General features: G+C 38.4%; 196 protein-coding genes, 1 tRNA gene, 5 pseudogenes and 2 riboswitches (1 of these 204 cut by a window edge). Of the genes and pseudogenes, 107 read left to right on the plus strand and 95 right to left on the minus strand.

Annotated elements, in window-relative coordinates; translation table 11 throughout:
- Positions 1-301, plus strand: partial view of a hypothetical protein gene (locus H4J59_RS16020; RefSeq protein WP_182241023.1) — the 3' end only. It extends 920 nt beyond the left edge of the window; only the last 301 of its 1221 coding nucleotides appear in the window; the start codon falls outside the window, past its left edge; its stop codon occupies positions 299-301.
- Between the two features lie 103 nt (positions 302-404).
- Here H4J59_RS16020 and H4J59_RS16025 read toward each other — a convergent pair whose 3' ends face one another.
- Positions 405-1304: a LysR family transcriptional regulator gene (locus H4J59_RS16025; protein ID WP_182231756.1), complete on the minus strand. Its 900-nt coding sequence runs from the start codon at positions 1302-1304 to the stop codon at positions 405-407.
- A 107-nt stretch (positions 1305-1411) separates the two neighbouring features.
- Between H4J59_RS16025 and H4J59_RS16030 the strand changes: the two genes are divergently transcribed.
- The 20 genes from H4J59_RS16030 to H4J59_RS16125 all read left to right on the plus strand — a co-directional run bounded on the left by H4J59_RS16030 (position 1412) and on the right by H4J59_RS16125 (position 22971).
- On the plus strand, positions 1412-2245 hold the full coding sequence (locus H4J59_RS16030; protein ID WP_182241024.1) for a CmcJ/NvfI family oxidoreductase: 834 nt from the start codon (positions 1412-1414) through the stop codon (positions 2243-2245).
- Positions 2246-2540: 295 nt separating this feature from the next.
- Positions 2541-3665: an alkene reductase gene (locus tag H4J59_RS16035; RefSeq protein WP_182241025.1), complete on the plus strand. Its 1125-nt coding sequence runs from the start codon at positions 2541-2543 to the stop codon at positions 3663-3665.
- Between the two features lie 116 nt (positions 3666-3781).
- The gene (locus tag H4J59_RS16040) at positions 3782-4951 is read left to right on the plus strand and encodes an iron-containing alcohol dehydrogenase (protein ID WP_182241026.1); all 1170 of its coding nucleotides are present in this window, start codon (positions 3782-3784) and stop codon (positions 4949-4951) included.
- A 124-nt stretch (positions 4952-5075) separates the two neighbouring features.
- The gene (locus tag H4J59_RS16045) at positions 5076-6119 is read left to right on the plus strand and encodes an NADP-dependent oxidoreductase (RefSeq protein ID WP_182241027.1); all 1044 of its coding nucleotides are present in this window, start codon (positions 5076-5078) and stop codon (positions 6117-6119) included.
- A gap of 172 nt (positions 6120-6291) precedes the next feature.
- A complete protein-coding gene (locus H4J59_RS16050) occupies positions 6292-7623 on the plus strand; it encodes an aldehyde dehydrogenase (protein WP_182241028.1) in 1332 nt (443 codons plus the stop codon).
- 35 nt (positions 7624-7658) lie between these two features.
- Positions 7659-8444: a 2OG-Fe(II) oxygenase gene (locus tag H4J59_RS16055; protein ID WP_182241029.1), complete on the plus strand. Its 786-nt coding sequence runs from the start codon at positions 7659-7661 to the stop codon at positions 8442-8444.
- 415 nt (positions 8445-8859) lie between these two features.
- Positions 8860-8956: riboswitch (cyclic di-GMP riboswitch) on the plus strand.
- A 306-nt stretch (positions 8957-9262) separates the two neighbouring features.
- Positions 9263-10822 (plus strand): methyl-accepting chemotaxis protein, encoded by a 1560-nt coding sequence (locus H4J59_RS16060; RefSeq protein ID WP_182241030.1) that lies wholly within the window; start codon positions 9263-9265, stop codon positions 10820-10822.
- A gap of 657 nt (positions 10823-11479) precedes the next feature.
- Positions 11480-12919: an SIR2 family protein gene (locus H4J59_RS16065; RefSeq protein WP_182241031.1), complete on the plus strand. Its 1440-nt coding sequence runs from the start codon at positions 11480-11482 to the stop codon at positions 12917-12919.
- 3 nt (positions 12920-12922) lie between these two features.
- A complete protein-coding gene (locus H4J59_RS16070; RefSeq protein ID WP_182241032.1) occupies positions 12923-13369 on the plus strand; it encodes a TIR domain-containing protein in 447 nt (148 codons plus the stop codon).
- 270 nt (positions 13370-13639) lie between these two features.
- Positions 13640-14308 (plus strand): uracil-DNA glycosylase family protein, encoded by a 669-nt coding sequence (locus tag H4J59_RS16075; RefSeq protein WP_182241033.1) that lies wholly within the window; start codon positions 13640-13642, stop codon positions 14306-14308.
- 246 nt (positions 14309-14554) lie between these two features.
- Positions 14555-14821 carry a hypothetical protein gene (locus H4J59_RS16080; RefSeq protein WP_182241034.1) on the plus strand — a complete coding sequence of 89 codons (267 nt, stop codon included), beginning with the start codon at positions 14555-14557 and terminating at the stop codon, positions 14819-14821.
- Positions 14822-14944: 123 nt separating this feature from the next.
- The gene (locus tag H4J59_RS16085; protein ID WP_182241035.1) at positions 14945-16150 is read left to right on the plus strand and encodes a DUF3644 domain-containing protein; all 1206 of its coding nucleotides are present in this window, start codon (positions 14945-14947) and stop codon (positions 16148-16150) included.
- Between the two features lie 694 nt (positions 16151-16844).
- Positions 16845-18191: a Fic family protein gene (locus tag H4J59_RS16090; RefSeq protein WP_182241036.1), complete on the plus strand. Its 1347-nt coding sequence runs from the start codon at positions 16845-16847 to the stop codon at positions 18189-18191.
- Positions 18192-18442: 251 nt separating this feature from the next.
- The gene (locus H4J59_RS16095) at positions 18443-19111 is read left to right on the plus strand and encodes a uracil-DNA glycosylase family protein (RefSeq protein WP_182241037.1); all 669 of its coding nucleotides are present in this window, start codon (positions 18443-18445) and stop codon (positions 19109-19111) included.
- Between the two features lie 357 nt (positions 19112-19468).
- Entirely contained in the window at positions 19469-20116 is a 648-nt protein-coding gene (locus H4J59_RS16100) for a hypothetical protein (protein WP_182241038.1), read from the plus strand.
- 83 nt (positions 20117-20199) lie between these two features.
- Positions 20200-20601 carry a hypothetical protein gene (locus H4J59_RS16105; protein WP_182241039.1) on the plus strand — a complete coding sequence of 134 codons (402 nt, stop codon included), beginning with the start codon at positions 20200-20202 and terminating at the stop codon, positions 20599-20601.
- 163 nt (positions 20602-20764) lie between these two features.
- Complete coding sequence (locus tag H4J59_RS16110) at positions 20765-21040, plus strand: hypothetical protein (RefSeq protein ID WP_182241040.1); 276 nt, start codon at positions 20765-20767, stop codon at positions 21038-21040.
- A 764-nt stretch (positions 21041-21804) separates the two neighbouring features.
- Entirely contained in the window at positions 21805-22086 is a 282-nt protein-coding gene (locus H4J59_RS16115) for a type II toxin-antitoxin system Phd/YefM family antitoxin (protein ID WP_182241041.1), read from the plus strand.
- Positions 22083-22370 (plus strand): type II toxin-antitoxin system RelE/ParE family toxin, encoded by a 288-nt coding sequence (locus H4J59_RS16120; RefSeq protein ID WP_182241042.1) that lies wholly within the window; start codon positions 22083-22085, stop codon positions 22368-22370. The genes H4J59_RS16115 and H4J59_RS16120 overlap by 4 nt, the downstream gene beginning before the upstream one ends.
- A 49-nt stretch (positions 22371-22419) precedes the next feature.
- A complete protein-coding gene (locus H4J59_RS16125) occupies positions 22420-22971 on the plus strand; it encodes an HPP family protein (protein WP_182241043.1) in 552 nt (183 codons plus the stop codon).
- 496 nt (positions 22972-23467) lie between these two features.
- Here H4J59_RS16125 and asnS read toward each other — a convergent pair whose 3' ends face one another.
- The gene (gene asnS / locus H4J59_RS16130; RefSeq protein WP_182135719.1) at positions 23468-24868 is read right to left on the minus strand and encodes an asparagine--tRNA ligase; all 1401 of its coding nucleotides are present in this window, start codon (positions 24866-24868) and stop codon (positions 23468-23470) included.
- A 139-nt stretch (positions 24869-25007) separates the two neighbouring features.
- Here asnS and H4J59_RS16135 point away from each other — a divergent pair, with 139 nt between their 5' ends.
- The gene (locus tag H4J59_RS16135; protein ID WP_259369572.1) at positions 25008-25376 is read left to right on the plus strand and encodes a hypothetical protein; all 369 of its coding nucleotides are present in this window, start codon (positions 25008-25010) and stop codon (positions 25374-25376) included.
- 40 nt (positions 25377-25416) lie between these two features.
- Here the strand turns inward: H4J59_RS16135 and bioA are convergent, their stop codons facing one another.
- Entirely contained in the window at positions 25417-26721 is a 1305-nt protein-coding gene (bioA, locus tag H4J59_RS16140; protein WP_182241045.1) for an adenosylmethionine--8-amino-7-oxononanoate transaminase, read from the minus strand.
- A gap of 234 nt (positions 26722-26955) precedes the next feature.
- Here bioA and bioB point away from each other — a divergent pair, with 234 nt between their 5' ends.
- The 6 genes from bioB to H4J59_RS16170 all read left to right on the plus strand — a co-directional run bounded on the left by bioB (position 26956) and on the right by H4J59_RS16170 (position 32436).
- A complete protein-coding gene (gene bioB, locus H4J59_RS16145; protein ID WP_404852030.1) occupies positions 26956-27936 on the plus strand; it encodes a biotin synthase BioB in 981 nt (326 codons plus the stop codon).
- Positions 27937-27941: 5 nt separating this feature from the next.
- On the plus strand, positions 27942-29105 hold the full coding sequence (locus tag H4J59_RS16150; RefSeq protein WP_182241047.1) for an 8-amino-7-oxononanoate synthase: 1164 nt from the start codon (positions 27942-27944) through the stop codon (positions 29103-29105).
- A complete protein-coding gene (gene bioC / locus H4J59_RS16155; protein ID WP_182241048.1) occupies positions 29105-29890 on the plus strand; it encodes a malonyl-ACP O-methyltransferase BioC in 786 nt (261 codons plus the stop codon). Before H4J59_RS16150 ends, bioC begins: the two co-directional genes overlap by 1 nt.
- Before the next feature lie 93 nt (positions 29891-29983).
- Positions 29984-30661 carry a dethiobiotin synthase gene (gene bioD / locus H4J59_RS16160; RefSeq protein WP_182241049.1) on the plus strand — a complete coding sequence of 226 codons (678 nt, stop codon included), beginning with the start codon at positions 29984-29986 and terminating at the stop codon, positions 30659-30661.
- Positions 30662-30939: 278 nt separating this feature from the next.
- Positions 30940-31458: a hypothetical protein gene (locus tag H4J59_RS16165; protein ID WP_182241050.1), complete on the plus strand. Its 519-nt coding sequence runs from the start codon at positions 30940-30942 to the stop codon at positions 31456-31458.
- A gap of 414 nt (positions 31459-31872) precedes the next feature.
- Positions 31873-32436 carry a YSC84-related protein gene (locus tag H4J59_RS16170; protein WP_182183596.1) on the plus strand — a complete coding sequence of 188 codons (564 nt, stop codon included), beginning with the start codon at positions 31873-31875 and terminating at the stop codon, positions 32434-32436.
- 425 nt (positions 32437-32861) lie between these two features.
- On the opposite strand, the pseudogene H4J59_RS19875 reads toward H4J59_RS16170, so the two are convergent.
- Positions 32862-33014, minus strand: a pseudogene (locus tag H4J59_RS19875) (IS3 family transposase); the annotation flags it as partial.
- 782 nt (positions 33015-33796) lie between these two features.
- Here H4J59_RS19875 and H4J59_RS16175 point away from each other — a divergent pair.
- Complete coding sequence (locus tag H4J59_RS16175; protein ID WP_182197691.1) at positions 33797-34288, plus strand: hypothetical protein; 492 nt, start codon at positions 33797-33799, stop codon at positions 34286-34288.
- Positions 34289-34850: 562 nt separating this feature from the next.
- Here the strand turns inward: H4J59_RS16175 and pepE are convergent.
- The 3 genes from pepE to H4J59_RS16190 all read right to left on the minus strand — a co-directional run bounded on the left by pepE (position 34851) and on the right by H4J59_RS16190 (position 37917).
- A complete protein-coding gene (gene pepE, locus H4J59_RS16180) occupies positions 34851-35588 on the minus strand; it encodes a dipeptidase PepE (RefSeq protein ID WP_404852031.1) in 738 nt (245 codons plus the stop codon).
- 138 nt (positions 35589-35726) lie between these two features.
- Positions 35727-36143: a type II toxin-antitoxin system HicB family antitoxin gene (locus H4J59_RS16185; RefSeq protein ID WP_182134746.1), complete on the minus strand. Its 417-nt coding sequence runs from the start codon at positions 36141-36143 to the stop codon at positions 35727-35729.
- A gap of 877 nt (positions 36144-37020) precedes the next feature.
- On the minus strand, positions 37021-37917 hold the full coding sequence (locus tag H4J59_RS16190) for a hypothetical protein (RefSeq protein WP_182197696.1): 897 nt from the start codon (positions 37915-37917) through the stop codon (positions 37021-37023).
- A 229-nt stretch (positions 37918-38146) separates the two neighbouring features.
- Between H4J59_RS16190 and H4J59_RS16195 the strand changes: the two genes are divergently transcribed.
- The 5 genes from H4J59_RS16195 to H4J59_RS16215 all read left to right on the plus strand — a co-directional run bounded on the left by H4J59_RS16195 (position 38147) and on the right by H4J59_RS16215 (position 43420).
- Positions 38147-39325 (plus strand): tetratricopeptide repeat protein, encoded by a 1179-nt coding sequence (locus H4J59_RS16195; RefSeq protein ID WP_182241052.1) that lies wholly within the window; start codon positions 38147-38149, stop codon positions 39323-39325.
- 291 nt (positions 39326-39616) lie between these two features.
- The gene (locus H4J59_RS16200; RefSeq protein ID WP_182241053.1) at positions 39617-40174 is read left to right on the plus strand and encodes a phosphoribosyltransferase; all 558 of its coding nucleotides are present in this window, start codon (positions 39617-39619) and stop codon (positions 40172-40174) included.
- 197 nt (positions 40175-40371) lie between these two features.
- The gene (locus H4J59_RS16205) at positions 40372-41595 is read left to right on the plus strand and encodes an ectonucleotide pyrophosphatase/phosphodiesterase (protein ID WP_182241054.1); all 1224 of its coding nucleotides are present in this window, start codon (positions 40372-40374) and stop codon (positions 41593-41595) included.
- 115 nt (positions 41596-41710) lie between these two features.
- Positions 41711-42166: a hypothetical protein gene (locus H4J59_RS16210; RefSeq protein ID WP_182241055.1), complete on the plus strand. Its 456-nt coding sequence runs from the start codon at positions 41711-41713 to the stop codon at positions 42164-42166.
- 411 nt (positions 42167-42577) lie between these two features.
- The gene (locus tag H4J59_RS16215; RefSeq protein WP_182241056.1) at positions 42578-43420 is read left to right on the plus strand and encodes a tetratricopeptide repeat protein; all 843 of its coding nucleotides are present in this window, start codon (positions 42578-42580) and stop codon (positions 43418-43420) included.
- A 228-nt stretch (positions 43421-43648) separates the two neighbouring features.
- Here the strand turns inward: H4J59_RS16215 and yghU (H4J59_RS16220) are convergent, their stop codons facing one another.
- Positions 43649-44518, minus strand: a complete 870-nt coding sequence (gene yghU / locus H4J59_RS16220) for a glutathione-dependent disulfide-bond oxidoreductase (protein WP_182241057.1) — start codon at positions 44516-44518, stop codon at positions 43649-43651.
- Positions 44519-44767: 249 nt separating this feature from the next.
- Here yghU (H4J59_RS16220) and H4J59_RS16225 point away from each other — a divergent pair, with 249 nt between their 5' ends.
- Positions 44768-45346, plus strand: a complete 579-nt coding sequence (locus H4J59_RS16225; protein WP_182241058.1) for a hypothetical protein — start codon at positions 44768-44770, stop codon at positions 45344-45346.
- 27 nt (positions 45347-45373) lie between these two features.
- Here H4J59_RS16225 and H4J59_RS16230 read toward each other — a convergent pair whose 3' ends face one another.
- From H4J59_RS16230 to H4J59_RS16260, 7 genes and pseudogenes are all read right to left on the minus strand, one after another.
- On the minus strand, positions 45374-46681 hold the full coding sequence (locus H4J59_RS16230) for a site-specific integrase (protein ID WP_182241059.1): 1308 nt from the start codon (positions 46679-46681) through the stop codon (positions 45374-45376).
- Positions 46682-47471: 790 nt separating this feature from the next.
- Positions 47472-48031: pseudogene (locus tag H4J59_RS19880) on the minus strand (excalibur calcium-binding domain-containing protein).
- Between the two features lie 935 nt (positions 48032-48966).
- Positions 48967-49896, minus strand: a complete 930-nt coding sequence (locus H4J59_RS16240) for a hypothetical protein (protein WP_182241060.1) — start codon at positions 49894-49896, stop codon at positions 48967-48969.
- A 471-nt stretch (positions 49897-50367) separates the two neighbouring features.
- Positions 50368-50604, minus strand: a complete 237-nt coding sequence (locus H4J59_RS16245) for a thioredoxin family protein (RefSeq protein ID WP_182241061.1) — start codon at positions 50602-50604, stop codon at positions 50368-50370.
- A 51-nt stretch (positions 50605-50655) separates the two neighbouring features.
- The gene (locus tag H4J59_RS16250; protein ID WP_182241062.1) at positions 50656-51645 is read right to left on the minus strand and encodes a permease; all 990 of its coding nucleotides are present in this window, start codon (positions 51643-51645) and stop codon (positions 50656-50658) included.
- Between the two features lie 304 nt (positions 51646-51949).
- Positions 51950-52570: a response regulator transcription factor gene (locus H4J59_RS16255; RefSeq protein ID WP_182241063.1), complete on the minus strand. Its 621-nt coding sequence runs from the start codon at positions 52568-52570 to the stop codon at positions 51950-51952.
- A gap of 1 nt (position 52571) precedes the next feature.
- Positions 52572-53714 (minus strand): sensor histidine kinase, encoded by a 1143-nt coding sequence (locus tag H4J59_RS16260; protein ID WP_182241064.1) that lies wholly within the window; start codon positions 53712-53714, stop codon positions 52572-52574.
- A 294-nt stretch (positions 53715-54008) separates the two neighbouring features.
- Between H4J59_RS16260 and H4J59_RS16265 the strand changes: the two genes are divergently transcribed.
- From H4J59_RS16265 to H4J59_RS16280, 4 genes are read left to right on the plus strand one after another with little or no spacing between them, the layout of a single operon-like run.
- Positions 54009-55742: an alpha/beta fold hydrolase gene (locus tag H4J59_RS16265; protein WP_310733213.1), complete on the plus strand. Its 1734-nt coding sequence runs from the start codon at positions 54009-54011 to the stop codon at positions 55740-55742.
- A 19-nt stretch (positions 55743-55761) separates the two neighbouring features.
- Positions 55762-56526, plus strand: coding sequence for an enoyl-ACP reductase FabI (gene fabI, locus H4J59_RS16270; protein ID WP_220469858.1), 765 nt, complete (start codon positions 55762-55764; stop codon positions 56524-56526).
- 13 nt (positions 56527-56539) lie between these two features.
- The gene (locus H4J59_RS16275) at positions 56540-57934 is read left to right on the plus strand and encodes a bifunctional enoyl-CoA hydratase/phosphate acetyltransferase (RefSeq protein ID WP_182241065.1); all 1395 of its coding nucleotides are present in this window, start codon (positions 56540-56542) and stop codon (positions 57932-57934) included.
- Positions 57931-59118 (plus strand): acetate/propionate family kinase, encoded by a 1188-nt coding sequence (locus H4J59_RS16280; protein WP_182241066.1) that lies wholly within the window; start codon positions 57931-57933, stop codon positions 59116-59118. Before H4J59_RS16275 ends, H4J59_RS16280 begins: the two co-directional genes overlap by 4 nt.
- A 5-nt stretch (positions 59119-59123) precedes the next feature.
- Here the strand turns inward: H4J59_RS16280 and H4J59_RS16285 are convergent, their stop codons facing one another.
- The gene (locus H4J59_RS16285) at positions 59124-59651 is read right to left on the minus strand and encodes a GNAT family N-acetyltransferase (RefSeq protein WP_182241067.1); all 528 of its coding nucleotides are present in this window, start codon (positions 59649-59651) and stop codon (positions 59124-59126) included.
- 445 nt (positions 59652-60096) lie between these two features.
- Here H4J59_RS16285 and H4J59_RS16290 point away from each other — a divergent pair, with 445 nt between their 5' ends.
- From H4J59_RS16290 to H4J59_RS16330, 9 genes are all read left to right on the plus strand, one after another.
- Positions 60097-61125, plus strand: a complete 1029-nt coding sequence (locus tag H4J59_RS16290) for an HlyD family secretion protein (RefSeq protein ID WP_259369573.1) — start codon at positions 60097-60099, stop codon at positions 61123-61125.
- 21 nt (positions 61126-61146) lie between these two features.
- Positions 61147-63915, plus strand: coding sequence for a ribosome-associated ATPase/putative transporter RbbA (gene rbbA, locus H4J59_RS16295; RefSeq protein ID WP_404852032.1), 2769 nt, complete (start codon positions 61147-61149; stop codon positions 63913-63915).
- Between the two features lie 3 nt (positions 63916-63918).
- On the plus strand, positions 63919-65043 hold the full coding sequence (locus H4J59_RS16300; RefSeq protein WP_182241069.1) for an ABC transporter permease: 1125 nt from the start codon (positions 63919-63921) through the stop codon (positions 65041-65043).
- 176 nt (positions 65044-65219) lie between these two features.
- Positions 65220-65675: a hypothetical protein gene (locus H4J59_RS16305; RefSeq protein WP_182241070.1), complete on the plus strand. Its 456-nt coding sequence runs from the start codon at positions 65220-65222 to the stop codon at positions 65673-65675.
- A gap of 196 nt (positions 65676-65871) precedes the next feature.
- Positions 65872-66816, plus strand: coding sequence for a DnaJ C-terminal domain-containing protein (locus tag H4J59_RS16310; protein WP_182241071.1), 945 nt, complete (start codon positions 65872-65874; stop codon positions 66814-66816).
- 5 nt (positions 66817-66821) lie between these two features.
- Positions 66822-67121, plus strand: coding sequence for a chaperone modulator CbpM (locus H4J59_RS16315; protein WP_182241072.1), 300 nt, complete (start codon positions 66822-66824; stop codon positions 67119-67121).
- 60 nt (positions 67122-67181) lie between these two features.
- On the plus strand, positions 67182-67643 hold the full coding sequence (locus H4J59_RS16320; RefSeq protein WP_182241073.1) for a hypothetical protein: 462 nt from the start codon (positions 67182-67184) through the stop codon (positions 67641-67643).
- Positions 67644-67988: 345 nt separating this feature from the next.
- A complete protein-coding gene (locus tag H4J59_RS16325) occupies positions 67989-68768 on the plus strand; it encodes a zinc ribbon-containing protein (RefSeq protein ID WP_182137957.1) in 780 nt (259 codons plus the stop codon).
- A gap of 523 nt (positions 68769-69291) precedes the next feature.
- Positions 69292-70152, plus strand: a complete 861-nt coding sequence (locus tag H4J59_RS16330) for a cation diffusion facilitator family transporter (RefSeq protein ID WP_182241074.1) — start codon at positions 69292-69294, stop codon at positions 70150-70152.
- On the opposite strand, the gene H4J59_RS16335 is transcribed toward H4J59_RS16330, so the two are convergent.
- From H4J59_RS16335 to H4J59_RS16390, 12 genes are all read right to left on the minus strand, one after another.
- A complete protein-coding gene (locus tag H4J59_RS16335; RefSeq protein ID WP_182241075.1) occupies positions 70143-72584 on the minus strand; it encodes a PAS domain S-box protein in 2442 nt (813 codons plus the stop codon). The genes H4J59_RS16330 and H4J59_RS16335 overlap by 10 nt on opposite strands.
- Positions 72585-72921: 337 nt before the next feature.
- Entirely contained in the window at positions 72922-73824 is a 903-nt protein-coding gene (locus tag H4J59_RS16340; protein ID WP_182241076.1) for a F0F1 ATP synthase subunit gamma, read from the minus strand.
- Between the two features lie 127 nt (positions 73825-73951).
- Positions 73952-75565: an alternate F1F0 ATPase, F1 subunit alpha gene (locus H4J59_RS16345; protein ID WP_182241188.1), complete on the minus strand. Its 1614-nt coding sequence runs from the start codon at positions 75563-75565 to the stop codon at positions 73952-73954.
- Complete coding sequence (locus H4J59_RS16350; RefSeq protein ID WP_182241077.1) at positions 75549-76499, minus strand: F0F1 ATP synthase subunit B; 951 nt, start codon at positions 76497-76499, stop codon at positions 75549-75551. Before H4J59_RS16350 ends, H4J59_RS16345 begins: the two co-directional genes overlap by 17 nt.
- 3 nt (positions 76500-76502) lie before the next feature.
- Complete coding sequence (locus H4J59_RS16355; protein ID WP_182241078.1) at positions 76503-76787, minus strand: F0F1 ATP synthase subunit C; 285 nt, start codon at positions 76785-76787, stop codon at positions 76503-76505.
- Between the two features lie 38 nt (positions 76788-76825).
- Positions 76826-77512 carry a F0F1 ATP synthase subunit A gene (locus H4J59_RS16360; protein ID WP_182241079.1) on the minus strand — a complete coding sequence of 229 codons (687 nt, stop codon included), beginning with the start codon at positions 77510-77512 and terminating at the stop codon, positions 76826-76828.
- Positions 77509-77877, minus strand: a complete 369-nt coding sequence (locus H4J59_RS16365; RefSeq protein WP_220469859.1) for an ATP synthase subunit I — start codon at positions 77875-77877, stop codon at positions 77509-77511. Before H4J59_RS16365 ends, H4J59_RS16360 begins: the two co-directional genes overlap by 4 nt.
- Positions 77864-78274, minus strand: a complete 411-nt coding sequence (locus H4J59_RS16370; protein WP_182241080.1) for an AtpZ/AtpI family protein — start codon at positions 78272-78274, stop codon at positions 77864-77866. Before H4J59_RS16370 ends, H4J59_RS16365 begins: the two co-directional genes overlap by 14 nt.
- 5 nt (positions 78275-78279) lie before the next feature.
- Positions 78280-78687, minus strand: coding sequence for a F0F1 ATP synthase subunit epsilon (locus tag H4J59_RS16375; RefSeq protein WP_182241081.1), 408 nt, complete (start codon positions 78685-78687; stop codon positions 78280-78282).
- Entirely contained in the window at positions 78662-80254 is a 1593-nt protein-coding gene (gene atpD / locus H4J59_RS16380; protein ID WP_259369574.1) for a F0F1 ATP synthase subunit beta, read from the minus strand. Before atpD ends, H4J59_RS16375 begins: the two co-directional genes overlap by 26 nt.
- Positions 80244-80411, minus strand: coding sequence for a hypothetical protein (locus H4J59_RS16385; protein ID WP_182241082.1), 168 nt, complete (start codon positions 80409-80411; stop codon positions 80244-80246). Before H4J59_RS16385 ends, atpD begins: the two co-directional genes overlap by 11 nt.
- A gap of 389 nt (positions 80412-80800) precedes the next feature.
- Entirely contained in the window at positions 80801-81277 is a 477-nt protein-coding gene (locus H4J59_RS16390; RefSeq protein ID WP_182241202.1) for a hypothetical protein, read from the minus strand.
- Positions 81278-81377: 100 nt separating this feature from the next.
- Between H4J59_RS16390 and cls the strand changes: the two genes are divergently transcribed.
- A complete protein-coding gene (gene cls, locus H4J59_RS16395) occupies positions 81378-82832 on the plus strand; it encodes a cardiolipin synthase (protein ID WP_182241083.1) in 1455 nt (484 codons plus the stop codon).
- Positions 82833-82886: 54 nt separating this feature from the next.
- Entirely contained in the window at positions 82887-83639 is a 753-nt protein-coding gene (locus H4J59_RS16400; RefSeq protein ID WP_182241084.1) for an endonuclease/exonuclease/phosphatase family protein, read from the plus strand.
- 196 nt (positions 83640-83835) lie between these two features.
- Here the strand turns inward: H4J59_RS16400 and H4J59_RS16405 are convergent, their stop codons facing one another.
- On the minus strand, positions 83836-84078 hold the full coding sequence (locus tag H4J59_RS16405; protein ID WP_259369575.1) for a hypothetical protein: 243 nt from the start codon (positions 84076-84078) through the stop codon (positions 83836-83838).
- A gap of 177 nt (positions 84079-84255) precedes the next feature.
- Here H4J59_RS16405 and acnA point away from each other — a divergent pair, with 177 nt between their 5' ends.
- Positions 84256-86994 (plus strand): aconitate hydratase AcnA, encoded by a 2739-nt coding sequence (acnA, locus tag H4J59_RS16410; protein WP_182241085.1) that lies wholly within the window; start codon positions 84256-84258, stop codon positions 86992-86994.
- A gap of 267 nt (positions 86995-87261) precedes the next feature.
- Here acnA and corA read toward each other — a convergent pair whose 3' ends face one another.
- Positions 87262-88482 (minus strand): magnesium/cobalt transporter CorA, encoded by a 1221-nt coding sequence (corA, locus tag H4J59_RS16415; protein WP_182241086.1) that lies wholly within the window; start codon positions 88480-88482, stop codon positions 87262-87264.
- A gap of 1379 nt (positions 88483-89861) precedes the next feature.
- Between corA and H4J59_RS16420 the strand changes: the two genes are divergently transcribed.
- The 5 genes from H4J59_RS16420 (at position 89862) to H4J59_RS16440 (ending at position 95081) form a co-directional block, all read left to right on the plus strand.
- Positions 89862-90332: a cytochrome C gene (locus H4J59_RS16420; protein ID WP_182241087.1), complete on the plus strand. Its 471-nt coding sequence runs from the start codon at positions 89862-89864 to the stop codon at positions 90330-90332.
- 18 nt (positions 90333-90350) lie between these two features.
- Positions 90351-91739, plus strand: coding sequence for an MBL fold metallo-hydrolase RNA specificity domain-containing protein (locus tag H4J59_RS16425; RefSeq protein WP_182241088.1), 1389 nt, complete (start codon positions 90351-90353; stop codon positions 91737-91739).
- A gap of 15 nt (positions 91740-91754) precedes the next feature.
- Positions 91755-92207 carry a universal stress protein gene (locus H4J59_RS16430; protein ID WP_182241089.1) on the plus strand — a complete coding sequence of 151 codons (453 nt, stop codon included), beginning with the start codon at positions 91755-91757 and terminating at the stop codon, positions 92205-92207.
- A 417-nt stretch (positions 92208-92624) separates the two neighbouring features.
- On the plus strand, positions 92625-94154 hold the full coding sequence (locus H4J59_RS16435) for a thymidine phosphorylase family protein (protein WP_182241090.1): 1530 nt from the start codon (positions 92625-92627) through the stop codon (positions 94152-94154).
- A gap of 21 nt (positions 94155-94175) precedes the next feature.
- Entirely contained in the window at positions 94176-95081 is a 906-nt protein-coding gene (locus tag H4J59_RS16440; protein WP_182241091.1) for a ribose-phosphate diphosphokinase, read from the plus strand.
- A gap of 257 nt (positions 95082-95338) precedes the next feature.
- Here the strand turns inward: H4J59_RS16440 and H4J59_RS16445 are convergent, their stop codons facing one another.
- The 4 genes from H4J59_RS16445 to H4J59_RS16460 form a co-directional block, all read right to left on the minus strand.
- A complete protein-coding gene (locus tag H4J59_RS16445; protein WP_310733214.1) occupies positions 95339-96373 on the minus strand; it encodes an endonuclease/exonuclease/phosphatase family protein in 1035 nt (344 codons plus the stop codon).
- A 218-nt stretch (positions 96374-96591) separates the two neighbouring features.
- A complete protein-coding gene (locus H4J59_RS16450) occupies positions 96592-97173 on the minus strand; it encodes a DUF3365 domain-containing protein (protein WP_182241092.1) in 582 nt (193 codons plus the stop codon).
- A gap of 111 nt (positions 97174-97284) precedes the next feature.
- Positions 97285-98058, minus strand: coding sequence for a sulfite exporter TauE/SafE family protein (locus H4J59_RS16455; RefSeq protein WP_220469860.1), 774 nt, complete (start codon positions 98056-98058; stop codon positions 97285-97287).
- Between the two features lie 6 nt (positions 98059-98064).
- Positions 98065-98934 carry an MBL fold metallo-hydrolase gene (locus H4J59_RS16460; RefSeq protein WP_182241093.1) on the minus strand — a complete coding sequence of 290 codons (870 nt, stop codon included), beginning with the start codon at positions 98932-98934 and terminating at the stop codon, positions 98065-98067.
- 292 nt (positions 98935-99226) lie between these two features.
- On the opposite strand from H4J59_RS16460, the gene H4J59_RS16465 reads away from it, so the two are divergent.
- Positions 99227-100126: a DMT family transporter gene (locus H4J59_RS16465; RefSeq protein ID WP_310733215.1), complete on the plus strand. Its 900-nt coding sequence runs from the start codon at positions 99227-99229 to the stop codon at positions 100124-100126.
- A 129-nt stretch (positions 100127-100255) separates the two neighbouring features.
- On the opposite strand, the gene H4J59_RS16470 is transcribed toward H4J59_RS16465, so the two are convergent.
- From H4J59_RS16470 to H4J59_RS16500, 7 genes are all read right to left on the minus strand, one after another.
- Entirely contained in the window at positions 100256-100453 is a 198-nt protein-coding gene (locus H4J59_RS16470) for a CPXCG motif-containing cysteine-rich protein (protein ID WP_182137935.1), read from the minus strand.
- A gap of 114 nt (positions 100454-100567) precedes the next feature.
- Positions 100568-102403, minus strand: coding sequence for a nitrilase-related carbon-nitrogen hydrolase (locus H4J59_RS16475; protein ID WP_182241094.1), 1836 nt, complete (start codon positions 102401-102403; stop codon positions 100568-100570).
- Between the two features lie 589 nt (positions 102404-102992).
- Positions 102993-104816, minus strand: a complete 1824-nt coding sequence (locus tag H4J59_RS16480; RefSeq protein WP_182241095.1) for a DUF4105 domain-containing protein — start codon at positions 104814-104816, stop codon at positions 102993-102995.
- Between the two features lie 5 nt (positions 104817-104821).
- Complete coding sequence (locus H4J59_RS16485) at positions 104822-105187, minus strand: adenosine deaminase (protein WP_182241096.1); 366 nt, start codon at positions 105185-105187, stop codon at positions 104822-104824.
- 344 nt (positions 105188-105531) lie between these two features.
- Positions 105532-106023 carry a gamma-glutamylcyclotransferase family protein gene (locus tag H4J59_RS16490; RefSeq protein WP_182137929.1) on the minus strand — a complete coding sequence of 164 codons (492 nt, stop codon included), beginning with the start codon at positions 106021-106023 and terminating at the stop codon, positions 105532-105534.
- A gap of 315 nt (positions 106024-106338) precedes the next feature.
- Entirely contained in the window at positions 106339-106920 is a 582-nt protein-coding gene (locus H4J59_RS16495) for a carbonic anhydrase (RefSeq protein WP_182241097.1), read from the minus strand.
- Between the two features lie 335 nt (positions 106921-107255).
- A complete protein-coding gene (locus tag H4J59_RS16500) occupies positions 107256-107921 on the minus strand; it encodes a DUF3047 domain-containing protein (protein WP_182241098.1) in 666 nt (221 codons plus the stop codon).
- 343 nt (positions 107922-108264) lie between these two features.
- Here H4J59_RS16500 and H4J59_RS16505 point away from each other — a divergent pair, with 343 nt between their 5' ends.
- The 3 genes from H4J59_RS16505 to H4J59_RS16515 all read left to right on the plus strand — a co-directional run bounded on the left by H4J59_RS16505 (position 108265) and on the right by H4J59_RS16515 (position 111973).
- Positions 108265-108732 (plus strand): hypothetical protein, encoded by a 468-nt coding sequence (locus H4J59_RS16505; protein ID WP_182241099.1) that lies wholly within the window; start codon positions 108265-108267, stop codon positions 108730-108732.
- Positions 108722-109840, plus strand: a complete 1119-nt coding sequence (locus H4J59_RS16510; RefSeq protein WP_182241100.1) for a PQQ-dependent sugar dehydrogenase — start codon at positions 108722-108724, stop codon at positions 109838-109840. Before H4J59_RS16505 ends, H4J59_RS16510 begins: the two co-directional genes overlap by 11 nt.
- A 246-nt stretch (positions 109841-110086) precedes the next feature.
- On the plus strand, positions 110087-111973 hold the full coding sequence (locus tag H4J59_RS16515) for a DEAD/DEAH box helicase (protein ID WP_182241101.1): 1887 nt from the start codon (positions 110087-110089) through the stop codon (positions 111971-111973).
- Positions 111974-112270: 297 nt separating this feature from the next.
- Here the strand turns inward: H4J59_RS16515 and H4J59_RS16520 are convergent, their stop codons facing one another.
- The 6 genes from H4J59_RS16520 to yghU (H4J59_RS16545) all read right to left on the minus strand — a co-directional run bounded on the left by H4J59_RS16520 (position 112271) and on the right by yghU (H4J59_RS16545) (position 117513).
- The gene (locus tag H4J59_RS16520; protein ID WP_310733217.1) at positions 112271-113002 is read right to left on the minus strand and encodes an FRG domain-containing protein; all 732 of its coding nucleotides are present in this window, start codon (positions 113000-113002) and stop codon (positions 112271-112273) included.
- 22 nt (positions 113003-113024) lie between these two features.
- A complete protein-coding gene (locus tag H4J59_RS16525) occupies positions 113025-113192 on the minus strand; it encodes a hypothetical protein (RefSeq protein WP_182241103.1) in 168 nt (55 codons plus the stop codon).
- 240 nt (positions 113193-113432) lie between these two features.
- Positions 113433-114104: a hypothetical protein gene (locus H4J59_RS16530; RefSeq protein WP_182241104.1), complete on the minus strand. Its 672-nt coding sequence runs from the start codon at positions 114102-114104 to the stop codon at positions 113433-113435.
- A 121-nt stretch (positions 114105-114225) separates the two neighbouring features.
- On the minus strand, positions 114226-115257 hold the full coding sequence (locus tag H4J59_RS16535) for a DUF4062 domain-containing protein (RefSeq protein WP_182241105.1): 1032 nt from the start codon (positions 115255-115257) through the stop codon (positions 114226-114228).
- 709 nt (positions 115258-115966) lie between these two features.
- Positions 115967-116632 carry a DsbA family oxidoreductase gene (locus tag H4J59_RS16540; RefSeq protein ID WP_182241106.1) on the minus strand — a complete coding sequence of 222 codons (666 nt, stop codon included), beginning with the start codon at positions 116630-116632 and terminating at the stop codon, positions 115967-115969.
- Positions 116632-117513 (minus strand): glutathione-dependent disulfide-bond oxidoreductase, encoded by an 882-nt coding sequence (yghU, locus tag H4J59_RS16545; protein ID WP_182241107.1) that lies wholly within the window; start codon positions 117511-117513, stop codon positions 116632-116634. Before yghU (H4J59_RS16545) ends, H4J59_RS16540 begins: the two co-directional genes overlap by 1 nt.
- A gap of 262 nt (positions 117514-117775) precedes the next feature.
- Here yghU (H4J59_RS16545) and H4J59_RS16550 point away from each other — a divergent pair, with 262 nt between their 5' ends.
- Positions 117776-118369: a TetR/AcrR family transcriptional regulator gene (locus tag H4J59_RS16550; RefSeq protein ID WP_182241108.1), complete on the plus strand. Its 594-nt coding sequence runs from the start codon at positions 117776-117778 to the stop codon at positions 118367-118369.
- A gap of 3 nt (positions 118370-118372) precedes the next feature.
- Positions 118373-118981, plus strand: coding sequence for a haloacid dehalogenase type II (locus H4J59_RS16555; RefSeq protein ID WP_220469861.1), 609 nt, complete (start codon positions 118373-118375; stop codon positions 118979-118981).
- A 150-nt stretch (positions 118982-119131) separates the two neighbouring features.
- Here the strand turns inward: H4J59_RS16555 and H4J59_RS16560 are convergent, their stop codons facing one another.
- On the minus strand, positions 119132-119374 hold the full coding sequence (locus H4J59_RS16560; protein ID WP_182241109.1) for a hypothetical protein: 243 nt from the start codon (positions 119372-119374) through the stop codon (positions 119132-119134).
- Between the two features lie 265 nt (positions 119375-119639).
- Here H4J59_RS16560 and H4J59_RS16565 point away from each other — a divergent pair, with 265 nt between their 5' ends.
- The 4 genes from H4J59_RS16565 to H4J59_RS16580 are packed head-to-tail and all read left to right on the plus strand — an operon-like array spanning position 119640 to position 121289.
- Positions 119640-119984, plus strand: a complete 345-nt coding sequence (locus H4J59_RS16565; protein WP_182189383.1) for a hypothetical protein — start codon at positions 119640-119642, stop codon at positions 119982-119984.
- A complete protein-coding gene (locus tag H4J59_RS16570) occupies positions 119971-120378 on the plus strand; it encodes a hypothetical protein (protein WP_182241110.1) in 408 nt (135 codons plus the stop codon). Before H4J59_RS16565 ends, H4J59_RS16570 begins: the two co-directional genes overlap by 14 nt.
- 7 nt (positions 120379-120385) lie before the next feature.
- Positions 120386-121000, plus strand: a complete 615-nt coding sequence (locus H4J59_RS16575) for a hypothetical protein (protein WP_182189379.1) — start codon at positions 120386-120388, stop codon at positions 120998-121000.
- Positions 120993-121289, plus strand: a complete 297-nt coding sequence (locus tag H4J59_RS16580) for a hypothetical protein (RefSeq protein WP_182241111.1) — start codon at positions 120993-120995, stop codon at positions 121287-121289. Before H4J59_RS16575 ends, H4J59_RS16580 begins: the two co-directional genes overlap by 8 nt.
- Positions 121290-121344: 55 nt before the next feature.
- On the opposite strand, the gene H4J59_RS16585 is transcribed toward H4J59_RS16580, so the two are convergent.
- The gene (locus H4J59_RS16585) at positions 121345-121506 is read right to left on the minus strand and encodes a hypothetical protein (RefSeq protein ID WP_182241112.1); all 162 of its coding nucleotides are present in this window, start codon (positions 121504-121506) and stop codon (positions 121345-121347) included.
- 97 nt (positions 121507-121603) lie between these two features.
- Positions 121604-121694 (minus strand) — tRNA-Ser (locus tag H4J59_RS16590).
- Between the two features lie 161 nt (positions 121695-121855).
- Here H4J59_RS16590 and H4J59_RS16595 point away from each other — a divergent pair.
- From H4J59_RS16595 to H4J59_RS16620, 6 genes are all read left to right on the plus strand, one after another.
- Positions 121856-122452, plus strand: a complete 597-nt coding sequence (locus H4J59_RS16595; protein WP_182241113.1) for a DNA-3-methyladenine glycosylase I — start codon at positions 121856-121858, stop codon at positions 122450-122452.
- 162 nt (positions 122453-122614) lie between these two features.
- Positions 122615-123280, plus strand: a complete 666-nt coding sequence (locus H4J59_RS16600; protein ID WP_182189369.1) for a Bax inhibitor-1/YccA family protein — start codon at positions 122615-122617, stop codon at positions 123278-123280.
- 129 nt (positions 123281-123409) lie between these two features.
- The gene (tusD, locus tag H4J59_RS16605; protein ID WP_182241114.1) at positions 123410-123787 is read left to right on the plus strand and encodes a sulfurtransferase complex subunit TusD; all 378 of its coding nucleotides are present in this window, start codon (positions 123410-123412) and stop codon (positions 123785-123787) included.
- The gene (gene tusC / locus H4J59_RS16610; protein WP_182137913.1) at positions 123787-124164 is read left to right on the plus strand and encodes a sulfurtransferase complex subunit TusC; all 378 of its coding nucleotides are present in this window, start codon (positions 123787-123789) and stop codon (positions 124162-124164) included. The genes tusD and tusC overlap by 1 nt, the downstream gene beginning before the upstream one ends.
- A gap of 1 nt (position 124165) precedes the next feature.
- On the plus strand, positions 124166-124462 hold the full coding sequence (gene tusB, locus H4J59_RS16615) for a sulfurtransferase complex subunit TusB (RefSeq protein ID WP_182241115.1): 297 nt from the start codon (positions 124166-124168) through the stop codon (positions 124460-124462).
- The gene (locus H4J59_RS16620) at positions 124459-124791 is read left to right on the plus strand and encodes a TusE/DsrC/DsvC family sulfur relay protein (RefSeq protein ID WP_182241116.1); all 333 of its coding nucleotides are present in this window, start codon (positions 124459-124461) and stop codon (positions 124789-124791) included. The genes tusB and H4J59_RS16620 overlap by 4 nt, the downstream gene beginning before the upstream one ends.
- Positions 124792-125097: 306 nt before the next feature.
- Here H4J59_RS16620 and H4J59_RS16625 read toward each other — a convergent pair whose 3' ends face one another.
- Positions 125098-126546 (minus strand): glyceraldehyde-3-phosphate dehydrogenase, encoded by a 1449-nt coding sequence (locus tag H4J59_RS16625; RefSeq protein WP_182241117.1) that lies wholly within the window; start codon positions 126544-126546, stop codon positions 125098-125100.
- 153 nt (positions 126547-126699) lie between these two features.
- On the opposite strand from H4J59_RS16625, the gene H4J59_RS16630 reads away from it, so the two are divergent.
- Positions 126700-127503 (plus strand): DUF2989 domain-containing protein, encoded by an 804-nt coding sequence (locus H4J59_RS16630; RefSeq protein WP_182241118.1) that lies wholly within the window; start codon positions 126700-126702, stop codon positions 127501-127503.
- A gap of 118 nt (positions 127504-127621) precedes the next feature.
- On the opposite strand, the gene gndA is transcribed toward H4J59_RS16630, so the two are convergent.
- Positions 127622-129151, minus strand: a complete 1530-nt coding sequence (gene gndA / locus H4J59_RS16635) for an NADP-dependent phosphogluconate dehydrogenase (RefSeq protein WP_182241119.1) — start codon at positions 129149-129151, stop codon at positions 127622-127624.
- A gap of 254 nt (positions 129152-129405) precedes the next feature.
- Between gndA and gap the strand changes: the two genes are divergently transcribed.
- Positions 129406-130404: a type I glyceraldehyde-3-phosphate dehydrogenase gene (gap, locus tag H4J59_RS16640; protein WP_182241120.1), complete on the plus strand. Its 999-nt coding sequence runs from the start codon at positions 129406-129408 to the stop codon at positions 130402-130404.
- 435 nt (positions 130405-130839) lie between these two features.
- On the opposite strand, the gene H4J59_RS16645 is transcribed toward gap, so the two are convergent.
- Genes H4J59_RS16645 through zwf form a run of 5 tightly spaced genes read right to left on the minus strand, consistent with a single transcriptional unit; the run spans position 130840 to position 136520 of the window.
- On the minus strand, positions 130840-131487 hold the full coding sequence (locus tag H4J59_RS16645) for a bifunctional 4-hydroxy-2-oxoglutarate aldolase/2-dehydro-3-deoxy-phosphogluconate aldolase (RefSeq protein WP_182241121.1): 648 nt from the start codon (positions 131485-131487) through the stop codon (positions 130840-130842).
- Between the two features lie 8 nt (positions 131488-131495).
- The gene (locus H4J59_RS16650; protein WP_182241122.1) at positions 131496-132506 is read right to left on the minus strand and encodes a glucokinase; all 1011 of its coding nucleotides are present in this window, start codon (positions 132504-132506) and stop codon (positions 131496-131498) included.
- Positions 132507-132508: 2 nt separating this feature from the next.
- The gene (edd, locus tag H4J59_RS16655; RefSeq protein WP_182241194.1) at positions 132509-134341 is read right to left on the minus strand and encodes a phosphogluconate dehydratase; all 1833 of its coding nucleotides are present in this window, start codon (positions 134339-134341) and stop codon (positions 132509-132511) included.
- A gap of 17 nt (positions 134342-134358) precedes the next feature.
- A complete protein-coding gene (pgl, locus tag H4J59_RS16660; RefSeq protein WP_182241123.1) occupies positions 134359-135051 on the minus strand; it encodes a 6-phosphogluconolactonase in 693 nt (230 codons plus the stop codon).
- Positions 135051-136520, minus strand: coding sequence for a glucose-6-phosphate dehydrogenase (gene zwf / locus H4J59_RS16665; RefSeq protein ID WP_182241124.1), 1470 nt, complete (start codon positions 136518-136520; stop codon positions 135051-135053). Before zwf ends, pgl begins: the two co-directional genes overlap by 1 nt.
- A 319-nt stretch (positions 136521-136839) precedes the next feature.
- Here zwf and H4J59_RS16670 point away from each other — a divergent pair, with 319 nt between their 5' ends.
- The gene (locus H4J59_RS16670; protein WP_146881122.1) at positions 136840-137688 is read left to right on the plus strand and encodes a MurR/RpiR family transcriptional regulator; all 849 of its coding nucleotides are present in this window, start codon (positions 136840-136842) and stop codon (positions 137686-137688) included.
- Between the two features lie 69 nt (positions 137689-137757).
- A complete protein-coding gene (gene pyk, locus H4J59_RS16675; protein WP_182241125.1) occupies positions 137758-139212 on the plus strand; it encodes a pyruvate kinase in 1455 nt (484 codons plus the stop codon).
- Positions 139213-139341: 129 nt separating this feature from the next.
- Here pyk and H4J59_RS16680 read toward each other — a convergent pair whose 3' ends face one another.
- The gene (locus H4J59_RS16680) at positions 139342-140190 is read right to left on the minus strand and encodes a DUF6279 family lipoprotein (protein WP_182184846.1); all 849 of its coding nucleotides are present in this window, start codon (positions 140188-140190) and stop codon (positions 139342-139344) included.
- A 154-nt stretch (positions 140191-140344) separates the two neighbouring features.
- Between H4J59_RS16680 and H4J59_RS16685 the strand changes: the two genes are divergently transcribed.
- Positions 140345-141397, plus strand: coding sequence for an ATP-dependent 6-phosphofructokinase (locus H4J59_RS16685; protein WP_182241126.1), 1053 nt, complete (start codon positions 140345-140347; stop codon positions 141395-141397).
- Between the two features lie 138 nt (positions 141398-141535).
- On the opposite strand, the gene H4J59_RS16690 is transcribed toward H4J59_RS16685, so the two are convergent.
- The gene (locus tag H4J59_RS16690; RefSeq protein WP_182241127.1) at positions 141536-142456 is read right to left on the minus strand and encodes a LysR family transcriptional regulator; all 921 of its coding nucleotides are present in this window, start codon (positions 142454-142456) and stop codon (positions 141536-141538) included.
- Between the two features lie 498 nt (positions 142457-142954).
- On the opposite strand from H4J59_RS16690, the gene H4J59_RS16695 reads away from it, so the two are divergent.
- Positions 142955-143650: a type 1 glutamine amidotransferase domain-containing protein gene (locus tag H4J59_RS16695; RefSeq protein ID WP_182241128.1), complete on the plus strand. Its 696-nt coding sequence runs from the start codon at positions 142955-142957 to the stop codon at positions 143648-143650.
- Positions 143651-143998: 348 nt separating this feature from the next.
- On the opposite strand, the gene H4J59_RS16700 is transcribed toward H4J59_RS16695, so the two are convergent.
- From H4J59_RS16700 to H4J59_RS16740, 9 genes are all read right to left on the minus strand, one after another.
- The gene (locus H4J59_RS16700) at positions 143999-144448 is read right to left on the minus strand and encodes an SMI1/KNR4 family protein (protein WP_182241129.1); all 450 of its coding nucleotides are present in this window, start codon (positions 144446-144448) and stop codon (positions 143999-144001) included.
- 157 nt (positions 144449-144605) lie between these two features.
- Positions 144606-145049, minus strand: a complete 444-nt coding sequence (locus H4J59_RS16705; RefSeq protein ID WP_182241130.1) for a SirB2 family protein — start codon at positions 145047-145049, stop codon at positions 144606-144608.
- Between the two features lie 145 nt (positions 145050-145194).
- Positions 145195-146019 carry a LytTR family DNA-binding domain-containing protein gene (locus H4J59_RS16710; RefSeq protein ID WP_182241131.1) on the minus strand — a complete coding sequence of 275 codons (825 nt, stop codon included), beginning with the start codon at positions 146017-146019 and terminating at the stop codon, positions 145195-145197.
- Entirely contained in the window at positions 146016-147089 is a 1074-nt protein-coding gene (locus tag H4J59_RS16715) for a sensor histidine kinase (RefSeq protein WP_182241132.1), read from the minus strand. The genes H4J59_RS16710 and H4J59_RS16715 overlap by 4 nt, the downstream gene beginning before the upstream one ends.
- Before the next feature lie 85 nt (positions 147090-147174).
- Positions 147175-148254: a phosphotransferase gene (locus tag H4J59_RS16720; protein WP_182241133.1), complete on the minus strand. Its 1080-nt coding sequence runs from the start codon at positions 148252-148254 to the stop codon at positions 147175-147177.
- Between the two features lie 15 nt (positions 148255-148269).
- Positions 148270-148944, minus strand: coding sequence for a nicotinamide riboside transporter PnuC (gene pnuC / locus H4J59_RS16725; protein WP_182241134.1), 675 nt, complete (start codon positions 148942-148944; stop codon positions 148270-148272).
- Complete coding sequence (locus H4J59_RS16730; RefSeq protein ID WP_182137891.1) at positions 148944-149210, minus strand: hypothetical protein; 267 nt, start codon at positions 149208-149210, stop codon at positions 148944-148946. The genes pnuC and H4J59_RS16730 overlap by 1 nt, the downstream gene beginning before the upstream one ends.
- 151 nt (positions 149211-149361) lie before the next feature.
- Positions 149362-151455 (minus strand): TonB-dependent receptor, encoded by a 2094-nt coding sequence (locus H4J59_RS16735; protein ID WP_182241135.1) that lies wholly within the window; start codon positions 151453-151455, stop codon positions 149362-149364.
- 137 nt (positions 151456-151592) lie between these two features.
- Positions 151593-151707: riboswitch (TPP riboswitch) on the minus strand.
- Positions 151708-151843: 136 nt separating this feature from the next.
- Positions 151844-152212, minus strand: a complete 369-nt coding sequence (locus H4J59_RS16740; protein WP_182241195.1) for an HIT domain-containing protein — start codon at positions 152210-152212, stop codon at positions 151844-151846.
- Between the two features lie 458 nt (positions 152213-152670).
- Here H4J59_RS16740 and H4J59_RS16745 point away from each other — a divergent pair, with 458 nt between their 5' ends.
- Positions 152671-155256, plus strand: coding sequence for a chemotaxis protein CheB (locus H4J59_RS16745; RefSeq protein WP_182241136.1), 2586 nt, complete (start codon positions 152671-152673; stop codon positions 155254-155256).
- A complete protein-coding gene (locus tag H4J59_RS16750; protein WP_259369578.1) occupies positions 155253-157511 on the plus strand; it encodes an EAL domain-containing protein in 2259 nt (752 codons plus the stop codon). Before H4J59_RS16745 ends, H4J59_RS16750 begins: the two co-directional genes overlap by 4 nt.
- Positions 157512-157786: 275 nt before the next feature.
- Here the strand turns inward: H4J59_RS16750 and H4J59_RS16755 are convergent, their stop codons facing one another.
- Entirely contained in the window at positions 157787-158269 is a 483-nt protein-coding gene (locus H4J59_RS16755; protein WP_182241137.1) for an Rrf2 family transcriptional regulator, read from the minus strand.
- Between the two features lie 130 nt (positions 158270-158399).
- Between H4J59_RS16755 and H4J59_RS16760 the strand changes: the two genes are divergently transcribed.
- From H4J59_RS16760 to H4J59_RS16770, 3 genes are read left to right on the plus strand one after another with little or no spacing between them, the layout of a single operon-like run.
- Positions 158400-159830, plus strand: coding sequence for a cytochrome ubiquinol oxidase subunit I (locus H4J59_RS16760; RefSeq protein ID WP_182241138.1), 1431 nt, complete (start codon positions 158400-158402; stop codon positions 159828-159830).
- Positions 159820-160824 (plus strand): cytochrome d ubiquinol oxidase subunit II, encoded by a 1005-nt coding sequence (gene cydB, locus H4J59_RS16765; RefSeq protein ID WP_182241139.1) that lies wholly within the window; start codon positions 159820-159822, stop codon positions 160822-160824. Before H4J59_RS16760 ends, cydB begins: the two co-directional genes overlap by 11 nt.
- Entirely contained in the window at positions 160824-160931 is a 108-nt protein-coding gene (locus H4J59_RS16770; protein WP_182241140.1) for a DUF2474 family protein, read from the plus strand. Before cydB ends, H4J59_RS16770 begins: the two co-directional genes overlap by 1 nt.
- Positions 160932-161190: 259 nt before the next feature.
- Here the strand turns inward: H4J59_RS16770 and H4J59_RS16775 are convergent, their stop codons facing one another.
- The 7 genes from H4J59_RS16775 to lrp all read right to left on the minus strand — a co-directional run bounded on the left by H4J59_RS16775 (position 161191) and on the right by lrp (position 170289).
- Positions 161191-162864: a SulP family inorganic anion transporter gene (locus tag H4J59_RS16775; RefSeq protein WP_182241141.1), complete on the minus strand. Its 1674-nt coding sequence runs from the start codon at positions 162862-162864 to the stop codon at positions 161191-161193.
- A gap of 500 nt (positions 162865-163364) precedes the next feature.
- Positions 163365-164645 (minus strand): serine--tRNA ligase, encoded by a 1281-nt coding sequence (gene serS, locus H4J59_RS16780; RefSeq protein ID WP_182241142.1) that lies wholly within the window; start codon positions 164643-164645, stop codon positions 163365-163367.
- 25 nt (positions 164646-164670) lie between these two features.
- The gene (gene crcB, locus H4J59_RS16785; RefSeq protein WP_182136781.1) at positions 164671-165072 is read right to left on the minus strand and encodes a fluoride efflux transporter CrcB; all 402 of its coding nucleotides are present in this window, start codon (positions 165070-165072) and stop codon (positions 164671-164673) included.
- Positions 165065-166420, minus strand: a complete 1356-nt coding sequence (locus tag H4J59_RS16790) for a replication-associated recombination protein A (protein WP_182241143.1) — start codon at positions 166418-166420, stop codon at positions 165065-165067. The genes crcB and H4J59_RS16790 overlap by 8 nt, the downstream gene beginning before the upstream one ends.
- On the minus strand, positions 166407-167177 hold the full coding sequence (gene lolA, locus H4J59_RS16795; RefSeq protein ID WP_182241144.1) for an outer membrane lipoprotein chaperone LolA: 771 nt from the start codon (positions 167175-167177) through the stop codon (positions 166407-166409). Before lolA ends, H4J59_RS16790 begins: the two co-directional genes overlap by 14 nt.
- Before the next feature lies 1 nt (position 167178).
- Positions 167179-169731 carry a DNA translocase FtsK gene (locus H4J59_RS16800; protein WP_404852029.1) on the minus strand — a complete coding sequence of 851 codons (2553 nt, stop codon included), beginning with the start codon at positions 169729-169731 and terminating at the stop codon, positions 167179-167181.
- A gap of 75 nt (positions 169732-169806) precedes the next feature.
- The gene (gene lrp, locus H4J59_RS16805; protein WP_182241145.1) at positions 169807-170289 is read right to left on the minus strand and encodes a leucine-responsive transcriptional regulator Lrp; all 483 of its coding nucleotides are present in this window, start codon (positions 170287-170289) and stop codon (positions 169807-169809) included.
- Positions 170290-170411: 122 nt separating this feature from the next.
- Between lrp and ald the strand changes: the two genes are divergently transcribed.
- The 6 genes from ald (at position 170412) to infA (ending at position 176518) form a co-directional block, all read left to right on the plus strand.
- Entirely contained in the window at positions 170412-171533 is a 1122-nt protein-coding gene (gene ald / locus H4J59_RS16810) for an alanine dehydrogenase (RefSeq protein WP_182241146.1), read from the plus strand.
- Positions 171534-171759: 226 nt separating this feature from the next.
- Positions 171760-172719, plus strand: coding sequence for a thioredoxin-disulfide reductase (trxB, locus tag H4J59_RS16815; RefSeq protein ID WP_182241147.1), 960 nt, complete (start codon positions 171760-171762; stop codon positions 172717-172719).
- Positions 172720-172722: 3 nt separating this feature from the next.
- Positions 172723-173433 (plus strand): leucyl/phenylalanyl-tRNA--protein transferase, encoded by a 711-nt coding sequence (gene aat, locus H4J59_RS16820; RefSeq protein ID WP_182241148.1) that lies wholly within the window; start codon positions 172723-172725, stop codon positions 173431-173433.
- 374 nt (positions 173434-173807) lie between these two features.
- The gene (locus H4J59_RS16825; RefSeq protein WP_182241149.1) at positions 173808-174917 is read left to right on the plus strand and encodes a hypothetical protein; all 1110 of its coding nucleotides are present in this window, start codon (positions 173808-173810) and stop codon (positions 174915-174917) included.
- A gap of 596 nt (positions 174918-175513) precedes the next feature.
- On the plus strand, positions 175514-176215 hold the full coding sequence (locus tag H4J59_RS16830) for an arginyltransferase (protein WP_182241150.1): 702 nt from the start codon (positions 175514-175516) through the stop codon (positions 176213-176215).
- An 84-nt stretch (positions 176216-176299) separates the two neighbouring features.
- Positions 176300-176518: a translation initiation factor IF-1 gene (infA, locus tag H4J59_RS16835; RefSeq protein WP_011043571.1), complete on the plus strand. Its 219-nt coding sequence runs from the start codon at positions 176300-176302 to the stop codon at positions 176516-176518.
- 301 nt (positions 176519-176819) lie between these two features.
- Here the strand turns inward: infA and clpA are convergent, their stop codons facing one another.
- Both clpA and clpS read right to left on the minus strand, forming a co-directional pair.
- Complete coding sequence (gene clpA / locus H4J59_RS16840; protein ID WP_182241151.1) at positions 176820-179072, minus strand: ATP-dependent Clp protease ATP-binding subunit ClpA; 2253 nt, start codon at positions 179070-179072, stop codon at positions 176820-176822.
- 28 nt (positions 179073-179100) lie between these two features.
- Positions 179101-179421, minus strand: a complete 321-nt coding sequence (gene clpS / locus H4J59_RS16845; RefSeq protein WP_182136791.1) for an ATP-dependent Clp protease adapter ClpS — start codon at positions 179419-179421, stop codon at positions 179101-179103.
- 235 nt (positions 179422-179656) lie between these two features.
- Between clpS and cspD the strand changes: the two genes are divergently transcribed.
- Entirely contained in the window at positions 179657-179878 is a 222-nt protein-coding gene (cspD, locus tag H4J59_RS16850) for a cold shock domain-containing protein CspD (RefSeq protein ID WP_182184695.1), read from the plus strand.
- Between the two features lie 157 nt (positions 179879-180035).
- Here the strand turns inward: cspD and icd are convergent, their stop codons facing one another.
- Both icd and H4J59_RS16860 read right to left on the minus strand, forming a co-directional pair.
- Complete coding sequence (gene icd / locus H4J59_RS16855; protein ID WP_182241152.1) at positions 180036-181286, minus strand: NADP-dependent isocitrate dehydrogenase; 1251 nt, start codon at positions 181284-181286, stop codon at positions 180036-180038.
- A gap of 268 nt (positions 181287-181554) precedes the next feature.
- Positions 181555-183786: an NADP-dependent isocitrate dehydrogenase gene (locus H4J59_RS16860; RefSeq protein ID WP_182241153.1), complete on the minus strand. Its 2232-nt coding sequence runs from the start codon at positions 183784-183786 to the stop codon at positions 181555-181557.
- Between the two features lie 201 nt (positions 183787-183987).
- On the opposite strand from H4J59_RS16860, the gene H4J59_RS16865 reads away from it, so the two are divergent.
- From H4J59_RS16865 to H4J59_RS16890, 6 genes are all read left to right on the plus strand, one after another.
- Positions 183988-184578 carry a pseudouridine synthase gene (locus H4J59_RS16865; RefSeq protein WP_182241198.1) on the plus strand — a complete coding sequence of 197 codons (591 nt, stop codon included), beginning with the start codon at positions 183988-183990 and terminating at the stop codon, positions 184576-184578.
- Complete coding sequence (locus tag H4J59_RS16870) at positions 184571-185065, plus strand: NUDIX hydrolase (protein WP_182241154.1); 495 nt, start codon at positions 184571-184573, stop codon at positions 185063-185065. Before H4J59_RS16865 ends, H4J59_RS16870 begins: the two co-directional genes overlap by 8 nt.
- Before the next feature lie 64 nt (positions 185066-185129).
- On the plus strand, positions 185130-186275 hold the full coding sequence (gene mnmA / locus H4J59_RS16875) for a tRNA 2-thiouridine(34) synthase MnmA (RefSeq protein WP_182241155.1): 1146 nt from the start codon (positions 185130-185132) through the stop codon (positions 186273-186275).
- A 12-nt stretch (positions 186276-186287) separates the two neighbouring features.
- Positions 186288-186911, plus strand: a complete 624-nt coding sequence (hflD, locus tag H4J59_RS16880) for a high frequency lysogenization protein HflD (RefSeq protein WP_182241156.1) — start codon at positions 186288-186290, stop codon at positions 186909-186911.
- 21 nt (positions 186912-186932) lie between these two features.
- Entirely contained in the window at positions 186933-188303 is a 1371-nt protein-coding gene (gene purB / locus H4J59_RS16885; RefSeq protein WP_182241157.1) for an adenylosuccinate lyase, read from the plus strand.
- A gap of 113 nt (positions 188304-188416) precedes the next feature.
- Positions 188417-189571: a cupin domain-containing protein gene (locus H4J59_RS16890; protein WP_182241158.1), complete on the plus strand. Its 1155-nt coding sequence runs from the start codon at positions 188417-188419 to the stop codon at positions 189569-189571.
- Positions 189572-189823: 252 nt separating this feature from the next.
- Here the strand turns inward: H4J59_RS16890 and H4J59_RS16895 are convergent, their stop codons facing one another.
- Positions 189824-190225 carry a DUF4826 family protein gene (locus H4J59_RS16895; RefSeq protein WP_259369580.1) on the minus strand — a complete coding sequence of 134 codons (402 nt, stop codon included), beginning with the start codon at positions 190223-190225 and terminating at the stop codon, positions 189824-189826.
- A 192-nt stretch (positions 190226-190417) separates the two neighbouring features.
- On the opposite strand from H4J59_RS16895, the gene H4J59_RS16900 reads away from it, so the two are divergent.
- On the plus strand, positions 190418-191461 hold the full coding sequence (locus H4J59_RS16900) for an amino acid dehydrogenase (protein WP_310733216.1): 1044 nt from the start codon (positions 190418-190420) through the stop codon (positions 191459-191461).
- Positions 191462-191673: 212 nt separating this feature from the next.
- On the opposite strand, the gene H4J59_RS16905 is transcribed toward H4J59_RS16900, so the two are convergent.
- Complete coding sequence (locus H4J59_RS16905) at positions 191674-194748, minus strand: FAD-binding and (Fe-S)-binding domain-containing protein (protein WP_182241201.1); 3075 nt, start codon at positions 194746-194748, stop codon at positions 191674-191676.
- A gap of 204 nt (positions 194749-194952) precedes the next feature.
- Entirely contained in the window at positions 194953-197334 is a 2382-nt protein-coding gene (gene ppsA / locus H4J59_RS16910) for a phosphoenolpyruvate synthase (protein ID WP_182241159.1), read from the minus strand.
- A 250-nt stretch (positions 197335-197584) separates the two neighbouring features.
- On the opposite strand from ppsA, the gene H4J59_RS16915 reads away from it, so the two are divergent.
- The gene (locus H4J59_RS16915; protein WP_182241160.1) at positions 197585-198394 is read left to right on the plus strand and encodes a pyruvate, water dikinase regulatory protein; all 810 of its coding nucleotides are present in this window, start codon (positions 197585-197587) and stop codon (positions 198392-198394) included.
- Positions 198395-198522: 128 nt separating this feature from the next.
- A complete protein-coding gene (locus H4J59_RS16920) occupies positions 198523-199575 on the plus strand; it encodes a 3-deoxy-7-phosphoheptulonate synthase (RefSeq protein WP_182241161.1) in 1053 nt (350 codons plus the stop codon).
- Between the two features lie 207 nt (positions 199576-199782).
- Here the strand turns inward: H4J59_RS16920 and H4J59_RS16925 are convergent, their stop codons facing one another.
- The 8 genes and pseudogenes from H4J59_RS16925 to H4J59_RS16960 all read right to left on the minus strand — a co-directional run bounded on the left by H4J59_RS16925 (position 199783) and on the right by H4J59_RS16960 (position 206883).
- Positions 199783-200136, minus strand: coding sequence for a hypothetical protein (locus tag H4J59_RS16925; RefSeq protein WP_182241162.1), 354 nt, complete (start codon positions 200134-200136; stop codon positions 199783-199785).
- A 48-nt stretch (positions 200137-200184) separates the two neighbouring features.
- Positions 200185-200427 carry a hypothetical protein gene (locus tag H4J59_RS16930; protein ID WP_182241163.1) on the minus strand — a complete coding sequence of 81 codons (243 nt, stop codon included), beginning with the start codon at positions 200425-200427 and terminating at the stop codon, positions 200185-200187.
- 126 nt (positions 200428-200553) lie between these two features.
- Positions 200554-200697 (minus strand): annotated as a pseudogene (locus H4J59_RS16935) (excalibur calcium-binding domain-containing protein); the annotation flags it as partial.
- A gap of 131 nt (positions 200698-200828) precedes the next feature.
- Positions 200829-201665, minus strand: a complete 837-nt coding sequence (rhlP, locus tag H4J59_RS16940) for a rhombotarget lipoprotein (protein WP_182241164.1) — start codon at positions 201663-201665, stop codon at positions 200829-200831.
- Positions 201666-201789: 124 nt separating this feature from the next.
- Complete coding sequence (locus tag H4J59_RS16945) at positions 201790-202077, minus strand: hypothetical protein (RefSeq protein WP_182241165.1); 288 nt, start codon at positions 202075-202077, stop codon at positions 201790-201792.
- Positions 202078-202517: 440 nt separating this feature from the next.
- A pseudogene (locus H4J59_RS16950) lies at positions 202518-202673 on the minus strand (IS3 family transposase); the annotation flags it as partial.
- A 641-nt stretch (positions 202674-203314) separates the two neighbouring features.
- Positions 203315-205582, minus strand: a complete 2268-nt coding sequence (locus H4J59_RS16955) for a TonB-dependent receptor (RefSeq protein WP_182241166.1) — start codon at positions 205580-205582, stop codon at positions 203315-203317.
- 89 nt (positions 205583-205671) lie between these two features.
- Positions 205672-206883 carry a phosphopentomutase gene (locus H4J59_RS16960; RefSeq protein ID WP_182241167.1) on the minus strand — a complete coding sequence of 404 codons (1212 nt, stop codon included), beginning with the start codon at positions 206881-206883 and terminating at the stop codon, positions 205672-205674.
- A 292-nt stretch (positions 206884-207175) separates the two neighbouring features.
- Between H4J59_RS16960 and udk the strand changes: the two genes are divergently transcribed.
- The 4 genes from udk to H4J59_RS16980 all read left to right on the plus strand — a co-directional run bounded on the left by udk (position 207176) and on the right by H4J59_RS16980 (position 210686).
- Positions 207176-207820, plus strand: a complete 645-nt coding sequence (gene udk, locus H4J59_RS16965; protein WP_182241168.1) for a uridine kinase — start codon at positions 207176-207178, stop codon at positions 207818-207820.
- Between the two features lie 99 nt (positions 207821-207919).
- Entirely contained in the window at positions 207920-209164 is a 1245-nt protein-coding gene (locus H4J59_RS16970; RefSeq protein WP_182241169.1) for a NupC/NupG family nucleoside CNT transporter, read from the plus strand.
- Between the two features lie 107 nt (positions 209165-209271).
- The gene (gene deoC / locus H4J59_RS16975; RefSeq protein ID WP_182241170.1) at positions 209272-210045 is read left to right on the plus strand and encodes a deoxyribose-phosphate aldolase; all 774 of its coding nucleotides are present in this window, start codon (positions 209272-209274) and stop codon (positions 210043-210045) included.
- Between the two features lie 62 nt (positions 210046-210107).
- Positions 210108-210686, plus strand: coding sequence for a thymidine kinase (locus tag H4J59_RS16980; protein ID WP_182189233.1), 579 nt, complete (start codon positions 210108-210110; stop codon positions 210684-210686).
- A gap of 101 nt (positions 210687-210787) precedes the next feature.
- On the opposite strand, the gene deoA is transcribed toward H4J59_RS16980, so the two are convergent.
- From deoA to H4J59_RS16995, 3 genes are all read right to left on the minus strand, one after another.
- Positions 210788-212104 (minus strand): thymidine phosphorylase, encoded by a 1317-nt coding sequence (deoA, locus tag H4J59_RS16985; protein WP_182241171.1) that lies wholly within the window; start codon positions 212102-212104, stop codon positions 210788-210790.
- A gap of 12 nt (positions 212105-212116) precedes the next feature.
- Positions 212117-212536, minus strand: coding sequence for a cytidine deaminase (locus H4J59_RS16990; RefSeq protein ID WP_182241172.1), 420 nt, complete (start codon positions 212534-212536; stop codon positions 212117-212119).
- 205 nt (positions 212537-212741) lie between these two features.
- A complete protein-coding gene (locus H4J59_RS16995) occupies positions 212742-215918 on the minus strand; it encodes a TonB-dependent receptor (protein ID WP_182241173.1) in 3177 nt (1058 codons plus the stop codon).
- Between the two features lie 692 nt (positions 215919-216610).
- Between H4J59_RS16995 and H4J59_RS17000 the strand changes: the two genes are divergently transcribed.
- The 4 genes from H4J59_RS17000 to H4J59_RS17015 all read left to right on the plus strand — a co-directional run bounded on the left by H4J59_RS17000 (position 216611) and on the right by H4J59_RS17015 (position 221192).
- Positions 216611-217243 carry a TetR/AcrR family transcriptional regulator gene (locus tag H4J59_RS17000; RefSeq protein ID WP_182241174.1) on the plus strand — a complete coding sequence of 211 codons (633 nt, stop codon included), beginning with the start codon at positions 216611-216613 and terminating at the stop codon, positions 217241-217243.
- 8 nt (positions 217244-217251) lie between these two features.
- On the plus strand, positions 217252-218460 hold the full coding sequence (locus tag H4J59_RS17005; RefSeq protein ID WP_182241175.1) for an endonuclease/exonuclease/phosphatase family protein: 1209 nt from the start codon (positions 217252-217254) through the stop codon (positions 218458-218460).
- Positions 218461-218551: 91 nt separating this feature from the next.
- Complete coding sequence (locus H4J59_RS17010; protein ID WP_182241176.1) at positions 218552-219982, plus strand: alkaline phosphatase; 1431 nt, start codon at positions 218552-218554, stop codon at positions 219980-219982.
- 1009 nt (positions 219983-220991) lie between these two features.
- A complete protein-coding gene (locus tag H4J59_RS17015) occupies positions 220992-221192 on the plus strand; it encodes a hypothetical protein (protein ID WP_182241177.1) in 201 nt (66 codons plus the stop codon).
- A 508-nt stretch (positions 221193-221700) separates the two neighbouring features.
- Here H4J59_RS17015 and H4J59_RS17020 read toward each other — a convergent pair.
- Positions 221701-221889 (minus strand): annotated as a pseudogene (locus tag H4J59_RS17020) (IS256 family transposase); the annotation flags it as partial.

Here is a 221889-nt window from a genome sequence, read left to right on the forward strand (position 1 = left end):
TGATATGACACAAGACAATGTTGAAAAAGCAGTTGAAACACCCATAGGCGCAAAGTGGCTAGAAGATATACTGTTAGCGTTAATCGAAACACCAGGCGATAAAGTGCTAGTGAATAACATTTACCAACAACTACAACCTGAATGTAAACCGCAATTATTTTTAGATGCTATCTATACTGAAATTTTAAGATTGCCCGCGGAAAAAAGTAAATTTTTTATCTTTAAACCCCTGGGTAACTATTCAAAATCTTTTAACGGTAACTTTGACATTAAAGATATTTCAATCTGCTTCAATCATTAACAAAATAAGGCTTCAGCATGCTTGTTGCCTTATTTACCAACACTATAATCATAATTAATGAGTCAAGCTAATAGTCTAGCATCTCAAATTTCTGTTGATTTATTTATTCAGCAGAGCAGAAAATATTATCCAGTAAGCCCAATAACCACAGGTGTAACGGATTATTATTTGAGCGTTGATGCCAGGCAACAATAACGTCAAATTTTGGTGGGTTTTGTTCAATTTCTATCGCAACTAACTTAGGATCGGGTAATAGTCTCGATGGTAAAAATGCAATGGTGTTGGTCGCTTCAATAATGGCTGATGCAGCAGAGAAGCTAGGCACTGACATAAGTATATGTCTTTTTAATCCTTGTTTAGCAAACCAAGAGTCATGTGAGCCTTTTAAATTAGGTCTTGAAGGTGAGATAACAATTTGTGGCAGCTGCGCTAGTGCTAACAAGCTATATTTTTTCCCGCGATAAATTGAATTATTCCCTGTTACGCATACATGATGGTCTTCAAATAAACGCTTGTTCGGGTAGTTGTCAGGAATAAACTCAGGAAAAGTAAACACAAGATCAAGCTCACCCGTCACCATCAGTTGGTTTAAATTATCCGACTCAAAATCCCTGATGATCACTTTTAGGTTTGGCGCTAACGCATTCACTTGCGTTAACAACATGGGAAGAATAGTGACTAGCGCATAGTCTGATGAACTTATTTGTAATATTCCTGAAAGCTCAGCCGGGTTAAATTTTTCGCCGGTAATTAAGTTGTCGATATCCGCCAATATCTGATTTACCCGATGTTCCATCTTTTCTGCAACTTGCGTTGGAATTACGCCATTACTGGTGCGTATAAACATTTCATCATCAAAGCTATGTCTAATTTTTTTCAGTTGCTCACTAATCGCTTGTTGAGTTAAGCCCATAATATGAGCCACTTTTGACAAATTTCTTTCCTGAAGTAATAGCTGTAATACCCGCAGTTGTTTAATGTCTAGTCGATTGATACCACTCATTTTTGTATCTCTAACAAGTTTATATTGTTTTTGTTTGTATTAAAGGAAGGTTAGCATACATCCCATCAAGTTAATTCGTTATTTACTGAACTTAATTGGACCTTATTATGCTATTGAATGCCGCAAATCAACATCAGCCGACCATTGCCGCTGAAATCAATTATATCAAGCCAAATATTCAAGCGACGTTTGATTTATCAACAGGCAAAAAAAGTGCCAACACACTTACCGACCAAGTGGATAAACGTGTGGTTGAAATTGCGGATGCTCGTTTATTAACGAAAACTGCGACACTGAAAGAAGATGGTTTTGGTTTAGTTGCCAATAAATATCATGTGGCTGATTATTTTGATGACGCTGTGGTTAGCCGTGAACTTTATCCGCAAATCATCAAACACCTTATAAGCTTAACTAATGCCAGCAAAGGCGTGGTATTCGACCATACAATTCGTTCGGTTGAAGACAAGCTTCATTGCGCTGAAAAACGCTCTCCTATTCATACGGTACATAACGATTATGTCGCTAGATCGGCACAAAATCGTTTAGATATTGAACTTGAAAAAAAGGGCTTAAAAGCGAGTGATTATCATCGCTATCAATTTATTAATACTTGGATACCGTTAGTTGATGTGGTGTTAGACAGCCCACTTGCATTTGCCGATGCGCGCAGTATTACTTCAGAGCAATCACATTTACTTCAGGTTGCCTATCCTGATCGTGTTGGGGAAATTGAAGGTTTTAGTTATAACCCAAACAATCGTTGGTTTTATTTCTCTCGAATGACATCGAAAGAACAACTTAATTTTAAAGTATTTGATAGCGACGAAAGCAATGCAGTTAATAGAACTCCACATAGTGCTTTTTCACTGCCTTCGGTGGCTAAAAACGCGCAAAGTCGCGTCAGTATTGAGTTGAGAACTATTTTGTTATTCAACAAATAAATTAACTGAAATCATATTAACAATAGGCTATGTGGAAATACCAAACTCTAGCTACGTAGCTAACTCTAGCCACGTAGCTAACTCTAGCCACGTAGCTAACTCTAGCCACGTACCTAACAAATAGCACAAGAAACTTATAAACAAATAGCACAAGAAACTTATAAACAAATAGCACAAGAAACTTATAAATCAACCATGTAGTGGTGCTAGTGATGTTGAAGAACAGTGACAGCATCTGAACTCATTTATTAATCACCGCGACGATTATATTAACTTTATTTTGGAGTAGTAACGCATGACATTTTCACCTTTATTTAAAACAACAGAGCTTGGCCCTTATACCCTTAAAAATCGTATTGTTATGCCACCATTAACACGTTCTAGAAGCTCTCAACCGGGCAATATTCCTAACCAGTTGATGGCTAATTACTATTCGCAACGTGCTGGCGCTGGCTTTATGGTCACTGAAGGCACTCAAATTGAACCAAGAGGGCAAGGTTATGCGTGGACACCCGGTATTCATAGTGCAGAGCAAATTCAAGGATGGCAACAGGTAACACAAGCAGTACACGATGCGGGTAGCATTATTTTTTGTCAATTGTGGCATGTTGGTCGTGTTTCTCATACCTCATTACAACCAAACCAAGCAGCACCTGTTGGCCCATCAGCATTGAAAGCTGATGCGGTTAAAGTTTTTATCGAAACGGCTCCAGAGCAAGGCGCATTAGCTGATCCAAGTGAGCCTAGGGCCTTATCAACTCTTGAAGTTGAGGAGCTAGTACAAATGTACAAACAAGCGGCGGTAAATGCTAAAGCAGCTGGCTTTGATGGTGTTGAATTACATTGTGCTAATGGGTATCTGGTGAATCAATTTATTTCTGAACATAGCAACGATAGAACTGATAAATATGGTGGTAGCTTAGAGAATCGCTTACGATTTTTAAAGGAAATAACGCAAGCCGTTGCTGACGTTATGGGCGCTGACAAAGTAGGCGTAAGGTTCGCGCCATTATTTGAAAGTACTGATGAAGTGCGGGTTTATTTAGGTTTAGTAGAAAGCGATCCGCATGCAACCTATATTGCCGCTATTAAAACGCTAAATGATATTGGCATCGCTTATTTATCACTTGCTGAAGCAGATTGGGATAATGCACCTGATTTACCTGAAAACTTCTACAAGGCGGTAAGAAAAACCTTTGACGGTTTAGTGATGTACGCCGGTAAATATACGCCAGAAAAAGCATTAAGAATTTTAACTGAAGGCAATGGTGATATTTTTGGTTTTGGTCGCCCATTTATCGCTAACCCTGACTTACCAGAGCGTATTAAGAACGAATGGTCGTTAAACGACGTTGACCCAACAAGCATGTATGGCGGCACTGATAAAGGTTATACCGATTACCCAGTGTACGCTTTATAAGCTGTTTTTATATAAGCCGTTTTTATAAAAGCGGGGCATTGATTAATGAGTCATTAACTGGTGCTTAAACTAACGCATTTATAAATTACTTTCTTGAAAAATTTTAGGATACAACAATGTTAAATTTCAGTTTTCAAAATCCAACCCGTATTCATTTTGGTGAAGGGCAAATTGCCGCCATTTCACATGAGATCCCACTAGATGCAAGAGTTTTGCTGGTTTATGGTGGTGGTTCAATTAAAAGTAATGGCGTATATCAGCAAGTCAGTGATGCGCTTACAGAGCATACTTGGTTTGAATTTTCAGGTATCGAACCAAATCCAACCTATGACACTTTGATGCAAGCGCAAACAATAATTAAAGCAGAGAACATTGATTATTTACTCGCTGTTGGTGGCGGTTCAGTTGTTGATGGCGCTAAATTTATTGCCGCAGCGGCACTTTACGAAGGTAATAGCGAAGGTAATGACCCTTGGGATATTCTTGCGAAACAGCAAGCGTTCACAAAAGCATTGCCTATTGGCGCGGTATTAACGCTACCAGCTACCGGCTCTGAAAGTAACGGTAACTCTGTGGTAACACGTGATGGTAATAAACTACCTTTCTCTAGTCCGTTAGTTCGTCCATTATTTGCTGTGTTAGACCCAGGTGTGACTTTGTCATTATCGGACCGTCAAATAGGTAATGGCGTTGTTGATGCTTTTATTCATACTATCGAGCAGTACTTAACTTACAGCGTAAATGGCAAGGTACAAGACCGTTTTAGTGAAGGTTTATTACAAACATTGATTGAAGAAGGACCAAAAGCGTTAGCGCCAGCGACTAACGGAGACCTAGAAGTTCGAGCTAATATCATGTGGTCGGCAACCATGGCGTTAAATGGTCTTATAGGAGCAGGTGTACCACAAGATTGGTCAACGCATATGATAGGTCATGAACTTACCGGTGCTTTTGGTATCGACCATGCGCGTACCCTATCTATTGTATTGCCTGCGGTAATGAAAGTACGTAAAGAACAAAAACGTGAAAAATTACTACAATATGCAGCACGCGTTTGGCAGATAACGGATGGTGATGACAATGCACGTATCGATAAAGCGATTAGTTTAACTGAAGAGTTCTTCGAAACAATGCAAGTGCCAACACGTTTATCCCACGTTGATCTTGGTAGTAAAGATATCGACTTACTGATTGAACGATTAGAGCAACATGGTATGACGGCATTGGGCGAAAATGACGATATTACCTTAGCAATAAGCCGTAAAATTTTAACTCAAGCATTGTAATGCTTCATCATAATTAAGACAGGTATAAGTGGCGTGTGCATTACTTTACAAAGTTCACACGCAGGATTTTTAATACCTCTCAACACAATCTCTTTACATTAGCGCTTTCTTCATAGGAATGAACATGACTCAAAAAACTGATATAAATCGCCAAATGGTTTTGGCATCTAGACCTTTTGGCGCGCCAAAAGCTGAAAACTTTAACCTGGTAAATAGCGAAAAACCAACACCTAAAGCCGGCGAAGTATTACTTCGTACTGTTTTTCTTTCACTCGACCCTTATATGCGCGGGCGAATGAATGATGCTAAATCTTATGCAGACCCTGTTGCTTTAAATGAAGTCATGGTCGGTGGTAGTGTTTGTCGAGTAGAAGAGTCAAGCCATAGCGATTATAACAAAGGTGATTGGGTTGTCGCTTTTGGTGGCTGGCAAGATTATAGCGTTATCAATGGTAGCGAATTACTTAAGCTTGATAACAACATGGCTAACCACTCGCATGCGTTAGGTGTATTAGGTATGCCAGGCTTAACGGCTTACATGGGTTTACTTGATATTGGTCAGCCAAAGGCGGGCGAAACGGTCGTTGTTGCGGCGGCAACCGGTGCTGTAGGTAGCCTAGTTGGCCAAATTGCCAAATTAAAAGGCTGTAAAGTGATAGGCATTGCTGGTGGCGATACCAAATGTAACTATGCGGTTGAAACCTTAGGTTTTGATTATTGTTTAGATCATAAAAGTGAAAATTTAGCTGAGCAATTAGCGGCGGTTTGTCCATCAGGCATTGATGTATATTTTGAAAATGTTGGCGGTAAAGTGTTTGACGCTGTAATGCCATTATTAAATAGCTGTGCGCGCGTGCCTGTATGTGGACTAATTTCTCAGTATAACGCAACCGAATTACCCAGTGGACCGGACAGATTGTCTTTATTAGTGGGCACACTATTGACTAAGCGCATTAAAATGCAGGGTTTCATTGTGTTTGATGATTATAGTCATTGTTATCCTGAATTTAGTCAGCAAATGTCTAAATGGTTAAATGCGGGTGAAATAAAGTACAAAGAGCATAGAGTTGAAGGCCTTGAGAACGCAGTAAATGCTTTTATTGGTTTATTACAAGGTGAAAATTTCGGCAAGTTAGTTGTACGTGTTGGGCCAGATGAACTCGTATAAAACCGCGTAAAAATAATGAGGCACGATGATATAACCGCAGCACATCATCGTGCTTCTATTTTGTTATCAATTGATAAACTTGATGGCTAAATCTAATACATCAGATTTAGAACATAAAATTTAGAACATAAAATTAACAGATTACAGCTAATGTAATTTTAGGAAACCTTTCATGCCAACACTTACCTCCTACAACCCCATTAATCGAGCGCCATTGGGTGATGTACCTATTTGCGAGCCTGCAGATATTACGGCTATCGTTCTACGTGCGAAGCGGGCGCAAAAATCTTGGGCAGCATTGTCGCTTAATGAACGTCAACAAATAGTCGTTCAGGCTTATGAGTGCCTTACTGCAATAGAAGATCAGCTAGCATTATTGATCAGTAAAGAAATGGGTAAAGATTACCGTAGAGCAAGTTATGAAGTGGCTGGAACCGTTCAAAATGCCGCTTATTTCACCCAGGAAATAGCGCAAGCGCTAAAGACTGAATCAATGGGACCTAATGCTGAGATACAATATCGATCATTAGGCGTTGTTGCTGTGATCTCTCCTTGGAATTACCCTTTGGCTATGGCGAATAACTTGTTGTTGCCTGCACTCGTTGCTGGTAATAGTGTGGTATTAAAGCCGTCTGAAGAAACACCTCTGGTTGCCGAGCTTTTTGTTAAAACGTTAAATAAAGTGTTACCTGAAGGTGTGTTACAAATCGCACAGGGTGATGCAGAAACCGGTAAGGCGCTAGTTAATAGCGAGATCAATATGGTCGCATTTACCGGCTCATTAGTTGCAGGCAAACATATTATGGCCAGTGCGGCATCAGAACTAAAACGTTTAGTCATGGAGTTAGGAGGTAATGACCCTCTTATTGTAATGGCAAGTGCTGATATTGACGAGGCAGTTCAGTTTGCGGTGGCAAGCTCTTTTGAAAATACGGGGCAAATGTGTACCTCTACTGAGCGCATTTATGTTGATGAACGTATAGCTGATGAGTTTGAGCAAAAAGTCGTCGCTTTAGCTCGTCGATATCGTGCGGGTGCTTGGGATCAAAGCAATGCCAATATTGGACCTATGGTTAACCCTAAGCAGCATGAAAATGTACTCTCTCAACTAAAAGATGCTCATGTTAAAGGGGCAACATTCTTATTAGGAACGCATCATTATGAACTACCTTTTATACAGCCTACAGTCGTGACAAATATCACACCCGATATGCAGCTAGAAAAAGATGAAACCTTTGGTCCCGTTGTTGCCATAAGTCGTTTTAAGCAATTATCTGAAGCGGTTGAACGTGCTAATGCCAGTGCTTACGGCTTAGGTGCTGTAGTTTTTGGTGGCGCTGGAGCAGATAAAGTTGCGCAACAAATGGAAGCTGGCATGGTAGGCATCAACCAAGGTGCTGGCGGCATTGGGCCTTGGGTCGGTGCAAAACAAAGTGGTTTTGGTTTTCATGGTACTACTGCTGGACATCGTCAGTTTGCGCAAGTACGCGTTATTAGTAAATAAGTTAGTAAATAAGTCAGTATTTAATGGAGTCAACAATGAATACAAAAACAGATACAGTCGCCGATTTTTTTGTCGCTGCTTTAGAGCCTGGTGCTGAGCATCCCGCTTTACCTGCATGGGGTAACCGCCATATCAATGCGGCACACTTAGATGAACATTATGACGTCAGCCATATTAAACGACACGAGTTGGATAAAGTGCCGGGTGCATTTCAGTTGTTAAATGTCTTGGCAAAAGATGAATGTGAACGATTGATCGCGATTAGTGAAGCGTTAGGTTATCTGCCCGATGCTGCGGTTTCTTTACCGCGCAGTGTTCGACATAACGACAGCTTGACTTGGATTGTTGATGAACAAACCGATGGGATTATTTGGCAACGCATCTCGCATTTAATGGATGACCGACAAGCTATTTTTTCTGGCAGTAAAGCCTTGGGTATCAATGCGCGTTTTCGATTTTATCGTTATAACCCTGAGGATTATTTTAAACCGCATTCTGATGGTTCTTGGCCGGGTAGTCGTATTATTAATAATGAACTAGTCGCTAATGCTTATCCTGACCGTTATAGCCAAATGAGCTTTTTAATACTATTAAGTGAAGGCTTCGAAGGTGGTGAAACACGTTTTATGGTCAATGCGGATGATCCTACTAAACCGACAACAGCGGGGGGTAAGGTTAGTCATGTTGATATTCGAACCCCTGCCGGCAGTATATTGTGCTTTCCGCATGGCATGCATCCTTTAAGTTACATACACAGTTCAGTGCCGATTAGTGAGGGAGTTAAATATATAATCCGTAGTGATGTTTTATTTGAGTTGTGAAGTGGCATAGTTAATTTGGCCACCTACTAGCAAGTGGGGTAGCAGCTTAGAGAAGAACGTAGAGGCCTCAAACCCAAGGCTGCACTTATGACAGCCGAACAAATATTAGCTAAAATGGGTAGCTGACCATTATACGCGTTAAGCGCAAGCTAGCTATCGGCCGCTCTTTAGGTCAACTGAAGGCTAAAATTTAACATGAGGTTTGTAATGGTCAACTAACACTGGAAAGATTTTAAGCTATAAATTATTCCAGTTTCATTAAACCATTACAGCCCGCACTATCCTATCAAAATAAGAGTCGTTCAGAGCCAGTGAACTTACGGTCAAAAACAATTATATATATCCATACAGCAAGTATTAAGCCAATAGTATTGACTTGCCCAGCAAGGAACAATAGAATTAATTTACTGTATGGTTTTAATAAGGGCAACTTTCACCTAAAACTTTAAAACTTTAAAACGCAAAAACTACCGGTCTAAAGCGTTTAACGTTATGGCAGCGGAGTTACCTGAACCGGCAAATCTACCTGCCAATACTAGTTTCTTGAACAAGACAATTCAAATTATCCACATTATTCAAATTATTCTGGAACCAACAATATATGCCATTTCATTGTATAAAATATCATGCCCTTGTGTTTTTTATCTTACTAGTGTCAACGCCAAATCATGCTGTGGTTAGTGACAAATTAACCCGCGCTATATAGTTCAGCTTAAGTCAGTCCCTCTGTTAAAATTTTCTTCACACCATGGTTAAATGTTTTAGGATCAGTTTGATTTTAAACCTTGATTGTTATCGATTTCCCAAGGATATTCACAATGAAAAAAATGATATTAATTACAGTTTGTATCATGTTTGCTATAGCCGCAGTAACGAGTATAACCGCGACCTATTTTATCTCAAATCAAGAGATAGATAATATTATCTTAAAAAAATCCCAAGCGCAGGCTGCTTTAATCGCAAACAATGTTGCGTATGTGTTGCGCACATCTTCGAAACCCTTGCATGATTTACAAGCATTAATGACCTCTCTCAAAGAACGGCCAGATATTTCCTACGCAGTGGTTATTGATAAAAACATTAAAGCCATTGCACATAGCGATAAACAAAAATTAGGTAAGATTTATAAAGACAGTTATACCCTCGAGGGGGCAAGCAAAGGAAAGTCACAATTTTCGAAATGGTATGCAGAAATACAGCAAGTTTGGGTCTACGATATTATGGTTCCTGTTCATGTTGATGGTGAGCTCTTTGGTGCTTTTGATATAGGTATTCCTATCACAGAAGTAAGTGAAGCGGTTGAGGATATTATGTTGACTCTGTTGATCTCAATCCTAGTCATCTTTGTAATATGTGTATGCGTACTTGTTTTGTTATTGGCTAGATTTGTTAAGCCACTTTCGGGCTTGCAAAAAGCATTACAAGACATCTCTAAAGGAGATGGTGATCTTACCGTTAGATTACCCGTACAAGGCTCAGATGAGATAGCCAAGATCGCTTCTGATTTTAATATATTTGTAAATAACATCAATAAGATAATTTCTAAAACAGTCCAAACAGGTATAGATTTAGCTCGCTCAGCGACAGAAATTCGCAGTCAATCTTTGCAAGCGCTATCAAGAGGTGAAGAGCAAAGTGGTCAATCTTTAGTCGTCGTAACCTCTATGTCTCAAATGATAGCGACTATTAATGACATATCTCACAATGCCACTAGTGCGGTAGATTCAGCACAAAAAGCGAATAACGGGATCCAGAGTGGGCGACAAACGCTACAAAAATCTATTATGACGATTAATAATCTTGGCGATGAGATGACAGATATGTCATTGGTGATCACCTCGCTAGCGAAAAAAACGCAGTCTATAGGTTCTATACTGGACGTTATTAGAAGCATTTCAGAGCAAACTAATCTTCTTGCACTCAATGCTGCGATTGAGGCCGCTCGAGCAGGGGATGCTGGTCGAGGGTTTAGTGTGGTGGCCGATGAAGTAAGAAGTCTTGCGAGTAAAACAGCATCGTCTACCGATGAAATCCAAACAATGATCGACCAGTTACAAAATGAAGCAAAAAATGCAGTAATTGCGATGGATAGTAGTAAGTCTCTCGCAGTCGACAGCGCTAAAACAACGCAAAATGCTCAGGAAATGCTTGACGATATATCAGAACAAGTATCAATGATACTGGATGTGAATACGCAAGTTGCAACCGCCACTGGCCAGCAGTCAAGTGTTGCCAATGAAATTAATGTCAATATGGATACCGTTGACAGCTCTGTTAAAGAAGGCTTAAATGCGAGCTATGCGTTAGAAAAAACCAGCAAACAATTAGAGGAGCTTGCGCTCGCTTTAGATCACCATGTTGGGTCTTTCAAAATATAATATTACCCTCATGACGTACATGAAGCACGCTCTTACGCACGTATGAATGGATGCGTAAGAGCGGTGATGTAGCCCCTTTGTTATTTCAGACCTAGTTGGTGTCTCTCCCTCAAAAATGGGCTTTTGCAATAGCACAGCTTTGTAAGAAACTCACTTCTATCAAAAAGTATTTCTTCAGGTATTCATGATAGGAGTTTGGATATAACTATTCCGAAGTGTTAAGTCTTTTTAAAAGCTAATGTCTCGAATCTGCCTTCCTAGCATTCCAGCTAAAAATCTTGCCCTATATTTTCTAATGAATTAACTACTAGCGTAAACGCTGTGATGCCATTTTATATGGAAGTCAGTATGATTTTTTAGGTGTGTTACTAAGGCGTCTTAGTAAGACAGTATTTATTATAATCAACACTAAATAAATTAACTTAACTACCTGAATTAAATATGTTTTTTGTTTTTTTTTGTTCAGGTTGTATTACTGAGAGGTCTTAGTAACATGCCTTAATATACATGGGATTTAGCATTACCAGATTCTAATGCTTTGAAAGTATAGGATATTAATGTTAATTTAATGTTATTTGTGGTGCGCGTGTTACTCAGATGGGTACATAATAAGCTGTTGAAGCCATCGTACTTTTGCATCAAATTGAGAGAATATTAATGGATCTAAAGAAGAAAGCGTTTTTGCGAGATGTAGGTAAAGAACTTCCTGAAGAGAACGTGGCGGTATTTGCTGGAGCAGGAATGTCGGCAGGAGCTGGTTTTGTTAATTGGGCTGAATTGCTTAGACCAATAGCGGATGAACTTGGTTTAGATGTTGACAAAGAAAGCGATTTGGTTGCGCTTGCACAATTCCACTGCAATGATAATGGAAACAACCGTAGCCAGCTAAATCAAAGGCTTATAGAGGAGTTCTCACGAGAAGCATTAGAAACAGAAAATCATAAAATCCTTTGTCGGCTTCCAATTCGAACTTATTGGACTACAAATTATGACAAGATGATTGAGTCTGCTCTAGATAGATCTGGAAAAATAGCAGATGTTAAATATACAAAAGATCATCTATCAACAACTAAGCCAAGACGTGATGCTGTTGTGTATAAAATGCACGGTGATGTCGAACATGCAAACCAAGCGGTTTTGACCAAGGATGACTATGAACGTTATCACGTAAAAATGGACCAATACTTGGCTAATTTGAAAAGCGATTTGATTTCTAAAACTTTTATATTTATTGGCTTTAGTTTTACCGATCCAAATTTGGACTACATCCTTAGCAGAGTTAGAGTTGCGTATGAAGGTAGCCAAAGGCGGCACTATTGTTTTATCAAAGCTACTGAGCAAGAAGAAAATGAAATTTTAGCTGATTTTGAGTACAAAAAAATAAAGCAAAATTACTTCATCAAAGATTTAGAAAGGTTCAATGTCAAAACAATACTAGTCAATGCTTTTTCTGAAATTACAGATTTGTTACTTCGTCTAGAGCAGAACTATAAATCTAAAACTATTTTCATTTCCGGCGCAGCACATGAATATGGGGAAATGGATGAAAGAGAAGCCCTGGGTTTTGTGTATAGCTTAAGTAGGTCTCTAGTGTCCCAATGTATGCGCGTTGTTTCTGGTTTTGGCTTAGGTATTGGGAGTTCTGTAATCTCAGGTGTATTAGAGCAGACGTTCACCACCCCAAAAGCCAAGGTTGAAGATCAACTTGTTTTGCGACCTTTCCCACAATCGACGGAAGGAGAGTTATCTTTATCTGCTTTATGGACGAAATATAGAGAAGACATGATAGATCATGCGGGTATTGCTTTATTCATGTTTGGTAACAAGCTAAGTGGTGATGATGTTATTTTATCTAATGGAATGCGTGAAGAGTATGAAATTGCAAAAAATAAAGGGTTATTTTTAATCCCTATTGGTGCTACAGGCTATATGGCTGAGCAGCTATGGAATGAACAAAACTCCAAAATGCAGAAAGACACGAACATTTCAAAAGAGATGAAGCTGCTTTTCGAAAAACTTGGCGATCGCCAGATTAAGACTGAAGAACTAATTGATTTGATCATCCAGATTATTAATATAAAAAGTAAAGGAGTATAAAGCATGGCTAGAAAAGTATTTTTTAGTTTCCAGTTTTCAGAAGATAACTGGCGAGCAAATGTTGTTAGGAATAGTTGGGTTACTCAAGACAGAAAAAGCTCTGGTTTTTTTGATTCTGCTGAATGGGAAAAGGTAAAAAAACAAACAGATGCAAATATAAAAAAATGGATTGATGGACAATTGAGTGGCTGCTCCGTCACAGTAGTTTTAGTAGGTTCAAAGACTTGTAAAAGTAAATGGGTCAAATATGAAATAGAAAAAAGTATTGAGCTTGGGAAAGGTTTATTAGAAATTGATATAAGTAAAATTAAGAACAAAGACGGAAACACATCAACGAAAGGAGATTGGATGCTACCTAATTCATATAAGAGTTATAGGTGGAACAAAGATGATGGATATAAAAATATGGGCGATTGGATCGAAGCCGCGGCAAAAGCTGCAGGCCGATAAATTATTGGCTTATAAGAACTTCAAACGGAAAAAATAAAGTGGGCTGTTTTCACTCCGTTCAATATTTTAGCCAACTATATTTTTCCGCTTAAGTAGGCGTTGAGGCTGTAGAATAACTAATTCAGCCAAAATCACTATATTTATGTGTTCCTGTATCGTGCTGTAGACGATTTATTCGATATAGGTAATGCATTTGGTACCCTGATTTTTAGGGGGGGATTCATAATAAACGAGTTATTTTATAAGCTCGTTAAACAGGGAGTAATATAGATGATTGAAAGATTAGTAGAAAAAATTCCTTCGAACCTTAAGAAAAGGTCTGGTTCTGTTTTCTATTCAGGTGTAGATGCTTTTACAGGAAATAAAGATCTTTATATATTAGGCCTAAACCCAGGTGGTTCGCCTGAAGAACAGTCCGATGAAACTGTAGATAGCAGCATTCAGCATATTATGGAAAATGAAACCAATAATTGGTCTGCTTATAGGGATCAATCATGGCAAGGAGCGAAGCCTGGGACTTGGAAAATGCAACCAAGAGTCCTCCACTTGCTTGATAATTTGAATCTTAATCCGGGTGAGGTTCCTTCTAGTAATGTTATTTTTGTTCGCTCAGCGCGTGAAAGTAATATCAGTAATGAAGTTAGTGATTTAATAGAGCAATGCTGGCCATTTCATTCTGCTGTAATAGAAAAATTAGGCCCAAAGGCAATTCTCTGTTTTGGTAAAACTGCTGGTCAGCACCTCAAAAAGAAACTTGGGGCTAATAAACTAATTGATGAATTTGTTGAGACAAATAATAGAAGATGGAAAAGTCAGGCTTTTATTAATAATGATGGTGTAAAAGTTATAGTAGCAACTCATCCTAGTATTGCTGATTGGACCGCTCCTGATACAGATCCATCAAATATGATAAGGCGAGTCATAGCAAGTAATGCCTAAAAATACCTGCAATATGACAGCTAAAACTGTCATGTTTTTTCGTTGAGGTGGGCGTTGAGGCTGTAGAATAACTAATTCAGCCAAAATCACTAAATTTTTGTTTTCCTGTATCGCGCTGTAGACGATTTACTCAGTATAGGTAATGCATTTGTACCCCGATTTTTAGGGGGAATTCATAATAAACGAGTTATTCTACAAGCTCGTTAGCAGTATCATCAATTACTTGTAAACTTTAAAAGGATTTATATGGCACCCATTCATAAAGACTCACAAAATAAATTAGCTAAAAAACGCTTAAAACGTCAGATTGAAGAAGGAAGAATAACAAGTGAAATTCGCTCACTTCTCAAAAAAGAGCTTATTTCTGCTAAAGAAATCAAACCAAATAGCTGGGACTTCCAATTTATAAAAAGTATGATTGATTACTCTGAAATTCTGTCATCATCTCAAAAACAAGAACTTGAACGTATATTGCAAGATCAAATAACTGTTGAGGATGGTTTTGAGTTTTGACGTGTAAAATACTGCTAACAAGGAACTCAAAAGGACAAATAACAGTTGGCTGTTTGCTCCTCCGTCGCTTATTTTAGCCAACTATTAATTGCCTCTTAGTGGGGCGTTGCAAAGGAGAGCACGGTGGTAGCCGATAAATGGAGTCAAGTCGATAAGGCTTTCATATTTTTTTCTGAAAAGTATTTATCAAAGTCTAACTTTCAGCTTATTGAACTAGCGGAAAGTACTGGATGGAGTTTATCTACAGTCAGAACTTACTTGAGAAAAAAGTGGTCAAAACTTTTAGTCAAAAATAAAAATGATTATTCCGTTACAGAGCTAATCTCAAAATTCAGTAAAATCACATTTAGGCAGCATCAAAGCCAGAATGTTGAGATTGAAAAATATTTTTATCAAACACTCGTTGATAAAGCAATTTCAGCCTGTATCTCAGCAATTGAAATCTATAACAAACCAAATTTTGAATATCGAGAAGAAACATTTTCTATTTTAATGGTAAATGCATGGGAGCTGTTACTTAAAGCTAAGTTGGTAAAGGATAATGACGATAACAGAGAATCTATTTATGCTTTAAATAAAGGTAAAATAATCATAACTCCAAGTGGGAATGCGAAAACAATTGGTACTGTTCCTGCCATGAATCGCTTGATTGAAACCAAAAAAATTCCCAAGTCCGTAGAGCTTAATATTAAATTACTTTTAAATATTAGAGATGACTCGGTTCATTTTATTCACGACGATGTTGAGTTAAGTATACAAATTCAAGAAATAGGAACTGCATCCCTACAGAATTTTATGTCCTTGGCAATGAACTGGTTTAGCTATGATTTTACCCAATTTAACTTTTATTTAATGCCGGTGTCATTCTTCCATTTATCAGATGTAACTAGTTTTAGTATTGATAATAAGGTTAAAAGTAATCTGCTTTCATATTTGAAAAAAATAGAGAAAGAGGAAGAAAACTGTAACGATCCTAATTTTGCTATTTCATTAAAACTGATGACCAAATTAGTTAAAACTACAGCTGATGAGGCTTTACAAGTCAGAGTCACAAATGATCCTGAGGCACCTGAAATCGTATTTTCAGAAGAAGAAGCTCTTCGAAATTACCCTAATGATTATCATGAAATAATAGCTATTTTTAAAAAGCGATATAATAACTTTAAACAAAATACTAAATTGCACGATCATATGCGTTCACTCAAATCAGAAGGTGAGAAGTACTGCAAAGTTAGGAGATTAGACCCTGACAATCCTAATAGTATTAACAAAACCTTTTATCATAATCGTGTCATTGATAAGTTTGATGAATGGTACGATAGGCTGTAGCAAAACACACACAGGACACCCGCCGTTCAAAAGCCTGAAAAGTTTAAGGTGAATTTATAAACAATTTTCGTCATCGTTATGAAATTTATGAAAGACGTCGAGATATACGTACAAGTGACTGAAAAAACCAAATTGTAGGCGAACAAGATCCAATATCGTCAATCCAAAATAGAAAGGGTTGTGTTAGGTAGGGGGTTAAGCCGTATTTCGGCGGTAGTAAAACTTATTATAAAAAAGTTCTTCAAATTTCTGCGTATTTACAATCCATTCGTCGGCATCAATCACAAGGCGCTGCAATATTGGAAGGAATGTTTTTGGGATAACAATGTGGAGTAGGTGTCCTCCAATGTCTCTTATCGTGTAAAACAGTCTTTTTTAGGGCTTTTTTTTAGTATCTGAATTTGACTGTGTGGCATTTTTACCCTTAGTGTTAATTCCAACAAGCTTTGCGTTGCTAAATTTTATCAATGTTCATCTTCATGAATAAAAATGTGCGCTTAGTTGATATTATCTTTAAATTTTTTGTAATGTATTTTCTAATGAATTATTCGTTTCATGTCACTTTGACGTTTCCATAATATATTGTTATACATTTATTTACTTTTGTTTAAAACTCAAAATTTAAAATTTGCGTTATGTAAGAAGCATGGCATACTAAAATTATATAAAACGCATATGGTAAAAAGTGAAAGCTATGGCTAAACCTAGGGTGGAAAAAGCTCCAGAATTAAAATTCCCTGAAGATTTTACTTTAATAACACCTTTTATTCATAAATATGATGTTACTGATGATGAAGGTAGATATCTCCATTGGAGTCAACTTAAGTGGAGAGTACCTCAAAAAGATGCTGTAAATATATGGAAGGCTGTAAAGTTCAAAAGAATGTCACAGTACAAATCACTTCCTATTAAAAGTGAAGATGATAAACCTTTTTTATACTGTACTCCTCATTCAATGGAAGCTTCATTGTATCAACTAGTGAAAATAGCCGGGGGTAATGTTGGAGCTGTATCTGATGCCGCGGCTAGTGATAATTTGCAAAGTAAATTTTTAGTTTCATCTTTAATTATGGAAGAAGCTATTACAAGTGCTCAACTTGAAGGTGCCTCTACAACTCGTGAAGTAGCTAAAAAAATGTTGGAAGATGAAAGAGAGCCCATCGATGAAGACGAGAGAATGATATTAAATAATTATCTTCTTTTGAGGTATGCAGAACATAATAAAAAAGAAAAATTAACTTTAGACCTTATTCTAGAATTTCATCGGATTGCAACAAGTGGGACAACAGAGAACAATGTGATCCCTGGCGAATTTAGAGAAGGTAATGATATACATATTGAAGATGGAGATGGAAATATTGCGCACCAACCTCCTGATTTTAATTTGATTAACGAAAGACTTCAAAAACTATGTGATTTTGCTAATGAAGATCATACTGGCTTGAATGGCTGTGACTTTGTACATCCAATTATTAAAGCAATTATACTCCATTTCATGATGGGCTATGAACACCCATTTAGAGATGGAAATGGTAGAGTAGCAAGAGCATTATTTTATTGGTTCATGCTTAAGAGTGAATATACTCTATTCAAATATGTTTCTATTAGTAAGTTATTAAAAGAAAAACCAAAAGAGTATGGAATGTCTTATATGTACACAGAGAAAGACTCTAATGATTTAACTTATTTTATTTATTTTCAATTAGATATTATTCTTCATGCATTCGATGAATTGAAAACATACTTAGATAATAAGACAAATGAATTTAAGAAAATTGCTGAAATATTAGAGAAAACTACTTGGGGTAATAAGCTAAATTTCATTCAAAAAGATTTAATAAAGAAAGCAGTTAAAGAGCCAGGAAGGATATTTAGTGCTAAAGAAATTGCTAATTCTTATACTATTTCTGCAAATACAGCTAGAGCATATTTGGCAAAATTAGCTGAACTAAAATTATTCCTTACAACGAAAGATGGTAAAACCCTAATTTATATAGCTCCTTCGAATTTACTTTCTAAATTAAATAGTAGGAATGCATAACAAGTTGCTCAAGCAGGAAAAATAATGGTTGGCCATTGCTTCGCGATTATAGCCAACCATTATTTTCCTCTTAGCAAGGCGTTGAGGCTGTAGAATAATTAATTCAGCCAAAATCACTAAATTTTTGTGTTCCTGTATTACGCTGTAGACGATTTATTCGATATAGGTAATGCATTTTTTACCCCGATTTTTTTGGGGAATTCATAATAAACGAGTTATTCTACAAGCTCGTTAGACATGGAGTGATATAGATGATTGAAAGATTCGTAGAAAAAATCCCTTCGAACCTTAAGAAAAGGTCTGGTTCTGTTTTCTATTCAGGTGTAGATGCTTTTACAGGAAATAAAGATCTTTATATATTAGGCCTAAACCCAGGTGGTTCGCCTGAAGAACAGTCCGATGAAACTGTAGATAGCAGCATTCAGCATATTATGGAAAATGAAACCAATAATTGGTCTGCTTATAGGGATCAATCATGGCAAGGAGCGAAGCCTGGGACTTGGAAAATGCAACCAAGAGTCCTCCACTTGCTTGATAATTTGAATCTTAATCCGGGTGAGGTTCCTTCTAGTAATGTTATTTTTGTTCGCTCAGCGCGTGAAAGTAATATCAGTAATGAAGTTAGTGATTTAATAGAGCAATGCTGGCCATTTCATTCTGCTGTAATAGAAAAATTAGGCCCAAAGGCAATTCTCTGTTTTGGTAAAACTGCTGGTCAGCACCTCAAAAAGAAACTTGGGGCTAATAAACTAATTGATGAATTTGTTGAGACAAATAATAGAAGATGGAAAAGTCAGGCTTTTATTAATAATGATGGTGTAAAAGTTATAGTAGCAACTCATCCTAGTATTGCTGATTGGACCGCACCTGATACAGATCCATCAAATATGATAAAGCGAGTCATAGCAAGTAATGCCTAAAAACACCTGTAATATGACAGCTAAAACTGTCATATTTTTTCGTTGAGGTGGGCGTTGAGGCTGTAGAATAACTAATTCAGCCAAAATCACTAAATTTTTGTGATCATGTATCGCGCTGTAGATGATTTACTCGATATAGGTAATGCATTTGGTACCCCGATTTTTAGGGGGAATTCATAATAAACGAGTTATTCTACAAGCTCGTTATGTTTTTCGTTCAGTATGGAGATTGCGGATAATCAATGAGTAATTATTGTTATGACCCTGTTGTTACAGGTGTAATCATAGGAATAGGTGCATTAGTCCTTTGGTATTTTTCATGTCTAGCTATAGAGCAAAAATTAATTCCTTCAAGTTTTGATCATATCACTCTTATGCGGTGCTTTTGCGGCATTCAGATTTAATGCAAAACTAGAAGATAAAAAGCTATCTCGTGAAAATGAAATATTAGTTGATGAAAAAGTAGCAATCCTGAATAAAGCATTACTCAATATTGCTCTCCAACTAAATGTAATTGGAAACATAAAACGTTTGTTGAATCGTTATAATAATATTGATGAACAAGCTTTCAAAATGCCAGCCGAAAAGAACTTCAATGAGAAAGTTTTTGTTGATATAAATGAAATAGCCTTAATTTTAATTAATGATCCAATGCTCCTAATGGAAATATCAGTAGAACAAGATGGTTTTATACAAACTATTGAATCTCTTAAAGTTAGACACGAACATTACATTAACGAATTACAGCCAAATATGAACAAACAAGGATTACTTGATCGCAAGAGTAATACGGATGAATATGAAGAATTATTACCTTACCATGTATTCAAAGGAGCTTATGATTCGGTTAAGGTTTTAATACACAACGTTCAAGAGAGTGAAAAAGGCTTAGAAGGTAAGTTTGATAAACTTAGGGTTTCATGTAAAAAATACTTTCCTCAACACCAATTTATGGAATTAGAAAAACATAACAAGAACTTCAAACGGAATAAAGCAGTTGGTTAGGTTCCGCTTTTCTACACATTTTAACCAACTATTTTTGTCCGATTAAGTGGGCGTTGGTAAATAATTAAACTTGGCAAAATAAAATGAAAAATTGGCAAATATCTACATCTAAAACAGTTAAAGAAAAAATTACAAATGCTATGAAAAATGAAGTTAGTAAAATTGCATGTGATTTAATCGATAAAACTTTAAAGCCTAAACACATAAAACCAGAGCTAAATAACCCAAGTTTCAATAAACTTGTAGATATATTTATTAAATGGCGGGGAAGCTCACTGTATTTTTATGCTAAATATAAAAGCTATGGGGAAGATGCTATTTCACCAATTTTTGAAACAAAATTTGCGAGGTTAGTATATGCGGGGGAGGATAAGTTTAACCTCTCTTATATGCGGCACAATGAGCAATGGCTTAATTTACATTCGAATTTCACTGGGCTGGAATGTTGCAATGCTATTGAATACGAACCATATTTCGTAGTGTAATTTTCCTATAAGCTGTTAAAACAGGACAAAATTCTTTTGTTCCTATATCCCGCTGTAGACGATTTATTTGATATAGGCAATGCATTTGGCACCCCTATTTTTAGGGGGAAATTCATAATAAACGAGTTATTCTACAAGCTCGTTATGTACACATGGAGTTTGTATGTTCTCGAAAGTTTCAGTAAAAATAAGCATAATATCACTCTCACTTTTTTTGGGATCTTGTTCCACAACTAAGCCAACGAATGTTGTGTGTGATTTTGTTGATGGCGCATCTGATAATGCAACCGAAAGACATGAGAATAAAAACAAGAGTGACATTCACGGAAACAAAATTAAGAACAACCAGAATTCAGATATTCTTGAAGGTATTTTAAATATTTTTGGGGGCATGTTTACTAGAAGCTTAAACAATGACTCAAGTGATAAGTGTACATAACAGAAATTTAATAGGACTAAAAATAGCGGGCGTTATGTAGCTTGGAGATAGGGCTGGACAATTCAGCCCTAATGTTATTCAGCTAGTTTTTACAGCCGTTTTTATCACACGTAATTTTACTATGCGTGTCAGCCCAGTGAGATGGGTTTTCTGTGGTGCTAAATCCGCATCCAGTAGAACCGCCTTTTTTCCCTTGATGTATGACGCTAGGTCCGTGGGAGTGTTTTACTGCCATAATTCATGTTCCCTATGTTAATTTATGTTAAACCTTAATCACAAGTGACTGATTTAAAGATTAATAAATAGCATGTAAAAAATTATTTGTCAATAAAGGTGTTGGCTGAAATTAGTTGCTGAAATCGCTGCATAACGAGTCATTCAAAAGGACAAGAAACAGTTGGTTTTTACTCCTTCGTCGCTAATTTTAGCCAATTAAATTAGGGCCGTTAGAGAAATAAGGAAGTTTAGTGGCAAATTACAGGTCAGTTCTCATTAAAAGAAGTTTTCACACCCGCAAAAGCAGACAGAATTAGTTTTATTAACCGAGATAAAATAAACATAAGAGTCGTTCGAGCTTTAGAAACCCTAGGTATTCAAGTTGCTGTTTATGGTCACACTGGGAGTGGTAAAACAACTTTAAGGGAATGTGGAGTGGGTGTCCTCTAATGTCTAATAAGCTGTAATAACTCAAAATCAAAGTCTTGTGCTTATTTCTAGTTATTACTATAATCAGTACCATATTAAGTACAACTAAAGGTATCACCATGAGTAGAATTCATTTTGACCAAGATATTCAACCCTTATCAGATTTTAGAGCTGGAGCGGCTTCATTTATACGACAAATTAATGAAACAAGACGACCAATTGTTATCACCCAAAGAGGAAAGGGTGTTGCTGTGGTTATTGATGTCTCAGAATATGAAGCGATGCAGGAAAAAATTGAGTTACTTGAAGAAGTACAAAAAGCAGAAGCTCAACTTTCTGCAGGATTAGGTATTTCTAATTCCGATGCCCGCGCAAAAATATTGCAGAGTATTAAGTCTTGATAGTAGTTTGGTCTCCATTAGCATTAGAAACGTTAGAAGCAACAGCAAAGTTTATTGCTCTTGATAAACCATCCGCTGCAGATAAATGGGTAAATGATGTTTTTGATCGTACGGATTTACTTGGTTCTCAACCTGAATTGGGTCGAGAAGTACCAGAGTTGTTAGGTTCAAATTATCGTGAAGTAATATTTGGTAGTTATCGTATTATCTATAAAATTGATATTGAGATTAAAATACTAACTTTACGTAATAGTCGTCAGTTGCTTGGTTTGGATAATGTTTAGCTATAACAAACGCTTAAGCGGTATTTATGTGTAAATCAAAGGTTGTAGCATGCTAAAAATATTTTTTAAAAAAATGCAGGGAGGAGGCTTAAGTCCTGCACGAAAGCCTTTTACTAAAATATTATGGTCTTGGCTCGGAGCCTTTATAGGAATATATTTGGTTTCAATCGTAAGTGAATTGTCACAAGTCAATGTGCTAAATAGTTTATTTTTAGTCGGATCTTTTGGAGCTTCTGCTGTATTAATTTATGGTGCTCCAGATGCTGATTTTTCTCAACCAAGGAATTTACTAGGAGGCCACATTATATCTGCATTTATTGGCGTATCCATATTTAAGTTTTTCCCCTTGGATGTCACTATACTTGGGGCATTAGCTGTTTCTTTTTCTATTGTTGCTATGCATTTTACTAGAACACTGCATCCTCCTGGAGGTGCAACGGCTCTTATAGCTGTTATTGGTAGCTCAGAATTGCATAATACGGGTTATATGTTTGTAGTAACACCAATTGCTACAGGAGCAATAATATTATTAATAATTGCTTTGTTTATAAATAATTTGTCAAATAACACAAAGCGGCATTACCCTAAGTATTGGCTTTAAATACACATAACAAACTGTTAAACAAGGACAAAATACAGTTGGCTTTTGCTCCTTCGTCGCTATTTTAGCCAACCACGATTGCCTGTTAACAGGGCGTTGGTAATTAGGGAAAGTGATGCACTCTGAGAGTCAAAATTATGCTAATTGGTTAAAGATGCTCGGTGGGCTATTTGGCTTTTTGTTATTGTTAATTTTTTTGTATTAGTCTTCTTTATAGCTGACGGCATTTTCAACGAATTCGTATTTGTCCTTTTATTCATTTACTAGAAAATAAACTTTATGAGGTTTATGAGAAACATACTCAAACAAACTGCATGAATGGTTGCTAGGACTGACATCATTCATCTCGAAAGTTATTAAGTTATAACAACATTAGTATAGGTACATCAAAATGTTTTTAGCTGGTAAGTTTATAGGTAGTGGGTATGGTTGGTAAGTTAACTGTAAATAAAAAAACCCTCAATTGAGGGTTTTTTTAGTTTTGCATGATACTAACTTAGAAAGCCGCGTTATTAGGCGTTCTTGGGAAAGGGATCACGTCACGCACGTTTTGCATGCCAGTTGCATAAACTACCAAGCGTTCAAAGCCTAAACCAAAGCCTGAATGTGGCACTGTGCCGTAACGACGTAAATCACGATACCAGCTGTAATCTGCTGGATCTAAATTCATTTCCGCTAAGCGTTTATCTAACACATCTAAACGTTCTTCACGTTGGCTACCACCAATGATTTCGCCAATACCGGGTGCTAAAATATCCATAGCCGCAACGGTTTTGCCATCGTCATTTAAACGCATGTAGAATGACTTAATGTCTTTCGGATAGTTTTGTAACACTACCGGACCATTAAAATGCTCTTCAGCTAAATAACGTTCGTGCTCTGAGTTTAAATCAACGCCCCAAGCCACTTTGTTTTCAAACTTTTTACCACAGTTTTCCAAAATGGTAATCGCGTCAGTGTAATCTAAACGCACAAAGTCGTTGTTGATCACTGAGTTTAAACGCTCTACTACCGTTTTATCGACACGTTGTTCAAAGAAAGCCATATCGTCTGCGCGTTCATCAAGCACGGCTTGAAAAACATACTTCAACATTTCTTCAGCAAGATCAGCCGCATCAGAAAGATCGGCGAAAGCAATTTCGGGCTCGATCATCCAAAATTCAGCTAAATGGCGAGTCGTATTTGAATTTTCAGCACGGAATGTTGGGCCAAAGGTATACACTTTAGACAGCGCACAACAATAAGTTTCAACATTTAACTGACCTGAAACGGTTAGGAAAGTTTCTTTACCAAAAAAGTCTTGGTTGTAATCCACTTTGCCTTCATCATTTAACGGTAAGTTTTCCATATCAAGCGTACTAACACGGAACATTTCACCCGCGCCTTCACAGTCACTACCAGTAATTAATGGTGTGCTGATCCAAAAGTAACCTTTGCTATGTAAAAAACGATGTACTGCTTGTGCCAAGGTATTGCGCACACGTGCTACTGCGCCACCTATATTAGTACGTGGACGTAAATGTGCTTGTTCGCGTAAAAACTCGATACTATGGCGCTTTGCTGCCATTGGGTAGGTATCAGGGTCTTCAACAAGGCCTAACACTTCTACCTGTTCTGCTTGTAGCTCAAACGACTGACCTTTACCTGGAGATTCAACTAAAATACCGGTAACTTTTACTGCAGCACCTGTAGTAAGTTTTAATATATCAGTCTGATAATTATCCAAATTGCTCGGAGCAATTGCTTGAATAGCGTCAAAACATGAACCATCATGTACCGCTAAAAATGAAATACCTGCTTTTGAATCACGACGTGTGCGGATCCAACCATGGATAGTAATTGATTCATTAACAGGATATTTTCCTGCCAAGATATCAGTAATGGCAATGACTGACATTTACAAACCTCTTTTTTGTCAAAAATGTACTCAAATTTTAAGGGGTGCTATGTTACCTTGCTTGTAAGGTTTAACAAGTAAAAATTTTTAAATCGGGTCTTTATAAAAAAATAATTTAAAATTAGGGATGAAAAGCGGTATGAAGTATCAAATATCGGGGAAAGAGCGCAGGAATGCGGCTGATTTATGGACTTATGCGTTAAGAGTATTGGCTATCCTTGGTTGGAGCTTGTTTGTTTGCGCTATCATTGTTTCTTATTATGCGGCACCTGATGTCGACTATGGCATTTTGCGTTACCATAATATTGAAATTAGAAAGCTTTGGCTTACACCACTGACCGGTTATTTATACATTGTTTTATTGCTAAGTGCCTTAAGTAGTTATCTTTGTTTAATCATTGATCATTACCGTAGTCGGCGTAAAAACGATGGTAAGTATTTTAATATTTTATTATTACTTGTGATTACCATCGCCTGGGTCAGCTTTATATTGCTACAACTTTATTAAGTCGCCAACCTTATTTTATAGCGCAGCGCTAACAAGGGGGTTAGTTGCGCTTAAAACACTTATCTTCATCTAATACAATACTAATGGCATTGATCAGTAAACTGAGTTGTGTTTTATCACTAATAAATGGCGGCATAATATAGATAAGTTGTCCAAAGGGACGTATCCATACGCCCAACTCAACAAAGCGCTTTTGAATCTCGGCCATGTCAACATGCTCAGTGCTTTGAACTACCCCTATAGCGCCTAACACTCTTATATCCTGAACCCTGTGATGATTTTTTAAAGGCAATAATTTTTGCTTAAAAACCTGCTCAATATCAGCTACTTGTTGTTGCCACTGATTACGTTTCAATATTTTAAGGTTGGCGTTAGCAAGGGCACAAGCTAGCGGGTTACCCATAAAGGTAGGTCCGTGCATAAAGCAGCCCGCTTCACCATGACTAATAGTATTAGCCACTTCATCAGTGCATAAGGTGGCTGCCAGTGTCATGTAGCCACCGGTGAGGGTTTTACCTAGACAAATAATATCAGGACTAATATCGGCCCATTCACACGCAAATAACTTGCCAGTTCGGCCTAAGCCTGTAGCAATTTCATCAGCAATCATTAAAACATTATATTGATCACAAAGTTTACGGCAGGTTTTTAAATAGTTTGGATGATATAAACGCATGCCACCCGCACCTTGGACTATTGGCTCGATAATAAAGGCCGCTATTTGCTGATGATGTTGTGCAAACATGGCAGTTAACGCTTCAACGTCGGTAGCATCCCATGCTTGATCAAAGCGAGTTTTTGGCGCGGGAGCAAATAAATTCTTCATTAACACAGGTTCAAACAACTGGTGCATGCCATTAACGGGGTCGCATACTGACATAGCAGCAAAGGTATCACCGTGATAACCATTTCTAACGGTAAGTATTTTATGCTTTTCAGGCTTATTTTTACTGTGCCAATACTGTATCGACATTTTTAACGCCACTTCAACTGACACCGAACCACTGTCACTTAAAAACACTTTATTTAAGCCCTCAGGCGTCAGTTCAATGAGTGTTTTGGAAAGTTCAATTGCCGGTTCGTGGGTTAAACCACCAAACATCACATGGGCAAATTTTTCAGTTTGCTTTATTAAGGCCTGATTTAATTCGGGGTGATTATAACCGTGTAGTACTGACCACCACGACGACATACCATCAACAAGTTTCTCACCACTGGCCAAGGTAATATGAACACCCTCGGCAGATTCGACCAGATAAGAAGGTAATGGCTTCGACATAGAAGTATAAGGATGCCAAACGTGGTTTTTATCAAATTCAAGACTTTCTGTTTGTTTAGTGTTCATATGTAAATGTTACTTTGTTAGTTTTGTTGACATATTTGAGTTGATGCATAGACTACCGATTAATATTAATAGATGCAATTGACAAACGAGTGAATAACTATGACACAGCAAACATCAGCGGTAAGTGAAACTAGTGCTAATACCACGGTTAATACCGCGATTAATAACATTAACCAAGGTAGTAGTGAAGTACGCCATAACTGGCAAGTAGACCAAGTTAAAGCACTGTTTGACATGCCATTTAATGATTTGATGTTTAAAGCGCAAGTTATTCATCGCGAAAATTTTAATCCCAATGAAGTACAAGTGAGCACTTTGCTGTCGATTAAAACCGGCGCATGCCCAGAAGATTGTAAATACTGCTCTCAAAGTGCCCGTTATAAAACTGACATTGATAAAGAGCGCTTGATGGAAGTGAGTAAAGTGCTTGAAGCGGCACAAGCGGCGAAAGATCAAGGTTCAACACGCTTTTGTATGGGCGCTGGCTGGCGTAACCCAAAAGCAAGAGATATGCCTTCAGTGGTCGAAATGGTTAAAGGTGTAAAAGCACTGGGACTTGAAACCTGTATGACGCTCGGCATGTTATCTGCTGAGCAAGCCGGTGAGTTACAAGGTGCAGGCTTGGACTACTACAACCATAACTTAGACACATCACCAGAGCATTATAATCAAATTATCACGACACGTACTTTTCAAGACCGTTTAGACACATTATCTAATGTACGCAGTTCAGGCATGAAGGTTTGTAGTGGTGGCATAGTAGGTTTAGGTGAAGAAAGTAAAGACCGGGCGTCATTATTGGCACAATTGGCTAACCTTTCACCGCAACCTGAAAGTGTGCCGATTAATATGTTGGTAAAAATTGAAGGCACGCCGTTATCTGATGTTGAAGACTTAGATCATTTTGAATTTGTGCGCTGTATTGCGGTGGCGCGCATCATGATGCCAAAAAGCCATGTGCGTTTATCCGCAGGGCGCGACGCGATGAATGAACAAATGCAAGCACTGTGCTTTTTAGCGGGCGCAAATTCAATATTCTACGGTTGTAAATTATTAACCACAGGTAATCCTGAAGCCAATAAAGATATGATGTTATTTAACCGCTTAGGTATTAATACTGAAACCATTGCCAGTTCAGCAGCAGACGAAGCAAAAATTACTACCGCTGTGGTTGATCAAAAAAATAGCGATCTATTTTATAACGCGGTTAATTAATATTTATGGCGTTTGATTTCTTAACTACAACTATTGCTGAACAAAAACAGCGCGCACGTTATCGTGTGCGTCAATGTGTTGCTGAGCAAAATGGCCGTTATGTTAAAATTGACCATAAAAGTTACTTAAACTTTTCATCAAATGACTATCTGGGTTTAAATCATCATCCAAAAATTAACCAAGCTTTGCAAGCTGGCGCCGAGCGATTCGGTACTTGTGCGAGTGGCTCAAGTTTAATCACCGGTTACTCTTATGCGCATCAAGCACTAGAAAACGATATTTGTGATTGGCTTAATAAAGCTAAATGTTTGTTGTTTGCCAGTGGATTTACCGCTAATAACGCGCTTATGCACGCCTTGGGTCATAAAAGCTGCGAGCTGTATTTAGATAAACTCAGTCACGCGTCATTAATTGATGGTGCGCTATCAAGTGACGCAAAGGTAAAGCGCTTTTTACATAACGATACTGAGCAACTACAAAGTTTTTTAAGGCAAGGCCAAGCTAAGGCTAAAGATGACGGTAAAGAGTTAAACCAAGTTATTGTCTCAGAAGGTGTTTTTAGTATGGATGGCGATCAGGCTGACGTAACTCATTTAGCGAAAATAGCCCAACAACATAACGCTTTATTATATCTAGACGATGCACATAGTATGGGTGTTGTCGGTGATAAAGGCCAAGGTAGCAGTAGTATCGCAGCCCCTGATATTGTGATGGCAACCTTTGGTAAAAGTATTGCCACGAGCGGCGCTTTTGTTGCTTGTGATGAATTACTGGCTGATTACTTAGTTAACTTTTCTCGGCATTATATTTATTCGACTGCGATATCTCCGGCCTTAGCTTGGGCGACAAAGAAGAGTATTGAAATTATTCAAACGGAACATTGGCGTCGAGAAAAAATTGTCGAATTAAGTCAATTACTCGCCGCAAAATTAAGCCATAAGGTTCAACTTATTAACAATGCCTCATCAATTCACGCCATTGTTATTGGTGATGAAGTGGCCACACTCGATGTTTGTCAAAAACTTCGAGATAAGGGTATTTGGCTCAGTGCTATTCGTCCACCGACGGTTCCAAAAAACAGCTCGAGGTTACGCGTAACCGTAACATCGAGTCATGAAATTAAAGATATCAATTACTTAGCTAATTGTATTAACGAGGTTATCGCATAATGTCTGAAAAGACTAATCGTTTTAAAATAGCGAGATCTTTTGGCTCGGCCACGACTTCTTATGATGTTTCAGCACGTTTACAACGTTATTGTGGCCAGCATTTAATGCCATGGTTACCTAATAGTCATGATATAACCGTCTTAGATTTGGGCGCAGGCACAGGTTTTTTTACTGAGCTGCTATCAAGTCGTTACCGACAAGTGATTGGTTTAGATGTATCGAAAAAAATGCTGCACTTTGCCAAAGATAATCGCAATAAGCGTATTCATTGGCTTGAAGCCGACGCTTATAAAATACCCTTGCAAGATAACAGCATTGATTTTGTCTATTCAAACCTCATGATTCAATGGTGTGATCCGCTAGACCCAGTATTAAATGAAATAATACGGGTGTTAAAACCGGGTGGTTCGTTTGCTTTTAGTACGCTAGTTGACGGGACTTTATTTGAATTAAAGTCTGCTTGGGCGCAGGTTGACAATGACCAACACGTAATTGATTTTAAAATAGAAAGTGAAATTATAGCGTTATTAGATGGCGCGGATCGAAAGTTATTGCACGCTAAGCAGCAGGATATTGTTTTAGCGTATGAAAATGTTTTACATTTAGCCCATGAGTTGAAAAGCCTTGGCGCTAATCATCTGCCTAAAAAGCAGGGCAAAGGACTTGCGGGTAAAGATAAATGGCAAAAAATGATCCAAAACTATCAAGAAATTTTGCAACCCAGTGGGATATATCCTGCTACTTATAAAGTTTTATCTGGGCTAGTGGTTAAATTAAAAGACTAAGCCTTGTCTCTGATCTTTTTGTCTTATTAAGCCTAAGAACCTGATAAACAGCCCATCATAAAAACAATGATTGAATTTTAAGAGTGACCTATTATGTTAAAGTTATTTGTTACCGCCACCGATACAGACGCAGGTAAAACCTACGTAGCCCAAGCGCTTGTACATGCCTTAGTGGCCAATAATAAAAAAGTGGCGGTCTATAAACCTATTTCCGCGGGTTGCGAGCGCATTAATCATCAGTTAGTGAATAACGATGCTTTGTTATTGTTAAAACAGTCTAATTGCCAACAAATTATTTCACAGGTTAATCCGATTGCTTTTGAACTACCTATTGCACCACATATAGCCGCAGCCCAGGTGCAACAAGCCATTCGCTTAACAGATATTCAACGTGGCTATGAAAAAATTACCGCATTAGCTGCTGATGTTGTTATTTGTGAAGGTGCGGGTGGCTGGCGTTTACCGCTAGGGCAAGGGCAATATTTATCAGCGTTCGTACAAGCAAGTTGTCAAGATGTTGTACTTGTGGTGAATATGAAACTAGGCTGCTTAAACCATGCGGTATTAACTTATCAGTCAATTGTAGCTGATGGCCTAAACTGTGTAGGCTGGATAGCTAACTGTCCAGAAAGTATGCCTTATTTAGCGGAAAATATTAGTGAGTTGACTACACTACTACCCATACCTAAATTGGCAGAGTTACCTTTTGAATTAGATATAACTAAAGCAGCGCAGCGAATAGATATTAGGTTATTAACCTCATTGATTTAACGTCTGTCTGTTCATTTTTATAAGTAGTAAACATTGGCTAACCCACTAAGAAAATTTAATTTTTTATTGATGTTTTATGATTGTAGATAATTTTTGATATTAACTCACATTATAATCACCAACACCACAAAGTGGTCGGTTCTTGTTATTCAAGAACCGACCAAGCAAGGCACAAAATTACAGGTATTATTAACGACGATTTTTTTTAACCTATACTTTAATGCTCGTAACTTAATTATTGAGTTATAACGTTAGATGATAAAAAAGGAAAATATTAGATGAAATACACAATACTTATAATAATATCCTTGTTGTCTGTTAATTTTGCGGTATTAGCAGAGTCAAGCGAAACCAAAATCAATCGGGCCATGGCCGCTGCACCGCCGTCTATAAGTCAACAAGCGACTATCCTTGATTCAGACGGAAAAGTTTTACAAAAAGGTACTAACGATTGGACTTGTATGCCTGACACTATGCCAGGAGATAAAGCACCTATGTGTAATGATGCCCTTTGGATGGAAATGATGAGTGCGGTTGGTTCTAAAGCTGATTTTAAGGCGAAAGGAATTGGCATTTCATACATGTTAAAAGGTGATATTGGTTCGGGAGTGAGTAATGCGACGCCGTATCATCCTGATCATAAGAAGGCTCATGATTATACAGAAACTGGTCCCCACTTAATGATCATTGTTCCCAAAGAAATGCTAAAAGGAATAACTCGAGATCCTCAATCAGGAGGACCATTTGTTATGTGGGGAGATACTCCATATGCTCATATTATGGTGCCGATAAAATAACTTGGTATTTAAATAAGCTCCATTCTGCCTGCTTGAAATAAAGAATTAAGCAGTATTTGGCAAATAACTATTCTAATACCAATTTGATAGCTAGTAGGTAAGTCATACCATATCTTTGACTTTCCTACTTTCCTACCGTTACAAGGGTATCTAATTTGATTTTATCAATTTTTTCGCATGCATTCTTGCAGGTGCTTTCACTTTGGCCCTTTCTGTTAGTGTAGTTGATCCTGATGTCTATGATCCTGCATCGATTACGGATTTAAGCAATCAACCAAATAGTGATATTATTAATATTAAGTCTGTGTCGCATTTTACGGACACTAATTGAAATCATATACTAAACATAACGTTGTATGTTATTAAAATAGCATAAGGTTAAGTTATATAAACTTGAAATGAAGAGGATAAAAAATGTTATCGATTAAAAATTTAACCTGTCTAATTCTTTGCTTTACCTTAGTGGCGTGCGCGTCCATGGGGACAGGTAGTAAAATGGAAAAGCAGCAAGAGATACTTACCATGAAAGATAATGTCTTAACCCAGCTTTTTGCTAATAAACCCGACACTCGCGCACAAATAAACGCGGCTCCAGGTTACGCGGTATTTTCTAATGCCAATGTGAATTTGATACTGATCGCAGCAGGTACAGGTTATGGCGTCGTAAAAGATATGAACACAAGTAAATATATTTATATGAATATGGCTGAAGGAGGCGTTGGCTTAGGACTTGGTGTTAAGGACTACCGTATCGTAATGGTTTTTCATACCAATGAAGCAATGAACAACTTTGTTAATAAAGGTTGGACCTTTGGTGGTAATGCAGATGCGGCCGCAAAAGCAGGTAATAAGGGTGCATCAGTTGAAGGTGAAATATATTATGGTGACGTTACCGTATACACTTTCACCGAAAATGGTTTAGCACTACAAGCTACGATTAAAGGAACTAAGTTCTGGAAGGATAGTGAGCTAAATTAAAATTATTTAGTGCATTCGCTAGTATATTTTTTTGCCCCTATAACAAAAACGGTTACAGGGGCATTTTTTTGAATACAAAGGGACCTTTGAATATGATTTTGCTTTATCTGTTATAAGTACCGGCAGTTAAAAATTTCTTTTAAAATCAATCTGCAAAGTAAAAACTGTCCGTACGTGCTAATAAGCAGAAAATTTACCTTGGATTAAAATTCAGTCATAAATAAATTAATTTTGTCATCTTTTTTTTGCCCCACGTAGCTGTTAAACCTACTAGGCTGGCATGGTCTGACTGATTCAACTACCTCAGTTAAGTAATCATTTATAATACTCTAATTAATCATTAAAATTTATTTGGACTTTTATAACCTAGGATAACCCAGATAAGAATGCAGTCAGAGGCTGTCGTACTAGATTATTGTTTAACTCAGCACATCCTGCTGTGTTTGGTAACGTGTTTCATGGTTTTGCCAACGAAGGCGTTCCTGCTTTAAACTATTAAATAAAATTTCAGCAATGACATTATTCCAACATCAAATTTTTTACTTATTGCTATCCATAAACCCATGAGATTTGAGCAATCAACAATGTTTGTGGTTAACATATTACTCCCTCAGCTAAGTTAACTATCTGTGTTTCTTTGTCTTGTAGTTGCTAAATAGTCACTGTTAACGCATCAAAAAAATTGCACTTTCATTCTATATCCCATGACCTATGCTTCAGTCCACAACCGTAACTATAAAGAAAACTTAAGGGTTAATAAGAGAACCTTCATATTCAGGAATTTCGCTCGTGTTGGCAATCAGGATGTAATTGCGTCATGGGTTTTACCGTTACTTAGCCCTCATAAATTGGCCAAGAACATATAGCATACAAAGCTAAAACACCCATGTTGATACCAATGGAAAGAATTTTGGCAGCAATCACAAGTGAGTGAATTATTTTTCTTACTAGGAGCGGTTGATTAATTATTGCTTAGACTGATTGCATTGGAAAGAAGTGAGCATAAGTTTTTGGCAACGCTATACTGAAATTTAAACTTGGTTATGGTTAAAAACCAATAAAAAAATTAAATAAGTTAATGGTGATTCAGCCTAAGAGAAGTAACGCAATATCAGTTAAAAGCAACACCACTTAAAACAATAAACGAACTTTGACGTAGAAATAGTAAATTATCACAAAGTTTCAGGACGTTAATTATCTATTAATAACTACTGCTATTAATAGATAACAATGTGAGGAAAGAAGGAAGTAGTAAAGCTTTAAGATTGTTCACTATCGTTAATTGAATAATAACCTTAAGCAGACTCTAAATTTGGTATGAAAAAATTTAATACTACAACAATGAAAAAAGGACGAACTCATGAAAACAGTAATTAAAGCAATAGTTATAGCAAGTGTATTGGCTTCACCGGTATTTGCCTTTGATAATCATAAAGCTGAAATGAAAGATGAAGGTAAGATGATGGGCAGCATGATGGGAATGATGAGTCATGAGCAAATGATGAAAATGCATCAAAATATGCAAGAGATGCAATCATTGATGGAAAAGATTAAAAAAGAAACGGATCCAAATAAACATCTAGAATTGATGGAGCAACATATGGAAATGATGAAACAGCACATGGAGATGATGCCAAAAGACATGCATATGATGAACGGCAAAGGTGACATGATGGGAGACAAAGGCGGCATGGCACAAATGAACAAGAGTAAAGAAATGAGTATGGAAAAACGTATGGGCATGATGGAAAATCACATGAACATGATGCAAATGATGATGGAGCAAATGATGAATCATAATGCAGAGGAAGATAAATCACATGAATACGATGATAATGATGATGGAAAATAGTGCAGAGGAGACAGGAACTGGGTAAACATAAACGTTAGTATACCTTCCTTTATTCATAGGAACTTGCTGATTTAGTGGTAGAAATATCATTCTATAGCTTTATTTTTCAAGTTCCTAGCTGTCTCAAACACCTGAAGTTAGCCGCTTCAAGTGCTAAGAAATATAACCAATGCAAAATAATTTATAATCAGAGTATAACCATTAAAATTTACTTGAGCCTACCAAGTGAACACATACAAAACGTATTCAAATGTATGCTTCATTGCTTAGAGCATTATGGGAATGAACATGACGGGTATTGGATTACCTATATAGATATGAAAATCTATTGGCAACAGTGATTCAAGGTTTTGTCGATAAGTCTAGTGCTGGTTTGTTAAGAATTTAGTGCTTAGAATCTTTAGAAAGACAATATATTACGACAAATAACCACTGTGGCGACCGCTTTGTAGTGGCAAAATTAATTATGCCACTACAGCGAAAATCACTGCTAGCTTCAACTTAGTAAGCTTTATTTGAAGATCACATATATGACATACATCACTTATATCTAGTTTATAATTTATAAAAGATAATCTAAGTTATCTTCAGTGGTGATAACAGTTTTTTTACCTGCCTTAAATAAAAACCCATTAGCTGTAGTTGCTGAGCCTTTTGTATCAGATAAGCCCGACACTAACTTAATGGTATTTTGCTTAATATCTAACGCGGTTCCTTCGACAATCGCAACAATGGGTGTAGTCGTGTTTAGCACCATAAATTCGGCTAAACGTTGTGCACGAGTTTCGCCATTATGACCCGGAGGGTTATAGTCGGTATAATGTGGATTCAGCTGAAAATCAACAAGTTGCAGAGCATTGAAACTTTCAGGTTCAATAATAGGCATATCATTTGTCGTGCGAATAGAAAGTCCCGCAATATTTGAACCTGCACTCCAGCCTATGTAAGGCGTGCCTTGTGCTACTTTGCTTTGAATGGCTTTAATTAACTTGTTTTGATATAACTGATGCAATAAATTAAAAGTATTGCCACCACCAACCGCTATTGCTGGCGCGGCATTAATTGCGCTGACGGGGTCAGCATACTGATGAATACCGGTTACTTTAATGCCTAGCTCAGTTAATGCATTTTGCACCATTGCCGTGTAGTCATCGTAATTGACTGTCACACCGGCATAAGGAATAAATAATAATTCATTAACACCCATAAGCTTTGCCTTTATTAAGGCCAATGCATGTTTTAAGTAGGTTGTATCACCAACACGAGAGCTACTTAGTAGTAGTAAGTTTGCATTTTCAATAGTCAATTTTTTAGCCTTTTCAATTCATTAAGTGGTATCATATCACTTGATTTATAAGGAGAATTTTAACCATCATTGGTTTTTATACTCAATATAACTCAGCCAGAACAACGACCTCAAACGTTAGTTTGAAGTCGTTTAATTGTGTTTAGTATTAGCTAACTCTGTTAAACATGCCATGGCAATAAAACCAGAGCGTGTTTTGTAATTTGAAGATTTAGCCACCCGATCATCAATTTGTTTTATTAATAGTTCAGGTAAGGTTACATTGATTTTATGGCTTTTCCCCATGTAGGGGACAATGTCAAAATCCAGCATGGCCCAAATAGGTGAGGCGGCAGTAGATAACAACATATGCTCTTCAATAGTTTTTGCCTGTGGCACTTTTTCACCGTATTCAACCAATATGTTTAAGTGTGAAATCATGGCGACATTTAATAATAAAAAGCCCTCGTCAATGGTTGCTGCTTTTACCTGACAACCCGGTAAATCCACAACTGAAAGCAGGTAATTTTTATCATCGTTATTGCGTAAAACCAAGACTGGATATTTCATAGCTTTGTCCTCTATCTTATCTTTACTAAGCATAACCCCAACACCCCCATCTGTAAATGTATAGATAACCCTCAGGGTTACCGTGAATAAGATAGTAGTAACCCTGGTAACTCCTTTCGATCGAAAAAAGACAACTCCAATAACCCTATGATTTAACGGTGTGATTATTCACTTACCTTAATATTGTCTATCAACTGAGATGATTTTTTTATCATGGGTTTTTTCATTATGTTTTTAATAAAATCTGACATTTAAAAAAAAAGTTATTTATAGGGTTATTGGGTGCAAGAATGTAGTGAAATAATTTCAGCAATAATGATTGATTTTACTGCTGAGTTGGTAGTACCGGCCTTTTATGACATTTTATATTTACTGTTACTGTTACTGTTACTGTTACTGGTGCGTTTTTGCTTGAATTAGCACAGGGTAATATCATTATAAGATGATAAAAACTGACTAATAAAGTTGACGATTAAAAGAGCTATAAATGAGTTGGTTGATGGCTTTTGAACCAGAGAATTATCCGAAAAAATTTAGCGTTTAATCGTGGTAGGTAGTGAGAAATTTAGTTTTATATTAAAAGTAATCATATGATGAGATGAAAATTTTTCATTTTGTCAGGTTATTAAGCCAATTACTGACCCAATGAACTCGTTTGCTAGGTGAGATTTTGACCCTGTTTTAATTATGCTGAGTGAGCAACTACCTATATTTTTTAGTAATAGTTTTTAAAACTAAAATGTTCCAAAGCGCGTCTTAAGTGTTTTTTAAGGCCTAGCTCAAGTCATACATCTCGTGTGTTATGCACCATGGCGGGATTACCACATAAATAGAAAAACTCGCTCATTTTTAATGCTTAAAGTTGAGCAATTAAAGCTTAAAATTTATGTTTTTCGACATCATTAAGGTTTATTTCGTAGGCGTTCCTGCCAATACCGAAAAACTCTTCGTCAGTAAAGACAATAACCTCTTCATTAAGAAAGGTTATCGCTTCTTTTTGCGTCACAATACCTAAATCAATGCGATACCTATCTCCAGAGAAAAAATCATCACCTTGCCAATTCTCAAACAGCCAAATGCGTTGTGAGTCGAGCAGTACCAGTTTTTTCTTGCTAGGGCTTAAAGCAGCTGACGTTATCCAACAGAGTTTTTCGGCAATAGTGCAGGTTTTAAATTTACTTATTTTTTCTGCATCATGATTAGCCGCGTAAGCGCCAATTTTATATAAGCTAGTTATACCGTTAAAAGGTACGGTACGGTTTTTGGTAAATAAATAAAGGTACTTTTTATAAAAAACAAAAGCTTCAACATCAAATACCATTTCATCGGCTTTAGGTGGAAAACTGGTATGTTCAGGATAATTAAATTTAATAATTTCTGCCTGCGTCGTTTCACCTTTTATATCGATGGGGTTTTCAATTTTATATATCGTTAACCACTTACGCAGATTATCATTATTTCCAAAGTCGCCTAAAAAGAAATGACCAAAATCGTCTTGAGTCATATCCTCCCAGTCAATATTTTTAGCGTTAGTAATGGTGATTTCTCTATCAATACCACCTGTTTTATTTAGCTGGTATAACTTTGCCTGGTCGCCACCATCATTAATTGCCCACAGTTTATTGTGTTTATCAAACTCAATACCTGATATTTCGTTTAGTTGAGCGTCAATGGTGGCATATTTGTTCTTATATAACTGATAGCTCGTGGTAGCTATGATTATGATAACGGCAATAGCACTTCCGGTAAAAAATCCGGCCAGTGTTTTTTTCATAAATGTAAAACCAATAAAATTTAGCAAGTTAATTAAGCCGAAGCATAGCAGGGAATAAAAAAAATTACTCGTCCATTTGTAGGCAAGGCTTTGAATTGGCAACTCAATATAGTGATGATGTCGATTAATGAAGTGTAATTTTTTATTAATCTAAGGTAAAAAACGGCTAAATTTCATAATAAGTAATATGCTTAAAGTATATCTAAGTTGATATTGTCTTGGAGTATAGATGAAAAAACCACCAATATTCTGCGCTATAGGCATAACCTTTATCTTATTAACTGGCTGCCAGTCAGGTAATACATTACAAAACTATTATCTTGGCGATAGCCAAGCTAGTGAATTTTTAGATGATAAATTTATCGGCTATAAAGATATTTTAATAGAAACTGACACAGAAATATTTGCCTTAAGTGCCGAGATGAAAGTTATGGCAAAAAGTATTAGTTTAGAGCGTAATACCCGCAAAAAAGCGACCAAACTACTTCAGCATTTTTTTAGTCCTGAAGACATAAATTTAGCTTATGAGTCTGGTGCCAATGTTATTGCTGCCCAAGCATTTAAAAACCAAGCGGCTAATTGTTTATCATTAACCATTATGGCTTATGCGATAGCCCAAGAGGCGAAGCTAAGCGTTGCATTTCAACGTGTTGACGTGCCTGAATACTGGGTGCGTAATGGTCGTGTTAATATGCTTACTGGTCATATTAATCTCACTGTTTTGGATGAAAAATCTCCTGATAAAAGGGTACTTTTTCAGCGCACAAGTATTGAAATTGATTTCGACCCTTTTGTAAATAAACAGCCCTTTGAAAAACATAAAATAAATAAAAACACCGTGCTGGCAATGTTTTACAATAATAAAGCCGCTACTGCCATGGTTAATGGTGATTATGTTACGGCTTATGCTTATTTAAAAAAAGCCACCAAAGTCGATCCTCTTTTTTCTTCAGCGTGGGGTAACTTAGGTATTTTATATCGTTTTAATGGTTATCAGCAAAGTGCGATTGACACTTACCGATACGCGATAAGTTTAAACCATAATAATTTAACCACGATGGCTAATTTGAGTATGTTATTACATGCCAACGGGTTGTATGAAGAAGCGAAACATCTAGACAGCTATATTATGCGCAAGCGAGCAAATAATCCTTATTATTATGGCTTACTTGGTGATGAGAGATTTTATCAAGGCGCTTATAAAGAGGCGATAAATCATTATAAAAAGGCGATAAAACTTAATAAAAACATTCATGAATTTTATTTTGGTTTAGCAAAAGTTTACTATATGTTGGATGAGGTAGGAAAGGCGAAAAGCTACATCAAAAAAGCCATGGCAAAAAATCATCTCGCTCAACTCGATAAGCAATACTTAGTGAAGTTAACTATTTTAAATCAAAAAGAGTAAATCTTGATATTAAAATAATAACCTGTGCTTTACTAGGCTTATTTGGATTAGTTGATATTGAAATATAGTAGCCAGTTTACAGTATCTTGCTGACCACCTTTACGTTTGTTTTTTATCATGCAGGTAGCTGAATAAGCACCCTTGTTTTATTATCGCCTTTGCTGTTATCTTTCTGAAAATCAGTTTTGTGGCTCAAAATATATAAATAAGTCGACTGGGCTACTCTGGCTAGTAAAAAACACGTTATAATGCCCCTCAACAAAAAATTAATTTAATGAGGTTAGCTCATCAATGGAAAAGCGATTTATAACAGCGCAAGAGTTGCTTGAAGATTCATTTCGTGTTGCTGCGAAAGTTTTTGAAGACGGTTTCAGACCACAATTTATTGTTGGAATTTGGCGTGGTGGTGCACCTATTGGCATCGCAGTACAAGAATACTTTGACTTTAAACAAGTAGAAACTGACCATATAGCGGTTCGCACGTCTTCTTATTACGGTATAAACCAACAAAGCAAAGAAATTAAAGTACACGGTTTACATTATATTATTGAAAATGCCAATGCCGATGACGGACTGTTAATTGTTGATGATGTTTTCGATTCTGGTCGAAGCATTGAAGCGTTAATAGCTCAAATGAAAAAGTTAACCCGCAATAATATGCCAAAAGATATCAGAATCGCATGTCCTTGGTATAAACCCACAAATTCCAAAGTGGATTTAGTGCCTGATTATTATCTTCATGAATCAACAGAATGGTTAGTGTTTCCACATGAATTATCAGGTTTAACACCTGATGAAATAGCCCATGGTAAAAAAGATTTGGTCAATATTTTAGACTTATTCACATAGACGTTATTTGATCAGTTAAAACAACTAGCATACGGTCTTCACCTGTGTTGGTTGTTATATAAACGAAATAGCCAGAGTGAAACATTCATTCGTCTAACGTAAAGACAAAAAGCTTAAGCTACCCGCTTGTAAAAAATTTGTTATTACCTTATCTTACACAGTCTAAAATTAAAGCGAACTTAATCTGGTTGTGTCGAATGAATCTAAAAGCATTAATACTTTTGGGCTGTTTTTTTTCCTCTGTTAGTTGGGCTAAAACGCCGCTCGTACTATTATCTATCGATGGTTTTGCTCAACGTTACATAGCACAATACCAACCTAAAACTTTAATGTCGCTCATGCAGCAGGGTACTAGTGCCAAAGCTTTGTTACCGGTTTATCCTAGTAAAACCTTTCCAAATCACTTAAGTATTATCACAGGTCGTTATCCAATAAATCATGGTATTGTGCATAATACCTTTTATCATCGAGATATTGATAAAGACTATAAATTGGGTGATGGAAAAAACGATGCCCGCTGGTTAACTGCCAATCCTCTTTGGCATATCAATGAAATGCAGGGCAATAAATCGGCGATTTATTTTTGGCCAGAATCTGAGACAGCCATAGATAATAAAACAGCTAGTTATTATTATCCTTATAAGCATTCCACTCCGAATAAAAAAAGGCTTGAGCAAATACTGGCATGGTTACGCCTACCTGAATCCGAACGACCAAATTTTATTGCGGGTTATTTTGCCAGTGTTGATGATGCAGGTCATGAATTTGGTGAAAACTCTCCACAACTCATTGATGCTATTAGCAAACTTGATGCTTTACTTGGAGATTTTGTCCAACAAATTAATCAGGAATTTAAGGGAAAGGTTAATTTAGTGATTGTGTCAGATCATGGTATGACTAAAGTTAATAAACACCACGTTATAAAATGGCAAGAAAATATTATCGAGGGTGTAAAAGCCATTAATGGCTCCACGCAATTATATTTGTATAGCGATAACGAGATTAAATTACAGCAAAGTGTTCAGCTATTTAATCATGCCCAAGCCAATGCTCAAGCCGAGAACAAACAGGCCCAATATCGTGTTTACGAATATCTTAATTTCCCAGCCCATTGGCATTTAAATCAAAAAAAAGCGGTAGTACCTGATGTGATAATTGAAGCATTGCCATCCTACGTTTTTAGTCAAGGTAAGGCGAATATCAAAGCAGAAACACACGGTTACGATCCAAAGTCATCTCAAGACCTGGAGGCTATTTTTATCGCAACGGGACCTGCATTTAGTAAAAACAAGCAAACTGCAGCGTTTGAGAACATACATGTATTACCTATTATTACTCGAGCACTAGGGCTAAAAGATGTCGATAATATTGACGGTAACTATCAAGTAGCTGAGCAAGTTGTTATGCAAATGGTAAAGTAAATAGTTAAGTAAACGGTTAAATAGCCTTACTAGTGATGCAAGCACAGAACTTAGTTAAGCTAGTCAGTTTCACTTTGTTCAGTAAGCCAAGCTCAAGCTAAATAAAAAGGCAAAAATGGCGATATTTAAATTTACTGTGGTGAAAGGGCATCAAGTTGCGTCAGGTCGTGCAAATGACCCTAGATTCCCTAGTGGCACTATCAGCGCACAGTTACCATTTTTTCAAGCGCTGGGGTTGGATCTTAACGGATATTATCTCGCCACAATAAATGCTCAATTTAACTGTCGTGCAATTGCCCTGAATTTTTATGATGACTATTTTAAGCAAGTAAAATGGCATGAAAATATACCCGCAGAAAACTTCAAGTTTTGTCGATGTCATATTTTAACGAACTCTACCTCTTATCCTGCGCTAATTTATCAACCGCAACTTGATACTAAAATAGAGCACTTACAGCCAATAAATCAACTTGAATTACTCGCGCCATTCATTGAACATCTTCATTACGGTGATGTAATTAGCTTAGTTATTGCAAACGCTAAAGTTACTTTATTTGACGTTTACCCATAGTGTATCTGGTTGCACTTACTACATAGCCGATAAAAATTTAGGTTTTTAAAATAACTTTTCAATAGGATGGAAAATAAGCTGTATTGCCTGTCAAACTATACTACACAAAAATAATAAAACGTTTGGTACGAACTTTTATTTAGAAATAGTCCAGAGAATAAATCCGCCGATGCTTAACAAAGACAGTCTTGTCATTAAATTAGTGGGGCATAAGTCAGCCAGTGATTGACTGTTAACAATCGTCAAGTATTATTATAAAAAGGTTATAAAGTCGCTTTAACTGAATATGTACTTGACTGCTGTCGTTCACTCAATTTATATTTTACTTAGCTTTAGAGTAATGTAAGAACAACCGGTTTAAATAGTATTAACCAATAAATCACGCAACATGCTTGTAGGGAATATATTTCAATGTCTAAACAAATAATATTTCGTCGTAGTCAGTTTACTCGTCTGAGGGTAATACTCTTACTTACGTTACTACCCGTGATAGCGTTACACGCCGAAGAAATTGATCTCAATGAAATTTTGCGTAATCCCTCGATGGCTAATTACAAAGGTTATGCTGAATTTAAAATGGCCCATTACGATAATGCGCGTAAAATTTGGCAAGCTCTTGCTGAGCGTGGCAATGCCGAAGCCAGTTTTAATTTAGGAGTACTTTACGAAGATGGCTTGGGTGTCAGCCAAAGTTTGGCTCAGGCGCTGCTTCATTATGAGACTGCAGCGATTGACGGCAGCTTTAAGGCGCAGTATCGGCTGGGGCTGATTTATTTTGTCGGCAAGATAGTACCTGAGGATAAAATAAAAGCCAAACGTTGGTTGACAGAGGCAGCTCTTGGAGGCGATAAAGACTCGATCGAGATGTTGAAAATATTAAATGGTACGAGTAATAGCCAGCGTGATGAGGCGTTTTTACGTGCCGAAACCGCCCACGCATCTGGTGATTATATTCAAGCTGCCAATATATGGCAGCGTCTTGCCAATGACAATGATATTGTTTCTCGAACCCGTTTAGCTTGGTTGTATGAAAAGGGATTGGGCGTTAAACGTGATCTCAAACACGCGGCAAAGCTATTTCGCCAATCAGCAATGGATGGCGATGCTGACGCCCAATATGCGCTTGCGGTCATGTTACAAACGGGTAAAGGACAAGTGCAAGATATTAAAGCATCAAAATTATGGTTACAAAGTGCTGCAGATTTAGGGCATCAGGCTGCAGCCTTGGCTTTGGTTAATACGGTAGAAAATTAACTCGTTAAATTGAGCACTAAAACGTCTATATTTAGTGCTCAGCCAGCCTTAATCTGGTTGAATGGCATTGGATACTTTGAGAAAGGATAATCTCCTAGCTCATTAGAAGTCTGACCTGCAAAAACGTTTAATGTAGACACTTAAACACTAACTAGCTGATATTATTTTAATAGTGTCGGTAAGTTATGACAAAAGAGCGCATTTATCATTCGCTCTTTTGCTTTTAAACTACTCTTTTTCTAGTTTATCTTGTGTACGTTCTAAAAAGTCGCTGGCATCATGTCGTTCATGTAACTGGCTTGATAGCTCTCCCCAGGTTTTATTGACCATAACACCACGTTTTACTGCAGGTCGCTGATTTATTTCTTCTGCCCAACGCATTAGATGTTTATAAGACGATAGATCTAGAAATTCTGCGGCATCATATAAACGATTTAAAGCAAGTGCACCATACCAAGGCCAAATAGCAATGTCGGCAATGGTATATTCATCACCACATAAGTAATGATTGTTTTCAAGATGCTTATCGAGTACATCGAGTTGACGCTTTACTTCCATAGAAAACCTATCAATACAATATTCTATTTTATCAGGGGCGTAAGCATAAAAATGGCCAAAGCCACCGCCAAGATAAGGCGCGCTACCCATTTGCCAAAATAACCAAGACATACATTCAGCACGTTTGTTGTCACTGGGTAAAAAGGCATTAAACTTTTCAGCTAAGTGAAATAAAATAGAACCAGATTCGAATAAGCGAATTGATTGCTCATTACTATTATCTAACAAGGCAGGTATTTTTGAGTTTGGATTAATTTCAACAAAACCACTACCGAATTGATCTCCTTTGCTAATGTCAATTAGAAAGGCATCGTATTGTGCGTCCTTAATACCTAAGGCCAGTAACTCCTCAAACATAATGGTGACTTTAACGCCATTAGGCGTTGCGAGGGAATATAACTGAAAAGGGTGCTTACCTTTTTCTAATACTTTATCGTGTGTAGATCCAGAAATAGGGCGATTAATGCTTGCCCAATTACCACCATTGCTAGTATTCCATTGCCATACTTTTGGTGGGATATATGAATTTTCATCACTCATGCCTACTCCAATATTTATAAAATTTTACGCTTGGTACGTTATGCTTAAAGTTAATAACATACTAGTTTTTTTATCAAAATTTTATATTGATTGCGACCAGTGAAATAATAATCAAGTGTAATAGATTTTCAGGGTGAAAATTTAATATATTAAAAGCGTTTTAATATATTCGCTATATAAACAAAACACTAAAAAGCCTATATTAACTAACAATATAATGTTCAATATTTTCTAATGGGTAAATTTAGCGTGCAGATAAAAATCATCAAAAATATTTTTTTATTAAGTCTTAGTTATATTTTTTTAGTTGGCTGTACAAATATTGTCGAACATAAAATATCTGTGTCTAAAGGTGAAAACCTCATTACACCTTATTCTGGATTTTTAGCTGGTTGGCATGTTTCGGTTGAAAATAAAGAAAATTACCACTCTAGCATGTGGCAACATCCCATTCATGGCTTTAAAGATGCTTACGTTATCAGTGTTACTTTACCAAAAAATAAAAAAATAGCTTACTTTCGCCAAGTTATAGACCAACCTGGTTATGACGCCTGTGTAGAGTTTACAACACTAACACTAGAATCTTTACCTAATGAGCTACATCCAAGCGAGATATGGCAGACAAATTGTAAGAAAAAAAATGGCAGTGAAGCCAAAATATTGCATCTGATGCTACTAGGAAAAGACAGCTTTTATCATGTCCAAAAAATTTGGCAAGACAGCTTTATCAGTAGTGAAATAGAGCAATGGCAGAGCCGTTTTAAACAAATTTATCTTTGTGACAGCAGGGCAACTGTCACTGTTTGCCCTGATGTTTATTCGTTATAAATTTTTTTGATATTTTAGATGAAGCAATTAATCAACTTTTCGGCGTTTGCCACTTTCAGCACGTTTTTTGTTTTCGGTTTGGACATAAACGGTATCTGTGGTTGCCATGCTAGCATGACCAAGATCTTCTGAAAGATCTTTTAGGGCGCGACCCCTTTCAATTTCCATACTCGCACCTGTGTGCCTCAACCAGTGGGTAGACGCTTCTTTAAGTTTTAGGGCTCTGTTTTCACCTTCAACTTGCTTCATGTTTTGATAAGCCAAGTCAAAAACTTCTTGCACAATACGCCTTAAATGACGAGCACTCATGCCTCCTTGCCCGCGTATTTTTTCAACTAAAACGGTATTTTCACCATTTGCAGGGAGTTGAGAGAGTCCGCGAGACAATCGATACCTGCTTAGAAAACTCATAAAGTCGGGTGGTACTGTAGTATCACGAAGCTTACGGCCTTTACCAAAGACTTTAAACCACCAGTTTTCATCTTCATCTTGCCAAAAATGCCCCATAATAGGTGACCAAAATTCACGATCACTAAGCTCTGATACCCTTAGAAATAGGGTTTTTAATGCGGCAATAACGAATAAATTTCGCTCATAAGCCTGGTTTTCGTCTGCCATATCAGTGGCAGTATCTAGCAAATATTGCCACTGACTATTGGTTAAGCGTTTAATTTCTTTAACTTGTACGTCATTAATGAAATGTTTGCAGTCTTTTTTAGCGATTTGTGCCGGGTTACCGTAGCAAAGTTCTTCAGCCATTAAATAGTTGTAAAAAACGATAATAGCGGTAAATGTAGAGGTTAATGTTTGTTGAGAAGGACGATATTTCTTCTTATCAACATCTTTAATAACTTGGCTTTTTGCTGCTTGAATTTTAAATGGTTGCCAATGCTCATTAATGACAAAATAGCCGTTAGCTAACTTAAAGCGTTCTTGGTTACTGGTACCAATCCAGGTTACGGGCGGTTTCCAACAAAAATCAGCATATTGTAAGATGTCAGTTTTTCTTAATCTGTCTATGGGGGTTTTGTTTATAAAGAAACTCCAGAGCAGAAACTTTTCAATTTCATTGCGAAAACGATCATAAGTATGGGCCGATTTATTTCGACCTGTGTAGGCTAAAAAATCTTTTCCCCAATGCCAATGTTCTAACCACCATACTTGAGGTCCAGATTCTGTCTCAGAGACAGTAATAGACTTAGCGTCTAATTCAGAGTCCAATGCAATATCAGGTGTTAATAAAGTTTTAACAGTTGGATAATCTTCAAAGGTAAATTCACATAACTCAGGGTAAGTTGGAAACAATGGCTCGGGACAAGTTTTCAATGCAGACATTAGCTGGCTCAAAATAATCAATAAATACTGTGTGAAGCCACTATAAATGAACTACCCCACTATGTCCAATATTATAGAGTATCGGACATAGTGGGGTGCATGGAGGGCAGACCTATTGCCCTGTAATCACCGGTTAATCCAAACACATTATTGGATCGTTCCAGTTAATGCTTGCAATCCTCTTCTCATATATTTAGTGGCCTGCTTTAACATTTTATGCTTTAAGTAAAACGGATTTACCAATATAACGCTGGATCACATTTGAATTAGCGTCTTTGTATTCCAAATAATAACTACCACTATTTCTGAGCGTGCGCTACGTGCATGAAATGCTTTATTGTGAGGCTTACATCATTACTTTTCACGTAGCGTCACGTTCAATTATGTAATTTGCTTCAATTTAAAGCTATTTTTAATTTCTCAATGGTATGGCTCAATTTTGGTGTTATCGGTTTACAAACAAAGTTTTGATTGATTTCGTGTCATGCCATTTTAACGCTACCCAGTATTCAGCATTGTTTCATTTAAAGCTTCAAATGATAAGTCATATATTGCGTCAAAAACCTCTGTATTTACACTCGCCCAAGCAACAGAAAATTACACCTTTTCATGCTTCTTGGTTACGTTAATTTTCGCATTATTGTACTGAACTTTTCATCACCTTTAATTAGACCCATTGGTTCATCGATTTTTTATATTATAAAATACGGTAACTAACTATTGTTTAAACCGACTTTCTATATGAAAAGCCAAGCAATCTTGGTGCTGTTCCTTCTTATCCATGATGAGATTAAAACCGTGAATTATTTTCACAAGGAATACCGTCTCTATCACCATCCATTTTTGTGTTTGGACAGTAATTAATAAAGTACACGGCTTCTGCGCGAGATGTCATTTGGCTGCAATGCTGTCTACCGTCACACGAAAATTTTGAGTCGGTATTAGAAAAAGTGCTTTCTAACAATGAATTATTTGGTCTTAAAATATTTGGAGTTTGCTGCGTGGGCTTGTTTGAAGGCGCTAACCCTAATCGTTGAAATGCAAAAGCAGCAATCCCTATGACCACAAGTATTAAGACAAGTTTACTTTTAGGCGCTGAAGTATTTCTATGAATGCGAGGCTTATGTCTTTGTATCTCTTTAGCTGCTACACCTTCAATACGACAGTTAATCGCTTTGGTTTTACCGTTATTTTTTCTACTTCAAAGTAGATGAAATAACCTGTTTTAGGCTTCCTGCTCATCTTTTTTAATGAAGAGATATGAATAAACGTATCTTGAGTAAGGTCACTCGATTGAATGAAGCCAAATCCTTTATCATCCTTCCAGCTTTTTAACTGTCCTTTGTGCATAACGGCTCCCTTGCAGATGTTATTTAAATGAGGTATTAATTTATTAATACCTCATTTAAATAGACACTTATACTATTTAATCAGCATTTCCTTATTTAGTTTAAGGATAATAAATTATTTCATCTATAACTGGCTGAGACCTTATAAACATCGTTTAGAGTTATAATTAAATATTCATCTGAAGACAAGCACTAAATTATGTATTACTGAACGCCACACTAAATATGGCACTAAGCGCCCTTTCTAAGCTTCATTCATGACATAAGTATTTCGATTTTTTAAAGCAGGCTTACACAATATTTGACCCAATAAATCATCCTGTTGTGTAAGCTTGCTTCGTAGAAAGCGAGTGACATCTTATTTATGCTTATTAATAGCAATGTTAAAACCTATAATTTTTATAAGAAACATCATCTATGTACGCATCCATTTTACTATTTGAGCATTTACTAACGAAAAATTACTTTTTGTACGTGATGTCATCTCGCTACAGTATCACGCTATTATAAGGGATATATCGATCAATATTTACCTAGACAACTCCTTTTACAGGGCTTATAGCTCTTGACAATAGTATGGATATTATAAAAAAGCACTTTTTTAAACCTAAGCCGAAAGATATGGTAAAAGAACAAGCGCTTGCTGAACCACTGCACATAACCCAAAACATTATGCCCCGCTAATAGACCGCGTATTTTTCATTTCTTCAGTAAAGTTCCGCGTGAACTGATGTTTTCACAAGCTCAGTAGAGATGCGTGTCGAATTTACTCTCCTTTCTTTCGGCTTAGGTTTAAAATAGAATAACCTTGATTACACTTACTGATTTAAAACTATAAAATACGCGTTGTGTGTTGATTCTATTTGTTTTTATAGCTAGTTGGTCACGGTATTTGAAGAGCGTTACATTTAAAAATATATTATTTTGTTTTAATCTTTATTGCTCATGATATAAGTAAACCGGCACTGACTTAAGAATAGGCTTTTCTTCAATCACCACTTTAAACGAGCTGCGGGTATTTTTATTTTCTTTAATTTTATAGCGAACCTCAACATCTACATCTTTCACATCACCCTCACACAATAGATAAATAGGAGATGAAATTTTTTGTGTCAAAATACTTTTTTCTGATTCACTGCCATCTTTATGCTTTATTATTACTGGCTCTTTTAATTTAAAGTTACCATCCATCGAGCTGTAATGTTTGTCGTAATATAACGCGAAGCTTTTGAGATGTTTATATTTCTCCAATGTTTCTCGATCGTATTTAGCTTGCTCTGAAGTAAATTGAGATAACAAGGCTTTAACATCTTCGTATGTTTTACGATAGTTTGGCCGCTGCCAAGTGCCACTGTATGAAATACGGCTATATTGCTCTTTATGTACATTCAAACGACGTTTAACTTGTTTAATATTGGCTCTAGGTCTGCCAATAGCGCGCAATAATTCTTTATTCATCGGTGCCCAATTACCATCAACTTTTGTTCTAGCGTCAACTGTTGACGCTAGTAACCCACCAATAAGATGCTTTGTTTCATTAATATCAATAATGGTTTCTTCACATTCTGTTGGTAATGCAATAACTGCGTGAAAAGTTTCCGTACTACCTGGTAATGAAAAAGAACTAGGTGCATCGTTATACTCTAAAGCGAGAACTTTTTGTAAGGCCGTCACCATTTTATATTGCTCTGAAAACTCCTGCTCTTTTTCGTTGAACCTTTGTTCTTCTATAAATAATAATCGGCCATTAAATTTGCAGTAATTTACAAAGGTTTTTTGTGCTAGGTCTAAAGTAGCAAAATAGCTTTTAAGGGTTTGACCTATTTCGTCATAACGTTGTTCAAAGCTGATTTTTTGTTTTGTCATGGTAACTTGAGGTTAGCTAAATAAGGATTAAAATGATTCTATCAAAACATACTGTACAAATAAACAGTGTACGGGTAAAAGTTAACACTGACTAAGATAATAAATTAATCTGACGTCTGCAGGGGCAAAAAATAGTCTAACCAGTCTTAAAAATTATACTGCAATAGCTAAGAAGAAAAACTCGCTATTGATTACAAAGGCATATTATCAAAAGACAACTGATCAGACTCACAAGTTAAAATTAATTCTGCTAATAATTCATTTAATAGTTTATAAAAACATCAAAATGTTAACTGGCTTACTATTTTGTGCATAGCTGACACTCACTTTAAAACAGCTTAGTTATTTATAAAAGCTGCTGAACGCCAGGTGTCTGAACACATATAACTGTCGAGTATAAACTTAGCATCCATGTTCATAGCTCAGTATTGTTTACCGTAAAAAGTACTGAGCTATGCAATGTCACCTGCACTATTTTTTCAACCATAATTCAATATCTTGACGATGAGGAATAGAACCACTGTGCACATTTATTTCATCAATAATTATGGCCGGTGTACTCATTACGCCATAGGCCATAATTATTTCGGGATCAGTCACTTTATTTATTTGGATATCAATATTAAGTTCACTGGCTATTTTTGAAATTATTTCTGCTGTTTTAATACACTTAGCACACCCAGTACCTAGTACTTTTATTTCTTTCATTAGCGTTTCCTATTTGATGTTGTCATAGAATAAAGCGTTAAAATTCAACGCTTAAATAAACGGTGTTAGAAAATTAAAAATCCAACCTATTAATGTAAATGCGATAAGTAATAGCATAAAAAGCACAGCCAATAAGCGCCACTGCATCACTTGCTTTAATAAAATAAACTCGGGAAAACTTGCCGCAACAGTGCTCATACAAAAGGCCAGTGTGGTACCAATAGGCAACCCTTGCTTAATTAAACCTTCCATAACAGGAATAACGCCAGTGGCATTAGAATATAAAGGTATGCCAAGTAATACCGCAGCGGGAACTGACCACCATTGACCATCACCTAAATGTGCTTGAATCCATCCGTCAGGCACAAAACCATGTAAAGCAGATCCTAACCCCACACCTATGATGACCCATTTCCATACCCGAGAAAATATTTCTAACATTTCTTGTTTGGCAAAAACATGTCTTTCTTTTAGGGATAAAGTTGCTGGTCGTTTGGCTTTCTCTGTAGAAGTATTTTTGCCTTGTGCTAAAGCTTTTGCAGCAAAAGATTGCAACCAACGTTCAGCTTTGATTGCATCAAGAAAAACGCCGCCTAAAATGCCTACCGACATACCCACAACAACGTAAAGCACAGTAAACTTCCAGCCTAATAAACTGAGTAACAATAATACGGCTACTTCATTAATTAGCGGTGATGTAATCAGAAATGACATCGTTATGCCCACAGGAATACCCGCAGAAGTAAAACCTAAAAATACCGGAATGCTTGAACAAGAGCAAAAAGGTGTTATTGCGCCAAAACTTGAGCCTAATAAATAACCGACACCTTTATGTTTACCGGCTAAATAATCACGAACACGCTCTACGTTCATTGACGCTCTTAACAAGGCAATAGCGTAAATCATCACGAGCAACAAAAAAAATATCTTAGAGGTATCTTCAATGAAAAAATGTAATGCGTCGCCTAATTTTGTTGCTTTTGACAGACCGAATATATCAACAACTAACCAGGAGGCTAGATCTGTAAATACTTGAAACATAAACGTTCCCTATTGGTTTACCTATAACTACAAACTAAAACAGGTAGTAAAGTTTATTCTATAAAGATAGATATAAAGTGCTAAAACTAAAACACTTGGTAGCAATAAATTTATCCAGCACAAAAAAGTTAATGCCGTGCTAAGAAAAAATAATGAAATAATAACTTAGGGTCTTTAAAAAAATGATGGTCTCAACAAATCGCCATCAACAATGGAATCATGACAAAGCAAACATCCATCACAATTTTTTGAAATAAACTCGCTCTAGTTCATAAGTTATCTTGGTAAAAAGCAAGGTGACGAGTTAACTGAGTGTCGATATTTCTTCTTGTAGTTTAAAGCGTACCAGTTCTGCTAAAGTTTTTACCTCAAGCTTTTTCATGACTTGTGAGCGGTGCACTTCAACTGTCCTTTCACTTATGCCAAGGTCATAGGCAATAACTTTGTTCATTTCACCTTTTGCCACACGCTCAAAAATTTGCCGTTCGCGTTCAGAAAGTAAGGCCAGTTTGCTTAGTGTAATGCTACGATCATGTTGTTGCTTATTCCTACTGGCATCAATCAAAAGGGCTTGATTAATTCTGTCGAGTAGGTCTTGCTCTCTAAAGGGTTTGCGAATAAAGTCGATCGCACCTTGGCGCATAGCCTCAACCGCCATAGGAATATCGCCATGACCGGTAATAAAAATAATGGGCAGCGCAGCGCCACAGTTATTCAGTTTTTTTTGTAAGTCTAAGCCGGTCATACGCGGCATGCGTATGTCTAGAATAAGGCAACCGCGCATTGACTTATCGTAGTCATCTAAAAAATCAGCCGCATTGCTATATGATTTAACTAATTGCCCGGTAGTTTCTAACAGCAGACTTAATCCTTCTCGAATCCCTTCATCGTCGTCAACAACATACACTATTTGTTCTACTTGCATATTAGCTGTCTCGCTTAGTGGTAGGCAAAGTAAAATAAAATGTCGCACCACCCTTTTTATTGTTAAAAAATTTAATCAATCCGTTATGTGCCTCTATAATCGCTCGGCTAATCACTAAACCCATGCCTATACCCGTTTCTTTTGTGGTTGAAAAGGCTTTAAATAAACTGTTTCCAGCTTGCTCTGATATTCCATCGCCACTATCAGTAACCCCAATTTCTAATTCATTACGGTTATTCATCTTAGCTTCTAAGAATATTTCATTACCATTACGACAATTAATTGCACTCATAGCCTGCATACCATTGCGTAGCAAGTTTAATATAACCTGTTGAATTTGCAATACATCGATCGTAACCACAGGCAATTTTCTTGCAATAATTAACTCTATTTTAATATTATAAAAACGAGCTTCAGCTTGAGCCAGTTGAGCAACCCCAGTGATTAAATCATAGCAGCCTACCAATTTTTTCACCCGAGTATGCGGCTTAGCCATTGACTGTATACGCTCAATAATGCCACCGGCACGCTGTGCATGTTGACTTAATTTGTCAAATACCTCAGGTACACGTTCGTATTGACCACAAGCCAGCAAGCGTTTTCCTGCTTGCGCAAATAAAGAGATTGCCGCCAGTGGCTGATTAATTTCGTGGGCAATGCCAGACGCCATTTCTCCCAGTGCATTTAGGCGAGCCACATGCGCCAATTGTTCTGTCTGTAAACGAGCGCTGTCTTCAGCAATGCGTTGTTGATAAATGTCACTCGAAACCCCCTCAATACGCACCTCATTTGCATCAATAATAAAGCGATAAGTCGTTCCCGGTAATTTTTGCAACAAGGTGGTTAAATACTTGGCTTTGTTTTTTAATTGCTGAGTTCTAATTCTGTTCATCAATGCTTGATAGACAAATAGTCCAGACAACATACTCAGTAACAAGCTAATCGTTAAATAACGATTGAATTGACTACCTTGATCAAAGCTTAAAGTAAAAAGCGAATACCCTTCCCCTATGTCATGCAACCAAGTGGCATATTGAATGGCCATCACACCAAGCCCAGTTAATAAAGCTAGCCACAAAGCAAGCGGCTGCGATAAATTTTGCAGAAAAATAGAAGGTTGTATAAGGCGTGGCTCAGTCTTCATAAGGCTCTGAATGAACTTGAAAATGAAATAAGTATATTGAATTTTAAACCCTGAGCCAATTGTGGTTATCCACATGTGCGTGTGGCAATTACCAATTGTTAAGGGAAGTTATTCGCTGATAAATTATAGATACTTATTAAATTACTGAGCATGTTCGAGTTAACTGCTTAGTGCATGTTCGACAAACACCATTAATTCAGTTGGGCTAAACAAGATAACATAAGCTAATACAAGACCACTTGACCCAATAAGCAGCAGTAATTTGCCGGTGACTACACATTTGAGGAATGTAAAGTGAAAAAAGAAAATTCGCAATATGATGCTATGGATAAAACGCTACATGCCGCCATGTCTAAATTGACGTCAGGGTTATCACCAAGCTCACTAATGGCCGCCTATGCTGATTGGGTTGTTCACTTAGCGTTATCGCCGGGTAAACAAGCTCATCTTATGGAAAAAGCGACGAGAAAGTCTACTCGACTCGCAGGCTATCTTAGCGAGTGCGCAACACAGAAAGGTCAAAATCAGCCTTGCATAGAACCTTTACCCTTCGATAAACGCTTTAGCGACCCAACTTGGAAAAAGTGGCCATTTAATCTTTTATCCCAGTCGTTTTTACTCAACCAGCAGTGGTGGTCAAATGCAACAACCGATGTTAACGGTGTCACTCAACAGCATGAGAACGTGGTTGAGTTTGCCACTCGGCAAATGTTGGATATATTTTCACCCTCAAATTACTTACTGACCAACCCGCAATTACTGGAACAAACTAAACAAGAAGGTGGCCAAAATTTAGTCCGGGGTATGCAAAACCTGATGGACGACATGCAACGTAACATTGGTAATAAAAAACCTGTGGGAACTGAAGAATATGCGGTTGGTAAAAGTCTGGCTATTACGCCGGGTAAGGTGGTTTATCGCAACCACTTAATTGAACTCATTCAATATGAACCCGTAACAGAGCAGGTTCGTCCAGAGCCTATTCTAATCGTGCCGGCATGGATCATGAAATACTACATTCTTGATTTATCAGCTCAAAACTCGCTAGTTAAATACTTAACCGAGCAAGGGTTTACCGTGTTTATGGTCTCATGGAAAAATCCAGACCAAGACGACCGTGATTTGGGCATGGCTGATTACCGCAAGTATGGCGTTATGGATGCCATCGACACCATAAATAAAATAACCGGTAAAGCGAAAATCCATGGCATTGGCTATTGTTTAGGCGGTACATTACTCTCAATAGCTGCGGCTGCCATGTCTAGAGATGGAGACGATAGAATTCAATCACTTTCATTGTTGGCCACTCAAGTCGATTTTTCAGAAGCCGGTGAACTAATGTTATTCATTAATGAAAGCCAGGTTAGCTTTTTGGAAGACATGATGTGGGAACAAGGCTATTTAGACGCTAAGCAAATGTCGGGCGCTTTTCAATTACTGCGCTCAAATGACTTGATTTGGTCGCGCATGGTACATGATTATTTAATGGGTGAACGTACGCCGGTTAACGACTTAATGGCGTGGAATTTCGACACCACTCGTATGCCGTATAAAATGCATTCACAGTACTTACGTAAGCTATTTTTAGATAATGATCTGACTGAAGGTCGCTATCTTGTAGACGATAAACCCATTTCTATTTCTGATATCCGCGCTCCTGCATTTGTTGTTGGCACGCAAAAAGACCATGTTGCCCCTTGGCATTCAGTTTATAAATTTCATCTATTGAGTGATACTGACGTAACCTTTTTGTTAACTAGCGGTGGTCATAATGCCGGCATAGTGAGCGAGCCTGGGCATCCGCGCAGAAGTTACCAAGTAGCCACCACTAAAAAAGATGCTAAATATACTGACCCAAACAGCTGGGAAGCTAAGCAAGCACATCATGAGGGATCATGGTGGCCAGAGTTAACAAAGTGGCTGCATAACCATTCCAGTAAATTGACTGCCCCGCCTACCATGGGCGCGCCAAACAAAAAACCTAGCATACTGTGTGATGCTCCCGGCACTTATATATTGCAAAACTAAAAGCTTGAGGAAAAGCAAGATGAAGATACTCGAAGGAAAACGAGGGTTAGTGGTAGGTATTGCCAATGATCAATCCATAGCAGCGGGCTGTGCTAAGGCATTTTCACTAGCAGGAGCAAAGCTTGCTATCACCTATATTAATGAAAAAAGTAAGGCCTATGTCGAACCCGTGGCAACTGAGGTTAACGCCGAAATGTTGTTACCACTGGATGTACAAGATGATAGCCAACTTGAGGCTGTTTTTCAGCGTATCGCTACAACGTGGGGTGAGTTAGATTTTATTTTACATTCAATTGCCTATTGTCCAAAAGACGATTTACATGGGCGGGTCACTGATTGTTCTAGAATAGGCTTTTCTCAAGCAATGGATATTTCTTGCCATTCGTTTATTCGTATGGCGCGTAAAGCAGAGCCTTTAATGAAAAATGGTGGCTGCTTACTCACGGTTAGTTACTATGGCGCAGAAAAAGTGGTCAAACATTACAATATTATGGGACCAGTAAAAGCAGCGTTGGAATCGTCGGTACGTTATTTAGCGGCCGAACTTGGCCCAGCAGGTATTAGAGTTAATGCGCTTTCTCCGGGCCCATTACAAACACGCGCAGCGTCAGGCATCGCTTTTTTTGACGAACTGATCAATGACGCAAGAGCGCGAGCACCTAAGCGCCAACTAGTCACTATCGAAGACGTAGGCAACGTAGCCACCGGGCTTGTTAGTGACGCGGCTAAAAGTGTTACCGGCAATATTACCTTTGTTGATGCCGGTTATCACGTGTTGGCTTAAACGAGGAAAACTCATGGAATATATTGAAAACAAGACCTTTGATGAAATAGCTGTCGGCGACATAGCAGAATTAACTCGTGTACTTAAACCGCAAGATATTGAATTGTTTGCCGTCATGTCAGGCGACGTTAACCCTGCCCATGTTGACCTAGAATATGCAAAAGCGGATATTTTCCATAAAGTGATCGCCCATGGTATGTGGGGTGGTGCGCTTATATCGGCCGTTTTGGGGACGCAATTACCGGGTCCAGGCACCATTTATTTAAATCAATCTTTAAGTTTTCGTCGTCCGGTTAGTCTTGGTGACAAGGTATTGGTACGCGTAACCGTTAAAGAAAAAATTACTGAAAAAAAACAGGTATTGCTTAAATGTGAATGCCTAAATCAGGACGGCGAGTGCGTTATCATAGGCGAAGCTAGGGTTATAGCACCGAGCGAGAAAGTACGCCGACCCAGAGTGATATTACCTGAGGTGCATTTACATGAGCACGGCGCGCATTATCAGAAATTACTTGAATCAACCAAAGACATTGCCCCCATTAGAGTTGCAGTAGTGCACCCTTGCGATGAAATATCCTTGCTCGGGGCCATTGAGGCAAAACGCCAAGGGGTTATTGAGCCCATTTTGATCGGCCCTAAAGATAAAATTATTGCGGTGGCAAGCGAGGCTGGTTGCAGCTTGGCTGGCATAAAATTGATTGATGCACCACACAGTCATGGTGCAGCAGAAATTGCCGTTGAAGAAGTGCGAAAAAATAATGTTGATGCCATCATGAAAGGTAAATTGCATACCGATGAATTAATGCAAGCTATATTACATAAGAGCAAAGGCTTACGCACTGAACGCAGAATGAGTCATATATTTGCATTAGACGTACCCACTTACCATAAACCACTATTTATTACCGATGCCGCCATCAATATTGCTCCTGATCTAAACGCCAAGCGTGATATTGTACAAAACGCTATCGATTTACTGCATACTTTAGGCATAACCCTTCCTAAAGTAGCGATTTTATCTGCGGTTGAAACAGTTAATTCAAAAATACTTTCAACCCTAGACGCCGCTGGATTATGCAAAATGGCTGATCGCAAGCAAATAACGGGCGGTATCATCGATGGACCCTTGGCATTTGACAACGCTATTTCAAAATCTGCGGCGGCGGCTAAAGAGCTAGTATCAGAGGTTGCCGGTGACGCCGACATTTTAGTAGCACCCGACTTAGAAGCCGGCAACATGATCGCTAAACAACTGATATATTTAGCGGGTGCAGAATCTGCTGGTATTGTACTTGGCGCGACAGTACCCATAATTTTAACCAGTCGGGCCGACGGAACGCTTTCACGACTTGCCTCTTGTGTGTTAGCTCAGCGCTATGTTGATTATACTAAGAAGACTATTTTATGAACGATGCGGTACTGGTTATTAACGCAGGATCGTCGAGCATAAAGTTTGCGCTTTATGACTTTTCCACACCTAATTCGCAGGCTTTACTCAGTGGTAAAGTTGTCAATATTGGTCAAAGGCCAACACTTTATGCCATAGACGCTAAAGGCAATGATTTAACCAACAACGACCTTGCTGCATTTAATGATCAAACAACACATGAGACGCTAATACAGTGGCTGCTTGAGTGGCTTAATCACCATAACCAAGGTTATGAAATTAAAGCTGTTGGTCATCGTGTAGTACATGGCGGTCGCGACTTTTTAACGCCAACAAAACTTACGGTTAGCGTGGTTGAACGCTTAAAAAAGCTGATACCACTGGCGCCACTGCATCAACCGCATAACCTTGCCGCTATTGAAGCCATTTTTAACTGGGCCCCTGAATTACCCCAAGTCGCTTGTTTTGATACCAGTTTTCATTCGACACAAGCCACGCTTGCACAACTGTTTGCCCTACCGCGCGAATATAGCGATAAAGGCATTATTCGTTATGGATTTCATGGCCTTTCTTATCAGTATATTGCCAGCTGTTTGCCACAATATTTGGGCACACCTGCCAATGGACGCGTTATTGTCGCTCATCTAGGCAACGGCGCGAGTATGTGCGCCTTAAAGCAAAGACAAAGCGTAGCAACAACTATGGGCTTTACAGCGCTTGATGGTCTAATGATGGGCCAACGTTGCGGCAGCCTTGATGCCGGTGTTGTTATCCACCTTTTACGCCATTATAAAATGAGTGTAGAAGACGTAGAACACATGCTCTATAAAGAGTCTGGACTACTGGGGGTTTCGGGTATTAGCAGTAACATGCAAGTACTAGAACAAAGTAACGACCCACAGGCAAAACAAGCCATTGACTTGTTTTGTTATCGCGCCGCTCGCGAACTTTCTGCTCTGGTTAGCACCATAAGTGGCATTGATGCCCTTGTGTTTACTGCCGGTATTGGCGAAAATTCAGCAACCATACGCGGACAAATTTGTCAGCACTTAACTTGGCTTGGGGTTAGTTTAGATGCAAGTAAAAACCGTCAGCATAAAAGCGTTATTAGCCAAGGTGACTCAGGCGTTAAGGTGCTGGTAATACCCACAAACGAAGAAATTATTATCGCCCAAGCGACCCAAAAATTACTCATGGGTCGCTAAACGCCTTACTTCAACAGCAATGAATACACAATCAAAGTCGCGTCTTCTGGATGAGCTTTAGCGGACATACCCAGATGTTCAGCTAATTTTTTTATGCGATAATTACTGCTGAGTTCAATTGAAAAAAGACGTTTTATATTATTGGCCTTTGCATGCTCAAATAACGAATGCAGTAACACAGTCGCAACTTCCTCATAGGGGTAATCATCTGCAACGGTTATTGCCATTTCACTTTCGCCCGGCACTTTGTCAGCGGCGTAGCGACACATACCAACTTCTTTTTCGCCTTCTTCAGTGTTAATCGTCGCGATATAAGCCATGGTATCTACATAGTCGATATTACTCAGCACGTTCAACATGGAAGGCGATAATTCTTTTAAACCCTCAAAAAAGCGTTCGTATTTTGTTTGCATTGATAGCTTTTTTACAAAGGATGCTTCTAAGTGCTTGTCTTCAGGAGTGATGGGCCGGATGGTGATCTCAAGATCGCCAATAGTCACGTTTTTATGATCGCTGGTCAGTTTTTCAGTCATGCTAAATCCTCTTGATGCAAACTTAATTGTTTATGGTGATTGTAAGTAATGATAGAAGAATTTTGTGACTTAACCATTGGGGATTCCCTCTAAAGCACTGTGGTTTGTACTTATACCAAGGGGGAATACCTATACTGATGATTTTTATTGTTTTTTTTCTTATATTATGTAGGCATTATTTCTTATTTAAGACAATGTTCTTGCATCTACAGTGATCACTTAGCTGTCCCGTGAGATCTGGTGAAAAGTCACTAAGGGGAAGCCACATTCAAATGTCGGACATCCCTAATATTGGTAAAACAAATACCAAGGTACAGTTTGTTCGATCGCAACACTTAAAGCGTGCATTACAAGCCAAATCTTGCAGATCAAAAAATCCCCCAATATATGCTAGTTGCCACCGATTCAATATAACAAGCATAAACACAACCTTTTATGGAAATGAATGATGAAAAAACCTGTCATTAGGTTAATGGCGTTTAGCCTTGTTGTTATTGTGATCGCAGCTTTTTCTTGGCAATGGTGGCAAAGCCAACAAACATTATTGCCTGCAGATATTGCAACAGGTAACGGCAGAATAGAAGCCGACCAGATTGATATAACGACTAAGTACGCCGGCCGCGTTAAACGTATTTTAGTTCAGGAGGGTGACCTGGTTACCCTTGATCAAGTGCTAGCTAAAATGGATACCACAGAACTTGATGCACAATTAGCACAAACACAAGCACAAGTTCTGCAAACACAAGCTGCTGTAGTCGAAAGTTCCGCATTAATAGCGCAACGAGAAAGTGAATTAACCTTGGCAGAGCTTGAATTCAAGCGCGTTGCTGCGTTAGTTAAAACCGGCGCAATATCACAAAGTTTGGCTGACCAAAAGCAAACCATTAAAGCGACTGCCATTGCGGTTTATAATGCAGCTAAAGCCCATGTAAACACACTTGAACAATCAGTATTGGTTGCTCAAGCCGAAGTCAAACGTGTGCAAACACAAATTGACGAAGCCGTGCTTAAATCTCCTGCAATGGGACGAGTACTCTATCGATTAGCGCAACCCAACGAAGTATTAGGCAGCGGCGGGAAAGTATTAACCATTATTAATCTTGGCGATATATATATGGAGGTTTTTCTCCCCTCTGCACAAGCCTATTTAACCCCCATAGGCGCTCAAGCTAGGGTGAAACTAGACATACTCGATATCGCTATTCCAGCACAAGTGAGCTTTGTTTCTCCTGAATCGCAATTCACCCCCAAACAAGTTGAAACACAAAGCGAGCGCGATAAATTAATGTTTCGAGTCAAATTACGCATACCTCAAGCTTTGGTATTAAACCATATTGAGCAAGTTAAAACAGGCGTGCGCGGGGTTGCTTATATTCGCTTGTCAGCAACAAAAGGGAAAAAGCCCTCTGCTTGGCCGGTATTTTTACAAAAATTACCTGATGATATTAATCCTGCCGAACAAAGTAGTCAGTAGAGGACACGTTAAGTGAGTAAAATAACGCAAACGGTAACGCGTATCCAAAGCGTTACTCATCGCTATCATAATACCCTAGCGCTTGACGATATTACGTTAACTATTTCTGCTGGCATGATGGTCGGATTACTAGGCCCTGATGGTGTGGGTAAGTCAACGCTGATGGGCTTGATTTCTGGCGCACGCAAACTGCAACAAGGTCAATTAACGGTCTTAGATGGCGATATGGCCTTAGCGAAACATCGAGAATCAATTGGTCCTCGCATTGCTTATATGCCACAAGGTCTGGGTAAAAACTTATATGCAGAACTGAGTGTAGAAGAGAATTTAGACTTCTTTGCAAAATTATTTAACCAGCCTGCTCATGAGCGCAAGGCGCGAATTGACAAGTTAACAAAAGCCACCGAATTACACGCTTTTTTATCACGTCCGGTTAAAAAACTCTCAGGTGGCATGAAACAAAAGCTTGGCCTGTGTTGCGCGCTTATTCATGATCCTGACTTACTGATATTAGATGAACCTACTACGGGTGTCGACCCCCTTTCAAGACGGCAATTTTGGCAACTTATTGCGTCTATAAGGGCACAACGCCCGAACATGAGTATATTAGTCTCTACCGCCTACATGGATGAAGCTGAAGGTTTTGACTATTTAATTGCCATGGATGCCGGACGTGTGCTTGATACCGGTACGCCACAGGAAATAAAAGCTAAAACCCATACTAAGGATTTAGAAAGCGCATTTGTGCGTTTATTACCGCAAGAAAAACGGACTAACCATAGTAAATTAATCATCCCACCCTTTAAAAAAAGTAACGCGTCACCTGCAATTACAGCTAAAAATTTAACCCGACATTTTGGCGACTTTACCGCAGTAAATGATGTCAGTTTTGAAATACAAGCAGGAGAAATTTTTGGTTTTTTAGGCTCAAATGGTTGTGGTAAAACTACAACCATGAAAATGCTCACAGGCTTGTTGTCGGTTAGCAGTGGTGAGGCCTACTTATTTGGTAAAGCGGTCAATGCAAACGATATACAAACACGTCAACGCGTTGGCTTTATGTCACAGGCTTTTTCCTTGTATGGCGAATTAACTGTAGCGCAAAATATGACCTTACATGCGCGTTTGTTTCACCTAGCCCCAGCTCAAGCAGCACAGAGAATTAACACACTCATTAAACGCTTTGGTTTGCATACTTACATGGATGAAGCTGCCGCGTCTTTGCCGCTGGGTATGCGCCAACGTTTGTCGCTTGCAGTAGCGGTTATTCATCAACCAGAAATGCTCATTTTAGATGAGCCTACTTCAGGTGTTGACCCCCTTGCGCGAGACCAATTTTGGGCATTATTAGTTGAGCTGTCACGCACCGATAAGGTGACTATTTTCATCTCTACCCATTTTATGAACGAAGCCTTACGCTGCGATCGCATTTCATTGATGCATGCCGGTGAAGTGCTTATCTATGGTACCCCTGAGCAATTGATTGAGAAAAAAGGCGCTGAGACTTTAGAACAGGCATTTATTGCCTATTTAGAAGCCGCGATTAAACAAAAAAAATCCATTGAAAATATACCTTCATTGCCTATCCCAGCCTCACCTTCAAAGCAACGGCCGAGCGCCGTAGAGCTGCCGGCATCTAATAAAGACAGTGCCAAACATAATCGATTTAGCTTTCATCGGCTATTGGCTTACAGTTACCTTGAAACTATGCAAGTATTGCGCGATCCGATACGCCTTGCCTTTGCCTTTGTCGGCAGTGCCATACTATTGATAGTCATCGCTTATGGCATTTCACTCGATGTAGAAGACTTAAATTACGCCGCGTTTGACAATGACCGCAGCCCAGAAAGTCGTCAGTATTTAAGCAATTTTCAGGGCTCACGTTATTTTGTTAGTCGCCCTGATGTCCATAGTAATGATGAGTTAGAGCAACGCTTAACATCAAATGATATTACGCTGGCACTTGAGATCCCTGCAGGATTTGGCCGAGCGCTTAAAAATGGCGAGTCGCCTAGCGTATCTGCTTGGATTGACGGCTCTAACACTATTCGTGCTGGCACTATTGCCGGTTATGTAACCGGCGTGCACTTGCATTATATTACCGAGCTAGCCAACAATGCAGGTATTGACGCCAGTGCCATGGCAAAGGTTAACTTAGCATCGCGTTATAGATACAATCCTACTTTTAAGACCGTTTTTTCGATAGGGCCTAAAACACCCGCAATGTTGTTGCTGTTATTTCCCGCTATTTTAATGGCCGTTAGCATATCTCGAGAGAAAGAAATGGGCACCATTACTAACTTTTATGTAACACCCACCAACAAACTAGAGTTCTTACTAGGTAAACAACTGCCTTATATTGCTATAGGCATGCTCAACTTTTTCATTTTAACCTTTATGGTGGTGTTTTTACTGCAAGTGCCATTACAAGGCAGCTTTTTTGGTCTTATGCTCGGCGCCTTGTTTTATGTGTTTGCGGCAACAGGTTTTGGCTTGCTGGTGGCTTCAATCACCCAAACCCAAGTGGCTTCAATTTTTGCTACCGCCATTTTATGTATGCTACCCACCTTACAATTTTCAGGCATTGTGCAACCCACTTCAACACTTGAGGGTGCGGGACATATTATTGGCACAATTTGGCCTGCGACTTATTACATGCATTTAAGTGTTGCCGCTTTCACTAAAGGCCTGGTGTTTGGTGATTTAGCGAAAGACATTATTTTACTGGCCCTTTTTGGTCCTGTTTTTATCGCTATAGCCGCTACCTCACTTAAAAAGCAGGAGCGCTAACTGATGAATACCTGGCTCAATATCTATTGGTTAGGCACAAAAGAATTACGTAGCCTATTAAGCGACTTCATCATGTTGATGCTCATTGTTTACTCGTTTAGTTTGGCCATATATGCCGAGGCGACAGCCATTAGTGAATCGGTACATAATGCGTCAATTGCGATTGTTGATGAAGACCAGTCGGCCTTGTCTGGCGCCATTGCTAACGCGCTCTATCCACCCTATTTTAAAACGCCAATATTTATTTCGGCCGCACAAACAGACCGAGCAATGGATCAAGACAAATTTATGTTTGTGGTTACCATTCCGCCTAAGTTCGAGCAAAATGTGCGTCAAGGTCGCCAACCTACGGTGCAAATAGATATTGATGCTACGGCAGTCACACAAGCCAGTATAGGTAATGGCTATATACAGAGCATTATTACCCAAGAAGTGAATTATTTTTTTAAGCGCTCAGACCAAAGCACCGCCTACCCAGTAGAACTTATTATGCGCCAAGCATTCAATCCAAACGGCAACGGCATGTGGTTTAGTGCTATTAATGCACTGCTTAATCAAATCACTATGTTAACCATTATTTTGACCGGCGCAGCACTTTTGCGTGAACGCGAGCATGGCACAATTGAACACTTATTGGTGATGCCTTTGAATGCATTTCAGATAGTGATGGCTAAAATTTGGGCCAATGGCTTAATTATTTTGATCGCTTTTACTTTGTCGATGTTTCTGGTGGTAGAGAATATACTCGATATCCCCGTTGCCGGTTCAAAATTATTGTTATTATTAGGCACTTCTGCCTACCTTTTTGCCGCTGCTGCCATCGGTATATTTTTAGGGACTATTGCGCAAACCATGGCGCAATTTGCACTTTTGGTGCTTATGGTTATTATTCCTATGGTGATGCTCTCGGGCGGCTTAACCCCAATTGAAAGCCAACCTGATATCATTCAACCCTTAACTTGGTTATTACCTTCAAGACACTATATGGAGTTCTCTCAAGCCGTTGTTTTTCGTGGTGCAGGCATTAATTTAGTCTGGCCACAATTGACTATTATTATTGCGCTTGGTGCAGCATTTTTTATCGCCAGCCTTGCCATGTTTAGACGTTCTTTAAAAAGCATGACATAGCAAGGTCAAGCACATACCTATTGTCGCTTATCTTAAATGTTTTGTATTCGTTTTATATTCTTGCCCTTTTTTAGCAAAATAAAGCCTAACGGTAAGAAACTTGATCACTATCAAAGTTTACAAGCTCACTTATATGATAAAAAAGACCATAACTAGGCTTAACCAAAGAGAACATTATGCGATTTGAAAGCGCCAGAGATGCACTTAAACATGCGAAAGAATTTCATCAGAAATTAGTTGTTTTTTATCAAAAATTAGCCAAAGATGAAAATATGCCAAGAACACAGTTATTATTGGAATATATGATCAGTGAGGAAAAGAAATTAGCTGAATCATTAACCCATTATGAAAAAAATACGCCATCGGGTGTTTTAGATACTTGGTTACAATATGCCAATGATCAAGAAATTTTAAAACTGCCAATAATCAAAAATGTTCAGTCAACAAAGTCGATGGATGATATTTTAGAATTATCCATGCAAATGAGTGATGAACTCATAGCAGTATACCAAGTAGTGGCAGAGCAAGTTGACGAGCATAAGGTCAAAGACATTTTCAATAACTTAGCTGACATGCAATGGCAAAAACAAAAACGAATATCAATGAATTTTGATAGGTTTATGGATATCTAGCCTACCTCAGCAGGCCACAAGTTTTCTCTCTAAAGAGGCAATAGCACAATAACTTTGCCTTAGCGTAAAAAATAGCGATATCTGCTACTGACAACTATTCGTTATCTTGATTTATATCAAAATATCGCCTTCAAAAAAGCGTAAAGTAGTGCTTCTAGCCATATAAAGTCATCAAAATTTGGGGCATGGTCAATCAATGAAATTTAAAGATTACTACAAGATCCTAGGCTTGTCTGAAAATGCTGATCTAAAGGAAATCAAAACAGTCTATCGTAAGTTGGCTGTTAAATATCATCCTGATAAGAACCCTGAGCCCGGGGCAGAAGAAAAGTTTAAAGAAGTAGCAGAAGCCTACGAAGTATTAAAAGATGAGGGAAGAAGAGCCGAGTACGATAAAATGAGACGCTATGGCTCAGGTTCATCCAAGGGTTTTGATGTACCACCCGACTCGCAATCTTCGAGCGGTAACAAGCAATATCAGTCAAACGAAAATGATGATTTTTCTGACTTTTTTAATTCCTTTTTTGCTGACCGAGCCAACTCTAGAAGACACTCACAAGCTCAGAGCGAGGATCTATTTAAAGGCCAAGACTTTGAAATGGAATTACCGGTTTTTTTAGAAGAAAGTGTTTTAGGTGTCACTAAACCCATTGAATATCATGTCCCGGTATCCGCCAATGGTCAACTCACTAAAATCAAAAAATCGCTTAATGTGAAAGTACCTAAAGGTGTTAAAGATAGTGAGCGCATAAGGTTAAAAGGCCAAGGCGCACCTGGCAGCAATCATAAGTTAAACGGGGATTTATATCTGATTATTAGATTGGTGCCGCATCCATTATTTGATGTACAAGGCTTAAACTTATTATTAGACGTGCCACTAACGCCTTGGGAAGCTGCACTAGGTATTAAACTTGAAATACAGACACTTGATGGCAAAGTTAAGCTCAACATTCCCGCTAACTGCCAGAGTGGTCAAAAACTACGAGTAAAAGGCAAAGGACTCAATAGTAAGTCCGGCCAGGGTGACCTGATTACCGTCATCAAAATTGTAATTCCGCCATCAACTACCGATGAAACAAAACAGTTATGGCAACAACTTGCTGAAGTAGAAAAGTATAACCCCAGAACAGAGTGGAGTTAGCCAAAATGACAGATATAAGCTTACATATTTCAGTCAATGAATTGTGTGAAATAGCCGGAATTGAAAAATACATCATAATAGAAATGGTTGAATACGGCATTGCTGTACCTATAACAGACAGTCAAGATTCAGAATGGATTTTTGATTTGGAGAGTGCTCATTGGATCAAAAAAGCCATTAAATTGAACCAACAACTTTTAATTGACTGGGTCGCCATTAGCTTAGTCATAGATTTAATGAAAGAGAAGAAAAAGCTCGAACAGGAAAATAAACTTTTAAAAGCTAGACTGAATAGAATTGATTAATTTAATTGAAATCACTCTATAAAATTAGTCAACAACTGAGTGTTAATGGAGTTTATAACTATGAATAAATTAAGCGTTTTTTGGTCTGCGGGCATTGTCGTTGTCGTGAGTTTAACCATAGCGGGTTGCAGCAGTAAATTTGCAGAGTCTATGCGTAAGATAACCTACCCTCCGGGTTTTAAATACACTGAACCCGCTGAGCTTAGATCTGACATGGCTAGATTATCGCAGCAAATGCTATTACTCGATAAAGCACTCATTAAGGGTTATGAACCCACTCAAGATGGTGCGAAGGACCAGCGCCAGCAAGTACTGCAAGCATTACAAAACATGGGAAGGACTGCCGCTAAATTAATTACAGGAGAAGCAGGAGGAAATCACCCGTTTATGCAAGATCACATGCAAGACTTTGTCGCGGCTATTGACCAAGCAAGGGCCGCTGCTGCTCTTCAAGAGCCAAATTATTATTTTGCAGGCAAAGTTTCTGGTGGCTGTACCAATTGCCACAAAGTAAATCGATAATTTTTTGCCAATATCAGCCAAAGATAATAAGACAATCAAACGAGAAAATAACCATTGGCCATCGCATGACAATTATAACCAAGCGTTATTTGCACTTTATTAATCTGTTATACCGACAGTCGGCTGTAATTGTTGCACTTCAAACTTGATACTAAGGTTTATATATCAGCTCTCCCCTTTGTTTGTAGACTGCCGGAAACTAAACAAGTGATAGCCCTTTGGCTAAGTCTATTAATCACGTTAAGTAGTTTCCACAATTCATTAAGTATAATACCGAATAGTATATGACGTGGGTTTGAGTAATTATCATATTAATTTATAGTCAATTTTTAAAGGTAACTCACCATGAAAAAAAATGAGCAAAAAACAGAATTACAAGTCAGTTATAAAGCAATGGTTGATGCCATAGAAGACTTTGTAATAACAGAAGGTAAAACTTTACAGCAGGCTTTTCATGCCGCAGAAGAGAAGCTAAAAGATGCCAAGGAAATTAGCAAAGATAAAATTGAGGAAGCTAGCAAAGACTTAAAAGATAACTTTCGAATGTTAGGTGAAGCATTCGAAGGCGCAGGTGAAGCCTATAAAGAACAAATAAAGTTGGAACTGGCTTTTGTAAATAGTTCAATTTGGGACAAGTTACAAAGTATCGCTAATTCAAATACAGTAGAATTAGTAGCGTTTACCAAGAGCCTTAGAGAACAAGCACAAACTATCATAACAGAGCAGCACCTTGCGGCCCACCAAGAGCACAGTCAATGGAACTCTGAACATGCTTTATGGCTAGATGAGATAAAGTATTGGACAAAAGAGCACCAAAAAGCGCTGACTAAACTAGTCGCCATAGAAGAAACCATGCAGCAACAAACATCAATATTGATCGAGCATAGTCAGGCTATTCAAGCTCAAGCTAAAGTTGCTCATGAACACGAAAAAATCATGAGAAATACTGAAGATAATTTCAGTAGCGAGAGTAAAACCGTGGAGAAAAAATCAGCCCCAATGCATAAAAACGAGCGGAAGATACACACACAGCAAAAAGAATTACATCATAAAATAAAAACCCATCATTTTAAAATAATGGCGATGATCAATATGCTTTATAAAGAAATACATAAAGCAGACTAAAGATGAAATTACCATGAACTAGACGGGTAAATATACCCCTAATACACAAAGATATTATAGCGCTGAAGCAGTACCTTGTTTTTTAGTTATGTCGATTCAGCATGCACCATTTTATTGACTCTCAAAATACAGTCATATCAATGGCGCATTCCTGCATAGGCTTTTTTGCCAACATAATAATCTGTGCCATAGGCTGTTTAGGTTAGTTATTAATTTACTCAACAGCTAGCTTCAAAACGCTAGCCTTTGTCTTTTTGCCTGTTTGGCAACCTTCTGTAGTCTTTAGCTGTTTGTAATCTAGCAATAGTAGAGGCTTTCAGCTGAAAAATCGATGGATGATATTTTAAGATTATCGATAACAACAAGTAAATAATTTGTCATGGCAGACTACTGGATTTAATTTTAATTTTAAGCTGATGATAAAATGAAGTTAATTTTTAAAACACGATCTGTCTACAAAACGAATATCAATAATTTTTGATAGCTTTATGGATATCTAACCTAGCTTAAAAGTTGGTGAACTTTGAACATTAAAAAAGTATTAATTATTGAAGGGGTGGTTAACTTCTTATTGATGACGATCAAATTAGCTGTTGGTTTTTCTACCTACTCAACCGCAATATTAGCTGATGCACTCCACTCATTAACCGATATGGCAAACAATATTGTTGCCTGGTTTGCGGTCAATCAATCTGAGCAACCGCCTGATGAAGATCATCAATATGGTCATAAAAAATTTGTGCCTTTAGCGATATTTTTTCTAGCAACTTTGCTCAGTGTTGTTGCCATTGAGGTTATAGTTCAAGCCGCTAGCCGCTTTGGTCAGCCCGTGTTAAATAGCTCGATTGGCTTAGGGGTAATGTTCATTGTTTTAGGGCTTAATACTGGCCTTACTTTGTGGGAGTCTTTTTGGGCAAAAAAATTAAATTCTACTTTATTACAGGCAGATGCGAGTCACACATTAAGTGATGTACTGACTTCTATTACCGTTATCATTGGCTGGCAATTAGCAGCACGCGGATACTATTGGCTTGATACAGTTTTTGCTATTGCTGTTGCTTTTATTATTATGTTTTTGGCCTACAAGCTATTTGTACAATCCATTCCAATACTGGTTGATAAAAGCCTGTTAAACCAAGCTAAAATTGCGCGAACAGTAACCGAGCTCCCCGAAGTAAAATCAGTTAAATTGGTACGTACCCGTAATGATGGCGAGGCTAATTTTGCTGATATCACCATTAAAGTTGACTTGAACCTTTCTTTAGCTACCTCACATGAGCTTGCAGATAAAATCGAAGGCCTTTTAGCAACGCAGTTTAACATTGTCGATACCACTGTTCATATTGAACCCGCTCTTGATGAGGATAAACAAACTCAAGATTGAAAATAACTTGCTTTGGTCAGCGAACTATCCTCAATTAAACAGCCATTCTCAACAAGGGGTAGCATAAAGTAAAACACCGAGCCCACAGGAGTATTTTTAGTATAATGAATGGTGCCGCCGTGCTCTTCAATAATACTTTTTGAAATAGAAAGCCCAATACCCATGCCATTCTTTTTTGTTGAAGAAAATGCTGAAAACAACTTATCTAGCATACTGCTAGACAAACCACATCCGCTATCAACAACTGATATTTTAATACTTTCAAGAGCGGTTAACTGAGCCCTTACTTCAATCACACTGCCATTTTTAAAATCGATAGACTGCATAGCTTCCATGCCATTGCGCAATAAATTTAACAACACTTGCTGTATTTGTACGAGATCAACCAATACAATTAATTTTTCGCTACTGTGGCTTATTTTGATATTGATATCACGCATACGAGCATCGTGTTCGGCTAATTTTGCTACTTCGTCAATGAGCTTATTGCAATCAAGTAATTCTTTTTGCCTTGCTCCCTGCTTTGTCATGATTTGCATCCGCTCAAGCACTGCACCGGCTCGGTGTGAATGTTGATTCAGCTTTTCGAATATTTCCGGTAATTTTTCGAACTTACCGCTATTACACAGACTTTTACCCGATTGAGAAAATAATGAAATAGCGGTTAACGGCTGATTGACCTCGTGCGCAATACCAGCGGCTATTTCCCCTAAAGAATTCAATCTATCGGCATGAGCCATTTGTTCAATGTGCATTCGTCTTTGATCTTCAATAACCCGTTGCTGAGTAATGTCTCTGATTAAACCAACAAACATTCTGTCTTCATGGCATTGAATATCATTTATTGAAAGATGAATAGGAAATACACTGCCATCCTTGCGCTTGGCGTCTAGCTCTCGTCCAAGGCCAATAATACTGCTTTGGTTAGTACGTATGTAGTCGGTTAAATATTGATCATGGTGATTTGCATAGGCGCTCGGCATTAAAATTTTTACATTGATATTTTTCACTTCATCAAAGGTATAACCAAACATGCGTTGTGCAGCGTTATTAAAGCTTTTTATAGCGCCTTTATGATCTATGGTAATCACAGCTTCAACCACTGAATTTACAATAGCATCAGAAAATTTATGACTGCGAACAAGTGCTTTATCGGTGTTTTTAATCTCGGTAATATCTGTAATATACCCCTCGAGGACAGTTTCATTGTTTAACAGTGAGGTAACCGCCTCACCTTTTTCCCATACGATACGAACCGACTTGTTTTTACATATTATGCGATATTCAAATTCGTAAAATTTTTTCTCACTGACCGCTTGCCTAATAATTTCATATACCCGCTGGTAATCGTCGGGGTGTACAACCCTGCGCCATAAAACGCGATGAGACTCAAAGTCGTGCTTAGTGTAACCCGTTAACACCTCACAACCTTCACTGACTAGCATCATGGGTCCGTTGGGTTTGTCATAAGCTTGGTATGCCATGCCAGGTAGGTTTTTCAATAAATGTCCTACTTTGTTGCGCTCATCTATAATGATTTTAGTTTTATTTCTTGCCGTTAACGCTGTATATGCCGCCAAGGTAACAAATATACTTAGCAAAACACCGAGCAAAAATAAAGTACCTATCATCCAATAATGTGAGCGACTTAAAAATTCGGTTGTGGGTACTATGTCAATTTGCCAAATCTGCTGCTGTAATTTAAAACTTGCTTGGCTGCGCCAATTGCTAGTATTTATTGTGGGGGTTGTTTGGTCTGAATATATTTTTTGGCCGTCAATGTAGAGTGAAAAATGATGTTCCATCAGTAAATACGAAGGCAAAATTGCACTTATATAATCGTCGAAAAAAAGTAAGCTACTAATAAAGCCTGCCAATGGTTCATTTAGTGACTTATCATCAAATATTGGCGTGTATATTCCGATCGCTCCGCCACGAATTGAACTCAGTGGCATAGTGATAACGGACTCACCTTTTGGTTGTGCTTTAAATGCGGCAGATAAAGTATCAGGGTTAAGCGCCAAGTTGACGTTTTGATTGCTTTTGTTGCCCTCAAATGACTTGATTCTGCCAATATGGTAGTCGTTACCAATCCAAGCAATGACTTGATAACCACCGCGCGTGTCATACAAATTTTTGCTAATGGTGTGCCAGTCGTCATCTGTTATAGTTGAAGTAAGTTGAGATGACTTGGCAAATTCTGTTAGGGTTAGTATACGGTTTTTCAAGTCGTCTTTAAGTAACGAAGCTATGCCATTAGCCGTACTCTGCGACAAACGATTAATGTGTGCTCGGCCTTGTGATTCTATAGAAACAACCATGAAGGCAATTAAACAAGCCGCCAAAACTCCAGTAATAATTGAATAAAAAAGAATGCTTTGTTGTGGTGACAGGGATATTCTCCAAGTCTTGTCATTTTGTGCATAATCCATATAAACTCAATCTTCCTTAATTTTGACGACTCATTGCAATGTTCTCCTAGTTACCCAGAAAATAATAACCCTAAAAATTCACTTTGCAATATAAGCGTTGAATGAATAATAGCTTGCTTTATACCTATTGAAATTAATATTTCATCACGCCAATTCAGTATTTAAAATAACAGTTTTAATACTCTTAAGAGGAGATAGCTTCCCAGCAACCGGCTTTTAGTCTTCTATATTTATTGCTCTGTATTTAGTTTTTTTAACTGTGTTAAGGATAGTCGATATCTCTCTTTGTTAGCACTGGTGATTTTGGTCTGGGTTTTTACTTGCTTAATGCATTGTTTTAATCACTATCACTCAAGGCTTCAAAGCCAGAGACCACATCAAATAACTCTTCATCTATATCGCTTTGGCGTAGACGATGAAAGCTTAGGTTCAAATCATTCTGTTGTTCATCGATATTTTTTTCTGCTCGTTGCATAGCCGCAAGACGACTAGCATTTTCACTTGCCAATGACTCTGCGCACGCTCTGAACAAGCTAACAAAAAGATATTCACGTACCAATGCTCTTAGGGTTTTATCTCGTTCAGGTAGCACTTCAGGTAGATTATTCGTCGGCCACTTAATATCAGTAAAATTTTTTTGTAAGCTTTCACTCAAAGGTAATAACTGTTGACTCACTGGCTTATAAATAGAGTCGACTTGAGGGCGATGATGAAAGAGATAAACTTGATCTATTGTACCTAATTCACGCTGCGCTTCAATGTCAGTCAATATGTCACCCACCAATGCCGTTATAGCATTAATTGAATTGGGTAGTATAAAGTCGTCTTTAAGTGTGACTTTTTTTTCAGCCCAATGGGTATCAGCTAAACGCGACTTTATACGTTCGCCTACAGCCCAAACAATTTTATGCCCTGATAGTGTTGCCAAAGTGCTAGTAACAAATTCTGCCATCACTTCATTAAATTGACCCACTAGCCCCTGATCTGAGCCAAACACGATCACGCCCACACCAAGCCTATCTTGTTGATTGCTGATTTTTATAACATTAGGCGAGTTGTGTCGTTGAAAACAAGCTATCAGCCCAAGTTGCACGGTACGATAATAATCATCAAGTGAGTACACAGCATGCTCATATTGGCTAATACTTGAAGATGCCATAGCCTTCATGGTACTTACCACAGACTTAAGTTCTTCTGTACTGGTGATTTTTCGCCGTAGACTAGCAACACTGTCGGTCATATTTTATTGCTCATAAATAATCACTTATCGTTCGCTCTGCATCGTTGATGCTTTATAGTTATTCACTAATAGATAGTTATTCACTGATAAAGCCTAGTTAATTAAAACTGCGCTAAGCAATTTTACTTTATTGCTTTAGCTTTTCATCCTTGGGTATGTCATTAGCTGAATCATTAGGCGAATCACTGGGCCTATCACTCGGAAAAAGTGTGAGCAATGCATCGCGCGCAAGCTCAATAATACTCGCTCTATCTTCCTTACTTAATGTTTTAACACTTTGTAGTCGCTCTATTATATCAATAGGAATTTCAGTCGCTGAAACGCGGACCAGATGTTCGGCAGCAGCCATATCTGTTAGTGGAATGTCATCAAATAGCTTAGCGGTCAAAGCGAGCAGAACAGAAATTTGTTCAACCATAGAAACAGGACTGAATTCCGACTGTTTCAGGCAGGCACGAATGCGCCGACCATGTTCGATGATTTTTAGTGTGCTATCGTCGAGTTTAGCGCCAAAACGGGCAAAGGTTTCAAGCTCTTCAAATTGTGCATAAGCCAGTTTTAGGTTCGCTGTTACAGCACGGTAAGCCGAATTTTGTGCCTTACCGCCAACACGTGATACAGATTTCCCTACATCAACCGCCGGCAAAACACCCAGTTCGAACAGTGATGGTGAGAGATAAATTTGGCCATCGGTTATAGAAATAAGATTAGTTGGAATGTAAGCGGAAATATCCTGCGCTTCAGTTTCAATAATAGGCAATGCAGTCAAGGAGCCACCGCCAAGCTCTGTACGCAAATGCGTTGCGCGTTCCAGTAAGCGCGAGTGAATATAAAAAATATCACCTGGGAATGCCTCTCGACCAGGTGGGCGCCGCAACAATAAAGACAGTTCGCGATAGGCACGCGCGTGATGAGTCAAATCGTCATAAACAATCAAAACATCACGGCCCTTTTGCATAAAATACTCGGCGATACTTGTTGCCGAATAAGGGGCAATATAAGCAAGGCCCGGTGGTTCATTACCTTCAGTAACCACTACTATAGTGTAGGCTAACGCACCTTTTTCGCGTAATGTTGCAATAACTTTAGCCACACCTGAAGCGCGCTGGCCAATGGCACAATACACGCAAAGTACGTTCTGATCTTTCTGATTTAAAATAGTATCAAGGGCAATCGCTGTTTTACCCGTCTGGCGGTCACCTAAAATTAATTCCCGCTGACCGCGCCCAACAGGCACAAGGGCATCAATAACTTTGATACCCGTTTGCAAGGGTACGCTGACCGGTGCACGATCCATAATAGGCGCAGATGGCCGTTCCACAGGAAGACGTATGCTAGTCAGCAATTTCCCCTTAGAGTCTAGCGGTTCACCAATCGGATTAATAATACGCCCAATAAGTGCATCGCCCACAGGTACATCAACCACATTACCTCTGCGCTCAACTTCATCACCCACCTGCAAATGCCAATAATCACCAAGCAGCACAACACCGATTTCGTTTTCATCAACATTAAAGGCAATACCAGAGATGCCGCCTGGAAAGCTAAGTAACTCTTCAAAACCTACGCTAGGCAAACCGGAAACTATAGCAATGCCTGTTGTGATACGGATAATATTCCCGACTTCTTTGGCCTGAAATGGTGGCGTAAAAGCTCCACGTGCTTTTGCCATGCTTGAAAAAACATCATCAAAGGTTGTTTGTAACAAGCTTGCTTTTATAAAATCAGCCTCGGGTTTCATCACGGCCCTTTTCAGTTTTATTGGTGGCTGTTGCATCAGTAATAGTAGCAGTTTCGTTTTGACTCTTTGCTTTATCCTTGATTTGGCTATTATCTAAGCTGTTATCTAAGTTATTGCCTTCACTATTACTTGGCGCTTTGCTTTCAACATGAACTAAACTTTGTAATATTTGATCAACCCCCTTAGCCAAGGAGGTAAGGTAATCACTGATACTCCAGGCTACTTTTTGGCCGTTCATACTGATTTCAATACCACTAACGACAGTTGAATCGATAACAAATGCAAATGCTATTGCATCGTTATCGTTATAGCCAAGAGTATGTTTAATCGTGCTTTCAATCAGCGCACGCTGTTGCTCTGTTAAAGTAAAGCCTGTACGCACGACCAATGGGGTTTTATTGGCTGGCATCAATTGTTGAAATGCCAACGTAAAGGCTGCTTTTTCTTCAGCGCTGATTGTTTGAAAACGTTGAATAAACACTAAAACTATTTGTTCTTCTAAACTTACTTGTGCTAAATCATTAAGTACCTTGCGAACAATGTTAAACACCTCTTCACAAGCACGCTCGCTAAGAGCATCTTGCAAACTTAGTTGCTCATTTTTAAGTGCAAGTTGGAGCTTTACACGTAAGTCGTCTGATTCTTGCCTAACCTCGTCGAGCAAACGCGCGCGCTCCGTTTTTACCTCAGCGCTAAGCTGATTGGTGCGCGTTGTCTGCTGGGCATCAAACACAGCATTTTTATGCACAAACTCATTACGCTGCTGCTCGGCTTCAACGCTTTTTTTATCAGCATTAGCAAGCGCGCTAGCAATGCGCTTTTCACGAGCGTCAATCGCATTAAGAATAGGTCGATATAAAAAACGCTTTAGTAACCACGCGAGTATCAGAAAGTTGATGACTTGCGCAATAACGGTAAACCAATCAATAAGCATAATTTATGGCCCTACCACCTGAGCAGCAAGCACATAATTCCAAAATGGATTGGCGAACAACAAAATCATTGAAACCACAAAACAATAGATGGCAGTAGATTCGATCATTGCCAAACCAACAAATAATGTCCGGGTGATGGTTGCCGATGCGTCGGGCTGCTGAGCCAGAGAAGACAGCGCAACCGCCACTGCCTTACCCTCAGCGAGCGACGGGCCGATAACACCAATAGCAATAGTAAGCCCAGCAGTGATAATAGATACCACCGCAATTATAGTCATGCTGTCCATAAGTTCTCCAAAGTTAAGCCTAGTTGTTTATTCATTGTCTAACAGCCCTTGGCGGTAGGTTTTATTGTGCTAGTAGCCGCAGCGATATAAACAGTGGCTAAAATAAAAAAGATATAAGCTTGTACAATACCCGTGAGCAAGCCAAGTACAGTCATCACGATAGGAAACAAAAAAGGCGTAATACTGACAAGAATACCGATGATCATGGCACCGCTCATCATGTTGCCAAAAAGACGTACGGCCAGAGCGAGCGTACGAGAGATTTCACTGATAATGTTAAAAGGTAGCATGATAAAAGTTGGCTTAGTATAAGAAGCAAGGTAGCTAGCTAGGCCTTGTTTTTGAATACCGTATAGTGGCACCGCGATAAACACACATAGCGCCAGCGCCGCTGTAGTAGAGAGTGAACCTGTCGCGGGTTCAAAACCTGGAAAGACAGTACCCAAGGCAGAAATGGCAATAAATAAAAACAGTGAACCGAGAAAAGCTAAGTAATGGTGAGGGTGCTTTAAGCCAACGTCTTCGATTTGTTTACTGATATTAATCACCACGACTTCGAGTATATTTTGCCAGCGTGAGCGATGTAAATTGCTGGTTAGCTTACGGGTAATCAGCATCGAGCTCAGTACCAAAACCAGCATCACCGCCCAAGTGGAAACCATAGTAGCGTTGAGTTTTATAAACCCCAGTTGCCAGAAAATGATTTGATCTGGGCTAAGATTCATAAATTACTGCCATAGGCTGTTTGCTTTTGTACTGGCTCTGACGACTTATTTTCTCTCAGGTTTTTTTGAGGTTTTTTGTGAATACTTTTTTCAGTGCTTTTGTCAGAGTATCGCGTTGCCAAAAAGCGCACCACCATAAAACCGACTAAACCAGCAACCAAACGTAGCCAGTTGTCACCAAGAATTAAATAAAAACCAACAATGACCATACTGGTTCGAAACAACAGGCTAAAGACAAATAACAGCGCAACATATTGACTTGAGCCAAGCTGACGCACAGTCCACCAAAGCCCTGCAAAATAGAATACGCCAAGCATTGCCCCCACTAGCAAGGCAAGAAATCCCTCTAGGTTATTCATCATCATTATTTTCGTCCTCGTCTCGGTGAATTTCTTTATATTCCTTATCGACCCAGCGCCAAGCAGTAAAACAGCCAAGGCATAAACCGATAATGAGTAAGGTTAATGTCCAAGAGTTTTCGCTTGGATAATGCTTATCTAACCAAATGCCTAATGCGGCGCTAAGCACTGTTGGTATCGCCACCGACCAACCCACTAGCCCCATCATGCCTAGGCCAGACCACACGGTTTGATTAACATGTCGCTGCGCTTTAAGTTTTCGTGCGGCCATATCACCAACCTGTTGACTAAACTTAGTGTCACGGTGCTTAGCTTGAGATATTTTAGTGTTAGCTAACTTAACCTCAGCTATTTCACCTGCATTTAATCTAGCCTTAATTTTCGGTTTAGGTTTATCAAGCATCACAATTACCTTTCCTGCTTAAAGGTCACTAGCCGACGTATAAAACCACTTTCAATTTTTACCAGTACCGAGCGCAACTTTTGCTCTTGTTCGTCAAGTTTTATAAATTTTTGTTCTATGGCCTCACGCAACTCAGCCAGTGCTATGCCAGCAATAGCATTACGCACTGAAATCAGCACATCAAAACCTGTCTTAACCAATATACCTTCGTCAACGGCAATGTAGACTTCATCAGCGCCTTGGGTTTCAAATACTAATATTCCTGCAGATAGTGCGATAACACAGTCAAGTCGGTGCGGAAAAATGCCAAATGCACCATCGCTTGTCACCGCAGTAATACGCATGACCTGGGCTTGCTCAATAAACACCTTATAGGGCAATAAAACCTTAAGCTTCATCTGTGCTGCTTGCATCCGCCCCCTCCTTTGCCATCTTGTTTTTATTCTCTGTAGTTTGATCCTCGGGTGCTAGTTGTTTAACTTTTTCATTCGCCTCACTAATCGCCCCAATCATATACAGCGCATTTTCTGGTGTATCTTTAAACTCATCTTGGAGTATGCGTTCGCAACCATCTAAAGCATCACTCAAACTCACCAACTTACCCGACATACTAGTGAACTGCTCTGTAGTAAAAAAAGGCTGAGTAAGAAAACGTTCCAGACGACGAGCACGACCCACCACGTTATGATCCTCGGGTGACAGCTGTTCCATGCCAAGCATGGCAATAATATCTTTAAGATCAGCGTATTGCGCCAAAGTACTGCGTATTTTTTGTGCTAAGTCATAGTGTCGCTGACCAATAATGCCAGGGGTAGCCATTTTTGAATTGGATTGTAACGGATCAATAGCCGGATATAGCCCTTCACTGGCACGTTTACGCGATAACACAATTGAGGCAGATAAGTGCGAAAAGGTATGCACCGCAGCAGGGTCAGTAAAATCATCTGCGGGAACATATACCGCTTGAATTGAGGTGATCGCTCCGCTGCCAGTATTGGCAATACGCTCTTCTAGTTGTGACAACTCGGTACCCATAGTCGGCTGATAACCAAGCCGTGCCGGCATATGTCCCATCAAACCAGACACTTCCATACCCGCCTGAATAAAGCGAAATATATTATCAATCAGTAACAGAACATCACGGTGTTCATCATCACGAAAGTACTCCGCCATGGTTAACGCCGCATGACCCACCCGAAAACGCGCTCCTGGTGGCTCATTCATCTGGCCGAACACCATTACCATGTTGTCTAAAACGCCGGCCGCTTTCATCTCTCGGTAAAGTTCTTCACCTTCTCTACAGCGTTCACCAATACCGCAAAAAATACTGACCCCCGCATGTTGTCCAACCATGTTGTGAATCATTTCTGTCAGCAATACCGTTTTGCCAACACCCGCACCACCAAACAAGCCAGCTTTACCACCGCGCTCAAGTGGCATTAAGACATCAATTACCTTGATACCGGTCTCAAACACTTCGCTTTTAGTCGCTCGTTTGTCTAAGCTTGGTGGCACATTGTGAACTGAACGCCACTGCACGTCGTTCGGTGGTGCTTCGCGATCAATCACGTTACCAAAAACATCAAACATACGAGACAAAATACCTTTACCTACTAAAGCCTGTAACGGCGCTCCCGTGTCTTGTACTAACATGCCACGAGCTAAACCTTGGGTAGGTGTTAGGGCAATGCCCCGCACACGACGGGTATCAAGTTGTGAAAACACTTCGATTGAAATTTGATTATTTTCGCCCGCATGCAACAAGGAACGTATGGGGGGAAGTTGTTTCGCAAATGCTATATCCACCACACTGCCGCGTACAGCTATCACATGACCCGTATTTTTAGTCGCGGTGGCTGGCTTTTTTGGGTCAGAGTTTTGATCATAGCTCTGGTCAGCGTTTTGGTCATTTTTTTTCTCTGACTTTTGCTCAGACATGGTTATATCAGTACTTTGTGAGGTTTTATTTTTACTGTTCATAAAGCGCTACAGCATTTTTCTTAGGCTGGATAACATCCAAAGGCTGTGTGTTATCGCTATGCTCAAGTGAGTCAAACTTGTGATTAAAACAACCATAGAGCAGTTGATAAGGCAAAACCCAACCGAGAACCCCGCGCTTGTAATATGGTTGAATCATATTGATCTCCTGATAACAAATTTCCATACAGATAACGGCTTGCTCAACAGCTGTCTGTTAATACTAAGTACTTAGTGAAATTATTATAGGGTAGTATTTTCGATAGTTCTTTGCGTTAGCTCAATAAAAGCTGTACTAAATTAACTGGGTAGGTTAACTAACTGTTTTACAAGTTTATTGTTTTATACTCGTCAAACTAAGTAAGCTGTTGAAATGTTTTGCAGACGCCATAAAATGGCTAATAATCTTTGTAATACCTTAGAAATAACAACATCATTAAAATTGCCGATAGACCACTATCACGCAAGCAAGTTCGCCATTGTTAAAGATTTATCCTGATGGCTAATGTTGAAATACAGTTAAACCATTAATGAATTTATTGGCGTTTACTAAAAAATAAAAGGCTTTTTATTGGCTTTCATTCGAATCCAATTTAAGGAATACCTCACCGACTTACGTGCAACAATGGTTTGTTCAAGCTTGTTTTTACCTGGAAACGGCATCAAGCTCAGCCCCATCAACATGGTGAGCAGACCTTGACCTGGTAAAACTAACATCACCAGCCCACAGATTAACAAGAATAGCCCAACCATAATCTTCACTAAGTTGATCATCAAGCTTACGCTGCGATTTATGAGTGTTAAGCGCGAAGTTTCACTCGTATCATCAGCAGAGCTATTTTTTCCAAGTTGATTTTTATGAGCTATATTTTTATCAGCTAGGTTTTCATGGCTTAAGTTGTTTCGGACAAAGTATCCTGGATCCATTTGTGTAATGACATAACTTATTATAATAAAATAAACAATGGCAGCGGCTGTCGTTAAAAACATAGTTAAGAGCATAAAATTAGCATCAAAATTTGCCATTAAATAGCTTACCACTTGGTTATAATAGTCTTTAAGCACTTTGGTTTTCCACGGTTAATTAAACAGCTGATTTAGCAGCGTATTATTTGGGTTGGTCTTTATGCAAATATTTGAAGAATTAGTTCAATGGCTCAGCACCCACTGGGTAACCATCATAGTTATTTTCCATATTAGCTTATCTTTTATAACATCGATACATGTACTTCTGTTCAAAGAAAACGAACGCACATCACTGGCTTGGATTGGTCTTGTCATACTTTCACCTGTTATCGGCAGCCTATTTTATTGGTTGTTTGGTATAAATCGTATCCAGCGTTTAGCACAAAAAAAACACCCACCAACACTTAAGCAAGACTTCTGCTCCACAGAAAAAACTATTAAATTTCACCAATTACCTAAAAGTTGGCATTCAGCCATTATTGCGGCTCATACTATTCACCCCGTTAATTACCTTGCTAATAACAGCGTTGAACCACTGATTAATGGCGATACAGCTTATCCAACCATGATCCAGTCTATTGATGATGCTAAGTATTATATTGTTTTATCGAGTTATATATTTACTTACGATTCACTGGGTCGCCAATTTGTTAACGCTTTAGCTCGAGCGCAACAACGAGGTGTAACGGTAAACGTTTTACTGGACGGTATTGGTATTGGCTATAGCTGGCTGAAAATAGATCGTGACTTAAAAAAAATGGGGGTAAAAACGGCTCGTTTCTTACCCGCTATCTCCCTTACCAGCTTTCGCTTTATTAACTTGAGAAATCACCGAAAAACACTATGTATAGATGGCGAAGTAGCCTACATGGGGGGAATAAACATCAGCAAAAATAATATCATTAAAGCGGCAATACACCCCATTGATGATATTCACTTTAAAGTTACCGGTCCAGTGATTGACCAGATTAGTCAGGTATTCATCGAAGATTGGTTTTTTGCCACTGGCGAGCTAATTCATTTCCCCTACTGGCAGCCAAACACTGCTGAGCAAAAAAACAGACATTCTGTTGTTGCTCGAGTCATACAAGATGGGCCCGATGAACACCATAACCGAGTCAGGTGGACATTAATTAATGCCTTAGTTTGTGCAAATAAGAGTGTAAAAATAATGACACCTTATTTTATCCCTGACCAAACATTAATGACCTCTCTTCACGCCGCGGCATTGCGTGGCGTCTCAATCGAAATTATTGTGCCTGAGCACAGCGACGTTATTTTTGTAGACTGGGTAATGGCAGCAAATTTCTCAAGAATAATAAAACACGGTATAAAGATATACCAAAACCAAAGGCCTTTTGACCACAGTAAAATTGTGATCATTGATGAAATTTGGTCATTTATCGGCTCTAGCAACTGGGACGCCAGAAGTCTGGAGCTGAACTTTGAAATCAACCTAGAATGCTATGATGTGAATCTCAATGCAAAACTGACCGCCTTTTTTGCCTTGAAAAAGCAGAATGCTACACCCGTTATTGCAAGCGAATTTAATGATTTGCCAATCTACAAAAAAATTCGCAACAACTTATTTCGTTTGTTTTCGCCTTATTTGTAGCTAGAACCAAACCAAAGCCTAACGGTCATAAGTTATATTAAAGAGGGTTTATTCATGATTAAAGGTCGATATAGGAAAGTGGAGTCGCTGAAAGTTATGGGCCGCGCTTCGAAGCAGGTATTAGGACCAAACATAAAGATGTTGATGTGGAATGTTTTTAAATGCAAAAAAAAAGGCTGGCAAGACGATTTTATAACACTAATGCGCGAAAAAGATTTAATTCTCTTGCAGGAGGCTATTATCAATTCCCCTTTCGACAGCCATTTTAAAGCCTCGTTGCAGCATCAGTGGATTATGGCGCGTAGTTTTAAAAACATAAAAACCAACATAGAAACCGGTGTTAAAACCGGATCGACTGTTGCGGCAAAAGCACATTATTATTCAGTGTCTGAGCACAGCGAACCCATTTCTAAAACAAAAAAAATGTTATTAGCAAGCGTATATCCATTACATACCCTTGAGCAGTCGTTGCTGGTGGTCAATGCCCATATTATCAACTTTGTTTCTTTCGAAAAATTCAAAACACACTTGGATCAAGTATTTAACACGCTTGAACATCATGACGGGCCGATATTAATGGCCGGCGATTTTAATACCTGGAATAGTAAAAGATTGAAATATTTTAATCAGCTGACCAGGTTATTTTCGTTAAATGAAGTCAAAATGAAGCGTCAGCCAAGACTAAAGCATTTATTTCAGCACCTTGACCATATTTACTGTCGCGGATTAACCGTTGTCGATGCGCACGTACATACACATATTCACTCTTCTGATCACTACCCTATTAGCTTGTCGTTACTGAGCTAAAATCCAGCAACAATAAAATAAGCTCTCTTGTAGAGGTTATATTATAAACCATGTTTGGCTGTTCAAGTATCACGACTTAGCATGATAGTTCTCCTATTTGTTACCTTACTCAAAGTAGTCACAATAGTCACAATAGTCACAATCCAAGATAATCAATGATGAAAAATCACAGCACAAAAATAACCGTAAGTAAGTATTACTGTTCATCATATTCTTTGGCTTTCGGTTCAACCAAATGCACAATACCCAAAGCTTTTAATAAGTATTTTTTGTAAACAGGCGATGTAGAGCCGTGACGTATTTTATAAAGAAAGTATTTCTCAAAGGCAATCTTAGCAAAATGCACCCATTTGCCTTTTGAATACCAAGTTCTGTTTCTTGGCGGAATTTGTGGCAAAGCAACAAAGGTGGCTCCGGTATCACCCATTAATGTTAACATTGAGAGTCTAACTCCTCCACCTACCTTTGCCTTTACTCATGCTGATATGTTAAATTCAGACCTGTTTTATGACTTATCCACTATATTTTTAGTCTAGTATTGTTACTGTATATTTACTAATCTAATGTGATGCGTTATACCAATCGAAATAATGCTTTTAAATGGAGATAACTACTAATGACCAAGTCGATACAATGTTTAAAGCAACTTGAAATTAACGGTGAAGTTTGCAACTACCACAGTTTTGATGGTTTGGCAGATAAGTATGATCTTTCACGTTTACCTTTTGCCGCTAAAATTCTCTTGGAAAATTTATTACGTCATGCCGATAGTGACTTTGTCCAGCAAGCGGATATTGAAACCTTAGCCAAATGGGATGTAGACAACTGGCAGGATACCGAAATTGCCTTTGTACCTTCCCGTGTTATTTTGCAAGACTTTACTGGCGTACCGGCTGTGGTTGATTTGGCCGCTATGCGTGATGCTATCGTAAAAATGGGTGGCAAAGCAGAAAGAATTAATCCGTTAAATCCGGTAGAACTGGTGATTGACCATTCAGTAATGGTAGACGTCTTCGGTCAAGCCGATGCGATGCAACAAAACACCGCCATTGAATTTCAACGTAATCGTGAACGTTATCAGTTTTTGCGCTGGGGCCAGCAAAGTTTTGATAACTTTAAAGTCGTCCCCCCTGGCCGCGGTATTGTCCATCAGGTTAATCTGGAATATTTAGCCCGAGTGGTATTCAAAAAACCAGATGAAGATAATTTACTTTATCCAGATACCTTAGTTGGTACCGATTCACATACCACCATGATTAATGGTTTAGGTGTATTGGGTTGGGGAGTTGGCGGCATAGAAGCTGAAGCGGCTATGTTAGGACAACCCGTCACCATGTTATTGCCAAAAATAGTCGGTTTTGAATTAACGGGCAAATTGCCTGCAGGTACTACAGCCACTGATTTAGTCTTGACCGTGACCGAACAGCTACGTGCTGCCGGTGTGGTAGGTAAGTTTGTCGAGTTTTTTGGTGCCGGCGTGAACGAACTGACCTTGGCCGACAGAGCCACTATTGCCAATATGGCGCCGGAGTATGGCGCGACTTGTGGTATTTTTCCTATTGATCATCAAACAACAGACTATTTGCAATTAACTGGCCGTGACAGCGAGCATATTGACCGCATTAAAACTTATTTAAAAGTGATGGATATGTGGGGTACTGAATCTCAACAGAATGCGGTTTATCACAGCCGATTATCGTTAAAACTAGATGATGTTGTGCCTTCTATTGCGGGTCCAAAACGTCCACAGGACAGAATTTCATTAGACCAAGCTGGCCTTGCTTATCGTGACTGGTTGGCGTTACAAAATGGCATCAAACAAGTCGATTCCAATCAAAGTGAAAGTGGTTTTGAAAGCGAAGGCGGACAACCGTCGGTAATGCTACCTGCCAGTGATGCAGATTCAGGCGTACCTTGTCAGTATGGTGATGAAAATTTTGCATTAAAACATGGATCAGTGGTAATTGCGGCAATTACTAGCTGTACTAACACCTCGAATCCATCGGTATTAATTGCCGCAGGTTTGTTAGCTAGAAATGCCAGACAAAAGGGATTAGATGTTAAACCTTGGGTGAAAACCAGTTTTGCACCCGGTTCACAAGTGGTCACCGACTATCTGTTAAAATCAGGCTTAAATGAAGACTTAGATGCCCTTGGCTTTCAGCTAGTGGGGTATGGCTGTACTACTTGTATTGGTAATTCAGGTCCCCTACCCAGAGAAATTAGCGATGCCATTCATCAAGGTGACTTGTCTGTTACCTCTGTTTTATCGGGCAATCGCAACTTTGAAGGACGCATTCACCCCGAAGTACAGGCCAATTATTTAGCCTCTCCGCCGCTAGTGGTTGCCTACGCACTGGCCGGTAATATGAAAATAGATATTACGACTGAATCTTTGGGTAATGATACTTCAGGTAAGCCGGTTTATTTGCATGACATCTGGCCAGATAGTCAAGAAATTAAGCAAGTGATAGAAAAAGTGATTGATAGTTCCATGTTTATCTCACGTTATGCTGATGTTTATAGCGGTAATAAAGACTGGCAAGCACTAGATATAGTAGAAAGCCAAAAATATGATTGGCCAGATTCTACTTACGTCAAACTACCGCCATTTTTTGACAATATTACCGCTAAAATACCGGATATTAACCCGATTGAAAATGCCCGATGCTTGTTAAAATTGGGCGATAGTGTCACCACAGATCATATATCACCTGCCGGTTCAATTGCGCTAGATAGTCCAGCGGCTGCATATTTACAAAGTGCTGGAGTATCGCCTAAAGATTTTAATTCTTATGGTTCTAGACGTGGCAATCATGAAGTGATGATGCGCGGTACTTTTGCCAATGTGCGTTTACGTAATTTATTAGCGCCAGGCACCGAAGGCTGTTGGACTCGACTAATGCCATCTGGTGAAAAGATGAGTGTCTTTGATGCTGCCATGCAATACCAACAACAAAAAGTTGCTTCAATTGTACTCGCTGGAAAAGAATATGGTACAGGCAGTTCTCGTGACTGGGCCGCTAAAGGGCCAGCTTTATTGGGCGTTAAAGCGGTTATCGCACAAAGTTATGAACGTATTCATCGCTCTAACTTAGTCGGCATGGGCATTTTACCATTGCAGTTTATGCCTGGTGATAGTGCCGAGTCATTAAAGCTCACAGGGGAAGAGCAATTCAATATTCCTGCCGTGAGTGCAGGACAAAAAACAGTGAAAGTGTCGCTCACAGCTCAAGATGGCAGTAAACACTCTTTTGATGCGAATATTCGCATTGATACGCCAAACGAATTTAATTATTACCAACATGGGGGCATATTACATTTTGTGCTACGTAATTTAGCCGCTGCTGACTAGCCTTATGACTGTTTCACGATAGATAAAATACAGGCCATATTTTATTGGCCTGTATTATGATTGGCGCAGGTGTCGTTGTTTAATCCTCTGCGCTTTTTTTTAGCTATTTCAGCCTAAATAATGTCACGAATTAACTACTACTAAATTTATCTGCTCGCTTTTTCTTGTGAATCTACTTACAACTGATATTTTTTCTGCGAGAAACGAGCTTTTGACTTTTTATATAGGTTAAGCTTTATGAATAAATGGTATTGACGTTAACCTAAGCTAATTTTTTCCAATCCAGCCTTTACGCCAAAAATAAAATAGCATCGCGATGGTAAGCAAGATAAAAAAACACCATATTGCTGGATAAGCCCAGCGCCAAGTTAATTCCGGCATATACTCAAAATTCATCCCGTAAACACCCACGATAAAGGTTAATGGAATAAACACTGAGGCCATAATAGTTAACACCTTCATAATTTCATTCATACGATTTGACACGGCAGACATGTATAAGTCGGTCAGGCCACTGGCCATTTCGCGATAGGACTCTATAATTTCAACAATTTGAATTGTGTGCTCATAGACATCACGCAAATAAGGCTTGGTGGTATCAGTGATGCGTCCATCCTCCTCACGATAGAGTTGATCAACAACTTCTCGCATCGGCCAAACAATACGTCGTAAAAGGGCAAGTTGCTGTTTAACACTATGGATGCTGTGCAAGACTTCCACTGAGGGGTTATTCAGCGTGACCTGTTCAAGCGCTTCAAGCACATCACCATATTGTTCGAGCACCGGAAAACAATGATCAACAATGGCATCAAGTAGTGCATAGAGCAGATAATCTGTGCCATTTTTACGAATGCGCACGTTATCTTTTTGCAGTCGGTCACGGATAGGTTGCCAGACATCACCCTTTTCTTCCTGAAAGGTGATCAAGACATTATCATAAAGAAAAAGACTGACTTGCTCAGAATCTAACTCATTACTCGTTGCTATGTTATTGATGTTGCTAGGTTCGGCTTGAATCAGTTGCATTATACGCAATACTACAAACAGATGATCGTCGAAGAGCTCGACTCTAGGACGTTGAGGGATATGCATAACGTCTTCTGCCGCTAGCGTGTGAAACTCAAAATGTTGCCGAAATTGATTAATAACATAAGGGTGCGGTGGACTGATGTTGATCCATCTGACAGTTAGCCAGTCGCGCAGTGGCTTAGCAAGAAATGCGTCAAGATCAGTAACACTGCCGGTTTCTAGTTGATTAGCACAATAATCGATATAATTAATACAAATGCTGTCAGGTGCAGGGGCAGTAGAAGCATCGGCAATATGTTCAATACCAGGTAAGGCGCCTGGTTTAACTCGGTGCTGGCGATTTTTCGTCCTGACACCAGACAGGCTCAACGAAGAACCAAGTAAATTAATGCCTTTGTTGGGCTTACCGATAACAACCTTAGCCGTGCTACTTTTACTATTACGTGCTTTTTTAGACATATTCATCCCTTATATCTATTGAAATAATCAATCCGGATCAAAAAAGGCTAGCACGGAATTTGCAAAATGCATTCAAGGCGTACCGACTTTACACGCACCAACCTATACCTATCATTTATATGAATAAACTTGCAGCGATAAATAACAATAAAGCCAGTTTAATTTCCTCATCTGTCTTAGGTGTTTTCGACAATATTTTATGCCTCATTCAATAGTTGATACAAAATTTCTGCACTGAGAGAATATTCTGTTTAAATATTTAAAAACCGCTAAGTACTAACAGGTTTAGTAATATTAGCCAACATCTACGCTGATGCTAATTTAGCCACTAAAAAACTGGCCAGAGCTTTGAATTATTCGGTTATTCTAATAAACAACAGTATTTACTCATTGCTGTTGTTTATTAGTGCAAAAATATTGCCTGTGGCGTTACTTCTGTTCACTGTAAAGCATATTAATACATTTAGTGTTACGCGTTACCAAAATAAAATAATAAGCCTTTGTTTTTATGTGAAATTAAAAGAAGACATTCATTGCTGTTATTCTGAAGTAAAAATAAACACCTAGTACATTTAATGTTTAGTCTCACGACAGTAGCTATATTATGGCGATAACTCTGACCTGTTTTTTGCTGAAATATGACTGATTTTTTTGTTTTACTATCTTTGACTATATTTAATCATCAAATTAAATTAACCCTTAAACCTGGCTCGATATCGAGTATCTCTGTCATAGTACATTGAAATACTATTACTAAAATTAGTGCTATAAGCTGACAAAAACCTATCGAAAAAACCAAATAAGGCATGAGTGAACAGCCAAATTACCACTCTTTTTTTTCATCTGTTTATCTACATTATTTGCACTCACTCTTGTCAGTACCTCCTCGACATTAGGGTTAACTACCTACCAATTAAGCCAATATTGATCTTAATCAATATTGGGCCTTATAAACTAGTGCTACCTGAGGAACTACATGCCAAGCTGAATGTAATTAGATTATTAAGTGATCTGTAGCCAATGTTTCTGTAGCAAAGATTAATGGGACAAACTGCGAGTGAAATGTTCACAATACGCAAGTTTACGTTGTGTGGTAATCGCAGCATATATTTACTGCTTGAGCAGGCTACCTAAGCAATTAAGCGTAATGTTTTGCTATAGAAAAGGAAACTATATGTTTTATTATCAATCGTTAAAACCGTTATAAGACGTGATATTAAAGATGACAGTATTTCAAATGCTCTAGAAAAATGCAGTTCAAAAGTGTATCCCTTATTTTCCCATTACTTATCAAATAAGGGATCAAATAAGAGGTTGAATTAATAATGTATTTAATGAGTAGTTTAGTTAAACCGGCCAATAAAAATTAAGGATTAATAATGAAATATACCCTGCTTACTTTACTTATCATTATGTCATTAACACTACTGAGTTGTAGTAAAGGCGTTGATTCACCACGAGGCTTTAGTTTACCTAAAGGCAATGTTGACTCAGGAAAAAAAGTATTTTTAAAGTTTAACTGTTCCGCTTGCCACACACTTAACAATGTTAATGATATTGAAATTGCAGAGGAAAATGTTGAAAAACATCCAACAATTGCTATTACTATCGGTGGTAATAAAACCCAAATCGTCACTTACGCAGAGTTAGTGACTTCGGTTATCAATCCTTCGCATAAATTTTCTAGCCCATATTTACCAGCAGCAAAAGCTGCAAATGGTCAATCAAATATGAAGATATTTAATGATGTGATGACCGTCACTGAACTTATTGATTTAGTATCTTTTTTACAGCCCAATTATCAACTAGTGCCTTATAAACACACCAAGTATCAATACTATCCACATTAATGATTACGGGAGTTTTCAATGAATATTAAATTTTTTGGTGCTACCAGAGAAGTTACTGGTTCGTGCTATTTGATACAAGTTAATAATAAAAACATATTACTCGAATGTGGCATGTTACAAGGCTCTAAAAATCATGAACGACACAATCATGACCCCTTCCCGTTTGATGTTGCCCAACTTGATGCCGTGATTGTTAGTCACGCTCATCTTGATCACACAGGGCGTTTACCCATGCTAATAAAAGAAGGTTATCATGGCAATATATACACCCATAGTGCGACCGCAGATCTATGTGAAATTATGCTGGTTGACTCTGGTTATATCCATGAAAAAGAAGCACGTTGGGAAAACAAAAAACGTGAACGTAAAGGCTTACCATTAATAGAGCCACTTTACACCACCGAAGAAGCGACCAGAACACTACAATATTTTCAAGTCCTTAGCTATGACAAAGAACTAGAGATTTGTTCAGGCGTTAAACTCACCCTCAGAGATGCAGGCCACATTGTTGGTTCAGCTATTGTTGAATTAACGCTTACTGAAAATGGCGAAAGTAAAAAAGTTGTTTTTAGTGGTGATTTAGGTCATAAAAATGCCCCTATTTTACGTGATCCTTTTCAAGTTAAATATGCTGATCTCGTGATAATGGAAAGCACTTATGGAGACCGACTCCATCGCAGTTGGGCCGATACTTGGCAAGAAATGGGCGATATTATTGCCCATGCTAAAAGCAGCAAAGGTAATATATTAATTCCAGCTTTTACAGTTGGTAGAACGCAAGAGTTACTCTATGAATTTAAACAACACTTTGACGCGTGGCAACTGGCTGACTGGCAAATTTTTCTCGATAGCCCTATGGGGATAAAAGCGACCAAGGTCTATGCCAAACACAGGGAGGTTTATGATAAAAAAGCGACAGATGTTGAAGAAAATCATCAGGGTATATTTGATTTACCTAACCTGCACATGTCAGAAACAACTGAATACTCAATGATGATCAATCAAATAAACTCAGGTGCAATTATTATTGCCGGTAGTGGTATGTGCACAGGAGGCCGAATTAAACACCATTTTAAACATAACATTTGGCGGAAAAATGCCCACGTAATTATTGTTGGATTTCAAGCCAGAGGCACCTTAGGCCGGTCACTTGTTGACGGTACTGAAAATATTAATTTATGGGGTGAAAAAGTACAAGTTAATGCCCAAATTCACACCATTGGAGGTTTTTCAGCTCATGCCGACCAACAAGGATTATTAGACTGGTATCAAGGCTTTGAAAATACACCGCCAGTAGTATTGGTGCATGGCGAGGAAGAAGCCATGAGCGTATTAGCACAGAAATTAAAACATCAATACCAAGCTAATGTCGTGCAAGCCAGTTATAAGAAAAATATTATTATCTAAACAAGGGAGAATTTTATGTATAAGCACATTTTATTTGCTACAGAGATAAATGAAACTAAAAGTTATATTGAAGATAAGGTCGAAAAATTGCAGCAACTGACTCAAGCTAAACTGAGTATTATGCACGTGGTAGAGCCAATAGCTAACGTTTACTATAGTGGTATGTATGGCGTTGTGCCTAACCTTGACGCTTCAGACAGTGTTAGCACAACAAAAATATTTCAAGACCGCGCCAAAGAGGCCCTACAACCTTTGGTTAAAAGGCTTAATATTTCTGAGAAAAATCTGCATATACCCGTAGGACAAACGAGTGAAGAAATATTAGCCTTTGCTGAGCAGCATAAAGTTGATTTGATTATAACCGGCAGCCATGGCGTGCATGGTTTACGATTATTATTAGGCTCCACCGCAAATGCCCTTTTACACGGCGCAAAATGTGATGTACTCGCCGTACGTTTTAATGAATAACCCTATAAAAACAGTGCATCCTGACCCTAAAATGAGTATGGCTTTTACATCTTCTACGCTCTAATTAAATACTGGGTTTATAAAGCGGCAAAACTCGTTTTGCCGCTTTATCACTGCCCTGTTTATCACTGTCCAGTCACCAAAAATATAAACAGCCAAACAGTTTTAATTCACTATATTTTAACCTGAGCCAACTCGTTAATCACCATGACTTTTTATAAGTTGGATTTTATGCTTTCAGGTTAAGCCTTGATAGCCCAAATTTAATCTTAAATCAAAATGATGAGGTAAAACCCAAACTACAAAAACCTACTAAAAAAAATACTAAAAAAAATACTAAATAAAGTATGAAGAGGGTTACGTGCGCAGTAAAGCTCGGCCCTAACTATTATCTTAGTGAGAAGGATTTTTCACCTTATGTTAAAACTAAAAGCTGTTGCCATTGACACATTTAAAGAAAATGTTGCTTACTTGCATCGCGATTGCCCACTCTATCGCACCGAGGGTTTTCAGGCGTTAATGAAGATAGAAATTTATATAGCGGGCAATGGTGGCCCCGTGCTTGCGGTATTAAACATTGTTGATGACTGCACTATTGTTGATATTAATGAGCTGGGTTTAAGTATCCAGGCTTTTAAACAATTAGGCAAAGAACAGGGAGTTGACGTAAGAATTGCGCCAGCTAAGCCCCCCATATCACTTAAAGCCGTACATCGTAAAATTGCCGGTGAATCGTTAAGAAAAGATGAGTTTCACCTTATTTGCCAAGATATTTTAGAAAATCGTTATTCTAAAATGGAAATTGCTGCATTTTTAGTCGCCTGTAGCCATAATGGCTTAGAACGACAAGAAGTGTTGTTTTTAACAAAAGCCATGGTTGATACCGGCGAAGTTTTAAACTGGGGTGAAAATATAGTTGTTGATAAACATTGTATAGGCGGTATTCCTGGTAATCGTACGACTATGATAGTGATGCCAATTGTAGCGGCACACGGTATGTTAATGCCTAAAACGTCTAGCCGAGCCATTACCTCACCTGCGGGTACCGCCGACACCATGGAAGTGTTAGCTAACGTGGAGCTTTCTATTGAGGAAATGAAAAAGGTAGTACATCAACATCGTGCCATGTTGACCTGGGGTGGCACAGCAAGACTAGCACCTGTTGATGATATTTTAATTTCCGTTGAACGCCCTTTATCAATGGACTCAACCGGACAGCTAGTTGCCTCGATTTTATCTAAAAAAATAGCCGCGGGTTCAACACATCTACTCATTGATATACCTGTAGGCCCATCCGCTAAAATTCACAATAACCAAGCGGCGTTAGCCTTAAGGAAATTATTTGAATATATTGGCGATCTCTTTGGTTTACATATCGATGTAGTGATCAGTGATGGCTCTCAACCGATCGGCAATGGTGTAGGCCCTGCATTAGAGGCCAGAGATGTCCAACAAGTGTTAAGTAATCATAAAAATGCACCCAGTGATTTACGTGAAAAATCGCTACGCTTAGCCGGTAGAATTTTAGAGTTTGACCCCGATGTAAGAGGTGGACAAGGTTACAATATTGCTCGAGATATTTTAGAATCTGGCCGAGCTTTTGAAAAAATGCAAGCCATTATCCTTGCCCAAGGAGCAAGCCCCAAAAAACAAGGTAAGGCCCCATTAGAGTATGCAATGCTCGCAAGTAAAAGTGGCTATGTTAGCGCCATAAATAACTTAAATATTGCCCATATAGCGAGTTTGGCGGGGGCACCTATAGAGAAAAATGCCGGTGTTGATTTGGTTAAAAAAGTAGCAGATAAAGTAAAAAAAGGTGACACGCTTTTTATTATCTATGCCAGTTTTAAAAGTGACTTTGAATTTTCAACACAATTTGCACATGAGAACAGTGCATATGTTATAGCGAAAAATCCCCCATCAACAGACGACAACTACTTTATTTAATATTAATCTTTAGGAGAAAAAATGACCTTAATACTAGGCTTTGATGATTATTTGTTACCTGCTCAGCAGCTAGCTAAAAGTTTATCAGTGGCGTTTAAGCAGGTAAAGTTACACCAATTTCCTGATGGTGAAACAAAGGTAACATTGCCAACAACCCTGCCAAAACATATTATTATTTGCCGGACATTAAATAACCCCAATGCAAAGATGACTGAACTGATCATCACGGCAGCCGCGGCCAGAAATCAAGGCGTTAAGCACATCACCTTAGTAGCACCCTACTTATGCTATATGCGGCAAGATATTGCTTTTAATCCCGGAGAAGCCGTCAGTCAAAAAATCATTGGCAACTTACTTGCCGCTTATTTTGATAGCGTTATTACTATCGACCCACACTTACACCGTATCAATAACCTAAATGAAGCCATTCCCATTACTCAAGCCTGCGCTTTGCATGCCACGGGTGCTATGTCAAAATTTTTACAACAACATTTTAGTCAACCTGTCCTTATTGGCCCTGATGAAGAGTCTGAGCAGTGGGTAAAAGCTATTGCTCAACCACACCAGTGGCCTTATGTGATTGCGACAAAAGCGCGTTTTGGTGATAAAAATGTTGCGGTCAGCTTGAACATAAAGGATAAAAATAAAGCCGTAAGCTTAAGCAACCGAGACGTGATCATTGTCGATGACATTGCCAGCACTGGAAAAACCCTAGAACAAGCCGTTAAACAAATACAACAACAAGCCCCTATGAGTATTTCAATCATAGTCACTCATGCCTTTTTTGTTGATAACGCCTTAACAAGACTAAAGGATATGGGTGTGACAAATATTTGGAGTTCAGACAGCGTATTACATAGCACTAATGCCTTTAGTATTATCGATACCCTAGCAAGGCAGTTAAAAAAGATAAATATAACAGACTAAAACCAACCGACATTAAACCTACATAGTACATACGAGAATAACATCACGTTGGGCAATACCTTGTAGGTCGGAATTTATTCCGACAACTGTTAAGCAAAAGCCAAACAGACCAGAAAACAAAACTGTCAGCTATTGTTTTCTGTTAACTGTTAACTGATAGCTGAAAGCTGAAAGCTATTTTACTGACAGCTATCGATTAAAACCTAAGGCACTCAAGTCCAACCTAGAAAAGACTGACAAGCGAGCCCCATCGAGCCTTATGATCTTAACGTTAATGTCACTAAAACAATACCATGATCGGTACTTTCGCCATCACGTTCAAAAATAGGATTAATTAAATGTCGGTCATATGTGTGATAGTCACTGACTTGATAAAGACTGTCGTGATAACCGGCATCAAATTCACAGGAAAATAAAAGGTAATCGAGTACCGAGCTGCCTGCACCAAAGTAATGAGTTGGGGTACGCGTTACCTTTTCTGCTTGACTAGCAGGCTTAGTTTCATGGTTGTCATTAGTTTGTGCTACTTGGAATAAATCCCAAGCGTCGTTTAAACAATATTTGGCCAGATAAGCATCACGGTCAATCGCAGAAACAAAGCGTAAGGTGTTAGTGAGTAAATGACTTAACACGCCATCCGCTAAGCTATTATTAAAGTCACCCATTAATATCATAGGGTGAGCAGTTGCCTCTCGTCGTTCAATCATATCAATCATTAATAAGGTTGCTTCGCTACCACGTTGTATAGTGGACCCCCAACCGCCCGCTACTTGTGCTTTTAAGCTCTCAATAATGGTTTTTTCTGCTGAGCGTTTTTTATCTTGCTCATCAACTTCAAGCATTGAACGTTTAGATTTAAAATGCACCACATAACAGTCACAGTGACCCATATGAGGTACTTCAATCGTTGCTCTGATGACTTTACGACTAAAAGAAAAGTCGTTAGCTAAACCTAAACTTTCGGCAAGTTCAGTGTTTGGTTTTACCGCGTTGACTTCAACAATAGGATAACGTGAAGCTATGGCGACAACAGGACGTTGGTAAATAAAATCATCAATGACCCGCGGTTGATCAACCACGGCAAAATAAGTATAGCCCTGCCCAGTAACTAATGCTTTCAACGACTCTGTACTAAAAACCTCCTGAAAACCAATAATATCTGGCTGATATTCAGCCAAATAATCAGCCACCCATTTTTGCTTTTTTTGCCATTGCTCTGCGCTATAAATTCGCTCAAAATCATAAAAAGCATTAGGGGGTTCAAGGTAATTGAACAAATTAAAAGTAGCCACTTTAAGTTCGGTATTTGTTTCTGATATAGATACAGCTTCAGAGGACGGTAGCTGATTTATTACTTTTTTATCTGCTTGGTGGATAATATTAACTCTAAGAAAAAGATGATAAATAATTATACCCTATCGTTTCTTAAAATTATTAACTTAAAAACCAGCAAAATAAATTATCCCAACTTTTATCCTACTGGTTTATCAAACTACTAGGGTAAAAATCCCTAAAGCTTTATTTTCTGTAAGGTAAATGCGCCGCGAATATCACCCAACTTGAAACCTGTGGCTTGATCGTTTGGATATAACTCGTTGACTTTACTGCTTACGTCATCAGCTAACTTGCTGCCATGGCATGCTAGACATAAGCCACCCGTAGGTATTGCCTTCATATAACGCAAAACAGTTTTCTCACCTACTTGCACTACCTCAGAATGTTCCATGGTGTTTATATTTTCTCCTGCCGCTTTGCGTATTTCAAACTGGCGTAAAATAGTTGCCTCCCAAACATCAGGTGCATTGCTGGTATTACGCACTTTTAGTGAAGTTCGAGCGATATCCCATGTCGACAAGGCAGAATTTTTTTCAGCAATAGGTCCGGCTTGTGTATTACAGACCTCTAGTGCTTTGATAGGGCCGGCTGTTTTCATTGTCGTGATTAAGACAGATTTTAAATCGCTGCCAAAAGCCTTTACCAAAGAACGCGCTTGCTGAATATCTTGCATAGGCAGGGTTTCATCGGCATTAACAAGTAATGGTGACATTGCTAAAACGCTGGTTAATAACATATTAATACTGATTGATTTCATATACTTCTCCATTGTTATGGTGTGTTACTGTTTATAAAGAAAATGTAGATTAATTTCCTGTACTTTTGTCATAAATCATCTTATTTTCTGCACCTGGAATTAAAGCAAGTATTAAAAAAAGTCACTGATTGAGTGAATTAATATAGACACACTGGTGATTAATAAAAATATAGCAAAAAATTTCTTTAGTTTTTCTTGGGGTACATTGGTTGCTATTTTTTGACCAAATAAACTACTAACTGAACCAATAAGAGCAAAAATAACAATAACTTGCCAGTTTAATTTTAAATCGATCTGTGTTGACATAGAAAAGTATTTAATAAAACCTGTTAACGACTGCAGCGTGATTATGGCTAGACTCGTTGCCACGGCATAGACCATATTCATCCGAGTAAATGCAAGTAATGCTGGAACAATAAGAAAACCGCCCCCTACGCCAACCAATCCGGTAATACTGCCAACAATAGCGCCAATAAAAACCAATTTAAGCACAACATTATCGCTAAGCGTTTTGTCAGGAGCGTTAACCTTACCTTTTAGCATTGAAAATGCCGCTAGCAGCATAATCACCGCGAATAGACTTAGCTGTTCTCTACCTGATAAGTAAATTGAAAGCCCGGCTGCAAGATAGCTAAATAACATACTTGGCAAACCAAACTGCAACACAACCGGCCAATGGATCATTTTATTTTGTTGAAATTTTACTGCCCCAGAAAACGCAATTAATCCGACAATGGCGAGTGAGCTTGCAATAGCGGTTTTTTCATCTTGGCCAACAATATAAGTCAACGCAGGCACAGTTAATATCGAACCACCTGAGCCCAGCAAGCCCAAGCTCAGGCCAATAAGTATCGCAACAAAAATAATAAGCATAAGTTCGATCATGATTAATTACTTAAAAGCATTTATAGGTAGCGTTAAATACTGCAAACCATTATCTGCGGCTTTTGGAAAGTGCCCTGCTCGAATATTGATTTGCACCGAGGGTAAAATCAGTTTTGGCATAGCTAAGGTCATATCTCTTTTATTTCTAAAGGCGACATATTCTTGCGCTGAAACATGATTATTAATATGAATATTGTTCGATTTTTGCTCGGCGACACTGCTTTGCCAAACATATTGTTCTCTGCCCTCAGCTTTATAATCATGTCCGATGAAAATACAGGTATTGTCAGGCAGCGAAAATATTTTTTGAATGGAGTGATATAAAGTTTCTGCATCACCACCGGGGAAATCACACCGAGCGGTGCCATAGTCAGGCATAAATAAAGTATCGCCAACAAAAACGTTGTTATCAATAAGGTAACTTACACAAGCTGGTGTGTGTCCAGGGGTATGTAATACCTTAATGGTGAAACGGCCTAATTCAAGTACATCACCTTCATGAAGAAGTTGATCAAACTGTTGTCCGTCAGTGCAAAATTCAGCTTCAAAATTAAAAATAGGCTTGAATATTTTTTGCACATCAACAATATGTTTACCAATGGCGATTTTACCGGCTAATTTTTTTTGCAGGTATGGCGCCGCTGTTAAGTGGTCTGCATGGGCGTGTGTTTCTAAAATCCATAAGCACTGCCATTTTTTTGCTGTGACAAAATCAATAATTTCATCCGCTAACGCCGTTGATGTCGCGCCTGATGACATATCAAAACCTAATACCGAATCAATAATGACACATTGCTTTGCGACACTGTCTGCTACTAAGTAAGTTGCGGTATTGGTTATTTCATCAAAAAAACACTTTATGGCTAAATCAGTCATTTTAATCTCTATTGAATGGGTATTTAGGTTTTAGACGTTCAAATAAAGGTTAGAACGAAATCAACAAGACAGCTACTATCTAGATTTAATACTGTCAATTTTGTTAGCGGTGATATCAGTTACCTAACCACTACATTAGCACATACTACATTAGAGGTCACTAATATAAAGTAGTTAATTGTAGCAATGGTTAATCACACTACATTAGTGATAAAGTACTTATCTGCATTGGTGGAACTAACCATATTTTATCTACCAGTAATATGGCATTACTTTCTGAAAAGGTATTTTCTTGAATACAAACCCTGTAAAAATGATTGTCAGTACCGTTTTCGCTCTTTTAGCTTTTGCCGCTAATTCAGTGCTATGTCGGCTAGCCTTGGGCGAAAACACCATTGACGCCGCAAGCTTTACTGTTGTAAGACTGGTTTCGGGTATTATTATATTGTTAGCGTTAATCAAGGTAACCAGTAAAGCAAAGTCAGAAAAAATAGAGAGTAAGTCGAAGGGAAGTTGGCTAGCCGCTAGTATGTTATTTATTTACGCGGTAAGTTTTTCCTATGGTTATATTTCATTAGATACCGGCACCGGAGCACTTATTTTATTTGGTGCGGTACAAATAACCATGATTATTACCAGCGTAATTTCAGGTAATAAGTTGCATATATCAGAATGGTTAGGCTTAAGTATTGCCTTTGGCGGCTTTGCCTATTTAGTTATTCCTAGTTTGACCACGCCGTCATTGATGGGCTTCATGCTGATGAGCATGTCAGGTATGGCTTGGGCCTTCTATACCTTGATAGGACGAAAATCTAAAAATGCGCTTAGCGATACCGCTCATAACTTCCTTAGAACCTCACCTTTTATTTTGGCCCTGATAGTTTTTGGCTTTAATAATGCTTACATCACCTCGACAGGTTTTTTGCTCGCGGTATTGTCTGGCGCTATTGCCTCTGGCATCGGATATTTTGTCTGGTATATCGCACTGACAACACTGTCAGTCACTCAAGCCGCGGTTGTTCAGTTGTTGGTGCCAATAATTGCAGCTATTGGTGGTGTTACATTTACCAGTGAATTAATCACCCTGCGTTTAATTGAGTCATCAATATTGGTACTTGGTGGTATTTTAACGGTAATACTTGGTAGGTACTATTTTGTGCAGTTGCCTGCAAAAAAAGCAGCAAAACTATAATGTAAACGTGGACTTAAACCAAAAAAGCACTGACATGTATGATGTAAATTTAATAAGCTATTAATATAAAAATTTATCAATAGCTAAAAACCTAGATTAGTGACACCTATCTAGGTTTTTCTGTCTTAATTAAAACGCTTCATCTTCACTATAAACACGAACGCTAAGATCACCGTCCATACTGCTAGTCACCAAAAAGTTTATTGGCTTACAACATACTTGGCAATCTTCAATATATTGCTGTTCCATGTCGGATGAGTCGATCAGCACTTTAATTGTTTCACCACAATAAGGACACCCTATTGACTGCTTAGTTAATTCATTCAATTTTACCTTCTCCAATATTTTTCTAACGACATGCTAAAGATATAACGAGCAAGCATAATTACTCGTTTTTACTCATATTAATGACTTCATAATACGCTAACTAAACTGATTATTTTATTTTTTTAATCTTAGCAATGGATAAATAACAGCTTTGGTGATTTTACCATGCTGATACTTAACCAAGGGTTGGTTGACATAGCCATTAAATTTATCTGACTGCCAGGGATTTAATAAGGCTGACTCTGCCGGGACATTAGCAATTAATCCTGTGGATTTTTTCTGTTTTACTTTTTTTTTGTTTGAACTGCTACCCTTAGCTGTATCAAGGTTCTTACCAGAAGCATCGGCAGGAGCAGCTTCGGCAAAGCTTTTCTCACGACTGGCCGCAACGATGCAAATTTTATGTTCAGCGGCGTAAGATAACAAGCTAAATTCAACCTCACTTGCTTCTTGAATATCGAACGGGACAAGTAATACCTGAATATTGTTTAAAGCCGCCAGCTTAACCATTTCAGGTATATTCGCGTCATCACCCGTTAGCATAGCAAGCTTGATCACGCCTTGCTCTAACGGCAGTTCTATAATTTTTAGCTCACTTCCTAATGCTGTCCATTGATATCTTTGACAAAAATGTAGCTGTTGTTGTGTTGCAAATATCCCCTGTTCGCTTATTAGCACAGCATGATGCGCTCCATCAATAACTAAGCTCGTGCACACATATTGAAAAGGTCTTAACACCGCACTGATTTGTTTAATGAGCGCAGTACACAAACGGGCCACCTGAGCGAGTTGCTCAGTGTTATGAGTGATTGCTTTATCTGCGATAAAAAATAATTCGGGTAGTTGAATAATGTCACTAAGGTTGTTTTCAATGTAATGACAAACATCTTCAATAGCTTGCTCGTCAGACTTATAGGTGGCAAATATCGCGACATTAGCCGTTTCTGGCACAGTATAATTAAGTGTTGCTTCAGTTGCAGTTGCTTGTTGCAGGGCTATTTTTTGCTGTTGATAAAGTTCAGGACGTCGTTGTTTTATAAGCTTGGTACCATCAGGACGCAATTTGTTGCTCAACCCTACCCCAGCTAAGTCGATATCAGCAAAAACAAACCCTTCTTCATTGTGATCTAGCTTTGCTAACACCTTGCCATTAGGAGAGACTATTTGGCTATGGCCAACGCCCATCGGGTGCTTTTCAGCCCTTGAACTTTGACTTGAAAAATCGTCACTTTCTGCTGCAGCATATGCTTGTTCTTGCTCTTGTGAGTGTTCTTTTGAGTGTTCTTGTAAACATTGTTGTGATGACTCTGGCTGCCACAGCGAACCAATTTTATTTGCTGTGGCGACAAAGATATTATTTTCAACTGCTCGAGCCAAGTCATGTAAATGGCTTTGATCTAATGTAAATGAACTCTGCGAATTACATAATAATTGCCCCCCGCCTAAGGCAAGCGCGCGTGATGGTTCAAAGCTAATACCATCGCTACCGGCTAACAGCCCAAGTTGTCCAAAAGGGCTTGTTACAACGTTAGAAACTTTATTGGTGCTAATAAAAAAATCACTTTCTTGGCCTGTCAGCGCTTGTTTATCGGCTTGATGAATAAGCTCTCCGAGCGGTGAAAACAAGCAGGAGGTAACACTAATATTTGATTTAATCGCCGGATTTTGGTGATCGCGTATCAGGTCTTGGCGAAGTGTTACGCTGAGCATAATATAACAATGATGCTTTTTCGCTTGCTGTGCTATCTGTTGTAAAAAATTCCCATCAAGTGCTAACGCTTGATGCCAAGCTTGGTTATGATCGACGTATGAAGACTGAGTATTACAAAATTCAGGCAAAACAATTAACGATGGCTGGCAAACCGCCGCCTGATTTATCATGCGAACACAGCTTGCTAGGTTTTCTTGAACATTTAAAGCGGTGGCAAACTGAGATACGGTGACGCGCATGATTTATATTTTCCAGATAACTAGGGGATTTTTTAATTGAGTATTGTCACAACATGACACTTTATCCGCGAGATTATATCATTTACATTAAGTTTGTGACCTTGTTGTTCGCAGGAAAAACAGCTCAAGTGAGTAATAACTTAATAAAACTGGACTAAATATGAGCAATACACTCAAATTTATAGTCATTTAGCCACCAATAACCTATTGGGGTAAAACAGCAACTAAAGCTAAAAACCTAGTAACAGCTAACCTTAGTCCCCTTTAACAGGGTTATGAATAGGCTTATGAATAGGCAAAAAAAAGCTCATTAATATCAATGAGCTTTGAAAGCTTTTGTTACCCGCTCAAAGCAATAAAACACAGCGATAAAAATACAGTGCTACTAGACACTATAGCTCGACCAAGCTTAAGGCTGTATTTTACAAATAATGGCCAAACAAACGCGACTCGTAAAAGTAACGCTTTATTAGCCTATAGCAATAAGAAGGTGACGAGAAGTAATAACGCGGTCAGGTCTTTCGTTTCTATCACTTATCTGTGTACATATGTTGACTGGCTAGATGAGAAAGTTAATTTGGCTGATTACTTAAAAATGCATACTCACAGCCAATTGAAATTCATTTTTTTTTGCTAAAGAAGATTTATATATTTTATGGGCTAAGTGGAATGTCCAATTTTTTATGCCAAACCAGGCATATTTTGTCGATAACGCTTGGGTAATGTGTTTTGTGTCATATTGACCGGCACTTAACTGGTATTCCACTACAATTTTTCCATCGGCAATAACATTGATTATTGCACCAACTGATGGCTTAGCATAAAAAAACACATCAGAAGTGTTCACTGCTAATCCAACTTCTAGGTTACTAAAAAGCAATATATCTTTGTGAACTTTGGTACTTTTCCCCATGCCACCCGATAGATCAAAAAAGCCATTTTCATTAAGCTTTCGATCGAGTATTTGTCGATATCCCATAAAAAAACTGCCTGAATATTTAGGCACAATTTTAGAGCTAGGAGTCAAGGTTCTAAAAGAGTAAAACGTGAGAGATTGTACCTTTAGGTGGTTACTTTTTTCTGTTAAGCGGACTGTCAACTCACCAATGACCAGCTCTGATTCGGAGAAATATTGCCTATTGTCACCATACAAATAATGTGACGCTGGCAGGAATGACAAGTCTATCGCGGTATTTTCAGAGTCAAAGACAAGAGAGGATGTTAATATAGAGTCTTGCTTTGTATTAATTGGATTTTTGAATTGTGACAAGTCAAAATCAAGTGATTTATCTATATTAAAATCAACAATGTCTGATAGCTTTGAAAGTCGCTTAGTGGTTAGATTTGATTTTATCACTTTATTTTTTATCAGGTAAGATAGATATTCTACTGCGATACGCTTTGATTTTGGTTCAAGTTTTTCAAATGAAAATTCTTGGTTTTCAAATACGAGAGACTCAATTTTACCACCTAATTCAGGTTGAATCTCTTGCTCTAACATTTTTAACGCCCAGTCATCAGATAATTCAACGCCAATGTTTTTTATCATGCCATATTTTTCTGCTGCTTTAACTACATCTAATGGGCTGACAAAAAGAATATCTTCGTTTATCAGATTTGGATTGGCCAGTGACAAAATATAAAGCGTTAACGTTGCACAATTATAGGACTGAAATAAATATTCAATTTCAATATTCTTAAGCTCCCATATGTGTAATTTAATTAATGTTCGATCGAAGTCGTTAATATCAAGTGTATAAGACCAAACGTTTCGACCTTCAACTTTTGAGTAATGATTCAAGTCTTTTTCAAAAGGTCTGACGATGAAAAATCCATCCATACCTGATACGAGGCCGTCATAAATCAAAGCAGCTGGATTAAAACTGTCTAGTTCGGTAAAAAACGATATGGAATGGGAAACAGACGTTTGGTTTAGGTTCTTGCCCTTGGCATTCAAAAATGAGTGCCCCATCATACTTGAAGCGGAAGAAACCACTTCCGATGCATAAATTAAATTAATGTCATCAAAAGGAACGTAGTTTTTATATTTCTGTAATTCCTCGCATTCTGCTTGGTTGTTCTGTTCCGCAGTATCGAATTTAATATAATAATTTAAAAAAAAATATCGAGCTGGAAATCTACATTTGGCGTCAGAATAATCATCAAAAAAAAGGGATAATGTTTCATCAAGTTCATTTTTTGGTGAAAACTTCTCAGCACTCAAAATAAAATCAGAGTCTTTAATTTGAGGGGAATCATTTTTTATGTGAAGAAGAGATATCCACTTTGGATTTTCATAAAGTCTAAGTTCTGCTGCTTTACTTGCCGCAGCTTGAAAGTTCATTCCATTAGCACTAGCGCTAAGGAAAATATATAAAGCTGGCAATAGCCAGCTTATTCTTTTTAAGATCAATTTAACTATTCAGCACAGCTTATTACTACTGATTCTTCATAGTCCCACATTTTACCGGTTGCACCGTCGGTTGTTGAACCAAGTAAACCACCAATTACAATATTACCCCAAAATATAGGTGTAATACTTTTCTTTACAAGCGTCGTATTGTCACAACCTTCTGCTGTAGTTTTAACAACTTTATCTTTACCATCACGCAAGACTACAACCATACCTGGAGCGGTAATAGTTTTGTCATCAACAGTTACTTCAGCAGGTTTATTATTGCTTGTTGTAACATTGATGGATTGTTCTTCAGAACTAGTGATGCTTGCACAACCAGTCACTAAAAAAATTGACGCGGTTAATACGGCTAAAGCTTTGTTCTTCATTTTTTCTTCCTTGTTATTCATTAGGGCTTACAAAAAAAGCAACGAGATGATACAGACTAAAACTATTTTTTGAAAGAAAAATAGATTATTTAATCTAATATTATTAGACTATAAAACAATTACTTGTGGTTTTATAACAGTAGGTAGGTTTGATTTTACCAAAGAGTGGTGGGGTCTAGCCTTATATTAATTATGCTCAAATTAGCTAACTTGTTGCAAAATATATCAGCTAACACTTTAAATTTCAGGGTTGAATTTATATTATAAATTAGGTGTTAAAAAAAATAACAGGCTAAGTAATAGTTCCCTAAGCAAACTATTACAGGCCCATGTTTAATTTTTTGTTAACTGTACATTGCACGTTGCTCTGCGTCTCGGGTTTTATCAGGGTCTTCTAAACAGACAATAGACTCAATTACAGCAAGGTAGTCAGCAGGCAGTTTGGTTTCCTTTGCTCCGATAATGACGTGATTGAGGTACCAAGAATAAGGTTTTAATGCATCGTCTATATTAATTGCACAGTATATTAAGGCATCAAAGACTTCACCTAAGTCATTTTGTACAAAAACTATTTTTTCATCGTATCCATGCCCTAAGCTTTCAGCGCGATCTAAAATTGTTTTTTCAGCTCTGTTTATCTCAAACAGAGCGCCAATGACTGTGTCTTCGGTATTATTTGTTTGAAAAGAATCACACTTTCCAGAGCCATCAGTACCACTCATGTTAAAGCGTAATTGGTGGTTTTTAAGCGTTACTGTTTCAAGTCTTTTGGCACTTGGTACCCGCTCTTGAAGTCTTAAAATCGACATGTTTGAACCGTATGCAAAATACTTCATCAATTCTCCTGTGCAGTTAATAACACATTTAGTTGTTGTGCATGTGGGGATAAATTTTCTGTACTGTTTTTTCTGTGCTGTTAAAGTACAGCGTTTTGTTATACCCGTTTCATTAATTATCTGGCCTACTTTATACTCAAGAAAAAAACCAAATATAAGGCATTTATTTTAATAACTTGTTTTCAGGACAATAAGCTCCTGAATTGTCTAATAAGCTACATCTATGCAGCGTTACTTATTAAATAAATAACGCCATATTCGGTTGTTTTAATCTGGTAAAATAGCAATAAAATCAATAAGATTGTTTTTAATTATTTAACTTGCCTTTCCAGCTTCTGTGGCTTCAACAACCTCATTAAGATTGCCCGTTTTACAGTCATAAATATAACCATAAATGGGAATGTCGCTGGGCACCATTGAATTACTTCTGATCCTTTGAACATCTTCCAAAACACTTTTGTCTTGATCACTAATGGTGAGCCAATTAATGTACTTGCCATCAGTTGTACCGCCACCGGCTTTACTGTCATGCCAACCAGAAGCATCAACGCTTGAGGTTTTAAGGCTACTCGAGAGTAAATCTGCCATTATTTCATTTGAAAATGTTTCCATGCCGCAATCAGTATGATGGATAACAAACCATTCTTTTGTGCCTAGTAATTTATAAGAAATCACTAATGAACGAATAGCATCATCGCTTGCTCTGCCGCCTGCGTTACGAATGACATGTGCATCACCTTCAGCAAGGCCAGCATATTTAGCTGGATCTAAGCGTGCATCCATACAGGTCAAAATGGCAAACTGCCTACCAGGAGGCATTGGCAAATCACCTTTATCCCCAAATTCAGCGACATAATCAGCATTGGCGGATTTTACTTCATCTACAATTTTACTCATCTTATTCTCCCTTGGTAGACCGTTTATATTACGCTTGTTTCCACTGCGACAATAAGGGAAACAAATGTTGGTCACAAAAATTTCATCGATTGAGATCTACATAGCTATATTTTTGATAACCTCCACCTAATATACTCTTAGGGCGGTTAAAAGGTTTACACCAGCAATGACGTCTAAAGGTGCTTTACTGCAGCTAAGTGCGTATAGCTCTGTTCGTATTTACTTATATCTATAAAAAACATTAGGTTAACTTAAGTGGATAGAAAATATCGCCTAAAACTGCATAGTAAAATAAGGGTTAACTAATTATTTTTAAAGTAATTATTAGCCAATAATTACTTGGTGCTAAAGACAATATCACCATAATAAGACTCTGCTTTTTTGCCACTATTATCGGTGTCTGTCATAATAGCTATAATGTCTACGTAGTTATAAGCTTTTAGGTTTGCTTCTTCACTACCTTGATCACCAAATGTATCAATTAAATCTTGGTATACATTACGCTTTTCTTCGTACCATTTACCGGTTTGAGATTCCTTCCCTTGGACAGACATCATTTTGACACTTGAACCCGCAAAGGGATTATCCCAAACCAAACCTTTAGCCTGATTACTCGACCACACATAGTTTAATGATTTGGTCTTCCAAACCATAAAGCCACCATCGATGACAACGTAAACTCTAGCGACGAAGTCATCCCCACTTTTACTACGTTCGTTTAACCCATGTAAGGTTTTTTCTACTAACCAACTCCAGTTTATGTAAGGCGTTATCGTAAGATCAATTTTATTTTTTAACACCAATCCAGACGCAGAACTCTGACTGAGTGCTTGCAGTGCCAAGCGTCCTTGATGCTGGTTTATAGTGTAAATAGATTTGCCAGAGAATACTTTAGCTTGCCACAGTGCAATACCGTTATTATTTAATGAGGTTAAATTGGTAGAAGATTTAGCATTAAAACAAGTGATTAGACTAAACAGTAAAATAATCCATCCAAGCATATAATTTTCCTATCACGCCACTGAGTTGTATAACTAACGGGTAGAATAACCCGTTGGTATTTTTATGTATTCATAGTAACACTTTAGCGGCATTGAACTTTTTAACAATCAATACCATTTACGTTTTGACCATTTTAATTTTTCTATCATTGGGGTTCAATCATGGCTGGCTGTTTTATTTATTTTATACAACAAAAGTGCCATTAAAATAATATCTAGGTAACTTAACCTCATCATTCTAAAATTTTTTATAAGAATATGATAATAAGCTGATAAAAAATGTATATTTAACAGGTTACTTAATATTGTGTACCTATTTACTGAACTCAACAAAGGTCAATTTATGTTAAAAACCATCATACTCTTTATTTGTACTAGCTTAACGGCCACCCTGCTTGTTTGTATTGTGTCGACACAAATAGTATTAGCCGACGTGCAATCATTTGGGCTTAGCATACCTTGGGCGGTTCGTTTAGATGCCACGATTAAAGACATAATCGGACTAGCTCCAGTGCTGTATTTATTGATTTCAATTGGCTTTTTGATTGGTTTTATTTTGGCTAAATATGCCCACCAATGTATCGGTGGTAATAGAATGGCTTGGTATATTGCCTCTGGATGTACTACCTTTCCTCTAACGATGTATCTTATTCAATATATTATGGGCTTAACAATAATTGCTTCTACACGCACTCCACTAGGGCTATTTTTAACCACTTGCTGTTGTATATTTTCTGCATGGCTTTTCGCCCTCCTAACATCGCGCACTAAAATTAAGCTAATAACTCAAGGTAATCAAAATGATAAATAATCATCATATCTTTAAAAAACTTAGCATCAGTTTATGTTTACTTCTTGCTAGCACTATTATTTATGCAGAAACCCAAACTCAAGCATATAAAGTATCAACTGTCGTTGAAAATTTGAAGTTTCCTTGGTCAATTGCCTTCTTACCTAACAATGATATGTTAGTGACAGAGCGCGGAGGAAGCCTAAGAGTCATCAGAGATGGTAAGTTACTTGAGCAAAAAATTTCTGGCTTACCTGATATTTATGTCGAGGGCCCAGCGGGACTATTCGATATTGTTTTAGACCCTAACTTTGCAACAAACAAAAAACTTTATATATCTTACAGTGGTGGCACAGCCAGCAACAACTTTGTTCAAGTGATCAGCGCCACATTACAAAACATGTCACTACAACAATCTAAAGTGATATTTACCGGCTCTAGTAGAAATACTCCCCATCATCATGGCGCTAGAATGGCCTTTCTTCCTGATGGCACACTACTGATAACCGCGGGTGATGGTTTTAATTTTCGTGAAGAAGCACAATCCCTTAATAGCATGTTAGGAAAAGTGCTAAGAATTAACACCGATGGTACTATTCCTAAAGACAATCCATTTGTCGGTCAAAAAAATGCAAGACCTGAAATATACAGCTATGGCCATCGTAACCCGCAAGCAATATTAGTCAGCAAAACTAAAAAAGTTTGGCTGCATGAACATGGGCCTAAAGGGGGTGATGAATTAAATTTAATTAAATCAGGTCTTAATTATGGCTGGCCAGCCATTACTTATGGCATAGATTATTCAGGTGCCTTGATCTCTCCTTTTACTGAAGCAAAAGGAATGGAGCAACCCATTACCTATTGGGTGCCTTCTATAGCACCTGCTGGCATGACAGAATATCAAGGTAATATTTTCCCCCAATGGCAAGGTGATTTATTTGTTGCTGCTCTAGCAGGAAAAAGTGTCAGACGCTTAAAGTTAGAAGACAATAAAGTGGTAGAACAAGAAACCATGTTAGCTGAGCGAAAACAAAGGATCCGTGATATTAGAACCGGCCCTGACGGCTATATTTATATTCTAACTGATAGCCCTCAAGGAGAGTTATTAAAGTTATCCCCTAATTTATAAACATAATGAAAATATCACCCCCACTCTGATTAACAAATAAACGGTTTTTTTATCGTTTGGCGGGCAGAATGGGGCGAGTATGGGCACTGGTATGCAAAGTTATGCGCAGCATATTATTTTTAAACCCTACTCTCTAGATTAGCCTGCGCAAACTAATAAAGGCTTAAAGTTGGCTTTAAATTTTAGAATTATCTACTCTTTTGCTATTATAGCGGCTATCCGTTCCCTATAAGGCAGTAGCACTGCGTGGCAGTTTTTCAACTTAGAGATTATCAACAAGAAGCCGTTTCTTCGGTGCTCAAACACTTTCGAAAAAGCAACGAATCTGCGGTGATTGTTTTACCTACAGGCTCAGGTAAAAGTCTGGTCATTGCCGAGCTTGCTCGCTTGGCAAAGCGAAAAATACTCGTACTCACTCACGTTAAAGAATTGGTCGAGCAAAATCATCAAAAATATGAAAGCTATGGTGTTACCGCCGGTATTTATTCTGCGGGATTAAAACTAAAACAAACTCAGCACCAAGTCACGTTCGCCAGCATACAATCGGCGGCCCGAAATCTAGATGACTTCAATGAGCCCTACTCCTTAATTATTATTGACGAATGTCATAGAGTTAATTTGGCTAGCGCTGAGCTGGCTAAAGACGAAGCTAAAAGCGAATCCAAAAACGAAGTAAAAGAGCAGTCACAAGAAACTGCAAGCAAGCTGTCCAACAGTAATCAGTATCAACAAATCATTGAAAAATTGATGCAAGTTAATCCCGAGGTAAAATTATTGGGCTTAACCGCAACCCCTTATCGTTTAGGCATGGGCTGGATTTATAAAAAGCATTATCGTGGTTTTATGCGAAGTGAAGAAAAGCGACCTTTTGAGCACTGTATTTATGAACTACCGCTAAGCTACTTAATTAAACGCCAGTATTTAACCGAACCCAATTTAGTCGATGCCACCATAGAACACTATGATTTTAGTAGCCTGCGAGCAAACGCCTCTGGTGAATATAGTCCTACGGATATTAATCATCTACTAAACAAAAATCCCCGGGTGACGCAAGGCATTATTGAACAGGTCATCGAGTTAGGCCATAAACGTCAAGGTATTATGATATTTGCCGCGACAGTTGAGCATGCAAAGGAAGTCTTTAGTTATTTACCCGCCAAATTTAGTGCGTTAATTACCGGGGCTACCGACAACACTGAACGCGATAAGTTAATTAAGGCATTCAAACGTAAAGAAATTAAATACTTAGTTAATATTTCAGTATTAACCACTGGCTTTGATGCGCCCCATGTCGATATGATTGCAATATTACGTCCAACACAATCAGTTAGTCTCTATCAGCAAATCATCGGTCGTGGTCTGCGTTTGAGTGATAACAAAAAAGATTGCTTGGTGATTGACTATACGGGCAATGATTTTGACCTCTATCATCCCGAAGTCGGTGAGAAAAAGCCGAATAGTAAAAGTCAGCCGGTTCAAGTTGTTTGCCCAAGTTGTGAATTTCCCAATATATTTTGGGGCATTTGTGATGATGATGGTTATTTAGTGGAACACTACGGCCGACGATGCAAAGGCCTCGTCGATGCTCCAAATGAAGAGCAAGCATACCTAGTAGAAAGCCAGATCCAATGTGACTATCGCTTTGTATTTAAAGAATGCCCTCACTGCGGTGGTGAAAATGACATAGCTGCTCGTAACTGCTTACAGTGCCTTGAGGTCTTAGTTGACCCCGATGATATGTTAAAAAAAGCACTGCAACTTAAAGATTCAAAAATTATTCGCTGCGCAGGTCTTAATTTAGCGAAAGTTAATGATAAGGGAGCTGATAAGTTAAAAATCACTTACCATGATGAGGAAGGCGCTGAACTCAATGAATCTTTTGACTTCGCTAAGCCGCATCAAGTTAAAGCGTTCAATGATATATTTTCTAAACGCCTTAGCGCTAAAATCAGTGTTCAACTGGGTTCAACGGAGACCTTTGAAGTGACTAATCTTGAACAAGCCTTAAAGTTAGCTAACGTATTGCCGTGCCCAGATTTTGTCATTGCCAGAAAACAAAAATTCTACTGGCGTATTAAAAACAGACTTTTTGACTATCAAGGTAAATACCGAAAAGCCAATGAGCTCAAATAAAACAATGACTAAATAAAAAACCGCTATCTTGCGAATAGCGGTTTCTTGGAATTTGGCGGGACGAATATGGGCACTGGTTTTATTCAATAAAATTGCCACTTGAGTAGTTATTACTGGAAATGAAGTTCTCAACTTAAACGTAGTAGCTTATATCTGATCTGACAATTTAGAAAATAGGCCCTGACATAATAGTACAATCGATAAGGTCGGTAGTTGCCACAAACACGACATTAGCTTCAATGTCGTAGCACTTACTTTACATTAGATTTAGTATTGAAAAATTACCGTATTCTATTGTTATAAATATTTTTCTATTAAATTTTCACTTATTTTTTTAATCTTGTCTTGCAACGGATCAACATTATGACTTGGATAAATGAAATTCCTGTTGATTCCTGCTCTATTCAGTAAATCATGGGTAATAGGTTTTAAGTCTCGATTAATCAAAATTCTTCGTTCTTGATATGGAGTTCTCTCTCTCAAACGGTACATTACAATATCATACGGTACAGCATCATTATTAAAGTAGAAAAACCCTTTTTGATTACCCACTCTAAGGTTATATTCATTATTTGGTGTGCTTAGCCGAGGAAAATAGACTGAACTAGATGAGAAATTATATTCAGTAGTAAGTTCCGCCATCTTTTTAATGTTTTTATCATATCCATGGTATGACTTACAAGCATGATGATTAATAGTATTTACCCAATCAACTGTATGAGTTTGATACAAGCTGACATAATCAGACTCATACCTAACATCATCTGCATAGTCGAATGCAAAAAATAGAGCAACATGTGGAGATACGGTCAAATCGAGTAAGTTCGTTGGTAGACCATAGTGCTGTGCTAGTGCAAGGTAGAAATTTGAGTCCAACAGTGCTGAATGTTCGGGGTGAGCAATAGTGATCCCTAATTCATTAATGCAAATAGAAACAAACTCCGCAATCATTTGATCATGCGTCTGGCTGAAATCTGTATCAATCGTATCAGAGTCTAGATATTTGGTTAAATCTTTAAATGTAGTAATCGATGGTAAATTAAATTTACTTTTAAAGGTTCGGTAATAGTTTTTTTATCATCCAGTTAGCATCACTTTGCCCCCTAAAAAGGGGGGAGGGTGTTTTTGAAGAAGAGTAACTTACCAACGATGCAATAAGTGCTTCTAACTCTTTTTCTGTATTTATCTCTTCGGAATACCAATATCTATGATCAATCACCAATCCTCCTAAAATCTATAACAACTTATTATTTTTTAATGTTATTTACTCGTTTAGTATCAGCGAGCTAAGAAAAATAAAATCAATCATGTAGACCATATGTAGTCACGCAGTTATGAATTTTTATTTCATAGCTAACCGTCGCTTTTGCCACATTCGAGACATTAGGAAACTAGTGTCAAATAATGCTTTGGATTAGGGTTTGTATCTATAACTGTCGAATAATAAGCAGGCTTGTAGCTAAACACGATCAAGCCAAGTTAAGTCAAATAAAGTTGGCAGGCCATTAATTTGTATTTTACTAAAAGTTTCAAAATCACTCTCTGGGCAAAATATAAACCTTATATCAGACCAAGAGAATTCCATGTCATAGTGATGCCTCCATTCTCTTTCATGGCTAGCATCAAATGACTCACTCATTAGATTAATATAAGGATGAAGTTCTTTTGGAATAAAGTTAAATACTTTACGAGGGTATGAATCATTTTTATAAATGACTTCTTTTTTGAAAATATTATGCGGAATATTGATACAGGGAGCTGCACCTTTTGATAATAAAAACTCTCTATTGAAAGAAAGTCCGTATTTTGCTCCAAACATATCTCTATGTGCTTTCAGTCCTGAAAGAGTTGACTCAGTAAAGCATACTGAATTATAGGCTCCTGCATTATTAAGTTGACAGGTTTCAGCACTAAAATATTTGGCGCTTGCAGAGCTGTACCAGCCAGTACGTGAAGATTTTAATAATGGATTCGGCTGAGAATTGTGAATATCTAGAATTAAATCTAAAATATTTTGTGCATCAGCTTCAGTTTTATCATCATTCTGTCGGATAAGATGTGTAAGAAGAAAAGAGCAGTCAGTACTTTCTCTTGCAAGTTTTTGTGATTCTTCAGTGTTTGTTTTACCCACAGAGTACTCTTTTTCTATAACGCCTCGTTAAGAGACAAAAAAATGGTTGGCTATAATATGTAGCTAAGCGAAACTGAACCAACTGTTTAGCGTCCGTTTGAGTAACTTGATATAACAATTTTTAATCGACCAATTTTTCTAAAATTTCTTTTCTTTTCTTTTCATTTAAAGCTTTTAATGATTCAAAGGCAGCTTCATAGTCTTGATGACAATCTGAGACAAATTGCCCATCTACCATTTTCATAATTGACTGGCCATGGCCATTCCCCGGATACCAAAGTACGACAAACTCATTGTTACCTTCATGATCGTATTCTTCGGTTGTATAAAAGCCTGCGGAATTAATTAAATATTGATACCAAGTAGTATCCAGAGATGTACTCATCAATCTCTCAATATTAGAATCTTCTAACTTGTCACCTTTTGTTATTTTTAAAACTAGTTCTACAAATTTCTCCGCATTTACGGTTTCTGATATTGTATTTATAATACTTTCAGCATTTGCCTCATCAAGTTTGGTGTACACAAACTTCAATAATTCTTCTGTTTTTTTACTTGCTAAGGCTAAGTCGGATAATAAATTATTAGTTAGTGATGATTGAGTCTCATTTTTAGATTTAGCTAGAAAATCAAAGAGCATACCTGCCCATTGTTTACGCAAATATGTTTCAATATCTAGAAAATTAGAAAACGGATTAATTGCATTATTAACTGAGTGCTTTCTTACTTCATTTAGAAATTCAAATATTTTTATATTATCGGAAGCCGGATAATTTACTTTATCTCGATCTATTTCGTTGTTTTTGGCATTAGATTGATACAAATGATGATCGGCTAATACAGACGAATCTACTATCGTAAATATAGGGATGTTGTTCTTAAAAGCAATTCGGTATTCCTCATTCGTAATTGATTCACTGCTATTAACGAAGTTACCACCATATCGCCCACCAATAATTAGAACAAACATTTGACAGTTTGAAACTTCATCAATACAAGATTCATGAGTGTGTTTTAAAGGGTTATAAAAAACGTCTCCATCGTCACTTAATACTGGTTCGTATCCCAAATTAGAAACGAAGTATTTTAAACTTTCTCTTATATGTTTGAGATCATAACAAGTTGAACTAATAAAAACTCTTGGGGATGCCACTGAAGACTCCTGATCGTTATAACTGCTTATTGGGAGGTATGGTACCTTATTTAAGCAAGATACCATGCCTACTTTTATAATTTATTGAGTTTAACCTTAACGGTTAATCCAATGATTTTCAAAGAATTAACAAGTTCTAGGGTTTTTGCCCAAAGTTGAAAGAAGTCACCATACCTTCTTTCTCTCAAAAAATGACTTAACTTGTTCAAGAGCAAACTATTATACAACTAAATCTCTTGTACAATCGTTAGCAAAGCTACATCAAGGCACATGTCGTAAGGTGAAATCTTATCGGTGGGTGCTTTGTAATCCAGCTAAAGCCTTACCACAGTAATAAAATAATACCGGCTTTTGCTTACATAAAGTATCAATCTAAATCTCTAAGAAATTAGTGGCGCAGGAGTTTATTTAATGCCCAAAGCAGCATTAATACCATTAATACCAACAGGAAAGTTAAATGCTGTATTGCCTGATATTCAATGCCCCCCAGTGGTAACGCCTATATGGCGTTCACTGATAGAAAAATGATCTCGTTACGCGCTGTTGCATTCAGAGATGTTATTTTTGATAAAATGGCAGCAGGAGCTAAGAACTTATGGGCAGAAATGTTCAGTTCATGAAATATTTAACCAAAAGCATTGGCATTTTAGGCGTTTGGTGCAGTTTTACTCTTGAAAAAGAGTGAACCGCACCACCTGTAATAAACATACTATGCAGTGTTGCTGTTTTCTTCTTGATCTAATAGCTCTTGTAAGACTTGCTTAAATGTTTCTTTAGGTTGAGCACCCGTAAGAGCACTTGTACGATTAAAAATAACCGTTGGTACACCGCTCACGCCCATTTTTTTCCATTGCGCTTCAAGTGTCTTGACTCGACTTCTAAGTTCATCATTAGAGAGTGCCATTTGCGACTGTTCGGCAGTAATACCCACGGCTTCTGCTTCTTTAATTAGCACATCTCGCTTCGACACATCTTTATGTTCAGTAAAAAATGCAGAAAACAGACGCATTTTAAGCTCTGTTTGTACGCCGATTTGGTGTGCATAATCAAGTAGCACATGCGCATCTAATGTGTTGACGATTTTCATGTCATCAAAATAATTAAAGTTGAAGCCGTATTCAGCGCCTGCTTGTGCGATATTGTCTCTTGCCTTATCACTATCCGCTTTTGATGAACCATATTTTCTTGCCACATGTGCTCGTAGTTCTTCTCCTTCAGCAGGCATGTCTGGGTTAAGCTCAAAGGGTTGCCACTCAATTTCAACTTGCTCTTGCAGGTTTAATTCAACGATTGCTGCTTCTAAATGCTTATAGCCAATAATGCACCACGGACAAACCACGTCAGAAATGATGTCTAGCTTAATTTTTTTAGTCATTATTTAACCTCTAAATTGTCATTCTCGTTAGGATTTAATGCCAATACCTTATCAATATCTTCTGCACTATGACGATTTTCAAGCTGCTCCCACTCATGACCCCAATTCTTATTAACGATACGACCACGCTGAAATGATGGACGAGCTAACATAGATTTTGCCCAACGGTTGAGGTGTTGGTACTCATCTACGTTAAGAAACTCTTTTGCGTCGTAAAGGTTGCCTAAAACTAAGTTGCCATACCAAGGCCAAATCGCAATATCAGCAATACTTAACTCATCACCCGCAATAAATTCATTATTTTCCAGTTGGTTGTTTAATACAGACAATTGACGCTTGGTTTCCATGGTAAAGCGATTAATGGGGTACTCAAATTTTTCTGGGGCATAACTATAAAAATGACCAAAACCACCCCCTAAATATGGCGCCGAACCATGTAACCAAAATAGCCAATTCATGACTTGTGTCCGCTTATTTCCGGCTTTAGGGAGTAATACGCCAAATTTTTCAGCAAGATAAAATAATATAGATGCGGACTCAAAAATAGGCGCGTTATCTTCGTTTGCCATATCAATGAGTGCAGGTATTTTAGAGTTAGGGTTTATATCGACAAAACCAGATGAAAATTGATCACCCTCACCAATTCGAATCATGTGAGCATCATATTGTGCATCTTTGCCTAGCATTAATAACTCTTCTAACATGATCGTTATTTTTTGACCATTAGGTGTACCCATTGAATATAGTTGTAGCGCATGATTGCCAACGGGTAATGCTTTTTTATGTGTTGCTCCAGAAACAGGACGGTTGATACTCGCCCATTTACCACCACTTTCTGCGTCATGGGTCCATACTTTAGGTGGTTGATATTGGTTGTTCATATTGTTTCCTTAATACTTTTAACTTAGGTGACGTTAGGTTGTTAATAAAATAACTATATTGTTTATAAAATGACTATACAGCTTATTGAACGACTGTTCAACATCCTGTATTGAACAATCGTTCAAAGTGGGTGTTCTAGCACTTAAATCATTATTTTTAAATTTTAATTAAACAATCCGTTAATAAATATCGTGCTTTACTCAAGGGGAGTTTACACGCATAATTGAACTATCGTTCAGTTATGTTTTTATGGGCTTATGCATGAGTAAAACAGCTAAGTTTGATCGCCAAAAGGTGATTGATAAAGCAACCAATCTTTATTGGAAAAAAGGTTTTCACGCAACCTCCATGCGTAGTTTACAAGAAGAAATAGATATGCGTCCTGGCAGTATCTATGCCGCTTTTGGCAGTAAAGATGGTTTATTTACAGAAGCCTTAAGACACTATACCAATATGGCACTAGCTCATCTAACGCTATGCCGTAGTAAACATTCCTCTCCTATTGAGGCGTTAAAAGCCTTTGTTAAAATTCAGGTAATTGACACCAAAAATGATGCGCCAAATGCAATGTGTATGTTAGCGAAAACCATTGGCGAGCTGACAGAAGATAACCAAAACCTTATTGATACAACCAAAGCCTATTTGGGCGAAATAGCGAATCAATTCGTCAATCTCATTGAAGAGGCACAGGCAATGGGGGAAATAGATAAAGACAAAAATTCAAGCGATCTCTCAAACCGTGTACAAATTCAAATAGCAGGCCTGCGTACCTTTGCTAAAATCGATGATGATAAAAATAAACTTGAGGCTATGATTGAAGATTTTTTTAGCCATTATCCATTTAAAAAGGACTAGCACATGCATGAGCAAACAATACTTTTTGATATTAATGAAACGGTACTAAATTTAGCGAGCTTAAAGCCTAAATTTAACGCTGTATTTGGCGATGAGAGTTATACCGCCACGTGGTTTTCGATGCTATTGCACTCATCAACCGTTTGTTTAGTCACTGGGGTAAAAACAGATTTTGCTAGTCTGGCTAAGATAGCGCTCGATGCTTTAGCCGCAAAACAAAAACTTCTTTTATCTGAAAAAGAAGGCAATGACATACTCGCTACTTTTGCAAACCTGGCACCACATGAAGATATACAAGCTGCATTAACTAAATTACGTAAAGCTGGATTTCGCCTTGTTGCTTTATCTAATTCATCTCAAGCCCTACTCACCACTCAAATACTTAATGCTGGCTTAACAAGCTATTTTGACCAGTTAATCTCAGTAGAAGCGGCAGGAACCTTTAAACCTTCAGCAAACGCTTATGCATTTGCAAGCAAACAATTAGAAACAACAGTTGATAAATTACGTTTAGTGGCAGCTCATGACTGGGATACGCATGGAGCATTAAGTGCAGGTTTAAAAGCGGCTTATATAGACAGGACGGGGCACCTTATCATCCCTTATTTCTAAAACCAGATGTCATTGGCTCTACGATGGATGAAATAGCCGAACAGATTATTTCAATGCACAATATTTAATTAGATCGACACAATCCCTTGGTAATCAAACTAATACAATTTATGATGACCTTGTAACGGTGTTTTTCAAAACAGTTGTCGCCTAAATTGTTAAGCAGCTTCTTTGTGTTGCTCTGGATTTAACTCCACAGCGCCTATTGGCTGCCACTGACTTTGAAGGACTAACGAAAATGTTAATTATCGCCACTATAAATGTACCAAACACGGTAATTAAAGTCATCTTGAATAAAAATGAATTACTTTTATCTGTTACTTTTAATAAATTATCACCGTTTATTTCTGCAACTTTAATTTCAACTTTCTTTCTATTACCTCTTTTTTTCATTTTCCATCACAAATATGAACCTATTCCAATATTGTGAAGGCGATCCTCACAGTTTATTAATAAATTTTCAGTGATAATATCTAATAACTAACAAATTAAATATATTGTTTAAATCCCGCTGTGATTAAATCTCAAAATAATTGAATAAGGAGGTAATTAAAGTAAAGATCATAACTAGATTTTGGTTTAATTTTGTACTATATAGTAACGTGAGCGCATATATTCTGTTTAAAACAACCATGATATAAAGTTGCAAGGATCGCATATGAAATTTTTAATTTTAAGTTTTATTTTTCTCCTTTCTACATTCCCCTGCTTTTCAAATGAGAGTATGCCATTAGATGATCTTGAATTATTAGATATTCAATCAAAGGTGATGGCTCTAGCCCTAGAAACTAACAAATCTACTGCACAATTTTCTGCCATTGTTTTAAATAAAAGGATTGGGCGAGATGCATTTCTAGCTAGTCAAAAAGATTCCCTGTATGAAAGTGAAATTTCTAAACTCTTGCTGAAAATTAATCAGCAAGAAGAAATAATATCTGAATATGGTGAATTAGTCTCAGCTCTTGAAATTAAGATTAAGGATTTAGAAAGTGGGGAAAATTAATGAAATTGAAAAGCTAAAAAACAGTATTGAAGCCAAACAAAAAGAGCTTATCGTTGAGTCATCACCTCAAACCAATATGGAAGTAACTGAAAGTGTTGATGATGGCTTAATACTTAGTTCGATTCTACTCATTTTTAGCTTTCTAGTATTTTTAATAATGTTCCAGTTAATTAAATTAGGTAAAAATCCTGGAGATATATTAAAGACATTTGGAACTATTTTTATAATAGTTGCTGCTGTATTTTTAATAGTTGCTGGATACTCAGAAGAACAAATATCCCCTGTAATTGGTTTATTAGGAACTGTGGCTGGTTATATTTTAGGGAGAAATTCATCTAAAGAAGTGGCTTTAACACCTAAAGCATCAATCCAAAACCAAATAAATAAGGAGTAGTTTTATCATGATTTTATATAAAGTAGGTAATTTTAAATCACCTCTCATTATTTGCTTATTAAGCATGTTTTTAGTTATGGGGTGCGCTACCCCTCCAGAAGTAAAACAATTATCCATTAAACAAACAGAATACTTTGATGTTGTTATTAAAGCAGTTTCTATACAGTCAGATGCTTTGATAATAGCGACAGAGAAGTTGATTCAAAATGCGATTGTGAATATCGATCTTGAAGAAAGAAATAGCAAAAAAGAATTCAATGACACTTTATTGTCAGGAAGACTAACTAAAGACCAAGCTAACGATATTATTGAACGTATCTCTCAAAAATCTAAATTAATAAAGCAAAGCAAGGATGGTTTAACAAATGACCTAAATATGATAAAAAACAAGATTGCAGAAATAAAATTATTTCTAACAAAAATGAAAGAAGTTAACACTACAATGGATGCGTATATTCAGTCAGAAAAAGCTGGAGAGACTGTAGTAAAAGATATTTTAAATCAACCAAATGTAAAGGCTCTTCTTGCCACTGTTAGTGATCTTACTCCTAAAATTATGAGTGGAGTTGATGAATTAAATGATTTTATAACCAACATAAATGGAGAGTTTACTCATGAATAAAAGTGAATTATTAAATAAAATTGATCAGTTACGTGATGCTGCTGAAAATTTTGAGGGATATGAGAAATTTGCAGCAAAAGATGACATTTCTAATTTAAAAATTAAAGTTAATAGCATGATTATATCGGATATTGCTAATAAGATGTCATCCATTTCCTTACCCGAAATCGAAGATATGGATGACCAAATTAAACTCGCAAATGATGCCATAGAATCCAATGAAAGTAGGGTCAGTGCATTCAATTCTGCATATGGTTTTCTAAAAAACGCATTAGGGATTGTATTGTAATGCTTTCCACGCTTTATGAATCAAAATTTTTACAAAGATTCAAAATAATTTAGTTTTAGCCAATTATCTGTTGTTCAAACTTTTCTGGTAAAGGAGGCTTTTCTTTTCCAATTTTTTTTATAAAATTATTAGTATCATTTTCTAGATCTTTATTAGAAATACTTTGTGAAAATTTCAACATTCCTTTAGTGAAGTTATCTAATTTTATATGATTCATTAATCGCTCATGTTTTAGGATAATACCGTATGTTGTGGTTCACTAAATTCTAGACGAAAAAAAACCGCTAATCTTTCGATTAGCGGTTTTTATAATTTGGCGGAGAGATAGGGATTTGAACCCTAGAAGGGCTATAAACCCTTGCTGGTTTTCAAGACCAGTGCTTTCGACCACTCAGCCATCTCTCCAGTGTTAAAAAGCATTACTGCTTGAGAACGAAACGCATAGTAAAGGCTCGAAATTCTCTTGTAAAGCCTTTATTCTATAAAACAGTTTGTTTGCTAAAAAAATCAACGATTTGTCATTTATTTAAGCAAATTCAGTAAATTTTCATGTTTAAGGAAAACTTATGAGTGAAGAAAACCTTTGTCGATGTCCGTGGTTAGATGCAACAAAACCCGATTATGTTGCTTATCATGATAATGAATGGGGTGTTCCTGTTTTTGATGATCAACAATTATTTGAATATTTAACGCTTGAATCAGCACAGGCAGGTTTAAGTTGGTATACGATTTTAAAGCGTCGTGATGGTTACCGTGCCGCATTCGCTAACTTTGACGTTAACCTTGTTGCCCTATTTACCGATGATAAAGTTGAAGAGCTGGTACTTAACCGCGCTATTATTCGCCACAGAGGTAAAATTAATGCTGCGATTAATAATGCTAAAATATTTATCGACATTCAAAAAGAGTTTGGTAGCTTCAGCCACTATATGTGGGGCTTTGTTGGCCATAAAACTATTGTCAATCATTGGGCGACATTAAACGATTACCCTGCTACCTCTAAAGAGTCTGATGCTTGGAGCAAAGATTTGAAAAAGCGAGGCTTTAAGTTTGTTGGTTCAACCATTTGTTATGCGCATATGCAGGCTTGTGGCATGGTTAACGACCATAGCGATGACTGTTACAAACGCTCACAAATTATTGCAAAATTTCAACAAGGTTAAAGATAGTATTTCAAAATACACCGTGCCATAATATGTCAATGTGGTTTATAATTAATTATCACCCAAGTGATGATGTGAAGGTTAAATATTTGATTTACCCTTGAACTATTTAACAATAGCCCATATCTAAAAAATAGAATTGGCATACTTAGAGGAAATATTATGCAATCAAATACTAGTGTAAATGCTAGTCGAAGTTCAGCGGTTGAAATTAACAAGGTATTGAGAAACACCTATATGTTACTTTCGATGACTTTGGCGTTTAGTGCCGTAACTGCTGCTATTTCTATGGCAATGGGCTTGTCTCATATGGCTGCCCTAATAATGACCTTAGTTTCATTTGGTTTATTATTTGTTGTTAATAAAAACGCTGATAAAGCGAGTGGTATTTTTTGGATTTTTGCTTTCACCGGCTTAATGGGTGCATCGTTAGGCCCAATGCTTAACTATTATGCGGCAATGCCTAACGGCGCTTCATTAATTATGCAAGCATTAGGCGGTACAGCATTAATTTTCTTTGCACTTTCTGGCTATGCGTTAACTAGCAAAAAAGACTTCTCATTTATGGGTGGCTTTTTAATGGTTGGTTTAATCGTGGCGGTTATTGCCATGGTAGCAAATATATTTTTCCAAATTCCTGCGCTGTCGTTAGCTATTAGTGCTGCTATTATTATGATTATGTCTGGTTTGATCTTATATGATACAAGCCGCATTATTCACGGTGGTGAAACAAACTACATTCGTGCAACTGTTTCGCTATACTTGAATATTTATAATATCTTCGTGCACTTATTAAGCCTATTAGGGGTTTTAGGTAGCGATGACTAATTAGCAGTTAAAAATCATTAACTATGATTAATAATTGTTTATACTCTACGTATAAATTATAAAGCCTCAATATTGAGGCTTTTTTATTAGCTGTATTTAAATAACGTTAATTAAGGCGAAAAGCAGAATATGCAAAATAGATTGGCTTTAGTGGTGACTACCCCGCCCAACAGTAATTTAACAACAACGGCAATTAATCTGGTAAAAGCGGCGATTGATAGCGGTGTAAGCATCATTGGTGTGTTTTTCTATCAAGACGGCGTGTTAAATGCCGCTAAATATTTATCAATACCCAGTGATGAATTTCAAACACTAGCACAATGGCAACAACTTAATAGCGAATACAAGGTACCGTTATATTTATGTATTACTGCCGCAGAAAAACGTGGTTTAAGTGACGAGCTAAATAACCATGAAAGCTCAAATATAGACTCAGCATTTACAGTGTCGGGTTTAGGTGAATTAGTTGAGTTAACCAGTAAAGCCGAACGTGTGGTGCAACTATAATGTCAGAAAATCAACCACGCGATAAAACTATCGCCATTATAAATACCCAGGCGCCCTTTTCGAATGCCGCAGGTAAAGAAGCACTAGACGCCGCATTGATATTTGGCTCGTACGAGCAAGCAACGTCGCTGTTCTTTTTAGGTGATGGGGTGTTTCAGGTGATCGGGGATCAAAATGCCTCAGCCATTGAGATTAAAGACTACCTAAAAACATTTTCAGCACTTGAATTTTACGATATTGAAAATATTTATGTTTGTCAGCAGTCATTAACCGAGCGCAACTTAAGCGCACATTTTCATATTAACAATATACAAGTATTATCAAACGAAGTGTTTAGTCAACGCTTACACCAGCACAACGTGATTTACAGGTTTTAACATGGCGATGCTACACCTTATTAGAAACTCAGGCTTTAATAGCAATGCATTAACACAATGCCTTGACATGATTTTGCCACAAGACAGTATATTATTAATCGATGACGGTTGTTATAATTTCAGTCATGCCCTATTGCTTAAAACACTAACCGAGCAGCAAGACATCACGCTTTACTTTATAAGCCAACACGCCGACGCCCGCGCACAATGCCCTAATAATAAATTATTTATACCAATTACTTTAGGCGAAGTGGTCGCGCTACTTTTTAAACACGACAATTCAATTACCTGGTCATGACAATAATATATAACAACAAAAGCTTAGCCACCGATAAACAAGGCTATTTGCTCGATTTTAAGCAATGGAACGAAGATATTGCCATGTTAATAGCAAAAAATGATGATATTGAGCTGCTAGAAGCCCATTGGGAAGTTATTCGCTTTGTTAGGCAGTTTTACCTAACTTACAATACTTCACCTGCCATTCGCGCTCTAACCAAAGCGATGAAAGCAGAGTTTGGCGAAGAAAAGGCCAGCAGTCGTTATTTATATCGCTTGTTTAAAGAAGGGCCTGCTAAACAAGCCACTAAGTATGCAGGTTTGCCTAAACCGGCTAGGTGTATTTAACTTGTCTTATCTAGCCAATGAGCTTAAAACACTGAGATAATTACTTATTTTCTTAATTTTAATTATTAAAATTAAAATCCACAAGGTTATAAAATTTATAGCCGCATAACTATTTATCAAATTTTATGCCTTGTATTGAGCCATTCTTCCTCATGAAAAAGTAAAATACTTAATTAAACAGGTGTTAAGCCAAGGAGAGTATTAATATTGCTTGGCAAAAAAAAGCGCTTACCTACCAGGTAAACGCTTATTCGAATAAACTAACTTTACATTTTATTAGCTATCGATTTTATTAACTATCGCTAGTTATGTGAAGGGTAATGTGGGTACATCAATACCTGACATTGCTAACATCACACGCACTACCTGACAGCTATAACCAAACTCATTGTCGTACCATACGTAGAGTACAGCGCGATCACCATCAACAATCGTTGCTTGTGAATCAACAACACCAGCGTAACGTGAACCGACTAAGTCAGTAGATACAATTTCAGTAGAAGCGGTGTAATCCACTTGATTTTGTAATTTAGAGTTTAAAGAGATATTACGTAAATAATCGTTTAATTGTGCTTTAGTTGTCTCTTTTTTCAAGTTCAAGTTCATAATAGCCATTGAAACGTTTGGCGTAGGAACGCGAATCGCATTACCCGTTAACAAACCTTTTAATTCAGGTAATGCTTTTGCTACCGCTTTAGCTGCACCCGTGGTACTGATCACCATATTCAATGGAGCACTACGGCCACGACGCGGCGCAGGATGGTAATTATCAATTAAGTTTTGATCATTAGTATATGAATGTACCGTCTCAACGTGACCATTGCGAATACCAAACTCATCATTGAGTGCTTTAAGTACCGGCGTGATCGCGTTGGTTGTACAACTTGCTGCAGAAATCATGGTGTCTTCTGCTAAAATCATATCTTCGTTTACGCCGTATACGATGTTTTTAATATCGCCTTTAGCCGGTGCAGTGAGTAAAACTTTAGCAACACCTTTTGATTGTAAATGTTGTCCTAAGCCCTCTTCATCGCTCCAAATTCCCGTATTATCAACCACTAAAGCGTTATTGATACCATAAGCGGTGTAATCAATTTCTGATGGTGATTTAGCATAAATAATTTGAATAAAAGCACCGTTCGCTTTAATAACGTTATTTTCTTTATCAATAGTAATACTACCGTTAAAGGCACCATGCACTGAATCACGACGCAGTAAACTCGCACGTTTTTCTAAATCATCTTCTTTACCTGGGCGAATAACAATGGCGCGTAACTTAAGCTTAGCGTTGGGTCCAGCACGTTCAATTAATAAACGCGCTAACAAACGACCAATACGACCAAAACCGTAAAGTACCACGTCTTTAGATTCTTGTACGTCGGTATCTTTAGATATGGTGGCTAATTCTTTTTCTAAAAATTGTTCAATTGATAAACCATTCGCTTCACCTTTAAATAAATAACGGTAAGCGAATTTACCTAGGTCGATACGCGCAGGTGCTAATGACATACTAGCTAACGCTTGAATAAAGGGGAAACTTTCACGTAAACGCAATTTATTTTCTTCGTGTAAGGCCACTGATTTATGTGCTTTAATAATATCGATGGCAGAAGCATTGACTAGTGTGCGACCGTAAATAGAGATTTCGATACCGTCATTTCTAAATAATTGTCCGATAATCGGCTGCATGTTTTCAGCGAATGTTTGACGTTCCTGCCAACTAGTTAGATATTGTTCTTCAAGAAGAGAAGTCATTGCGTAAACCTTTTTATGTCAGTCAATTGAGTGATGGGTTATTATTAATGTAAAGAGGTAATTAGCAATAACTAATTACTGAATGCGGCGCATATTGTAATCCAACATGAATTATTTCGCCACCAGTTACAAATGTTTTTCGGGGAGAAAAAGATGAAATTTGATAAATTAGTGATGGTTTTGCTTTTTTTCACATTAATGGCATGTGAAAACAGGCCTAATTTTTCTGAGTTATGTGAACAACATACAAAAATTTGTCAAGAATTTCAAGAAGACACTTGGTGTAAACGAGAGCGTGTCGCGGTGGGCTTTGCTAACTTGGCAAACAAAAATGATGCTAACGATAGCAAAAAATACCAGCAGTTAATTGCCTACGAAGGCTATGGAAAATGTATGCTGCATGCGTCTAAAATTGAGCATATTAAGCTAAAGGTTAAGAAAACCATACGCACTAATAATGTGCTTAAAGCGCAGGCTAAAATTAAAGCGATAGCACTTGCTACGCAAAATTCTGAACACCCTGACTTGTTATTCTTTCATTGGTCGCGCTACTTAAACGAGCAGTCACTAAATAAATTTCTTGCCTTACAAGGAAGTGAATTATTAGAAAAGCCCAACCGACAAATCAACTTAGCGAGCTATTACGTGAAACATGACATCAAAAAAACCTTAAACTTGCTTTATCATGCACTAGAACTTTACCCAAGCGATGCCGCTATAGATACCGAAATATTTCAGTCTCTTGCCAGTATTTTTTCCCATAAAAAAGAGCATACACAAGCTTATGTTTGGTCAAAAATATTATATTTATATAGTCCAAAAGATAGCAATATCAGCCATAAAATTTTAGTCAATTACTTTAGAAGTAATAACTTAAACACTGAATTTTTAGACCGAGTAGCGAAAAAGACCTTAAACAACATTATCGAGGGTGAGTTTAAAGCGCCACACACCTAACTTGGCGATTACTGGCAAGGCAGTATTTTCGAATAAAGCGCTAGCCAAATTACCCATTACCCATTACCCATTACCCAAGTAGAGCCAAAGCCTACTCGGGTTGAGATGCAGCGATTACTTAATTAATTTCCTGCATACTACGTGATTCACTTGACCAATTAACGTGATACTTTTTGCCGGTGGCTTTATCGATACGTTCAAAAGTATGAGCGCCAAAAAAGTCACGCTGTGCTTGTAATAAATTAGCAGGCAGCACAGCACAGCGTATAGAGTCATAATATGACAGTGCAGATGAAATTGCCCCGGTTGGAATCCCCATCAAGGCAGAATTTGACACCGACTTTCGCCAGTTCAATTGATGTTGACTTAATTGCTCAGCAAAGAAATCATCTAAAAGTAGATTATCTAAGTCAGGGTTTCGCTCAAATGCTTGCGTGATTGACTGTAAAAATGCTGCACGAATAATACAGCCCGCACGCCAAATTTTAGCAATACTAGCAAAGTTAAGCTGCCAATTATGCTCTTGCTCAGCGAGTTTCATTAATTGAAAACCTTGTGCATAGGCACATATTTTTGCGCTATATATAGCATCATGTAACTGTTCAATAAACGCCTGTTTCTCTTCACCAGCAAGTATCACGACTTCTGGACCTGACAATATACCTGAAGCTTTAACACGTAAATCTTTAAAAGATGAAATAGAACGGGCAAAAACCGCTTGAGCAATCGTGGGCGCAGGTGTGCCCAATTCTAAACTACTTACCGCAGTCCAAAGTCCAGTACCTTTTTGACCCGCTTTGTCTAAGATCAAATCAACTAACGGTGTTTTTTCTTCACCTACTCGATGGCGTAAAACCTCGACCGATATTTCCATTAAATAACTTTCTAATGGGCCGCCATTCCACATTTCAAAAACATCAGCAATTTCATCACTGCTTAATGCTAAGCCATCACGCAGCATTTGATATGCTTCACATATAATTTGCATATCGGCATACTCAATGCCGTTATGTACCATTTTCACATAATGCCCAGCACCCGCTGGACCAATATAGGCAGCACAGGGTTCACCTTCAGTAACAATTTCACCTGGTTTAGTGCGTTCAATGGGCTTACCTGTTTTTGCATCAACCTTTGCAGCAATGGCTTGCCAAATAGGTTTTATTCTTGCCCATGCGTAGGGTGAGCCACTGGGCATTAGTGCCGGACCAAAACGCGCCCCCACTTCACCACCTGAAACAGCTGAAGAAAATAAAATAAAGTTATTTTTGTATTTTTTCTCGCGTGCAACGGTATCAACCCATAAGCTATTACCTGTATCAATAACAATATCATCAGGCTGAATACCGGCACCAATCAAGTTTTCGCATACTTGATCAACCGGTGCGCCAGCTGGCACTGATAGAACGATAAGGTGTGGTGGTTTTAAGCGAGAAAGTAATTCAGTATAAGAAGAACAACCAATAACACGTGCTGTTGATAAGCCACTTTCAGCCTTGTCTTGAGTAATGGCATCTTCAACTTTACTGATATCAAGATCGAAGGCGGCGATACTAAAACCGTTATCAGCTAAATTAAGCACTAAATTCTTACCCATAACACCTAAACCAATAAAGCCGATATCGCATGCACTGTTGTTCTGTATCATAAAAAGTCCAAAAATATTATAGATGGAGGCATTATGCCATCATCATCATAGAAAAATAATAACCTTATGGAAAAGCCAATAAATAAATATTTTTAGCAAGGCTATGTTTAATAGCCGACATTTTAGTAACAATACGCAATAAAACAAGGTTTAAATCAATATTTATTGCTTTATGTCGAGTTATAACTTGTAATTTTTATAAAATGGTGTAATTTTACTACATTAATTTTTAAAGTTTGATTTAGGGTTTTATTATGACAATTAGAGTAGGGATCAACGGCTTTGGTCGTATCGGTCGATTCGTGTTTAGAGAAGCATTTGCTAGAGCAGATGTTGAAGTAGTCGCTATTAATGATTTAATTGACGTTGATTACATCGCTTATATGCTTAAGTATGACTCTACTCATGGCCGATTTAACGGCACTGTTGATGTTGTTGATGGCCACTTAATCGTTAATGGCAAAAATGTTCGTGTTAGTGCAGAACGCGACCCACTAAACCTAAAATGGAATGAAGCTGAAGTTGACGTTGTTGTTGAATCAACAGGCTTATTTTTAACGGATGAATCAGCACGTAAGCACATTGCAGCCGGCGCTAAAAAAGTGGTACTTTCTGCACCGTCAAAAGACGATACGCCAATGTTTGTTATGGGTGTTAACCATATTGAATATGCCGGACAAGACATTGTTTCCAATGCATCTTGTACCACAAACTGTTTAGCGCCTATCGCCAAAGTGTTAAATGATAACTGGGGTATCAAAGATGGTTTAATGACCACAGTGCATGCTACCACAGCAACACAAAAAACAGTTGATAGCCCGTCAGCTAAAGATTGGCGCGGTGGTCGTGGTGCTGGACAAAACATTATTCCATCATCAACAGGTGCCGCTAAAGCCGTTGGCAAAGTTATCCCTGCATTGAATGGTAAATTAACGGGTATGGCATTTCGCGTACCAACGCCTAATGTTTCTGTGGTTGATTTAACTGTAAACTTAGAAAAGCCAGCTAGTTATCAAGAAATTTGCACTGCAATGAAAGCTGCATCACAAGGTGAGTTAAAAGGTATTTTAGGCTACACCGAAGATGCGGTAGTGTCTAACGACTTTATTGGCGAAAGATGTACCTCAATATTTGATGCTACTGCTGGTATAGCGCTAACAGATACTTTTGTGAAAGTAGTTTCTTGGTATGATAATGAAATTGGTTATTCAAACAAAATTTTAGATTTAGCGACCTATATTTCAACACAATAAGCCTTTGTTTGTTCGCTAATAAGTTAATAAAAAGCCAGATTAATTCTGGCTTTTTTATTAACTTTTTCCCTCCTAAGCTCCTAAATTCCTGACTTCCTAACTTCCTAACTTCCTAACTTCCTGACTTAACAGTGACGAAAACTGACTTCATTGCAAAAAAAACTTGTTGGTTATTCTCATTTAGTGGCAATAATCATCACGGTTCATCGCTTGGGCACTGGCTAGCTTACTGTTAAATAGTACGATTATTGTCTTTAAACATGTAATAAAACAACAAAACCGATCTCTAATTGTTTTATCAGTTACAAAACAACTACCGCAGTGAAGCCCAATATTGTTATTATTTTTTATATTTTAAACAAAAAAAACCAGGCAATGCCTGGTTTTTACTGATAGATTAATTTTTTATCAGCCCTTAGTTAGCACCAATGGCTATTATTTTACATGCGCTAGTGCTTGCTTTGCTAAACGCGTAATTTCTTGCCAATTACCTTGTTTAATAATTTCATCAGACACTAACCAAGAACCACCGCAACATGAAACATTGGGTAAAGCTAAGTAGTCTCGAACATTATTTAAGTTAATACCACCAGTTGGACAAAATTTAATATCAGGAAATGGTCCACCAATTGACTGCAAAGCCTTAACACCACCCGATGCTTCCGCAGGGAAGAACTTCAGATGATCATAACCACAGTCAATGCCATCCATTAATTCAGAGATAGAAGAAATACCCGGAATTAAAGCGATATTACCTTCTTTACCTGCTTGTAATAAATCTTTGGTTAGTCCTGGACTAATGGCAAACTTTGCGCCAGCTTCGTAAGACTTTTGTAATAAATCTCGATTAGTTACAGTGCCCGCACCAACAATGGCCTCGGGTAAATTTTTAGCTATGATGCTGATCACTTCTAATGCAGCAGGTGTACGCAAGGTAACTTCTAGCACTTTTATGCCCGCGGCTAACAATGCTTCTGCAATAGGTAGTGCATTTTTAACATCTTTTATCACTAAAACCGGAACTATCGGGCCCATAGCAAAGAGATCTTTTGGCTGTATTTGCCAATTATTTGATAATGTCATAATTGCTCTTAATACCTTGTCATGTTATTTTTTTGGATGATGTCATTAGCTTTTTCTGACATCAATTGTTTAAGATATGCTGATGCACCAATTAAACCAGGTTGTTTTTCAGTGACAACAAATGTTGGAATAGGTTGAGTAAAACTCGATAAACGCCCTTTCTGTTCAAATCGTTGCCTAAATTCACTGCTAGCAAAAAATTCGATAAAGCGAGGAACAATGCCACCGGCAATATAAACACCGCCATAACTACCAACCGTTAACGCTAGGTTACCTGCGAAACTTCCTAGAATTCGACAAAATTGCGCTAAGGTTTCCACAGCCAATGAACAACTACCTGACAACGCTTTTTCAGTGATTTCTTTTGCTGATAAGTTTGTTATCTCGCCATTTTTTTCAAAACTCAAGGCTTGGTATATTTGTTCAATACCTAGCCCTGACAATACTTGCTCATAGGAAACACGGGCATATTTTTTTGAAAGAAATTGTAAAATGGCAACTTCTTGTTGATCCACAGGGGCAAAATCTACATGGCCACCCTCGCCACTTAAACTATGCCAACCAGAATCTATGGCGATTAAATTAGCTACGCCTAAACCAGTACCAGCACCACAAATAGAAATGGGCCTGTTTGCTACAACATCACCAACACCTACTTGCACCTTTTGCGCAGCACCTAAATGCGGAATAGCATGAGCTATCGCAGTAAAGTCGTTAATTAGCACTAATTCGTTAAACTGTAATTCTGCTTTAAGTAGTGTTTGTGAAAACTGCCAAGGTAGATTAGTCATCACAATAAGATCTTTATCTACTGGGCAAGCGATAGCTAAACACGCATTAACTTTCTTACCCACTAATTGCTGCTGTGTAATATAATCGGTTAATACCTCGGCTAAACTTGTGTAATCGGCACAAGCATAAATGGTGATGTTAGCAATATTACCTTGCGCGTCGACTAACGCCACGCGCATATTGGTGCCACCAATATCAGCAATAATATTTATCTCACTATCGGACATGGTTATCGCTCGCCTTGAAAATCATCATCAAACAGTGAACATGCACCAGTTTCAGCTGAGCTTAAGTTACGACGCATAAAGCCAAATAATTCACGGCCCATACCTTGATGATGACCATTAACTTCAAAAATAGCATTTTTACGTTTTGCTAATTCAGCATCATCAACTAACAAAGTTAACTCGCCACTTTCGCCATCAAGTAAGATCATATCACCGGTTTTAATTTTTGAAATTAAGCCACCATCTAACGCCTCTGGACATAAATGAATAGCAGCCGGCACTTTACCTGAAGCCCCAGACATTCTACCATCGGTAACTAAAGCAACTTTAAAACCTTTGTCTTGTAAAACCCCTAATGGTGGCGTTAATTTATGTAGTTCAGGCATACCACGGGCTTTTGGCCCCTGAAAGCGAACAACTGCAATAAAGTCTTTTTCTAACTCACCGGCATCAAAGGCAATATCAAGTTCGTGTTGATCTTCAAAAACAACTGCAGGTGCTTTAATCACAAAACTACCTTCGCGCAGTGATGAAGTTTTCAACACTGAAATACCTAAGTTACCTTTCATAACTTTTAAACCACCATGGCTGCTAAAAGGTTTTGCCGCGGTGGCAATGATTTCGTCATCGCCTGAGCTAGTTGCGCCGTCAATCCATAATAATTTGCCATCTTCCAATACAGGTCGTTGGGTATAACGAGTTAAGCCACGACCGCAGATAGTCTCAACGTCTTCATGTACCAAACCAGCATCAATAAGCTCCTTGAATAACAATGCCATGCCACCCGCTTCTTGAAATTGATTAATGTCAGCATGACCATTGGGATAAATACGCGTTAATAGCGGCACAGCGTCAGATAAATCATTAAAGTCTTGGAAATTAACAATAATACCAGCCGCTTTGGCAAAGGCGATGATATGCATAGTTAAGTTCGTTGAACCACCGGTAGCTAACAAGGCAACAATTGCATTAACAATTGAACGCTCATCAACCATTTTACCTATAGGCATATAATTGCCAGATGGCTGAGTTAAACGCGTAACTTGGCGCGCTGCAGCTTTGGTCAATTCTTCACGTAATTGCGTATTGGGTGCAATAAAAGAAGCGCCTGGTAGATGTAAACCCATCACTTCAACCACTAATTGGTTAGAGTTTGCCGTACCAAAAAATGTACAAGTACCAGCGGTGTGATAAGACGCAGATTCTGCTTCTAATAACTCTTCTTTACCCACTTCACCTTGAGCATATTGCTGACGAACACGCGCTTTGTCTTTATTTGGCAAACCTGAAGGCATTGGGCCCGCGGGTACAAAAACGGTAGGTAAATGACCAAAAGTCATACTAGCAATCATTAATCCAGGCACTATTTTATCGCAAATACCCATCATCAGTGCGCCATCAAACATATTATGCGACAGCGCAACAGCAGTCGACATAGCAATAACGTCTCGGCTCATCAAGCTTAAATCCATACCTGGCTGACCTTGTGTAACACCGTCACACATCGCAGGTACACCACCAGCAAATTGGGCTACGCCACCGGTTTCTTTGACAGCTGCTTTAATAATGGCTGGGTAGGTTTCGTACGGTTGATGCGCTGAAAGCATATCGTTATAAGCGGATATAATAGCAATGTCTGAATGACTAAGACCACGTAATGTCGTTTTGTCATCGCTACCACAAGCAGCAAAACCATGAGCTAAATTACCACAAGATAAACTAGCGCGATGTACAGTAGTTGATTTTTCACCCGCTATTTTTTCAAGGTAAGCCGAACGGCTTGCTTTACTTCGATCTATGATACGTTGTGTGATCTGTACAATATTTTTATTCATAACTGTTTTATTCATAATTACTTGGCCCAATAAACTTGTGTATTAATGTTTGGCGCTTGTAAAAAAGCCCTGATCGGCATTTCTTTACATACTTGTCCGGCAATAGCTTTAGCCAATACTTGTTTTTTACTGATACCGCTAAGGTGTAAAAAAGTATTTTTGCTTTGTGCTAAGGCAGCAAAACTAAAACTAATTCGCTGATGTGGCGCCGTTTTTGGTGTTACTTTCAATAATGCTTGGCTATCATTGGCCAAGCACTGCGTTATTTCATCACTACAAGGAAATAACGAGGCAGTATGACCATCTTCACCCATACCTAAAATAAGTACATCTAATGGCAATAACTGCTGTTTTGCTGCTAGGTTTAAATCAGTTAAGGTTTCATCGCTAAGGATTTCACCTTGTTTTAAATAGAAAAAATTAGCTTTTACCGCTTCATTTTGCATGAGGTGTTCATGCACTAACTTAGTATTACTATCGCTTGAGTCAATATCAACCCAGCGTTCATCCGCTAAGGTAATAGTTATAGCTTGCCAAGCTAGCTTTTTCTTTGATAAGGCTTGAAAAAAACCTTTTGGTGTTGAGCCACCCGAAACCGCGATACTGGCTTTGCCTTTACTTTCCAGCGCAGCCGTTAATAACGCGGCAACTTTATCTGCTAGTGCTTCGTCTAATAATTCACGTTGTTCGAATTCATTAATTTGGTACATTATTCTACCCACTGGCGATCATCGCGTGCGATTAAAGAAATTGATGAAACGGGTCCCCATGAACCGGCTGCATAAGGTTTAGGTGCTTCATTGCTTGCTTGCCATGCATCGATAATACTATCAGCCCATTGCCACGCCGCTTCAACTTCATCACGACGAACAAATAAAGATTGATCACCTTTAATAACTTCAAGCAATAAGCGTTCATAGGCATCAACAACACGTTGGTTGTCGTAAGCTTGAGAAAAACTTAAATCAAGTTTGTTTTCGTGAATTTGCATTTGCGACGCGATACCCGGAATTTTATTCATCATTTCAAGTTCAACACCTTCGTCCGGTTGCAAACGAATGGTCAATTTATTTGACGGTAAATCGGCATAACTCTCACTGAAAATATTATGAGCTTGTTGTTTAAAATGGACCACAATCTCACTGTGTTTTTGCGGCATACGTTTACCTGTTCGCAAGTAAAAAGGTACGCCAGCCCAACGCCAGTTGTCTATCTCGGCTTTAATGGCAACAAAAGTTTCTGTTTTACTATTCGCTTTTGCACCCTCTTCGTTCAAATACCCAGGAACAGCGACACCATTTAAATAACCATCCGCATATTGGCCACGCACAGTTTTATCTTTAACATTTTGTCGAGTGATAGGTTTAAGCGCTTTGATCACTTTTAGCTTTTCATCACGGACACAGTCGGCACTTAATTCAGCGGGTGGTTCCATGGCAACTAACGACAGTACTTGCAACAAATGGTTTTGCACCATATCTCGCATTTGCCCTGCTTCATCATAAAAACCCCAACGCCCTTCGATACCAACACTCTCGGCAACGGTAATTTGCACATGGTCAATACAGTTTCTATCCCAATTATTGGTAAAAAGGCTATTGGCAAAGCGCAGCACTAACAGGTTTAATACCGTTTCTTTACCTAAATAGTGATCAATACGGTAAATTTGATTTTCATTGAAGTAACGAGAAACCTGATCATTAATCACTTTAGACGATTCTAAGCAATGACCAATAGGTTTTTCCATCACAACTCTGTCTGCATCGTTGATTAACTTAGCCGTTTTTAAACCTTGACTAATATCACCATAAATAGCGGGTGGTGTAGAATAATAATAAACTCTCGCACCCAATGCAGGTGATAAGCTTTCGGCTAATTGCTTGTATGATTTAAGGTCTTTAAAATCAAGCTGTTGATAAACAAGCCTAGCTAAAAACTTGGTCAAGGCTGCGACATCTAATGCTTCAGGTATAAACTCATTTAAGCTTTCATCTATTTGTTTAGTAAATTGCTCAAGGGTTAATTCATTTCGAGCAACAGCAATAATGCGAGTGTTATCACTCAACAGGCCGGCAAGTTCTAACTGATATAAAGAGGGTAAAAGTTTGCGACGAGATAAGTCTCCCAACGCACCAAAAATAACAATCTCGCTTGCTAAAGGGCAATCTATGTTTTTCATAGTGTGTATTCTCAATTATTTATTTTACTGTAACTAAACTACATATGAGGCTAATTTATCTGCTATAGCCTCGTCAGTAAAGCTCTTTTTTGTAATATTATTACATTATTTCCATTTCATTTAAAAATAGCCACTTCAAGACGACTTTAGTATGAAAATGGATTAAATGTTTGCAAGATTCAGTACTTTTGTTTTATATTAGTCGAAAATATGAAATAAATTTTCATATTTTCTGTTCTTAAAGCAGAAAATAAATTACAGTTACCCTTTATTTGCTCGGTAATTAACCAGTTAAGTAACACGCGAAGGCTTAAACGTAATGAATATATTAGAAAAAATCGCCAACGAGTTAGAAACTTTCAGTAAATCTGAACGTAAAGTGGCAGACGTTATATTATCATCACCTGAAACGGTTATACATGCCAGTATTGCTGCCTTGGCGAAACAAGCTAATATAAGTGAGCCCACGGTAAATCGCTTTTGTCGACGACTCGACACTAAAGGCTATCCTGACTTTAAACTGCATTTAGCACAAAGTTTGGCTAATGGCACACCTTACGTCAATCGCCATGTTGATGAAAATGATTCGGCTGAAGAATATACTTCAAAAATATTTGAATCAACCATGGCGAACCTAGAGTTAGCGCGTAAAAGTTTAGACAGTTCCACCATAAATCGCTCTGTTGACCTATTAACTCAAGCCAATAAAATTTCTTTTTTTGGCTTAGGCGCTTCTGCAGTTGTTGCACATGACGCACAAAATAAGTTTTTTCGCTTTAATGTGCCTGTCGTCTATTTTGATGACATATTAATGCAACGTATGAGTGCTATAAATAGTTGCCAAGGTGATGTTGTTGTCGTTATATCACATACCGGCAGAACTAAGTCTTTGGTTGATGTGGCAAGTTTAGCACGTGAAAATGATGCCACTGTCATAGGAATAACAACAGCAGGATCACCATTAGCCAAAGAATGTAATATTGTGCTCTCAGTTGAGGTTGCTGAAGATACCGACTTATATATGCCCATGGCATCACGTATTGCCCAGCTAACCTTAATTGATTGTTTGGCGACCGGCTTTACCCTTCGCCGTGGGACAAAATTTAGAGACAACTTAAAGAAAGTTAAAGACAGTTTACGTAGCTCACGCTTTGAACGTAAAGACTAACGATTAGCTATTGGTGCATAGCCAATCGTTGATAAATACACAAAATATTATATAAATTTAAGGATTACCATGCCTAGAAGAACCAAAATTGTCGCGACCTTAGGTCCAGCAACTGATGATAGAGCCGTATTAAAAGAAGTACTTGCTGCAGGTGTAAACGTTGTTAGATTGAATTTCTCTCACGGTATTGCACAAGATCATATCGACCGCGCAAATACAGTACGTGAATTATCGAAAGAGCTAGGCATTTATGTCGGTATATTAGGCGACTTACAGGGACCTAAAATTCGAGTTTCAACATTTAAAAATGGCCCTATACAACTAGTTATTGGTGAAAAATTCGAATTAGACGCCTCATTAGCCAAAGGCGAAGGTTGCCAAGAGAAAGTGGGTATTGATTACAAAAAACTTCCTCAAGATGTAGTGCCAGGTGATATTTTGTTACTCGACGATGGCCGTGTACAGTTACGCGTACTTGAAACCAAAGGAGAGTCAGTTTTTACTGAAGTTACTGTTGGTGGTCCATTATCAAACAACAAAGGTATTAACCGTCAAGGCGGTGGTCTTACTGCTCCTGCCCTTACTGATAAAGACAAAGAAGATATTAAACTAGCAGCTAAAATTAACGTTGATTTTCTTGCGGTATCTTTTCCACGTGACGCCGCTGATATGCGCGAAGCGCGTTTATTGGCACAAGAAGCCGGTTGTGACGCTCGTTTAGTGTCGAAAATTGAACGTGCTGAAGCGGTAAATGATGACAAAGTGTTAGACGGAATCATTCTAGCGTCTGATGTTGTTATGGTTGCCCGTGGTGATTTAGGTGTTGAAATTGGCGATGCGGCCTTAGTGGGTAAGCAAAAACATATTATTCTCCGTAGCCGCCAGTTAAACCGCGTAGTTATCACGGCAACGCAAATGATGGAAACCATGATTGAGCAACCTATGCCTACACGTGCTGAAGTGATGGATGTTGCTAATGCCGTGCTTGATGGCACAGATGCAGTTATGCTTTCTGCTGAAACCGCTGCAGGTAAATACCCGATTGAAACGGTAAAAGCCATGGCGAGTGTTTGTATCGGCGCAGAGAAAGAAAGATCAGTAACTACCTCAAAGCATCGCGTGGAAACGACCTTTACTGAAGTGTCTGAAACCATTGCGATGTCGGCTATGTACGCAGCTAATCATTTAGTCGGTGTTAAAGCCATCATCGCATTAACTGAATCGGGTCATACCACAAAAATTATGTCACGAATTTCTTCTGGCTTACCGATTTATTCGTTATCACGTCATGCTAAAACCTTAACTAAAACAGCGATTTATCGTGGTGTTTATCCAGTTTCTTTTGACTCTACAGATGCTGACAATGCTGAAAAAATGGCAGAAGATGTATTGTCTACCGTGGTTAAAGGTTCTGAACTGGTTGTTGGCGATAAAGTGATCTTAACGCACGGCGATGTAATGGAAACTGTTGGGGCAACTAACACCTTAAAAGTGCTAACCTTAACTAAAAGCCACTTTGCTTAATATCGTTTTATAACGGTTAACATGACTTACCGTGGTGCACGGTAGTTAACTAAAAATAGGTAGCTAAAAGCTACCTATTTTTTTGTTTTTTATAGCGCTATTATCTTCAGTGTTTAAGCACCCAACACATTAATCATCATTAATTAGATACGCTAAATCACCCAGTATTTTATCAATTTTTTTGTTGAGGCGTTTACGCTGCTTATTAGTTGCCGTTGTCACCATATAAAGAAAAATGTTAGTGAACACCTGATTGTTATTGCTAGTCATGGCATTAAATTTTTCATCTCGTAAACTACGACCATTAACAAATAAACTGTAAAACTCCAATTTAAATTGATGGTCTGGTAAGTTGCCATTTAATAAGTCAGCAAACTGCTGGGTCCAACGTTGTCGGTAAAGCATACGCGGTTCAAATGAGCGCTGAAAGCCTTTGCCCAGCAATGTGACTTGCGATTTTTGCTCAGGGCTTAACTTACCAAACCAGTCTTTAAGTTGCTCCTTTTGCTGGTCCGTGCGTTCTTCTAACCATTCCTGCTCAGACAAAGCTTCATCATCATCAAGCCTCTCTTGATGAGCCGCTTGTAGTGCTTGTAACAATTGCTGTGTTTGCTCGGTTGACAAACTAACAACCAACGGCTGTAATTTAGGCTCTGTGGCAATTAAAAAGTTTTGCCAATGCTCAGTAAATTGTACAAAGTTAGCCGCGATGTCCTGCTCATTTATTTGATCGTTAATCGAAATTTTAAGGGCTTTAAGCTGCTGCACATAAGCGGGTAATTGTGTGGTGCGATGCCATAAATGCAATTGTTCAAACTCATCATCGAAGCGTTGCTGTTGTTGCTCAGTTAGCGTGACATAGTCATCAAGATACCAATGAGTCCACCAATCTAGATGGTTATAGACAAAACGGAAACTACAGCCGGATAAGAACACAGCCATTAATAGCCAAATTAGTATTAGTTTTATTTTCTTCATTTAATATTTCTCGTACAACTTATAGCCATGAATTAAGCCCAGTTATTGACCTAGAGTAAACTATGCGCGCCTTAATGAAAAACTATTTTACCTTAAGGTAAATCACTGCTAATTTGAAATACATTCCTCGGACATTTAAAACGAGAGTAAAACTATGCCTACTAGTAATACAAATAAGATCAAAACGGTTAAAAGAATCGCTATTTTAACCAGCGGTGGCGACGCACCAGGTATGAATGCTGCTATTAGAGCTATTGTGATTGCCGCACAGCATTACCAAATAGCAGTGATGGGTTTTTATGCCGGTTTTAACGGCTTGATTGACGATATGTCAGTGCCACTTGGCGTTAAAGACGTCGCAAATATTATTCAAAAAGGCGGTACTATTTTAAAAAGTGCGCGCTGCCCCGCGATGAAAACACCTTTAGGTATAGCGCAAGCAGCAAGCACTCTGTTAAAAGAAAAAATTGACGCCTTAATTGTTATTGGTGGTGATGGCTCATTCGCTGGCTCAATCGCCTTGCAACAGGAGTGGTCTGGTCAAGTTATTGGTATTCCTGCCACCATTGATAACGATATTGACGGTAGCGATTTTACTATAGGTTTTTCAACCGCTATCAATACCGCTATAGAAGCAATAGATAAAATTCGCGATACGGCAGAAGCATTTGAGCGTATTTTTATAGTTGAATTAATGGGACGTCATAGTGGTCATATTACTTTTAATGTCGGTATTGCTTGTGCCGCTGAACAAGTTATTTCATTTGAAAATTTTGCCCATAATAATCAAACAACGGGTGAGCAAGAAAAACTACTCACATTAGCGCAAGAAATAAAACTCGCTCAAGCCAATAGACATGCCAGCTATATTATTGTCATTGCTGAAAATGTATGGCAAGGAGGTGCCTCTGTGTTAGCTCAACAGCTACAAGCCATAGCACATATCGATTGCACTGCCTGTATTCTTGGCCATATTCAACGGGGTGGCTCACCGGTTGCCAAAGATCGAATTTTAGCAACCAAATTGGGGGTGGGTGCTGTACAAGCCATCATAGCTGGAAAATCAAATATCATGATTGCAGAACAGAATAATACTGTGGCTACGGTGGCCTTAAAAACAGCCATTATGCACCAACAAGGGGTTAGTGAGAGTTTAATACAAGCACAGGAAAATATTTTAGCGTTAACCGCGCAACGTCTTTGTTAGCTCTTGTTTTATTTATATTTGTTGAGTATTTTTTAGTCTTGTTAAGTCATTAAAGTTGGCTTAGCTTTCATTATTTAAGTGTATTTTATGAGGCTATTTACTGAACCAAAATTTTTTGAGTAAACTTTAAGATTTTACTTAACGGTCTTTGATGAGCAATCTTGCTTGTTGTTGATCAAAAAACTGTTCGAGAAAATCAATTAAAAGTCGCAATTTTTTTGACTTGGCAGCCCCTGGCGGAAATACCCCATAAACGTCAATGGCTTTAAGCTGGTAATCGTCTAATACCGTTTGCAAACGCCCTGCTTTAATTTTTGGCCAAGCATCATAGGTTGGGATCCGCCCTAAACCATGGCCACCGATAACAAAAGCCGTTCTTGCCGTAGCATTATTGGTGGTTATTGTGCCTTTTATATCAACGGTATGTGACCGACCTGACTTTTCTAGTGTTAACTTATTACTGGCCAGTTTATAAACAACCCAATTATGTTGGCTTAATTCACTTGGTTTATCGGGGCGACCATATTGCTCAAAGTAGTCTGGTGAGCCACAAAGGCAAGTTGCTAACACAGCAAGCTTTCGTGCTTGCAAGCCAGAATCTGCTAAAGGTGCTCCTCTAATAGCCAAATCAATCCCTTCTTTGACAATATTGACCACTTCATCTGTCAACATGATGTCGAGTTCAATTTTCGGGTAAATGTGACGAAATTTATCTAATGCCGGCACAATAGTATGCAGACCAACACTAACCGGACAGGTGATCTTAAGTAGGCCCTCAGGTTCATTTTTAACGTTTTCAATTTGTTGATTAGCTGCGCTAGCCTGCTGAGCAATAATATGGCATCGTTGATAATAATCATTACCTGCTTGCGTTAAGGCAATAGATCGCGTTGAACGATTCAAAAGCGTAATACCCAGCTGAGTCTCAAGTTTTTTAATATGGTAGCTCACTACCGCTCTAGAAAGCCCAATATGTTTTGCGGCCGCGCTAAAACTGCCTTGCTCGACCACATGCGAAAAAACCACCATACTTTTTAATTGCTCAAAAGAAATATCCACTTAGTCCCCTTAATTGACAGCCACCCTTATTAAAAATTCTACTCAACAAATATTTTTTACTGTGCCTATTTTTACTGTATCCAATAGATAAAATAATTAACCAATAGTTAATAAAGATAACGGGGCAAAATAAAGCCACAATATTGATAGTTATATGGATATAAGCCAATAGCGCAATGTAGGATAATATTATCAAGTAATATTTACCTATGTCATTGCGCATCACCATAAAGTTGACTATGTTGAAGTTTTAAGTTGAGGTTTGAAGCTGATCCATTAATTGTTCATTTAATTAATCGGCTTGCTACAGCCTACGCCCAATACATTGTATCAATAATTAAAACAATGTTGTCAACTTTATCTGCATTGTATTAAAAGCAGTTAAGCATATACTTGATACATCAATCAGGTGCATCAATAGGCACTCACAGAAAGTTTACTTTGAAATTAACTACTTTCAACAATAAACGCCTTATTAACTAGCATAGGAAAATTTAAATGACTGTAACAAATACAACTAACGTATTAATGGTAATAACTTCACATGACAAGCTAGGTAACACAGGTGAAAAAACTGGTTTCTGGTTAGAAGAGTTTGCTTCACCTTATTATCAATTAATTGACGCAGGCTTCAATGTCACATTAGCCTCCCCCTTAGGTGGACAACCGCCATTAGACCCAAAAAGTGCAGAAACTGACTTTCAAACTGATGCCACGCGTCGTTTTGAGCAAGACAAAGCAAACCAAGCAGTATTGGCAACAACAACCAAGTTAGAGCTGATTGATGCGAACGATTACGCCGCTGTTTTTTATCCAGGTGGTCACGGTCCAATGTGGGATTTAACCACTAATCAAAAATCAATTGCCTTGATCTCAGCATTTATCGAGCAAAATAAGCCAGTAGCTGTAGTTTGTCATTCAACGTCAGTATTGCTTAATGTTAAAGATAAAAATGGCGCTGCAATCGTACAAGGTAAAAAAATAACAGGTTTTACTAACAGTGAAGAAGACGCGGTGCAATTAACCGACATTGTACCTTTTTTACTGGAAGACGAGCTAATTAAGCAAGGCGCCAACTACCAAAAAGGCGACGACTGGGCATCATTCGTTGTTGAAGATAGCGGTATTATCAGTGGTCAAAACCCAGCAAGTTCAAGCGAAGTAGCTACGCGTTTAATCAAGCAATTAAGCTAACAGCTTAATCTTATACTAAGTAAAGCAGCATAATTTAAAGACACGGGTGTAAAGCTCGTGTCTTTTTATTAGTTTCTGGGTGGTTAAGCGGGTAATGTCACCGCTATTGATCAGCTTATCTAGCCCTAAGTAACGATAACCTACTAATCCGGCCATAGTGTCACCTTTTCATGACTCTGGCCCCATATATTCAAACGATTAGCGCGGGCAGATAAAAGACAACTCGCTTCTTGAGTATCGCCATAGTCCATTGGTACTTAGTCTCACTGGGATCGTCATGCCAAGCATGTAATTATTAACCTTAAATCAATAACTAGCCTAGTAAAATTATTGGAGAAATGAGTTTTCTTACAGTTTATTGAACTCTCCTAGCCATTCACTGAAGCTAGGTGATACTTTTTTCACTGTATGAAATTGATGGTCAAAAAACCAGACGGGTATATCTATCTGCTGACGTTCACAATCACTCAGTTTGAAGCAAAACATGTTGCCCTTACAGTCAGAGGCAAACAAAACATGGCCTTTGGGCATGCCACTCATTTCATATAACTTGGATAATGAATATACGTCTTCAAGACTTAAAAAATCTTGAACCTCTGATATATCGACACCTAAATCACATATTCTGCTTAACACATTCGGTGTGTGCACCAAGCCATAATTCGATAGTAAGTATTTATAGCTGTTAGGGAGAATAGCCGCTAATCGTTGTTCAAGTTCGGCTATATCAGCGCTATCGATTGGGGTCATAGATTGTTTGCTGCCCCAATTTTTTACAAAAAGATCAATACTGTGCATTTAAAAAATTCCAGAAGTAACGACTATTATACAGCTGTAGATTTTGGTTGATAATTAGCATCGCCGCTGAAAAAGCCAACTGTTTCTTGTTATATCTTAAATAAAACATTCACAGCGGCTTATATTATTTAGCTGGGTGCTTGTTCCGTTAAAGCGCTTAACAAATCGCTGTTAACATAGATTGTCCTAACTCGATATAAGCATTAGCATCTTCGCTAATAGCTTTGGATTTAAGATGATCAGCAAAACCTAGTCTGGCGGTCATGGCTAACCAAAACACAGCACTAATGAAACCTACAACACGCCATAAGGTAGACTTTGCCCACTTAAGCGCCAAAGTGATAGAAAGTACATAAATGACAAAACCAGCTAATTTTGATGATGCCCAACCATTAACAAAGGGATATAAATTAAGTGGATTAACGGCAACGAGGTAAATAAAGGTGCAAACAAAAAGCGTATATAAAATATGTGGCCCAATCTTCAGTAGCTTATTATTGACCTTATCAGAGCCTTTCATTGTTAAGATAAAATTAATCATGAAAAAGATAAAAGTAAGCATAATTATAGTCAGATGGGTGTGCTTAACTATCATGTACATATGGTTGATCCCTAAAGTGCTTTTATTTATTACTAAGACCTGCAGTATATCTTTTGTTTGAGTCGGACAACACCATAACGCTTATATTAATTTTCTCAATTAACTCAAACGCATTAGCCTTGATTTATGAATAAATAGAGGCTCACTAGGCAACCACGGCTTTTTTAACCTTTTCTTTATAACTGCGGCTAACTTTTAACTCTTTACCGTTTGTCATGACTAAATAGTATTCACCATTGGGCTGGCTGCAAAACTTATCAATATAACTTTTATTCACTATGGTAGAGCGGTGGCTGCGGAGAAATCGTCGAGGGTCTAACACTGCTTCAAGTTGTTTCATGGTTTTACGAAGAATATGAGTGTTATCGTCAGTATGAACACACATATAATCGCCAGCAGCGTCAATCCATAAAATATCTTTTACCGGTACTCGACTAACTTCACCAGCATCTTTTATCGCTAATACATCAGAATAACTCGACACACTGACCGGTTCGTTATTTTCTAGCTCTTGTAAAATTTTGTCACAATCGTTACCGGTAACGTCACTCACTAAACGCACTAATTTTGACTTATGAAGGGCATTAACTTCACTACTGATACTTTGGCGTATTTTATCTAAGGTTTGAGCAAGACGTTGTTCGTCAGCGGGTTTAAGTAGATAATCCTGTGCATGTACTTCAAAAGCCTGCATAGCGTATTGGTCAAAAGCGGTAACAAATACCACCATAGGTAAATGCAAGCCCTGTGCAATAATAGCTTCAACGACTTCAAAACCATTTAAGCCCGGCATTTGAATATCAAGAAATATTAAGTCAGGTTGATAGGCTCTAACAGCTTCTAATGCTTCTCTGCCGTTAGTGCATTGGACAATAATGTTGATGTCTTTGTGCTCTTGCAGACGAACCGCTAAGCCTTTTCTAGCGAGGGGTTCATCGTCAACAATTATTGTGTTGAGCTGTTTGCTCATATTCGACCGCCAACTTCATAAGGAATTCGTATACTGATTTTAACACCAGTGGGTACATTGTTGGCAACAACTAACGAAAAATCATTCTGATATAAAGCTTGCAATCGTTCTCGGGTATTGACCAAACCCACACCATTTTCACGAAACAAGTTACCATTGTTAATTTCTGCACCTGGGCCATTATCAGCCAACTCAATCAGTAAATCGTTACCAAAACGATGTACTGACACGTTAATTGCGCCGCCTTGCTCTTGTACTGCTACAGCATGTTTTATTGAGTTTTCAGCTAACGGTTGCAATATCATGCTCGGCACTAAGGCCAAATTACAATCGCTAGCCACATTAAATCTGACTTGTAACCGCTCTTCAAAACGTACTTTTTCAATATCTAAATAAAGCCTTAGGGCTTGCAACTCACTGTCGAGTGTTACTCGCTTCATAGGGTCTTTGTCCAGCGAGTAACGTAAAAACTCACTTAACTTAGTGACCATACCGTTGGCGATTTTGTTTTCTTGTACCAAAATTAGCGTTGATATCGCGTTTAGGGTATTAAACAAAAAGTGAGGGTTAAGCTGATAACGCAGCATTTTTAACTGTGCTTGATGGGCAACCGCATTGGCACGTAATACATTCTGTTTTTCTTTTTGCAGCATTTGATAATATTTAGTACCAAAATATAAAGCACTCCAACTTAAAATAATGAAGAAGGATAATAGACTGTTTTTTGTGTAATAAAGCCAAAAATCAGGGCGATAGCCGTGCTTGTATATTTCCCAATAATTAATATTTTTTACCACTTGCCATAATACGCCGGTACAATAAGACGTTAATATCACCACGATGGCGATTTTTAACGGTGTGAAATTCCAAACACGACGATAAATATACCTTAACGGAACCGTAAATAACCAACCGGCATAGGTATTCAATAAGATAATAATCAGAAAAATATCGCGTAAATCGTGCAGTAATGAACCTAAATAATGTACTAAGGCAAAACCACACCAGCCAGCTGTATGTACCGACCAAAATAAACGATTTCTATTTTCTACAAATTCTTTCCAATTCACACAAGACACCAGTAAGTGGGGTTAGTACAATTATGCGCTAAGCACGCGACGCTAGCACTACCACTAATCTTAAGATTTGTACGCCTTATCTCATTTCATCTAAGAGCCTATTTACCTGTGGATGCCTAATTGCCAGTAACATTAATTGCTTTATTGACAATATTTTGTATTTTATTAACTTACGCCCCTGATATTGAGATAAATACCATAAGCCATTGATTAAAAGAGAAAAGTCAAAGTAACACGTAACTAGTAGTGGCGAGATATTACTGTTTTCATGTGTATTTTCTGTTAAATTATCGATAATTTTTGTTAATTTTTGTTGCTGATTTAAGCGCGTTAATGCTTGCTGATAGCGCGAAGTAATCATTTCAACTTTACTGCTATCAATGCTATTAACAGCCATTAGCATAGCAAGGTCATACGCTATGGGTCCGATACATGCACATTCAAAATCAATTATTTTATATAAATTCTCTGGATTTTTAGTCTCATTTTTCAGCGCTATAATATTGCTGTAATTAGCGTCGCCATGGCAAAAAACTTGCCTGGTGTGCTGCACTATTTTATGAGTTTCGGCCAAGTTTTGTTGAAAGACATTGACTAAGAATTTTAGCGCCTGATGTTGAGTAGAGCTCAATGCTATATTTTGTAATAATTGCTCAATAGTGGCGGATATATCCAGACTCGGTAAGTAAGACTGTTTTGATAGTTGATCATCGGTTAGTGATATTTTTTGTGCTAAGTTTTGATGATTGCTGTCGCTACTTTCGCTCTTACTACTCGTACTCGACAGAGCAATGTTATGACAGCGCGCCAATAGCGCTATTGTGACGACTAATTTTTCTTCTTCACTCTGGTGGCCGTTATCTAGGCCCTGACCTGCTATAAACTCAGTAATTAACCAGTTTTGTCCAACATATATTAGCTTAGGAGAAATGCCAGCTCTGGCCGCGAGTTGGCTCGCTAAAGGTTCTATACTATTAGCGATTAAATACTTGGCAAAATAGGTTTTATTGTCATAGTTAACTTGAAAACAAGGCTGGCTTAATCCCGTATTAATAACACTAATATTATCTACCTTGAAATTAAAACAAGGTAGATGGCTTAATTTTAGTGCTAGCGATTGTTGCTGCGGGTCTATTATTGCTTGATCAAATGTCAAAATGCTTCCTACAAGTTATCCTACAACAGAGTTATTGATGCACAGGTTATTGTGCTCTTGGTTAAATTGCAGTTTATATTGTTTGCGCCATTGCCAGTAACCATAAGCCGCTAAGATCACGAAGCTGCCAAAGAGTGCTGCTGTTGGGATCAAGCCCTTTTCAAGATAGAGATATATCGATACTAGATCAATCACAATAAAATATAACCAATTCTCTAGTACCTTTTGGGTAATTAAATAAGTAGCAAACACCGCAAAAACCGTGGTTGCACTATCAAGATATGGAAAATGCGCTGGGGTATAAGTCGCCATTACCCAACCTAAAACTAACGATACAAGCGTTAAAAGCACAATAATAAGGCTATGGCGCTGTAAGGTCCATTGGCTATACAAAAGCCTGTTCGAATCAGTATGGGTCTTGGAGGGATTATTTTTATGCCAGCAAAACCAACCATACACAGCCATCAATAAATAATATAACTGCAGCACGCTGTCCATCCAAAGATAAACATCATAAAAAATAACCGTATATAACACAGTACTTAATATGGCGGCAGGCCAGCACCAAATACTACCTTTTGCCGCTAAAACCACATACAGTAATGATGCTACAACCGCGATTAACTCTAATAAGGGCAAGGTGGTGAAGTAAGTAACAATTTCACTGGATGCACTGATTGCATTCGCCATTATGTTTCGGCTTCTACAACAGAGCGATCACCACCTATAAATTTGCAAATAAATACCGCTGCATTTAGCGTTTGATGTACATGTTTAATTTCTGCCATCACATGCGCCGTGGCTAAGTCATAATCGCCAAATACTTGTGTACTCATACCGTTGGTCACTACCTTGAGCCCTGGAACTAAGCGTAAACGTTTAATAAACGCCCATATTTCTGTTTTAAATTTTTCTTCCGCTAACGGGTATAAACTAATTTCAATTGATATTTTCATAAATAACTTTCTTCTTATTTGACCAGTACCGCGTTGTAGCCTATTAAACACTTTATCTAATAGGCTACAACATTCATTGATATGTAAACTATTTGCTAAGACCTAACAGATAGAGGCAAGTGTGCTAAGCACAAGTATTTACCTATATTTCTTAGAAATTATAATCAAATGTTGCACCAAATACCGCCGGCTCAGCTAATTGATAATAGGCTTTTGCGCTATATTCGTCTCTTGGGTCATTGCCAAAATAGAAACCACGCGTAGCATAAGTTTCATCAAACAAATTACGCGCCCATACTTTCACTTGCCAGTCATCTTTTGCATAACTCATTGACATATTAACCACTTCAATGGCTGCAGATTTTTCGTTATGACTATCAGAGAATAAAAATTCGTCTTTACCGTCAACAGAAATATTCACCCGTAAGTGATCTGATAATTGATAATTCAAACCAAGATTAAATTGGTAGCTAGGGGCATGTGCTTGTTCGTCACCTGATTTATCATTGCCGTCAGCATCAATAAAGCCATCGTATTGGGTATCTAACAATCCAACAGCGCCATAAACTTCAAGTTCTGGGCTGATCTGCCACCCTGCCTCTATTTCAAGGCCTAAATTGGTGCCGGTTGCCGCATTACCTAAATATGAAACAAAGTCGGTACTGCCATCTTCACGTTCTTGTAAAAATGACGTGCGCACCTGCATATCATCCCTGTCCATGTAAAATACGGCGCTACGAACATAGGCTTGATTATCCAATAAACTGACTTTATAGCCTAATTCGTAATTCCACAAATACTCAGCCGTGAACTCACGAAGCTCAGTGGGCAAACTGCCCTCAGTGTTGGCACCTCCGGCCTTGTAACCACGATTCACTGAGCCATAGAATAAATTATTTTTATTCGCTTGATACGACAACACCACTTTACCACCTGCCATGGTATCGCTTGGATCAAAACTAAGTTGCTCTGAATCGGTATAATCTGCGTTTCTCCGCTCTAGCCTTAAACCAGTTGTTAGACTTAGTTGCTGAGTCAGTTGGCTATCAAATTGGATGAATGCCGCAATATTATCGCTATCAAAGGACGAGCTAAAATCACTAGACAAATAGGTATATTGACGTAATAAATCTTCTTTTTCTTGCTTGAAGTATATGCCTGTTACCCAAGCGGTACTGCCATTGAAAATTTCACTTCCTTGCTCTGAAAGCGCTCTGAGCTCAAATGTTGCTGATGTTTTATCACGAAAATAATGATCTTCTGAGCTATATTCCCAAGCCGGACGAATACCCACATAGGCCCAATCTTCATCATAGCCGTAGTCTAATGCTGAGTCAGCATAGCTGATGATAGTCTCGAGCGTAAAATCGCTAGCGCCTTGATAGGTAAATTTAGTCGCTAACGCTTTGGTATCTTGGCGATCAAAACCGGGTTGGTCTGATAAGGTATGACGTGTATTGTCCAGTGAAAAGGCATCATAACCGTTGTCAAAATCAGCAATAAATGTAGTTATATCAAGGGTTAAATCTTTGTTTATCGCAATAGCTAACTTACCGCGCATGGTTAATTCATCACGGTTGTTAGTGTCATCACGCTTTAAAAAGTCATTATCGATAAAACCATCACTACGGTACTGTTCAACCGCTAAACGGTAATTTACCTTTTCAGTGGCTGGACCGGATAAAACCAAACCGGCGCTATAACTGTCATAATTTCCAGCAGATAGTCTTACTTTACCTTCAAAGACATCGGTAGGCGCACTGGAAGTGATATTGATCATGCCTGCCATAGCATTAGCACCAAAGCGCGTACCTTGAGGACCACGATAAACTTCAACTTGTTCAACATCAAAAGTTGACGCTATGCTGCCAATACTGGAAAAGTCTATACCGTCGATCACTAAACCCACAGAAGGGTTAATCGGTTCTTTGAATTGGCTACGCTCACCAATACCGCGAATTTGATAATACCTAGCGCGTTGTGTGCCACTAGAGAAATTAACATTGGGTGTACGGGCAATTATTTCTTCTAGGTTCTGTGCATTACGCGCGCTAATTTCATCACTAGCGATAACAGATAAAGAACTGGCGGTTTTTTGTAGTGACGTAGAGCGGAAGTCACCGTCTATGGTAATAACTTCTATTGTTTGCTCTGCAGTGTTAATAGGGGTGTCAGCGGCAAAAGTTGTAGAAGCCACAATGCTGGTTAAAATAGCTAAAGTAATGGGTGATTTTGTAAATGTCATTATGATCTCATAAATTCGATTAGGAATACGTTATGGGATCCGGCATGGGGAAGTGAGATAGCTACTCGGTATTAATCTGTAGCATTATAGTTAGCAAGCGAGTAATGCCTAAAAAGTATAAAGTTACATAACGGTAATGCGATTAGCTTAACCATTCCTACGCCGGTACTATCCGGTTCAGGTTCTAAGGGTTCGCTTCGCATCTCAGCCATTAAAATTGTAAACAATTTTCAGGCACCCCTTGGTTCGATATGCATACTAACAATATTTGTTTAAAAGTACAGCGTAAAATCTAAATAAACCAAAACTTTATATTGCCTTATCTTAACTTGAGCTATGGGTGATAAGTCATAACTTTGTCTAATAACATACTGATTCAGCAATTAATTTACTTAGGGTTTAACATTCTACCTAACGGTTCTCCCCCTACTAAATGCAGATGAATGTGATAAACCTCTTGGCCAGCGTGTTGATTACAATTCATGATCAAACGGTAACCGTCTTTTGCTATTCCCTCTGCTTGTGCCAGTTTCTTCGCAACAGTAAACATACGGCCAATAGTTAGCTCGTCCTCTGCTTCAATATCATTAACCGTTGGAATGATTTTATTAGGCACAATTAAAATATGACTTTTAGCTTGTGGAGTAATATCACGAAACGCCGACACAAGATCATCTTGAAAAAGTAATGGTGCTGGAATTTCTTGGCGAATAATTTTTGAAAATATAGTTTCTTCTGCTGTGCTTTTATCAGCCATCATCTAGTCTTTTTATCATAGGTATGTTGGTTGATTAGTTTAACGGTAAGTTAAGCAAATAACAAAGCCATATAATTCGAGCCTGTTACATAATCTGTTACAGGGTCATTGTATTTTTTCCTGCTTGAATAGCTTATTTGGTGCTGATTCAAAGCCGGATATACCCGCCTCAATAAAAATAGGAATAACGTTCATAAAACACAACTTGACTGAAACTTTATCGCGCCCTTTTAACATGGCTATTTTAAGTGTCGTTATTCTTTAGCACATGGTGAAAAGTTACTAGTGAAAATACTTCTATCTTACGTGTTTTAAGCTCATTGTGTTAACATCGACACAAGAGCAAAACACGGGGAAAAGTACAAAGTTTTTTATAAAAAATTTTCCAAAATTAATTACACACTACTTAATATATTAGTTTATTATAATGCAATGGAGCAAAAAATAAATATACCTTAATGAAAAGTAAAATAAAAACCACAAAATCAAATATTGCCAGTGACTCCCGTCAGTTGAATGCCCTAAAAAAACCATCAAATATTGTCGGCATCGGTGCTTCTGCGGGCGGTTTAGAAGCATTGGAAGACTTTTTTACTCAGGTGCAAACCCCTTGCGATATGGCCTTTGTCGTTATCCAGCACCTAGATCCCTCTCACAAAGGCATCATGGCTGAGTTGTTGCAACGTACTACGCAAATGATAGTCAAAGAAGCTCGCAACCACATGAAAGTAGAGCAAAATTGTGTTTATGTGATCCCTCCTAACAAAGATTTATCCATTCTGCACGGCTCATTATTTTTGTTTGAGCCCGTGCTTAGCAGAGGATTACGCTTACCGATTGATTTTTTCTTTCGATCGCTTGCCAGTGATCAGCGCGAACATGCTGTGGCCATTATTCTTTCTGGCATGGGTTCTGATGGCACCCTAGGTTTACGCGCCATCAAACAAAATGCTGGACTATCTCTGGCCCAGTCGCCTGAATTTGCAAAATTTTCTTCCATGCCTCAAAGCGCCATTAATGCAGAATTAGTCGACATCGTTGCCCCCGCTAAAGAATTACCCGAACACATACTCAGTGGGCTCAAACATGACCATCGTATTGCTCCAAAGGATATTGAACCAAGGTTAGAAATTAAATCAAAAAGCGCATTGGAACAGATCGTTATTATCTTGCGTGAACGCACAGGAAACGACTTCTCACTGTACAAGAAAAACACCATCTATCGTCGTATTGAACGGCGTATGAACCTACATCAACTTGAAGATATAGCGCTTTATGCACGTTATCTGCGAGAGAATTCACAAGAACAAGACCTATTATTTAAAGAACTGTTAATTGGGGTAACCAATTTCTTTCGTGATAAAGACGTTTGGGCGCAACTCAAGTCAAGCTCACTGCCAACACTATTAGAAAACTATCCTGAAGGTAAAGAACTTCGAGCTTGGGTTACTGCCTGCTCGACCGGTGAAGAGGCTTATTCACTCGCCATGACTGTGATGGATTTCTTAGATGAGGTTAAGCCTAAAGCGCGCTTTAAACTACAAATTTTTGCGACCGATCTTGATCAAGATGCTATCAATGTTGCTCGGCAAGGCTTTTATCCAGCAAGCATTAAGGCGGATATAACGCCGACACAACTGGAGCGTTATTTCGTTAAAGATGATAGAGGTTATCGTATCAATAAGAGGATACGTGACATGATCATCTTTGCACCTCAAAATATCATCATGGATCCACCATTTACCAAGTTAGATATTGTTACCTGCCGTAATCTGCTGATTTACCTTGGGCCAGAATTACAAAAAAAATTAATTCCATTGTTCCACTACACATTGAATTCTCACGGTATTTTAATGTTGGGCAATGCCGAAACCATAGGTAATTTTACCCACTTGTTCTTAGCACTTAACGATAATGCACGGATTTTTACCCGTACCGACATTTCCAAACAACGAATGGAAGTTGACTTTCCCTCAAGAATATTTCCTGTTATATCTGTGATACACAATGAACCCAAGAGAACCCGCGATATGAGTAAAGACATCATTAACCTACAAACGCAGGCAGACCAAATCCTACTACAAAATTACTCGCCTGCAGCGGTATTGGTTAATGCTGCCGGTGATATTATTTATATCAATGGTCGCACGGGTAAATATTTAGAAGCATCAGCAGGTAAGGCTAATTGGAATATTCACGTGATGGCACGTGAGGAGCTACTCATGCACCTTAACCTCGCGATGAAGAAAGCGCAGACACAAGTAGAGCCAATTATTATTGAAAACCTGATGGTAGGCAAAGAAACGATTAACTTAACGGTGCAATCAATTGCTAAGCCAAAAGCTTTGATGGGTTTGCTGATGGTGGTTTTTACCAAGGTGTTAACACCAACCATACAGCCGAGTAAAAATCGGGGTAAAGCAGAAGAAAATAATCAGTTAGAACTGCAACATGCGCGCGACGAGATACAAGCAACTCGCGAACAAATGCAGGCGGCACAAGAAGAACTCAGGTCTAGCAATGAAGAGTTACAATCCACCAATGAGGAATTACAATCCACCAATGAAGAATTGACCACTTCTAAAGAAGAAATGCAGTCAATGAATGAAGAGTTGCAAACGGTTAATACCGAACTACAATCTAAAGTTGATGATTTGTCATGGGTCAACAACGACATGAAAAACCTGCTTAATAGCACAGAAATAGCGACAGTGTTTCTCGATAATGGGTTACGTGTAAGACGATTCACCAACTACGCCACCCACCTATTTAAGCTGATCCCTAGTGATGTCGGTCGACCACTGTCTGACGTAGTTACTGAGCTCGATTATACTGCACTACAAAAAGATGCGCGGGAAGTATTAGACACACTGATTTTCATAGAAAAAGAAATAACCGCCAACAATGAACGTTGGTTTAGGGTACGCATTATGCCTTATTGCACACAAGAAAACGTGATTGACGGCGTAGTCATTACCTTCACTGATATTAGCGAAGCCAAGTTGCTTGAGTCACAGTTACGTAAAATAAAGCCAACTATATGACCAAGCCTACACAGTCACCCAAACTGTTAGCGCAACTCTCACCTGAAGGGTTGCGCCAGCTTGCTGAAACACAAGTGAAAAAAAACAAGGACAACAAACAAGCTGTTCTTATAGAAAATGATACCCAAAAGCTGTTACACGAACTGCAAGTTCATCAAATTGAATTGGAAATGCAAAATGATGAGTTACAACAAGCGCGGATAACTGAAAAGTTACATTATCGTTACACTGAGTTATTTGAGTTTGCACCCATTGCTTATTTTGCTTTTGATCTGAAAGGTAAAATTACTCAGGTCAATTTACGAGGTGCGAACTTATTGGGTATTGATCGCGTTCACTTAGTAGGAAAAAGCTTTGTCAATTACGTCACAATACCCCATCGCCATAGTTTTAATGATTGTCTGGCAAAAGTATTTCAGCATAAGGGCATACAATCTTTTGAGATCTTAGTTCGCGTTAACAAGACGACACGTTGGCTAAATATCGAAGCTAATCTGGGCATTACAGACACTGACTGTCTTGCCGCACTGATTGACGTTACCGAAAGAAAACAAGCTGAGAATGAGCAAAAACTGGCCGCCAGTGTCTTTACTTATGCTAGAGAAGGCATCACGATTACCGATAATAATGCTATTATTATCGATGTTAACGACAGTTTCACCCGTATAACAGGTTATAGTCGTGAAGAGGCTATTGGGCAAAACCCGCGTTTTCTCCAATCAAGTAAGGAGACCCCTGAATTTTTTTCCAGCATTTATCAAGCACTGCAAAAAGATGGTAATTGGTCTGGTGAAATTTGGAACAGACGTAAAAATGGTGAAGTGTATGTTGAAATGACTACCATTAGTGCGGTGTTCAATGAACAGGGTATCGCGACCCATTATATCGCCTTATCTAACGATATCACCCCGATGAAAGAGCATCAAACTCAACTAGAGAGAATAGCTCATTACGATGTACTGACTAACTTACCCAATCGAGTATTACTGGCTGACCGATTATCTCAAGCCATGTTGCAGTGCCGTCGTCACAAACATTTACTTGCCGTGGTTTTTCTAGATTTAGACGGTTTTAAAGCGGTTAATGATATGCATGGCCATGACGTGGGTGATGACCTACTCATTGCCCTCTCAGTTCGTATGAAAGAAGCGTTGCGCGAGGGTGATACCTTAGCCCGTATTGGCGGTGATGAGTTTGTGGCCGTATTAACTGATTTAGACAAAGTTGAAGATTGTGAGCCAGTATTAGAACGCTTGTTATTATCCGCGTCTGAGCCAATTACTGTCAATAATGTTATCTTTAATTTATCAGCCAGTATTGGCATAACGATTTACCCACAAGATAATGCCAATGCTGACCAGCTAGTACGCCATGCCGATCAAGCTATGTATGTAGCTAAAGGGTCGGGTAAAAATTGTTATCATTTGTTTGATACCGCTCAAGATGACGCGGTTAGACTGCATCAGGAAAACCTAGAAGCTATTCGTAATGCCTTAGACCATCATCAATTTGTTCTTCATTATCAGCCTAAGGTTAATATGAAGACTGGCATAGTGATAGGTGTTGAAGCGCTTATTCGCTGGCAACATCCTCAACGAGGGTTATTAAACCCTATCGATTTTTTACCCATGATTGAAAATAATCCGATGAATATTGAGGTGGGTGAATGGGTTATTGATAGTGCACTGAGACAAATCAGCGCATGGCAAAAAATGGGCCTTAGCCTCCTAAACATAAGTGTAAACATTGCTGCGGTTCAATTACAACAGCCTAGATTTACACAGACCTTAACCTCACTACTAGCAGCCCACCCCGATGTTGAACCTCACTATTTAGAACTAGAAGTATTGGAAACCAGCGCGTTAGATGATATTCACCACATCTCAAACATCATGCATGACTGTATCGCGCTGGGTGTAAACTTTGCCTTGGATGATTTTGGCACCGGCTATTCATCACTCACTTATCTTAGGCGTTTACCCGCCAGCATGATTAAGATAGATCAGAGTTTTGTACGAGACATGCTAATTGACGTTGACGATTTGGCTATTGTTGAAAGCGTGATTGCTTTAGCTAAGTCATTCAAACGCGGCGTAATTGCTGAAGGTGTTGAATCGATTGAACATTGCAAGGCTATACTAGAACTGGGCTGTGACTTAGCTCAAGGTAATGGTATTGCCAAACCTATGCCAGCAAGCGATATTCCTGCTTGGGTTGATCAGTGGAATCCTGATGTGAGTTGGCAAACGCAATAAGCTTAAAAACCTCGCAGTAACAGGTCTTTTTTTCTATAAAAGTGCAGGTAACCTTAAGCCCACTTTATGGCTGCAGCACTTCATGGTTGTAGCACTATATGGAAAAACCAAAGAAACAGCTTATCGCCAAAAAATTTATTAATTTTTCACCTGTAAATACCCTACAGTCATCTCCTTCATTGTTGCCAATATCATAAACTAGCGATTGTATTCTCTCCTGCCTTACCGCCATTTAATAGCAATCACATTAAGTTATTCCTCACTTGTGAAGGGTATCAATTAGCATGGTCTGACTTTGCAAAAATTGCTGGTTTTCCAGTGATTTCTAACAAATCGATACGCTTTAGTAGCGGAATACGATTCGCAGAAATGTCAGCAATAGTGACACCATCTAGCACAGCCATAAATGCATGAGTTGCTTCCTGAATTTTTTTAGATAGCTTGCAAATACCAATCAACGGGCAGGTGTTTTTCTCAGGGTTAAAACATTCCACTACATCTAGTGGTCCTTCGGTGAGACGCACAACATCACCAACAATGATCTCTTCTGCCGGGCGGCTTAACCGAAAGCCACCATTACGTCCTCGCACTGTTTCTAAATAACCGGCTTTGCCTAGCTCGTGCACCACTTTGACAATGTGTGGACGTGACACGCCATGAATGAAAACCACGTCATCTACCCGCACTAGTTCAGGGGCTTTAAGTGCGGCCAACTGTAAACAACGCATCGCATAGTTGGTATAACTGGTTAATTTCATCAGGTGCTCTCTATTTTTATGTTGGGCTTTTATTGATTGTCACATTTAAAAGTTATATTTTCAATATTGCTTTTATTGCCACATCAGTTTAACATACATTTAAAATACAACTTATATAAGTGCTATAGTTATGTTGGAAAGCTTTACTGCGGAGACGCTTGCCAGAATGCAGTTTGCATTCACCGTCTCCTTCCATATTATATTCCCAGCCTTTTCGATCGGAGTGGCCAGTTATTTAGCTGTGTTAAATGGCTTATGGCTAAAAACACATGATCAAACCTACCTTTTTTTGTTTAACTACTGGAAGAAAATTTTCGCAGTTGCCTTTGGCATGGGCGTAGTTTCCGGTATTGTGATGTCGTATCAATTTGGCACTAACTGGTCGGTGTTTGCAGACAAAACTGGGTCAATACTTGGGCCACTCATGGCCTATGAAGTACTCTCGGCCTTCTTCTTAGAGGCGGGGTTTTTAGGCATCGCTTTGTTTGGACGTGAGCGCGTGGGTAATGGACTACACATGTTTGCAGTGTGTATGGTCGCCTTTGGCACTTTGATGTCAGCCACTTGGATTTTATCGGTCAACTCGTGGATGCAAACGCCTGTTGGCTATAGCATTAATGACGTAGGGCAATTTATTCCAGAAGACTGGTGGCAGATTGTTTTCAACCCTTCGTTTCCGTACCGTTTAGTACACATGGTCATGGCTGCCTTTCTGACAACCGCGCTAGTGGTTGGTGCTGTTGGTGCATTACACCTACTAAGAAACAAGGCTGATGCTGCTGCACGTCGTATGTTTTCAATGGCGATGTGGATGTTAATTGTTGTCGCTCCTTTACAAATTGTTGTGGGTGACTTTCACGGTTTAAACACTTTAGAGTATCAACCCGTCAAAGTGATGGCGATGGAAGGACACTATGACAGCCACCCAGAGGGTGGACCGCTGATCTTATTTGGCATTCCTAACCCAGAAGAAAAAAGGATTGATTACGCTATTCAGATACCCAAACTCTCTAGCTTGATCTTAAAGCATGACTTAAACGCCCCGCTTGCAGGTTTAGATACTATTCCTGATGAAGACGAACCCCCTGTTGCAGTGATATTCTGGAGCTTCCGTATTATGATTTTACTAGGCTTTGCCATGTTAGGTCTCGGCGTATGGAGTTTATGGCGACGCATTCGCGGCAAGCTTTATGATGACGATTTGTTAAAGCGGGCGGCAATTGTTATGGGCCCCATGGGATTTGTTGCCGTGCTGGCAGGCTGGGTTACTACTGAAGTAGGCCGTCAACCTTTTACCGTTTATGGACTATTGCGTACAACCGACAGTCTTGCACCAATTGATGCGCCTGCGGTTGCGGTATCGCTAATCGCATTTATCATCGTTTATTTCTTTGTCTTTGGTGCAGGTACTTTTTATATATTAAGACTGATGAATAAACCGACAGCTACGTCAGGTCTTGAGATAAATGACGGCCCTATCCGGACCGCGCAAAACCAATTTATTGCAACAACTGACGCAGACCTTAAGTCAGGTGCGCAAGGAGACAATCGTGGAATTTGAATTATCGTTTATCTGGGCGATGATTATCGCCTTCGCCGTACTCACTTATGTCATTTTAGATGGCTTTGATCTGGGCATAGGTATTTTGTTTCCGTCGGCTAAATCAGAGCAAGACAAATCCGTTATGATGAATACCATTGCCCCGGTTTGGGACGGTAATGAAACTTGGTTAGTCATGGGAGGCGGTGGTTTATTTGCTGTTTTCCCTCTAGCCTATGCCGTTATTATGCCAGCCTTGTATATGCCTATCATACTGATGCTGTTAGCATTGATTTTCAGAGGTGTTGCCTTTGAATATCGCTGGCGAACCGTTCGTTGGAAGCCTGTTTGGGACTTTGCCTTCTTCGCAGGCTCGGTTATAGCAGCCTTTACTCAAGGTATTTCGCTCGGAGCCTTGGTGCAAGGTATTGAAATGGCAAACCGCGCCTACGCTGGAGGCTGGTGGGATTGGCTAACCCCGTTCTCACTATTAACCGGCTGTGCCGTTGTCATTGGCTACGGCTTGCTGGGCTCCACTTGGTTAATTATGAAAACAGAAGGTGAACTACAAGCTAGAATGCGCGGTTATGCAAAATGGTTAGGCATTGCTACCCTAGGTTTTATTGGTGTTGTCAGTATCCTCACCCCGTTCAAAGACCCCGCTTATTTTCAACGTTGGTTCACACTGCCAGGTAGCATTTTTAGTGTGTTGGTTCCCGCTTTAGTCGGGCTGTGTACTTGGTTGCTATTTATGGGGTTGAAACAAAACAAAGAAGCGCAACCATTTCTCGCCTCACTGGGCTTATTTGTCCTCAGTTTCATCGGTATTCTTGTTAGTTTTTACCCTAATATTGTACCGCCAAGTCTAACAATTGCTGAAGCAGCAGCGCCTGATTCAAGTTTAAAGTTCACGCTGGTGGGAACGATGGTTTTAGTACCACTTATTTTGATCTATACCGCTTATGCATATTGGGTGTTCCGGGGCAAAGTAAAACCTGAAGATGGCTATCACTAATGGCTTGGCAAAAATGGAAAAAACTAGCTTGGTTTGTTGGTATTTGGCTTGCTGGGGTTTTAGCACTAGGCATTGTGGCTATGCTGATAAAGTCAGCAATTATTTAACGGTTTGGTGTATCGGGTCTGACTAAAACTTGCTTGGTTTGTTAAATTAAACCGAGCAGGTTTTGGTTGCTGAGCCGTCCATCACAGAACTACATTTTAACCATTAGGCATAAGCAAATAATTAATCAATTTGGTATGAGTGTTCATAGCAGCCTTGGAGTGAAAGTACGCTAGTGAGGCAAAAAATAAAAGGCTGCTGAATAAATTCAGCAGCCTTTATATATCAAAAGCATCGGTCAATGGAGCATAAAATATTTGATTAACTGATCGTATTAAGATTAAGTGTGCGTTTTTCAACATAATTTAATGCCGCTTGTAGGGCTTCATGTCGATAGGTATAAGTATTTTCTGTCGGCACCATAGCTAATAACTCAAATTTTTCTAATTGTTTTCGCGTTTGCTGATTTGGGCAGAGTAGGAACACCTCACAATTTGCCTCTCGGGCATCTTTAATCACATTTTCAAGCGCCAAACCCACGGTGACATCAAACATAGGTACGTCGGTTAAATCAAGGATCATCGCTTCATAATCACTGACACGGCTATGTTGACGCGCAATAGCTTTTGAGACGCTAAAAATCATTGGCCCTGAAAGATAAAAAAACAGCACTTTACCATTGGCGCGATCTAATAATATTCGTTCACCATCGGTTAGCGGTACCACATCTTGATCTGTGTCACTGATCGCCTTGACTTGCTTTGCTTGTGCTCGACTCAGCTGTTCAATAATGAGGATATTGGAGATAAATACGCCAAGCCCTACCGCTACAATCAAATCAACAAACACGGTTAATAACATAACGCCATACATAATCATCATGCCTTGTAGGCTGACTTTATGGGCGCGTTGGATAAAGCTCCAATCTAAAATATTTAAACCAACATAAACCGCAATACCGGCTAATACGGCCATAGGAATAGGCTCGGTTAGACCACCAGCAATTAATACCACCAGTGTTAATACCAGTGCCCTCACCATGCCTGATAACGGCGAACGCGCGCCAACTTGAATATTAGTGACTGTGCCCATCGTTGCGCCAGCGCCAGGTAAAGCGCCAAATAATCCTGAGATCATATTGGCAAGCCCTTGGCCACGTAGCTCTTTATCTGAGTCATGCTCTTTGCGCGTTAGTGAATCACCGATAACAGCGGTTAATAAAGTGTCAATACAGCCTAGCGTGCCTAAGACTAGGGCATCAACCACCATAGTCATAAACATGTCAGCCGTAAAGTGTGGCATAACTAAAGAAGGTAAACCTGCAGGAATTTCTCCAATGCGGCGAATACTGTCGATGTCAAAAAATACAATGGAAAATAAAGTAACGGCTACTAAAGCAACAAGTTGTGCAGGCACGTATTTTCGATACGGTTTTGGGAAGAAAATTAATACCGCTAAGGTCAGTATGCCAAGTAATAACTCGCTAAAATTAATATTTAATAGAGTATTAGGCAGTGCTGATATTGTACCTAAAACTCCACCGGCTGGGGCCGCTTGGCCTAAAAGTGGTGACAGTTGCAAAATAATTAAGATCACACCGATACCTGACATAAAGCCAGATATGACACTGTAAGGCATTAAGGTAATGTATTTACCCAACTTAAGTGTGCCGATTAATATTTGAAAGGCACCCGCCATCATGACCACAGTAAATGCCATCGCCATGCCTGATTCAGGATATTTCGCCATCATACTGGTAAGCACAGCGGTCATGATCACTGTCATCGGCCCGGTAGGCTCGGAGATAAGCGATGTTGACCCGCCAAATAAGGCAGCAAAAAAGCCAACTAAAATAGCTCCCCAAAGCCCAGCTTCAGCACCGGCTCCTGACGCTACGCCAAAAGCGAGTGCCAAGGGTAAAGAAATAATAGCGGTTGTGACACCACCAAAAATGTCACCTTTGATATTTATATCGTTAAAGCGCTCACCAAACAAAACTTGATTCCTTGCCTTCGTTTAAATTAACTAATTCTAGCAAAACTTTAATTAGATAAGTACAAAAATAGCTTTAGATCAACGCTATTTAGATGACTACTATAAGGCACATTTATAGTAGTGACTTAAACCAAAATGGCAAACATTACTGTGTGCAAATCCTACCCGAGATATAGTTAAGATGAAACGAGATAAAATATATCTCGTAAACTACCATTAGTTTATCTACCAGACACAATAACAGCATCCATAGCCTTCTTCAAAAGGGAGAAATACCTCAACCGCCCTTTGCCGATGGTCAGGACTTATGATGTTTGGCTGTTGTCTGATATGAATTAAAACCCCATCAATAAACATAGTGTTAAAGGTTTTTCCAACACGCTCTGTTATGATAAAAAGTCTGCTGATAAGAAGTCTGCCTTTTAGTTTGTCAAAAAAAAGATAAAAAAAATCCAATAACTAGGTATTGGATTTTATGATAAAACTTTCATTAACGCTGATTAGTTTATGTTGGTACAACCTTTCATATAAGGTTGTAAAACGTTTGGTACATTAATACTACCGTCAGCTTGTTGATAGTTTTCTATCACAGCAACCAGTGTGCGACCCACGGCCAAACCTGAGCCATTGAGTGTATGCACAAGCTCTGTCTTATTAGTTTCACTATTGCGATATCTAGCTTGCATTCTACGGGCTTGGAAATCTGCCATGTTTGAGCAAGATGAAATTTCGCGATAGGTATTTTGTGCAGGTAACCACACTTCAATATCAAAAGTTTTTGTCGCGCTAAAGCCGATGTCACCGGTACATAACACAACAGTACGATAAGGAAGTTCTAATTTTTCAAGAATTTTTTCGGCATGACCAGTTAACTCTTCTAAAGCTTTAAAAGAATCTTCAGGTTTAACAATTTGTACCATTTCAACTTTGTCGAACTGATGTTGGCGAATTAAACCGCGAATGTCACGACCATAAGAGCCCGCCTCGCTGCGAAAACATGGGGTATGAGCACACATTTTAATGGGCAACTCTTGTTCGTCAACAATTTCGTCACGCACTAAGTTGGTTAACGGAACTTCAGCAGTTGGGATCAAAGAGAGTTTTTTATTGTTGAGTTCGGTATGAAATAAATCTTCACCAAATTTTGGTAACTGGCCGGTACCGTATAAAGACTCATGATTGACCAAGTAAGGCACATACATTTCTTGGTAGCCGTGCTCTTCACTGTGCACATCTAACATAAATTGTGCTAGTGCTCGGTGTAATTTAGCAATTTGACCACGCATAACAGCAAAGCGCGTACCCGCAAGCTTGGCACCGCTTTCAAAGTCTAAACCTTTACCTAGCGCCGTGGCAACGTCAACATGATCTTTTACTTCAAAGTCAAATACACGTGGCGTACCCCAACGTTTAATTTCTACATTATCGTCTTCGCTTGCACCGGCAGGCACTGACTCATGAATTAAATTAGGTATGGCTGAAGCGATAAGGTCAATTTGCGCCAACACTTGCGTTTGTGCTTCTTTCGCGGCTTCTAACTCATCACCGAGTTTACTCACTTCAGCCAATAATGGCTGAATATCTTCGCCACGGGCTTTCGCTTGACCTATCGACTTAGAGCGAGTGTTACGCTGATTTTGCAAATCTTGCGTGCTGATTTGGATCGCTTTACGTTGCTCTTCCAACATAATTAATTGCGCGGTGTCTAATTTATATCCGCGTTTAGCGAGCTCAGTTGCGGTATTTTCGATGTCTGTTCTAAGTAATTTTGGATCAAGCATGATATATCAGTGTTTTCTTTGTTATTTACTTGTTAAAAATAGATACAATATACATACCTAATGCCGCTGCAAAAATGCATAAACTGACATTAAGTAAGATGTTTATTGTCGCTTTAAATATGTCGCCTTGTTGTATTAATAACAAGGTATCTAATGAGAAGGTCGAAAAGGTGGTAAATGCGCCTAAAAAGCCAATACCAATAAGTGTTCGATAAATACTAACCTCAATAACACCTTGTTCAATTAAGCCATAAAGTGCTCCCATGATCAAGGAGCCGGAAATATTAACCGCCAGCGTCGCAAAAGGGAATCCTTTTCCGAGCCAATTGAAAATTAATTGTGAAATGTAAAATCTAAAACTCGCACCAAATGCACCACCTATGGCGACAAATAAATATAAATAAAAGTTGCTTAGGGTATTAGTCATATCGTTTTTGGTCACTTTGTTGGTCTAACTGGTTTAAATAATTTAACTTATCACGCAATTGCTTTTCTAATCCGCGATCTGTGGGTTGGTAAAGTGTTGTTTGGGCTATTGCTTCTGGAAAGTAATTCTCACCGGCGGCAAAACCACCGACTTCGTCATGAGCATAACGATATTCTCCACCGTGCCCTAGTTCTTTAGTAATAGCGCTGGTCGCATTTTTTAAATGTAGCGGTACGTCAAGGTCACTAGTTGCAGCGGCCAAAGCTTTTGCTTGATTGAATGCGGTATAAACGGCATTACTTTTCGGCGCTAAGGCCATATAAACTGTAGCTTGGGCAATCGCTCGCTCGCCTTCACTTGGACCAACACGCTGAAAAGTATCCCAGGCATTCAGGGCTAATTGTATCGCCCTTGGATCAGCATTGCCAATATCTTCACTAGCAATCGCTAACAACCGACGAGCAACATACAGCGCATCACCACCACCGGTTAAAATACGGGCATACCAATATAGTGCAGCATCAGGGTCTGAGCCGCGAACTGATTTATGAAAAGCACTAATTAAATCATAAAAGGCATCACCACCTTTGTCATAAAGGGCAATTTTATTGCCCGCTACTTGAATGAGCTGTGCTTTATTAAGTATTTGTTGGTTATTTTCAACGTTGGTAATTTCTAAACAGTTCTCAAAGAGATTAAGTAACCTTCGGGCATCACCATTTGCCAAAGCAATAAGTTGCTTTTTTGTTGCCTCGTCAATAATAATTTCAAAGCTTGAGCTTTGCTCTTGATAGCTTATCGCACGGGCCAACACATTATTGAGATTGCTTTCACTGAGTTTTTTTAAGGTGTAAACCCGGGCTCGCGATAATATCGCCTGATTGAGCTCAAAAGCCGGATTTTCAGTGGTTGCACCGATAAATATAATAGTACCGTCTTCAATATGCGGTAAGAAGGCATCTTGCTGACTTTTGTTAAAACGATGAACTTCATCAACAAATAGTACGGTTCTGCGTTGTTGATGGGTAGCACGACTTTTGGCATTTTCAATCGCCTGTCGTATATCTTTAATGCCTGACGTTACTGCAGAAACCCGTTCAATATCGGCATTAGCGTGATTGGCAATAATTTCTGCAATCGTGGTTTTGCCTGTGCCAGGTGGCCCCCAAAATATAAGAGAATGCACCTTACCTTGCTCGATAGCCAAAGGTAACGGCATGCCTTTAGCTAAGATATGTTCTTGGCCTTCATATTCAGCGAGCGATTTAGGCCTTAATTTTGCTGCTAAAGGCTTAAAACTGTCATCTTCAGCAAAACCTAGATCAAGTGAACCATTAGCGTTGATCATCTAAATAAACACCTTCGGGAACAGAAAACTTAAATAAACTCGCCTTAGGCGCTTTATCTTGATGTATCAAGGTAATGACACTTAATTGGCCCGTGGCATCAAGAATATTAAACGCGGCAAGTTCCAGGTGGTTAAGCTTTTGTACAAAGCTTAGTTCTAAGCTTTTAACACGAGAATTTTCATTGTTAGCGCTGATCAAGTAACGGTTATCTGTTAGCTGCTTTACACTATAATCTTGCCACAGCTGCTCGTCATTACTGGTGATTAATAAAATAGGTGTATTGGCTATCGCACTTTCTAAGGTATAGACACTGACCTGTTCAACAAAAGGGTCATAAAACCAGAGGTTTTTACCGTCTGAAACAATCAATGACTCATCGGGCATAATGGTTTGCCAATTAACTAAATTGGGTTTGCTAACGGCAAGTAACCCGCTACCTTGTTGTAATTTATTGCCCGCTTCATCAAAAATTTGCTGATTAAACTCAGCGCTAAAAAATTCAATTTTAGCTAATATTGCCATTAATTCACGTTTACTCTCATCGACCTTTTTTTCAGCAGTATGAGTCATGACATTGCTAGTCGTCATGTTAAATGCATTGTTTGCTACACTGCTCGCTGCACTGGTTTTTAGCTCTGCTATCACTTCACTTTCAATACGTTCAGCACTTAAAGCAAGGCTAGTCGTTGATAATACGGTACTAAAAAGTGCGGTGATGACCACAGCACTTTTTATCAATTTTGTCTTGGTTGGCATGTTAAGGCTCCTTAATTGGCGGTGGCGCTAGTACTTCTCGTGCGCCATTATTGCCCGGTTTGGTTACGACGCCATGTATTTCCATTTGCTCGACAATACGGGCTGAACGGTTGTAACCAATTCTAAATTTACGTTGAATACTGGAAATAGACACTCGGCCATTTTCAGTAATAAAGGCGATGGCTTCGTCATATAAGGTATCGAGTTCTTCTTTGCTGTCGGCGTCGGCTTGTTCACCTGGTAAAAGAATGTCTTGGTCTGAACCGCCTGACAAAATGTCTTCGATATAATTAGGCTCAGCTCTTGATTTCCAATCATTGACTACCGCATGCACTTCGTGATCATCCACAAAGGCACCATGAACTCGAATAGGTACAGCTTCACCTGGCGGTAAATAAAACATATCGCCCATACCTAATAACTGGTCAGCACCTTGCTGGTCTAGAATAATACGAGATTCAATACGAGATTGCACTCTAAGCGCCATGCGGGTTGGAATATTGGCTTTAATTAAGCCAGTAATAACATCGGCTGATGGACGTTGCGTGGCTAAAATTAGGTGAATACCTGCGGCACGGGCTTTTTGTGCTATTCGAGCAATCAGTTCCTCTACTTTTTTACCCACTATCATCATCATATCAGCAAATTCGTCAACAATAATCACGATTGATGGTAATTTACCTAAGGTAGGAGGTGTTTGCGTAAAAGCATCACTGGCTTGCCATAAGGGATCAATGAGTGGCTCTCCCGCGGCGATGGCTTTAGCGACTTTGTCGTTATAGCCTTTAAGATTTCTCACCCCGAGTTTCGACATTAATTGATAACGGCGTTCCATTTCACCTACACACCAACGCAATGCGTTAGCAGCTTCTTTCATGTCAGTGACCACTTCAGAAAGTAGATGAGGAATACCGTCATAAACTGATAATTCGACTTGTTTAGGGTCAATCATGATCATACGGACATCTTCCGGCGAAGATTTATACAATATACTGACAATCATGGTATTTACCGCAACAGATTTACCCGATCCTGTAGTACCTGCCACTAATAAATGCGGCATTTTCGCTAGGTCAGCAATCACAGGTTCGCCAGATATATCACTACCAATGGCCATGGCTAAATTTGATTTTGAATGGGCAAACTTATCGCAAGCAATCACATCAGAAAAGAAGACGGTTTCGCGATGTTTATTAGGTAATTCAATACCAATAACTGATTTACCTTCAATAACTTCTACCACACGAACACTTTTAGCTGATAAGGAACGGGCTAAATCTTTCGATAGGTTGGTAATTTTACTGGCCTTAACACCTGGTGCTAAGTTTAATTCAAAACGGGTAATGACTGGACCGGGGAAAACACCCACTACTTCGGCTTTAATGCCAAACTCAATAAGCTTTGCTTCCACTAAGCGAGAAACTAGGTCTAGTTGGTCTTGATCAATAGGATGTTTAACCCTATCGGTACGATCTAACAAATCTAATGACGGCATGTCATGATGATTGGGCTCTGCGGGCTTATCATTTTCTAATTGCTGATAAATTTTGTCATGCAATGTGGTCGGCTCTTCAACAACGATTTTTTCAACGGGCTCAAATGCCGCTGCGATTTCATCAGCACTGACGTGTTCTTGCACATTTATGGCTAGCGGCTCCCCCATTAACTCGTCAATATCGACATAGGGTTCTTTTTCGCGGGTGTTATAGGCACTGTCGTCATCACTTTTGGCAAAAATACTCTCATATTCTGTATCACTGATGGTCTCCAGCGCTTTTTTTACTTCTTCAGGCTCTTTCTCAAAAGCAATATAATGCTCAGTTACACTGCTGTCACCATTATCACTGTCATTATTATTTTCCATATTTAAATCTTGTAATGCTTGTTCAGTGTCATCAGATATTGCTGCTTTAGACTCTTTTTCAGATCTAGCGCCTAAACGTTGCTTGATCAGCGCGGGTATTGTTAAGCTGTATTCAATGGCGATAATGGCGTACTCCCCGACTCTGTCAATAGCCTTAAGCAGCGAAATCCCTGTTAGCAAGACGAATCCTGAACCGCAAAATGTTACAAATAACAAGGTGCTACCAATGAATGATAAATACGGCAAGAGTGAGTTACTTAATACATCCCCTAGAATACCGCCAGCAGAGAAGTAAAAAACATCGTCAAAATTCATACTCGCAATCGAGGTTATGCCGATGTAAAACAGGATAAAACCAATAAATTTCAAGCCAAGTGTAAGGTAATCTAGTCGGATTAATCGGTGATATTTTTGAAATAGTAGCCAACCGGTAATTGCGATAACAAAGGGTAAACTGTAGGCAACTAAACCAAATAAGTTTAATAACAAATCAGATAAATAAGCCCCTACTGCACCACCTAAATTACGTACAGAACTTTGATAACCTGTTTGTGACCAACCAGGATCTGCGGGATCAAAACTAAAGAGCGCTAACATGATAAACATGGCAAAGACGCAAAAGACTAAAAGTCCTGCTTCGAGAAGACGTTGAACGCCGTTTAATTTTGGAGATGGAGAAGACAAATGCACACTCTTGAAAAAATTATCATTATATTAAGGTTAAAATACCAAAAATTAGCGATAAATAAAACGTAATACCGAACATTAGCGCTTTATTGGCAAGAGATTTGACGATTTTACCTCTTCCATCACGACATAAGTTCTACTTTCACTCACAGCAGGCAGTCTTAATAAGGTATTGCCGAGTAACTCACGATAAGCGGCGATATCAGCCACACGTGTTTTCAATAAGAAATCAAAATCCCCTGAGACCAAATGGCATTCTTGAATAACATCTAATTCATGAACCGCTTTGGAGAAGTCATCAAATACATCGGGGCTAGTTTTGGTTAACGTAATTTCAACAATGACCAATAACGCGGCATCTAATTTTTGCGGATTTAGCATGGCTTGATAACCGAGAATAAAACTGTCGTTTTCCAGACGTTTTACTCGCTCTAAACAAGGTGTAGCGCTTAAGCCAACCCTTTTTGACAGTTCAATATTAGATAAACGACCATTTTTTTGTAGTTCAATCAAAATATTTCTATCTATACGATCGATTTTTTTAGTTGTTGATGAACTCATATATAATTCGCTATAAAATACAGTAATAACAGAATTATACCCTAATTTATCAGGAAGAACGATAGGTTAATCCGCCATAAAGTCATTATACTAGCTTCATATTTTACCACAGAGATAAAGCTATGATTATTGGCGTACCTAAAGAAATAAAAAACCACGAATACCGTATTGGACTAACTCCAGCAGGTGTTAAAGAATTAGTTGTAAATGGCCACAACGTTATCGTTGAAAATAATGGTGGTGCAGAAATCGGTTTTGATAATGAGCAATACATTACCGCCGGTGCAAAAATTATTGATACAGCAGCAGAAATTTTTGCTACTGCTGACATGATCATCAAAGTAAAAGAACCACAAACCAATGAGTGTAAAATGCTTCGCCCTGGCCAAGTACTGTTTACTTACTTACATTTAGCCCCAGATCCAAAACAAACAGAACTACTTGTTGCTTCTGGTGCTACTTGTATTGCCTACGAAACAGTGACTCAACATGACGGTGGCTTACCTCTTTTAGCACCCATGTCTGAAGTGGCTGGCCGTATGTCTATTCAAGCAGGTGCGCACGCATTAGAAAAAGCACAAGGCGGTTTAGGCGCATTATTAGGTGGTGTACCTGGTGTTGCTCCTGCCAAAGTACTTATTATTGGTGGTGGCGTTGTTGGTACTCAAGCAGCCCGGATGGCTGTTGGTATGGGCGCTGATGTGACCATTTTAGATCGCTCTTTGCCACGTCTTCGCCAGTTAGATACAGAATTTGATAGTCGCTTAAAAACAGTCTATTCAACGGCTGATGCTATGGACCAGCTTATTGTTGAAGCTGACTTAGTTATTGGTGCAGTATTGATCCCTGGTGCTGCAGCACCTAAATTGGTTACGGCACAACACATTAAAACGATGAAGAAAGGCGCTGTTGTAGTTGACGTTGCCATTGACCAAGGTGGTTGTTTTGAAACATCAAAAGCAACTACTCACCAAGACCCAACTTATATGGTTGATGGTGTTGTTCATTACTGTGTCGCTAATATGCCTGGTGGTGTCGCAAGAACATCAACTATGGCTTTAACCAATGCTACTATGCCATTTACAGTTACTTTGGCAAATAAGGGTGCTAAACAAGCAATGCTTGATGACGTACACTTAATGGCTGGTTTGAATGTTTTAGGTGGAAAAGTCACTTATAAGCCTGTTGCTGATGTATTAGGTTATCAGTATGTTAGACCAGAAGACGCCATAGCAACGTTATAGGTTTTACTGGATAAGATACTTAAAGCCGCTAGTTAATAGCGGCTTTTTTTTATTAGTGACTTTAATAGCGCCAAAACTACAAATCTATAGGCCATTTGTAAAAATAGCCTTGCAGTTTTGCAAAATAAGTTATTAATTATAATTATTTCTTTGTTGCTCTCTTGAGATAATCACTTAGAATCCCAACCATTGTCACATCAACGTATTTTATTTTTTGGAGTAGTTCATGAGCGAAGCAAGACATTGCCCGTTACTCATATTGGGTTCAGGCCCTGCAGGATATACCGCAGCTGTTTATGCCGCACGAGCAAATTTAAAACCTGTGATGATCACAGGTTTAGAACCAGGTGGTCAATTAACCACGACCACTGAAGTAGAAAACTGGCCCGGTGATGCCGATGACCTAACAGGCCCAGCATTAATGGACCGTATGCAAAAACATGCGGAAAAATTTGACACTGAAATTATTTTCGACCACATCAATGAAGTTGACTTTAGTGAGAAACCGTACAAATTAAAAGGTGATTCTGGCTATTATACTTGTGATGCACTTATTATCTGTACTGGCGCCTCAGCGCAATACCTAGGGCTACCTTCTGAAGAAGCCTTTATGGGTAAAGGTGTTTCTGCTTGTGCAACTTGTGACGGTTTTTTCTATAAAAATCAAAAAGTTGCTGTTGTGGGTGGTGGTAATACCGCGGTTGAAGAAGCCTTGTATTTGTCAAATATTGCCTCTGAAGTTCACTTAATTCACCGTCGTGATACCTTTCGCTCAGAAAAGATTTTGATCACACGTTTAATGGATAAAGTGGCCAACGGTAATATCATATTACACCTAGACCGTACGTTAGACGAAGTACTAGGTGATAATATGGGTGTAACAGGTTTGCGCCTTAAAGACATGAAGTCTGATGCTACCGAAGAACTTGATGTTATGGGTGTCTTTATCGCGATTGGCCATAAACCAAATACTGATATATTTAACGGTAAACTTGAGATGAAAAACGGCTATTTAACCATTCAAAGTGGTACAAATGGTAACGCGACACAAACCAGTGTTGAAGGTATTTACGCGGCTGGCGATGTTGCTGACCATATATACCGTCAAGCCATTACTTCAGCTGGTGCTGGTTGTATGGCAGCACTAGATGCCGAGCGTTACCTCGACGCAAAAGGTAGTCGCTAGTCAATGAAACGAGCTATTCCTTGGTTATCTTCGAATAGCTCAACTTTCCCTGATTTATCTAACGCCTTAGATGAACCAAACGGCCTACTTGCTTTCGGCGATGACTTATCACCCCAGCGAATTATTCAAGCTTATCAACTCGGGATTTTCCCTTGGTTTAGTGATGGCGACCCGGTGATGTGGTGGAGTCCAAATCCACGAGGAATTATTAATATTACTCAGCTTAATATTAATAAAACGCTACAAAAAATACTTAAGCGCGAACTTTTTAGTGTCACACTCAATAAAGACTTTAAGCAGGTTATTGAGCTATGTGCTGATGCCCCCTTTCGCTGTGAGGAGACTTGGATTGTCAATCCAATGCTATCAGCTTATAAAAAACTGCATGACCAAGGTAAGGCTCACTCGATTGAAGTTTGGCAAAATGAGCAATTAGTGGGTGGATTGTATGGTGTGGCCGTTAACGGCTATTTTTCTGGTGAATCAATGTTTTACCGACAAAGCAATGCCTCAAAAGTAGCCTTGGTGTATTTAGCTAGCTTACTAAAATCAATAGGTATTGAGCTTATTGACTGTCAAATGTTGAATCCTTTTTTAGCGTCAATGGGTTGTATTGAAGTATCAAGAGAACAATTTATTACGCAGCAAGTAACGGCAAAAGCTATCATAACCCCGGCCAACTTTTGGCAACCTAGGGCACTAACGTTAGTTTAATCCAAGATACCCACCTATAACATTGTCGTTAATAATAAGTATTGTCGTTAAGCATTATTTTATAGTTTGCCTAGATAAAATCAAAAGTATTCCATAAGTTAAACTCACCAGTAAATCTAGGCAAGTTGCTTAATTGGCAATAGCTAATTATTGTGATTGCGAGCACCAAAGCCGTGATGTATTTTAACCCGCACAAGTGAGCCATAATTTAATGAAATTGCTATAAATACTAGTCAAAGGCATACAGTTCAAATAATGTGCTAGCTAAGATAATTATAAGTATTAATAGCCGCTTAAGTTTGATATAAAGTTTATAATCAAACATTGCACTGGCATAACTCATTAATTAAGGATAGATAATTGAGGACAAATAATTGAGAAAAAATCTTTATTGGTTATATTTAATCTTAGTTGTGTTTCACTCAAACTTTGCCTTCTCTTTAGACATGGCTGACGTTGAGCAAAAGCTTAGCCGACAAAGTACGGTTAATCCAAACGCTGTATTCTATAAAATTGAAGCTTTATTAGCAGATCCAGACATACCTCTTACTTTAAAAGCAAAACTAATGGTCATGCAATCTGATATTGCTTACGCTATTGACCAACCTGAAAGTATTCTTAAATACTCGAAGTTGGCTTTAGCAACAGGCTTGTTAATTGAGCCTTGGCACACCAGAGTGCTGATTAGCCAATCAAGAGGATATTATCAGCGCGGACAATATAAAGCATTTTTTGCCACTGCAAATATGGCCGTTATCAAAGCAGAACAATCAAATTTATCAAACTATAAGGTGGCCGCCTTAGTAGAAAGAGCTTTTGCCTATCACTTATTAGAGAATAATGAAGCAGCAAATAAAGATTTAAACCTAGCGTTAAAATATCTAGAATTACTGCCTAGCGTCTTTGATAAAGCAATAATACTTCAGCGATTTAGCGCCGTAAATAAAAGCCTGGGTAATATAGGAATAGCTAAAAAATACCAAGGTCAAGCCAATGATATTTATAAAAAAATTAATAGCGCTCATTATTTATCTGTTAGTTATTATAATCTGGGGCGAATATATCAAGAAACTCAAGCTTGGGACGAAGCAGGTAAGTTAATGCTGAAGTCTTATCGTTGGGCCTTAAAAGACAACAATAAGCTCAATCAAGCGTTTTCATTATCTTGGCTATCAGAGTATCAAAATAACTTAGAAAATCACTCACAAGCAAAAAGATATTTACATAAAGCCATTATTGCTGCTGATGCAAGTACTTCAGAGCGAGTAAAAATACATGTTCGTAAAAATATGGCCAGTATCTTATGCCAAAACAAAGAATTTCAAGTGTGTAAAACCTTGCTTCTGGAGACCATTTCACTTGCAAAGTCTTATAAAATGCAACGTGATCAAGTGGAATTAATGCGCATGCTTGCAGAAACACACTATCAACTGGGCGCGTTCGAGAAAGCCTATTTAATCTTAAAAGAGGTTAATTTAATCTAACTAAAATCTGTTGTTAAACTAGATAAAAAATCACCCTTCCTGCTATTTACAATGGCTAATATTAAATGTTTTTCAAGACAACTACCCTTATTTATTATTGTTACTGTGGTTTAAATCCACAACAAGTATTGGGCAACCTGAAAATCACATTGTTGACCAGCACTAGCTGCTTACCTCTTTATGCTGTCACAGTACCCTATAATAAACGTATCAATTACTAACCGTTAAAAGTTCTACCGAGTAAGCTTATTTTTTTGCCATGACATATACTTGCTCTTGGTCGATAATATAGTCCTGCATTGCTCTACCCGTTTACATCATCGTAAAAAAACTTACTCATGCCACCTTTTCGCACCAGGATGTCAGTGATTATAAATGTAGTGAACCATTACCGAGGTGGTGATGAACGGCCATTTAGTGATCAATAACTCGCCTTGAATTGAACGAGTTATTCTCGTTGAATCGTGGTCAATTATTTAATCCATTAGGTCTTATATTTCACCATCATTCGGCGGCAAAATTGCTATAATGATTAAGTCACATTGCTTTGCAATGATTATATTTCATCTAAAAATTCAGTTACGGGTAGAGTATTAATGAGTTTAAATTATAAACTGGGTATTACAAAGTCGTTTCCTTGTAATTACCTACCTGAACAGGAAGAGCGATTATTAATCGCTGTTGATGACATTCTGCATGATCGTGAACATTATGGCTGGCTAATGCAGCAAGGTTTTAGGCGCAGTGGTAATGATATTTATCGTCCCCATTGTATTGCCTGCCAAGCATGCCAATCACTGCGTGTGCCAGTTCAAGACTTTAAGCCCTCAAGAAGCCAAAAACGCTTATTAAAAAGTAATCAGCTATTCAATGTTAGGTTAAGTAAAAAAGTTCAAGAAAACTACTACCCACTGTACGAGCAATACATTAATACTATTCATCGCGATGGCAGTATGTTTCCAGCATCAGAAGAACAATTTCAAAGTTTTACCCATAACAATATTACCGAGCAATACTATATTGAAATTTGGCATGACCAAGTATTAATCAGTGTTGCTGTAACCGATGACATTCCTAATGGCTTATCAGCGGTTTATACCTTTTATCACCCAAGCTATAGAAAACACGGGCTTGGTGTTTTTTCAATTTTAAAACAAATTGAAATTGCAGCTGAACTTAAACGAGAGTTTCTCTACCTTGGTTACCAAATAGAGCAATGCAGTAAAATGAATTACAAAAACCGTTACCATCCCCACCAAATATTGGTCGAAAATCAATGGCAAACCGTAAATAAATAACACTATAGCTTTACATTAGCGCTGCAATTCGGCATTATCTGCGCAGCTTTTTGTTTACGCACTAATTTAGAGGTTCGGCGCCCAATGGCGAAAGAAGAAAATATTGAAATGCAAGGTACTGTTTTAGATACTTTGCCAAATACTATGTTCCGTGTTGAATTGGAAAATGGTCATGTTGTTACTGCTCATATTTCTGGGAAAATGCGTAAAAATTACATTCGTATTTTAACTGGCGATAAAGTCACTGTTGAATTAACACCATATGACTTATCTAAAGGTCGTATTATCTTCCGTGCTAGATAGAAATTAATTATTTCAGTTTTATAAGCGCTTTAGTAATATGTTAGTAAAGCGATTTTATAACTAAGATTTAATTAACGCCAATTAAGTAATGACAAAAAACCGAGCTTGCTCGGTTTTTTTATGTTTGAAAATAACGGTCAGTTTTTTTATTCCAAACAAAAACTAATACCCGCTAAATGAGGCAAGTGATCAATTATAAGTATACCTAAAGTACCAACATCCCTGTCGGTACTGACGTGTTCACATTGATGTGAAGTAATGCTGATACGCTAAAAAAATATAGAGGCTTAAGCATCAAAGCTTAGTGTTCAACTAATTCTTTTTTTGATTCATAGTTAATCACCAACTTGTCTTTCTTCACCGCAACTTTAGCTACGCCACCTTGTGTTAGCTCACCAAAAAGCAATTCGTTTGCTAATGGTTTTTTCAACTGCTCTTGAATCAATCGAGCCATAGGTCGAGCACCCATTGTTTTGTCATAACCTTTAATTGCCATCCACTTCTTAGCATCTTTAGTTACCTCTAACGAAACACCCTTTTCATCAAGTTGAACCTGCAGTTCGACAATAAATTTATCAACAACTTGCTGGATAACTTCATCACCTAAGTGATTAAACCATACTATGTTATCTAAACGATTACGAAACTCAGGCGAAAATACTTTGTTTATTTCGTCCATAGCATCAAGACTATTATCTTGTTGTTTAAAGCCAATAGATTGCTTCACAGTGTGTGCTACGCCCGCATTAGTTGTTAACACTAAAATAATATTTCTAAAATCGGCTTTACGGCCATTATTATCAGTTAAGGTGCCATGGTCCATAACTTGTAATAGTATGTTGTAAACATCTTCATGTGCTTTTTCTATTTCATCTAACAACACAACAGCATGGGGGTTTTTAATCACCGCATCGGTTAATAAGCCGCCCTGTTCATAACCAACGTAACCTGGAGGAGCTCCAATTAAACGACTTATGGCATGCTTTTCCATATATTCAGACATGTCATATCGCAGCAGTTCTACGCCTAGCACTTTAGCTAATTGTTGAGTAACTTCTGTTTTACCAACCCCTGTTGGGCCAGCGAAGATAAATGAACCAATCGGCTTACGTTCATTGCCTAAACCTGCTCGCGACAAGCGAATAACAGAGGTCAATTCGTCAATAGCATGATCTTGGCCAAAAACAACCAATTTTAAATTACGGTCGAGTGTTTTTAAACTATCTATCTCTGATGACGACACTGATTTTTCAGGAATACGTGCCATTTTGGCGATAATATTTTCAATATCGGTATTATCAATCACTTTTTTACGTTTATCTGCAGCGACCAGTTGTTGACGCGCTCCAGCTTCATCAATAACGTCAATAGCTTTATCGGGTAAAAATCGATCATTGATATATTTTGCAGAAAGCTGTGCCGCTGCCCTTAAAGCACTATTAGTGTAACGAACACCATGATGCGCTTCGTATTTATCTTTCAAACCATGCAAAATTTTCGTGGTGTCGTCTACACTGGGTTCAACAACGTCTATTTTTTGAAAACGACGCGCTAATGCACGATCTTTTTCAAAAATACTTTGATACTCTTGATACGTGGTAGAGCCCATGCAACGTAACTTGCCTGATGAAAGTAAAGGCTTTAGCAAGTTTGAAGCATCTAACATGCCACCAGACGCAGCACCCGCACCTATAATGGTGTGAATCTCATCAATAAAGAGAATTGCGTTGCCGTCTTGTTCTAACTCTTTTAATAGGGCTTTAAAGCGTTTTTCAAAATCACCACGGTATTTAGTCCCCGCTAATAATGCGCCCATATCTAGAGAGTAAATAGTGGCATCAGCTAAAAACTCTGGCGCTTTGTCAGAAACCAATAAATTAGCTAAACCTTCAGCTATCGCTGTTTTGCCAACACCTGCTTCACCAACAAATAAAGGGTTGTTTTTGCGACGGCGACTTAGTACCTGTAATGTCCGTTCTAGTTCGTTATCGCGCCCTATTAGTGGGTCTATATTACCTTTTAAGGCTTCTTCATTAAGATTAGTCGCAAAGTTATCAATCGTGCGTGGTTCTTCCTCACCTGCCGGCGCTTGCTCTTCGTTATGACTATTTTCTTGTTCAATTTTAGCAATACCATGAGAAATAAAGTTAACAATATCTAAGCGACTAATATCAGATTTCTTTAAAAAATAAGCCGCTTGTGATTCTTGTTCACTAAATATTGCAACGAGTACATTCGCACCATTAACTTCACTTTTACCCGATGACTGGACATGAAAAACGGCCCGTTGTAATACGCGCTGAAAACCTAGCGTTGGCTGAGTTTCTCTTTCCTCCTCACCGGAAGGAATAACCGGGGTCGTATCGGCGATGAAGGCTAACAGTTCTTTTCTTAAGTTTGCCATATCAGCGCCACAAGCTTTTAAAGCCTCAATGGATGATGGATTATCTAACAACGCCAACAATAAATGTTCAACCGTCATAAATTCATGGCGAGACTCTTTAGCCTGACGAAAAGCCATATTTAACGATACTTCTAAATCTTTATTCAGCATAGGTTACTCCAATTTAAATCTTGCGTTTTTACACTTTTTCCATAGTACATTTAAGCGGATGTTCATTGCTTGTTGCGTAACTCAACACCTGATCAACTTTCGTTTCTGCTACTTCAGCAGTAAAGATGCCACAACGCCCTTTCCCTTTATAATGAATTGCTAACATAATCTCTGTCGCTTGCTCCGAGTTCATGTTAAAAAATTTACACAACACATCAATGACAAAGTCCATTGGAGTATAGTCGTCATTTAATAACACTACTGTATACATTGGGGGTTTCTGAAATTTTTCAACAACCTCATCATCAAGAACGTTTTGATCGTCTATTAACTCTTTCCATTTACTCATAATTCTATATTAGTCTGTCAGTTAAATTTTTGCTTTAAGATTTGAGAAAAATAATAACTAAAAACATCAAAAATCATAATATAAGACTTGACTATTTTTATTTATTACCTACGATTTACTTTGGTGACTGTTTTTTAGTCTCCTAAAGTTAATACTAATACTTTAAAGAGTACTTTAAAGAATGCTTTAGATAAAGCATACCTAATTACCGATGATTTTAGAAGGATGTTGAAGTATGGCTCACGGTACAGTTAAGTGGTTTAATAATGCAAAAGGGTTTGGTTTTATTCGTCCAGAGGATGGTGGTGAAGATATTTTTGCTCATTATTCAACGATTCAAATGGAAGGATACCGTACATTGAAAGCGGGACAGGATGTAAACTACGAATTAAATGGGGGCCCAAAAGGTGACCACGCAGCAAGCATTACGCCATCAGAAATAGAATCAGACAACTAAGTTAAGCTAAGTTAAAATTACTTTGTGGTTTAAAGTAAAAAACACAGCAACTGGGCTGTGTTTTTTTATGGCTAGTTATTTTCAGTAATAAAATTTTTTGACTCTACCTATAACCTATTTCTAGTTTATATATGTGTTCGATTTACATGTGATCAATTTACATCTGAGCAATAATACAATCACCAAATTCAGAACAAGTCACTAATGTCGCATCATCCATTAAACGCTCAAAGTCATAAGTTACTGTCTTAGCGTTAATCGCACCAGACATCCCTTTTAACAATAAGTTAGCGGCTTCTGTCCAGCCCATATGTCGTAACATCATTTCTGCAGATAAAATGACTGAACCAGGGTTAACCTTATTAAGTCCAGCATATTTTGGTGCTGTACCGTGTGTTGCTTCAAAGATAGCGACTTCATCATTTAAATTAGCGCCTGGTGCTATACCAATGCCACCCACTTGTGCCGCTAAGGCATCTGACAAATAATCACCATTTAAATTTAAGGTAGCAATAACGCTATATTCTGCTGGACGTAATAATATTTGCTGTAACATCGCATCGGCAATAACATCTTTAATAATGATTTCTTTACCTGTTTTAGGATTGATAAGGCTACACCAAGGACCACCATTTAATAGATCAGCGCCAAACTCTTCTCGGGCTAATTCATAACCCCATTCTTTAAAAGCTCCTTCAGTAAACTTCATGATATTACCTTTATGTACCAAAGTAACCGACTCTCTGTCGTGATCAATAGCATATTGAATAGCTTTTCTAACTAATCTTTGTGTACCTTCTTTAGAAACAGGCTTGATACCGATACCACAATTTTCTTCGAAACGAATTTTTGTAACACCCATTTCTTCAGTTAAAAATTTGATCATTTTTTTAGCTTGATCACTGCCCGCTTGATATTCGATACCTGCGTAAATATCCTCAGAATTTTCTCTGAAAATCACCATGTCTACTTCACTGGGTTTTTTAACTGGGCTTGGTACGCCAGTAAACCATTGTACCGGTCGCTGGCACACATACAAATCTAGTATTTGTCTCAAGGCAACATTCAATGAACGCATACCACCGCCAACTGGTGTGGTTAGTGGGCCTTTAATACCAACTTTATATTCTTTGAACATGGCTAAGGTTTCATCGGGCAACCAAGTCTCTGAGTCATAAATTTGTGTTGCCTTTTCTCCAGCATACACTTCCATCCAATGAATTTTCCTATCTCCGCCATAAGCTTTATTCACGGCTGCATCAACCACTTTCATCATAGGGGGTGTTACATCGACACCTATGCCATCACCTTCAATAAATGGAATGATGGGGTTGTTAGGTACTTTTAACAAACCTTGCTCTGAAGTAATTTTAGCACCTTCACTAGGAATATTTACATGGTTCGACATATGAGCTCTCCAAAATTTACTGATAAAATAGCCGTTTGCTAATTTCTTAATCTTAAAATAATAGAAAAAGAGCAATGACACTAATACTGAAATCGTGATAATGAAAATCATCAAGATGAATAATTAAAACGCTTGTATAAATAAAATGCAAACTTTTATCAAAAATAAAGCTATAACCCGCAATAAAACTTTCACTTTACTGGTTAAAATTTTGGCAAAAAAAAACTAGGCAAGCGCCTAGTTTTCAAAATTTATTGATAAATTACGCTTAGAGTAAGTTCGATAAAATTGTATTCAATGTCGCACTTGGACGCATGGCTTTTTCGGCTAATTCTCTGTCAGCAAAGTAATAACCATTAATATTCATACTAGGTCCTTGAGCAGCATTAAGCTCTGCAACAATTTTTGCTTCTTGTTTAGTCAGTGCTTGAGCAACAGCAACAAAACTTGATTTCAAGCTTTCATCGCTTGTTTGTTCTGCTAGTGCTTGTGCCCAATACATCGCTAAGTAGAAATGAGAACCACGGTTATCCAATTCTTTAACACGACGTGATGGTGATTTGTTTTCTTGCAAAAATTTAGCCGTTGCTATATCTAAAGTATCCGCTAACACTTTTGCTTTAGTATTGCCCGTTTTGATGCTTAAGTGCTCTAAAGAAGCCGCTAACGCTAAAAACTCACCTAATGAGTCCCAACGTAAGTGATTTTCTTTTTCAAACTGTTGCACGTGCTTAGGCGCTGAACCGCCGGCGCCTGTTTCGAATAAACCACCACCATTCATTAATGGCACAATAGAGAGCATTTTTGCACTCGTGCCAAGCTCTAAAATAGGGAATAAATCCGTTAAATAATCACGTAATACGTTACCGGTAACTGAAATCGTGTCTTCACCTTTAGCGACGCGCGCTAAAGTGTAGTCACAGGCTTTAACCGGTTCCATAATCTGAATATCTAAACCAGTAGTGTCATGATCGGCAAGGTAGGTGTTAACTTTTTTGATCATTTGTGCATCATGACCACGGTTTTCATCTAACCAGAATATAGCTGGAACATTCGTAGCTCTGGCACGAGTTACCGCTAATTTCACCCAATCTTGAATCGGCGCGTCTTTAGCTTGACACATTCTCCAGATATCGCCTTCGCTCACTGCATGTTCTAGTAGCGTTGTGCCGTTATCGTCAACAACACGCATACTACCTTCACCGGACATGGTAAATGTTTTGTCGTGTGAGCCATATTCTTCCGCTTTCTGCGCCATTAAGCCAACATTAGGTACTGAACCCATGGTTGTTGGGTTGAAGGCGCCATTTTCACGACAAAAATCTACAACAGAAGAAAATACACCAGCGTAGTTACGATCGGGGATCATAAATTTGGTTTCTTTTAACGTACCATCTGACGCCCACATCATACCTGATGAACGCAGTGCTGCCGGCATAGAGGCATCAATAATAACATCGCTTGGTACGTGTAAATTGGTAGTACCTTTGTCTGAATCAACCATAGCAAGTTCAGGACGAGTGGCATATACCGCCGCAATATCCGCTTCAATTTCAGCTTTCTTTTCTGCTGATAAACGGCCAATTTTCGCATAAACATCGCCAATACCGTTATTGGCATCAACACCTAATTGATTAAAAGTAGCGCCGTGCTTGGCAAAAACATCTTTGTAAAACACTTTCACAGCATGACCAAACATAATCGGGTCAGACACTTTCATCATAGTGGCTTTCAAATGTAGAGAAAGCAAAACACCTTCAGACTTTGCTTTGTCAGTTTCAGTAGCAAAAAAGTCAACCAGTGCCTTTTTGCTCATCAGTGAGGCATCAATGACCTCTTTATCTAATAACGCCAAATGTTCCTTTAATAAGGTTACATCACCATTATCACTGACAAATTCAATTTTAACATTGGTTGCGCCATCAATGGTTACTGATTTCTCACTACCGTAAAAATCGCCTGATTGCATATGTGCTACATGTGATTTAGTCGTTGGTGACCAAGCGCCCATTGAGTGCGGATTAGTACGCGCATATTGCTTCACTGAGCTAGGCGCGCGACGGTCTGAGTTGCCTTCTCGCAACACAGGGTTTACCGCTGAACCTAGCACTTTAGCGTAAGTAAATTTAATCGACTCTTCAGCTTCATTTTGCGGTTCTTCAGGATAATTAGGTAAATTATAACCTTTGGCTTGCAGTTCTTTAATCGCTGCTTGCAACTGAGGGATAGACGCAGAAATGTTAGGTAACTTAATAATGTTAGCTTCAGGTGTTTTGGCTAATTCGCCTAACTCAGCTAAAGCATCGTCCATACGCTGCTCTGCAGTTAAGTATTTAGGAAAGTTAGCTATAATACGACCGGCAAATGAAATATCGCGAGTTTCAACATCGATAGCAGAAGACGCAGCAAATGCTTTCACGATAGGTAAAAAAGAATGCGTGGCTAAAGCTGGCGCTTCATCGGTAATAGTATAAATAATTTTTGATGTATCTGTGGTCATTTAAAAATCCTTTGCTGATTTGCCATTTATCGATAAAATGAATGGTCATTTGAAATTGAATGGCTCTTCATTTTATCGATAAAAGATATATTTTTCGCGCGAATAGTATCGGAATTCAGAGCGCATTAAAATAGATGAATTATTACTAGTCTATATTTCACAAGGTAAAAATTAGTGACAATAAAACAAAATCAAACAGTTATGAGAAAACACAAACGAAAAAACACAAAGGTACGACCAGTTGATTTTAAGCCAGAAATCGTGCTTTTTAATAAACCGTTTGATGTATTGTGCCAATTTACGGATGATCAAAATCGAAAAACACTAAAAGACTTCATTGATGTTAAAGATGTTTACGCGGCCGGTCGTCTCGATCGAGACAGTGAAGGACTACTTTTATTAACCAATGATGGAAAACTTCAGCATAAACTCGCTAATCCAAGCCAAAAAACAGATAAAACCTACTGGGCGCAAGTTGAAGGTGTACCAACAGAAACCGATATTATGGCACTTCGCCAAGGCGTTGAATTAAAAGATGGCCTAACAAAACCTGCTATAATCGACATAATAGCTCAGCCTAATATTTGGCCCCGTATTCCGGCAATTAGAGAACGCGCAGCGATCCCAACAGCATGGTTAGAGATAACCATACAAGAAGGGAAAAACCGTCAAGTAAGAAGAATGACGGCTCACATCGGTTTTCCAACCCTGAGGTTAATTCGCTATCGTATTGGTGAATGGACCTTAGATGGCATTAATAATGGTCATTATAAAAGAGTCAATCATGGATAGTCTAGTATCAAACACACCCGTAGCAAACCCGCACGGCAGCGAACAATTCAAACCTAACACCACGGTTGCCGTGGTCGTTGCCTGCCAAGATAAATTTCTATTGGTTGAAGAAATAGAGCAGGGTAAAACAGTTTATAATCAACCTGCTGGGCATTTAGAAGCCGATGAAAGCTTAATGACTGCCGCGATACGAGAGTTACAAGAGGAAACAGGATTAAGCCATTCGCCTGATCACCTTTGCGGTATTTACTATTATTATCGGCAATCGTTAAACCTGTATTATTTACGCTTTTGTTTTGTTATTGAGCTTGAATCGCTAGCATCATGCCAACCACAAGATGAGGAAATTATAGCCTGCCATTGGTTTACCTTAGCAGAAATCAAAGCAAAATCAGCGCAATTACGCAGCCCTTTAGTCCTAGAATGTATTGAAGATTACCTTAGCGGTAAAAAAATCCCCTTAAGTCACTTAAAATCTAATCTTTAATCTTTCATCACGCTAAATGACCATGCTATAATTTCGCGCCATTTTCTATTGAAATCTAGTTGTCATGACCTCAAACGAACATGTAAATGTAAACTCAATAACGCCAAACGAAAAATTACCGCAAGATACTAAAGTAATAGTAGGTATGTCGGGGGGTGTTGATTCATCGGTTTCTGCCTATTTATTAAAAGAACAGGGCTATCAAGTCGAAGGCTTGTTCATGAAAAATTGGGAAGAAGATGACGACGATGAGTATTGCGCCGCGGCAGAAGATTTAGCGGATGCACAAAGTGTTTGTCAGAAACTAGGTATTAAGCTTCATACTATCAATTTTGCTACTGAGTACTGGGACAATGTTTTCGAGTATTTTTTAGCTGAATATAAAGCGGGTAGAACACCCAACCCTGATATTATGTGTAATAAAGAAATTAAATTTAAAGCTTTTCTTGAGTTTGCTTGTGAAGACCTAGGTGCTGATTACATCGCTACCGGTCATTATGTACAACGTAAATTTAAAGACGGTAAATGGCAGATGCACCGTGGTTTAGACAGTAACAAAGATCAAAGTTATTTTCTCTACACCTTGAGTCATCAGCAAGTAGGTAGAACACTTTTTCCGGTTGGTCATATTGAAAAACCACAAGTAAGAGCTATCGCTGAACAAGCAGACTTAATCACCCATAACAAAAAAGACAGTACCGGTATTTGTTTTATTGGTGAACGAAAATTTAAAGACTTTCTGGGCAAATATTTACCGGCGCAACCCGGTGTAATAGAAACACCAGAAGGAGAAGCTATTGGTGAACATGACGGTTTAATGTATCACACCCTAGGTCAACGCAAGGGCTTACGTATTGGCGGTCTAGCCAATGCGGGCGACGCGCCATGGTATGTGGTTGACAAAGATCTTGATCGTAACGTATTGGTTGTTGGCCAAGGCCATGATCACCCTCGCCTATTTTCTAAAGGCTTAGTAGCAAATCAATTACATTTAGTTGAGCGAGTTGAATTAACTGCGCCCATAAGTTGTACGGTAAAAACCCGTTACCGACAAGAAGACGTTGCTTGTAATCTTTCACCTATGGCCAATGGTGAATATTTAGTAATGTTTACTGAGCCACAAAGTTCAGTAACACCCGGTCAATCTGTGGTGTTTTATCAAGATGATATTTGCCTAGGTGGCGCTATTATCAACTCCCTTATTCGTTAATATAAGGCATACATGAATAATTTAGAAAAACAAACTATTACCATGGCAGCAGTCTGCCAAGCCTCAGTTTTAGTGCAAAAAATAGCGCGTACTGGCACAGTAGAAGAAGCTGAACTCGCTATCATGCTCAACAGTATTATGGTGACTTCGCCCGAAAGCATTTTGGAGGTTTATAGTAACGATATTGCCCATTTAACATCGGGATTAAAAGCCTTAATTGAGCAGTTAGGTAATCAAACCAGCAAAAAAGATCCAGAACTAACCCGCTATGTGGTCAGCTTATTAGGTTTAGAGCGACGTTTAGCCAATAAAAAAAATCAATTATCGCTACTGGGTGAACGTATTGAACAAAGCCAACGTCAGCTCGCGCATTACGAGATTACCAGTGACACGCTCATTGCTAGTTTAGCCAGTATTTATAGCGACTTACTCAGCCCAATAGGCACGCCTATTCAAGTGGCGGGTGAACCAAGTTTGCTCAAGCAACAAAGTAATCAGCATAAGATCCGCGCCTTACTTCTCGCAGGTGTTCGCTCAAGTGTGTTATGGCGTCAAGTGGGCGGCAAGCGTAGAAATATATTATTTGGGCGCACAAAGCTGGTGGCGTGTGCACAACAATTACTTAAAGAACTTTAAAATTAACTTCAGGAAATTACTATGGAACTTTCAGCATTAAGTGCAATATCACCGGTTGACGGGCGTTATGGCAGTAAAGTTAAATCATTGCGCCCTATTTTTAGCGAATTTGGCTTAATTAAATACCGTGTTACGGTCGAAGTACGTTGGTTACAAAAGTTAGCAGCGACCGCTGAAATTGTTGAAGTTGCGCCTTTTTCTGCTCAAGCTAATACGCTATTAGATGCCATTATTACTGAGTTTTCTGAAGCCGACGCCCAAAGTATTAAAGACATTGAAGCCACTACTAACCATGATGTAAAAGCGGTTGAGTATTTCCTTAAAGAAAAAATTAGTGGTAATGCTGAATTACATGCAATAACAGAGTTTATCCATTTTGCTTGTACTTCAGAAGACATTAACAACCTTTCACATGGCTTAATGTTAACAGATTGTCGCGAACAAGTATTAATGCCCATGATTGACGATATCCTTGGTGATATAAAAGCCTTGGCGATTGAATATAAAAATATTCCCATGATGTGTCGTACCCACGGTCAACCAGCATCTCCTAGTACACTAGGTAAAGAAATGGCCAATGTTTACATGCGTTTAAAGCGTCAACGTGAGCAAATTGCACAAGTTGAAATGCTAGGAAAAATTAACGGTGCTGTAGGTAACTATAATGCCCATTTATCGGCTTACCCTGAAGTTGACTGGCACAATTTTGCTAACGAATTTGTTAACTCATTAGGTTTAAGCTTTAATGCATACACCACGCAAATTGAACCGCATGATTATATAGCAGAGTTATTTGATGCTATTGCACGTTTTAACACCATTTTAATTGATTTTGACCGAGATGTTTGGGGCTATATTGCCATTGGTCACTTTAAACAAAAAACTATTGCCGGTGAAATTGGCTCTTCAACCATGCCACATAAAGTTAACCCGATTGATTTTGAAAATTCAGAAGGTAACTTAGGTATTGCCAATGCTTTATTTACCCATTTAGCCCAGAAGTTACCAATATCTCGCTGGCAACGTGACCTGACCGACTCTACCGTTTTACGTAACTTAGGTGTAGGCTTTGCGCATACCTTAATTGCTTATCAAGCAACACGTAAAGGTATCAGTAAACTACAAGTGAATGAAGCGAACTTATTAGCCGAACTCAACTCAAATTGGGAAGTGCTTGCCGAGCCAATTCAAACCGTTATGCGTCGTTACGGCATTGAAAAGCCTTACGAAAAACTAAAAGAGTTAACCCGTGGCAAACGTGTTGACGGTGATTCTATGCGTGCGTTCATCATGACGTTAGAACTACCAGAAGCAGCAAAAGCACAACTGTGTGAAATGACACCTGCTTCTTACATTGGTCGCGCAGTAACATTTGTTGACGAACTCAACTAGTTACACCTAGCACTTAGTTTTGCTGATATAAAAAAAGGGATCCAATAGGCTCCCTTTTTGTTATTCAGTTTTTAAAAATCAGTCATTAATAGCAATGCAAATAAGGTTTCACTATGAATGTAGACTCGTTAAATTGGGGTGATTTAACTCCAGAAATATTTCTTGCACAATATTGGCAGAAAAAACCATTATTGATCAAACAAGCTTTTGCTAATTTTAAAGACCCAATAAGTGCAGACGAACTGGCGGGATTGGCCATGGAAGCTGAAATACAATCGCGTATCGTCAGCACTAACAGTAAAGACGACTGGCAAGTTGACCATGGCCCTTTTGAAGATTTTTCTCAATATGGTGAGTCTAATTGGACACTATTAGTACAAGCAGTAAACAACTGGTCGCGGCCAACACATAATCTACTTGCGCCCTTTGCTTTTATTCCAAGCTGGCGTATAGATGACGTTATGGTCAGTTTTTCAACCCCTAATGGCGGCGTTGGTGCGCATTTAGATCAATATGACGTTTTTATTATTCAAGGCAGTGGCAAAAGGCGCTGGCAAGTCGGTGCACCCGATAGCAGCTTAGAAAGCTTATTACCTCATGCTGATCTTAAACAAGTTTCAAGCTTTGAAGCGATTATTGATGAAATAACAGAAGCAGGCGACTTACTTTATATTCCACCAAACCACCCACACAAAGGTCTATCAATAGAGAATTCAGTTAATTTTTCTATTGGCTTTCAAGCACCATCAAGCCAAGAACTCTGGTCAAGTTTTGCTGATAAGCTTATTGACAACAATCTTGGTGAACAAAGGTTTAGTGATCCTGCAAGAACCTTATGCCAAACAAGCTTTACTATTACACCCGATGACAAAAAGCAATTAAAAGCCTTTATGCTACAACAGCTTGAGCAAGAAGAATTCTATGAACAATTTATGGGCCAATACCTAACACAGGGTCATCATGCCCTAGAAATTTTAGTACCTGTTAATGACATAGATAAAGATAAACTGCTTGATATACTATCAGAACCCGATATTTCATTTATGCCCGTATCAGGATTAAAGGCCGCCATAATAAATGATGTGCAGCTAACACTTTTTCTCAACGGAGAAAGTTTTCCATTAGAAAAACAAACCCTGGCACTAGCGCAGCAGCTGGCACAACAAAAGCCTTTAAGCACAAGTAAAATGAAAAGGCTCAACACTTGTTTGAAAAACACTCAGCTGTTAACCGATGTTTTAAATAAAGGTTATTGGTATATAGAATAAAGCTTGAGTCATCAACGAAGAGTAGAGTTTAGTAAACAGTGCATTAGTGATTCCAGTCTGTAAAATATAATTTAATGACGCATTTTATTATGCAGGCGCTGCATTTAAATTCTAAGCTTATCGACTAGAAGGTAAGCTTAGAAGATAACCCCAAGCGCAGAGTAATCTGCGCTTTTTATTGCAGTCTTTTTAAATCAGTCACCTTCATCGTTGGCGCTTAAAGTAGAAAACCATTGCAATGTCAGTCTATTGCTAAACCCATAACTCGTCTTTAGCATAAAGCTGATAAAGACCTTCCGCTTTATTGATTAGCAGCTTGGCATATTCGACTTGTTCCTCAACGTCACTTTTTAACAGACTATCAGCCTGTATTTGCCATTTAAAAGTAAAGTGGCGTAATACGTTACGAGCCGGCTCGCTTTCTTCCAACACTAAATGGTCAGTCGGTAAATCGCCACTAATCACCCACACCTTGGTTTTATCTAACAAGTTAATTTTCCATACCGCCATTAAAGGGATCAAATAACGACTTTCAGTGTCGGCAACACTCTCTGTTACTAAGCCTTTCTTTGCAAGATATTTAGTTGCTTTTAAATACTGCTCTCGAATCCAAGCTTGTTGTTGTTCTTGAGTCATTGCTAATTTGTCTGTCATGTTGAGGGTCTTTTTATTAATAAGTTAATAACGGGAAGTTTGTATGGATTAATTCACAGCAAAGTTCAAATTTATTTATAGCTTCACTAGCGAAGCATTTATCTAAATGGTATTGTGCGCAGCGAATTATTACAACCCTAGTTGAAGTAAAATTAATACTTGAACTATTTAAGATCAATGGAGATTTCGATAGTGGCCGTTTTTGATTTAGTAGATTTTGATAACCATGAACAAGTTGTTTATTGCAGTGACGAAGCATCTGGGCTAAAAGCCATTATAGCGGTTCATAGCACAGCCTTAGGGCCAGCAGCTGGCGGTTGTCGTTTTTGGGATTATGCCAGTGATGAAGCCGCACTTAAAGATGTATTACGTTTATCTAAAGGCATGACTTATAAAAATGCCATGGCCGGTTTAAAACTAGGTGGTGGCAAAGGCGTTATCATTGGTGACGCCAAAACACTAAAATCAACCACCTTATTTAAAGCCTATGGCCAAGCGGTTAATAATTTAAATGGTCGTTACTATACCGCTGAAGATATTAATATCACCACCGCCGACATGGCGATTGTTAACCAAAGTACCGATTTTGTTTCTGGTCTTGAAGGTAAAAGTGGTAATCCCGCGCCATTTACCGCCTTAGGAACATTTTTAGGTATCAAAGCAGCCGTTAAATTTAAGTTAGGTAAAGATGATTTAACCGGTATTAAAGTTGCCGTGCAAGGCTTAGGCAGTGTGGGTTATTCACTTTGTGAAAAATTACATGCCGCTGGCGCTGAGCTAATTGTAACTGATATTAATCAGCTTGCTCTCGATAAAGCTGTTGCAGAATTAGGTGCTACTGTTGTTGGTTTAGACGAGATTTATAGTCAAGATGTTGATGTATACTCGCCATGTGCATTAGGTGCGTCAATTAACGATGATAGTATAGCTCAATTAAAAGCCACAATAGTTGCCGGTTGTGCTAATAATCAATTAGCCGAGTCTCGCCATGACAAAATGCTGACAGAAAAAGGGATTTTGTATGCCCCTGATTATGTTATCAATGCCGGTGGTATTATTAATGTTGCTTTAGAAATTTATCCAGAACCCTATTGTGCTGACAGTGCAACAAAGTTAGTGGAAAATATTTACAATACCTTAATGACTGTTTTTGAAACTGCCGCGGATAATAAGATGCCAACGGGTTTAATTGCTGATGAAATGGCACGTAATATTATAGCTAACGGGTCGAAATAGCTTTAACACCAGTATCTTAGCTATTAGCTTTCAGTATTGAGCTATCAGCTTTCAGTATACAATTAACCTATATAATAAAAGCACCGAGAGGTGCTTTTATTATATAGGCATTAAGTTATGCCATGATCACATGGATAGAATGCATGGCGATATGTCAGCTGATTTTATCAACACTTAGCCAATCAGGTTAAGTGTTGATGCTAACAAATAGGCTACAAGACATTTAATAAAGCCTGCACTGGATGCAAGGTTACCTTGTTATCTAAGCGCTTTATTTGACTACGACATGAATAGCCAGTAACCAATATTTGCTCAGTCGCCAAATCAGCTACTTTATTATGCCAACTCATTTGATACAGTGCTTTCGAGTTATCTAAATTAACTTTTTCATGGCCATAGGTACCTGCCATACCACAACAGCCCACTGACACACTGGATAAAGACAAACCAAAGTGTTGGAATATATGCTGCCACTGCCCTTCACTACCCGCTAATGCGGTTTTTTCCGTGCAATGAGCAAAGAGCTTATAGTCTACAGAACTTTCGCTCTTAAACGCTTGTTCAATCACCCTGCTACTTTGTGATGCAATAATCGCTATTAGCCATTCATGTGCTAATTTGACCTCAAAATCGCCACGATTATTACCTAATACCTGGTTATATTCGTCTCTAAAACATAAGGCTAGTGAGGCGTCTAAACCCACCATAGGTATGTCAAGTTGATGAATTTGATTTAAGAATTCTGCCGTTGATTTAGCCGTTTTAGCAAACTTAGCTAAAAAACCTTTTACGTGTTGTGGCTTACCATTGGGCTTAAAGGGTAATAATATGGGTTCAAAACCAAGCTTTTTCACCAACAACATGAAGTCTTCAACCACTTTGGCATCATAAAACGAGGTAAATGGGTCTTGAACAATTAACAATGACTTCGCACGTTTATCAGCAGACAAGCTTTTAAGTGCTGATAAATCAAAGGCGGTAAATTTATGCTTAGTAACCCTTTGCGCTAATGTCGGTGTTGACAATAAAGGCGTGTCAACATAACCGATAGTCACTTGTGAGAATTTATCGTAAATATTAGACGCCAAAACACTATTGACTATTTTTGGAGCTTTAGCCATGACTGGCGTCATTAATTCTACATTCGCCACTAAGTGATCTTTTAACGGCCTAAAATATCGCGAGTGATAAAGGTTAATAAATCTAGCCCTAAAATCAGGTACATCAACTTTAATAGGACACTGACTCGCGCAAGCTTTACATGCTAAACACCCTTGCATGGCTTCCATCACTTCATGGGAAAAATCCTCGTTTTCAACAGTTTTAAACTGGCTATTGAAACGATTTTTCACCTTGTCTAATAATCTTTTTACCGACCAACTTTGTATGTTTTGCTCCAAGGCTAGCACATCAACACCTTTAGATTCGACTAAGCGCAACCACTCACGCATTAAGCCAGCTCTGCCTTTTGGCGAATGTCTGCGATCTCGTGTTACCTTGCTTGAAGGACACATAGGGCTGTCTACATCATAGTTAAAGCACAAGCCATTACCATTACAGTCAAGCGCAGAACTGAAGGAGTCTTTTACCGTAACAGGTATTTGTCGGTCATAAAAACCACGCTTTGTGTCATCAACAGAAACTAGCTTGTCAGTGGAATGATAAGGCGTACAAATTTTACCCGGGTTCATTTTATTTAAGGGATCAAAAGCGGCTTTGATCTTTCTTAATTCAGTAAATAAAGTCTCACCAAAAAATTCAGGGCCATATTCACTGCGATAACCTTTACCATGCTCGCCCCACATTAAACCACCATATTTAGCGGTTAATGCCACCACCTGATCTGAAATTTCTCTCAGTAAAAGCTCTTGCTCTGGATCGCACATATCCAATGCTGGTCGAACATGTAAAACACCGGCATCAACATGACCAAACATACCATAGTGCAAACCATGGCTATCGAGTAACTGTCTAAATTCAACAATATAGTCAGCTAAATTTTCTGGTGGTACGGCGGTGTCTTCAGCAAACGCTAACGGCTTTTGACTCCCTTTGGTATTACCTAATAAACCGACCGCTTTCTTACGCATACCATATAACTTGCCAATACTGGCTAGATCTGAGGTAACTTGATAACCAATAACACCGGTTTTGTTAGCTATGTCTTTATCAAGCTCCACGCATAAGGCGCTAACTTGCTCGGCAAGACCTTCAACACTCTCGCCGTTATATTCCACCATATTGATGCCGTCCATTACGGCGCCATCAACATCTTGCAACATATCACTAACCAGTTGCCAAACAATATCTTGTTTAGCTAAGTTCAATACTTTACTGTCAATGGTTTCAACTGACGTCGCTTTAGCTTCCACTAGTCTAGGTGAATGACGCAAGGCCGAGTCAAAACTGTCATATTTAATGTTAATCAGCGTTTTAGCTTTAGCTATCGGTGTTAAATTTAGTTTCGCTTCACAAACAAAGGCTAACGAGCCTTCAGAGCCAGTAATAATACGGCTTAAATCGACTATCGATAAGTCATCATTAAAAACATGTTCTAGATCATAGCCGGTGAGGAATCGATTCAAGCGAGGAAATTTTTCTAAAATTAATGCGCGATTATCCCCGCAAGACTTCAGTACTTGTTGCATCAGTTTTGCTTCAGTACTGTCTTGCTGAGCTAATGCCTGTGCTTGAGCAATGGTTTGAGGTTTTGTGTTTAGAAATTCGCCATTCACTAATACGCTTTCAAGTGCTAAAACGTGGTTAGAGGTTTTACCATAAACTAATGAGCCTTGACCTGACGCATCCGTGTTAATCATGCCACCAATAGTGGCTCGGCTGCTGGTAGATAAATCAGGAGAAAAGAAAAAACCATAAGGCTTAAGATAATCATTTAATTGGTCTTTAATCACCCCAGCTTCGACTCGAACCCAATTCTCTTCGACATTTATCTCTAAAATACTATTCATATATTTTGATAAATCAAGCACGATACCTGGCGTTAAACTTTGACCATTAGTACCAGTGCCGCCGCCGCGAGCACTAAACTTTATCGCGTTAAATTGCGCTTCGCTGCCCAGTAGGGTCACCACTTGAATGTCTTGCTTACAGCGTGGATGCAGCACTAATTGTGGCAGTTGTTGATAAATACTATTGTCGGTGGCGTGCGCTAAACGTGCGCTATATTGAAAGTTTATATCACCAGTAAAATGTTTAGTCGCCAAGATTTTGGCAAACTCTTGATATAAAGGAGAAACTAACTCTTGAGGACTTAAGCGAGGTAACATAGGTGAAAAGTCTATTAACAATATTATGTGGCTAATATTATATCACGGCATATTGTCAATTTGATCAGTTAACAAAAAAAGCCTAAGAACTTTTTTATCATCGTCATGATAAAAAGCACCTAGGCTTGATTCAATGTAAAAATAATGTAAACCCGCGCTACTTCAAGTCAACTTCAAGTAGCAGGTTTGTACCCGTATAAAAGGCTATTTATTTTTATTATGCTGTTCGGCTAAATATAACCAGGTGGGTAAAACAGTGTCAGGGTTCAGTGATAAACTTTCAATACCCTTTTCAACTAACCAGGCAGCAAAATCAGGGTGATCTGACGGACCTTGACCACAAATACCGACATATTTTCCACGTGCCTTACAGGCGTTAATCGCCATTTCTAACAAAATTTTAATCGCAGGATCTCGTTCATCAAACAGGTGAGCCACTAAACCAGAGTCTCGGTCTAAACCTAAGGTTAATTGCGTTAAATCATTAGAGCCAATAGAGAAACCATCAAAGTAATCTAAAAATTGATCGGCTAATAAAGCATTCGACGGTAATTCACACATCATAATAATACGCAGTCCATTTTCACCACGTTTTAAACCATGCTCTGCTAGAATATCAATAACAGCAGCGGCCTCGCCAAGGGTGCGAATAAATGGGATCATAATCTCAACATGGGTCATGTCCATATCGTTACGTACGCGTTTAATCGCCTCACATTCAAGCGCAAAACAGTCTCTAAAATCTTTCGATATATAGCGTGAAGCACCACGGTAACCTATCATTGGATTTTCTTCTTCTGGCTCAAAACCTTCGCCACCGACTAAGTTTGCATATTCGTTTGATTTAAAATCAGACATACGCACAATCACTTTTTCTGGCGCATAGGCTGCAGCTAAAGTAGAAATACCTTCAGTTAGCTTAGCAATGTAAAATTCAACGGGGTTGTCATAACCGGCAATAATCTCGCGAATTTCTTCTTGAAGTTCTGCTGGTTGTTCGTCAAAGTTCAAGAGCGCTTTGGGATGAACACCAATCATTTTGTTAATGATAAATTCTAAACGCGCCAAACCAATACCGGCATGTGGCAAACGAGCAAAGGCAAAAGCACGATCCGGGTTACCCACATTCATCATTATTTTCAATGGTAACTCTGGCATTGAATCCACTTCTGAAGTGGTAACGGTAAAGTCCAATTGACCTTGATAAATAAAGCCTGTATCACCTTCAGCACAAGAAACGGTTACTTCGTCACCTGTAGATATTTTATGGGTTGCATCACCGCAACCAACAACCGCTGGAATACCCATTTCACGAGCAATAATCGCGGCATGACAAGTTCTACCACCACGGTTAGTCACAATAGCGGAAGCTCGTTTCATGATAGGCTCCCAATCTGGATCTGTCATATCAGTAACTAGCACATCACCCGGTAAAATTTTATCCATTTCAGCCAGTGAAGATAAAACCTTAGCTTTACCACTACCTATTTTATGACCAATTGAGCGACCTTCACAAATAATGTTGGCGTTAGCTTGTAATTGAAATTGCTCCATCACATTAGCATTTTCACGGCTTTTAACTGTTTCTGGTCGCGCTTGTACAATGTACAATTTACCGTCTAGACCGTCTTTAGCCCATTCAATGTCCATAGCACGGCCATAATGTTTTTCAATCACTACCGCTTGCTTCGCTAATTCTTCAACTTCTTGGTCTGTAAGAGAGAAAGTATCTGATTGCGCTTGGTCAATATCAACAATTTCAACTTGTTTACCGTGTTCTGGATTATCAGCGTAAATCATTTTAATGGCTTTACTACCAATATTGCGCCGTACAACCGCAGGCTTACCTTTTGCTAGTGTTGGCTTATGAACATAAAATTCATCAGGGTTAACCGCGCCCTGCACCACCATTTCGCCTAAACCGTAGCTTGAAGTAATAAAGACTACATCTTCAAAGCCTGATTCAGTATCAATAGAGAACATGACACCACTAGAAGAAATATCACTGCGCACCATACGTTGAATGCCGGCAGAAAGCGCAACACCACGATGGTCATAACCTTGGTGTACACGGTAAGAAATAGCACGGTCATTAAAGAGTGAAGCAAATACGTGTTTAATCGCGATCATTACCGCGTCTAAACCGCGAACATTGAGGAAAGTTTCTTGTTGGCCAGCAAAAGAAGCGTCGGGCATATCTTCAGCGGTTGCTGATGAACGTACGGCAAATGAAGCGTCATTGGCAAAGCCACCGGCAAGTTTTGCATAAGCTTTTTCAATGTCTTGCTGCATATCAGGTAAAAATGGCGTCTCAATAACCCATTGACGAATTTTACCACCACACTCAGCTAAGGCATTAATGTCACCAACATCTAAATCATCTAACAGCTGATAAATTTTATCGTTCAGGCCGCTTTGTTCTAAAAATTCATTAAAAGCAAATGAGGTAGTTGCAAAGCCACCCGGCACTTGCACACCAACATTTGAAAGGTTAGAAATCATTTCACCCAATGATGCATTTTTACCGCCTACGCGATCCACATCATTCATACCTAAATTTTCATACCAAAGCACATATTCTTGCACGACAACATCTCCAACAAATTAATAAAATTTAAGAAAGCAATTTTAAAATAATCTAGTAACCAGTAGAAAAAAAACAGCCTAAAAATAGCTTTCTTAACGCTTTTATCAAAGTATGTTTCATTAAATGGTTTATTTCACGCTGCAGACATTTTACACTGCTAACCTTGAAACTAAAGCACTATTTGCAAGTTTTCACTTGGGACGATGGCATTATCCCCTATTCATCACAGCATAATATATAGGATTGACTATGCGAGCAGCTTTTTATATTTCTGACGGTACAGCGATCACATCTGAAGTTTTTGGTCATGCACTATTGTCACTTTTTCCAATGGAATTTGAGCACGACACCATTTCTTTTGTAGAAACTAGGGAAAAAGCGCTTGAGGCTTGCAAGCGGATAAATAAAGCGGCAAAGCGAACTGGCATACCGCCACTGGTTTTTCATACCTTCGTTAATCCAGATATTCGAGAGATTATCGATGGCTGCGACGGCATTACTTATAATTTTCTCGAACACTTTATTGCGCCGCTTGAAAAACAGCTTGGTCTCCAAGCTAAGCCCAAAGCTCACAGAACACACAGTATTCATGAGAATAGTTATGACTATCGCATCGAGGCGGTTAACTATTCGATGGCAAATGATGATGGTTCAAATGTCACTAACTATGAGCATGCTGACGTAATACTGGTGGGGGTTTCCCGCTCAGGTAAAACACCAACAGCGCTTTACTTAGCCCTACAGTACGGTATCAAAGCAGCAAACTACCCATTTACTGACGATGATATGGACGAACTTAAAATACCCGATTTTTTAAAAATGCATAAAAAGAAACTCTTTGGTTTAACCATAGATGCAGAACGTTTAGTCGATATACGCGATGGTAGAATGGCCAATACTAAATACTCATCAGCGCGGCAATGTCGCATGGAAGTAAGAGAAGTTGAAAAATTATATAAACAAGAAAAAATTCCTTTTTTGAATACCACTAAGCTTTCTATTGAAGAAATAACCGCAAAAATATTGTCGAAAACAGGTCTTCAGCGCTATAAATATTAGCTTAAGAGCATTTAGTTATATAATAAAGGTAGAAAGCGGTTCACTTAACCCACTATTTTCGTTATGTTAGCGCGATATTATTATTGCGCTGCATAGCTATATGCAGGCTAACAAGTATTTGATAGCCCATGACCATAAAAACTGATGAATTTAGAACCACATTAATTGACAATTTAGTTTCTCCTGCTGAACTTGCTCAACAGATCCCACTTGACGATGAAACCGCGAATTTTATTATCAATAGCCGCAAGGATATTGAAGCCATTATCAAAGGTGATGATAAACGCTTACTGGTTATTATTGGCCCTTGTTCTATTCATGATACTGATGCCGCAATAGACTACGCTAAAAAATTAAAAGTCTTGCAAGAAAAATATGCTGATGACTTATTGATTGTTATGCGGGTGTATTTTGAAAAGCCACGCACAACAGTAGGTTGGAAAGGTTTAATCAGCGATCCTGATTTAGATAAATCGTTCCAGGTCGCTAAAGGACTCAACCTAGCACGTAATTTACTACTGCAAATTAATAAATTAGGCTTGGCTGCCGGCACTGAATTTTTAGATATGGTTACTGGCCAATATATTTCTGATTTGATCAGCTGGGGCGCTATTGGCGCACGTACCACAGAAAGCCAAGTACACAGAGAATTAGCTTCTGCGCTTTCTTGCCCTGTTGGTTTTAAAAACGGTACCGATGGCAATATTCAAATTGCGGTTGACGCCATTAAAGCAGCCAGTGTTCCCCATGTACTTTATTCGCCAAATAAAAGTGGTCAAATGTGTATTTATCAAACCCATGGCAACCCTTTTGCTCACGTTATTTTACGTGGTGGTAAAACACCTAACTATCAAGAAGAGTATATCAAGGCCACATGCGAAACATTGACTAAATCAGCATTGGCAGAAAAAGTGATGATCGATTGTAGTCATGGCAACAGCTATAAAGATCATAATAAACAAATCGATGTAGCACAATCACTGGCTGAGCAAATACAAGCCGGCAATCAGTCTATCTTTGGCGTGATGATTGAAAGCTTTTTAGTTGAGGGTAATCAAAAAGTTGTTGCCGAGCAACCGCTTGTTTATGGACAAAGTATTACCGATAAGTGTATTAACCTAGATACCAGTGAAGAAGTGTTAGATGTTTTAGCGAATGCGATTAAAACAAGAATGTTATAACTAGTCTATTATCCGATAACCCAATTCTAGAATAATATAGAGCCTGTAACAGATTTTATTACAGGCTCTAGTTAAATAAAGTGGCTTAAATACTCTCCAGATTTAGTTGACCATTACACATACACCTCACTAAGAGGCAAATAATTGTTGGCTAAAATGTACGAGGAACGAGTGTTAGCCAACTGTTTAGTTGTGCGTTTGGGTGACTTATGTACAATCTTCTTTGTAAGTGAATAGAGCAATTAATGCTTCACTCGCAAAAATAACACCGTACTGAATTACAATTGCCAACATAGCTCCGATGCCTGCTTGAGCATCTGAACCGACACCAAACAACAGCCCTAAAGCTAATAGAAAAACAATAATGCCTGCTGATGCTCTAAGCAAATGACTTAAGCGGCTTTTGTACCGGTTTTCATTAGCAATAGTAAAAATTATAAAATACGGTACTGACATTACCAACACGCCAAAAATGTCAGCGCCCCAATATTCGTAATTTATAGTAACTAGGGCAATTAAAGCTAGCGCTTTAATGTAATTATAAGTTTTCAAATACATCATCCGCATTCCTTTGTATTAACACCCGCTTAAAACGCTTGTTTATTTCGTTTAATTGAGCCAAGCAATTGAAACCATGATTAGAGCATAAAACAATATACCTATTACGTAAGGCACAAGGTAGCCATTGTTATATTTACTTTTTAACTTTTTATATTCACTATAACTAGGCAATTGATATTTAGATAAACCGAAAGAAACTACACGTAATACACATGCTCCAGTTATATACAGAATAAAATCAAAAGCCAAAGCTACAAATAGATTTGGTACGAACTCAAGAAATATACTCACTCGACTCTCCTATCGACAGAAATATAACGCCGCAATAAGCGAAAAATTACTCTTGGCTAAAATGTTTGTGGAACGAAAAACAGCCAACTGTAAATTTTCCGTTTGATTGCCTTGTAATAGATTTAATCACCTACCTTTATTAAACTGCCTTTCGCATGGAATACCATCATGATCACCATCCATTTTAGTGTTAGGACAATGTTCAATGAAATACTTAGCTTCAGCATAAGATTTCATTTGTGAACAATGCTGCCTGCCATCGCACTTAAATTTAGTATTGCGCTGCTGCTTTTTAGCTGTAACTTTTTTGTCGGAAACTTTAGCATGCTAGTTAGCCTCCGATGATGATGAAAAAGCTAAAATACAGCACAGACTTATTAAAATAATGAGCAATGAATTTTTCAATGTACACCTTCCTTGTGAAATCTATAACGCCTCACTAAGAGCACTAAAACTAACAAATATAAACTCATTGAACCGCCACCACTATAACCTTTGCGATGTTCAACGATTGCAATTTTTTCTTCTTTTACTCTTGTTTTAAAGCGAGCAAGTTCTGCATCCAAGTTAACCGTCATATCAGTAACAGCTAACCCAAAACCTTCTAATGATTTTTCAGAAAGAGTGTCATCAATTCCTACAGCAGTAGTTCTTTTTTCAATCTTGTTTATGCCGGGAGCTCTAAAAAGCATCTTTTTGCTTTTTATATCAAAAACAGCCGTATCAACAAATGTTTGAATAGAGTTTTCATTTCCAGGAATGATATACATTCCAACAATTGTCCAATAAAGAAAAGCTGCATTATTTTCTAGTGATTGAGTTACTTGATCATAGGAAACCAAAGCTATAACATCTACATCATAAAGTCTTCCTACTTGTTCTAAAGTCGAAAAGCCTTTATCGCCATTTAAGTATGTACTTGGTATGATTTCGATACGATCAATATAGTCATATTTGAGGAAAGATTTTTTCACTTTTTCTAGAAGTTCAATTTGATCTTTACTATGAATTCCATCACGTTGCCAATTTTTAGATGGAACAAAAGCTAAACCTACTTTGACTGGTAATTTTAAAACTGGTATTTCTGGTTTATGCTCAGCACGGCTTGTTTCATCTGGATATAGAAAGTCCATCAAACTACTCGATTGCGTTTTCTTTCCAGTATTTTGGCTTAGTATCGAGCTACATGAAGCTAAAAAAGCTATCCCTAGTATTACGATTAATATTCTAGATTTCATCGACATTCCTTTTGGTAGTGCTAACGTCCAAATAGCAGGCTAAAAATTGATGGCCAAAACCAGCGAGGCACGAGCAATGGTCAGCTGTTTTGAGTCCTAGTTTATTTTCTTATAGTGCGTGTTTTTAAAACGAACTTACAACAATTAATACAAAAGCCAATATAAAATATTTATAGCTTTCTTTAGAAAAAGCAAAGTTTGGCTTGAACCAATGTTTTAGTGGAGCAACTAATAAAGATGGAGATAAAAGTAGACCACGTAATAATGATAAAACACCAATGGCACCAGCAATAGCACCAAAATCCATTACATTAGTTTGATAAAACTGAACTGCTTGCATAATAATAACAAGAGCCATAAAACTTTTAATTAGGTTTGAGCTGCGTTTGATTTTAATAGCTTGATCTTCCATTGAACTCCAATCCTCTGTAATACATATACGCCTCAATAAGAAGCTAAAAATTATTTACTAATAAAGCGAGGCACGAGCAACAGCAAAGTGTTTTTAGTCCTGTTTTATTGACTTATATACTGCCTAATGGAAACACTGAAATGACCAAAAACATCAAAGTTTGTTGTGTAAAATGAGTAGAATTAAAAACTTATCGCCACTTTACTGCTAACCGTGAATTTGAGCCGTTTATACAAAAACTGATTAAGCGAAAACAGAAGCAGAATTTATAAAACCTAGAGGGAGTTGAGTGATGTGCACTAAATCCATTTAGGCGAAAACTGTGTAACCAGAAATACAAAATATCCTATGCCGCTAAAGTTACCACAAAAACGAATAGAAACAAGCAGAAGCCAACTGTTTATTGTGATCTTCCCCCGATAAAACGGACACATTTTTTATCACGCCGCTGTAGCTTCATATTCCATCGGTGAACAATAGTTTATACCTGAATCCATCCTCATCGCATTGTAGTATTTGTTGATCTAACTGCCAAGCGTTCCCCGTAATTCCTTATCGCTTTTAAAGATATTACCGCGAATAACTTCTGTTTTCAGCATTTAGAAAACAGCTACGACAAGCCATACTTAAAAGTGATATTACAAAACATGTAAAGGCTCAGATATTCGAACAGTGCAGGAGTTATTGCGGCATACAGATTTAACATTGACAGCAATGCTTACCAAAAAGTCATGTCTAAGCAATTATGTGGCCAACGGCAATGATTGCTCTGGAGCCCATCAGGATGAGGAACAATCAGGAATGATAGGATATGCCTACTGCAAGCTCAAACTTGCCGTTACTTACTGAAAAGCTTATGTCTCTTTTGAGAAAAAAGTAATCAACAGAAGTCAATATCATTGGGTGATTGGTAACATAGCGTTACGGATGATGAGTTGATTTTGCATGCACTCTATTTGAGAAACCACCCATAAATAAGCATACCGATAATATTCTCAAGCACGACGAGGTTAACCAACATTTTTCAACACGTTATTATGAAGTACTATGTAGAGTAATTAATTTACTTAATTTACTTAATTAAAGGCTCTACTCAATTTTATATCTTACTGAATAAATTGGCATTCGAAAAAATCAGACTTACTGTAAATTCTGTGCATAAAAAAGCCAGTAATCAAAATGATCACTGGCTTTTTTTATGCTGATTTTTTAAACTACTTTAAAGCTACCTTGCTTATTAATAGAAGTTAGCCTTAAATTCTACACCCCAAAAGCGAGGTTCATTAACAAAACCTGTTAAATTGTTGAAATCGATAGCACCAGTAAGTTTTTCTTCATCTGTAATATTACGACCAAAAACGGCTACTTCGTATTCTGCGCCATCTGCATACCATTCGTAACCAACACGAACACCACCTTCTAATAGTGCATCACCGGTAAACTCTGTTGACTCGTATAAGAAGAAGTTAACTTCGCTACGGTAAGACCAATCAGTGTAAACATAAAGTTGACCTTCACCCATTTCTTTCGTCCAACGGGCTGCTAAGTTTGAAATCCACTCAGGCGATTGTGGTAATGAGTTACCATCAATCAAGGCTAAACCGTCACTATTTAATGGTGAGGTTACCGTACAACCACCGCCACAACCAGGCACAGCAACATTGCTATCTTGCAATTCTGTGTGGTTATAACTTAGGCTCGCGGTTAACGCTAGGTTGGGGGTAATAAAGTATTCAGAATCAAGTTCAAAACCATAACCCACTGATTTATCTGCATTGAGTAAACTTGCTACGTTACCCGTACCACCAACAGCGGTTAGCTGCTGGTCGTTAACAACGTAGTAATATACTGAGCCATCAACGCGAGCGGTATTTTCTAAAAATACTGATTTGAAACCTGTTTCTACAGAATCTACTGTTTCAGAATCTGCTGTCGTTGAATTTGCTGAGAATAATAAGCTACGACCTTGAATGCTTGGCGCACGGTAACCGCGAGCTAAACGTGCATAGACGTTAGTTTCATCATTTAGTGCGTAAGTAGCACTTAAGTCACCACTGACTTGAGAGTCTTGCACATCATTACTTTCAGAAAAACTTGGCGCACCAAATGGTGACTGAACTAGTTGACCATCCCAGTCACGTTTATCATCTGAATAGCGTAAACCACCGTTGATGTTTAACTTATCAGAAATTTCATAATCAAGTGACGCAAAAACTGCCCACGCTGAAGTTTTCATCTGTTGTGTCGCAATACCATCTTGTACACCGCCGCCTAAGGTATTAAAACTTAAATTATTAATCGTTAAATCTTCATCAAATAAGAAATAACCGAATTGATAATCTAACTTACCTAAATCATTACTCGCGATACGTATTTCTTGGGTCAATTGCTTATGATCTGGCATTCTAGCGCCAGTTTCAGAAGGGAAAGCAATTGTCCCTGGTCCACCACCTGTAGGCAAGAATACGGCACCATAACCACCATCAATATCGCCTACTGAAAACATTTCAGCTGACTCATAACCGGTGACAGATGTTAAGGTATGACTACCCATATTGTATTCAATTTTTAAGCTAGCGCCTTTCATATCAACCGTTTGGTTATTACGAACAGCCGCATCTTGAAATACAGTTTCGCGGTCAAAATCATCAATTAAGTCATTGGTGCCAGGTTTAATGATATTGGCTCTGAAAACGCGTGAATCAGCTTGGGCATCACGATAGTGATAGTTAAACAACGCAGAAAAGTCGTCATTTGGTTCCCACAATAGTTGCAAACGACCTGCAGTTTCAGCGTAACCACCTAATTGATCTTTTTGCTCAAAACCGGGGGCTTTGTTGTCAATCCAATCGTCTCGGTCTTGTTGTAGTAATGCGATGCGTGCTGACAAAGTATCGGTTAAGCCGCCACCAACAGCAACACGAAAATCAGTGCTACCAAAACTACCATATGAGCCAGAAATATTGGCATCAAAGTCTTGTGTTGGTTTTTTCGATTCTACTTTCACAATACCTGCTGGGGTATTACGACCAAATAATGTCCCTTGAGGACCACGTAAAACTTCTACGCGTTCAATGTCGAACATTGGCATACCTTTAGTTAAGGCATTTTCTAACACAACGTCATCATAAATCAATGAAACCGGTTGTGATGCTAGCAAATCAAAATCCGTATTACCTAAACCACGAATGTAGAAACGTGGGAACGTACGGCCAAAAGAAGACTCAATTAATAAGCTCGGGACTTTTGCAGACAGTGCTCTAACATCCATACCTGAAGAACCTAATACCTCAAGTTTTTTGGCGGTAAGTGCTGATACTGAAATCGGCACATCTTTTATGTTTTCAGTACGCTTACGAGCGGTTACTTGAATAACTTCAACGCCGACAGCATCAATTTCATTAGCTTTTTCTTGCGCTAGTACAGCGGTAGATGCGCCTGCACCACACGCAAAAATAGCCGCATTGACGCAAAGCGCGAGCGACGTTTTATTAAAAACATTCATTAAGTACTCTCCCAAGAACTGTTTATGTTTTGTGTAAAGATTTTATTAACCTGACATTCTATATTGAGTGTCAGGTTATTAGTGTTGTTTCATAGCTCAAGATCAGACAAAAAGCTTGTACCATAAGGCATTTTATCTAATTTAAATAACTCTGCGATGGTCTGACCAATATCTGCAAAGGTACTACGTTCGCCAATATTAACAGATCGTATCTGTTTGTGGAATGCAATAACAGGTACATATTCCCGCGTATGGTCATTACCATGCCAAGTTGGGTCACAACCATGATCTGCGGTTAAAAAAAGCACATCATCTTCATTCATAGCCGCAACCACTTCAGGTAAACGCTGATCAAAATTCTCTAATGCCAAAGCGTAACCTATCGGATCACGGCGATGACCGTAGTCTTGGTCAAAATTGACTAAATTAGTAAATATCAGGCTATTGTCTTGTGCCGTATTGATATGTGAAATTGTCGCATCTAATAAAGCGTCAATACCCGTGGCTTTAGTTTTTTCACTAATACCTTGGTGTGCATAAATATCAGCAATTTTACCCACACTGATGACATAGCCACCCGCTTGGGTAAAGGTGTCTAATACCGTGGGTGCTGGCGGTAAAATAGAATAGTCGCGTCGATTACCCGTACGGGTAAAGTCTTCAGGGCTGCTGCCAATAAAAGGTCTGGCGATAATACGGCCAACATTTCTGTCAGCAAGTAACTCGCGCACTGTTTCACAATACTTATAGAGGTTATCCAAGCCAAAGTGTTCTTCATGAGCCGCCACCTGAAACACACTGTCAGCAGAGGTATAGCAAATAGGTAAGCCAGTGTTAATATGCGCTTGCCCAAGTTGGTTAATAATATCGGTACCTGATGCATGGCAATCGCCTAAAATACCTTTATAGCCAGTGGTTTGATTGATTTTTTCAATCAAACCACTGGGGAAGGCGTTACCATTTTTTGGAAAGTAGTCCCAATCAAATAATACTGGCACTCCCATCATTTCCCAATGGCCACTTGGCGTATCTTTACCTGTACTAATCTCAGCCGCATAACCATACGCACCCTGTACAGGTGCTTGCTTTGCCACAGGAAAACTAGATTTTCCCGCTTCAAAAGCGGCTTGAACTAAGCCCATTTTTGCTAAATTAGGTAATTTAATTTCACGTTTTTCGTGCTGATAAAAATGTCGTGATAGGTTAGCAAAAGTATTGGCACTGATATCGCCAAAGTCTGCCGCATCGGGTGCATGCCCAATACCAAAACCGTCGATTACTAAAACTATTGCTCTTGCCATTTTAATTTCCTGTTATTAGATCGTTGCATTTTAACAAATTATTCAAATTTATCCTCGTTTATAGCGATAAATTTCATGACCAAATGGTCAGCATGTGATACTTTACCAAGCAATAAATTATAGACAATAGATATTTTATAAATATTTAAGGCACATAATACCTTTTTTTGCCTAAATTTTAATGAATTTCAGCATAATTAGTTCATAATATGAATGCGTTGACCTATCCACAACAGCATCGTAATAAATAATAACTTAACCCTTTTTTAATCACATTTTAAGGCTCCCTGTTTTGCAAACCAATAAACCGACGATTATTGCGGTAACCGGTGCTTCGGCATCTGGTAAATCACTTTTTGCGCAAACTATTTACGATGAACTGTTACCTGAGCTAGGGTCAAGTGGTATTGCTATTATCAAAGAAGATGCTTACTACAAGCATCAATCCCATCTCTCGATGGCAGAACGTATAAAAACAAATTATGATCACCCTAACGCTTTTGAACATAGTTTGTTGTCGCAACATTTAAGCCAGTTAAGTGCAAATAAAAGTGTTGATATACCCACCTATTGCTATAAAACACATACCCGATTAGATGAAACTCAACATTTATCACCAACACCCATCATTTTAATTGAAGGTATTCTTTTATTTGCCGATGAAGAACTGAGAGACAAATTTAATATTAAAATATATATTGATACCCCGCTCGATATTTGCCTAGTGCGCAGAATAAAGCGAGATACCCTTGAACGTTCTCGCAGCATAGCGTCAATCACCGAACAATACTTAACAACCGTTCGACCTATGTACCACCAGCATATAGAGCCAAATAAACCTTATGCCGATATTGTGGTGACTCGTGGTGGTAAAAATAGAATGGCAATAGAAATGCTAAAAGCAAAAATTCGTCAACTCATGCAGAGACGTCTTTAAATTTGAATGATTTGAATGATTTGAACGAGCAATAAAATTAAAAATTGATGTCATTAAAATAAGTATAATAACGATAACAAAACAATTTATGAGGTAATTATGGAATTAGGTGCACTTAGAGGCGTCATTGGCATTTTCGCGTTATTGGCAGTGGCGGTCTTTTTCTCTAAAGATCGCAGCGCCATTAATTGGCGAACCGTAGGTTTTGCCTTTGCATTACAGATATTACTCGGTGCATTTGTACTTTATGTGCCCTTTGGTAAAGATGTTTTAGGCTCTATAACCAATGGCGTTCAACAGGTTATTAACAGTGCACAAGCCGGCATAAATTTCTTGTTTGGTGGCTTAGGCACCGATGCCATGTTTGATAACGGCGTTGGCTTTGTTTTTGCGATTCGTGTACTACCGGTTATTATCTTTTTCTCATCACTTATCGCCGTACTTTACTACCTTAATATTATGCAATGGGTAGTAAAAATTATCGGCGGTGGCTTACAAAAATTATTAAAAACTTCAAAACCTGAGTCATTATCTGCCACGGCTAATATATTTGTTGGCCAAACAGAGGCTCCCTTAGTTATTCGCCCTTATATCGCCAAAATGAGTCAATCAGAGCTTTTCGCCATTATGGTTGGTGGTTTAGCCTCGGTTGCAGGTTCAATACTAGCTGGCTATGCTGGCTTAGGCGTGAAACTTGAATACTTAATTGCCGCATCGTTTATGGCAGCACCCGGTGGCTTGCTGATGGCAAAACTACTCATGCCTGAAACAGAGGTCATTAACAATGATTACAGCGATGTAGAGTTGGCTGAAGCAGAAGCTAAACCGGTTAATGTTATTGATGCTGCTGCAACAGGAGCTGCTTCAGGTTTAAAGCTGGCGGTTAACGTTGGCGCCATGTTGCTTGCCTTTATCGCCATTATTGCATTACTTAATGCCATGGTGTCAGGCTTTGGTAGCATATTAGGCTTTGAAGGCGTAACCATTGAATGGCTACTGGGCTATATTTTTGCCCCCTTTGCCTATCTTATTGGCGTGCCATTTGACGAAATGTTGCAAGCAGGTAGTTTTATTGGCCAAAAAATTGTCGTTAATGAATTCTTTGCCTACGTAAATTTTGTTGAAATTAAAGATACCCTTTCCCCAACAACCCAAGCAATTATTACCTTTGCTTTATGCGGCTTCGCTAACTTATCTTCCATTGCCATTTTATTGGGGGGTATCGGCTCAATGGCACCTAATCGTCGCCCTGACATTGCACGATTAGGTATGAAAGCCATGTTAGCCGCGACTATGGCTAACTTAATGAGCGCCGCTATTGCTGGGGTTTTTGTCAGTTTATAATCAACTAAAAGCTGTAAAGGATTAGCTTTCAGTTTTAAGCTGTCAGTTATTTGGGGTTAGTTATCAATTATTAGTTATTAGTGGGCAATTTTGGTTTTGAGGTGAAGATGAGTACTATTGAACAATACGCACAGCGTGCACTTAACATGATGGATTTAACCAGTTTAACTGACCTTGAAAGTGCCGATGATATTATTCAGCTTTGCCAAAAGGCTAAATCACCTTGTGGTAACACTGCTGCTATCTGTATCTTCCCGCGTTTTGTGCCCTTAGCAAAAAAAACCTTAGCGGCACAAGGTACGCCTGAGATAAAAATTGCTACCGTGACTAACTTTCCGCACGGTAACGACGATATTGATATTGCTGTCGCTGAAACTAAAGCCGCTGTTGCCTATGGAGCAGATGAAGTCGATGTTGTATTTCCTTACCACGCCTTAATAAAGGGTAATGACAAGGTGGGCTTTGAACTCGTAAAAGCCTGCAAACAAGCTTGTGGCAATAACACAAAACTGAAGGTTATCATTGAAACCGGTGAGCTTAAAACTGACCAGCTTATTACTCAAGCGAGTGAAATTTGTATAGCTGCCGGCGCTGACTTTATTAAAACCTCAACCGGTAAAGTTGCAGTAAATGCCACACCTAAAGCAGCTGAATTGATGCTAAAGGTCATTAAAGCTAAAAATACTCAAGTAGGTTTTAAACCTGCTGGCGGCGTAAAAAACGCTGAAGATGCTGCGGTTTATCTTGATTTAGCGGCTAATATTTTAGGTGCAGACTGGGCGACAAAAGCTCACTTTAGATTTGGCGCCAGCAGCCTATTAACCAACTTACTTAATACCTTAGGCTCGAGTAATAAAACGGCTGAGCCAACAAGCTATTAAGCACATTGCACCCAACAGATTACATAGCCCCCAACAACCATAAGTAGGATATCAATATAGCGATGGCGCAATTATATTTTTATTATTCAACCATGAATGCCGGTAAGTCGACACACTTATTACAATCTTCGTATAATTACCGTGAACGTGGTTTAAACACATTGCTGTTCACCGCACAAATTGATGATAGGTTTGCCAAAGGCAAAGTCTCATCTCGATTAGGTATCCATGCTGACGCCTTATTATTTGATGATAAATCAAACATTTTTGAACAAGTAAAATGCCAAATAAGTAGTAGCAAAATTGCTTGTATATTAATTGATGAAGCCCAGTTTTTAACTACACAACAAGTTAGGCAATTAACCGATATTGTCGATGAATTAAAAGTGCCTGTTTTAGCTTACGGTATTCGTACCGATTTTCTCGGTGAAACCTTTGTTGGTAGTGCAGCGCTTCTCGCCTGGGCCGATAAATTAGTAGAGTTAAAAACCATTTGTCATTGCGGGAAAAAAGCAAATTTTGTTATGCGCTGTGATGAACATGGCAATGCGGTTAAAGGTGGCAAACAAATAGAAGTGGGTGGTAATGAGCGTTATGAGTCTTTATGTCGTCGGCACTTTAAAGCTCTTGTTTGGCATTAACTAAACAACTACCCTATTTACATTAAACATAACTCATAAAAAGGAATGCCATGGCATTCCTTTTTTCTTGTACTTATTTCAATAACGCTAATTTATTAACACTAAGCGGAAATGGTTTGATAAATAACCGGTTGTTGCTCAGCCTGCTTGTCATCAATCACTAAAGCCCCTTGATACTGTAAACTAGCTAGTAGTGCAGAGCTTTCATCTTTAGCATGCACTCGAGCCACCACATCACCACGGTTAACTAAGGTGCCAATGGGTAATACTCTGTCAAAACCAACACTATGGTCAATTTGCTGACCATTTGCTGTGCGTCCACCTTTTAAGCCCACCACAGCCAAACCAATATCACGGGTTTGCATACCATTGATATAACCGTGATCTAGTGCAATAACATCCTTAATACATGCGGCGCGTTGCATTGAACGCCAAGGATCTTCCATAAAGTCACTTGGACCACCCAAGGCATGGATCATTTTACTGAATATTTCAGCTGCAGCGCCAGAGGCCAGTGCATGGTTAATTTTTACTAATGCGGCATCTTCATTATCCACCACTTTTGCGCTAACTAACATAGCTTTAGCTAATGCAACCACCACGGCATGCAAACGAGGTTCACGCAGCGAGCCCGTTAAATATTTAACCGTTTCGGCCATTTCCAAGGCATTACCCGCGGTTGCACCTAACACTTGGTTCATATCAGTGATAATAGCTTGTGTCGGCACACCAGCACCATTAGCCACATTAACAATACTTTGCGCTAGCGCTTTAGCATCAGCAATATTTGACATCATAGCGCCGTTACCCACTTTGACGTCCATGACTAAAGTATCAAGCCCTGCTGCTAATTTTTTTGACAATATAGACCCAGTGATCAGGGGTATAGATTCCACCGTGGCAGTAATATCGCGTATGCCATATAGGCGTTTATCGGCAGGCGCTAAATTATCCGTTTGAGAGATAATCGCCATACCCAAGTCTTTTACAATCGCTTTAAATTCAGCAATACTGGGTTGAACATTAAAGCCGGCAATACTTTCTAGTTTATCTGCTGTTCCGCCGGTGTGGCCCAAACCACGCCCTGCAATCATAGGAACATAAGCACCACAAGCGGCCACAATAGCCGCTAACATAAAGCTGACCTTGTCGCCAACACCACCGGTTGAATGTTTATCAACCACTGGGCCGTCTAATTCTGGCCACGACAACACATCACCTGAATTTTTCATCGCCATGGTAAAGTCGATAATTTCACGGGTTTGCATGCCCTTTTGAAAAATTGCCATGGCCATTGAACCGGCTTGAGCATCATTAAAATCTAAGTTAACTAAACCATCAACAAAGCTTTGAATTTGTGCTTGCGAGAGTGAACCACCATCACGTTTGGAGCGAATTATTTCTTGCGGTAATAACATGAACTAAAATCCTTATTTTTCAAGTAAATCTTTGGGCGTAAAAGCATCAGGTAATAATTCATTAACTGTCCATTGCTTTTGAGCATTGTTGTGATTAACCGCCATAACAAGTGCATCGGGCGCTAAAAATTCAACAATAACCTGTCGACAAGCACCACAAGGTGGCGTCAATTTTTCTTGATTAGTATAAATGACGATGGCTGAAAAGGCTTTTTCACCTGAAATAACCCCTTGGGCTAAACAATTACGTTCAGCACAAACGGTTAGGCCGTAAGAAGCATTCTCTACATTGCAACCTTTAACTATTTTACCGCTAGCTGTTAACGCTGCCGCACCCACATGAAAATTACTATAGGGTGCATAGGCGCTTTCAAAGCCCTCTTTCGCTGCATTAATCAGTCTTGATATTACATTACTTTCAATATTTGACATTATAAAAACCTTTATCTGACCAGGTGGTCAACTTATACACTATCGTAGTAAATCAGTAGAAGAAATGCAACTGAAAAAACGTTAAATAAAATCTATTACAGCCTATTGTAATCAACTTATTTATAGCAGATTATTTAACGGTAGATTAAAAGATAAAAAAAAAGCCAACATTACTGCTGGCTTTGTTAGTAAGGTTTATGAATAATTAGAAGGTATATTTAACACCAATCTTCATAGACCATGCAGACTCACGATCTTGGAATCTAGCAGGCGTCTCTCCTGCAGAAATATTTGCACTTTCGTACACGTATTGACCGTCATCATTAATGCTGTAATCGAGTAATTCTGTTGCAGATTGACCATATGGTAATTGGTAAACTCGTGCAGCACCTTCATCAAAAATAGCTAATGCGTTTTTAATATCAACATAGAACAAACCTTTATGCCCAGCTAAGAAACCTGGAATTTCTTGTTCAAAGCGTAAATCCATCGTCGTTGTCCAAGGCGCTGTATAAGCATTCTTGTCAAGATAGCCACCATCAGAGCTAATACCCGCTGTTGCTAACTCGGCCATAATTTCGTCGTAGCTTAAGCCATTATCAAAATCGACCGCACCGTCACTCGCACCTGTTGGAATATAGGGTAAGTTAGCAGTAGTAAGATCTAAATTTCCTGATAAACCGTCACGATTGTTATAACCTAACAAGTAACTAAATGGTCTACCTGATTTACGCTCCCAAAACATATGCATACCTGTGTTATAACCTTCAAACATTTCAGTATTATATGAAAGGTTGAACGTTAAACGATGTTTAACTTGATATGCTGATGTACCTATACCAGGATTCTCAGGGTCAACTACTGGGTTAAAGTTATATGCAGTGTTTGACGAAGTGCCTGTGGCATCTACACGGTTGCGAATGGTTGAATGGGTATATGAAAAGTTAGCTTTAATACCGCTCTGCCAGTTCTTTGCAATACTCAGTGTTTCAATTATCGTATGACCACCAGACGTATTGGTTAATAATACATCACGGGCATCTCTGTCAGCGATGGCAAAAGTGTAAATCGGACGACCTTCAACAGTTAAACCATTATTACCTTTTGAGGTATCTAATGTGCGCGAAAGATCAGACCAAGCCATATCTTTTTGAATGTCTTTGTAAAGCACTTCACCACTAATACGCCAATCGTCACCTAAACCTATGTCACTTAAATTAGCAACATAATCTGCGGCTAAACTATATTGCCACGTAGTAGGTATTTCAAAATTTGGATCAATGGCATCAATGTTAGAGTTTGGTCCACCTAACTCAGATTGTGCAATTTGATCTTGTGCATGCTGCGGAATACCGCTTGGGTCTGCATCTTGTAAAAAGGTGTTTGCTGCAATGTCATCACCAAAACTGCGGTATAACGCAATTCTAGAACCGTCATTACTGAACGCATTTGAGATGAATACATTGGGACGACCACCACTAAATAGACCAGCGCCACCACGGATAGTCAACTCATCAGTTGCGCTCCAAGTAAAGCCAAAACGTGGTAAAATGATGTCTAAACCGTCAAGGTTTTCATTATTTGCATAAGCATAGCGCTCGAAGAAGCTTTCATTAAAGTTTGGTGCCTCATCATTGACCGTTGATTCATAACGTAAACCATAAGTTACGTTAAGTGAATCATTCACATCCCAACTATCTTCAATATAAAAAGCGTGATTTTCAAGCGCAAATTCAGCGGCGGCATCATCACGGTTTAAACTTGGATTATTTTGGTATTCGAACCAGTTAGCTTTACCCGCTTCAAAATCATCAATACTATCAAAATACCAAGAACCTAAAAAGTGTTGCATAAAGAGGTTATAAACATCTACTTTTTCGTATTCCCAACCAAATGAAATCGCATGGTCTTCATACAAATAATCACCACTAATACGAACTTGTAAGGTCTCATTGGTTAACTGGTTTGCGTGGCGACTGTCATCAGCGCCCAACATAATTTCGCCGCCATTAACGGTGTCAATTTTAACTTCACCAAATTCATAGCCACCTAGAGATACTTGACCGTTAACAGATTCTTTTTTCGAGACCTTAACTTCTGTTGAAAAGTCTTGATTCCAGTTTGAAAATACTTGAGCAACATAAGTGTCAAACTCGTTAGAGCGATTATACCAATGAGAAGATAAATACAAGTCATCAGAATTACCACTACCCTGATTGCCAGCGCTATTACTAGAGCCATGAGCATAGGTAAAAGTCGCGCGATGATCTTCATTAATATTCCAATCTAACTTTAATGAATATTTTTCATCTTCTAGTGGAATAGAGTTATTCCAACTACCGGCATCATAACCATATTTATCTTGAGCAATATTGACCACACGATCAACTTCTGCTTGCGACACTTGGCTAACCTTGTTGGCTACATTTGAATCTGACGGGCCTTTGTCTACCGAACTGGGTGATTCAAAAGTTTCGTATGACGCGAAGAAGAAGAGTTTGTCTTTAATAATTGGACCGCCGAAAGTTGCCCCCCAAGTCTCTTCATCAAATTTTAAATCAATTTTATCGCCATCATCTGTTTCAGGTGTTCCTGCCCAAGCATCTTTAGCTTGCTCAATAAACATAGAACCATGAAACTCGTTAGTACCCGACTTAGTCACTACACTAACTTTACCACCAGAAAAACCACCTTCTTTAGCGGTAAATGGCGCGATAGCAACACTGATTTGAGCAATTGAATCAAAAGCAATCGGAGAACGTTCTGTTGGGTAACCGTTACCAGCTAAACCAAAGTCATCGTTAAGGTTCACACCGTCAACCGCTAAGCTGTTATATTTAGGGTTACTACCTGCTAAAGATAAGGTATTGCCATCATTACTAACAACGGCCATTGGATTTTGTCGAACAATGTCTTTTAAGTCACGGTTAAATGCGGCTGATTTAGTTAAATCATCACCACTAAAAACACTTGATGAGCCTTTTGACGGGTCAAAGAATGTTGAAGAACCTGTTACCGCAATACGCTCAATATTAGTATCTTCTAATACTTCACTGATTCGAAATACATCACCTAAAGTTATGTAAATACCTTTAAGTGTTTTGTCGGCATAAATATCAGAGTCGATCGTGACTGTGTATGGACCACCAACACGTAAACCTTGTGCAGAGAAATTACCCGTCTCGTTAACTTTTAAAGTTTTACGAGTGCCTGAAGGTTCGTGAACAATAGTAATCGTTGCATCAGTAACAACACTGCCATTGTTGGTTAGAATGTTACCGCGCATTGACGATGACGTATCATCAGCCATTGCCGATGTTGACAATCCAAGCGCAAGTACAATTGCGCCAGTAATCCGTGAGAGACGATGATTTTTCATCATATTATTCCTTGGTGTAAGTTAAAATTTTATTTGTTAAGTGTTTTATTAAATGTTTATGTAAGTTTTACTGAGCTCATTTCAAGCTATTTATTATTTTTTTAATGCTAACTCGGTGAAATTAAAACAGAGTTTTCTTACATTTTCATTACAATATTTGACAGGGTAATTGCTGTGAATTAACATTTTTTAACTTCACAAAACAGAAAAACAAAGCGAATGCTATTAAAGCTATAAATAACAACAACCTAACCATATTATTAAAACAGGCCCAAAAAAAGCTTATAACTATAATCACATTAAATAAGATTAAATATAACAAAACATGATAAAAACAAACCATTTGGTCAAGATAAAATAAAGTATGATTTTAGCTAAGTTAATAAAGGCTTGTATTAACTTAGCTAAATTAACCATAGGTAAACTATTTTTAAAAATATCAAAAAATGCTGATAAGATAAGGCTAACTATTTGAAACAGTGTCTTAACACTATATTTAAATTAAACTGACCAGCTTTTAACTCCTCAGCATGAGTTTATTGATATATGTACCAAATAAAATCCGCAAAACAGTTAATAGTGTTAATAGTTAACATAGTAATTTTTTATCGGCTGAGTATAAGCTAACAACTGTAATATTAACCTAATAAAATAGTGTTAATGAATATAAAAATATAAAGAGAAAGGTCATTCGCGTGAACAACAATACCAGCAATGAAAAGCAAGGAAGTATTCGGGCCCGAAGTGAAGCTGTTATTTTAGCGGCAGCACAAAAAGAGTTTATTCTCCAAGGTTTTAAAGGTGCTACCGTTCAATCTATTGCCGATAGCGCAAATCTGCCTAAAGCAAACGTATTATATTATTTCAAAAATAAAGAAAATATTTATCATGCGGTATTACAGTTAACCCTAGATACTTGGGATCAAGGTATTGGTGAACTTGATATTAACGACGGTCCTGTTGTGGCGATTGAAAAATTTATTGCTTCAAAAGTAAAAATGTCTTTTGAACACCCTCAGGCATCAAAAATTTATGCCATGGAAATCATACAAGGGGCGTTGCATTTAAAAGAATTTTCTCGCACTTATTTACGCCAATGGGTAAGAGAAAAAGCTAAAGTATTTCAAGTGTGGATCGATAGCGGTGAAATGAAAAATGTTGACCCGGTAAAACTTATTTTCTTAATTTGGTCTTCAACTCAACATTATGCTGATTTTGAACAACAAATATTAACCATTATGAATCGTGCCGATTACGAAGAAGACGATATAACCCAAGTAACCGAGTTTTTAACTGATTTTATCTTACGGGGTTGCGGCTTAAAATAGGAATTTATATGCGAGTATTAAGCTATCTAGTAACAACTATGTTGTTAGTCTATTCAGGTATTGCTATGTCACAAACGTCAAATAGTTCAAGCTTACGCATTGCTACTTTTAATGTCAGCATGGAAGCATTAAATTACTTACCTTCAGCATTAGGCAAAGCACAAAAGCCCACAGGACATGAGTTAGCAGTAGCGTTAGCAGAAAATCATCAACAAATTAAAAATATTGCTGAAATTATTCAACGCGTAAATCCTGATATTATTTTATTGAATGAATTTGACGGTAATGACCCTAAACATCAATCACTAAAACGCTTTTTAAGCGATTATTTAGCAAAAAGTCAGCAAGGTAATACGGCGGTTAACTACCCCTATTTTTATCAAGGCCCGGTTAATACGGGTGTTGCTTCTGGTGATGACTTAAATAATGACAACAAAGTAGGTGAATTGCCCAATGATGCCTATGGTTATGGGCTTTTTTCAGGGCATTTCGCCATGGCATTGTTATCTAAATATCCTATTATTGAAGACGAAATCAGAACATTTCAACTGTTTAAATGGCGCGATATGCCAAACGCCTTAATACCCATAAATCCTGACTCAAAAACACCTTGGTATAATAAACAAGCCTGGAGTAATTTTAGACTATCATCTAAATCTCACTGGGATATACCACTGAAGGTCAATGGTAATGAACTGCACATTTTGGCAAGTCATCCTACCCCTCCGGTATTTGATGGGCCAGAAGACAGAAACGGTAAACGAAACTTTGATGAAATACGTTTTTGGACTGATTACCTAACCCCGAGTGCTGCCAGTTATATTTATGACGACAATAAGCACTTTGGGGGTTTAGCTCAAGATAAAGCTTTTGTTATCTTAGGTGATTTAAATGCCGATGCTATAGAGGGTAGTGCAATAAAATCGGGCATTGAGCGCTTAATTAATCATCCCCGTGTTATTGATGCCAAGCCAAATAGCGAAGGTGGAAAGTTACAGCGAAATAATAATGCCAATGCAAAATATCACACAGCATTTTGGGGCATGCGAGCTGATTATGTTTTGCCTGCAAAAGCACAATTTAACGTACTTGGCTCAGGTATATTTTGGCCAAAAGAAAATGAAGCTGAGTTTCGTTTAATTAAAGACCGTGCTGCCTCATCAGATCACCGACTTGTTTGGGTGGACCTAGCGTTTAAAAATCCAATTAATAAATAACTGTTCTACATCGACTGAGTTAAATTCGACAGCGTTAAATTCCACTCGTTTAAGCAGTTATATTTACCAATAATATTTAACGGAAATCAATATGAAAAAATTTATTCCAACCTTATTAACCAGCTTGATGATCTTATCTTGTGGTCAGCTACAAGCATCTGATGATGCTAAAAAAAGCACTATTGCAGACAGTAGCCCGAAAAATATCATTATGATTATTGGTGATGGTATGGGCCCAGCATATACCAGTGCCTATCGTTATTTTCATGACGACCCTAATACAGCTGAAATAGAACAAACAGTTTTTGACCGTCACTTTGTCGGTAATAGCAGTACCTACCCAGCCGCTGAGTCAGGTTACATTACCGACTCAGCAGCTAGCGCTACCGCATTATCAACCGGTATTAAAAGCTATAATGGCGCTATTGGCGTCAATGTTAACAAACAGCCCGTTGAAACCGTTTTGGAATATGCCAAACAAAGTGGCAAAAAAACCGGTGTTGTCCTTACCTTACAAATTAATCACGCCACCCCTGCTGCTTATTTAGCTCATAATGTTCATCGCTATAATTACAATGCTATTGCCGACAGTTACATTGATGACGGCATCAAAGCCGACTTATATTTTGGTGGTGGCTGGAAATACTTTATCCGTAAAGATAGAAATATTGTTGATGAATTTATACAATCAGGTTTCCACTACATTGATAAATATAGTGAAATAGGCAATATCCCAGCAAATAAACCCGTATTAGGTTTATTTGCTAAAACCGGTTTACCTTGGGCCTTGGATGATACTAACAAGCACCGTTTATCCATGATGACACAAGCGGCAACAAAGCAATTAGAAAATGATAACGGCTACTTCATGTTAATTGAAGGTAGCCAAATTGACTATGGCGGACACGCTCGAGATATTGCCGCCGCTATGCATGAAATGGACGATTTAGCCAAAACCTTAGAATACCTTGAAACTTATGTTAAAGAACATCCAGATACCTTAGTGGTGATCACAGCAGATCATAGTACTGGAGGCTTAAGTATTGGTAAAAAAACTGAACGTTCTAACGCTAATATCAACAGTAAATATTTATGGAAGCCTGAATTTTTACGCAGCATGACCGTGTCACCAGAAACAATAGCAAAACGTTTTATGGATAAGGAATTATCTCTGACACAACTGGGTGAATTGCTGTCATTTAAAATAACAGCCTCAAACATGGAAAATTTACAACAAGCTAAACTTGCTGATCACCAGATTGTTAAGCAATTTAAATTATTAGCTGCTGATGTGAAAAAAAGTAAAAGAAAACCTAGACCATACCAGTCTGTACTTAATGTTATTACCAAAATTATTGATGTAAAAACCAACACAGGTTGGGGTTCAATTAGTCCTTCAGGTACACATACCGGTATCGATGTGCCTGTATTTGCCTTTGGCAAAGGCAGTGAAATGTTTTCAGGTTTTCAAGACAACACTGACATTGCCAAGAAAATTTTCACCCTATTAGGTAAAAAATAAAACAGCGCTATACCTACAAAATAGTAGAACAAAGCAAAGCAAAACAAAAAAAGCCGAGTAATTTATAACTTACTCGGCCTTTTTGTTTACCTTGTCCCGTCCTGAAATGTCTTTTACCTGCAAGCGTACATTAGAACCTGTTGTGTAGAGGTGTCATAAAAAATGAGAATCGCGTCACGAGGTGAGAAAAATTAACATCATATGTGACTACGTATAATGTGTGAGACTACCAAGCACTAAACGAGATTGGCTTCTAATGATCACTTTTGTCACAGGCTGTGCGAAAACTCCCAGCGTAAATTTTTTATGCGACGCTACGTAAATTAACAGGTGGTTTGTTATCAAACGTACTACAGAATTTAATCTACAGCGTATTTTTTCGTTGATATTATCTAATTACACCAGTTCAAAATAGTTTTCACACAGACTGGCCACTTTGCAGACATAAAATTGAAGTATCAGTTCTATATTTTAATGACTACTTTGTCTTATAAAGCTGACATTTTCTAAAAAAGAGTACTAGTTTAAATAATGAAATAACCAGAAATAACCAGAAATAATAAACAAAAAAACACCAAGTAGTCTTTCTACTACATAAAAATCCTGTGAAATGTTCATTACATTTACACCAAGTTAACGGAGGCGAAATGTCTCAATACTTAGAGTAAAAAAATTCAAATATTATGGGTATCAACTGAGCTAGAAAAGAGCAATATGATCGCGCAAGCCTTTTAGATCTAATGAAGATGTGTCTACATGAGTTCCGAACGGTTTCTCTTACTACAATCTTCACTAACAAGGCGAACGGCAATGGTAAACGAACAGCTTTCCATAGGGGGCGTTGTTTTTAATGTTGTGAAAACAGTTGAAAAAAAGGCCAGGAAAATTTGACTTTTGCTCTTTAATTGATTTAAAAATAACGTTCATTCTAGTTGTCATCTTAGTGTTTTTTTGTTTTTTTTTCTCAACTGTAGCTATAATCAAAGTAACAGAATAAAAAGAGTAATCTATGGACAGAAACTCAAAACAGGGTGTATCAGATAAAGCAATACAAACTGTTTGTATTGGCGGTGTGTATATCATAGATAAACGAATTGGTTATGACAGAAGACTTAAAAAATACAAATGCCAAAAAAAGTATGACCGTAGACTCAGTAAATGGGCCAAAAGTATTAACCGACGTAATCTATCTATTTATATTGTTATTTAAAACGTAAGTGATCAATGTAAACCCCATAGTTAGGTGGAATTAAAGCGAAGACATACAATTAATAATTTCGAATATTAAATAAAAATGCAAATATTTACTTCGCCAATGTGCACTATCGAGACATGATCATTTTTGCCACAGGCTGTGTGAAAACTCTCAAAGTAAATTTTTTATGCGACGCTACGTGAATTAACAGGTGGTTTTATTACCTCAAACGTACTACAGAATTTAATCTATGGAGCCTTTTTACGTTGATATTATCCAATTACGCAAGTTTGAAATAATTTTCACACAGGCTGGCCACATTGCGGACATTGACTTCAACTAGCAAAAATTTAGTTTGGATTAGGTTTTGTATCCGTAACTGAGTAAACATAGTTAACTAAAGAAAACGAGCAAAAGACAAATTTATTTCGCTCGGACCCTGTAACAAAATCTGTTACAGGGTCTTCGCTCGATTAAGTCACATCAAAAAGAGCCTGTAACAGATTTTGTGTAACTGCCAGGTTTAAATAACATCTTTCAAACGGTCTTCAAATTCAATCATAAAACGATTCAAGGCCGTTTTCCAGTTTCTTATCGGCATCGTCCACTTTTTAGATGCTTGTTCAATCGCTAAATAGATAACTTTTTTAGCCGAATCATCATGCGGAAATAGTTTACGCTTTTTAATGGCCTTACGGATAACACTGTTCAG

The sequence above is a fragment of the Colwellia sp. MB02u-10 genome (assembly GCF_014077185.1).
Lineage (GTDB): Bacteria > Pseudomonadota > Gammaproteobacteria > Enterobacterales > Alteromonadaceae > Cognaticolwellia.

Coding starts and splice junctions, on each gene's coding strand:
- H4J59_RS16025 (WP_182231756.1), bottom strand. CDS start 1,304: ATGAGTGGTATCAATCGACTAGACATTAAACAACTGCGGGTATTACAG.
- H4J59_RS16030 (WP_182241024.1), top strand. CDS start 1,412: ATGCTATTGAATGCCGCAAATCAACATCAGCCGACCATTGCCGCTGAA.
- H4J59_RS16035 (WP_182241025.1), top strand. CDS start 2,541: ATGACATTTTCACCTTTATTTAAAACAACAGAGCTTGGCCCTTATACC.
- H4J59_RS16040 (WP_182241026.1), top strand. CDS start 3,782: ATGTTAAATTTCAGTTTTCAAAATCCAACCCGTATTCATTTTGGTGAA.
- H4J59_RS16045 (WP_182241027.1), top strand. CDS start 5,076: ATGACTCAAAAAACTGATATAAATCGCCAAATGGTTTTGGCATCTAGA.
- H4J59_RS16050 (WP_182241028.1), top strand. CDS start 6,292: ATGCCAACACTTACCTCCTACAACCCCATTAATCGAGCGCCATTGGGT.
- H4J59_RS16055 (WP_182241029.1), top strand. CDS start 7,659: ATGAATACAAAAACAGATACAGTCGCCGATTTTTTTGTCGCTGCTTTA.
- H4J59_RS16060 (WP_182241030.1), top strand. CDS start 9,263: ATGAAAAAAATGATATTAATTACAGTTTGTATCATGTTTGCTATAGCC.
- H4J59_RS16065 (WP_182241031.1), top strand. CDS start 11,480: ATGGATCTAAAGAAGAAAGCGTTTTTGCGAGATGTAGGTAAAGAACTT.
- H4J59_RS16070 (WP_182241032.1), top strand. CDS start 12,923: ATGGCTAGAAAAGTATTTTTTAGTTTCCAGTTTTCAGAAGATAACTGG.
- H4J59_RS16075 (WP_182241033.1), top strand. CDS start 13,640: ATGATTGAAAGATTAGTAGAAAAAATTCCTTCGAACCTTAAGAAAAGG.
- H4J59_RS16080 (WP_182241034.1), top strand. CDS start 14,555: ATGGCACCCATTCATAAAGACTCACAAAATAAATTAGCTAAAAAACGC.
- H4J59_RS16090 (WP_182241036.1), top strand. CDS start 16,845: ATGGCTAAACCTAGGGTGGAAAAAGCTCCAGAATTAAAATTCCCTGAA.
- H4J59_RS16095 (WP_182241037.1), top strand. CDS start 18,443: ATGATTGAAAGATTCGTAGAAAAAATCCCTTCGAACCTTAAGAAAAGG.
- H4J59_RS16105 (WP_182241039.1), top strand. CDS start 20,200: ATGAAAAATTGGCAAATATCTACATCTAAAACAGTTAAAGAAAAAATT.
- H4J59_RS16110 (WP_182241040.1), top strand. CDS start 20,765: ATGTTCTCGAAAGTTTCAGTAAAAATAAGCATAATATCACTCTCACTT.
- H4J59_RS16115 (WP_182241041.1), top strand. CDS start 21,805: ATGAGTAGAATTCATTTTGACCAAGATATTCAACCCTTATCAGATTTT.
- H4J59_RS16125 (WP_182241043.1), top strand. CDS start 22,420: ATGCTAAAAATATTTTTTAAAAAAATGCAGGGAGGAGGCTTAAGTCCT.
- asnS (WP_182135719.1), bottom strand. CDS start 24,868: ATGTCAGTCATTGCCATTACTGATATCTTGGCAGGAAAATATCCTGTT.
- H4J59_RS16135 (WP_259369572.1), top strand. CDS start 25,008: ATGAAGTATCAAATATCGGGGAAAGAGCGCAGGAATGCGGCTGATTTA.
- bioA (WP_182241045.1), bottom strand. CDS start 26,721: ATGAACACTAAACAAACAGAAAGTCTTGAATTTGATAAAAACCACGTT.
- bioB (WP_404852030.1), top strand. CDS start 26,956: ATGCCATTTAATGATTTGATGTTTAAAGCGCAAGTTATTCATCGCGAA.
- H4J59_RS16150 (WP_182241047.1), top strand. CDS start 27,942: ATGGCGTTTGATTTCTTAACTACAACTATTGCTGAACAAAAACAGCGC.
- bioC (WP_182241048.1), top strand. CDS start 29,105: ATGTCTGAAAAGACTAATCGTTTTAAAATAGCGAGATCTTTTGGCTCG.
- bioD (WP_182241049.1), top strand. CDS start 29,984: ATGTTAAAGTTATTTGTTACCGCCACCGATACAGACGCAGGTAAAACC.
- H4J59_RS16165 (WP_182241050.1), top strand. CDS start 30,940: ATGAAATACACAATACTTATAATAATATCCTTGTTGTCTGTTAATTTT.
- H4J59_RS16170 (WP_182183596.1), top strand. CDS start 31,873: ATGTTATCGATTAAAAATTTAACCTGTCTAATTCTTTGCTTTACCTTA.
- H4J59_RS16175 (WP_182197691.1), top strand. CDS start 33,797: ATGAAAACAGTAATTAAAGCAATAGTTATAGCAAGTGTATTGGCTTCA.
- H4J59_RS16185 (WP_182134746.1), bottom strand. CDS start 36,143: ATGAAATATCCAGTCTTGGTTTTACGCAATAACGATGATAAAAATTAC.
- H4J59_RS16190 (WP_182197696.1), bottom strand. CDS start 37,917: ATGAAAAAAACACTGGCCGGATTTTTTACCGGAAGTGCTATTGCCGTT.
- H4J59_RS16195 (WP_182241052.1), top strand. CDS start 38,147: ATGAAAAAACCACCAATATTCTGCGCTATAGGCATAACCTTTATCTTA.
- H4J59_RS16200 (WP_182241053.1), top strand. CDS start 39,617: ATGGAAAAGCGATTTATAACAGCGCAAGAGTTGCTTGAAGATTCATTT.
- H4J59_RS16205 (WP_182241054.1), top strand. CDS start 40,372: ATGAATCTAAAAGCATTAATACTTTTGGGCTGTTTTTTTTCCTCTGTT.
- H4J59_RS16210 (WP_182241055.1), top strand. CDS start 41,711: ATGGCGATATTTAAATTTACTGTGGTGAAAGGGCATCAAGTTGCGTCA.
- H4J59_RS16215 (WP_182241056.1), top strand. CDS start 42,578: ATGTCTAAACAAATAATATTTCGTCGTAGTCAGTTTACTCGTCTGAGG.
- yghU (WP_182241057.1), bottom strand. CDS start 44,518: ATGAGTGATGAAAATTCATATATCCCACCAAAAGTATGGCAATGGAAT.
- H4J59_RS16230 (WP_182241059.1), bottom strand. CDS start 46,681: ATGTCTGCATTGAAAACTTGTCCCGAGCCATTGTTTCCAACTTACCCT.
- H4J59_RS16240 (WP_182241060.1), bottom strand. CDS start 49,896: ATGACAAAACAAAAAATCAGCTTTGAACAACGTTATGACGAAATAGGT.
- H4J59_RS16245 (WP_182241061.1), bottom strand. CDS start 50,604: ATGAAAGAAATAAAAGTACTAGGTACTGGGTGTGCTAAGTGTATTAAA.
- H4J59_RS16250 (WP_182241062.1), bottom strand. CDS start 51,645: ATGTTTCAAGTATTTACAGATCTAGCCTCCTGGTTAGTTGTTGATATA.
- H4J59_RS16255 (WP_182241063.1), bottom strand. CDS start 52,570: ATGCAAGTAGAACAAATAGTGTATGTTGTTGACGACGATGAAGGGATT.
- H4J59_RS16260 (WP_182241064.1), bottom strand. CDS start 53,714: ATGAAGACTGAGCCACGCCTTATACAACCTTCTATTTTTCTGCAAAAT.
- fabI (WP_220469858.1), top strand. CDS start 55,762: ATGAAGATACTCGAAGGAAAACGAGGGTTAGTGGTAGGTATTGCCAAT.
- H4J59_RS16275 (WP_182241065.1), top strand. CDS start 56,540: ATGGAATATATTGAAAACAAGACCTTTGATGAAATAGCTGTCGGCGAC.
- H4J59_RS16280 (WP_182241066.1), top strand. CDS start 57,931: ATGAACGATGCGGTACTGGTTATTAACGCAGGATCGTCGAGCATAAAG.
- H4J59_RS16285 (WP_182241067.1), bottom strand. CDS start 59,651: ATGACTGAAAAACTGACCAGCGATCATAAAAACGTGACTATTGGCGAT.
- H4J59_RS16290 (WP_259369573.1), top strand. CDS start 60,097: ATGATGAAAAAACCTGTCATTAGGTTAATGGCGTTTAGCCTTGTTGTT.
- H4J59_RS16300 (WP_182241069.1), top strand. CDS start 63,919: ATGAATACCTGGCTCAATATCTATTGGTTAGGCACAAAAGAATTACGT.
- H4J59_RS16305 (WP_182241070.1), top strand. CDS start 65,220: ATGCGATTTGAAAGCGCCAGAGATGCACTTAAACATGCGAAAGAATTT.
- H4J59_RS16310 (WP_182241071.1), top strand. CDS start 65,872: ATGAAATTTAAAGATTACTACAAGATCCTAGGCTTGTCTGAAAATGCT.
- H4J59_RS16315 (WP_182241072.1), top strand. CDS start 66,822: ATGACAGATATAAGCTTACATATTTCAGTCAATGAATTGTGTGAAATA.
- H4J59_RS16320 (WP_182241073.1), top strand. CDS start 67,182: ATGAATAAATTAAGCGTTTTTTGGTCTGCGGGCATTGTCGTTGTCGTG.
- H4J59_RS16325 (WP_182137957.1), top strand. CDS start 67,989: ATGAAAAAAAATGAGCAAAAAACAGAATTACAAGTCAGTTATAAAGCA.
- H4J59_RS16335 (WP_182241075.1), bottom strand. CDS start 72,584: ATGGATTATGCACAAAATGACAAGACTTGGAGAATATCCCTGTCACCA.
- H4J59_RS16340 (WP_182241076.1), bottom strand. CDS start 73,824: ATGACCGACAGTGTTGCTAGTCTACGGCGAAAAATCACCAGTACAGAA.
- H4J59_RS16345 (WP_182241188.1), bottom strand. CDS start 75,565: ATGAAACCCGAGGCTGATTTTATAAAAGCAAGCTTGTTACAAACAACC.
- H4J59_RS16350 (WP_182241077.1), bottom strand. CDS start 76,499: ATGCTTATTGATTGGTTTACCGTTATTGCGCAAGTCATCAACTTTCTG.
- H4J59_RS16355 (WP_182241078.1), bottom strand. CDS start 76,787: ATGGACAGCATGACTATAATTGCGGTGGTATCTATTATCACTGCTGGG.
- H4J59_RS16360 (WP_182241079.1), bottom strand. CDS start 77,512: ATGAATCTTAGCCCAGATCAAATCATTTTCTGGCAACTGGGGTTTATA.
- H4J59_RS16365 (WP_220469859.1), bottom strand. CDS start 77,877: ATGATGATGAATAACCTAGAGGGATTTCTTGCCTTGCTAGTGGGGGCA.
- H4J59_RS16370 (WP_182241080.1), bottom strand. CDS start 78,274: ATGCTTGATAAACCTAAACCGAAAATTAAGGCTAGATTAAATGCAGGT.
- H4J59_RS16375 (WP_182241081.1), bottom strand. CDS start 78,687: ATGCAAGCAGCACAGATGAAGCTTAAGGTTTTATTGCCCTATAAGGTG.
- atpD (WP_259369574.1), bottom strand. CDS start 80,254: ATGAACAGTAAAAATAAAACCTCACAAAGTACTGATATAACCATGTCT.
- H4J59_RS16385 (WP_182241082.1), bottom strand. CDS start 80,411: ATGATTCAACCATATTACAAGCGCGGGGTTCTCGGTTGGGTTTTGCCT.
- H4J59_RS16390 (WP_182241202.1), bottom strand. CDS start 81,277: ATGGCAAATTTTGATGCTAATTTTATGCTCTTAACTATGTTTTTAACG.
- cls (WP_182241083.1), top strand. CDS start 81,378: ATGCAAATATTTGAAGAATTAGTTCAATGGCTCAGCACCCACTGGGTA.
- H4J59_RS16400 (WP_182241084.1), top strand. CDS start 82,887: ATGATTAAAGGTCGATATAGGAAAGTGGAGTCGCTGAAAGTTATGGGC.
- H4J59_RS16405 (WP_259369575.1), bottom strand. CDS start 84,078: ATGTTAACATTAATGGGTGATACCGGAGCCACCTTTGTTGCTTTGCCA.
- acnA (WP_182241085.1), top strand. CDS start 84,256: ATGACCAAGTCGATACAATGTTTAAAGCAACTTGAAATTAACGGTGAA.
- corA (WP_182241086.1), bottom strand. CDS start 88,482: ATGTCTAAAAAAGCACGTAATAGTAAAAGTAGCACGGCTAAGGTTGTT.
- H4J59_RS16420 (WP_182241087.1), top strand. CDS start 89,862: ATGAAATATACCCTGCTTACTTTACTTATCATTATGTCATTAACACTA.
- H4J59_RS16425 (WP_182241088.1), top strand. CDS start 90,351: ATGAATATTAAATTTTTTGGTGCTACCAGAGAAGTTACTGGTTCGTGC.
- H4J59_RS16430 (WP_182241089.1), top strand. CDS start 91,755: ATGTATAAGCACATTTTATTTGCTACAGAGATAAATGAAACTAAAAGT.
- H4J59_RS16435 (WP_182241090.1), top strand. CDS start 92,625: ATGTTAAAACTAAAAGCTGTTGCCATTGACACATTTAAAGAAAATGTT.
- H4J59_RS16440 (WP_182241091.1), top strand. CDS start 94,176: ATGACCTTAATACTAGGCTTTGATGATTATTTGTTACCTGCTCAGCAG.
- H4J59_RS16450 (WP_182241092.1), bottom strand. CDS start 97,173: ATGAAATCAATCAGTATTAATATGTTATTAACCAGCGTTTTAGCAATG.
- H4J59_RS16455 (WP_220469860.1), bottom strand. CDS start 98,058: ATGATCGAACTTATGCTTATTATTTTTGTTGCGATACTTATTGGCCTG.
- H4J59_RS16460 (WP_182241093.1), bottom strand. CDS start 98,934: ATGACTGATTTAGCCATAAAGTGTTTTTTTGATGAAATAACCAATACC.
- H4J59_RS16475 (WP_182241094.1), bottom strand. CDS start 102,403: ATGCGCGTCACCGTATCTCAGTTTGCCACCGCTTTAAATGTTCAAGAA.
- H4J59_RS16485 (WP_182241096.1), bottom strand. CDS start 105,187: ATGAAGAACAAAGCTTTAGCCGTATTAACCGCGTCAATTTTTTTAGTG.
- H4J59_RS16490 (WP_182137929.1), bottom strand. CDS start 106,023: ATGAAGTATTTTGCATACGGTTCAAACATGTCGATTTTAAGACTTCAA.
- H4J59_RS16495 (WP_182241097.1), bottom strand. CDS start 106,920: ATGAGTAAAATTGTAGATGAAGTAAAATCCGCCAATGCTGATTATGTC.
- H4J59_RS16500 (WP_182241098.1), bottom strand. CDS start 107,921: ATGCTTGGATGGATTATTTTACTGTTTAGTCTAATCACTTGTTTTAAT.
- H4J59_RS16505 (WP_182241099.1), top strand. CDS start 108,265: ATGTTAAAAACCATCATACTCTTTATTTGTACTAGCTTAACGGCCACC.
- H4J59_RS16510 (WP_182241100.1), top strand. CDS start 108,722: ATGATAAATAATCATCATATCTTTAAAAAACTTAGCATCAGTTTATGT.
- H4J59_RS16540 (WP_182241106.1), bottom strand. CDS start 116,632: ATGACTAAAAAAATTAAGCTAGACATCATTTCTGACGTGGTTTGTCCG.
- yghU (WP_182241107.1), bottom strand. CDS start 117,513: ATGAACAACCAATATCAACCACCTAAAGTATGGACCCATGACGCAGAA.
- H4J59_RS16550 (WP_182241108.1), top strand. CDS start 117,776: ATGAGTAAAACAGCTAAGTTTGATCGCCAAAAGGTGATTGATAAAGCA.
- H4J59_RS16555 (WP_220469861.1), top strand. CDS start 118,373: ATGCATGAGCAAACAATACTTTTTGATATTAATGAAACGGTACTAAAT.
- H4J59_RS16560 (WP_182241109.1), bottom strand. CDS start 119,374: ATGAAAAAAAGAGGTAATAGAAAGAAAGTTGAAATTAAAGTTGCAGAA.
- H4J59_RS16565 (WP_182189383.1), top strand. CDS start 119,640: ATGAAATTTTTAATTTTAAGTTTTATTTTTCTCCTTTCTACATTCCCC.
- H4J59_RS16575 (WP_182189379.1), top strand. CDS start 120,386: ATGATTTTATATAAAGTAGGTAATTTTAAATCACCTCTCATTATTTGC.
- H4J59_RS16580 (WP_182241111.1), top strand. CDS start 120,993: ATGAATAAAAGTGAATTATTAAATAAAATTGATCAGTTACGTGATGCT.
- H4J59_RS16585 (WP_182241112.1), bottom strand. CDS start 121,506: ATGAATCATATAAAATTAGATAACTTCACTAAAGGAATGTTGAAATTT.
- H4J59_RS16595 (WP_182241113.1), top strand. CDS start 121,856: ATGAGTGAAGAAAACCTTTGTCGATGTCCGTGGTTAGATGCAACAAAA.
- H4J59_RS16600 (WP_182189369.1), top strand. CDS start 122,615: ATGCAATCAAATACTAGTGTAAATGCTAGTCGAAGTTCAGCGGTTGAA.
- tusD (WP_182241114.1), top strand. CDS start 123,410: ATGCAAAATAGATTGGCTTTAGTGGTGACTACCCCGCCCAACAGTAAT.
- tusC (WP_182137913.1), top strand. CDS start 123,787: ATGTCAGAAAATCAACCACGCGATAAAACTATCGCCATTATAAATACC.
- tusB (WP_182241115.1), top strand. CDS start 124,166: ATGGCGATGCTACACCTTATTAGAAACTCAGGCTTTAATAGCAATGCA.
- H4J59_RS16620 (WP_182241116.1), top strand. CDS start 124,459: ATGACAATAATATATAACAACAAAAGCTTAGCCACCGATAAACAAGGC.
- H4J59_RS16625 (WP_182241117.1), bottom strand. CDS start 126,546: ATGACTTCTCTTCTTGAAGAACAATATCTAACTAGTTGGCAGGAACGT.
- H4J59_RS16630 (WP_182241118.1), top strand. CDS start 126,700: ATGAAATTTGATAAATTAGTGATGGTTTTGCTTTTTTTCACATTAATG.
- gndA (WP_182241119.1), bottom strand. CDS start 129,151: ATGATACAGAACAACAGTGCATGCGATATCGGCTTTATTGGTTTAGGT.
- gap (WP_182241120.1), top strand. CDS start 129,406: ATGACAATTAGAGTAGGGATCAACGGCTTTGGTCGTATCGGTCGATTC.
- H4J59_RS16645 (WP_182241121.1), bottom strand. CDS start 131,487: ATGACATTATCAAATAATTGGCAAATACAGCCAAAAGATCTCTTTGCT.
- H4J59_RS16650 (WP_182241122.1), bottom strand. CDS start 132,506: ATGTCCGATAGTGAGATAAATATTATTGCTGATATTGGTGGCACCAAT.
- edd (WP_182241194.1), bottom strand. CDS start 134,341: ATGAATAAAAATATTGTACAGATCACACAACGTATCATAGATCGAAGT.
- pgl (WP_182241123.1), bottom strand. CDS start 135,051: ATGTACCAAATTAATGAATTCGAACAACGTGAATTATTAGACGAAGCA.
- zwf (WP_182241124.1), bottom strand. CDS start 136,520: ATGAAAAACATAGATTGCCCTTTAGCAAGCGAGATTGTTATTTTTGGT.
- H4J59_RS16670 (WP_146881122.1), top strand. CDS start 136,840: ATGAATATATTAGAAAAAATCGCCAACGAGTTAGAAACTTTCAGTAAA.
- pyk (WP_182241125.1), top strand. CDS start 137,758: ATGCCTAGAAGAACCAAAATTGTCGCGACCTTAGGTCCAGCAACTGAT.
- H4J59_RS16680 (WP_182184846.1), bottom strand. CDS start 140,190: ATGAAGAAAATAAAACTAATACTAATTTGGCTATTAATGGCTGTGTTC.
- H4J59_RS16685 (WP_182241126.1), top strand. CDS start 140,345: ATGCCTACTAGTAATACAAATAAGATCAAAACGGTTAAAAGAATCGCT.
- H4J59_RS16695 (WP_182241128.1), top strand. CDS start 142,955: ATGACTGTAACAAATACAACTAACGTATTAATGGTAATAACTTCACAT.
- H4J59_RS16700 (WP_182241129.1), bottom strand. CDS start 144,448: ATGCACAGTATTGATCTTTTTGTAAAAAATTGGGGCAGCAAACAATCT.
- H4J59_RS16705 (WP_182241130.1), bottom strand. CDS start 145,049: ATGTACATGATAGTTAAGCACACCCATCTGACTATAATTATGCTTACT.
- H4J59_RS16710 (WP_182241131.1), bottom strand. CDS start 146,019: ATGAGCAAACAGCTCAACACAATAATTGTTGACGATGAACCCCTCGCT.
- pnuC (WP_182241134.1), bottom strand. CDS start 148,944: ATGGCGAATGCAATCAGTGCATCCAGTGAAATTGTTACTTACTTCACC.
- H4J59_RS16730 (WP_182137891.1), bottom strand. CDS start 149,210: ATGAAAATATCAATTGAAATTAGTTTATACCCGTTAGCGGAAGAAAAA.
- H4J59_RS16735 (WP_182241135.1), bottom strand. CDS start 151,455: ATGACATTTACAAAATCACCCATTACTTTAGCTATTTTAACCAGCATT.
- H4J59_RS16740 (WP_182241195.1), bottom strand. CDS start 152,212: ATGGCTGATAAAAGCACAGCAGAAGAAACTATATTTTCAAAAATTATT.
- H4J59_RS16745 (WP_182241136.1), top strand. CDS start 152,671: ATGAAAAGTAAAATAAAAACCACAAAATCAAATATTGCCAGTGACTCC.
- H4J59_RS16750 (WP_259369578.1), top strand. CDS start 155,253: ATGACCAAGCCTACACAGTCACCCAAACTGTTAGCGCAACTCTCACCT.
- H4J59_RS16755 (WP_182241137.1), bottom strand. CDS start 158,269: ATGAAATTAACCAGTTATACCAACTATGCGATGCGTTGTTTACAGTTG.
- H4J59_RS16760 (WP_182241138.1), top strand. CDS start 158,400: ATGTTGGAAAGCTTTACTGCGGAGACGCTTGCCAGAATGCAGTTTGCA.
- H4J59_RS16770 (WP_182241140.1), top strand. CDS start 160,824: ATGGCTTGGCAAAAATGGAAAAAACTAGCTTGGTTTGTTGGTATTTGG.
- serS (WP_182241142.1), bottom strand. CDS start 164,645: ATGCTTGATCCAAAATTACTTAGAACAGACATCGAAAATACCGCAACT.
- crcB (WP_182136781.1), bottom strand. CDS start 165,072: ATGACTAATACCCTAAGCAACTTTTATTTATATTTATTTGTCGCCATA.
- H4J59_RS16790 (WP_182241143.1), bottom strand. CDS start 166,420: ATGATCAACGCTAATGGTTCACTTGATCTAGGTTTTGCTGAAGATGAC.
- lolA (WP_182241144.1), bottom strand. CDS start 167,177: ATGCCAACCAAGACAAAATTGATAAAAAGTGCTGTGGTCATCACCGCA.
- lrp (WP_182241145.1), bottom strand. CDS start 170,289: ATGAGTTCATCAACAACTAAAAAAATCGATCGTATAGATAGAAATATT.
- ald (WP_182241146.1), top strand. CDS start 170,412: ATGATTATTGGCGTACCTAAAGAAATAAAAAACCACGAATACCGTATT.
- trxB (WP_182241147.1), top strand. CDS start 171,760: ATGAGCGAAGCAAGACATTGCCCGTTACTCATATTGGGTTCAGGCCCT.
- aat (WP_182241148.1), top strand. CDS start 172,723: ATGAAACGAGCTATTCCTTGGTTATCTTCGAATAGCTCAACTTTCCCT.
- H4J59_RS16830 (WP_182241150.1), top strand. CDS start 175,514: ATGAGTTTAAATTATAAACTGGGTATTACAAAGTCGTTTCCTTGTAAT.
- infA (WP_011043571.1), top strand. CDS start 176,300: ATGGCGAAAGAAGAAAATATTGAAATGCAAGGTACTGTTTTAGATACT.
- clpA (WP_182241151.1), bottom strand. CDS start 179,072: ATGCTGAATAAAGATTTAGAAGTATCGTTAAATATGGCTTTTCGTCAG.
- clpS (WP_182136791.1), bottom strand. CDS start 179,421: ATGAGTAAATGGAAAGAGTTAATAGACGATCAAAACGTTCTTGATGAT.
- cspD (WP_182184695.1), top strand. CDS start 179,657: ATGGCTCACGGTACAGTTAAGTGGTTTAATAATGCAAAAGGGTTTGGT.
- icd (WP_182241152.1), bottom strand. CDS start 181,286: ATGTCGAACCATGTAAATATTCCTAGTGAAGGTGCTAAAATTACTTCA.
- H4J59_RS16860 (WP_182241153.1), bottom strand. CDS start 183,786: ATGACCACAGATACATCAAAAATTATTTATACTATTACCGATGAAGCG.
- H4J59_RS16865 (WP_182241198.1), top strand. CDS start 183,988: ATGAGAAAACACAAACGAAAAAACACAAAGGTACGACCAGTTGATTTT.
- H4J59_RS16870 (WP_182241154.1), top strand. CDS start 184,571: ATGGATAGTCTAGTATCAAACACACCCGTAGCAAACCCGCACGGCAGC.
- mnmA (WP_182241155.1), top strand. CDS start 185,130: ATGACCTCAAACGAACATGTAAATGTAAACTCAATAACGCCAAACGAA.
- hflD (WP_182241156.1), top strand. CDS start 186,288: ATGAATAATTTAGAAAAACAAACTATTACCATGGCAGCAGTCTGCCAA.
- purB (WP_182241157.1), top strand. CDS start 186,933: ATGGAACTTTCAGCATTAAGTGCAATATCACCGGTTGACGGGCGTTAT.
- H4J59_RS16890 (WP_182241158.1), top strand. CDS start 188,417: ATGAATGTAGACTCGTTAAATTGGGGTGATTTAACTCCAGAAATATTT.
- H4J59_RS16895 (WP_259369580.1), bottom strand. CDS start 190,225: ATGACAGACAAATTAGCAATGACTCAAGAACAACAACAAGCTTGGATT.
- H4J59_RS16905 (WP_182241201.1), bottom strand. CDS start 194,748: ATGTTACCTCGCTTAAGTCCTCAAGAGTTAGTTTCTCCTTTATATCAA.
- H4J59_RS16915 (WP_182241160.1), top strand. CDS start 197,585: ATGCGAGCAGCTTTTTATATTTCTGACGGTACAGCGATCACATCTGAA.
- H4J59_RS16920 (WP_182241161.1), top strand. CDS start 198,523: ATGACCATAAAAACTGATGAATTTAGAACCACATTAATTGACAATTTA.
- H4J59_RS16925 (WP_182241162.1), bottom strand. CDS start 200,136: ATGATGTATTTGAAAACTTATAATTACATTAAAGCGCTAGCTTTAATT.
- rhlP (WP_182241164.1), bottom strand. CDS start 201,665: ATGAAATCTAGAATATTAATCGTAATACTAGGGATAGCTTTTTTAGCT.
- H4J59_RS16945 (WP_182241165.1), bottom strand. CDS start 202,077: ATGGAAGATCAAGCTATTAAAATCAAACGCAGCTCAAACCTAATTAAA.
- H4J59_RS16955 (WP_182241166.1), bottom strand. CDS start 205,582: ATGAATGTTTTTAATAAAACGTCGCTCGCGCTTTGCGTCAATGCGGCT.
- H4J59_RS16960 (WP_182241167.1), bottom strand. CDS start 206,883: ATGGCAAGAGCAATAGTTTTAGTAATCGACGGTTTTGGTATTGGGCAT.
- H4J59_RS16970 (WP_182241169.1), top strand. CDS start 207,920: ATGGAATTAGGTGCACTTAGAGGCGTCATTGGCATTTTCGCGTTATTG.
- deoC (WP_182241170.1), top strand. CDS start 209,272: ATGAGTACTATTGAACAATACGCACAGCGTGCACTTAACATGATGGAT.
- H4J59_RS16980 (WP_182189233.1), top strand. CDS start 210,108: ATGGCGCAATTATATTTTTATTATTCAACCATGAATGCCGGTAAGTCG.
- deoA (WP_182241171.1), bottom strand. CDS start 212,104: ATGTTATTACCGCAAGAAATAATTCGCTCCAAACGTGATGGTGGTTCA.
- H4J59_RS16990 (WP_182241172.1), bottom strand. CDS start 212,536: ATGTCAAATATTGAAAGTAATGTAATATCAAGACTGATTAATGCAGCG.
- H4J59_RS16995 (WP_182241173.1), bottom strand. CDS start 215,918: ATGATGAAAAATCATCGTCTCTCACGGATTACTGGCGCAATTGTACTT.
- H4J59_RS17005 (WP_182241175.1), top strand. CDS start 217,252: ATGCGAGTATTAAGCTATCTAGTAACAACTATGTTGTTAGTCTATTCA.
- H4J59_RS17010 (WP_182241176.1), top strand. CDS start 218,552: ATGAAAAAATTTATTCCAACCTTATTAACCAGCTTGATGATCTTATCT.
- H4J59_RS17015 (WP_182241177.1), top strand. CDS start 220,992: ATGGACAGAAACTCAAAACAGGGTGTATCAGATAAAGCAATACAAACT.